General features: G+C 72.6%; 213 protein-coding genes and 5 pseudogenes (2 of these 218 running past the window's edge). 96 read left to right on the top strand and 122 right to left on the bottom strand.

The annotated features are described in order from the left end of the window. The 14 genes from BT341_RS28140 to BT341_RS28205 form a co-directional block, all read right to left on the bottom strand. Positions 1-317, bottom strand: partial view of a beta-galactosidase gene (locus BT341_RS28140; protein ID WP_072479141.1) — the 5' end (the start) only. Its footprint begins 2,575 nt before the window's first position; only the first 317 of its 2,892 coding nucleotides appear in the window; it begins with the start codon at positions 315-317; its stop codon lies beyond the left edge, outside the window. A gap of 64 nt (positions 318-381) precedes the next feature. Then, a complete protein-coding gene (locus BT341_RS28145) occupies positions 382-1,368 on the bottom strand; it encodes an arabinan endo-1,5-alpha-L-arabinosidase (RefSeq protein WP_072479142.1) in 987 nt (328 codons plus the stop codon). A gap of 149 nt (positions 1,369-1,517) precedes the next feature. Next, on the bottom strand, positions 1,518-2,534 hold the full coding sequence (locus tag BT341_RS28150) for a pectinesterase family protein (RefSeq protein WP_072479143.1): 1,017 nt from the start codon (positions 2,532-2,534) through the stop codon (positions 1,518-1,520). A 58-nt stretch (positions 2,535-2,592) separates the two neighbouring features. After that, entirely contained in the window at positions 2,593-3,363 is a 771-nt protein-coding gene (locus BT341_RS28155; RefSeq protein WP_072479144.1) for a pectate lyase, read from the bottom strand. 160 nt (positions 3,364-3,523) lie between these two features. Further along, complete coding sequence (locus BT341_RS28160) at positions 3,524-4,807, bottom strand: pectate lyase family protein (protein WP_072479145.1); 1,284 nt, start codon at positions 4,805-4,807, stop codon at positions 3,524-3,526. 11 nt (positions 4,808-4,818) lie between these two features. Continuing rightward, a complete protein-coding gene (locus BT341_RS28165; RefSeq protein ID WP_072479146.1) occupies positions 4,819-5,739 on the bottom strand; it encodes a DUF6807 domain-containing protein in 921 nt (306 codons plus the stop codon). Further along, positions 5,736-6,962, bottom strand: coding sequence for a Gfo/Idh/MocA family protein (locus BT341_RS28170; RefSeq protein ID WP_072479147.1), 1,227 nt, complete (start codon positions 6,960-6,962; stop codon positions 5,736-5,738). Before BT341_RS28170 ends, BT341_RS28165 begins: the two co-directional genes overlap by 4 nt. A gap of 11 nt (positions 6,963-6,973) precedes the next feature. Next, the gene (locus tag BT341_RS28175; protein ID WP_072479148.1) at positions 6,974-8,098 is read right to left on the bottom strand and encodes a Gfo/Idh/MocA family protein; all 1,125 of its coding nucleotides are present in this window, start codon (positions 8,096-8,098) and stop codon (positions 6,974-6,976) included. Next, positions 8,095-8,652: a YesL family protein gene (locus BT341_RS28180; RefSeq protein ID WP_143168944.1), complete on the bottom strand. Its 558-nt coding sequence runs from the start codon at positions 8,650-8,652 to the stop codon at positions 8,095-8,097. The genes BT341_RS28175 and BT341_RS28180 overlap by 4 nt, the downstream gene beginning before the upstream one ends. 5 nt (positions 8,653-8,657) lie before the next feature. Then, positions 8,658-9,503: a carbohydrate ABC transporter permease gene (locus tag BT341_RS28185; RefSeq protein ID WP_072479150.1), complete on the bottom strand. Its 846-nt coding sequence runs from the start codon at positions 9,501-9,503 to the stop codon at positions 8,658-8,660. Then, positions 9,500-10,474: a carbohydrate ABC transporter permease gene (locus BT341_RS28190; protein WP_072479151.1), complete on the bottom strand. Its 975-nt coding sequence runs from the start codon at positions 10,472-10,474 to the stop codon at positions 9,500-9,502. Before BT341_RS28190 ends, BT341_RS28185 begins: the two co-directional genes overlap by 4 nt. A gap of 3 nt (positions 10,475-10,477) precedes the next feature. Beyond that, positions 10,478-11,761 (bottom strand): ABC transporter substrate-binding protein, encoded by a 1,284-nt coding sequence (locus BT341_RS28195; RefSeq protein ID WP_072479152.1) that lies wholly within the window; start codon positions 11,759-11,761, stop codon positions 10,478-10,480. A 208-nt stretch (positions 11,762-11,969) separates the two neighbouring features. Then, positions 11,970-13,160 carry a Gfo/Idh/MocA family protein gene (locus tag BT341_RS28200; RefSeq protein ID WP_072479153.1) on the bottom strand — a complete coding sequence of 397 codons (1,191 nt, stop codon included), beginning with the start codon at positions 13,158-13,160 and terminating at the stop codon, positions 11,970-11,972. 202 nt (positions 13,161-13,362) lie between these two features. Next, positions 13,363-14,340: a pectate lyase family protein gene (locus tag BT341_RS28205; RefSeq protein WP_072479154.1), complete on the bottom strand. Its 978-nt coding sequence runs from the start codon at positions 14,338-14,340 to the stop codon at positions 13,363-13,365. Positions 14,341-14,565: 225 nt separating this feature from the next. Between BT341_RS28205 and BT341_RS28210 the strand changes: the two genes are divergently transcribed. Together BT341_RS28210 and BT341_RS28215 are read left to right on the top strand one after the other, a co-directional pair. Beyond that, on the top strand, positions 14,566-15,552 hold the full coding sequence (locus tag BT341_RS28210) for a LacI family DNA-binding transcriptional regulator (protein ID WP_072479155.1): 987 nt from the start codon (positions 14,566-14,568) through the stop codon (positions 15,550-15,552). 40 nt (positions 15,553-15,592) lie between these two features. Beyond that, positions 15,593-16,798 carry a GNAT family N-acetyltransferase gene (locus BT341_RS28215; RefSeq protein WP_072479156.1) on the top strand — a complete coding sequence of 402 codons (1,206 nt, stop codon included), beginning with the start codon at positions 15,593-15,595 and terminating at the stop codon, positions 16,796-16,798. 6 nt (positions 16,799-16,804) lie between these two features. Here the strand turns inward: BT341_RS28215 and BT341_RS28220 are convergent, their stop codons facing one another. Continuing rightward, positions 16,805-18,043: an FAD-binding protein gene (locus tag BT341_RS28220; protein ID WP_072479157.1), complete on the bottom strand. Its 1,239-nt coding sequence runs from the start codon at positions 18,041-18,043 to the stop codon at positions 16,805-16,807. A gap of 402 nt (positions 18,044-18,445) precedes the next feature. Between BT341_RS28220 and BT341_RS28225 the strand changes: the two genes are divergently transcribed. Continuing rightward, a complete protein-coding gene (locus BT341_RS28225) occupies positions 18,446-19,015 on the top strand; it encodes a TetR/AcrR family transcriptional regulator (protein WP_072479158.1) in 570 nt (189 codons plus the stop codon). Positions 19,016-19,084: 69 nt separating this feature from the next. Then, positions 19,085-20,092, top strand: coding sequence for a medium chain dehydrogenase/reductase family protein (locus BT341_RS28230; RefSeq protein ID WP_072479159.1), 1,008 nt, complete (start codon positions 19,085-19,087; stop codon positions 20,090-20,092). Positions 20,093-20,332: 240 nt separating this feature from the next. Here the strand turns inward: BT341_RS28230 and argG are convergent, their stop codons facing one another. Next, entirely contained in the window at positions 20,333-21,781 is a 1,449-nt protein-coding gene (gene argG / locus BT341_RS28235; protein WP_072479160.1) for an argininosuccinate synthase, read from the bottom strand. Positions 21,782-21,878: 97 nt separating this feature from the next. Between argG and BT341_RS28240 the strand changes: the two genes are divergently transcribed. Next, positions 21,879-22,742: an aminoglycoside phosphotransferase family protein gene (locus BT341_RS28240; RefSeq protein ID WP_177328908.1), complete on the top strand. Its 864-nt coding sequence runs from the start codon at positions 21,879-21,881 to the stop codon at positions 22,740-22,742. A gap of 10 nt (positions 22,743-22,752) precedes the next feature. Here BT341_RS28240 and BT341_RS28245 read toward each other — a convergent pair whose 3' ends face one another. The 3 genes from BT341_RS28245 to BT341_RS28255 are packed head-to-tail and all read right to left on the bottom strand — an operon-like array spanning position 22,753 to position 26,812. Then, positions 22,753-24,441, bottom strand: coding sequence for a glycerol-3-phosphate dehydrogenase/oxidase (locus BT341_RS28245; protein ID WP_072479162.1), 1,689 nt, complete (start codon positions 24,439-24,441; stop codon positions 22,753-22,755). A 17-nt stretch (positions 24,442-24,458) separates the two neighbouring features. After that, a complete protein-coding gene (gene glpK, locus BT341_RS28250) occupies positions 24,459-25,976 on the bottom strand; it encodes a glycerol kinase GlpK (protein ID WP_072479163.1) in 1,518 nt (505 codons plus the stop codon). 14 nt (positions 25,977-25,990) lie between these two features. Further along, a complete protein-coding gene (locus BT341_RS28255) occupies positions 25,991-26,812 on the bottom strand; it encodes an MIP/aquaporin family protein (RefSeq protein WP_072479164.1) in 822 nt (273 codons plus the stop codon). A gap of 153 nt (positions 26,813-26,965) precedes the next feature. Between BT341_RS28255 and BT341_RS28260 the strand changes: the two genes are divergently transcribed. Together BT341_RS28260 and glpK (BT341_RS28265) are read left to right on the top strand one after the other, a co-directional pair. Then, on the top strand, positions 26,966-27,718 hold the full coding sequence (locus BT341_RS28260; RefSeq protein ID WP_072479165.1) for an IclR family transcriptional regulator: 753 nt from the start codon (positions 26,966-26,968) through the stop codon (positions 27,716-27,718). A gap of 10 nt (positions 27,719-27,728) precedes the next feature. Next, a complete protein-coding gene (gene glpK, locus BT341_RS28265; RefSeq protein ID WP_072479166.1) occupies positions 27,729-29,678 on the top strand; it encodes a glycerol kinase GlpK in 1,950 nt (649 codons plus the stop codon). Between the two features lie 50 nt (positions 29,679-29,728). Here glpK (BT341_RS28265) and BT341_RS28270 read toward each other — a convergent pair whose 3' ends face one another. Beyond that, positions 29,729-30,538, bottom strand: coding sequence for a substrate-binding domain-containing protein (locus BT341_RS28270; protein ID WP_072479167.1), 810 nt, complete (start codon positions 30,536-30,538; stop codon positions 29,729-29,731). Positions 30,539-30,776: 238 nt separating this feature from the next. On the opposite strand from BT341_RS28270, the gene BT341_RS28275 reads away from it, so the two are divergent. Both BT341_RS28275 and BT341_RS44500 read left to right on the top strand, forming a co-directional pair. Continuing rightward, entirely contained in the window at positions 30,777-32,222 is a 1,446-nt protein-coding gene (locus BT341_RS28275; RefSeq protein ID WP_072479168.1) for a DUF1996 domain-containing protein, read from the top strand. A 411-nt stretch (positions 32,223-32,633) separates the two neighbouring features. Continuing rightward, complete coding sequence (locus tag BT341_RS44500) at positions 32,634-34,304, top strand: hypothetical protein (RefSeq protein ID WP_143168661.1); 1,671 nt, start codon at positions 32,634-32,636, stop codon at positions 34,302-34,304. Positions 34,305-34,334: 30 nt separating this feature from the next. Here BT341_RS44500 and BT341_RS28285 read toward each other — a convergent pair whose 3' ends face one another. The 16 genes from BT341_RS28285 to BT341_RS28360 form a co-directional block, all read right to left on the bottom strand. Then, positions 34,335-35,027 carry a glycoside hydrolase family 12 protein gene (locus BT341_RS28285; RefSeq protein ID WP_072479170.1) on the bottom strand — a complete coding sequence of 231 codons (693 nt, stop codon included), beginning with the start codon at positions 35,025-35,027 and terminating at the stop codon, positions 34,335-34,337. Between the two features lie 132 nt (positions 35,028-35,159). Continuing rightward, positions 35,160-36,380: a multiple monosaccharide ABC transporter permease gene (gene mmsB, locus BT341_RS28290; RefSeq protein WP_072479171.1), complete on the bottom strand. Its 1,221-nt coding sequence runs from the start codon at positions 36,378-36,380 to the stop codon at positions 35,160-35,162. Further along, positions 36,377-37,897 carry a multiple monosaccharide ABC transporter ATP-binding protein gene (mmsA, locus tag BT341_RS28295; protein ID WP_072479172.1) on the bottom strand — a complete coding sequence of 507 codons (1,521 nt, stop codon included), beginning with the start codon at positions 37,895-37,897 and terminating at the stop codon, positions 36,377-36,379. Before mmsA ends, mmsB begins: the two co-directional genes overlap by 4 nt. Continuing rightward, positions 37,894-38,997: a multiple monosaccharide ABC transporter substrate-binding protein gene (gene chvE / locus BT341_RS28300; RefSeq protein ID WP_072479173.1), complete on the bottom strand. Its 1,104-nt coding sequence runs from the start codon at positions 38,995-38,997 to the stop codon at positions 37,894-37,896. The genes mmsA and chvE overlap by 4 nt, the downstream gene beginning before the upstream one ends. A 31-nt stretch (positions 38,998-39,028) precedes the next feature. Continuing rightward, entirely contained in the window at positions 39,029-40,528 is a 1,500-nt protein-coding gene (gene araA / locus BT341_RS28305) for an L-arabinose isomerase (RefSeq protein WP_072479174.1), read from the bottom strand. 16 nt (positions 40,529-40,544) lie between these two features. Continuing rightward, the gene (locus BT341_RS28310) at positions 40,545-41,222 is read right to left on the bottom strand and encodes an L-ribulose-5-phosphate 4-epimerase (RefSeq protein WP_072479175.1); all 678 of its coding nucleotides are present in this window, start codon (positions 41,220-41,222) and stop codon (positions 40,545-40,547) included. Then, positions 41,222-42,850, bottom strand: coding sequence for a ribulokinase (gene araB / locus BT341_RS28315; protein WP_072479176.1), 1,629 nt, complete (start codon positions 42,848-42,850; stop codon positions 41,222-41,224). Before araB ends, BT341_RS28310 begins: the two co-directional genes overlap by 1 nt. Before the next feature lie 70 nt (positions 42,851-42,920). After that, on the bottom strand, positions 42,921-46,736 hold the full coding sequence (locus tag BT341_RS28320) for a LamG-like jellyroll fold domain-containing protein (RefSeq protein WP_143168662.1): 3,816 nt from the start codon (positions 46,734-46,736) through the stop codon (positions 42,921-42,923). A 29-nt stretch (positions 46,737-46,765) separates the two neighbouring features. Further along, positions 46,766-47,749 carry a galactofuranose ABC transporter, permease protein YjfF gene (gene yjfF, locus BT341_RS28325; RefSeq protein ID WP_072479177.1) on the bottom strand — a complete coding sequence of 328 codons (984 nt, stop codon included), beginning with the start codon at positions 47,747-47,749 and terminating at the stop codon, positions 46,766-46,768. After that, the gene (locus BT341_RS28330) at positions 47,746-48,777 is read right to left on the bottom strand and encodes an ABC transporter permease (protein WP_425426494.1); all 1,032 of its coding nucleotides are present in this window, start codon (positions 48,775-48,777) and stop codon (positions 47,746-47,748) included. The genes yjfF and BT341_RS28330 overlap by 4 nt, the downstream gene beginning before the upstream one ends. A gap of 5 nt (positions 48,778-48,782) precedes the next feature. Next, positions 48,783-50,285 (bottom strand): sugar ABC transporter ATP-binding protein, encoded by a 1,503-nt coding sequence (locus tag BT341_RS28335; RefSeq protein ID WP_072479179.1) that lies wholly within the window; start codon positions 50,283-50,285, stop codon positions 48,783-48,785. Between the two features lie 102 nt (positions 50,286-50,387). Beyond that, on the bottom strand, positions 50,388-51,407 hold the full coding sequence (locus BT341_RS28340; protein ID WP_425426402.1) for an ABC transporter substrate-binding protein: 1,020 nt from the start codon (positions 51,405-51,407) through the stop codon (positions 50,388-50,390). Positions 51,408-51,445: 38 nt separating this feature from the next. Continuing rightward, positions 51,446-52,489, bottom strand: coding sequence for a LacI family DNA-binding transcriptional regulator (locus BT341_RS28345; protein WP_072482225.1), 1,044 nt, complete (start codon positions 52,487-52,489; stop codon positions 51,446-51,448). 267 nt (positions 52,490-52,756) lie between these two features. Next, the gene (locus BT341_RS28350) at positions 52,757-53,713 is read right to left on the bottom strand and encodes an endonuclease/exonuclease/phosphatase family protein (protein WP_072479181.1); all 957 of its coding nucleotides are present in this window, start codon (positions 53,711-53,713) and stop codon (positions 52,757-52,759) included. Next, complete coding sequence (locus BT341_RS28355) at positions 53,710-54,633, bottom strand: D-alanyl-D-alanine carboxypeptidase family protein (protein WP_072479182.1); 924 nt, start codon at positions 54,631-54,633, stop codon at positions 53,710-53,712. The genes BT341_RS28350 and BT341_RS28355 overlap by 4 nt, the downstream gene beginning before the upstream one ends. A 197-nt stretch (positions 54,634-54,830) precedes the next feature. Then, positions 54,831-55,079 carry a hypothetical protein gene (locus BT341_RS28360; RefSeq protein ID WP_072479183.1) on the bottom strand — a complete coding sequence of 83 codons (249 nt, stop codon included), beginning with the start codon at positions 55,077-55,079 and terminating at the stop codon, positions 54,831-54,833. Between the two features lie 215 nt (positions 55,080-55,294). On the opposite strand from BT341_RS28360, the gene BT341_RS28365 reads away from it, so the two are divergent. Then, a complete protein-coding gene (locus BT341_RS28365; protein ID WP_072479184.1) occupies positions 55,295-56,362 on the top strand; it encodes a right-handed parallel beta-helix repeat-containing protein in 1,068 nt (355 codons plus the stop codon). 13 nt (positions 56,363-56,375) lie between these two features. Here BT341_RS28365 and BT341_RS28370 read toward each other — a convergent pair whose 3' ends face one another. Beyond that, on the bottom strand, positions 56,376-57,170 hold the full coding sequence (locus BT341_RS28370) for an SDR family NAD(P)-dependent oxidoreductase (protein WP_072479185.1): 795 nt from the start codon (positions 57,168-57,170) through the stop codon (positions 56,376-56,378). A 219-nt stretch (positions 57,171-57,389) separates the two neighbouring features. On the opposite strand from BT341_RS28370, the gene BT341_RS28375 reads away from it, so the two are divergent. Together BT341_RS28375 and BT341_RS28380 are read left to right on the top strand one after the other, a co-directional pair. Then, positions 57,390-58,007: a LysE/ArgO family amino acid transporter gene (locus tag BT341_RS28375; RefSeq protein WP_072479186.1), complete on the top strand. Its 618-nt coding sequence runs from the start codon at positions 57,390-57,392 to the stop codon at positions 58,005-58,007. Between the two features lie 109 nt (positions 58,008-58,116). Further along, entirely contained in the window at positions 58,117-58,821 is a 705-nt protein-coding gene (locus tag BT341_RS28380; RefSeq protein ID WP_072479187.1) for a DUF6008 family protein, read from the top strand. Here the strand turns inward: BT341_RS28380 and BT341_RS28385 are convergent. The 4 genes from BT341_RS28385 to BT341_RS28400 all read right to left on the bottom strand — a co-directional run bounded on the left by BT341_RS28385 (position 58,802) and on the right by BT341_RS28400 (position 65,117). Then, positions 58,802-62,884 (bottom strand): beta-galactosidase, encoded by a 4,083-nt coding sequence (locus tag BT341_RS28385; protein WP_072479188.1) that lies wholly within the window; start codon positions 62,882-62,884, stop codon positions 58,802-58,804. The genes BT341_RS28380 and BT341_RS28385 overlap by 20 nt on opposite strands. A 157-nt stretch (positions 62,885-63,041) precedes the next feature. Continuing rightward, a complete protein-coding gene (locus BT341_RS28390; RefSeq protein ID WP_072479189.1) occupies positions 63,042-64,085 on the bottom strand; it encodes a LacI family DNA-binding transcriptional regulator in 1,044 nt (347 codons plus the stop codon). Between the two features lie 105 nt (positions 64,086-64,190). After that, positions 64,191-64,403, bottom strand: coding sequence for a hypothetical protein (locus tag BT341_RS28395; protein ID WP_143168664.1), 213 nt, complete (start codon positions 64,401-64,403; stop codon positions 64,191-64,193). A gap of 57 nt (positions 64,404-64,460) precedes the next feature. After that, positions 64,461-65,117: a helix-turn-helix transcriptional regulator gene (locus BT341_RS28400; protein WP_072479191.1), complete on the bottom strand. Its 657-nt coding sequence runs from the start codon at positions 65,115-65,117 to the stop codon at positions 64,461-64,463. A gap of 86 nt (positions 65,118-65,203) precedes the next feature. On the opposite strand from BT341_RS28400, the gene folE reads away from it, so the two are divergent. Together folE and BT341_RS28410 are read left to right on the top strand one after the other, a co-directional pair. Beyond that, entirely contained in the window at positions 65,204-65,824 is a 621-nt protein-coding gene (gene folE, locus BT341_RS28405) for a GTP cyclohydrolase I FolE (protein WP_072479192.1), read from the top strand. Beyond that, a complete protein-coding gene (locus BT341_RS28410) occupies positions 65,824-67,029 on the top strand; it encodes an NAD(P)/FAD-dependent oxidoreductase (protein WP_177328909.1) in 1,206 nt (401 codons plus the stop codon). The genes folE and BT341_RS28410 overlap by 1 nt, the downstream gene beginning before the upstream one ends. 71 nt (positions 67,030-67,100) lie before the next feature. On the opposite strand, the gene BT341_RS28415 is transcribed toward BT341_RS28410, so the two are convergent. From BT341_RS28415 to BT341_RS46005, 3 genes and pseudogenes are all read right to left on the bottom strand, one after another. After that, on the bottom strand, positions 67,101-67,556 hold the full coding sequence (locus BT341_RS28415) for a hypothetical protein (protein WP_245805130.1): 456 nt from the start codon (positions 67,554-67,556) through the stop codon (positions 67,101-67,103). A 90-nt stretch (positions 67,557-67,646) separates the two neighbouring features. Next, positions 67,647-68,304: pseudogene (locus BT341_RS28420) on the bottom strand (response regulator). Beyond that, positions 68,301-68,564: a hypothetical protein gene (locus BT341_RS46005; RefSeq protein ID WP_245805131.1), complete on the bottom strand. Its 264-nt coding sequence runs from the start codon at positions 68,562-68,564 to the stop codon at positions 68,301-68,303. Before BT341_RS46005 ends, BT341_RS28420 begins: the two are co-directional and overlap by 4 nt. A gap of 62 nt (positions 68,565-68,626) precedes the next feature. Here BT341_RS46005 and BT341_RS28430 point away from each other — a divergent pair. The 7 genes and pseudogenes from BT341_RS28430 to BT341_RS28455 form a co-directional block, all read left to right on the top strand. After that, positions 68,627-69,199: pseudogene (locus tag BT341_RS28430) on the top strand (DUF1996 domain-containing protein); the annotation flags it as partial. Between the two features lie 25 nt (positions 69,200-69,224). Then, complete coding sequence (locus BT341_RS28435) at positions 69,225-69,575, top strand: MmcQ/YjbR family DNA-binding protein (protein WP_072479194.1); 351 nt, start codon at positions 69,225-69,227, stop codon at positions 69,573-69,575. 314 nt (positions 69,576-69,889) lie between these two features. Next, entirely contained in the window at positions 69,890-70,024 is a 135-nt protein-coding gene (locus BT341_RS47405) for a hypothetical protein (RefSeq protein WP_268747407.1), read from the top strand. A gap of 69 nt (positions 70,025-70,093) precedes the next feature. Next, positions 70,094-72,253, top strand: a complete 2,160-nt coding sequence (locus BT341_RS28440) for a YcaO-like family protein (protein WP_072479195.1) — start codon at positions 70,094-70,096, stop codon at positions 72,251-72,253. Positions 72,254-72,262: 9 nt separating this feature from the next. Continuing rightward, the gene (locus BT341_RS28445; RefSeq protein WP_072479196.1) at positions 72,263-73,477 is read left to right on the top strand and encodes an MFS transporter; all 1,215 of its coding nucleotides are present in this window, start codon (positions 72,263-72,265) and stop codon (positions 73,475-73,477) included. Continuing rightward, complete coding sequence (locus BT341_RS28450; protein ID WP_072479197.1) at positions 73,470-73,955, top strand: GNAT family N-acetyltransferase; 486 nt, start codon at positions 73,470-73,472, stop codon at positions 73,953-73,955. The genes BT341_RS28445 and BT341_RS28450 overlap by 8 nt, the downstream gene beginning before the upstream one ends. A gap of 113 nt (positions 73,956-74,068) precedes the next feature. Further along, positions 74,069-74,833 carry an SH3 domain-containing protein gene (locus BT341_RS28455; RefSeq protein WP_072479198.1) on the top strand — a complete coding sequence of 255 codons (765 nt, stop codon included), beginning with the start codon at positions 74,069-74,071 and terminating at the stop codon, positions 74,831-74,833. A gap of 43 nt (positions 74,834-74,876) precedes the next feature. Here BT341_RS28455 and BT341_RS28460 read toward each other — a convergent pair whose 3' ends face one another. The 6 genes from BT341_RS28460 to BT341_RS28485 all read right to left on the bottom strand — a co-directional run bounded on the left by BT341_RS28460 (position 74,877) and on the right by BT341_RS28485 (position 82,370). After that, positions 74,877-76,319, bottom strand: a complete 1,443-nt coding sequence (locus BT341_RS28460; protein ID WP_072479199.1) for a glycoside hydrolase family 3 protein — start codon at positions 76,317-76,319, stop codon at positions 74,877-74,879. A 3-nt stretch (positions 76,320-76,322) separates the two neighbouring features. Next, on the bottom strand, positions 76,323-77,153 hold the full coding sequence (locus tag BT341_RS28465) for a carbohydrate ABC transporter permease (protein ID WP_072479200.1): 831 nt from the start codon (positions 77,151-77,153) through the stop codon (positions 76,323-76,325). Continuing rightward, entirely contained in the window at positions 77,150-78,136 is a 987-nt protein-coding gene (locus BT341_RS28470) for a carbohydrate ABC transporter permease (protein ID WP_072479201.1), read from the bottom strand. The genes BT341_RS28465 and BT341_RS28470 overlap by 4 nt, the downstream gene beginning before the upstream one ends. Beyond that, complete coding sequence (locus tag BT341_RS28475; RefSeq protein ID WP_072479202.1) at positions 78,133-79,431, bottom strand: sugar ABC transporter substrate-binding protein; 1,299 nt, start codon at positions 79,429-79,431, stop codon at positions 78,133-78,135. Before BT341_RS28475 ends, BT341_RS28470 begins: the two co-directional genes overlap by 4 nt. Before the next feature lie 301 nt (positions 79,432-79,732). Further along, entirely contained in the window at positions 79,733-81,532 is a 1,800-nt protein-coding gene (locus BT341_RS28480; protein WP_072479203.1) for a sugar phosphate isomerase/epimerase and 4-hydroxyphenylpyruvate domain-containing protein, read from the bottom strand. Then, the gene (locus tag BT341_RS28485) at positions 81,522-82,370 is read right to left on the bottom strand and encodes a shikimate dehydrogenase (RefSeq protein ID WP_072479204.1); all 849 of its coding nucleotides are present in this window, start codon (positions 82,368-82,370) and stop codon (positions 81,522-81,524) included. Before BT341_RS28485 ends, BT341_RS28480 begins: the two co-directional genes overlap by 11 nt. A 113-nt stretch (positions 82,371-82,483) precedes the next feature. Here BT341_RS28485 and BT341_RS28490 point away from each other — a divergent pair, with 113 nt between their 5' ends. Continuing rightward, entirely contained in the window at positions 82,484-83,125 is a 642-nt protein-coding gene (locus tag BT341_RS28490; RefSeq protein ID WP_072479205.1) for a TetR/AcrR family transcriptional regulator, read from the top strand. A 116-nt stretch (positions 83,126-83,241) separates the two neighbouring features. Next, entirely contained in the window at positions 83,242-84,561 is a 1,320-nt protein-coding gene (locus tag BT341_RS28495) for an MFS transporter (protein WP_072479206.1), read from the top strand. Between the two features lie 57 nt (positions 84,562-84,618). Here the strand turns inward: BT341_RS28495 and BT341_RS28500 are convergent, their stop codons facing one another. From BT341_RS28500 to BT341_RS46755, 6 genes and pseudogenes are all read right to left on the bottom strand, one after another. Beyond that, positions 84,619-86,721, bottom strand: coding sequence for a (Fe-S)-binding protein (locus tag BT341_RS28500; protein WP_072479207.1), 2,103 nt, complete (start codon positions 86,719-86,721; stop codon positions 84,619-84,621). A 31-nt stretch (positions 86,722-86,752) separates the two neighbouring features. Then, a complete protein-coding gene (locus tag BT341_RS28505) occupies positions 86,753-87,205 on the bottom strand; it encodes a hypothetical protein (RefSeq protein ID WP_072479208.1) in 453 nt (150 codons plus the stop codon). A gap of 202 nt (positions 87,206-87,407) precedes the next feature. After that, positions 87,408-89,510, bottom strand: coding sequence for a GGDEF domain-containing protein (locus BT341_RS28510; RefSeq protein ID WP_072479209.1), 2,103 nt, complete (start codon positions 89,508-89,510; stop codon positions 87,408-87,410). A gap of 90 nt (positions 89,511-89,600) precedes the next feature. Further along, positions 89,601-90,698 (bottom strand): alpha/beta hydrolase, encoded by a 1,098-nt coding sequence (locus BT341_RS28515; RefSeq protein WP_072479210.1) that lies wholly within the window; start codon positions 90,696-90,698, stop codon positions 89,601-89,603. A gap of 72 nt (positions 90,699-90,770) precedes the next feature. Beyond that, positions 90,771-92,091, bottom strand: a pseudogene (locus BT341_RS28520) (cytochrome P450). An 80-nt stretch (positions 92,092-92,171) separates the two neighbouring features. Beyond that, on the bottom strand, positions 92,172-92,354 hold the full coding sequence (locus BT341_RS46755) for a hypothetical protein (protein ID WP_245805403.1): 183 nt from the start codon (positions 92,352-92,354) through the stop codon (positions 92,172-92,174). Between BT341_RS46755 and BT341_RS28525 the strand changes: the two are divergent. After that, positions 92,278-93,031: pseudogene (locus tag BT341_RS28525) on the top strand (SAM-dependent methyltransferase). The gene BT341_RS46755 and the pseudogene BT341_RS28525 overlap by 77 nt on opposite strands. On the opposite strand, the gene BT341_RS28530 reads toward BT341_RS28525, so the two are convergent. Beyond that, positions 93,032-95,920, bottom strand: a complete 2,889-nt coding sequence (locus BT341_RS28530) for a glycoside hydrolase family 3 protein (RefSeq protein ID WP_245805132.1) — start codon at positions 95,918-95,920, stop codon at positions 93,032-93,034. A 386-nt stretch (positions 95,921-96,306) separates the two neighbouring features. On the opposite strand from BT341_RS28530, the gene BT341_RS28535 reads away from it, so the two are divergent. The 5 genes from BT341_RS28535 to BT341_RS28555 are packed head-to-tail and all read left to right on the top strand — an operon-like array spanning position 96,307 to position 102,356. Then, positions 96,307-97,314, top strand: a complete 1,008-nt coding sequence (locus tag BT341_RS28535; RefSeq protein ID WP_072479212.1) for a LacI family DNA-binding transcriptional regulator — start codon at positions 96,307-96,309, stop codon at positions 97,312-97,314. Between the two features lie 34 nt (positions 97,315-97,348). Next, the gene (locus tag BT341_RS28540) at positions 97,349-98,590 is read left to right on the top strand and encodes a sugar ABC transporter substrate-binding protein (RefSeq protein ID WP_072479213.1); all 1,242 of its coding nucleotides are present in this window, start codon (positions 97,349-97,351) and stop codon (positions 98,588-98,590) included. After that, positions 98,587-99,528, top strand: coding sequence for a carbohydrate ABC transporter permease (locus BT341_RS28545; RefSeq protein WP_072479214.1), 942 nt, complete (start codon positions 98,587-98,589; stop codon positions 99,526-99,528). The genes BT341_RS28540 and BT341_RS28545 overlap by 4 nt, the downstream gene beginning before the upstream one ends. Then, entirely contained in the window at positions 99,525-100,340 is an 816-nt protein-coding gene (locus BT341_RS28550) for a carbohydrate ABC transporter permease (RefSeq protein WP_072479215.1), read from the top strand. Before BT341_RS28545 ends, BT341_RS28550 begins: the two co-directional genes overlap by 4 nt. A gap of 9 nt (positions 100,341-100,349) precedes the next feature. Next, positions 100,350-102,356: a glycoside hydrolase family 31 protein gene (locus BT341_RS28555; protein ID WP_072479216.1), complete on the top strand. Its 2,007-nt coding sequence runs from the start codon at positions 100,350-100,352 to the stop codon at positions 102,354-102,356. 104 nt (positions 102,357-102,460) lie between these two features. On the opposite strand, the gene BT341_RS28560 is transcribed toward BT341_RS28555, so the two are convergent. Next, positions 102,461-103,018, bottom strand: a complete 558-nt coding sequence (locus BT341_RS28560; protein WP_072479217.1) for a YceI family protein — start codon at positions 103,016-103,018, stop codon at positions 102,461-102,463. A gap of 107 nt (positions 103,019-103,125) precedes the next feature. On the opposite strand from BT341_RS28560, the gene BT341_RS28565 reads away from it, so the two are divergent. From BT341_RS28565 to BT341_RS28580, 4 genes are all read left to right on the top strand, one after another. Continuing rightward, a complete protein-coding gene (locus BT341_RS28565) occupies positions 103,126-103,602 on the top strand; it encodes a MarR family winged helix-turn-helix transcriptional regulator (protein ID WP_072479218.1) in 477 nt (158 codons plus the stop codon). A gap of 7 nt (positions 103,603-103,609) precedes the next feature. After that, the gene (locus BT341_RS28570) at positions 103,610-104,593 is read left to right on the top strand and encodes a glutathione S-transferase family protein (RefSeq protein ID WP_072479219.1); all 984 of its coding nucleotides are present in this window, start codon (positions 103,610-103,612) and stop codon (positions 104,591-104,593) included. A 22-nt stretch (positions 104,594-104,615) separates the two neighbouring features. After that, on the top strand, positions 104,616-105,383 hold the full coding sequence (locus BT341_RS28575) for an SDR family NAD(P)-dependent oxidoreductase (RefSeq protein ID WP_072479220.1): 768 nt from the start codon (positions 104,616-104,618) through the stop codon (positions 105,381-105,383). A 75-nt stretch (positions 105,384-105,458) separates the two neighbouring features. Further along, positions 105,459-106,589, top strand: a complete 1,131-nt coding sequence (locus BT341_RS28580; RefSeq protein ID WP_072479221.1) for an epoxide hydrolase family protein — start codon at positions 105,459-105,461, stop codon at positions 106,587-106,589. 24 nt (positions 106,590-106,613) lie between these two features. On the opposite strand, the gene BT341_RS28585 is transcribed toward BT341_RS28580, so the two are convergent. Beyond that, positions 106,614-107,144 (bottom strand): LmrA/YxaF family transcription factor, encoded by a 531-nt coding sequence (locus BT341_RS28585; protein WP_425426403.1) that lies wholly within the window; start codon positions 107,142-107,144, stop codon positions 106,614-106,616. Continuing rightward, positions 107,077-107,718 carry a GNAT family N-acetyltransferase gene (locus BT341_RS46760; protein WP_245805133.1) on the bottom strand — a complete coding sequence of 214 codons (642 nt, stop codon included), beginning with the start codon at positions 107,716-107,718 and terminating at the stop codon, positions 107,077-107,079. The genes BT341_RS28585 and BT341_RS46760 overlap by 68 nt, the downstream gene beginning before the upstream one ends. A 255-nt stretch (positions 107,719-107,973) precedes the next feature. Here BT341_RS46760 and rox point away from each other — a divergent pair, with 255 nt between their 5' ends. From rox to BT341_RS28600, 3 genes are all read left to right on the top strand, one after another. Continuing rightward, a complete protein-coding gene (gene rox, locus BT341_RS28590; protein WP_072479223.1) occupies positions 107,974-109,401 on the top strand; it encodes a rifampin monooxygenase in 1,428 nt (475 codons plus the stop codon). Positions 109,402-109,441: 40 nt separating this feature from the next. Then, on the top strand, positions 109,442-111,616 hold the full coding sequence (helR, locus tag BT341_RS28595; protein ID WP_245805134.1) for an RNA polymerase recycling motor ATPase HelR: 2,175 nt from the start codon (positions 109,442-109,444) through the stop codon (positions 111,614-111,616). 71 nt (positions 111,617-111,687) lie between these two features. Then, complete coding sequence (locus tag BT341_RS28600; RefSeq protein ID WP_072479224.1) at positions 111,688-112,287, top strand: hypothetical protein; 600 nt, start codon at positions 111,688-111,690, stop codon at positions 112,285-112,287. A gap of 3 nt (positions 112,288-112,290) precedes the next feature. Here BT341_RS28600 and BT341_RS28605 read toward each other — a convergent pair whose 3' ends face one another. After that, positions 112,291-112,479 (bottom strand): hypothetical protein, encoded by a 189-nt coding sequence (locus BT341_RS28605; RefSeq protein ID WP_072482228.1) that lies wholly within the window; start codon positions 112,477-112,479, stop codon positions 112,291-112,293. A 91-nt stretch (positions 112,480-112,570) separates the two neighbouring features. Continuing rightward, complete coding sequence (locus BT341_RS28610; protein ID WP_072479225.1) at positions 112,571-112,963, bottom strand: ectoine synthase; 393 nt, start codon at positions 112,961-112,963, stop codon at positions 112,571-112,573. 71 nt (positions 112,964-113,034) lie between these two features. Between BT341_RS28610 and BT341_RS28615 the strand changes: the two genes are divergently transcribed. Next, positions 113,035-113,997 carry a helix-turn-helix domain-containing protein gene (locus BT341_RS28615; protein WP_072479226.1) on the top strand — a complete coding sequence of 321 codons (963 nt, stop codon included), beginning with the start codon at positions 113,035-113,037 and terminating at the stop codon, positions 113,995-113,997. 25 nt (positions 113,998-114,022) lie between these two features. Then, the gene (locus BT341_RS28620; protein ID WP_072479227.1) at positions 114,023-114,436 is read left to right on the top strand and encodes a DUF5655 domain-containing protein; all 414 of its coding nucleotides are present in this window, start codon (positions 114,023-114,025) and stop codon (positions 114,434-114,436) included. A 10-nt stretch (positions 114,437-114,446) separates the two neighbouring features. Here the strand turns inward: BT341_RS28620 and BT341_RS28625 are convergent, their stop codons facing one another. Further along, the gene (locus BT341_RS28625; RefSeq protein WP_084743014.1) at positions 114,447-115,703 is read right to left on the bottom strand and encodes a YncE family protein; all 1,257 of its coding nucleotides are present in this window, start codon (positions 115,701-115,703) and stop codon (positions 114,447-114,449) included. A gap of 183 nt (positions 115,704-115,886) precedes the next feature. Here BT341_RS28625 and BT341_RS28630 point away from each other — a divergent pair, with 183 nt between their 5' ends. Then, complete coding sequence (locus tag BT341_RS28630) at positions 115,887-117,014, top strand: PucR family transcriptional regulator (protein ID WP_245805135.1); 1,128 nt, start codon at positions 115,887-115,889, stop codon at positions 117,012-117,014. A 112-nt stretch (positions 117,015-117,126) separates the two neighbouring features. Here BT341_RS28630 and BT341_RS28635 read toward each other — a convergent pair whose 3' ends face one another. Continuing rightward, positions 117,127-118,257, bottom strand: a complete 1,131-nt coding sequence (locus BT341_RS28635) for an epoxide hydrolase family protein (RefSeq protein WP_072479229.1) — start codon at positions 118,255-118,257, stop codon at positions 117,127-117,129. 62 nt (positions 118,258-118,319) lie between these two features. On the opposite strand from BT341_RS28635, the gene BT341_RS28640 reads away from it, so the two are divergent. Both BT341_RS28640 and BT341_RS28645 read left to right on the top strand, forming a co-directional pair. Next, on the top strand, positions 118,320-119,288 hold the full coding sequence (locus BT341_RS28640; protein WP_072479230.1) for a helix-turn-helix transcriptional regulator: 969 nt from the start codon (positions 118,320-118,322) through the stop codon (positions 119,286-119,288). Positions 119,289-119,476: 188 nt separating this feature from the next. Further along, a complete protein-coding gene (locus BT341_RS28645; protein WP_084743015.1) occupies positions 119,477-120,391 on the top strand; it encodes an alpha/beta hydrolase in 915 nt (304 codons plus the stop codon). 41 nt (positions 120,392-120,432) lie between these two features. On the opposite strand, the gene BT341_RS28650 is transcribed toward BT341_RS28645, so the two are convergent. Further along, the gene (locus BT341_RS28650; RefSeq protein WP_072479231.1) at positions 120,433-121,620 is read right to left on the bottom strand and encodes an amidohydrolase; all 1,188 of its coding nucleotides are present in this window, start codon (positions 121,618-121,620) and stop codon (positions 120,433-120,435) included. A gap of 79 nt (positions 121,621-121,699) precedes the next feature. Here BT341_RS28650 and BT341_RS28655 point away from each other — a divergent pair, with 79 nt between their 5' ends. Beyond that, positions 121,700-123,160 carry an aminotransferase class I/II-fold pyridoxal phosphate-dependent enzyme gene (locus BT341_RS28655; RefSeq protein WP_072479232.1) on the top strand — a complete coding sequence of 487 codons (1,461 nt, stop codon included), beginning with the start codon at positions 121,700-121,702 and terminating at the stop codon, positions 123,158-123,160. Between the two features lie 60 nt (positions 123,161-123,220). Here BT341_RS28655 and BT341_RS28660 read toward each other — a convergent pair whose 3' ends face one another. Beyond that, the gene (locus tag BT341_RS28660; protein ID WP_072479233.1) at positions 123,221-123,700 is read right to left on the bottom strand and encodes a hemerythrin domain-containing protein; all 480 of its coding nucleotides are present in this window, start codon (positions 123,698-123,700) and stop codon (positions 123,221-123,223) included. Positions 123,701-123,708: 8 nt separating this feature from the next. Beyond that, complete coding sequence (locus BT341_RS28665) at positions 123,709-124,074, bottom strand: hypothetical protein (RefSeq protein WP_072479234.1); 366 nt, start codon at positions 124,072-124,074, stop codon at positions 123,709-123,711. A 120-nt stretch (positions 124,075-124,194) separates the two neighbouring features. Between BT341_RS28665 and BT341_RS28670 the strand changes: the two genes are divergently transcribed. Beyond that, positions 124,195-125,283 (top strand): carboxylate-amine ligase, encoded by a 1,089-nt coding sequence (locus tag BT341_RS28670; RefSeq protein WP_072479235.1) that lies wholly within the window; start codon positions 124,195-124,197, stop codon positions 125,281-125,283. Here BT341_RS28670 and BT341_RS28675 read toward each other — a convergent pair. Next, positions 125,280-125,684 carry an STAS domain-containing protein gene (locus BT341_RS28675; protein WP_072479236.1) on the bottom strand — a complete coding sequence of 135 codons (405 nt, stop codon included), beginning with the start codon at positions 125,682-125,684 and terminating at the stop codon, positions 125,280-125,282. The two genes, BT341_RS28670 and BT341_RS28675, sit on opposite strands and share 4 nt — an antisense overlap. Positions 125,685-125,796: 112 nt before the next feature. Here BT341_RS28675 and BT341_RS28680 point away from each other — a divergent pair, with 112 nt between their 5' ends. Together BT341_RS28680 and BT341_RS28685 are read left to right on the top strand one after the other, a co-directional pair. Further along, positions 125,797-126,930, top strand: a complete 1,134-nt coding sequence (locus BT341_RS28680; RefSeq protein ID WP_072479237.1) for a carboxylate-amine ligase — start codon at positions 125,797-125,799, stop codon at positions 126,928-126,930. 9 nt (positions 126,931-126,939) lie between these two features. Then, positions 126,940-127,941 (top strand): iron-containing redox enzyme family protein, encoded by a 1,002-nt coding sequence (locus BT341_RS28685; RefSeq protein WP_072479238.1) that lies wholly within the window; start codon positions 126,940-126,942, stop codon positions 127,939-127,941. 36 nt (positions 127,942-127,977) lie between these two features. On the opposite strand, the gene BT341_RS28690 is transcribed toward BT341_RS28685, so the two are convergent. Together BT341_RS28690 and BT341_RS28695 are read right to left on the bottom strand one after the other, a co-directional pair. Next, complete coding sequence (locus BT341_RS28690) at positions 127,978-128,184, bottom strand: CDGSH iron-sulfur domain-containing protein (protein ID WP_072479239.1); 207 nt, start codon at positions 128,182-128,184, stop codon at positions 127,978-127,980. Beyond that, positions 128,171-128,890, bottom strand: coding sequence for a HemK2/MTQ2 family protein methyltransferase (locus BT341_RS28695; RefSeq protein WP_072479240.1), 720 nt, complete (start codon positions 128,888-128,890; stop codon positions 128,171-128,173). Before BT341_RS28695 ends, BT341_RS28690 begins: the two co-directional genes overlap by 14 nt. A gap of 166 nt (positions 128,891-129,056) precedes the next feature. On the opposite strand from BT341_RS28695, the gene BT341_RS45525 reads away from it, so the two are divergent. Beyond that, a complete protein-coding gene (locus BT341_RS45525) occupies positions 129,057-129,221 on the top strand; it encodes a hypothetical protein (RefSeq protein ID WP_177328910.1) in 165 nt (54 codons plus the stop codon). A gap of 88 nt (positions 129,222-129,309) precedes the next feature. On the opposite strand, the gene BT341_RS28700 is transcribed toward BT341_RS45525, so the two are convergent. Continuing rightward, entirely contained in the window at positions 129,310-130,584 is a 1,275-nt protein-coding gene (locus BT341_RS28700) for an ATP-grasp domain-containing protein (protein WP_072479241.1), read from the bottom strand. Between the two features lie 84 nt (positions 130,585-130,668). On the opposite strand from BT341_RS28700, the gene BT341_RS28705 reads away from it, so the two are divergent. Next, positions 130,669-132,171 (top strand): FAD-dependent oxidoreductase, encoded by a 1,503-nt coding sequence (locus BT341_RS28705; RefSeq protein ID WP_072479242.1) that lies wholly within the window; start codon positions 130,669-130,671, stop codon positions 132,169-132,171. A gap of 532 nt (positions 132,172-132,703) precedes the next feature. Here BT341_RS28705 and BT341_RS28710 read toward each other — a convergent pair. Together BT341_RS28710 and BT341_RS28715 are read right to left on the bottom strand one after the other, a co-directional pair. Next, positions 132,704-133,228: a DUF1360 domain-containing protein gene (locus BT341_RS28710; protein ID WP_072479243.1), complete on the bottom strand. Its 525-nt coding sequence runs from the start codon at positions 133,226-133,228 to the stop codon at positions 132,704-132,706. Continuing rightward, the gene (locus tag BT341_RS28715) at positions 133,225-134,019 is read right to left on the bottom strand and encodes an SDR family NAD(P)-dependent oxidoreductase (protein ID WP_072479244.1); all 795 of its coding nucleotides are present in this window, start codon (positions 134,017-134,019) and stop codon (positions 133,225-133,227) included. Before BT341_RS28715 ends, BT341_RS28710 begins: the two co-directional genes overlap by 4 nt. Positions 134,020-134,115: 96 nt before the next feature. Between BT341_RS28715 and BT341_RS28720 the strand changes: the two genes are divergently transcribed. Both BT341_RS28720 and BT341_RS28725 read left to right on the top strand, forming a co-directional pair. Further along, positions 134,116-135,129, top strand: a complete 1,014-nt coding sequence (locus tag BT341_RS28720) for a DNA topoisomerase IB (protein WP_072479245.1) — start codon at positions 134,116-134,118, stop codon at positions 135,127-135,129. Positions 135,130-135,263: 134 nt separating this feature from the next. Beyond that, positions 135,264-135,605 (top strand): hypothetical protein, encoded by a 342-nt coding sequence (locus tag BT341_RS28725; protein WP_245805136.1) that lies wholly within the window; start codon positions 135,264-135,266, stop codon positions 135,603-135,605. 143 nt (positions 135,606-135,748) lie between these two features. Here BT341_RS28725 and BT341_RS28730 read toward each other — a convergent pair whose 3' ends face one another. Both BT341_RS28730 and BT341_RS28735 read right to left on the bottom strand, forming a co-directional pair. Next, a complete protein-coding gene (locus tag BT341_RS28730; protein WP_072479247.1) occupies positions 135,749-136,129 on the bottom strand; it encodes a VOC family protein in 381 nt (126 codons plus the stop codon). Positions 136,130-136,131: 2 nt separating this feature from the next. Continuing rightward, positions 136,132-137,115: a YihY/virulence factor BrkB family protein gene (locus BT341_RS28735; protein ID WP_245805137.1), complete on the bottom strand. Its 984-nt coding sequence runs from the start codon at positions 137,113-137,115 to the stop codon at positions 136,132-136,134. Between the two features lie 87 nt (positions 137,116-137,202). Between BT341_RS28735 and BT341_RS28740 the strand changes: the two genes are divergently transcribed. After that, positions 137,203-137,670 (top strand): SRPBCC family protein, encoded by a 468-nt coding sequence (locus BT341_RS28740; RefSeq protein WP_072479249.1) that lies wholly within the window; start codon positions 137,203-137,205, stop codon positions 137,668-137,670. A 15-nt stretch (positions 137,671-137,685) separates the two neighbouring features. Here the strand turns inward: BT341_RS28740 and BT341_RS28745 are convergent, their stop codons facing one another. The 6 genes from BT341_RS28745 to BT341_RS28770 form a co-directional block, all read right to left on the bottom strand. Then, entirely contained in the window at positions 137,686-139,278 is a 1,593-nt protein-coding gene (locus BT341_RS28745) for a phytoene desaturase family protein (RefSeq protein ID WP_072479250.1), read from the bottom strand. A 15-nt stretch (positions 139,279-139,293) separates the two neighbouring features. Further along, the gene (locus BT341_RS28750; RefSeq protein WP_072479251.1) at positions 139,294-140,364 is read right to left on the bottom strand and encodes an NAD-dependent epimerase/dehydratase family protein; all 1,071 of its coding nucleotides are present in this window, start codon (positions 140,362-140,364) and stop codon (positions 139,294-139,296) included. Between the two features lie 34 nt (positions 140,365-140,398). Beyond that, a complete protein-coding gene (locus tag BT341_RS28755; RefSeq protein ID WP_072479252.1) occupies positions 140,399-142,423 on the bottom strand; it encodes a CocE/NonD family hydrolase in 2,025 nt (674 codons plus the stop codon). A 21-nt stretch (positions 142,424-142,444) separates the two neighbouring features. Beyond that, positions 142,445-143,635, bottom strand: a complete 1,191-nt coding sequence (locus BT341_RS28760; protein ID WP_072479253.1) for a zinc-dependent alcohol dehydrogenase — start codon at positions 143,633-143,635, stop codon at positions 142,445-142,447. Positions 143,636-143,708: 73 nt separating this feature from the next. Beyond that, the gene (locus BT341_RS28765; RefSeq protein ID WP_072479254.1) at positions 143,709-144,704 is read right to left on the bottom strand and encodes an inorganic phosphate transporter; all 996 of its coding nucleotides are present in this window, start codon (positions 144,702-144,704) and stop codon (positions 143,709-143,711) included. Continuing rightward, positions 144,704-145,318 (bottom strand): DUF47 domain-containing protein, encoded by a 615-nt coding sequence (locus tag BT341_RS28770; RefSeq protein WP_072479255.1) that lies wholly within the window; start codon positions 145,316-145,318, stop codon positions 144,704-144,706. Before BT341_RS28770 ends, BT341_RS28765 begins: the two co-directional genes overlap by 1 nt. 94 nt (positions 145,319-145,412) lie before the next feature. Between BT341_RS28770 and BT341_RS28775 the strand changes: the two genes are divergently transcribed. Both BT341_RS28775 and BT341_RS28780 read left to right on the top strand, forming a co-directional pair. Then, a complete protein-coding gene (locus tag BT341_RS28775; protein WP_072479256.1) occupies positions 145,413-146,354 on the top strand; it encodes a glycosyltransferase in 942 nt (313 codons plus the stop codon). A gap of 21 nt (positions 146,355-146,375) precedes the next feature. Continuing rightward, entirely contained in the window at positions 146,376-147,584 is a 1,209-nt protein-coding gene (locus BT341_RS28780) for a glycosyltransferase family 4 protein (protein ID WP_072479257.1), read from the top strand. 63 nt (positions 147,585-147,647) lie between these two features. Here the strand turns inward: BT341_RS28780 and BT341_RS28785 are convergent, their stop codons facing one another. From BT341_RS28785 to BT341_RS28795, 3 genes are read right to left on the bottom strand one after another with little or no spacing between them, the layout of a single operon-like run. Beyond that, entirely contained in the window at positions 147,648-148,538 is an 891-nt protein-coding gene (locus BT341_RS28785; RefSeq protein WP_072479258.1) for a glycosyltransferase family 2 protein, read from the bottom strand. Next, on the bottom strand, positions 148,517-149,383 hold the full coding sequence (locus BT341_RS28790; RefSeq protein WP_072479259.1) for a glycosyltransferase family 2 protein: 867 nt from the start codon (positions 149,381-149,383) through the stop codon (positions 148,517-148,519). The genes BT341_RS28785 and BT341_RS28790 overlap by 22 nt, the downstream gene beginning before the upstream one ends. Further along, positions 149,380-150,237 (bottom strand): polysaccharide pyruvyl transferase family protein, encoded by an 858-nt coding sequence (locus BT341_RS28795; protein WP_072479260.1) that lies wholly within the window; start codon positions 150,235-150,237, stop codon positions 149,380-149,382. The genes BT341_RS28790 and BT341_RS28795 overlap by 4 nt, the downstream gene beginning before the upstream one ends. A 73-nt stretch (positions 150,238-150,310) precedes the next feature. Here BT341_RS28795 and BT341_RS28800 point away from each other — a divergent pair, with 73 nt between their 5' ends. From BT341_RS28800 to BT341_RS28840, 9 genes are all read left to right on the top strand, one after another. Beyond that, on the top strand, positions 150,311-151,276 hold the full coding sequence (locus tag BT341_RS28800; RefSeq protein WP_177328911.1) for a UDP-glucuronic acid decarboxylase family protein: 966 nt from the start codon (positions 150,311-150,313) through the stop codon (positions 151,274-151,276). A gap of 112 nt (positions 151,277-151,388) precedes the next feature. Then, the gene (locus tag BT341_RS28805; protein ID WP_072479262.1) at positions 151,389-153,062 is read left to right on the top strand and encodes a carbamoyltransferase family protein; all 1,674 of its coding nucleotides are present in this window, start codon (positions 151,389-151,391) and stop codon (positions 153,060-153,062) included. Beyond that, the gene (locus BT341_RS28810; RefSeq protein ID WP_084743018.1) at positions 153,062-153,622 is read left to right on the top strand and encodes a D-sedoheptulose-7-phosphate isomerase; all 561 of its coding nucleotides are present in this window, start codon (positions 153,062-153,064) and stop codon (positions 153,620-153,622) included. Before BT341_RS28805 ends, BT341_RS28810 begins: the two co-directional genes overlap by 1 nt. Further along, positions 153,619-154,986, top strand: a complete 1,368-nt coding sequence (locus BT341_RS28815) for a PfkB family carbohydrate kinase (RefSeq protein WP_072479264.1) — start codon at positions 153,619-153,621, stop codon at positions 154,984-154,986. The genes BT341_RS28810 and BT341_RS28815 overlap by 4 nt, the downstream gene beginning before the upstream one ends. A 27-nt stretch (positions 154,987-155,013) precedes the next feature. After that, positions 155,014-155,700, top strand: a complete 687-nt coding sequence (locus tag BT341_RS28820) for an SDR family oxidoreductase (RefSeq protein ID WP_072479265.1) — start codon at positions 155,014-155,016, stop codon at positions 155,698-155,700. Beyond that, the gene (locus BT341_RS28825; RefSeq protein ID WP_072479266.1) at positions 155,691-156,641 is read left to right on the top strand and encodes a glycosyltransferase family 9 protein; all 951 of its coding nucleotides are present in this window, start codon (positions 155,691-155,693) and stop codon (positions 156,639-156,641) included. The genes BT341_RS28820 and BT341_RS28825 overlap by 10 nt, the downstream gene beginning before the upstream one ends. Then, positions 156,634-157,944 carry a UDP-glucose dehydrogenase family protein gene (locus tag BT341_RS28830; RefSeq protein WP_072479267.1) on the top strand — a complete coding sequence of 437 codons (1,311 nt, stop codon included), beginning with the start codon at positions 156,634-156,636 and terminating at the stop codon, positions 157,942-157,944. The genes BT341_RS28825 and BT341_RS28830 overlap by 8 nt, the downstream gene beginning before the upstream one ends. After that, positions 157,941-158,546 carry a flavodoxin family protein gene (locus BT341_RS28835; protein ID WP_072479268.1) on the top strand — a complete coding sequence of 202 codons (606 nt, stop codon included), beginning with the start codon at positions 157,941-157,943 and terminating at the stop codon, positions 158,544-158,546. The genes BT341_RS28830 and BT341_RS28835 overlap by 4 nt, the downstream gene beginning before the upstream one ends. A gap of 91 nt (positions 158,547-158,637) precedes the next feature. Continuing rightward, positions 158,638-158,817 carry a hypothetical protein gene (locus BT341_RS28840; protein ID WP_072479269.1) on the top strand — a complete coding sequence of 60 codons (180 nt, stop codon included), beginning with the start codon at positions 158,638-158,640 and terminating at the stop codon, positions 158,815-158,817. A 41-nt stretch (positions 158,818-158,858) separates the two neighbouring features. On the opposite strand, the gene BT341_RS28845 is transcribed toward BT341_RS28840, so the two are convergent. Continuing rightward, the gene (locus BT341_RS28845; protein ID WP_072482231.1) at positions 158,859-160,007 is read right to left on the bottom strand and encodes an FUSC family protein; all 1,149 of its coding nucleotides are present in this window, start codon (positions 160,005-160,007) and stop codon (positions 158,859-158,861) included. Between the two features lie 536 nt (positions 160,008-160,543). Then, positions 160,544-161,893 (bottom strand): aldehyde dehydrogenase family protein, encoded by a 1,350-nt coding sequence (locus tag BT341_RS28850; protein ID WP_072479270.1) that lies wholly within the window; start codon positions 161,891-161,893, stop codon positions 160,544-160,546. 89 nt (positions 161,894-161,982) lie between these two features. Here BT341_RS28850 and BT341_RS28855 point away from each other — a divergent pair, with 89 nt between their 5' ends. Both BT341_RS28855 and BT341_RS28860 read left to right on the top strand, forming a co-directional pair. Continuing rightward, positions 161,983-163,464, top strand: coding sequence for an HAD-IIIA family hydrolase (locus BT341_RS28855; RefSeq protein ID WP_072479271.1), 1,482 nt, complete (start codon positions 161,983-161,985; stop codon positions 163,462-163,464). Then, on the top strand, positions 163,461-164,501 hold the full coding sequence (locus BT341_RS28860; protein WP_072479272.1) for a glycosyltransferase family 9 protein: 1,041 nt from the start codon (positions 163,461-163,463) through the stop codon (positions 164,499-164,501). Before BT341_RS28855 ends, BT341_RS28860 begins: the two co-directional genes overlap by 4 nt. A 55-nt stretch (positions 164,502-164,556) precedes the next feature. Here BT341_RS28860 and BT341_RS28865 read toward each other — a convergent pair whose 3' ends face one another. Then, entirely contained in the window at positions 164,557-164,745 is a 189-nt protein-coding gene (locus BT341_RS28865) for a DUF2795 domain-containing protein (RefSeq protein ID WP_072479273.1), read from the bottom strand. A gap of 58 nt (positions 164,746-164,803) precedes the next feature. Next, positions 164,804-165,823: a Ppx/GppA family phosphatase gene (locus BT341_RS28870; RefSeq protein ID WP_072479274.1), complete on the bottom strand. Its 1,020-nt coding sequence runs from the start codon at positions 165,821-165,823 to the stop codon at positions 164,804-164,806. 78 nt (positions 165,824-165,901) lie between these two features. On the opposite strand from BT341_RS28870, the gene BT341_RS28875 reads away from it, so the two are divergent. The 5 genes from BT341_RS28875 (at position 165,902) to BT341_RS28890 (ending at position 168,319) form a co-directional block, all read left to right on the top strand. Then, positions 165,902-166,726: an SDR family oxidoreductase gene (locus BT341_RS28875; protein ID WP_072479275.1), complete on the top strand. Its 825-nt coding sequence runs from the start codon at positions 165,902-165,904 to the stop codon at positions 166,724-166,726. Between the two features lie 157 nt (positions 166,727-166,883). Then, entirely contained in the window at positions 166,884-167,375 is a 492-nt protein-coding gene (locus tag BT341_RS28880) for a DUF4383 domain-containing protein (RefSeq protein WP_072479276.1), read from the top strand. Beyond that, positions 167,365-167,532 carry a hypothetical protein gene (locus BT341_RS45530; protein ID WP_177328912.1) on the top strand — a complete coding sequence of 56 codons (168 nt, stop codon included), beginning with the start codon at positions 167,365-167,367 and terminating at the stop codon, positions 167,530-167,532. Before BT341_RS28880 ends, BT341_RS45530 begins: the two co-directional genes overlap by 11 nt. Further along, complete coding sequence (locus BT341_RS28885; RefSeq protein WP_072479277.1) at positions 167,529-167,960, top strand: hypothetical protein; 432 nt, start codon at positions 167,529-167,531, stop codon at positions 167,958-167,960. Before BT341_RS45530 ends, BT341_RS28885 begins: the two co-directional genes overlap by 4 nt. Next, positions 167,957-168,319 (top strand): VOC family protein, encoded by a 363-nt coding sequence (locus tag BT341_RS28890; protein ID WP_072479278.1) that lies wholly within the window; start codon positions 167,957-167,959, stop codon positions 168,317-168,319. Before BT341_RS28885 ends, BT341_RS28890 begins: the two co-directional genes overlap by 4 nt. A gap of 19 nt (positions 168,320-168,338) precedes the next feature. Here the strand turns inward: BT341_RS28890 and BT341_RS28895 are convergent, their stop codons facing one another. The 4 genes from BT341_RS28895 to BT341_RS28910 all read right to left on the bottom strand — a co-directional run bounded on the left by BT341_RS28895 (position 168,339) and on the right by BT341_RS28910 (position 171,212). Continuing rightward, positions 168,339-168,773 (bottom strand): DUF6292 family protein, encoded by a 435-nt coding sequence (locus tag BT341_RS28895; protein ID WP_072479279.1) that lies wholly within the window; start codon positions 168,771-168,773, stop codon positions 168,339-168,341. Positions 168,774-168,887: 114 nt separating this feature from the next. After that, the gene (locus tag BT341_RS28900) at positions 168,888-169,526 is read right to left on the bottom strand and encodes a phosphoribosyltransferase (RefSeq protein ID WP_072479280.1); all 639 of its coding nucleotides are present in this window, start codon (positions 169,524-169,526) and stop codon (positions 168,888-168,890) included. A 6-nt stretch (positions 169,527-169,532) separates the two neighbouring features. After that, a complete protein-coding gene (locus BT341_RS28905) occupies positions 169,533-170,837 on the bottom strand; it encodes an erythromycin esterase family protein (protein WP_084743019.1) in 1,305 nt (434 codons plus the stop codon). 36 nt (positions 170,838-170,873) lie between these two features. Further along, a complete protein-coding gene (locus BT341_RS28910) occupies positions 170,874-171,212 on the bottom strand; it encodes a hypothetical protein (protein ID WP_072479281.1) in 339 nt (112 codons plus the stop codon). 112 nt (positions 171,213-171,324) lie between these two features. Between BT341_RS28910 and BT341_RS28915 the strand changes: the two genes are divergently transcribed. After that, a complete protein-coding gene (locus BT341_RS28915; RefSeq protein WP_072479282.1) occupies positions 171,325-172,767 on the top strand; it encodes a glycoside hydrolase family 76 protein in 1,443 nt (480 codons plus the stop codon). 404 nt (positions 172,768-173,171) lie between these two features. Here BT341_RS28915 and htpG read toward each other — a convergent pair whose 3' ends face one another. Then, positions 173,172-175,061 (bottom strand): molecular chaperone HtpG, encoded by a 1,890-nt coding sequence (gene htpG, locus BT341_RS28920; RefSeq protein ID WP_072479283.1) that lies wholly within the window; start codon positions 175,059-175,061, stop codon positions 173,172-173,174. A 325-nt stretch (positions 175,062-175,386) separates the two neighbouring features. On the opposite strand from htpG, the gene BT341_RS28925 reads away from it, so the two are divergent. Both BT341_RS28925 and BT341_RS28930 read left to right on the top strand, forming a co-directional pair. Next, complete coding sequence (locus tag BT341_RS28925; RefSeq protein ID WP_072479284.1) at positions 175,387-175,848, top strand: HNH endonuclease; 462 nt, start codon at positions 175,387-175,389, stop codon at positions 175,846-175,848. Between the two features lie 85 nt (positions 175,849-175,933). Beyond that, positions 175,934-177,280 (top strand): protein kinase domain-containing protein, encoded by a 1,347-nt coding sequence (locus tag BT341_RS28930; RefSeq protein WP_072482233.1) that lies wholly within the window; start codon positions 175,934-175,936, stop codon positions 177,278-177,280. On the opposite strand, the gene BT341_RS28935 is transcribed toward BT341_RS28930, so the two are convergent. Then, positions 177,277-178,152 (bottom strand): LysR family transcriptional regulator, encoded by an 876-nt coding sequence (locus BT341_RS28935; RefSeq protein WP_072479285.1) that lies wholly within the window; start codon positions 178,150-178,152, stop codon positions 177,277-177,279. The two genes, BT341_RS28930 and BT341_RS28935, sit on opposite strands and share 4 nt — an antisense overlap. 71 nt (positions 178,153-178,223) lie before the next feature. Here BT341_RS28935 and BT341_RS28940 point away from each other — a divergent pair, with 71 nt between their 5' ends. Further along, positions 178,224-179,147: a DMT family transporter gene (locus BT341_RS28940; protein ID WP_218177780.1), complete on the top strand. Its 924-nt coding sequence runs from the start codon at positions 178,224-178,226 to the stop codon at positions 179,145-179,147. Here BT341_RS28940 and BT341_RS28945 read toward each other — a convergent pair. The 7 genes from BT341_RS28945 to BT341_RS28975 are packed head-to-tail and all read right to left on the bottom strand — an operon-like array spanning position 179,053 to position 188,568. Then, positions 179,053-180,909: a sialidase family protein gene (locus BT341_RS28945; protein ID WP_072479287.1), complete on the bottom strand. Its 1,857-nt coding sequence runs from the start codon at positions 180,907-180,909 to the stop codon at positions 179,053-179,055. The genes BT341_RS28940 and BT341_RS28945 overlap by 95 nt on opposite strands. Positions 180,910-180,911: 2 nt before the next feature. Then, positions 180,912-182,189 carry a beta-galactosidase gene (locus BT341_RS28950; RefSeq protein ID WP_245805138.1) on the bottom strand — a complete coding sequence of 426 codons (1,278 nt, stop codon included), beginning with the start codon at positions 182,187-182,189 and terminating at the stop codon, positions 180,912-180,914. A 36-nt stretch (positions 182,190-182,225) separates the two neighbouring features. Continuing rightward, on the bottom strand, positions 182,226-183,146 hold the full coding sequence (locus BT341_RS28955) for a dihydrodipicolinate synthase family protein (RefSeq protein WP_072479288.1): 921 nt from the start codon (positions 183,144-183,146) through the stop codon (positions 182,226-182,228). Then, on the bottom strand, positions 183,146-184,099 hold the full coding sequence (locus tag BT341_RS28960; protein ID WP_072479289.1) for an oligopeptide/dipeptide ABC transporter ATP-binding protein: 954 nt from the start codon (positions 184,097-184,099) through the stop codon (positions 183,146-183,148). The genes BT341_RS28955 and BT341_RS28960 overlap by 1 nt, the downstream gene beginning before the upstream one ends. Beyond that, complete coding sequence (locus tag BT341_RS28965) at positions 184,096-186,000, bottom strand: dipeptide/oligopeptide/nickel ABC transporter permease/ATP-binding protein (RefSeq protein WP_072479290.1); 1,905 nt, start codon at positions 185,998-186,000, stop codon at positions 184,096-184,098. Before BT341_RS28965 ends, BT341_RS28960 begins: the two co-directional genes overlap by 4 nt. Further along, positions 185,997-186,956: an ABC transporter permease gene (locus tag BT341_RS28970; protein WP_084743021.1), complete on the bottom strand. Its 960-nt coding sequence runs from the start codon at positions 186,954-186,956 to the stop codon at positions 185,997-185,999. Before BT341_RS28970 ends, BT341_RS28965 begins: the two co-directional genes overlap by 4 nt. Before the next feature lie 13 nt (positions 186,957-186,969). Further along, a complete protein-coding gene (locus BT341_RS28975; RefSeq protein ID WP_072479291.1) occupies positions 186,970-188,568 on the bottom strand; it encodes an ABC transporter substrate-binding protein in 1,599 nt (532 codons plus the stop codon). 186 nt (positions 188,569-188,754) lie between these two features. On the opposite strand from BT341_RS28975, the gene BT341_RS28980 reads away from it, so the two are divergent. Then, positions 188,755-189,480, top strand: a complete 726-nt coding sequence (locus BT341_RS28980; RefSeq protein ID WP_072479292.1) for a FadR/GntR family transcriptional regulator — start codon at positions 188,755-188,757, stop codon at positions 189,478-189,480. Positions 189,481-189,496: 16 nt separating this feature from the next. Here BT341_RS28980 and BT341_RS28985 read toward each other — a convergent pair whose 3' ends face one another. From BT341_RS28985 to BT341_RS29005, 5 genes are all read right to left on the bottom strand, one after another. After that, complete coding sequence (locus BT341_RS28985; protein WP_072479293.1) at positions 189,497-190,135, bottom strand: LuxR C-terminal-related transcriptional regulator; 639 nt, start codon at positions 190,133-190,135, stop codon at positions 189,497-189,499. Positions 190,136-190,137: 2 nt separating this feature from the next. Further along, on the bottom strand, positions 190,138-190,527 hold the full coding sequence (locus BT341_RS28990) for a hypothetical protein (RefSeq protein WP_072479294.1): 390 nt from the start codon (positions 190,525-190,527) through the stop codon (positions 190,138-190,140). A 30-nt stretch (positions 190,528-190,557) separates the two neighbouring features. Further along, a complete protein-coding gene (locus BT341_RS28995; RefSeq protein ID WP_143168666.1) occupies positions 190,558-191,766 on the bottom strand; it encodes a cytochrome P450 in 1,209 nt (402 codons plus the stop codon). Positions 191,767-191,932: 166 nt separating this feature from the next. Then, a complete protein-coding gene (locus BT341_RS29000) occupies positions 191,933-193,324 on the bottom strand; it encodes an aspartate aminotransferase family protein (protein ID WP_072479295.1) in 1,392 nt (463 codons plus the stop codon). 111 nt (positions 193,325-193,435) lie between these two features. Beyond that, entirely contained in the window at positions 193,436-193,936 is a 501-nt protein-coding gene (locus BT341_RS29005) for an Lrp/AsnC family transcriptional regulator (protein WP_072479296.1), read from the bottom strand. A gap of 173 nt (positions 193,937-194,109) precedes the next feature. Here BT341_RS29005 and BT341_RS29010 point away from each other — a divergent pair, with 173 nt between their 5' ends. The 6 genes from BT341_RS29010 (at position 194,110) to BT341_RS29035 (ending at position 198,841) form a co-directional block, all read left to right on the top strand. Next, positions 194,110-195,483, top strand: a complete 1,374-nt coding sequence (locus BT341_RS29010; RefSeq protein ID WP_072479297.1) for an APC family permease — start codon at positions 194,110-194,112, stop codon at positions 195,481-195,483. A 111-nt stretch (positions 195,484-195,594) separates the two neighbouring features. After that, positions 195,595-196,071 (top strand): hypothetical protein, encoded by a 477-nt coding sequence (locus BT341_RS29015; RefSeq protein ID WP_072479298.1) that lies wholly within the window; start codon positions 195,595-195,597, stop codon positions 196,069-196,071. Next, a complete protein-coding gene (locus tag BT341_RS29020) occupies positions 196,064-197,221 on the top strand; it encodes a PPE domain-containing protein (RefSeq protein ID WP_072479299.1) in 1,158 nt (385 codons plus the stop codon). Before BT341_RS29015 ends, BT341_RS29020 begins: the two co-directional genes overlap by 8 nt. Continuing rightward, on the top strand, positions 197,218-197,505 hold the full coding sequence (locus tag BT341_RS29025) for a hypothetical protein (protein ID WP_072479300.1): 288 nt from the start codon (positions 197,218-197,220) through the stop codon (positions 197,503-197,505). Before BT341_RS29020 ends, BT341_RS29025 begins: the two co-directional genes overlap by 4 nt. A gap of 50 nt (positions 197,506-197,555) precedes the next feature. Further along, on the top strand, positions 197,556-198,248 hold the full coding sequence (locus tag BT341_RS29030) for a hypothetical protein (RefSeq protein WP_072479301.1): 693 nt from the start codon (positions 197,556-197,558) through the stop codon (positions 198,246-198,248). A 29-nt stretch (positions 198,249-198,277) separates the two neighbouring features. After that, entirely contained in the window at positions 198,278-198,841 is a 564-nt protein-coding gene (locus BT341_RS29035; protein ID WP_245805139.1) for a hypothetical protein, read from the top strand. Here BT341_RS29035 and BT341_RS29040 read toward each other — a convergent pair. After that, positions 198,753-199,535 (bottom strand): helix-turn-helix transcriptional regulator, encoded by a 783-nt coding sequence (locus tag BT341_RS29040; RefSeq protein WP_072479303.1) that lies wholly within the window; start codon positions 199,533-199,535, stop codon positions 198,753-198,755. The two genes, BT341_RS29035 and BT341_RS29040, sit on opposite strands and share 89 nt — an antisense overlap. Before the next feature lie 48 nt (positions 199,536-199,583). Between BT341_RS29040 and BT341_RS29045 the strand changes: the two genes are divergently transcribed. Further along, entirely contained in the window at positions 199,584-200,354 is a 771-nt protein-coding gene (locus BT341_RS29045; RefSeq protein ID WP_072479304.1) for an ESX secretion-associated protein EspG, read from the top strand. A gap of 44 nt (positions 200,355-200,398) precedes the next feature. Here BT341_RS29045 and BT341_RS29050 read toward each other — a convergent pair whose 3' ends face one another. From BT341_RS29050 to BT341_RS29065, 4 genes are read right to left on the bottom strand one after another with little or no spacing between them, the layout of a single operon-like run. Further along, positions 200,399-200,803: a hypothetical protein gene (locus BT341_RS29050; protein WP_072479305.1), complete on the bottom strand. Its 405-nt coding sequence runs from the start codon at positions 200,801-200,803 to the stop codon at positions 200,399-200,401. Next, positions 200,800-201,066: a hypothetical protein gene (locus BT341_RS29055; RefSeq protein WP_072479306.1), complete on the bottom strand. Its 267-nt coding sequence runs from the start codon at positions 201,064-201,066 to the stop codon at positions 200,800-200,802. Before BT341_RS29055 ends, BT341_RS29050 begins: the two co-directional genes overlap by 4 nt. Continuing rightward, complete coding sequence (locus tag BT341_RS29060; protein WP_072479307.1) at positions 201,063-202,073, bottom strand: CHAP domain-containing protein; 1,011 nt, start codon at positions 202,071-202,073, stop codon at positions 201,063-201,065. The genes BT341_RS29055 and BT341_RS29060 overlap by 4 nt, the downstream gene beginning before the upstream one ends. Before the next feature lies 1 nt (position 202,074). Beyond that, complete coding sequence (locus BT341_RS29065) at positions 202,075-202,794, bottom strand: transglycosylase SLT domain-containing protein (RefSeq protein WP_072479308.1); 720 nt, start codon at positions 202,792-202,794, stop codon at positions 202,075-202,077. Between the two features lie 132 nt (positions 202,795-202,926). Between BT341_RS29065 and BT341_RS29070 the strand changes: the two genes are divergently transcribed. The 8 genes from BT341_RS29070 (at position 202,927) to BT341_RS29105 (ending at position 208,829) form a co-directional block, all read left to right on the top strand. Next, positions 202,927-203,406, top strand: coding sequence for a L,D-transpeptidase (locus BT341_RS29070; RefSeq protein ID WP_072479309.1), 480 nt, complete (start codon positions 202,927-202,929; stop codon positions 203,404-203,406). A gap of 12 nt (positions 203,407-203,418) precedes the next feature. Continuing rightward, positions 203,419-204,186 (top strand): putative protein N(5)-glutamine methyltransferase, encoded by a 768-nt coding sequence (locus BT341_RS29075; RefSeq protein WP_072479310.1) that lies wholly within the window; start codon positions 203,419-203,421, stop codon positions 204,184-204,186. A gap of 124 nt (positions 204,187-204,310) precedes the next feature. After that, positions 204,311-205,615, top strand: coding sequence for a transporter (locus BT341_RS29080; protein WP_143168668.1), 1,305 nt, complete (start codon positions 204,311-204,313; stop codon positions 205,613-205,615). A 44-nt stretch (positions 205,616-205,659) separates the two neighbouring features. Beyond that, a complete protein-coding gene (locus BT341_RS29085) occupies positions 205,660-206,136 on the top strand; it encodes an RNA polymerase sigma factor (RefSeq protein ID WP_072479311.1) in 477 nt (158 codons plus the stop codon). Beyond that, the gene (locus tag BT341_RS29090) at positions 206,133-206,726 is read left to right on the top strand and encodes a methylated-DNA--[protein]-cysteine S-methyltransferase (protein ID WP_072479312.1); all 594 of its coding nucleotides are present in this window, start codon (positions 206,133-206,135) and stop codon (positions 206,724-206,726) included. The genes BT341_RS29085 and BT341_RS29090 overlap by 4 nt, the downstream gene beginning before the upstream one ends. A 527-nt stretch (positions 206,727-207,253) precedes the next feature. Then, a complete protein-coding gene (locus BT341_RS29095; protein ID WP_072479313.1) occupies positions 207,254-207,967 on the top strand; it encodes a 2OG-Fe(II) oxygenase in 714 nt (237 codons plus the stop codon). Next, a complete protein-coding gene (locus BT341_RS29100; RefSeq protein WP_072479314.1) occupies positions 207,964-208,341 on the top strand; it encodes a type 1 periplasmic-binding domain-containing protein in 378 nt (125 codons plus the stop codon). The genes BT341_RS29095 and BT341_RS29100 overlap by 4 nt, the downstream gene beginning before the upstream one ends. Further along, positions 208,341-208,829: a methylated-DNA--[protein]-cysteine S-methyltransferase gene (locus BT341_RS29105; protein WP_072479315.1), complete on the top strand. Its 489-nt coding sequence runs from the start codon at positions 208,341-208,343 to the stop codon at positions 208,827-208,829. The genes BT341_RS29100 and BT341_RS29105 overlap by 1 nt, the downstream gene beginning before the upstream one ends. On the opposite strand, the gene BT341_RS29110 is transcribed toward BT341_RS29105, so the two are convergent. Then, positions 208,830-209,432 carry a LysE/ArgO family amino acid transporter gene (locus tag BT341_RS29110; protein WP_072482236.1) on the bottom strand — a complete coding sequence of 201 codons (603 nt, stop codon included), beginning with the start codon at positions 209,430-209,432 and terminating at the stop codon, positions 208,830-208,832. 70 nt (positions 209,433-209,502) lie between these two features. Here BT341_RS29110 and BT341_RS29115 point away from each other — a divergent pair. Continuing rightward, a pseudogene (locus tag BT341_RS29115) lies at positions 209,503-210,386 on the top strand (LysR family transcriptional regulator ArgP). A gap of 196 nt (positions 210,387-210,582) precedes the next feature. Here the strand turns inward: BT341_RS29115 and BT341_RS29120 are convergent. Continuing rightward, entirely contained in the window at positions 210,583-211,227 is a 645-nt protein-coding gene (locus tag BT341_RS29120) for a TetR/AcrR family transcriptional regulator (RefSeq protein ID WP_072479316.1), read from the bottom strand. A gap of 63 nt (positions 211,228-211,290) precedes the next feature. Here BT341_RS29120 and BT341_RS29125 point away from each other — a divergent pair, with 63 nt between their 5' ends. Continuing rightward, positions 211,291-212,808, top strand: a complete 1,518-nt coding sequence (locus BT341_RS29125; RefSeq protein ID WP_143168669.1) for an FAD-dependent monooxygenase — start codon at positions 211,291-211,293, stop codon at positions 212,806-212,808. Between the two features lie 38 nt (positions 212,809-212,846). Here BT341_RS29125 and BT341_RS29130 read toward each other — a convergent pair whose 3' ends face one another. The 5 genes from BT341_RS29130 to BT341_RS29150 all read right to left on the bottom strand — a co-directional run bounded on the left by BT341_RS29130 (position 212,847) and on the right by BT341_RS29150 (position 217,525). Continuing rightward, complete coding sequence (locus tag BT341_RS29130; RefSeq protein WP_072479317.1) at positions 212,847-213,119, bottom strand: hypothetical protein; 273 nt, start codon at positions 213,117-213,119, stop codon at positions 212,847-212,849. 151 nt (positions 213,120-213,270) lie between these two features. Further along, positions 213,271-214,296: a 4-hydroxy-2-oxovalerate aldolase gene (dmpG, locus tag BT341_RS29135; protein ID WP_072479318.1), complete on the bottom strand. Its 1,026-nt coding sequence runs from the start codon at positions 214,294-214,296 to the stop codon at positions 213,271-213,273. Beyond that, positions 214,293-215,192 carry an acetaldehyde dehydrogenase (acetylating) gene (locus BT341_RS29140; RefSeq protein WP_143168670.1) on the bottom strand — a complete coding sequence of 300 codons (900 nt, stop codon included), beginning with the start codon at positions 215,190-215,192 and terminating at the stop codon, positions 214,293-214,295. Before BT341_RS29140 ends, dmpG begins: the two co-directional genes overlap by 4 nt. 110 nt (positions 215,193-215,302) lie before the next feature. After that, a complete protein-coding gene (locus tag BT341_RS29145) occupies positions 215,303-216,796 on the bottom strand; it encodes a rhamnogalacturonidase (RefSeq protein ID WP_084743023.1) in 1,494 nt (497 codons plus the stop codon). A 156-nt stretch (positions 216,797-216,952) separates the two neighbouring features. Then, complete coding sequence (locus tag BT341_RS29150) at positions 216,953-217,525, bottom strand: helix-turn-helix domain-containing protein (RefSeq protein ID WP_072479320.1); 573 nt, start codon at positions 217,523-217,525, stop codon at positions 216,953-216,955. An 18-nt stretch (positions 217,526-217,543) separates the two neighbouring features. On the opposite strand from BT341_RS29150, the gene BT341_RS46010 reads away from it, so the two are divergent. Further along, complete coding sequence (locus BT341_RS46010) at positions 217,544-218,032, top strand: GNAT family N-acetyltransferase (RefSeq protein WP_072479321.1); 489 nt, start codon at positions 217,544-217,546, stop codon at positions 218,030-218,032. Between the two features lie 5 nt (positions 218,033-218,037). Continuing rightward, on the top strand, positions 218,038-219,078 hold the full coding sequence (locus tag BT341_RS29160; RefSeq protein WP_245805141.1) for a sigma-70 family RNA polymerase sigma factor: 1,041 nt from the start codon (positions 218,038-218,040) through the stop codon (positions 219,076-219,078). On the opposite strand, the gene BT341_RS29165 is transcribed toward BT341_RS29160, so the two are convergent. Then, positions 219,023-219,607: a helix-turn-helix domain-containing protein gene (locus BT341_RS29165; protein ID WP_072479322.1), complete on the bottom strand. Its 585-nt coding sequence runs from the start codon at positions 219,605-219,607 to the stop codon at positions 219,023-219,025. The two genes, BT341_RS29160 and BT341_RS29165, sit on opposite strands and share 56 nt — an antisense overlap. 77 nt (positions 219,608-219,684) lie before the next feature. Between BT341_RS29165 and BT341_RS29170 the strand changes: the two genes are divergently transcribed. The 3 genes from BT341_RS29170 (at position 219,685) to BT341_RS29180 (ending at position 222,076) form a co-directional block, all read left to right on the top strand. Next, on the top strand, positions 219,685-220,623 hold the full coding sequence (locus tag BT341_RS29170; protein WP_072479323.1) for an NAD(P)/FAD-dependent oxidoreductase: 939 nt from the start codon (positions 219,685-219,687) through the stop codon (positions 220,621-220,623). A gap of 380 nt (positions 220,624-221,003) precedes the next feature. Next, complete coding sequence (locus BT341_RS29175) at positions 221,004-221,459, top strand: group II truncated hemoglobin (RefSeq protein WP_072479324.1); 456 nt, start codon at positions 221,004-221,006, stop codon at positions 221,457-221,459. Between the two features lie 50 nt (positions 221,460-221,509). Beyond that, positions 221,510-222,076 carry a TIGR03086 family metal-binding protein gene (locus tag BT341_RS29180; protein WP_072479325.1) on the top strand — a complete coding sequence of 189 codons (567 nt, stop codon included), beginning with the start codon at positions 221,510-221,512 and terminating at the stop codon, positions 222,074-222,076. Here the strand turns inward: BT341_RS29180 and BT341_RS29185 are convergent. From BT341_RS29185 to BT341_RS29195, 3 genes are read right to left on the bottom strand one after another with little or no spacing between them, the layout of a single operon-like run. Beyond that, positions 222,048-222,953: an NAD-dependent protein deacetylase gene (locus BT341_RS29185; RefSeq protein ID WP_072479326.1), complete on the bottom strand. Its 906-nt coding sequence runs from the start codon at positions 222,951-222,953 to the stop codon at positions 222,048-222,050. The two genes, BT341_RS29180 and BT341_RS29185, sit on opposite strands and share 29 nt — an antisense overlap. Next, positions 222,953-223,855: a bifunctional helix-turn-helix transcriptional regulator/GNAT family N-acetyltransferase gene (locus BT341_RS29190; RefSeq protein WP_072479327.1), complete on the bottom strand. Its 903-nt coding sequence runs from the start codon at positions 223,853-223,855 to the stop codon at positions 222,953-222,955. The genes BT341_RS29185 and BT341_RS29190 overlap by 1 nt, the downstream gene beginning before the upstream one ends. 24 nt (positions 223,856-223,879) lie before the next feature. After that, positions 223,880-224,794, bottom strand: a complete 915-nt coding sequence (locus BT341_RS29195; RefSeq protein WP_072479328.1) for a DUF3800 domain-containing protein — start codon at positions 224,792-224,794, stop codon at positions 223,880-223,882. A gap of 97 nt (positions 224,795-224,891) precedes the next feature. On the opposite strand from BT341_RS29195, the gene BT341_RS29200 reads away from it, so the two are divergent. Then, a protein-coding gene (locus tag BT341_RS29200; protein WP_072479329.1) for an alpha/beta hydrolase crosses the window boundary here: on the top strand, positions 224,892-225,778 show its 5' portion. The gene runs 136 nt beyond the window's last position; 887 of the gene's 1,023 nt are visible here — the first part of the coding sequence; it begins with the start codon at positions 224,892-224,894; its stop codon lies beyond the right edge, outside the window.

Below are 225,778 nucleotides of genomic sequence, written 5' to 3' on the forward strand. Positions count from 1 at the left end.
TCCATGTCGCGGACGCCGGTGAAGTCGTACACCCCGGGCGCCGGCGAATGGTAGTTCCAGTCGAAGTAGACCGACACCGCCGTGTAGCCGGTGGCCTTCATCTTCTGCAGCACGTCCCGCCACAGGTCCGGGCTGGGCAGCCGGAACGGGTGGAATTCACCGGACCAGACGACCTGGCGCCGCCCGTCGAGCATCAGCGAGTACTTGTCGAACGTCACCCGGTGCTGCACCGCGGCCGGCCCGGCGGCCGACGCGGGCGCCGCGCACAGCCCGGCGGCGACGAGCAAAGCGAGGAAGAAAGCCGAGAACCGGTGCATGGAAAGCCTTTCAGGCGCGGCTGCGGACGACGGTGCGGAGGCTCCGGCGTGGTGGCCTCCCGGGTCAGTGGACGTAGGGCCAGCCGGCGCTGTCGTAGCCGACGAGGTTGATGCCGAGCTTGCCGGTCCGCGGCGTCGCGTCCGAGTAGTAGTAGTGGTAGACCAGCACGTCGGCGTCCGTGTCGTGCAGGACCGCGACGTGGCCGGGCCCGTGGACGTCGCCGTGGCTGGCCAGGATCTGCGTGCCGCCGCCCGCCGTCATCGGCACGCCGTCGCGGTCGGCGTACGGCCCGGTGATCGACGTCGAGCGGCCCACCATCACCCGGTAGGTGCTCTTCGTGCCCTGGCAGCACAGGTCCCACGAAACGAACAGGTAGTAGTAGCCGCCGTGCTGGACGATGTAGGGCGCTTCCTCGGCCGTCGTGGTGCCGGTTCGCTGGGCGATGCCGCGCAGGGCGGTGTCGGTGGTGCTGCGCAGGCCCGTGGCGGGGTCGAGCCGGATCAGCTTGATGCCGGTCCACCACGAGCCGAAGCTCAGCCACCACCGGCCCGCGGAGTCGACGAGCAGGTTCGGGTCGATCGCGTTGTAGTCGTCGCTCGTCCCGGTCTGCACGACGATGCCCTGGTTGGTCCAGCTGCCCGGCAGTCCGGTGGGGCTGGTGGCCAGGAAGGTCGCCGAGTGGCGGGAGCCGAACGTCGAAGCGGCGTAGTAGAGGTAGTACCTGCCGTTGTGGAACGAGATGTCCGGGGCCCACAGGTACCCGGGGTTCGCCGGGTCGGTGAACGGCGCGGTCCACGGCGCGCCGTCCGGGAACACCGAGCCGATCTTCGTGAAGTGGATCCGGTCGGTGGAGCGGCGGACCTGCAGGTACTGGTCGGTGGAGTAGAGCAGGTAGCTGCCGTCGGCCGCGCGGATCATCGACGGGTCGTGGACCGCCGTGACGTCGCCGGTCACGTAACCGGGGTTCGGGTAGTCCGCGGCCTGGGCGGCGGGGGCGCCCAGCAGGGCGGCGGCCGCGGCGATGACGGCCGGAAGGCGGCGCAGTCTCATGGCGGGTCCTCGGGTCGACGGTGATCCTGGACTGTTAGCGCTAACACTCAAGAGCGGCGGTACCGGTGGGCTGGTGGGCGGGTCCGTGCGATGGTCGTCGCGCGCCCGGCTCACGTCAAGAGCCGGCGGTCGGTTTCTTGCCGGCGGCATCAGTGCACGGGGTTCCAGCCGTCGCCGCCCGCCAGGTAACGCCGGGCGGTGAACGTCGCGGCCTGGGCCGCGGTCAGCTGCGGCCGGTCGGCGCCGGTGCCGGCCCCGGGACCGCTGTTGCGGTACTCGGCGAACCGGGCGTCCCGCCACGAGAACCCGGACATGTCGGTCCACGGCGTCGCCGTGATCGCGGCGGGCAGCACGGTCTCGCGGACCACCACCTGCGCGATCGCGTCGGCGTCACCACCGGGGTGCCAGGGCCGGCCGAGGTAGAAGCTCGCGTTCGCCGCCGCGCTGACCACCCGGCTGCCGACGATCAGGAAGCCGTACGGGTTGCTCCGGCGGGTGCTCGCCGCGGTGAGGTAGCCGTCGGGGTTCGAGCCGCGGTCGAGCGCGGTGATCGTCGCCCGGTCGAACACCGCGCTCGCGCGGCCGAAGAGGAAGTCGACGTCCCCGCTGATCGCGCAGTTCCGGTAGTACTGGCGGCCGGCCGTGCCGACCGCCGCGGTGTCGGCGTAAAGCGTGTCCTGGTGGCCGAGGAACGTGACGTTGTCGAAGACCATCCGGTCGCCGGTGGTCTTGACCGCGACCGCCTGGGTGGCGGTGATCTCCGGATGCGCGGCGCGGTCGAAGGAGTTGCGGAAGGTCAGCGCGGTCGCGGTGAAGCCGTTCGCGGCGATCGTCGCGGTCGCGCTGCCCGACGTGCCGTACGTCGAGCCGTCGGGCTTCTTCGTGCCACTGGCGTTGTCGTAGTCGACGACGACGTCGGCCGCCTTGCCGGTCGTGCCGCGCAGGGTGATCCCGGTCTTGCCCGCGGGCACGGTGATCACCTCGTGGTAGGTGCCGGGCTTGACCGAGACGGTGCCGCCCGCGGACACGGCGTCGATCCCGGCCTGCACGGTGGCGTAGGCGCCGGAGCCATCCTTCGCGACCACGACGTCGGCCGCCGCGGCGCCGGCCGGCGGGCACAGGAGCGCCCCGGTGAGCACGGGGGCGAGGAGCAGGGACTTGACCATGGCACTCCCTGGGCAGCGCCGGGGGCACCGGACGGCGGGCGGTGCCCCCGGCGAGCCGTCACTGGTAGGTGATGTCCGCGTTGGTGTAGAGGCAGTTCGTCGCGTCGGGCCCGCTGCCGATCTTCGTCGGCTCGCCGCTGGTGACGCCCTGGTACTTCAAGCAGGGCACGATCTTGCGGCTCGAATCGCCGACGATGGTGATCCGGGTCAGCTTCGCCGTGTCGCCGTAGTTGGTGTTGATCCCGACCAGTGCCTTGCCGGGCGCGGTGGCGGTGACGTTGTCGACGACGACGTTGCGCTTGTACTGCGTCTTGCAGTTGCCGCACGAGCGGTACAGCTTGCCGAAATCGCCGACCTGGAAATTGCGGATGTACATGGTGCCGGGACCGTTGTGCTGGAACACCTTGTCCGACGCCTTGCGCGCACCGCCGCCGTCGATGGTCATCGTCTGCGCGGCGGAAGTGCCCTTGAAGGTCGCCGCGTCCTCGCCGACGTCCTCCCACCAGACGTTGAGCAGCGTGCAGGTGCCCAGGCAGTGCACGCCGTCGGCCGCCGGGCTGCCGAGGACGGCGTTCTCCAAGGTGGTGCCGTCGGACAGCTCGAAGATCGGGCCCTGGTCTTCGCTCTGCCCGCCGGTGCCGAGGGCGCCGGTGCCGTAGAACCGCTTGAGGCCCCCGTCGTAGGTGCCGCCGGTGACCTTGATCGTCTGGCTCACCGGCACGCTCGTGCTCGGGTTCGGCCACGAGGCGGCCGACGCGGTCGCGCCGGTGCCGGCCGCGGCCGAGACCACGAGCGCGGCGACGGCCGCCACCCGGATCACCCGGGACATCGCAGACATGTCCATCACTCCTTGGTCTTCCCTCTCGGGAAACGGTCCACACGAGTGCTGAAAGCGCTTTCTCAGTTTCCCTTCGGCCGGTTCCCGGTGTCAATGTCACTCACCGCAGGAAGTGCGCCGTCGCCCGGATGGCCGCCGAACCCGTCGATTTTCAGAAAACCGGGCCGGCGCCGCACAGCACCCGCGCCGGCACGGCCCACGCCGGGTCGAGCCCGCTCACCAGCGCCGGTGTCCACCCCACGTCCGGCCCCAGGTCGGGGTCGTTCGCCGCGTTGTACTCGGCGAGCAGGTCGACCGGCCGCGGACGGCCCGCGTCGACCGACACCAGTGTCCCGGTCGCGTGCAGGACGGTGCCCTTCCAGTACTTCACCAGCTTGCCCGGCGGCACCGAAGCCGGAATCCGGAAGAAGTTGTTCTCCGCGTAGATCCGTGATTCGACACCGACGCCGAGGGAATAGGTGTATTCGGCCGGGTCGTTCACCGCGTACAGGTTGTCGTAGACGTGCACCTGCCCGTACCGCACGCGCGGCGCCCGCTGCCCGACGTCGGAGAACAGGTTGTGGTGCACGGTGACCCGCAGCTTCCCGACGTCGTGGGTGGGCTTGTCGGTGTTGCCGATCAGCATCGTCTTGTCGTGGTCGTGCAGGCGGTTGTAGGACACCGTGACCAGGTCCGAGCCGTTGACGATGTCCAGCAGGCCGTCGTGGACCTCGAACTTGCGCCCGAAGTACGTGGGCTGGGTGTCGTTGCCGCCGTCGCTGAACTCGTCGTGGTCCACCCAGACGTGCGTGGCTCCGGCGAGGTCGGCGTTGTCGTATTCGGAGTTCCAGTTGCCGTCGGCGCCGTCCAGCGGATCCCACTGCGGGAAGCAGTCGTGCGCGTCGGCGAAGCGCAGGTTCCGCAGGATCACGTTGTCGCCGGTGACCCGCAGGGTCAGGCCGTGCAGCGTGGCGCCGCCGAGCCCGTAGACCGTCGTGTTCGAGCCGACGTCGAGCACCACCTGCGCGGCCTGGTTGGCCTGGGACCGCGCCCGCGCTTCCTCCAGCGGCCCGGACACCGGGTTCCGGCCCCAGGTCGCCGGGTCGTACGCCGCCAGGTACGCGGGCAGGCTGTAGCCGGGATCGGTGAAGTCCGCGCAGCTCATCGGCCGGTCGCGAGCGTCCACATTGCCCTCGATGGTGCCGCGGACGTAGACGATCTTCGGCGCGCCCGGGTGGCCCGCCAGCGCGGCGGCGAGCTCCGAGCGCTTGGTCACGACGTGGACGTCACCGGGGGCGGCGGCCGCTCCCCCGGTCGTCCCGGTGGTCGCCGCGGCCCAGCCGTCGCGCGGGCCGAGCACGCCCCGGCCGGGATCGTGGCCGTGGGCTTGCGCGGGCGCGGCGGTGAGCGTGAGTCCGAGCAGGGCGAGACACCCCGCGAAGGCCTTCCAGCGCATGTCGGCTCCTTCTACTCGGCCGCCCGGGCGGCGAACTCGGCCAGCCGGGCGGGATCGGGATCGCCGTCGAGGACGACGACGTGGTGGGTCAGCGTGAGCTCTTCGCCCGGCTCGAGCCGCCACGGCCGGTGGTAGGTCGCGGCGAAGCTGACCACCGGGAACGGCTCGGCGCGGACGTACCAGGCCGTGGGGAAGCCCGGGTTTCCCGGGTGGTCGGCGAACAGCAGGGTCGAGGTCCGCAGGCTTTCGTCGTGCCGCCCGGTGTAGGCCAGCCACGGCGCGCGGTGGCCCATCGCGTCCGCGGCCGTCCGGCCGTCCGGCGTGCGGACCGTGCCGCCGACGAACGAGCGCGGACCGCGCCAGAACAGGCCGCCGTACCCGGCGGTGTCCCGCCCTTCGGTCACCGGGCTCCCCCAGCGCAGGTCACGGCCGCTCGTGTTGCGCAGCCGGCTCGACCAGGTGAGGGTCCAGCGGCCGGCGGCGACGTCGCCGAAGCGCAGGGTGCGGTGCTCGGTCAGCCATCGCAGGCCCGCCGCCGTGCGCCAGGCCAGCTCGTGCCGCAGCTCGCAGTGCCCGGCCGCGCAGACGATGCTCTCCCAGCGCACGTGGCCGACGGTGCCGTTGTTGTCCAGCGGGGTGTAGCCGCGGCCGCGCACGTAGGTCCGGCCGCCCCAGAAGTTCTCCCCCGACAGGTGGGCCATGGTGAACTGCAGGCCGTTGTGCCAGGTGTGGTCGTGCGGCCGGACCGCGGTCACCGTCTCCCCCGCGGTGGTGCGCAGCGGGTGCAGGTACGGCTTCGGCGAGTCCGCCGCCGGGGTCGCCGGGCTCACCACGTACTCGGCCAGGACGAGCTCGCCGAGCCGCACGCGCACCCGGCCGTCGTCGGCCTCGGCCAGCTCCAGCGTCCCGTCCCCCACCGCCGCCCGGCTCACGCCCGTTCCCCGATTTCGCCGAGCAGCTCCGCCACCTCGACCGGACGGCCGGTGGCCAGCGACCGGTTCGCGGCCAGCCCGGTGAGCAGGGCCTGCAGGCCGGCGTCGTGGTCGGCGGCGCAGCCCAGCTCGTCGGGCTCGGCGGCACCGAGCAGCTCGGCGAGCATCCGCTCGTCCCCGCCGCCGTGCCCCTCGCCCAGCCGCTCGTCGAGCACCACTTCCGGCGGGGACCAGTGCCGCTGCACGGTCAGCCGCGCGCGGCCGGGCTCGGGCGACGGGAGCGCGCCGGCGGGGTGCTCGTTCTCCCGGACGTCCAGCTCGAGCCGGCCTTCGCGACCCGAGAACGCGACGCGGTAACCCTCCCGCGGCGAGTAGGCGTGCAGGTGGTAGTTCAGCACCACCCCGCCGCGGTGCCGGACCAGCACCGACAGGTCGTCTTCAATGGTGACGCCCGGCCCGAACACGTCCTGGTCCCGCCGGTAGCCGTCCTCGTGCTCGGCGTCCCGGTACAGCGCCCGCAGCGGGGGCGAGGCTGCCAGGTCCACCTCGAACCGGCCGGCGGTACCGGTCCGGTCGCTCGCGTCGCCGTAGAAGAACAGCCTGCCGAAGGCGAACACGGTCTCGGGCCGGGTGCCGAGCCACCAGTTCACCAGGTCGAAGTGGTGGCCGGACTTGTGCACGAGCAGACCGCCGGAGTTCGCCTTGTCCCGGTGCCAGCGGCGGAAGTAGTCGGCGCCGTGCGCGGTGTCGAGCAACCAGCCGAACTCGACCGAGCCGACCTCGCCGATCACCCCCTCGGCCAGCAGTTCGCGTACCCGGCGGTGCACCGGGTTGTACCGGTAGTTGAACGCGACCCGCACCGGGCGTCCCGTCTCGCGGCGGGCCGCCAGGATGCGGCGCGCGCCGTCGACGTCGGTCGTCATCGGTTTCTCGGTGACGACGTCGCAGCCCGCGTGCAGCGCGGCGACGACGTAGTCCGCGTGCGTGTGGTCGGGCGTGCAGACCACGACGACGTCGATGCGTTCCTTCGCCAGCATGGCGGTGAAGTCCGCGGGCCGGTAACCCGGCACCGACGCGCCCAGCCACTGGTTGTGGACCCGCATGCGGGTTTCGTTGTGGTCGCAGAAAGCCGCGAGCCCGGCCCGGGGCGAGCCGGCCAGTGCCCGGGCGAACAGCCGGGCCCGGGAGCCCAGCCCGACGATCGCGTAGCGGCGTAGCGCCATGGCGTCTCCTTTCAGCCGCAGGCGCGGAACCCGGCGCCGGTCCAGGGCAGGGCCAGCTCGGAGAACAGCGCGAGCCGTTCGGCGGCGGTGTCGATCGTGCGGTCGATACCCGGCACCACGAACCGGCGCTCGGGCCCGGTCCCGGCGGTCCGGACCCAGTCCGGCGGCAGCGGCCGGGGCTCGGGCGCGTCGCGCACGGCCTCCACCAGCGCGGTGAACGCGCGGGTCTCGCCCAGCGGGGCCAGCAGCGGTACCGCGTCGCGGACGTGCTCGACGAGGTTTTCCAGCAGGTCGCGCGGTGGCCCGACCGGCACCGGCTCGCCGCCCGCGACGACGAGGTCGGTCTTGTAGTGCCAGCGGATCCGTCCGTCCGTGCCGTGGATCAGGACGTACGGCTCGTGGTCGGCCTCGGCGTCGAGCGTCGCGGCGACGACGACGTCCGGTGCCCCGGCGAACCGCAGGCGCGCGCACGCCGTGTCGTCGGACTCGATGTCGCGGGCGCGGTACAGCTCGACGGTGATGTGCTCGGGCTGGACGCCGGCGGTGCCGTTGACCAGCAGCGCCGTCGCGACGGCGTGGGCGAACGGGTTGGTCAGGGCGCCGTCCACGACCGGCAGCCCGCCGACGCGGCGGCGGCCGGCCCACTCGGCGCGCTGGAAGTACCGGTCCCGCCGGATCCACGCGCCCGCCGCGGCGATCCCGGTGACCGTCCCGATCTCGCCGCGGGCGAGCGCCGCACGGACCACGGGCACCGCGGCCGACCCGAAGCTCTGGAACCCGACCTGGCAGGCCCGGTCCCGCGCCAGGCGCTCCAGCTCGGCGAACGCCGCCAGGTCCAGCACCGGCGGCTTCTCCACGAGCAGGTGGCAGCCCGCGGCGAGGGCGAGCCGGGCCAGCGGCAGGTGGGTGTGCGGCGGGGTCGCCACGACGGCGATGTCGGCCCCGGCCAGGACGTCGCCCGCGTCGCGGGTGACGACCGCGCCGTCGGGCAGCAGCGCCCGGGCTTCCGCCGGCGGCTCCCGGACGTCGCACGCGCCCGCGAGCACGATCTCGCCCCGGTCGTGCAGGGCACGGGCGCGGCGCAGGTGGGTCAGCGCGTGCCCGGCCGTGCCGAAGACGACCACCGACGGCCTCATGCGCGGCCGCCGGTCGCGACCGCGGCCAGGGCCAGCGGCCCGGCCACGACGAGGGCCAGGATCGGCAGCATCCAGACGAGCACCACCGCGAGGCCGGCCGCTCCGGCCAGCAGCAGCGCGTGCCCCGGCGACGCCGCGGTTTCGCGCGCGGCCACGGCGATCGCCCGGCGCCATGACGGCTCCCCGGCGGCGAAGACCGCGCACGTCCGCACAGCGACGACGGCGGCCGCCGCCGCGAGCAGCCACAGCGCGGTCCGCAGCACCCCCGCCCCCGCCATCGAGCCGGCCACCTCCAGGTCGACCGCGAACAGCACGGCCACCGCGAGACAGCCGAGCGCGAACGGCACCCCGCCGCGGGCGGCCTGCCGGAAGTCGGCCCAGAACGTCGTCCACAGTGGACGCGCGAGGCCGTGTCGCGCGCGGTCGAGGACCCGGCAGCCCGCGGCGAACGCCGGGGCCGCGGTCACCACCGGCGCCGACGCGAGCGCCACGAGCAGGCCCGCCAGCAGGCAGTCCGAGAAGTCGGTGAGCCCGGTTCGCCACCGGTTCCGCATGGTCGTCACCCCTTCAGGCCACTGGTGCTCACGCCTTCGACCAGCAGGCGCTGGAAGGCGAGGAAGAACAGCACGATCGGGACGAGCGCGAGCGCCGACATGGCGAACATCGCGCCGAAGTCCGATTCGCTGCTGGTGTCGACGAACAGCCGCAGGCCGAGCGGCACGGTGAACTTCTCCGTGTCGTTCAGGTACACCATCTGCGTGAAGAAGTCGTTCCACGTCCAGATGAACGTGAAGATCGACGTCGTGACCAGCGCCGGTTTCGACAGCGGCAGCACGACGTGCCAGAACGTCCGGTAGACCGAGCAGCCGTCGATCGTCGCCGCCTCGTCGAGCTCGCGCGGGATCCCGCGCATGAACTGGACGATGAGGAACACGAAGAACGCCTCGGTGGCCAGCAGCTTCGGCAGGATCAGCGGGACGAACGTGTTGACGAGCCCGGCCTGCTGGAAGATGACGTACTGCGGGATGAGCGTGACGTGGTAGGGCAGCATCAGGGTCGTGATCATGAACGCGAACAGCGCCCCGCGGAAGCGGAACTTCAGCCGCGCGAAGGCGAACGCGGCCAGCGAGCACGACAGCACGTTGGCGATCACCGACAGCCCGGCGACGAGCACCGAGTTGAGGAAGAACCGCCCGAACCCGACGCCCGCGGCGCCTTCCCAGCCTTTCGTGTACCCGTCGGAGACGAACCGCGTCGGCAGCAGCGAAAGCCGCGAGAGGATCTCGTCCGGCGGCTTCACCGACGCGAACGCCAGCCACACCAGGGGATACAGCACGACGGCGACGCCGGCCAGGCACAGCACGTGCCAGCCGAGCGACCGGGCCGTGCGCGGCACGACGGTCATGACCGCTCCTCGGCGTCGTCGTAGAACACCCACAGCTTCGCGGTCTTGAACACGATCGCCGTGACGATCGCGATCACCGCCAGCAGCACCCACGCCATCGCGGACGCGTAGCCCATGCGGAAGTCCTGGAAGCCGACCTCGAACAGGTAGAGCGTGTAGAACAGGTCCGCGTCGGCGGGCCCGCCGCGGCCGCCGCCGATGACGAACGCCGGCGTGAACGCCTGGAACGCGTGGATGGCCTCCATCACCAGGTTGAAGAAGATCACCGGGGACAGCATCGGCAGCGTGATGTGCCGGAACCGGCGCAGCGCGCCGGCGCCGTCGATCGCGGCCGCTTCGTGCAGCTCCGCCGGGATCTGCTTGAGCCCGGCCAGGAAGATCACCATCGGCGCGCCGAACTGCCACACGCCGAGCAGCACGATCGAGGCGAGGCTGAACTGCGGGTCGTCGACCCAGCTCGGGGTGTGCCAGCCCAAGAAGGCCAGCACCTCGTTGACCGGGCCGCCGCCGGTGAACAGCGCCCGCCACACCAGCGCCGCCGCGACACTCGCGCCGAGCAGCGAAGGCGCGTAGAACGCCGCGCGGTAGAAGCCGTTCGCGCCACGCCGGGTGTTGAGCAGCATGGCCACCAGCAGCGAGACGGTGAGCTTCACCGGCACCGAGACCAGGACGTAGATCGAGGTCACCTGCACCGACTGCAGGTACCGGTCGTCGTCGGTGAACAGGTGCGTGAAGTTGCCGAATCCGACCCACTTCGGCGTCGTGAACAAGTCGTAGTCGGTGAAGGACAGGTACAGCGACACGACCATCGGGCCGACGGTCAGCGCCACCGCGCCCAGCAGCCACGGCGTGAGGAAGGCGAAGGCCGCCGGCTGTCCGTTCCGGCGGCGGCGGGCCGGCCGGTCCCGCCGCCGGACGCGGGTGGCCGCCTGCGGGGCGAGCGGCGGGTCCGGGGTGCGCACGGTCGTCATCGGCTAGGCCAGCCCCTTCTCGGCTTCCGCCATGAACCGGGTGACCGCGTCGTCGATGCCGAGCCGGCCGAACGCGACCTCCTCGTAGGTGCGCTGCAGCAGCTTCTGGATCGCACCCGCCCCCTTGGGCGGCACCGGCGGCGCGGCCCCGAGCTTCGGTTCGAGCGCGGCCTCGTAGTCGTAGAGCGTCTTGTCGGCGCCTGTCGCGGCCTTCGCCAGTTCGGCGCGGACCTTGAGGTTCGGCGCCAGCCCGCGGTCGGTCCCGGCGATCCGGCCCGCTTCGGGGTCGTTGACGAGGAAGTCGACGAGCTTCGCGGCGGCCTCCTGCTGCCGGCTGCGCGCGGACACCGCGAGGAACATCGACGGCCGCCGGTACTGCCCGGTGGTCCCGCTCGCGTCCGTCGGGTACGGCGCCACGTCCAGCGGCTTGCCGTTCGCCTTCCGGTAGGCGGGCAGCAGGTTGTCGTAGGCGAACTCGGAACCGGTCAGCTTCTTCCCGAGCGGCGACTGCTCGGGCGAGGTGTTGTAGGACGCGGTGACGTCGGCCGGTGACGCGCCCTCGCTGTCGCGGAACCGGCTCGCCAGCTGCCAGTACCGGCGCAGGTCGCCGGCGGTGAAGCCGAGCTTGCCGTCCGGGGTGTAGAACTGCTTGCCCTGCTGGCGCAGCCAGATTTCCAGCGTCGTGTCGAGGATGCCGAAGTCGGTCGTGCCGCGCGGACCGCCGGCGGCGCTCACCTTCCGCGTCGCGTCGGCGAACTGGTCCCAGGTCAGGCCCTTCGCCGGGTCCGCGCCGGCGGCCTGGAACGCGGCGGGGTCGTAGAGCATCGCGGGCGTGTTCTGTGCCCACGGCACCGCGTACCGCTTGCCCCGGTACACGCCGGTGGCCGCCAGCTCCGGGTTGACGTCGGCCAGCGAGATCGCCTTGCCCGCGCCCTGGTTCAGGTCGGCCAGCACGTTCCGCCCGCCGTACTCGGCGAGGTAGCGCGTGTCGACGTTGAGCACGTCCGGCGGGTTGCCGCCCGCCGTCTGCGTCGCCAGCTTCTCCCAGTAGGCCGCATACGCCGAGAACGACGTCTGGACCTTGATCTCCGGGTTCTTGCGCTGGAACAGCGCGACCGCCTTCTTCGTCAGGGTGGCGCGGCCATCACTGCCCCACCAGGCGAACGTGATGGTCACGTCCCCACCGCTGCCGCCGGATCCCGAGCCGCACGCGGCCACCCCGGTCAGCAGCAGCGGGACCACCGCGGCCAGCGCGACGAGAGTCCGTCTCTCCGTTGTCCGACGCATCGAGCTCTCCGTTCTCAGCCGGTCAGCACTTTTCTGAAACGCTGTCAGCGCGCTCACGGTAGGCAGTGCGGCTCGTCCGTGTCAACGATCGAAACGACGCTGCAACCCTTGTGCAGCAACGGTTTCCATGGTTTCCGGGCGCGTTGAGAAAGCGCTTACCGAACCGGTGCCGGATGGCGGGTCCGTCAGCGCGATGCACCGGAACGGGCTATCCGGTGCGTTCCGGCGCCGGGCCGCCGGGCCGCCCGGCACTCGCCCACGGGACGCCGATTTCCGAAAACAGCGCCAGCCGGTCCGCGGCGACGGCGACCTCTTCGCCGATCCCCCGCACCACCGGATGCCGGCTCGCGCCTTCGCCCGCCGTGCGGATCCAGCCCGCCGGGATCCGCGACGGCGAGGGCGCGTCCCGCACGGCCTCGACCACCGAGGCGAACGCGCGGGTGGCCGACAGCGGGGCGAGCAGTGGCACGTCCGCCGGATCCCGGTGGTGGGCCACCAGGTTGCGCAGCAGGTCGACCGGGGCACCGAGGTGGACCCGCTCGTCGTCCAGTTCGAGCCGGTGGCTCTTGTACCAGAACTTCGCCCGCCCCTTCGACCCGTGCACGACGACGTAGGGCTCGTGGTCCTGCTCGGCGCACAGTGACGCGGCGACGACGATCTCCGGCCCGCGGTGGAACCGGATGCGCAGGCACGCCGTGTCGTCGGCTTCGATGTCCCGGGTGCCGTACAGCTCCAGGGCGATCTCCGCCGGGTCGCGCGCGGCGACCCCGCCCACCAGCAGTGCGGTGGCCACCGCGTGGGAGAACGGGTTGGTCAGCGCGCCGTCGACGACGGCTTCGCCGTCCAGCCACCGGCGGCCCGCCCACGGGTTGCGCCGGTAGTAGGCGTCGGTGCGGATCCACGCGCCGGCCGCGCCGACCCCGGCCACCTCGCCGAGCCGCCCCGCCGCGATCGCCGCCCGCAGCACCGGCAACGCCGGCGAGCCGAAGCTCTGGAACCCGGTCTGGCACGCCGATCCGTGCTCGGCAGCCAGCCGGGACAGCGTGGTGAACCCGGCGAGGTCGAGCACCGGCGGGGTCTCCAGCAGCAGGTCACTGCCCGCCCGCAGCACCGCGCCGCCGACGCCGACGTGCGCGTGCGGCGGGGTGGCGACCACGGTGATGTCGGGGCGGCAGCGGCGGAGCAGGTCGTCCACGCCGACGTGCGCCGTGCCGCCCTCGGGCAGCAGCGCGACCGCGGCGGCCGAGGGCACCCGGATGTCGGCCATGCCGGCGAACCGCACGAGGCCTTCGTCGTGCAGGATGCGGGCGCGGTGCAGGTAGCTGAAGGCGTAGCCGGACGTGCCGACCACGGCCAGCTTCGGCCGGTCCGCGACGGCGCGGCGCCTGCTCCCCGACATGGGTCTCCGATCGGCGCGACCGGGCTGCGGCCGTGCGGGAACTGACGAATGGGCAGTTCGGGAGAAACTTCCGGTGGTCACGGTAGGGCGTTCGCGACAAGTGTGTCAATATCCGGGACACGCGGTCGAATTCGTCGAAGGCCGGATACTCCGAACGGCGGTGGCCGGTTCGAGTAAGCGCTTACTCGAACCGGTTCCTCACTCAGATCCGGCCGGCGCCCGCGCCCGCGGTCACGGTGGCCTTGACCGTGGAAGTCGGTTCCAGGGTGAAGGAATACGGCGCCGTGGTCATACTCCCGGTCCGCGTGATCTTGTTCGTGCAGCCGCCGAAGGAGTTGCCCGACTCGTTCAGGTAGCCGTCGACATCGCTGTCACCGGTCGTTTCGAGGCACACCTTCGTGCTTTCGAAGACGTTGTTCTGCGCGAGGAACTGCGCGCCCATGCGCGAATGCACGGCGGAATCGGCCACGCCGTGGAAATAGTTGTCGTAGGCGTGGCCGGTGCCGAACCGCAGGCTCGGCAGCCGCGAGTTCACGTTCTCGAACCAGTTGTGGCTGTAGGTGACGTGCAGCTTGCCGGTGTCCTCGGCGGCGTTGCTGTCGCTGTGCCCGACGAGGGAGACCTTGTAGTGGTCGTGGAACTTGTTCCACGACACGGTGATCGCGTCGGCGCCGTGGGTGATGTCGAGCAGCCCGTCGTAGTAGTCCTTGCCGTGGTCGAGGTCGGAGGACAGGTCGTTGTGGTCGATCCACACGTGGTTCGCGCCGCGCAGGATCTGGATCGCGTCGGTGCCGACGGCCTTCGCGATCACGAGGTTGCGGATGATCACGTTCGACGACTTGTCCACCGACAGCCCGCCGCCGGTGAACCCGGAGCCGGAGCCGACGCCGAGGATCGTCTTGTTCGACCCGATCTTCACCAGCGTCTTGGCCGGGAGGGCGAGCTTCCCGCTCACCTTGACCGTCCGCGCGGTGGCGTCCGCGACGGCACTGGTGAACGCCGACGCCGTCGACACGGTGACGGTCGCGCCGCCGGCACCGCCGGTCGTGCCGGCGCCGAAGCCGGCGGGGGAACTTTCGTAGGCCGCGTTGGCGATTCCCGCGGGGACGGCGACGGCCGTCGCCGCGGCGAGCGCGGCCGTGGCGAGCACGCGCAGGGAGAACTCGGCTTTCCTGGTCATCAGGCACCTCGGAGGGGGGATGGACCCGTGGCCCGGAGCGGGTCACGGCGGAGACTCCGTTGTACGATTTGCAGCAAAACCCGGTCAACGATTTGCAGCGTTTTCAGCCCAAGCCCAGCCGAATGGCCGTGCGGCGGCGCGATCCCCGCCCGCGCAAGGCACTTCGTTGTTGACAACGCTGCCGCGCGTTTCCATGATGTGCAGCGACCCTGCCGAGGAGTTGCCGTGAGCGTGACCATTCACGACGTCGCCCGCCGGGCCAACGTGTCGATCTCGACCGTGTCGCGCGCGTTCACGTCACCGGACCTGGTCCGGCACCAGACCCGCACGCGGGTGCTGGCCGCGGCGAGCGAGCTCGGCTACCACGCCGCGGGCGCGCCGCAGCCGGAGCCCGCCGCGCGCACCGGCCATATCGGCATCGTCGTCTCGGACCTCGGCAACCCGTTCTTCACCGGCGTGCTCGACGGCGTGCAGGCCCGCGCGCGGCAGGACGACGTCGCCGTGCTGTTCGCCAGCAGCGACCAGGACCCGGCGACCGAGCAGAACCTCGTGCGCCGGATGGCCCGGCAGGTCGACGGCGTGGTGCTGGGCAGCCCGAGCATGACCGACGACCAGCTGCGCGCGCTCGCCGGGCAGACGACCCTGGTGCTGCTCAACCGCGAGGTGCCCGGGATCCCGTCGATCGTGATGGACGCGGCGGACGGCATGCGGCAGGCGATCGCGCACCTGGCCGCGCTGGGCCACCGCCGCTGCGCCTACCTCGGCGGCCCGCGGGCGTCGTGGGCGAACCGGACCCGGCGCCAGGGCCTGGCCGAGGCGGCCGAGCGGCACGGGACGGAGATCGTCGAGTTCGGCCCGTTCCCGCCGGTGTTCGAAGGCGGGCTGCAGGGCGCGGACCTCGCGCTGGCGGCGGACGTGACGGCCATCGTGGCCTACAACGACCTGGTCGCCTTCGGCGCGCTGGCGCGGCTGAACGCCCGCGGTGTGCCGGTGCCGGACGAGATCAGTCTCGTGGGTTTCGACGACCTCGTCTTCGCGGCGATCTCGGCGCCCCCGCTGACGACGATCGCGATGCCGACGGAAGCGGCGGGCCGGGCGGCGGTCACGGTCCTGCTCGACCTCCTCGACGGCACCGCGGACGAGCACACGACCCAGGTCCTCGACACGTACCTGATCGTCCGAGCGACCACCGCGCCGCCGGGCGGCCGGTAATTCGCTTGCCCCGGCCGGGGCCCGGCGGTGGACTGGCCCGGTGGAGATCCGGGACACGACCGACGAGGACTTCGGCGTCTTCGTCGACACGCTGTATGCCGCGTTCGGGCGCTTCCCGGAAACACCGGCCGAGGGTGGCGGGATCTGCGCGGCCTACGAGATGGATCGCGCCCTGCTCGCCGTGGCGCCGGACGGGCGGCCGATCGGCACAGCGGCCGCGTACTCGTTCGAGCTGACCCTGCCCGGGGCGATCATCGTCCCGGCGGCCGGGGTCACCGCCGTCGGCGTCCTGCCCACGCACCGCCGCCGGGGCGTGCTGAGCGCGATGATGCGGCGCATGCTCGCGCGGCTGGACGCCCGCGGCGAATTCCTCTCCGTGCTGCTGGCCTCCGAAGCGGTGATCTACCGCAGGTTCGGCTACGGGCCGGCGACCACGACGCAGCGGCTGACGATCCCGCGGCACCGGGCGGCCTTCGCCGTGCCCCGGGCGGGCGGCGCCGCGGCGGACGGCTCGATCGAGCTGCTGCGCCGGGCCGAGTGCGGCGACCTGCCGGCGGAGATCTACGACCGGTACCGCCGGGCCCAGCCCGGCGCGCTGTCCCGGCCACACCACTGGTGGTCACGCGGCGCGGGTCAGCCGCCGGTCTCGTTCGCGCCGCGCTACCTCGCCGTCCACCGGGACGCGAGCGGCGTCGCGGACGGCTACGCGAGTTACCTGCTGGACTCCGGCACGCTGACCGTCGACGAGGTCGTCGCGACCGACGACACCGTCTTCACGGCACTGGCCCGGTTCGCGCTCGGCCACGACCTGGCCACCGAGGTCGTCTTCAAGCACTGGCCACCCGACCACCCGCTGCGGTGGCAGCTGGCGGACGTGCGCGCGGCCCAGGTGCAGCCCGACCCGGACTGGCTGTGGGTCCGGCTGCTGGACGTCCCGCGCGCGCTGACCGCGCGCGGCTGGTTCGCCGACGGCGAGCTGGTCCTCGACGTCGACGACCCGTTCCGCGGCGAGCGCGGCCGGTACCTGCTGACCGTCCGCGAGGGCAAGGCCGAGTGCGTCCCGGCCGACCGGGCGCCGGACCTGACCCTGGACGTGTCCGACCTGGGGTCGCTGTACCTCGGCGGCGTCGCGCCGAGCACGCTGGTGCGGGCCGGGCACGTCCGGGCCCACGGCCCGGACGCGGCGTCCCGCGCCGACGCCCTCTTCCGCGTCGACCGGGCTCCGCACTGCCTGCACTGGTTCTGAGCCGCGTCAGCCGCCGAAGACGTGGCGCTCCAGGAAGGGGTTCCGGAACTTGCCCCGCGGGTCGAGCCGTCCGGCCAGCGCGCGGAAGTCGGCCAGCCGCGGGTAGTCCCCGCGAACGCCGTGGAACAGCTTGCCCCAGTGCGGTCGCGCGCCGAACGGGGCCAGGCGCTCCTCGAGCAGCGGCAGCACCGCCTCGACCTCGGCCTGGCGCGGCTGCCAGGTGAAGTGCAGGGCGACCCGGTCGCCGCCGTGGCAGGGGCTCAGCCACAGCTCGTCGCCCGCGATCGCGCGGATCTCCGAGACCAGCAGCACCGGCGCGACGACGTCGCCGATCTCCCGGACCGCCGCGATCGCCGCCGCCGCGTCCCGGTACGGCACGAAGTACTCCGACTGCAGCTCGTCCCCGACGCTCGGGGTGAACGCGAGCGCGAAGTGCGGCAGCCGCTCGTGCCACGGCCCGGGCACGCCCCGCTGCGGCGTGCAGTTGTCCGCGGCGATGCCGGCGGCGTGCGCGGGATGGCGCGGCCCGTCGGCGGGGCGCGCACCGAACAGCGCGGTCCGCTCGGTGAACGCGCCGACGCGGCTTTTGACCCAGACCTGGTCGATCGCGTCGTTCACCCAGTTCGTGAACATGCTGACGCTGTAGCCGGCGTCCTCGATCGCGTCGAAGTGCTCGAACGCGGCTTCCCACGGCAGGTCGTCGAAGACGTCCTGCCGGACGTCGAAGGCGGGGACGACGTCGAGCGTCAGCCGCGTGACGACACCCGCCGCGCCGAGCCCGACGACGAGCCCCGGGAACTCGGCGTGCGCGCGGGTGAAGGTCCGCAGCTCACCGTTCGCGTCGACCAGCTCGATCGCCGAGACGGCGGCGGCGAGCCCCGGCTGCCGCCGCCCGGAGCCGTGGGTGCCGGTCGCGACGCTGCCGGCGACGGTGATGTGCGGCAGCGACGCCAGGTTCGGCAGCGCGAAACCCGCGGCGTGCAGCTGCTCCGCGAAGTCGCCGTAGCGCGCGGAGCCGCCGACCGTCACGGTGCCGTCGCCGATTTCGACCGGCACGTCGAGCGCCTGCAGGTCGAGCAGCACACCGCCCGGCGAGTCGGCGATGTCGTTGAAGCAGTGGCGGCTGCCGAGGGCCTTGACCCGCGACGCACCCGCGACGGCTTCGCGGACCTCGTCGACCGACCGCGGGGTCACCACCGCGTCCGCGGCGTACGCGTGGTTCCCGGCCCAGTTCGACTCGCCCACCAGAACTTCCTTCCCGCGTCACGGATCCCCCGATCCGACCCTACGTCAGCGAGCGGTGGTGATCAGCCGGCGGGTGACGGCCGTGGCCGGACTGGGCGAGCCTGATCCCGGCCCCGGCCGAAGACCCTCGCCGTCACGTCGCCGGCGGTGCTGTTCCGGGTGGTCGTCCGCCGGCCGCTCCTGGAGCGGGCCCGCGAGCAGGCGGAGATGGGGCTCGCCGGATCGATGGAGGGCCACGCGGCGATGCACATGTCCCTCCAGGGGCCGGGGACGTTCCGGCGCGGTCGCGCTGGTGACGCGGTTCGCGCGCACGGGCGGCCTCGGGATGCTGCGGATGATGGCGGCTCCCCTGGCCGACAGGCGAGTTGCGCGCCGAACCAGAGTGAGTGTACAGTCACTCACATGACGAAGCGCGGTGCCACCCTCTCCACCTCCGACGCCCGGCGGGACGTCGTCGTCGACGCTGCCATCACGGAGTTCGCACGCGCCGGCTACCACAGCACGCCGATCAGCGCGGTGGCCGCGCGGGCCGACATCTCCCCCGCCTACGTCTTCAAGTTGTTCCCCAGCAAGGTTTCCCTCTTCGTCGCCGCGCTCGACCGGTGCTACGAACTGGTCGCGCACGCGCTTTCGAACGGCGCCGCCCGCGCCGGCGACGCCGGCCCCGAGACGATCCTGGACGAAATGGGCGGCGCCTACGCCGAGCTCATCGCCGACCGGAACCTGCTGATGCTGCAGGTGCACGCCCAGTCCGCCGCCGACACGCCCGAGATCGCCGACGCCGTGCGCCGCGGCCTCGCGAAGGTCACCGACCTCGCCCGGTCGCGGTCCGGGGCCGCCGACGAGCACGTCCAGCGGTTCGTCGCCTACGGCCAGCTCTGCCACCTCGTCGCGACCCTCGACCTCGACGAGCACGCCGGCGACTGGGCCGCCGTGCTCTCCGCCGGCATCCGGCACCCCGGCAAGAACTGAACCCGGCCCATCGGGCTTTTCCACGCCCAGACAGTGATTGACCAATCACTCACAACGGAAGGAAGCACCATGACCGCCACCGAGATCGTCCTCCCCGGCCTGGTCGAGCCCGACGGCCTGCGCGTCGAGCACCGCGAGCTGCCGCGGCCGGGCGACGGCGAGGCGCTCGTGCGCGTCGAGGCCAGCGGGGTGTCGTTCGCCGAGCAGCAGATGCGGCGCGGGAAGTACTACGACCAGCCGCCGTTCCCGTTCGTGCCCGGCTACGACGTCGTCGGCACGGTGGTCGAAGCCGCCGATCCCGCGCTCGCCGGGCGCCGGGTCTCCGCCCTGACGAAGACCGGCGGCTGGCGCAGCCACGTCGTGCTGCCGGTCGCCGACCTGGTCCCGGTGCCCGACGGGCTGGACCCGGCCGAAGCCGAGACCTTCGTGGTCAACGGGATCACCGCGTGGCAGATGCTGCACCGGATCGCCCGGGTGCGGCCCGGGGCGACGATCCTCGTCCACGGCGCGAGCGGCGGCGTCGGCTCGACGCTCGTGCAGCTGGCCCGCGCGGCCGGGATCGAGGTCATCGGCACGGCGTCGGCCCGCAACGCCGAGGTCGTCACCTCGCTCGGCGCCACACACGTCGACTACCGCGGCGACGTGCCGTCGCGGGTCCGCGCGCTGGCGCCGGGCGGCGTCGACGCCGTGTTCGACCACGTCGGCGGGCCCGGGATCGTCGAGTCGTTCCGGCTGCTCGCGCCCGGCGGCACGCTGGTCGCCTACGGCAGCGCGTCCACCAAGGACGAGCCCGGCAACTCGCGGCTGCCGGTGCTGAAGCTGTTCGCGCGGCTGCTGTGGTGGAACGCGCTGCCGAACCGCCGCCGGGCCCACTTCTACAACGTCTGGGGCGGCAAGCGGAACCTCCCCCGGTTCCGCGCCCGGCTGGCCGAAGACCTCGGCGCGGTGTTCGACCTCGCCGTCACCGGCACGGTGAAGGCCCAGGTCGCCGCGCGGATTCCGCTGACCGAAGCCGCGCGGGCCCTGGCGCTGGCCGAATCCGGCACCGTCGCCGGCAAGGTCGTGCTCGTCCCCTGAATTTCCGGCCGTTCGGGTGAGTGACCAGTCACGCACTCACGGCCGCACTCCGCGGGCCGCTCGCGCCCGGCACCCGGTTCCGCTGACGGGTCGCGGGGATGACGATCGATTCGACCGTCTCCGCGGTGCGGGCCCCGCACCGGATTCTCTGGGGCCCGGCCCGCGGCATCACCCGGATAACCGCCGCCGAAGCGTGCCGAGCGGAAGAGGGCCCGGTCGTGGCCGGGCCCTCTTCCGGCGTCAGTCGGTGCCGGACTCCATCGCGGCCTGGTCGAGCAGGACGTCGTTGCCCGCCTTGCCGCGCGAGGCGATCACCTCGGCGCCGCCTTCGGGCATCGCGCCGATCAGCCCGGTCGAGGCCGCCTGGGCGGCGCCGATCAGCTTCGGGTGCGAGTTGCCGCCGACCATGCCGAGGCTCGCGTACTGCTCCAGCTTCGCCCGCGAGTCCGCGATGTCGAGGTTGCGCATGGTCAGCTGGCCGATCCGGTCGACCGGGCCGAACGCCGAGTCCTCGGTCCGCTCCATCGACAGCTTGTCCGGGTGGTAGCTGAACGCCGGGCCCGAGGTGTCGAGGATCGAGTAGTCCTCGCCGCGGCGCAGCCGCAGGGTCACCTCGCCGGTGATCGCGGTGCCCACCCAGCGCTGCAGCGACTCGCGCAGCATCATGGCCTGCGGGTCCAGCCAGCGGCCTTCGTACATCAGGCGGCCGAGCCGGCGGCCCTCGTTGTGGTAGCTGGCGAGGGTGTCCTCGTTGTGGATCGCGTTGACCAGCCGCTCGTAGGCCGCGTGCAGCAGCGCCATGCCCGGCGCCTCGTAGATGCCCCGGCTCTTCGCCTCGATGATCCGGTTCTCGATCTGGTCGGACATGCCGAGGCCGTGCCGGCCGCCGATCGCGTTGGCCTCCAGGACCAGGTCGACGGCGGTGGCGAACTCCTTGCCGTTGATCGTCACCGGACGGCCCTGCTCGAACCCGATCGTGACGTCCTCGGGCGCGATCTCGACCTCGGGGTCCCAGAACCGCACGCCCATGATCGGCTTGACGATCTCGATGCCGGTGTCCAGGTGCTCCAGGGACTTCGCCTCGTGCGTGGCGCCCCAGATGTTGGCGTCGGTCGAGTACGCCTTCTCGGTGCTGTCGCGGTAGGGCAGGTCGTGCGCCAGCAGCCACTCCGACATCTCCTTGCGGCCACCGAGCTCGGTGACGAACGCGGCGTCGAGCCACGGCTTGTAGATCCGCAGGGAGGGGTTGGCCAGCAGGCCGTAGCGGTAGAAGCGCTCGATGTCGTTGCCCTTGAAGGTCGAGCCGTCGCCCCAGATCTGGACGTCGTCCTCGAGCATGGCGCGCACCAGCAGCGTGCCGGTGACCGCGCGGCCGAGCGGGGTCGTGTTGAAGTAGCTGCGACCGCCGGAGCGGATGTGGAACGCTCCGCAGGTCAGCGCCGCCAGACCCTCTTCGACCAGTGCTTCCTTGCAGTCGACCAGCCGGGCGATCTCGGCGCCGTAGGCGTGGGCCCGCCCGGGCACCGACGCGATGTCGGGCTCGTCGTACTGGCCGATGTCGGCGGTGTAGGTGCAGGGCACCGCGCCCTTGTCGCGCATCCACGCGACCGCTACGGAAGTGTCGAGGCCACCGGAGAAGGCGATACCGACACGCTCGCCGACGGGCAGGGAAGTGAGCACCTTGGACATGCGAATGATTATGCACGGCTATGCATCACCGTGCAATCCGGGGTGCGCCGAGTCACGGAAACTCCGTTGACCCGGGTGGTTCGGTGGGAGCATGCGGATGCACGCGGATCAGCACGCGGTCGACACCGGCCCGGTCCGGCGGCTCGTCGACGGGCAGTTCCCCCGCTGGGCCGGGTTGCCGCTGACTCCCCTGGCCTCCGGCGGCACGGTCAACGCCGTGTACCGCCTCGGCGACGACTTGACCGTCCGGCTTCCGCTCACCGAGGGCGGCTCCGGCGACATCGCGAAGGAACGCCGGATCCTCGGCACCCTCGGCGGGCTGCCGGTGGCGGTCCCGGCCGTCGTCGCGGTGGGCGAACCGGCCGAGGGCTATCCGTGGCCGTGGGCGGTGCACGGCTGGCTCGACGGCGCACCGGCACGCGAAGGCCACGCAGCGCGCGGCCTGGCGGAGTTCGTCCTCGCGCACCGGGCGAACCGGGCCGACGGTCCCCCGGCCTTCCGCGGGCAGCCGCTGTCCACCGTGGACACGGCCACGCGCCGGGCGATCGAAGACCTGAGCCGCACCGACGAGCCCTTCGACCCGGCCGCGGCGCTCGCCGCCTGGAGCGAAGCGCTCGACGCTCCGGAGTGGGCCGGACCGCCGTGCTGGGTGCACGGCGACCTGATGCCGGGCAACCTCCTGCTGCGCGACGGCCACCTGACCGGAGTCCTCGACTGGGCCACCGCGGGCCTCGGCGACCCGGCGGCCGACCTGATCCCGGCGTGGAACCTGCTCACCGCGGACACCCGGCAAGGCTTCCGCGACGCCGTCGGCGCCGACGACGCGACCTGGGCGCGCGGCCGCGGCCGGGCCTTGTCGATGGCCGTGATCCAGCTGCCGTACTACCGGCACACCAACCCGGTGATCTCGGCCAACGCCCGGTACGTGCTCACGGAGCTGGGCTGCGTCCCGGCTCCGTGAGCACGCCGGATCAGCTCGGCAGGAGCGCCGGGGCCGCGAGGCGGGTGGCGTTCGCCGCCGCGTCGTCCGGGGCTTCCTGCGCCGAGCGCTCCGCCTCGACGCGCGCGAGGTAGTTCGCGACCTCGCGCTCGCGCTTGTGCTCGTCCCAGCCGAGCAGCGGCGCGATCAGCCCGGCGACCACCGGGGCCGCCGCGACGCCGCGGTCGCGTTCCTCGATCGAGATCCGCGTCCGGCGGGTCAGGACGTCCTCCAGGTGCAGCGCACCCTCGTGGGAAACCGCGTAGACGGCCTCCACGCGGAGGTAGTCCGAGGTGTCCGTGATCGGCTGGGCCAGCCCGGGCTCCGCCTCGATCAGGTCGACGAGGTTCCAGATCCGCGTGCCGTACCGCTGCAGCAGGTGCTCGACGCGCGGCAGCGGCAGGCCCGTCCGCGAGGCGAGCGAGAAGCGGTCCTCCCACAGCTCGTGGTAGCCCTCGGCGCCCACGATCGGGAGCCGGTCGGTCCACGACGGCGGGGCCGGGCGGCCGACCTCCTCGACGGCGGCGTCGACCGCGTCCGCGGCCATCACCCGGTACGTCGTGTACTTGCCGCCGGCCACGATGACCAGGCCCGGTACCGGGCGCGCCACCGCGTGCTCCCGCGACAGCTTCGTCGTCGCGGTCGCCTTCGCCGCGAGCAGCGGCCGCAGTCCCGCGTAGACACCCTCGATGTCGTCGTGCGTCACGGGTGTGCGCAGGACGGCGTTGAGGTGGTCGAGCACGTAGTCGACGTCCGCGCGGCTGGCCGCCGGGTGCTCGCGGTCGAGGTCCCACTCGGTGTCGGTGGTGCCGACGATCCAGTGCCGTCCCCACGGGATCACGAACAGCACGCTCTTCTCGGTACGCAGGATCAACCCGGTGTCGAGGTCGATCTTCTCCCGCGGCACCACGAGGTGGATGCCCTTGGACGCGCGGACGGTGAACGGCGCGGGAATCCCGGCCGCCTCGGCCATGTCGTCGCTCCACACGCCGGTCGCGGCCACGACCGTCTTCGCCCGGATCTCGAACTCGACGCCGCTCTCGCGGTCGACGACCTTCGCGCCGACGACTCGCTCGCCCGCACGCAGCAGCGAGGTCACGCGAGTCCGAGTGAGCACCGAAGCACCCTGCTCGGCGGCCGTCCGCGCGATCGTCATCGTGTGGCGGGCGTCGTCGACCTGCGCGTCGTAGTACTGGATCGCGCCGATCAGCGCGTCGTCGGCCAGGCCGGGCGCCACCTTGAACGCACCCCGCTTGGACAGGTGCCGGTGCCGCGGCAGCGCGCGGGCGCCGCCGAGCGTGTCGTACAGCGTGACGCCCGCGCCGATGTAGCCGCGTTCCCACACCCGGTGCTGCAGCGGGACCAGGAACTTCACCGGCCGCACCAGGTGCGGGGCCAGCTTCTGCAGCAGCAGCCCGCGCTCCTTCAGCGCTTCGCGGACCAGCTTGAAGTCCAGCTGCTCCAGGTAGCGCAGGCCGCCGTGGATCAGCTTCGACGACCGGCTGGACGTGCCGGCGGCGAAGTCGCGGGCCTCGACCAGCGCGGTCGACAGGCCCCGCGATGCCGCGTCGAGCGCGACGCCGGCGCCGGTCACTCCCCCGCCGACGACGAGCACGTCGATCTCTTCGTCCACCAGCTTCCGCAGCGTCTCGGCCCGGTACTGCGGGGAAAGCGGGGTCACGGTGTTCCTCCTCCTGTTCACTGCACGTCGACCCAGTCGAGCGTGCGGCCGACGGCCTTCTGCCAGCCCGCGTAGCCCTCGGCGCGCTGCTCGTCGCTCCACGACGGCGTCCAGCGCTTGTCTTCGTTCCAGTTCTGCTCCAGCTCGTCGGTCGAGGACCAGAACCCGACGGCCAGGCCGGCCGCGTAGGCGGCACCGAGCGCGGTGGTCTCGGCGACGACCGGCTTCGACACCGGCACGCCGAGGATGTCCGCCTGCAGCTGCATGCACAGCTCGTTGGCGGTCACGCCGCCGTCCACCCGCAGCACGTCCAGCGTCACGCCGGAGTCGTTCTGCATCGCCTCGACGACGTCGCGGGTCTGGTAGCAGATCGCTTCCAGGGTGGCCCGGGCCAGGTGGGCGTTGGTCGTCGCGCGGGTGAGGCCGACGATCGCGCCGCGGGCGTCCGAGCGCCAGTACGGCGCGAACAGACCGGAGAACGCCGGGACGAAGTAGACGCCGCCGTTGTCCTCGACCTGGCGGGCCAGGCTCTCGCTCTGGGACGCGCCGCTGATGATGCCCAGCTGGTCGCGCAGCCACTGCACGGCCGAGCCGGTGACGGCGATCGAGCCTTCCAGCGCGTAGACCGGCTTGTCGTCGCCGAACTGGTAGCACAGCGTCGTGAGCAGGCCGTGCTTCGAGCGGACCAGCTCCTGGCCGGTGTTCAGCAGCAGGAAGTTGCCGGTGCCGTAGGTGTTCTTGGCCTCGCCGGGCCGGAAGCACACCTGCCCGACGGTGGCGGCCTGCTGGTCGCCGAGGACACCCGTGAGGGCGACCTCGCCGCCGAGCGGGCCGTCCGCGCGGGTGGTGCCGAAGCGGCCGGGGTTCGACGACGGCCGGATCGCCGGGAGCATCTGCCGCGGTACGCCGAAGAACGACAGCAGCTCGTCGTCCCAGTCGAGGGTCTCCAGGTCCATCAGCATCGTGCGGGACGCGTTGGTCGGGTCGGTGACGTGCACGCCGCCGTCCGGTCCGCCGGTGAGGTTCCAGATGAGCCACGAGTCGGTGGTGCCGAAGAGGGCGTCGCCCTTCTCGGCGTCCTCGCGCACGCCCGGGACGTTCTCGAGGATCCACTGCAGCTTGCCGCCGGAGAAGTACGTCGCGGGCGGCAGGCCGGCCTTGCGGCGGATCACGTCGCCCTTGCCCTCGCGCTCCAGCGCCGAGGCGATGCGGTCGGTGCGGGTGTCCTGCCAGACGATCGCGTTGCCGTAGGGGCGGCCGGTGCGGCGGTTCCAGACGACGGTGGTCTCGCGCTGGTTGGTGATGCCCAGCGCGGCGAGGTCACCGGCGGTGAGGTTGGCCTTGTTGAGCGCGGTCGCGATGACCGAGCGGGTGCGTTCCCAGATCTCGGTGGCGTCGTGCTCGACCCAGCCCGGCTTGGGCAGGATCTGCTCGTGCTCGAGCTGGTGGCGGGCGATCTCGTTGCCGCCGTGGTCGAAGATCATGAAGCGGGTGCTGGTCGTGCCCTGGTCCACGGCACCGACGAAGTCCGGCATGGTCGTGCTCCTACTCAGTTGGCGGGCTCGAGGTCCTTGGCGGGCATGGCGTCCAGCGGGTGCCCGGCGGGCAGGAAGCGCTCGATCAGGTACTTGTAGATCGCGCCGCCGACGAGGGCGCCGATGATCGGGCCCACGATCGGGATCCACCAGTAGGGGAAGCCGTACTGGTCGGTGAACGCCGTGTCGTAACCGGTCAGCCAGGAAGCCAGACGCGGGCCGAAGTCGCGGGCCGGGTTGATCGCGTAGCCGGCGTCCGTGCCCCAGGCCATGCCGATCGCGACGACGAGGAAGCCGACGACGACCGGGGCCAGGTTCGCCCCCGGCGAGGTGTTGCGCAGGTCGGTGATGGCGAACAGGACGATCAGCAGGATCGCGGTGCCGATGATCTGGTCGCGGAAGGCACCCCAGTCACCCACCGGCAGCGTGCCGTTACCCGGAAGAGTGGAGAACACGCCCTGGGTCTTGATCGTCAAGCCGGGGTCCTTGGCGTTGAGCACCTCGGTGTAGTTCCAGCGCACCAGCAGCGCGGCGAGGAACGCGCCGGCGGTCTGCGCGAGGGCGTAGGGGGCGACCTTGCGCCACTCGAAGCCCTTGAACACCGCGAGCGCGACGGTCACGGCCGGGTTGAGGTGCGCGCCGCTGATCCGCGAAGCGACGTAGACACCGAGCGTGACGCCGAGCCCCCAGGCCCAGGCGATGCTGTCGTGGTCCCCGATGCCCGCGGCGACGACCTGCGCCACCACCCCGCACCCGAACAGGATGAGGATCATCGTCCCCACGAACTCGGCGGCCATCTCGCCGACGAGCCCGTGGGCCTTGAGGTTTCGCACCATTGCTTCCTCCACAAAGGACCGTTCATTCCCCCTGATGGAGGAAAGCTAGGTTCGGGGTGCGGAGGGGTCAACGGACGCCGGTCGGCATTGTCGAACGACCGGAGTGGATGTTCGACATTGTCGAATCGTGGCCGGTCGGGTTAGGGTCGCGCCGTGCCCGGTCCGATCCAGTCCATCGAGCGCGCCGCCGCGATCCTGCGGTTGCTGGCGCGCGGCTCGGGACGCCTCGGGGTCGGCGAGATCGCCGAATCACTGGAGCTGGCGAAAGGCACCGCGCACGGGATCCTGCGCACGCTGCAGGGCGTCGGGTTCGTCGAGCAGGACCGCGACACCGGCAAGTACCAGCTCGGCGCGGCGCTGCTGCACCTGGGCACGAGCTACCTGGACGTCAACGAGCTGCGGTCGCGGGCGATCAACTGGGCCGACGCGCTGGCGGCGCGCAGCGGCGAGGCCGTCCGGATCGGCGCGCCGCTGGAGGGCCGGGTGCTGGTCGTGCACCACGTGTTCCGGCCCGACGACAGCCTGCAGACCCTCGACGTAGGGACGCTGCTGCCGCTGCACGCGACGGCGCTGGGCAAGGTCCTGCTGGCCTACGACACGACGCTGAAGGCCAGCCCGGAGCCGTACACGCGCCGCACGCTGGTCACGCAGAGCGCGATCAAGCGCGCCTGCGCGAAGGTGCGTGAAGCGGGCTGGGCGGTGGAGAACGGCGAAATGATCTCGGGCGAGGCCGGGATCGCCGCGCCGATCCGCGGGCACGGCGGCATCGTGGTGGGCGCCATCGGCGTGTCGGGCGCGGTCGACCGGATCTGCGACCCGGACGGCGGCCCGAACCCGAGGCTGCTGGGCCACGTCCGCGACGCGGCGCGCGCGGTGTCGCGGGACCTGGGCGCGTCGCGATGGTGAAGGGAAGACCATGGTCCAGCGGTACGTGATGTCCATCGACCAGGGCACCACCTCCACCCGGTGCATCCTGTTCGACGCGCGCGGCCGGCTGGTGTCGGTGGCCCAGCGCGAGCACCAGCAGCACTTCCCGCGGCCCGGCTGGGTGGAGCACGACGCCGTCGAGATCTGGCGGAACCTCTCCCGGATCGTCCCGCAGGCACTGGCCGACGCCGGCGCGACCGCCGAGCAGGTCGTCGGGCTGGGCATCGCCAACCAGCGCGAGACGACCGTGCTGTGGGACCGGCGGACCGGCAACCCGGTCGGGCGGGCGATCGTCTGGCAGGACACCCGCACCGACGCGATGCTCGAACAGCTCGCCCGCGAACCCGGCGCCGACCGCGTGCGGCAGCTGTGCGGCCTGCCGCTGGCGACGTACTTCTCCGCGCCGCGCGTCCGGTGGCTGCTCGAACGCACCCCGGGCCTGCGCGAGCGGGCCGAGCGCGGCGACGTGCTGTTCGGCACGATCGAGAGCTGGCTGATCTGGAACCTCACCGGCGGCGCGGAGGGCGGCGTGCACGTCACCGACGTCACCAACGCCTCGCGCACCATGCTGATGAACCTGCGCACGCTGAACTGGGACGACGAGCTGCTGGAGTTCTTCGACGTCCCGCGGGCGATGCTGCCGGAGATCCGCTCGTCGACCGAGGTGTACGGGACGACGTCCCGGGTGGTCCCCGGCATCCGGATCGCGGCGGCGCTGGGCGACCAGCAGGCGGCGCTGTTCGGCCAGACCTGCTTCGCGCCCGGCGAGGCGAAGTGCACGTACGGCACCGGCAGCTTCCTGCTGCTCAACACCGGGCCGACGCCGGTGCTGTCCACGCACGGCATGCTCACCACGGTCGGGTTCAAGATCGGCGACGAGCCGGCGGTGTACGCGCTGGAGGGGTCGATCGCCGTCACCGGGTCGCTGGTGCAGTGGTTCCGCGACGGCCTGGAGCTGATCGGCAGCGCGCCGGAGATCGAGACCCTGGCCCGCACGGTCGAGGACAACGGCGGCTGCTACATCGTCCCGGCGTTCTCGGGGCTGTTCGCGCCGCACTGGCACAGCGAGGCCCGTGGCGTGATCGCCGGGCTGACGTCGTACATCACGAAGGGCCACCTGGCGCGGGCGGTGCTGGAGGCGACCGGCTGGCAGACGCGTGAGGTCGTCGACGCGATGAACGCCGACTCCGGATTGGCGCTGTCGTCGCTGAAGGTGGACGGCGGGATGACGGCCGACAACCTGCTGATGCAGTTCATCGCCGACGTCCTCGACGTGCCGGTGGTGCGTCCGATGGTGGCGGAGACGGTCTCGCTCGGCGCGGCGTACGCGGCGGGGCTGTCGGTCGGGTACTGGCCGGACCTGGAGGGGCTGCGGCGCAACTGGCACCGGGCCGGGCAGTGGCTGCCGGCGATGGACCCGGCGCGCCGGACGAGCGAGTACGCGCACTGGCGGCAGGCGGTGGAGCTGACGTTCGGCTGGATGCGCCCGGGTCCGGCCGCGGCCGCGCCCGGGTCGGACCTGGTGGAGGTGCTGCTGGCCGACCACCGCCGGTTCGAGCAGCTGCTGCGCGACCTGCGCAACACCGAGGCCGACCGCTCGGCGCCGGCGGCGGAGCTGGCGGCCCTGCTGGTCGCCCACGCGACGGCGACGGAACGGATCGTCCGCCCGGCGGCGCCCGGGGTCCCGTTCGCGGACGACCTCCTGGCGGTCCTGGAGGACGAGGACTTCGAAAAGGCGTTGCTGCGGTTGGAGAACGTGGTGGACGCGCACGTCCGCGGCGAGGAGCGCGGGCTGCTGAACGAGCTGCGCACCACCATGTCCACATCGGACCGGACGGGCCTGGGCCGCGCGTTCGTGGCGGAGCGCATCCGCCAGCTGTCCCTGAACTGCGGTGCGGCGGCCCACATCCGCGACCTCGCCGACCGGCTGCGGCTTTAGCGGGCCGCGAGCAGAAGCGTGGCGGGTCATCGGCCCGGCGCTCGGCGCCGCTAGCGGGTGCGCAGGCAGCGGCTGCTCTCCCGCACCACCAGCTCCACCTCCACGGGCTCGCGCGGCAGCGGCACCCCGTCGATCCGTGCGGCGAGCGCCGCCAGTGTCTGCCGGCCCGCTGCCACGAAGTCCTGGCGGACCGTCGTCAGCGGGGGTGCGAAGTACGCCGCCTCCGGGACGTCGTCGAAACCCACCACGTGGGCGTCGCGGGGGACTCGCATTCCCGCCTCCGTGAACGCCGCCAGCAGGCCGAGCGCCATGTGGTCGTTGGCCGTGAACACCGCGCCCACCCCGGGCTCCACCGCCAGTGACTGTCCCGCCCGGTAGCCCGACCGGGCCGACCAGTCGCCGCGGACCACCGGGGGTACCTCCGCGCCGTGGCGCTCCAGCGTCTCGCGCCAGCCGCGCTCGCGGGCGCGGGCGATCGGGCCCTCTTCGGGGCCGCCGACGTGCCAGACCGTCGGGTGCCCCAGCTCCAGGAGGTGCTCGGTGGCCCGCCGCGCGCCTTCGTACTGGTCGGCCGACGCCGCCGGCACCAGCGGGACGCCCGTGACCGCCGGCAGGTCGGCCGCCAGGTCCGGGTCCAGCACGACGATGCCCGCCACGCCCTGCAGCCGCAGCCCGGCCACCGCCGCCGGCACCGCGGAACGGCCCCGGCCCGGCACGCCGAACACGTTCAGCACGTACCCGTGCTCCCGCGCCGCCGCGTGCAGACCCTGCAGGTCGGGCCCCGAGGCGCTCCCGGTGACGATCACGCCCAGCGTGCCCCGGCCCCGTGCGCGGCAGGGACCTGCGTCGTCCACGGCCATGCGCCGATGTTAACGATCACAGCATCGGACGTGCACTTCCTTCACCTTCCATAAATAACGAAACGGTAACGCGCCGAGCGGGGTTTGAACCCGTTCCGATCCACGGCCGTTTCTGCCAATGCCGGAACCAGTGGCACCGGACCGATCCCCGACTGCCGGTGCCGCCTCCCGGGTTCCGCGCGTTCCTCCCGGGTACGCAGCTTCTTCGGCGTGCCCGGAAAACCGAACGAGGTGACCATTGGCCCGGAAACCAGCCCGATCCCCCGCCACGGGCAGACATCGCATCACCCGCCGCACCAAGATCGCCACCGGCGGCCTGGCGCTTGCCATCGCGGTCGGCGGCAGCGTCGTCGCGACCACGGCCGGGCGCACCGGCGAGGCCAGCGCCGACGAGGCCGACCCGTCGTTCTTCATCGACATCGCGAAGGTGCCCGCCGGTGTTAACGTGAACAAGGCGCTGCAGCAGAAAGGCGCCGGCGGCACCTTCACGGTCGACTGCGGCCGCAACGAAAACCAGCACTTCAACCCGGACAACTTCATCGCCCAGCCCGGCGTCAAAAACGGCGCCCAGCACCTGCACGACTACGTCGGCAACCTGTCGGCGAACGCCGACTCGAACAACAAAAGCCTCGCCAAAGCCGGCACCACCTGCAAAAACGGCGACAAGTCCGCCTACTTCTGGCCGGTCGTCCGCATCGACACCGGCGGCGAAGAGAAGAACCCACCCGCCACGCAGCCCGACCGCGCCGGCAGCGCGAAGGACAAGACGAGCACGCAGGTCGACTGCCCGGACGTCGCCAGCAAGCTGCCCGACGTCCCCGACCAGGCCATGGACGAGGTGAACCGCAACCTCGACCTGCTCGACAAGCAGATCGACGAGGCCGACAAGCGGATCGCGAACGGCGACCTGAAGACACCGCAGGACATCCAGAACGCCGTCGTCGGCCCGCTCGAGGACAAGCGGACCGCGACCATCGACCGGATCGCCATCGCCATCGGCCGCCGGGCCGCGAAACCGGCCGCGCTCGGCGGGCTCGCCGCCTGCGTGCTCAAGCAAAACGGCAACGGCGGCCTCGACAACGGTGGCCAGAACAGCGGCGGCCAGGCGGCCGAACTGCCCGGGGTCAACGACAAGAACGAGGTCGCCGGCAACGACGGCGAGATCCAGCGCGTCCGCTCGGCGACGATCACGTTCACCAGCGGCGGCGCGAGCAAGGTCGTCGCGATGCCCCAGTTCCTGCGCATCCTCTACGGCGACGCCAAGCAGAGCACCAACGGCCCGGCCAACGCCCGGCCGAGCTGGACGTGCACCGGCTTCGAAGATCGGCTGACCGACCACTACCCGATCTGCCCGCCGGGCAGCCGCGTCGAACGCATCCACGCCTTCCCGAACTGCTGGGACGGCAAGAACATCGACAGCGCCAACCACCGCACGCACATCGTGTTCGCCGACCGGCAGGGCCGGTGCCCGCGGGGCTTCGAGAACGTGCCGCAGCTGGTCATCAAGCTGGTCTACGACATCCCGCACGACATCCAGGTCAAGGGCCAGTACAAAGTGGACGCGTTCCCGCAGGAGAAGCACAACCCGCGTTCGGACCACGACGACTTCGCCAACGTCATGGGCCAGCGGCTGATGAACCAGGTCGTCAACTGCATCAACACCGGCAAGCGCTGCAACCAGTGAGACCGCGGGCCGCGCCGGGACACCCCGGCGCGGCCCTGGCGGGGACGCCACCGAGACGTGCGAGGCGGCGCTCGACGGTTCGCCGGAGCGCTTCCCCGGCGAGCCGGTGGTGCTCACCACCACACGCCGGATACGCCTCGCGGCGAAATCGGGGTTTCACCGAGCCGGCGCGGTTCGACGCGCAAGGCGCGGAGCACTGGTTCGGCGCGGCTCACGAAGCCGTCACCGAACAGCCGTCCGGCGTGAAGCCAACCGGCCGCGGGCTTGGAGACGGCGAAGGTGTGGCCCTTCGGGCAGTCGGCGGAGTGATCGTTTCCGCCTGTATCGTCAATGTATTTCCGGTGTACCGGCAGTGTTAGCGTGCCCGCGAGTGCGACTCTACGAGGTTGTTCGACAGAAGCGGGGAGCGCGGTGATCAAGAAACCGGACTTGGCGAGAGCAGTTCTCTGTTCGGTCTCCGGCGGGGTGCTGACCGCGGTGGTCAGCGTGCTCGGGGCCACGGACGCCCATGCCGAACCGAAGGACACCGCCGGCCGGCCCTCGCCACCTCCGGTGAAACAGCGTGGTCACGACAACACCAGCTCCGCGAATGCCGCCGAGCACGCCCAGGAAACCGCCGGGAAGAAGCGGCAGGCTTCGGCTGCGGGGTCGGAGAGGGCCGCGGAACGACGCCGGGAGACCGCGGAAAGGAAGGCGGCAGAAGCCACCAAGGAGGGGGCGAAGAAGCCCAGCGGATCCGCCAACGCGGCGGAACGCCGCCGGGAAAGCACCGATCGGCGGGAAAAGCAGAATCGGTGGAAGGCCAGCCAGGCGGCTCGTGGCGAACAGCGGGAGCGGCGCGCTCGGCAGGACCGGCGGGAAAACGCGTCCAAGGAGGACAAGCAGCAGGCCGGGCCGGCGCGAATGCCGAAGGAGCAGGCCGGCCGGCAGGTCCGGCGACCGAGCCGGTCCACGGCCTCGGCGGAGCACGAGCTCAAGGGTGCCGGTCGCAAGAACTCTCCGGGAAACGGCAAGCTGCACCTACGGCTCGCCTCCGGCTCTTCACGTGATCCCGATGGCGACTACGAGCTCTGTGCGCTGGGCGATGAGAGCTGCGACAAGGTGGAGTCGTCGGATGGTCCGGGCTCCCACGACATGTCGAAACTGGCGGAAAAGCCGCTGAAGATAGTGCGCAACGGCGCGGTCGGCGGACTTCCGCTTTCCGGCGGCGGCGCGGGCGCCTCCGCCCGGCCGCCCGCGCGGGGTAATCCGCCGGCGCCGCCGAAGACCGAGCCGCGGAAACCCGCGACTCGCACCGAAGCGCCGTCGGCCGGCCCGTCCGGGCCCAAGGGCCAGGCGGGTACCGGTCCGGCCACGGGCAGCACGGCGCCGGGCCGGCGTCAGCAGACGGCTCCGGCACAACCACGTCGAGGCAAGGGGGCCGCCGTTCGGCCCACCCCCGCGACGGAGACCCCCACCTTGCCACGAGGCAGCGGGCCTCGGCGTTCGGCGGGTACGGAGCGGCCGGACGGCGCAGCTCCGCCCCGCCCGGCCACCCACCGAGCGGAGGGCAGCGGAGGCCGGAAGTCCGCCGACGAGACCGAGGACAAAACCGGCCGCAAGCCGACCGCACGGACGAGAAACCAGAACGCCGGGAAGTCCGGCGATCGCGGTGGCGGACGGGACTCGGCGACGATCCTGGAGGCCAGGAGAAAGGCCTATGAAAAGCAGGAGAAAGAGTTCCTGGCGGCCGGCAAGGACGTCTTCGGGAACACGATCCCGGCCGGCTTCGACGCCCGGGAGCTGGCTCGTGCCCTCAGGCAGGACTCTCGTCGTTCGCCGTTCACCTCCGACGGCAGGTTGACCGGGACCGCCGTAAGGGAGGCGTTCCCCGTCAGCGACGGCAGCGCGATCGGCAACCCCCACCTGAGGGAGTTCTTCGCACGCTCGGGCGGGATCTCCCAGTGGGCCAAGTACTCGACCCGGACCCACAACAGTCCCTACGGCGACTTCCAGGTCCACTTCTACCGCAACCGGATCACCGGCCAGGTCTACTACGATCACGACTACAAGGTGGTCATGAACCGGAGGATCCAGGATTAGCCGCACAGCTCGGTCAGCCGCCGTTCCGGGTCAGGAGTTCGTGACGGAGTAGCTGTTCGACGTGAAGTTCAGCCCGCCGGCCGACGAGGTGATCTCGAAGCCGAACTGGACTTCGCCGAGGGTCACGTCGCCGAACCAGCCGCGTGCCTTGATCCAGTTCAGCACCGCCAGGACGTCCACCGTGCCCGCGTTCGTGCCGGACGTGCGGACGAACGAGAACACCGCGTTCGACCCGTTCGATCCCTTGTAGACGTCCCAGGTGTGGCCGCCGACCGTCGCCGTCGTCTGCTTGGTGCCCAGCGGGCCGACCGCGCCCTGCCTGTTCATCCACAGCATCGTTTCGTAGGCGTTGTTGTCCGCCCAGATGTCGTACGCGGTCTCGTACGCGCCACTGCCGGGCCGGTTGACGTTGAAGCTGCTCGACACGTACCCGAGCGCGCTGAGCCGCTTGCCGACGTTCTTCGCCGAATGCGGGTACGACTTCACGCCGCCGGTGTTGGGCTGATCCGACCAGACACCCCAGTTGGAATACGAATTCGCCCAGATCGTCTGCGGGCCGGCACCACTGCCCCAGACGTCGTTGCGGATGGTGTAGCCGCCATTGGACCAGGTCGCCCATTTGTCCGACGACGACCACGTCGCCGCCGAAGCCACACCGGCCGAAGTGGCCACCGAAGCGGCCGCGATCAGGGAAACCACAAGGGAACGCACGACTTTGTGCATAGGTGAGATCCTCCGCTGGTAAGGGATTCACCAGCACTATGACCGTTCCGTCGGCGCGGGGTCAAGCAATTCGAGAAGTTCGAAAAAAGGGGCTTTCCCCACGGTGGGGAAAGCCCCTTTCCGGGCCGGGACTCAGGAAGCCGCGCGGCGTTTCGTCCAGATGTCGTAGGCCACCGCGGCCAGCAGCACGACGCCCTTCACGAGCATCACCCGCTCGCTCGGCGCGCCGATCAGCGACATGCCGTTGTTGATCACCGCCATGATCAGGCCACCGGTGATCGCGCCGACCACCTTGCCGACCCCGCCCTGGACCGCCGCACCGCCGATGAACGCCGCCGCGATCGCGTCCAGCTCGAAGTTGACGCCCGCCGTCGGGCCCGCCTGGTTGAGCCGGCCGGCGAAGATGATGCCCGCCAGGGCAGCCAGGACGCCCATGTTGACGAAGATCCAGAACGTCACCTGCTTGACCTTGACGCCCGAAAGCGTCGCGGCCTGCAGGTTGCCGCCCACGGCGTAGATGTGCCTGCCGAACACCGACTTCCCGGCCACGAGCGAGTAGCCGAGCACCAGCGCCGCCAGCAGGATGAGCACCCACGGCAGGTTCTTGAACCGCGCGAGCTGCACGACCAGCGCGAGCACCAGCACCGCGATCCCGGCGAGCTTCAGCACGAAGACGCCGAACGGGTCGACGTCCTGGCCGTAGCCCAGCCTGCCCATGCGCTTGCGCCACTGGGTGAACACGATCCCGGCCACCGCGGCGACGCCGGCGAGCAGCGAAACCAGGTCGGCGCCGCCGAGCGGGCCGAGGCCGATGTTGCCGAGGTAGCCGTCGGTGAAGCCGTTGGACAGCGTGCGGATCGCGTCCGGGAACGGGCCGATGCCCTGGTTGCCCAGCACCGACAGGGTGAGCGCCCGGAACGCCAGCATGCCGGCCAGCGTCACGATGAACGCCGGGATGCCGAAGTAGGCGACCCAGTAGCCCTGCCACGCGCCGATCGCCGCGCCCACGACGAGGGTGATCAGCACCGCCCAGAACCACGGCATGTGCGAGTTCACCATCAGCACCGCCGACACCGCGCCGGTCATCGCGACCACCGACCCGGCGGACAGGTCGATGTGCCCGGAGATGATCACCAGGATCATCCCGATCGCGAGGATCAGCACGTAGCTGTTCTGCACGATGATGTTGGAGATGTTCTGCGGTTCCAGCAGCGCGCCACCGGTGAGCACCTCGAACAGCACCACGATCAGCGCGAACGCGACGTAGATGCCGCTCTGGCGCGGGTTGATCGAGATCCGCCGCTTGGAGCGCTCAACCGGGGGCACGGCGGGCCGCGCTTCGGTCGTGGTCATTCCCGTTCCTTCGTCATGTACTGCATCAGCAGTTCCTGGGTGGCTTCTTCGCGCTTGGCCTCACCGGTGATCCGCCCCGCCGACAGCGCGTAGATCCGGTCGCACAGCCCGAGCAGCTCCGGCAGCTCGGAGGAGATGACCAGGACGGCCTTCCCCTGTGCCGCGAGCGAGTTGATGATCGTGTAGATCTCGAACTTCGCGCCCACGTCGATGCCGCGGGTCGGCTCGTCGAGGATCAGCACGTCCGGGTCGGTGAAGATCCACTTGGCCAGCACGACCTTCTGCTGGTTGCCACCGGAGAGCTTCCCGGTCACGCTCTGCACACTCGGCGCCTTGATCCGCAGGTCACGGCGGTAGCGGTTGGCCGTGTCGTGCTCGGCGTGCTCGTTGACCCAGCCGCGCCTGGCCAGCTTGCCCAGCCCGGCCGCGGACACGTTGCGCTGGATGTCCTCGATCAGGTTGAGCCCGTAGCGCTTGCGGTCCTCGGTGGCGTAGGCGATGCCGTGCCGGACGGCGTCCTGCACCGTCCGGACCTCGATCTCCTTGCCGTGCTTGAGGATCCGGCCGGAGATGTCCTTGCCCCACGACCGGCCGAACACGCTCATCGCCAGCTCGGTGCGGCCCGCGCCCATCAGCCCGGCCAGCCCGACGATCTCCCCGCGCCGCAGCGAAAGCGACGCGCGGTCGACGACGACCCGCCCGGCCTGGGTCGGGCTGTGCACCGTCCAGTCCTCGATCCGCAGCACCTCTTCGCCGATGTCCGGCTCCCGGGGCGGGAACCGGTGCTCGAGGTCGCGGCCGACCATGCCGGTGATGATCCGCTCTTCCGTCAGCCCCGCGGCGTCGAGCGTTTCGATCGTCCTGCCGTCACGCAGGATCGTGACGGTGTCGGCGATCGCCGTCACCTCGCCGAGCTTGTGCGAGATGATCACGCACGTGACGCCCTCGTCCCGCAGCCCGCGCAGCAGGTCGAGCAGGTGGGCCGAGTCGTCGTCGTTGAGCGCCGCGGTCGGCTCGTCGAGGATGAGCAGCCGGACGTCCTTCGACAGCGCCTTGGCGATCTCGACGAGCTGCTGCTTGCCGACACCGAGTTCCTGCACCGCCCGGGTGGGGTTTTCGGCGAGACCGACGCGCTTGAGCAGCGCGCCGGCCTCGTGGTTGGTGCGGTTCCAGTCGATCCAGCCGCGCTTGGCGCGTTCGTTGCCGAGGAAGATGTTCTCCGCGATCGACAACTGGCCGCACAGCGCGAGCTCCTGGTGGATGATCACGATCCCGCGCCGTTCGCTGTCGCGCACCGACCCGAACTCGCACCGCTGCCCGTCGAAGGTGATCTCGCCGTCGTAGCTCCCGTGCGGGTAGACGCCCGAGAGCACCTTCATCAGGGTGGACTTCCCGGCGCCGTTCTCCCCGCAGATCGCGTGGATTTCCCCGCGGCGCACGGAAAGGGTGACGTCCGACAGCGCCTTGACCCCGGGGAAGGTCTTGGTGATCCCGCGCATGCCGAGCAGTTCGGTCATTTCAGCTGACCTGCCGTGTAGTAGCCGGAGTCGACGAGTTCCTTCTGGTAGTTCGTCTTGTCCACGGTGACCGGCTGCAGCAGGTAGGACGGGACGACCTTCTTGCCGTTGTCGTAGTCCTTGGTGTTGTTGACCTCGGGCTTGCCGCCCTTGAGCACCGCGTCGGCCATCTTGACGGTGGTGTCGGCGAGCTTGCGGGTGTCCTTGAAGACCGTCGAGTACTGCTCACCGGCGATGATGGACTTGACCGAGGCGACCTCGGCGTCCTGCCCGGTGACGATCGGGTACGGCTGGCCGGCGGTGCCGTAGCCGTTGCTCTTCAGCGCCGACAGGATGCCGATCGACAGGCCGTCGTACGGCGAGAGCACGCCCTGGACCTTCGCGCCGCCGGTGTAGGTCTTGGTGAGCAGGTCCTCCATGCGCCGCTGCGCGGTGGCCGGGTCCCAGCGCAGGATGGCCGCGCGGGCGAAGTCGGTCTGACCGCTCTTGACCACCAGCTTGCCGCTGTCCATCAGCGGCTTGAGGACCGACATTGCGCCGTTGAAGAAGAAGGTCGCGTTGTTGTCGTCCGGGGAACCGGCGAACAGCTCGACGTTGAACGGTCCCGGCCCGTCGCCGAGGCCCTTGACCAGCGAGTTCGCCTGCTCGACGCCGACCTTGAAGTTGTCGAAGGTGGCGTAGTAGTCGACGTTCGGCGAGTTGCGGATCAGCCGGTCGTAGGCGATGACCGGGATCTTCTTGTCCGCGGCTTCCTGCAGCTGGGTGGTGATGGCGGTGCCGTCGATCGAGGCGATGACCAGGAGCTTGGCGCCCTTGGTGATCTGGTTCTCGATCTGGTTGACCTGGGTGGGGATGTCGTTCTCGGCGTACTGCAGGTCGACCTGGTAGCCGAGCTTCTCCAGGGCGGCCTTGATGTTGTCGCCGTCGTGGATCCAGCGTTCCGACGACTTCGTCGGCATGGTGACACCCACCAGGCCGCCCGCCGCGCTCGCGCTCGACGCCGCCGCCTGGTCCGCCGTCTTCTGGCTCGAGCCGCACGCCGACAGCGTCAGCACGAGACCCGCGGCGGCGATCCCCGCGATTCCTCTGATGAACTTCATCGTTCTTCTTCCTTTCTCAGAAGCGCTGTGTTCAGAAGCCCTGGGCGAGCCGGTAGTACGCCTGGTTCCAGCGGATGCGGTCGGCGAAGCCGTGCGGGGTCGTGTCGGCGTCGATCACCAGCAGCTCGACACCGAGCAGGTTCGCGAAGTCGCGAAGCGTCTCCGTGCTCACGGCCTGGGTGAGCACTGTGTGGTGCGGGCCGCCCGCGGTGATCCAGGACTCCGCGGACGTCGGCAGCGACGGCGCCGGCTGCCACACCGCACGCGCGACCGGCAGGTTCGGCAGCGGCTCGTCCGGCGTGACGACCTCGATCTCGTTGGCCACCAGCCGGAACCGGTCGCCGAGGTCGACCAGGCCGAGGACGACGCCGGGCCCGGGCGCGGCGTCGAACACGAGCCGGACCGGGTCCTCGCGGTTGCCGATGCCCAGCGCGTGGATCTCGCAGGACGGCTTCGCCGCCGCGATGCTCGGGCAGACCTCCAGCATGTGCGCGCCCAGGATCTTCGGCGTGCCGGGTCCGAAGTGGTAGGTGTAGTCCTCCATGAAGGACGTGCCGCGGTCGCGGCCCACGCTCATCGCCTTGACCGCGGCCAGCAGCGCCGAGGTCTTCCAGTCACCCTCGCCGCCGAAGCCGTAACCGTCGGCCATCAGCCGCTGCACCGCGAGGCCGGGCAGCTGGCGGAGGCCGCCGAGGTCCTCGAAGTTCGTGGTGAAGGCGCCGAAGCCGCCGTCGGTGAGGAACTTCCGCAGGCCCGCTTCGATGCGGGCCGCGTACCGCAGGGACTCGTGCCGCGCTCCCCCGGCCGCCAGTTCCGGGACTACGTCGTAGTCCTCCGCGTACTGGGCGACGAGCGAGTCCACCTCGGAAATCTCTTCGACTTGGTCGACCAGGTCGTTGACGCCGTAGGTGTTGACCGAGACACCGAACCGCAGTTCGGCCTCGACCTTGTCGCCTTCGGTGACCGCGACGTCGCGCATGTTGTCGCCGAACCGGGCCAGCCGCAGGTTGCGCAGGTGGTCGGCGCCGATCGCCGCGCGCGCCCACGCGTCGATGCGCGCGACGACGGCCGGGTCGGACACGTGCCCGGCGACGGTCTTGCGCGGCACGCCAAGGCGGGTCTGCACGAACCCGAACTCGCGGTCGCCGTGCGCGGCCTGGTTGAGGTTCATGAAGTCCATGTCGATGGTGGACCACGGCAGGGCTTCGTTGAGCTGGGTGTGCAGGTGCAGCAGCGGCTTGCGCAGCGCGTCCAGCCCGGTGATCCACATCTTCGCCGGCGAGAACGTGTGCATCCAGGCGATCACGCCGACACACGCGGCGTCGGCGTTGGCCTCCTGCAGCACGCGGCGGATCGAGGTGGCTTCGGTCAGCACCGGCTTGCCGACGATCTCGGCCGGGAGCCCGCCCGAGGCGGCCAGGAGCTGCTGGATCCGCAGGGACTGGCCGGCGACCTGCTCGAGGGTCTCCTCGCCGTAGAGGGCCTGGCTGCCGGTGAGGAACCAGAGCTGGGGTTTCGACGCGCGGGTCATCGTTCTCCTTGGAAACTCAGTGCTGGCCGTAGACGTTCTGGTACCGGGCGTGGAGCCGGTCGACGTCCTCGGGTGGGAGGGGTTCGGGCGTGCCGAGCTCGAAGGCCTTGTGCACGGTGCGGGCCACGTCCTCGACCATCACCGCGGCCTTGACCGCGTCGCGCGCGGTGCGCCCGACGGTGAACGGGCCGTGGTTGCGCATCAGCACCGCCGGCGAGCGGCTCGAGCGCAGCGTCTCGACGATGCCGCGGCCGATGGAGTCGTCGCCGATGAGGGCGAACGGCCCGACCGGGATCTCGCCGCCGAACTCGTCGGCGATCATCGTGAGCACGCACGGGATCGGCTCGCCGCGGGCGGCCCACGCCGTGGCGTAGGTCGAGTGGGTGTGCACGACGCCGCCGATCTCCGGCATGTGCCGGTAGACGTAGGCGTGCGCGGCGGTGTCGGACGACGGCGCGAGGTCGCCGTGCACGAGCTCGCCGTGCAGGTCGGTGACGACCATCGTGTCGGCGGACAGGTCGTCGTAGGACACGCCCGAGGGCTTGATGACCATGAGGTCACGGCCGGGGACGCGCGCGGAGACGTTGCCCGCGGTCCAGATGACCAGCGCGTTGCGGGTCAGCTCGCCGTGCAGGTTCGCCACGGTCTCGCGCAGCTCGGCGATCGTGTCCTGCACTTCACCGGTGAGGGACATCAGGACCGTCCTTTCGCGACAGCTCGGCGGCGGGCGGCCAGGCGGTGCATGACATCGTTGCCGCCGCGGCCGAAGTAGTCGTGCAGCGTCGTGTACTCGGCGTACAGCTCGTCGTAGGCGGCGACGTGCGCGGGCTCGGGCCGGTACACCGCCCGCTCGACCGAGCCCATGACCGCGGCGGCCGCGCGGACGTCCGGGTAGGCCCCGGCGGCGACGGCCGCGTGGATGGCCGAGCCGAGCGCGGGTCCCTGCCCGGAGCCGATGACCGACAGCGGGAGGTTGGTGACGTCGGCGTAGATCTGCATGAGCAGCGCGTTCTTCACCAGGCCGCCCGCGATGATCAGCTCGGTGACCGGGACGCCGGCGGCGGTGAACGTCTCGATGATCTTCCGCGTGCCGAACGCCGTGGCTTCCAGCAGCGCGCGGTAGACGTCCTCGGGGCGGGTGGCGAGGGTCTGGCCGACGATGACGCCGGACAGCTCGTGGTCGACGAGGACCGACCGGTTGCCGCTGTGCCAGTCGAGCGCGACCAGGCCGTGTTCGCCGATCTCCTGCCGCGCGGCCAGCCGGGTGAGCTGCTCGTGCCCGTCGTGGGCGAAGTGCTCGGTGAACCACCCGAAGATGTCGCCGACGCCGCTCTGGCCCGCTTCGTAGCCCCAGAGCCCGGGAACGATCCCGCCGTCGACCACGCCGCACATGCCGGGGACTTCGCGCAGTTCGGCGCCGTTCATCACGTGGCAGGTCGAGGTGCCCATGATCGCCACCATCTGCCCGGGCTCGACGGCCTGGGCGGCGGGCGCGGTGACGTGCGCGTCGACGTTGCCGACGGCGACCGCGATGCCCTCGGGCAGCCCGGTCCAGGCGGCGGCCTCGGCGGTGAGCGAGCCGGCGCGGGACCCGAGCCGGCCCAGCGGGTGTTCGAGCTTGTCGGCCACGAAGGTCTCGAAGCCCGGCGCCAGCTCACGGAGGAAGTCCCGGCTCGGGTACTGCCCGTCCTGCAGGATGCCCTTGTAACCGGCGGTGCAGGCGTTGCGGACGTAGTTCCCGGTCAGCTGCCAGACGATCCAGTCCGCCGCCTCGACCCAGTGGCGCATCGCCGCGTAGACCTCCGGTGCCTCTTCGAGCACCTGGAGGGCCTTGGCGAACTCCCACTCGGACGAGATCAGCCCGCCGTAGCGCGGCAGCCACTTTTCGCCGCGGGCGCGGGCCAGCTCGTTGATCCGGTCGGCCTGGGGCTGTGCCGAGTGGTGCTTCCACAGCTTCACGTACGCGTGCGGGTTGCCTGCGAACTCCGGCAGCTCGCACAGCGGCGTGCCGTCGGCGGTCGTCGGGACCATGGTGCACGCGGTGAAGTCGGTGGCGACGCCGATGACGTCGCCCGGGTCGGCCCCGGCGTCCCGCAGCGCCGCCGGTACGGCGTTGCGGAGCACCCCGACGTAGTCCGACGGCACCTGCAGCGCCCAGTCCGGCGGCAGCGCGCGGCCGGTGGCGGGCAGCGTCTCGTCGAGCACCGCGTGCGGGTACTCGAAAACGGCGGAACCGAGTTCCGCACCGTCACGGACCCGCACGACCACCGCGCGGCCCGACAGCGTGCCGAAGTCGACGCCGACGGTGAGTGGTTCTCCCACGGTGTCCTCCCTCCTGGTTGGTGACCGGGACGCGGCGCGGGCGGCGGTGGACGCGCCGCGCCCCGGGGTTCTAGCGGCCGGTGATGACCAGCGTCGTCACGGAGTTGGCGGGCAGCGTCAGCTTCGACGTCGCAGCCAGCCCGGTGATCTCCCTGGTCTGCGGCACGATGGCGGTCGGCGCGGCGAGGCTGTTGCGCGCCGCCGGGTCGCCGGTGAGCGTGGTGAGCGTGCCGGTGCCGTCCACCGCGGTGACGCCGGTGAGCGCCAGCCGCGCCGTCTGCACCTGCCCGGTCGGGTTGACGAGCTTGACCGTGAACGTCTTCCTGCCGTTCTTGGTGGTCACGTTGACCACCTGCCGCAGCGGGCTGCCCTGGTTGAGGCGGCTGCTCACGATCTGCTTGCCGAGCGTGCTGGAGAACATCTGCTGCACCCAGTACGACGGCGAGCCGTAGCTGCTCCCGGCGTCGAGGCCGATCAGGTTGACCGGCCAGTTGGCCTGGTTCTCGTGCACCAGCACCGGCGCGTACATCGAGCCGATGACGACGTCGCTGTTGCGTTCCAGCCCGGTGAGGAACGCGGCCTCGCCGATGGCGGCGGCCAGGGTGCCGGTGGGCCGGCCGTCCTGGGCGCCGTACTCGCCGACGAGGATCTCCGGGCCGGAGCGGTCCGCGGTGTCGTAGCGGGTCGAGTTGTCCGTGAACCACTGCGGGGACTGGTAGTAGTGGTCGTCCGCGGCGTCCGGGCGCACCCCGGTCGAGGTGCTCGACGCCGCGCCGCCCTGCAGGCCGCCGGTCGTGGCGACGACCGTCAGCTGCGGGTACTTCGCCTTGATGGCGTTGTACATGTCGGTGTAGCGCCAGGCGTAGCTGCCCGAGCCGTCGAACCAGTCCTCGTTGCCGACCTCGACGTAGTGCAGGTCGAACGGCGCCGGGTGCCCGTCGGCGACCCGCTTGGCGCCCCACGTCGTGGTGGCGTCGCCGATGGCGTACTCGATCTCGTCGAGGGCTTCCTGCACGTACTGCGGGTAGTCGGCCTGGCTGACGTGCTGGCCGTTGAGCGTGTAGCCGGCGAACAGCGCGAGCAGCGGCTGGGCGCCGATGTCCTCGGCGAGCTTCAGGTAGTCGAGGATGCCGAAGCCGTCGGTGGACCAGTAACCCCACGCGGTGTTCTGGTGGCCGGGCCGCTGTTCCAGCGGGCCGATGGTGTTCTTCCAGGCGAACCGCGTGTCGAGGGTGTTGCCCTCGAGGTAGTTGCCGCCGGGGACCCGGAACAGGCCGAGCTTGAGCGCCGCGAGCTTCTGCCCGAGGTCGGCGCGGACACCGTTGGGCCGGTTCTTGAACGTCGGCGGGAACAGCGAGACCTGCTGGAACCAGGCGTCACCGCTCAGCGCCGCCTTGCCCCGGTTGACCAGGGACACGACGATCCGGTTGTCGGTGGAGGCCGGGATCGTCGACGGCGTGGTGAAGCTGAACGTCTGCTGCGTCCACGCGGGCCCGGCCGGCTGGACGTCCTTGCTCGCCAGGACCGTGCCGTCCGGCTTCTCCAGGCTCACCCGGACTCCGCCGGTCCACGTTCCGCGGGCGAAGAAGCTGCCGGTGTACTTGGTGGACGGCTTCGCGGCGACGCCGTAGTAGCCGACGTTGGCGGCCGCGACCCGGCCACCGGCCGGCACCGCGTCGGCGTGCAGCTTCAGCGACCGGTCGAGCGCGGTGTTCAGCGGGGCCGCGGTGTCGATCGCGTAGGTGCCGGTGGCGCCCGGCGAGGTCAGCAGCGACCAGTACGGCACCGGGGTGTCGCCCGCGCCGCTGCCCGGCTGGTAGCCCTCCTTGAAGGTGCGGTTGCGGACCAGTTCGGCGTACAGGCCGCCTTCGACGGAGTGGCTGATGTCCTCGAGGATCGAGCCGTAGGTGGTCGGCCGGGTGCTGGCGCGCACGACGTTCGCGTCGACGGCGAGCTGGTTCGCCCCCGCCATGGTGCCGACCTGGGCCGCCGTGAGCGGGAAGCGGCGCAGCTCGACCTCGTCGACCGCGCCGGTGAACCCGGATCCGACGGTGAACGCGGCCGTGCTGGTCCCGGAGGCCGGGCAGGCGGAAACGTCCAGGGTCGTCCCGGTCGGCGTGCCGCAGGTGCTGGTGACCGCGGCGGCGTCGCCGTCGGCGTAGACCGTCAGCCGCTGCGACGCGCGGTCGAGGACGAGAGCGGCGTGGTGCCAGTTCCCGTCGGCGAGCCCGCCGCCGGTGGTGGTCACCTGGATCGTGCCGACCCGGGCGGTGAGCTTGCCGCCGGTCACGCCGAGGGCGTAGCCGTCCCCGTGGCCGGCCAGCGTGCCGTCCGAGGTCGTCCGGAACCAGGCGGCCAGCGAGAGCGAGCCGGTGCCGGTGTCGAACGCGGGGGCCGCACCCATGTCCACAGTGGACTTGCCGTCGAGCTGGACGGCCTTGCCGGACGCGCCCGCGGTCCAGGTGGCGCCGCGCAGCGTGCCGTCGGCCGCGTTGGCCGAAGCGTCGTGCGCCACGGTGCCGGTGCCCTCGTCGAAGTGCCACGACCCGCCGGCGGCCAGCGCGGCGACGGCGGAGGCGGTCAGCGGCGTCGGGTACGCCCGGACGTCGTCGACACCGCCGGCGAACCAGTCGGCCGGGTTCCCGGCCCACTTGCCGCGCCCGATCTCCAGGTGCCCGGTGGCGGTCCACGGCGTGGTGAACGGGACGCTCTGCTGCAGGGTTCCGTTGACGTAGAGCGAAAGCGTGCCCGCCGCGCGGTCGTAGACGCCGACGAGGTGCTGCCACTGGCCGGCCTGCGCCGGCAGGGCCGACACGGCCGAGGACGACGGCGTGTCGCCGTCGCCCGCGCGCCGGGTGAAGGCGAACCGCCCGTCGGCGGCGCGCTGGAGGTAGAAGCCGCTGATCGCCGAGCCGTCGACGCTCACCGCGGTGCGGAAGCCGGTGGCTTCCGTGGGCTTGACCCACGCCGACACCGAGAAGCTCTGCGCGGTGTCGACGACCGGGGCGGGGACGTCGGCGGCGGCGTCGGTGCCGTTCAGGGCGACGCCGTGCGGGCCGACGACACCGTCGCCCCAGGTCGCGCCGCCGGTCAGGGTGGCGGTGCGGGCGTCGGGGGAGTCGTCGGCCGCGGTCGTGCCGCTGCCTTCGTCGAAGGTCCAGTGCCCGGCGATGGCCAGGCGCGCGGCCTCGGCCGCGGTCAGGGCCCCGGAGTAGGCCCGGACGTCGTCGATCGAGCCGTCCACGAAGTCCACCGGGTTGCCGCCGTACTTGCCGCGTCCGATCACCAGGTCCCCGGTGCCGGCCCAGGCGGCAGGCGCGGCGACGGTGGCCTGGCGGGTGCCGTCGACGTACAGCGACAGGGTCGACGCGGTGGCGTCGTAGACGCCGGTGAGCTGGTACCACTGGCCCGCGACCGGGTCGAAGCTCGCCGACGCGACGACGCCGTCGGCGGGGGCGTCGCCGGCGAGGCGGGTGAAGGCGAACCGCCGTGAGTCGTCGCGGAACTGCAGGAAGAAGTTGCTGACCTGGCTGCCGTCGACGCTGACGAACGTCTGGAAGCCCGACGTCCGGTCGAGCTTGACCCAGCTGCTGACCGAGAAGCTCTTGGTGGTGTCCAGCACCGGCGCACCGGCGTCGGCGAAGCCCTTCGAGCCGTCGGTGGTCAGTGCGCCGCCGCGGATGCCCGGGCCCCAGCCCGCGCCCGCGTTCAGCGTCGCGGGGTGGCTGCCCGCGGTGTCGGCGGCGGTCGTCCCGCTGCCTTCGTCGAACGTCCAGTGCCCGGCCAGTCCCGGCTCGGGATCGGCCGCGGCGGCGGTCACGGGCAGGGCGGAGAACAGGGTCAGGGCCGCGAGCACGGCCAGGGGACGCCGGAATCTGGGGGGCATGGCTCTCCTTCGAGCTTCGGCGCGCACGCTCAGCGGGTCCGCCGGGTGACGAGGCGTTGGAGGACGATGAAGACGAACAGGAGGGCCCCGGTGATGATCGAGGTCCACCACGAGTTGAGGGTGCCGTCGAAGGTGATCAGCGTCTGGATGATGCCCAGCACCATGATCCCGAGCACGGTGCCCAGCACGTAGCCGGAGCCGCCGGTGAGGATGGTGCCGCCGATGACCACCGCGGCGATCGCGGTCAGCTCCAGGCCGACCCCGTTGAGCGGGTCGCCGGAGGACTTGTACAGCACCAGCAGCAGCCCGCCGAGCGCCGAGCAGACCCCGCTGATCGTGTAGACCGCGATCTTCGTGCGGCCGGTCTTGAGGCCCATCAGCATCGCGGACTGCGCGTTGCCGCCGATCGAGTAGACCGTCCGCCCGAACCGCGTGAAGTACAGGACGTACGCCGCGGCCGCGACCACCACCAGCGCCACCACCACGCTGATCGAGATGTGCAGCTCGGCGCCGAGCGGGATCTGCGTCTGGGCGAGGGTGGCGATCGTCGGGTTGTCGATCGAATACGCCTCGGTGGTGATCGTGTAGCAGAGGCCGCGGGCGAAGAACATCCCGATCAGCGTCGCGATGAACGGCTGGATCTCGAAGAAGTGGATGAGCGCGCCCATCCCGGCGCCGAGCAGCGCGCCGATCACCAGCACCACGGCGATCGCCGCGTACGCCGGCCAGCCGTGCTTCTGCAGCAGGTCACCGGAGACCACTGTGGACAGTGCGACGACAGACCCGACGGACAGGTCGATGCCGCCGGTGAGGATCACGAACGTCATGCCGACCGCGACCACGAGCAGGAAGGCGTTGTTGATGAACAGGTCGAGCACGACCTGCCCGGATCCGAACGCCTCGTAGCTCGACGCACCGAAGACGTAGGCGCCGACGAGCAGCACCATCGTCGCGAGGATCGGCAGGTGCCGCTGCTGCGGCCGGTAGCCTTTGATGCGGGCGAGGGTGGTCATACCCCGACCTCCACCTTCTCCGGCGACGGCGCCGGGGTGACCGGATGGGTGCCGCGGCGCCGCCGGAACCGGCGCCGGAACGCGGGCGACTGCATGAGGCACACCACCAGCACGACGACGGCCTTGAACAGCATGATCGCCTTGGGCGGGATGCCGAGCGCGTAGACGGTGGTGGTCAGCGTCTGGATGAGCAGCGCGCCGAGCACCGAGCCGCCGAGGGAGAACCGGCCGCCGGTCAGCTGGGTGCCGCCGATGACGACCGCGAGGATCGCGTCGAGCTCGATGAACAGCCCGGCGTTGTTGGCGTCGGCGCTGTGCACGTTCGCGCTGATCATCAGCCCGGCGATGCCCGCGCACAGCGCGCAGAAGACGTAGACGAGCCAGGTCAGCCGGGCCGAGCGCAGCCCGGCGAGCCTGCTGGCCTCCGGGTTGCCGCCGACGGCCTCGACGAGCAGGCCCAGCGCGGACCGGCGGACCAGCAGCGACGCGAGGACGAACACGGCCAGCGCGATGAGGATCGCGCCCGGCAGGGTGAAGGCGAAGCCGCTGCCGATCCACTCGTACGGGCCGGAGTTGATGGTGATGATCTGGCCGCCGCTGATCAGCTGCGCGATCCCGCGGCCGGCGACCATGAGGATGAGCGTGGCGATGATCGGCTGGATGCCGAGCGCGGCGACGAGCCAGCCGTTCCACACGCCGAGCACCAGCGACAGCCCGAGCGCCAGCCCGACCGCGGTGAGCGTGGCGCCGAGGCCGTCGGGGTGGCCGGCGATCCACAGGCAGGCCAGCGAGCCGCTGATCGCCACGACCGCGCCGACCGACAGGTCGATGCCGCGGGTGGCGATGACGAGCGTCATGCCGATCGCGATGAGGATCAGCGGGGCGCCGTTCTTGAGGATGTCGACGAGGTTCCCGTAGAGGTGCCCGTCGCGCAGCTCGATCTTGAAGAACGAAGGACTCGCGATGAGATCGCCCAGCAGCAGCACCAGCAGGGCCACCACGGGCCAGAAGAGCCGGTGTTTCGTCAAGCCTTTCACGCCTGCACCCCCTCGGCCATCGTGGCCATGACGTCGTCGGCGGTGAGCCCCTGGTTGTCCCGTTCCGCCACGACCTTCCGGTCGCGGAGCACGACGACGCGGTGGCTCAGCCGCAGGACCTCTTCCAGCTCGGCGGAGATGAACAGCACGGCCATGCCTTCGCCCGAGAGCTGCGTGACCAGGCGCTGGATCTCCGTCTTGGCGCCGATGTCGATGCCGCGGGTCGGCTCGTCGAGGATCAGCAGCCGCGGCTCGGTGATGAGCCAGCGGGCCAGCAGCACCTTCTGCTGGTTGCCGCCGGAAAGGTTGCCCACCAGCGCCTCGGGGTCGGCGGGCCGGATGTCGAGCGCCTTGATGTACTTCTCGGCGATCTCGTCCTGGCGGCGGCGCGACAGCGGACGCGCCCAGCCGCGGGACGCCTGGAGCGCCAGCACGATGTTCTCGCGCACGGTCAGCTCTTCGACCAGTCCCTCGGACTTGCGGTTCTCCGACAGGAACGCGATCCGGTGGTCGAGCCCGGCGCGCGGGGTGCGCAGGGCGGTGGCCTGCCCGTCGATCCGGACCGACCCGCTGTCGGCGTGGTCGGCGCCGAAGAGCAGCCGGGCGAGCTCGGTGCGCCCGGAGCCGAGCAGCCCGGCCAGGCCGACGACCTCGCCGGCGTGGATGGCGAGGTCGAACGGCTCGACACCGCCCTTGCGGCCGAGGTTCTCGGCGGCCAGCAGCACCGGCGCGCCGGCGACCTCGGCCCGGCTGGGCCCGGAGTCCTCCAGGTCCTCCAGGACCTGCAGCTCCTTGCCGATCATCCGGGTGACCAGCTCGACCGGGGTGATGTCGGCGGTGCGGTACTCGCCGATCAGTTTCCCGTTGCGCAGCACGGTCATCCGGTCGGCGACGGCGAAGACCTGGTCGATGAAGTGGGAGACGAACAGGATCGCCATGCCCTCGTCGCGCAGGGACCGCACGACTTTCAGCAGCTGCTCGACTTCGCCGGTGTCCAAACTGGAGGTCGGTTCGTCCAGCACCAGCACGCGCGCGTCGACGTCGAGCGCGCGGGCGATCGCGACCAGCTGCTGCACGGCGATCGAGCAGCTGCCGAGCTCGGCCGAGACGTCGACGTGGACGTCGAGCCGGGCGAGGAGCTCCTCGGCCCGCCGCCGCATCGGCCCCCACTGGATGCGGCCGAAGCGGCGGGGTTCGCGGCCGAGGCAGACGTTCTCCGCCACGGACAGGTTCGGGCAGAGGTTGACTTCCTGGTAGACCGTGCTGATGCCGGCCTGCTGGGCCGAGCCGGGCCCGCTGAAGGCGACCGGCTCGCCGTTCAGCTCGATCGTGCCCGCGTCCACCCCGTAGACGCCGGTCAGCACCTTGATGAGGGTGGATTTCCCGGCGCCGTTCTCGCCCATCAGGGCGTGCACCTCGCCGGGGAACATCCGGAACGCGACGTCGTCCAGGGCGAGGACGCCGGGGAACTGCTTGCGGATACCGCTCATCCGCACCATGGGCTGCGGTTCAGGCATTGCGTGCTCCGGGGTGGGCGCGGGGGTCGTGAGCGGGAAACAGTGTTCTGACCCGGTTTCCCACGCACGACCCACGGGCGATGGTCAGTACTGGCGCTGCGGCAGGGCGGCCTTGGCCGACGCCTGGTCGAACTCGGTTTCCTTGGTCTCGATGCGGGCGGGCACCTGCTCGCCCGCGGCGACCTTCTTGACCAGGTCCATCAGCTGCGGGCCGAGCAGCGGGTTGCACTCGACGACGTGGTTGATCTTGCCGTCGGCCAGTGCCTGCAGCGCGTCGTGGACGCCGTCGACCGAGACGATCTTGATGTCCTTGCCCGGGACCTTGCCCGCGGCTTCGATGGCCTCGATGGCGCCGAGGGCCATGTCGTCGTTGTGCGCGTACAGGACGTCGATCTTGGGCTGGGACTTCAGGAAGGCCTCCATGACCTCCTTGCCCTTGGCGCGGGTGAACTCACCGGTCTGCGACGCGACGATCTTGTACTTCGGGTCCGCCGCGATGACGTCCGCGAAGCCCTTCTTGCGGTCGTTGGCCGGGGCCGAGCCGGTGGTGCCCTGCAGCTCGACGATGTTGACCTGGCCGGTGGCGCTCGCGAACTCCTTGGTCAGCCACTCCCCCGCCTTCTTGCCTTCGGCGACGAAGTCCGAGCCGAGGAAGGTCTTGTACAGCGACTTGTCCGGCGAGTCGATCGCCCGGTCGGTGAGGATGACCGGGATGTTGGCGTTCTTCGCCTCCTTGAGCACGGTGTCCCAGCCGGACTCGACCACCGGCGAGAAGGCGATCACCTTGACCTTCTGCTGGATGTAGGAGCGGATCGCGGAGATCTGGTTCTCCTGCTTCTGCTGCGCGTCGGAGAACTTCAGCTCGATCCCCGCGGCCTTGGCCGAGTCCTGGATCGACTTGGTGTTCGCCGTCCGCCACCCGCTTTCGGCGCCCACCTGGGCGAAGCCGAGCGTGATCGCCCCGCCGGAGCCGCCGGAGGAACCCCCGCTCCCACAGGCGGTGAGCAGCACCAGTCCGGCCGCCGCGGCCGCCGCGGCGGCCCATCGCTTCTTCAGCACGTTCACTCCTCGATCGACGGTGATCAAATTTGTTAGCGTTAACATTCGGAGCTGGTCTTCCGGGTTCGCGCGCGTGCGTCCCGCTAACGCGGGCCGGTGCTCTCCCGCACGATCAGCTCGGGCACGACCAGGGCGCGCGCGTGCCGGTCGCCCCCGTCCATGCGCCCGGCCAGCAGGCCGAACGTGCGCCTGCCGACTTCGATGAAGTCCTGGCGCACCGTGGTCAGCGGCGGCGTGAAGTACGCCGCCTCGGGTACGTCGTCGAAGCCCGCGACGCGCACGTCCCGCGGCACCGAGATGCCGGCTTCGGCGAACGCGCGCAGCAGGCCGAGCGCCATCTGGTCGTTGCCGGCGAAGACGGCGTCCAGGTCCTGCTGCTTGGCGAAGGATCGCCCCGCCTCGTAGCCGGAGCGCGAGCTCCAGTCGCCGCGGATCACCGGCGGCACGTTCGCGCCGTGGCGTTCCAGGGTTTCCCGCCAGCCCGCCTCCCGGTCGCGGGCTTCCAGCCAGTCCTCGGGCCCGGCGACGTGCCAGACGGTCCGGTGCCCCAGCGCCAGGAGGTGCTCGGTGGCGCGGCGGGCGCCGTCGCGCTGGTCGACGGAGATGACCGGGACCGGCGCGGTCTCCCCGCCGCCGACCGCCACGACCGGGAAGTCCGCGGGTGCGGCCTCCAGTGCGCGGCCCGCGCTGACGTGCGGGGCGATGACGATGATGCCTTCGACGGCCTGGCGGCGCAGGTTCTCCACCGCGTCGGCGATCGAAGACCGGCCCGGACGGCTGACGCTGGAGATCGTGATCGCGTACCCGGCTTCGCGGGCGGCGTTCTCGATGCCGTACAGCGTGCTGGCGGGACCGTACAGATTGGACTCGAGCGCGACGACGCCGAGCGTGCCGGTCCGCCCGGTGACCAGCGCGCGGGCCGCAGAGTTGGGGCGGTAGCCCAGTTCCTCGATGGCGGCGAGCACCCGGGCGCGGGTCTCGGGACGCACCGGGCCGGTCCCGTTGATCACCCGGGAGACGGTCATGTGGGACACGCCGGCCACGCCGGCGACGTCGGTCAGGCTGGGCTGCCGCGTACCGGCCGCGGTCACCCTGACGGGGCCGCCGGAGCGGGGTCGTTCGGCCACCGGCATCCCCTTTCGCACACCTCGTCGTGGTCCACGTCACCTGTTCCGGTGACGGCGAGGAGTCAGTGTTAGCGATAACACCCCCGCGGTCAAGTCCGGCTCGCGTAACGGTCTAGTCACGTGAGCCGGACGGCCCGCGACGGCCGCCAGCACGGCCCGACCTGCGGGAAAGGCCGTGAGTTATTCACCGGCTGCCGCAGGCGGCGGTGTTCAAGGGGCATGTTCGCCGGTTCCGAAGCAGCGTTACCACACGTCGGCGGCGGCCCGTCACAGGGCCAGCGACGCCGCCACCGGCAGGTGGTCACTCGCCGTCGCCGGCAACGTCCACGCCGCCACGGGCCGCACCCCCGCGACGAAGATCTGGTCGATCCGCGCCAGCGGCAGCGCGGCGGGCCAGCTGAACCCGAACCCGTCCCCGGCCGCTTCCTGCACGGACCGCATCCGCGCGGTGATCGGGCCCAGCGCGCGGTCGTCGGCCGTGCCGTTGAAGTCGCCCACGAGCACCGTCCGCGGCGACGGCGTGGCGGCCAGCTCACCGGCGAGCAGGCCGATCGCCTCGTCGCGGCCGTCGGCCGTGAAGCCCCCGTCGAGCCGGACGCGCACCGAAGGCAGGTGCGCCACGAACAGCGCCACCGGGCCCTTCGGAGTGTCCACTGTGGTCCGCAGCGCGCGGGTCCACGGCATGATCTCCAGCGGTTCGGTGCCGTGGAGCGGGAACGTGCTCCACACCCCGACCGTGCCGCGTACCACGTGGTGCGGATACCCCGCCGCCAAGGCGTCTTCGTACTTCGGCACCTCGGGCTTCTTCAGCTCCTCCAGGGCGATCACCTGCGCGCCGGTGGCGGCCAGTGCGCGCGCGGTGCCCGCCGGGTCCGGGTTCTCGTCGTTGACGTTGTGCGAAACGACCGTGAAGTCGCCGCCGTCCGCGGTCCGGTCGAACAGCCTGCCACCGAAGAACCCGCCCCACACCAGTGCCGGCAGCAGCAGCGAAACGAGGGCGAGCGCCGAGCGCCGGATCAGGGCCGCCACGAACAACGGGACCAGGAGCAGCCCGGTCCACGGCAGGAACGTTTCCAGCAGGCTGCCCGCGTTGCCCACGGCGTTGGGCACCAGGGAGTGCGCGAGCAGGAGCACCGCCGTCAGCGCGGAAAACACCGCGACGACCCGGCCGCGGCGCCAGGATCCGCGGTCCGGCACGGATTTCGGGGCGAGCGTCACGGTCATCGCGTCGCCGCCGGCAGTTCACGCTGGATCCCGGCGATGAGCTTCTCGCTGTTCTCCAGCGCCGCCCGCAAACCGGCGCCCGGGCTGCCGCCGGGATTCTGGTGCAGGACGACACCGAGGATCAGCGCGCCGCCGCGGGCCTGCGCGGCCCACATCAGGGCGCCGCCGGCCGCGGTCGACGAACCGGTCTTCAGCCCGATCACGCCGTGGCGGCCGAGGAGGGTGTTCGTGTTGACGACCGTGCCCGGCACGCCGTCGACGCGCAGCGACGGGGTGGCCACGATCGCGCGGATCACGTCGTTCTTCATCACTTCGCGCGCCAGCCGGAGCTGGTCGGTGGCGGTGCTGGTGGTCGAGTCCTCGACGCCGCTCGCGCCGGTGTAGGTGGTGCTGGTCATGCCGAGCGCCGCGGCCTCGCGGTTCATCTTCGCGACGAACGCCTCCTGGCTGCCGGCGTCCCAGCGCGCGAGCAGGCGGGCGACGTTGTTGCCGGACGGGACGAGCATCAGCGCCAGCAGGTCCCGTTCGCTGATCCGCTGCCCGGCGCGCAGCGGCACGGTCGACTCGTCCGGGGCCGCCGCCTCGGTTTCGGCCTGCTCGTCGACGACGATCCGCGGGCCTGCTTCGCCGCCGGCGAGCGGGTGGTCCTTGAGCACCACGTAGGCGGTCATCACCTTCGTGACGCTGGCGATCGGCACCGGCTCCTGCTCCCCGCGGCTGCCGAGCGAGCCGAGCCCGAGCACCTCGGCGCTGGCCTGGCCTTCGGCGGGCCACGGCAGCGGCAGGTCGACGGACGGCCGGGCGGGGCTCGCGGTCCCGTCGACCGACGGCGGGAAGACGACCCAGCAGGCCACGGCGAGGGCCACCGCGACGACGGCGGCCACCCCGCCCGCGACGGGTGGGATGCGGGTACGGACCATGCTCTCCTCCGGGTGCCGGGTGCGCTGCGGCTGCGCACACCGGACACTGTGTCCGGGGAAGATCGCCGGTCCGTCGGCGTTGTTCGACAGGTCTGCACCGGAAATGTCGCGATTTCGTCCCGGCGCGGCGGGCTACGCGACCGGAGGATGTGCGCCGGGTACCCGATGGTCCGGACCACCGGGTACTTCCGGGCGCCTCACGCCGAGCGCTGGATGCAGTCGAGGGCGAGGCCCAGCGGCGTGGCGAGGTACTGGCAGATGTGCGACGCGTGGGCCGCGTCGGTCTGGGTGCACGCGATCGGCACCCCGAGCAGGTCGACCGCGCAGTAGGCGTAGAACTGCGTCGAGCTGCCCGGAACCGGGTCGGCCGAGGCCGGGACAGCCGTGGCGACGGCGGCGACGGTCGCGAGCGCGGCCGCGGCGGCGGCGATGCGGATCTTCCTCATGGTGTCCTCCTCTCGGTTTCCCCTGGTGACAGGGGTTGACGATGATCAAGATTCCCCGTCGCGCACCCGTTCAGCTCCCGGTCACCGGAAAGTGTGGCGTTCACATACGTGGCCACCGTTCAGCGCATTGACGCAGGTCAGGGCGGTGGCCTATAACAAGGAGGTCCGGGTGTACGCCGCAACACCTCCGCTGTCGCCTTTTCCGGAGGCCATCGGTGTCCCCACGCAATCCGCTCCGGCGCGCGCTCTTCCGCGTCGCCGTCACCGTTTCCGCCGCTGCCGCGAGCTTCGGCTTCACCGTCGCCACCGGCGACGTCGTCACCGTCTCGACGGCCGCCCAGCTGCAGAGCGCGCTCGCCAACGCGGTGCCCGGCCGGACGATCCAGCTCGCCGCCGGGACCTACCGCGGCTCGTTCGGCACGACGAAGGCCGGCACCGCCGACCGGCCGATCACGCTGTCCGGGCCCGCGGACGCCGTCCTGGTCAACGACGGGCCGTCCGGCGACGCCCCCGACTGCCCGGTGCCCACCGCAGGCTGGGATCCGGGCTACGGCCTGTGGCTCTTCGGCGCGCCGTACTGGCACTTGACCGGTTTCACCGTGCGGGACTCGAAGAAGGGCATCGTCGTGGACGCTTCGCCGCACACGGTCATCGACGGCGTGACCGTCGACCACGTCGACGAAGAGGCGATCCACTTCCGCCGTTCGTCGGCCGACAGCGTGCTCGAGAACTCGTCGATCAGCTACACCGGGCTGGTCCAGCCGGGCTACGGCGAAGGCGTCTACCTCGGCTCGGCGAACTCCAACTGGGGCTGCCACGGCAACTCCGGCGGCGCCGACCGCGGCGACCGGATCCAGGTGCTGCACAACCACATCGGGCCGTTCGTCGCGGCCGAGGCGATCGACGTCAAGGAAGGCACCTTCGCCGGCGTGATCCGCGGCAACACCTTCGACGGCCGCGGCATCTCCGGTGAGAACTCGGCCGACTCCTGGATCGACGTCAAGGGCATCGGCTACACGATCGAAGACAACACCGGCACGTTCGCCGCGCCGGGCACGTTCGCCAACGGCTACGAGAACCACAACCCGAGCACGACCCCGTCGTTCGGCAACGGCTGCGGCAATGTCTGGCGCGGCAACAAGTCCGACCTCGGCGGCGTCGGCGCCTACGCGATCAAGATCAGCTCGGTGTCGAAGTGCGCGGCGAACCCCAACGTGGTGTACGCGTCCAACACGGTGACGAACGCCAGGTCGGGCCTGACCAACATCCCGGTGACGCCGTGAGGCGGCCCGGGCGTCAGGGCACGATGGAGTCGACGTACCCGCCGTCGACCCGCACCGCCGCGCCCGTGGTCGCCGAGGCGAACGGGGAACTCAGGTACACCACCAGGTGCGCGATCTCCTCGGGCTCGATCAGCCGCTGCAGCAGCGACTGCGGCCGGTGCTTCCGCATGAACTCGCGCTGCGCCTCCGCCCACGGCAGGTCCCGGTCCACCAGCTCGTAGACGAAATCCTCGACGCCACCGGTGTGCGTCGGCCCGGCGATGACGGCGTTCACCGTCACGCCGGTGCCGGCCGCGTGCTTGGCGAACCCGCGCGAGACCCCGAGCAGCGCCGTCTTCGACACTCCGTAGTGGATCATCTCGGCCGGGATCACGACCGCCGAGTCGCTGGCGATGTACTGGATCCGGCCCCAGCCGCGGTCGGCCATGCCGGGCAGGTAGGCGCGGGTCAGCCGCACCGCGGCGAGGACGTTGACTTCGAAGTAGCGCCGCCATTCGGCGTCGGTGATGGCAAGCGGCTCGCGGGCGCCGAAGATGCCGAGGTTGTTGACGAGGATGTCGGCGTCGGGCACCTCTTCGACGACCTGGGCGGCGCCGGCCTCGTCGGAGACGTCGCCGGGCGCGGGCAGGAAGTCGGCGTCCGGCAGATCCTGCGCGAGCCTCGCGATGGCGGTGCGGACGCCGGTGTCGCTGCGGCCGTTGATCGCGACCCGCGCGCCGGCGGCCGCGAGCCCGGCCGCGATGGCCGCGCCGATCCCCTGCGTGGACCCGGTGACCAGGGCCGTCTTGCCGCTCAGGTCGACCCGCATGGTGAAAGCCCTTTCTCGCGCCGGCGGCTGCCTCCGGCCGATTCAAGCACAGCCGTCCGGCGCGCACCGGCTGGAAATCCGGTTGCCGCCGCGACCCGGCCGGCGACACCATCGGCGCATGATCGCACCCCGCACCCCGCTCCTGCCGACCGTCGCCGCGACCACCGCGCCGGTCCGGCAGCAGCCAGGGCGTCCGCGGGGCTCGGGCGCCACGGCACCGTGACCGGCGCGCTGCTCGCCGGCCTGGTGGCCGGCTACGGCATCGCCATCCCGGTCGGCGCCGTCGGGGCCTACCTCGTCGCGCTCACCGCCCGCACGTCGCTGCGGACCGGCTTGGCGGCGGCGTTGGGTGTCGCCACGGCCGACGGCGTGTATGCGCTGGTCGCGGTGCTCGGCGGTGCGGCGGCCGCGGGCGTGGTGGCCCCCGTCGCCGTCCCGTTGCGCCTGGTCTCGGCGGGGATCCTCGTGCTGCTGGCCGTCCGCGGCGCGGTGTCGGCGTTGCGTTCCCACCGCGACGCCACGGCCCGGCCGGTGACCCCGCTCCCGCCCGGACGCGCCTATGCCGGCTTGCTCGGCGTGACGCTGGTGAACCCGGCGACGGTCGTCTACTTCGCCGCCCTGGTCGTCGGCGGCCGCGCGGGCGCGGCGGTGTCGGTGCCCGAGCAGGCCGCGTTCGTGCTCGCCGCGTTCACCGCGTCGGCGAGCTGGCAAGCGCTCCTGGCCGGCGGCGGCGCCCTCCTCGGCCGCGTCCTCACCGGACCGCGCGGCCGCCTGGTGACGACGCTGCTGTCGAGCGCGGTGATCACCGCCATCGCCGTCCGGCTCGTCCTGTCCTGAACGGAACCCATTGTGCTGTAACGGTTTGTCCGGTTCCGGGCGCACGCGAGGAGACGTCCCGGCGGCCGGTTCCGGCCTAACCTGAGCCCGACGCGGACGGGAGGCGGCCATGACCATGCCGATGGCGACGACGTCGGGCTGGGACGTCGCGGGAGCGGTGCTGCTGGTGCTGTGGGCCCTCGCGATGTGGGCGGCGGTCGCCGTCCTGGCGTACGCGGCCCGCGGGCCGGTGCGGCCGTGGGTGTACCGCGGCTCGGCCGCGGTGATCGGCCTCGGCGTGCTCGGCCAGCTCGGGCACGTCCAGGAGCACATCGCCCAGGCCGGGTACTGGCTCGGTCACCCGAACTCCCCGGCCTGGATGACGCCGTGGGGCACCGGCCTGGCGAACGGCCTGCAGCTGGCCCTGCCCGGCCGTCCGACGTTCGGGATGGAGCTGCTGCACCTCACCGGCAACTTCATCTTCCTCGCCGGGCTGGCCGGGGTCATGGTGATCACCCGCCACGCCGTGCGGACGCGGGCCCGGCGCTGGGCGCGGATGGGCGTCTGGATGCAGGGCCTGCACGGGCTCGAGCACCTGGTCCTGACGCTGTCGGTGGCGTTCGGGTCGCGTGCGGTCGGGCTGTCGACGTTCTTCGGCCTGGTCGGCCCGGGCCCGGGCCTGACGACCTACCGCGTGTGGTGGCACTTCGTCGCGAACGTCGTCGGCTCGGTCGTCTTCGGCCTGGCGCTGTACCACCTGTGGCGGGAGCGCCGGGAGGTCCGGGCGACGTTCGTCGTCCGGACCGTCCCGGAGATCACCCGGCGGGCGGCGTAGCGCAGGTCAGCGTCGGCAGCGCCCAGTCCGCGTGGTCGTTGCCGTTGCCGTCGCCGCCGTCGGAGACCAGCAGGTCCAGCACCTGGGCGCCGGTGACGTCGACGTCGATCGGCACGGCCGCCTGGCCGCCCCGGACCACGGGAGTCGTCACCTTGGTCGTGCCGTCCGCCGAGACGCTGAAGCTGACACTGCCGCCGGTGCCGGTCTCGCCGTCGACGCCGACCGAAGCCGTGAGGCGCGTGCAGGCGGCCGCCAGGTAGAGCTGGACGTCGCTCGCCGCGTGGACGCCGAGGCCCTTCGCGTACGGCACCCCGCCGATCGTCATCGGCTTTCCGTCGCCGGCGGCCGCTTCGCCGTTACTCGTGTCGCGCTCGACCGGGCCCCAGCCGTTCGTCGCCGTGAGGAACGGCAGGGAGCTGACCGCGACCTGGCCGGCGGGCGGCGCCGGCGGCACCGCTCCGACGATCCGCTCGTCCGCGACCGAACCGGGGTGCCCGGCCTGCCGGTAGGCCACCGAAACCTTCAGCGCCGCGGTGTCCACTGTGGACGCGGCGGTGACCGGCCAGGTGAACGTCACCGACGAGCCGCTGTCGATCCGGGCCACCGAAGGCGGCGACGCCGCCCCGGCCGTCCACCCGGCCGGCACGGTCAGCGACGGCTTGACGTCGAACGCCGGCGGCGCGTCCGCGGGAACCCGCACGGTCGCCGAAGCGGTGAACCGCTGCCCGCCCGTCACCGTGTCCGGCGCGGTCAGGGAGACGCTCGCGGCCGGTGCCGCCGGCATGGCGTACCGCACCGGGTCGTAGCCGGGCGAGACGTTCTGCCGGACGGTCAGCGGCGAGCGGTAGCTGCCGTAGTTGGTCCAGGCGATCTTGCCGAGGCCGCCGGTGCTGCCGTCGAGGTTCCACACCGCGACGGCGATCGTGTTGTGGCCGTTCGGGTTCAGGATGCCGTTCGGGATCGGGAAGCTGTGCTGCGGACCGAGGTAGTTGACGTACTGGCCGAGCTGCCAGCCGTTGACGAAGATCAGCGCCCGGTACTGCCGGCCGGGGTCGTCGGTGATCGTCAGGCCCAGCGAGGTGTCCTGGCCGTGGGGCAGATCCAGATCCGCCGACGTCCGGTACCACGAAACACCCGGGGCCGGGTCCTTCGCCGGCAGCGAGACCGGCGTCCAGCGCCCGTCCGGGAAGCCGGGCAGCGACCAGCCGGCGCGCTCGCCGTACAGGCCGCCGGTGTTGAGCGGGCCGCGGACGGGGTCGAGGCCGGTCTCGCCGCCGCGCACGCCCTGCAGCCGCCAGGTCACCGACGTCAGCGGGGTGCCGGTGAGCCGGGCCGAGGTGAGGCCGCGGGCGGCCTTGTTGCCGTTGCCGGCGCCGTAATCCTCCTCGTGGCCCATGTTCACGGTCAGCACCGAGATCTCGTTCTCGCCCTGGCGCAGGGCCCCGGCCGGGAAGCCGAACGTGTGCTGCGGATCCTTCGAGCTGCCGAGGAAAACGCCGTTGAGCCACGCCGAGAACGCGCCGGCGGGGCCGCCGCTCTGGCTCGACAGCGTGATACCGGTCTGCTTGCCGTCGCCGGTGAACCGGCCGCGGTACCACGTGTTGCCGGTGTGGAACCCGTAGTCGTCGGCGAAGAGCACCGGTTTCGTGCCGAGCGCCGTCGAGCTGTTGGTGGTGTCCTTGTCGGCCACCGGCCACGCCGAGTCGTCGAAGCCTGGCCGGCTCTCCGGAGACTCCTGCTGGTGCTTCCACCCGGTCAGCGCGGGCAGGGTGACCGGCTGGGCCGCCGGTGCCGTGCCGGTGCGGCTGCCGCTCGGCGTCGGCTGCGTCGCGACGCGGAAACCGTTCCAGGACACCGTCTTTTCGGCGGCGAAGACCTCGAAGGCGCCGTCTGTGCCGGTGTCGCCGGTCAGGGCGAGGGTGCCGTACTGGTCGGCCGCGGTCCGCACGAGGTGGGTGCCGCGGACCAGCACCGGGCCCGCCGCGGTGTCCTGGCGCCAGAACGTCGCCGCGGTCGCCTTGTCCGCGAGCAGCAGGAGCAGCGGCCGCGCGCCGGGCACGGTGACCAGCACGCGGGTCAGGCCGTCGTGGGTGTAGTTCAGGCGCAGGTCACCGCGGGCGGCGTCCCAGGTGGACGTCGCGGTGCCGCCGAGCACCTGCACCGACGGCTGCTTCGCGAACCGCAGGACGGTCTCACCCGGCCCGCCCTGGTCGCCGTAGAGGACCGCGACGTCGCGGCCGCCGATGGCCGCGCTGGTCATGATCTCCGATGTCGAGTACTGCATCCGGGTCTGCCCGAGGTCGTAGCCGGCGACGACGATCTTCGACTGGCGGCCGTTCAGCGTGATCCCGGTGCCGGGCTGCTGCGGCACGACCGGGTAGAAGTCGGTGCTGCCGGAGAGCAGGTCGACGGCGTCCACGACGACGAACGTCCCGGTCGCCTGCGGGTTCTTCTGGCCCGTCACGACGATCTTCAGCGTGTGCGCGCCGGCGGGCAGGCCGCGTACCTCGTAGCCGGTGACCTGGTTCTGCTTGCTCGACGCGTAGAGGTCGACGGTGCTGACCTTCGCGTCGTCGAGGTAGACGTCGGCGATGCCGTGGTTGCCGTCCTTCGACGTGACCCACCGGATTCCGGTGCCGGTGAAGGGAATGCTGACGCTGTCGCCGGTCGCCTCGGAGAACGATTCGGTGTGCTGGTAGTCGCCGCCGGTGTAGTTCACCTCGGGCCCGACGTGGCTCCAGGTGCCGGTGTAGCCGACCTCGGCGGCCCGGTCGTCGTAGGTGTAGCCGGCGTGCGCGGCCAGGTCGAGCGCGAGGCTCGTGGTGTTCGTGGCGGTGGACGTCGAGTCGGTGTGGCGCAGGGTGTGGAACTGGGTGCGCGTGTCGGGGTTGATCCGGGCGGTGTCGGTGAGCGCGGGGTCGGTCAGCGGCGCCGCGGCCAGGCCGTCGGTCTTGGTCAGCGGCGCGACGGACTGGGTGAAGTAGCCGATCAGCTTGTCTTCGGCGTACTTCGGGTCGAACTGGCGGCCCTCGGTGATCGCGGCGCCGTAGTCGTAGGAGGTGTAGTTCTGCGGGATCGCGCTCCAGCCCCACGACGTGCCGCCGTGCAGCATGTAGAAGTTCTGGCCGGTGGCGCCGACCGCGATGTTCTGCTTGTAGAAGACGTTCGCGAACTGGTCGTTGATCAGCTGCGCGCACTTCCCGTAGCCGGGGCCGCCCCACGGGTCGAAGGCACCGCCCTGGAACTCGGCGGTGATCAGCGGCTTGCCGGGGACGTGGTCGTAGCTGATGTCGGGCACGCCGTTCCACTTGGCCGGGTTCGAGCAGTCGAAGCCCTGCGGGTAGGAGTCGGCGGCGTCGACGTCGAGGGCGGCCTCACCGGCGTTGAAGGTGCCGTTGTTGTTGCCCACCAGGGGAACGGTGATGCCGTCGGCACGGGCCTTGTCCTCGAGGTGCTTCATGTAGGCGCGGCCGTCGGCGTTGCCGTTGTAGTACTCGTTCTCGACCTGGTAGGCCAGGACGCTGCCGGTGCCGTCGGTGAGCTGGTGGCGGGCGATGATCCGGTCGATCTGCGTCTGCCACTCGTCGGAGTACTTCAGGTAGACCGGGTCGGCGCTGCGGGTGTGGCCGGGCGTGGTGGACAGCCAGGTCGGGAAGCCACCGCCGTCGACCTCGGCGTTGATGTACGGCCCGGGCCGCGCGATGACGTAGAGCCCGGCCTGCTGGGCCATGTCGAGGAGCTTGTCGAGATCCCGGATGCCGCTGAAGTCGTAGACGCCTTGGCGCGGCGAGTGGTAGCCCCAGTCGAAGTAGAGCGAGGTCGCGTTGAAGCCGGCCGCCTTCATCTTCTGGAAGATGTCGAGCCACAGGTCCTGGCTGGGCAGGCGGTAGGAGTGGAACTCGCCGGACCAGAGGTAGGTGCGCTGGCCGTCGACGAGGAAGGAGTAGCCGTCGTAGGTGACGGTGTGCCCCGGGGGCGCCGGCGGCGCGGCGGTGGCCGGCGGGACGGTCACCCCGACGAGGGCCAGCACGGCGACGAGCAGGGTCCGGACGACGGCACGCATGCGGGGACCTCCGGGACGGCGGGGACCAGAACCGAACACGATCCTTTGCCGATCACACAGAAGCGGTCAAGATACAACACCGGGATGGATCAGTGCGGACGACGTGTTAGCGTTAACAAAGCGGTTTTCTGTCCGGCCACTGTCCACCTGGCACGGTTCAGCGGGGTCCGGTGCTCTCCCGCACGATCAGCTCCGCGGGCACCAGATGCCGGGTCCGGGCGTCGCCGCCGGCCATGCGGTCCTCCAGCAACCCGAACGTCCTGCGGCCGACCTCGATGAAGTCCTGGCGGACCGTCGTCAGCGGCGGGTTGAAGTACGCCGCCTCCGGGACGTCGTCGAAGCCGGCCACGTGGACGTCCTCCGGGACCCGGATCCCCGCCTCGGTGAACGCGCGCAGCAGGCCCAGTGCCATCTGGTCGTTGGCCGAGAACACCGCCTTGAGCCCGCGCTTCCCGGCCAGCGCCCGGCCGGCCTCGTAACCCGAGCGCGGGCTCCAGTCGCCGCGCACCACCGCCGGGACGCGAAGGCCGCGCCGCTCCAGGGTCTCGCGCCAGCCGCGTTCGCGGTCGCGGGCCTCCAGCCAGTCCTCCGGTCCCGCGACGTGCCAGACCGTGCGGTGGCCGAGGGCGAGCAGGTGCTCGGTGACGCGCCGGGCGCCGTCGTACTGGTCGACCGAGATCACCGGCACCGGCGCCGACTCGCCGCCGCCGACCGCCACCACCGGGATGTCGCCCGGGACCGCGGCCAGCGCCCGGCCGGCCGTGACGTGCGGGGCGATCACGACGATCCCTTCGACCGCCTGGCGCCGCAGGCTCTCCACCGCGTCGCCGATCGACGTCCGTCCCGGGCGGGTGACGCTGCAGATCGCGACGCCGTACCCGGCCTCGCGCGCCGCGTTCTCGATGCCGTACAGGGTGCTCGCGGGCCCGTAGAGGTTCGACTCCAGGGCGACCACGCCGAGCGTGCCCGACCGGCCGGTGACCAGCGTCCGCGCGGCCGTGTTGGGCCGGTAGCCGAGCTTGTGCACCGCGGCGAGGACCCGCTCGCGGGTTTCCGGGCGCACCGGCCCGCTCTCGTTGACCACGCGCGAGACGGTCATGTGCGACACCCCGGCCATGCCGGCGACGTCGGCCAGGCTCGGCTGCCGCGGCCCCGGCGCCGACGTCCTGGCCTGCTCCCCCGGCTTCGCCCGGTCCACCACCCTGGCCCCCTCCGTTCCGCGCCGTGACACCACCTCCGAGACCGTACCGCCGAACCGGACGGCAGCGGCGGACCCGGGCCGGGCCGAGTCGCGTGCAGAGCGCGTTCAGGACCTCCGGGACGCGCCGGGCGACGTCCACCGGGTCTCCGGCGGCGCCGATGTCGCCGTCGTGGCGACGCTCGTCGTCACCGGCGGCGTGGCCGTGACCGCCGGGCGGGACGGGACGGCGGGCGGCCGGACCGCCGCCGCCACGGCGAGTGTCGTCACCACGGCCGCGGCGCACGCCCCGGCCAGCAGCATCGCGTTTCGTCGGCGCATACCCGGCTGTTGCCCGCGAACCCGCCCGGTGTTCGCGCGAAGCCGGTCGCGCCGGGGTCAGGCCGGCGTCAGGCGCACGCAGCAGGACCCGGGCCGCGGGTCCAGGCGGGCACGCAGCCGGCAGTCACCCGCGCCGTCGAGCATGCCCGCGACCAGGCCGAGGTTCATCTCGCACACCAGCCGCGTGTGGGTCCGCGCCAGCCGCTGGAACGGGCAGTTCCCCAGCACCACCGCGTCTCCCTCGGCCCGCGGCTCGAACCCGTGCTCTTCGAGCGTGCCGACGACGTCGTTCGTGCCCGCGGCCAGCTGCGCCCCGTGTTCGCGGGCCCGGCGGCCGAGGATTTCCCGCGGTGCGCCGCCCGTCTCGTCGGCCTCCTCGATCGCGGACGCCAGCAGCTGCCCCGCCAGCTCGTACTGCCGTTCCGGCAGCGAGACGCTCACCTGCCGGTCCGACCGGCGGTAGAGCTTGGCCGGGCGGCCCGCGCCCGGGCCCGTGCGGCCGCTGCGGCGCTCGTACTCCGCCACGAGCAGCCGCTCCTCGACCAGGCGGTCGAGGTGGAACGCGACCGTCGCGCGCGGCACGCCGAGCGCCGAGGCGACGTCGTCGCGGCTGACCGGTTCCGGGTGGCGGACGACGAACTCGTACAGCCGCCGGCGCGTCGGCTCGTCCAGCGCCGCGACCGCGGCCAGCGCGCCCGCCTGGGACTTGTGCATCTCAGCACTCTAAAACAAACAACCGTTGACGAAAACCCCGGCGGCTTCTAACGTCGGCTCGACTTGGTTTTAGAAGGAGGACTGTCGTGACCGTCGATCCCGTCAGCGAACCGGTGCCGCTGCGGCACCTGGGTGTCGTCCACGACCGCGACACCATGGACCTGCCCGCGGCGGAACGCGCGGTCGCCGACCTGCTGCGCGCGCTCGGGAAGGACCCGTCGTCGGAGCACCTCGGCGACACCCCGCGGCGGGTGGCCAACGCCTACGCGGAGATGCTGCGGCCACGGGACTTCCAGCTGACGACGTTCCCGAACGACGAGGGCTACGACGAGCTCGTGCTGGCGAAGAGCATCCCGGTGCAGTCGCTGTGCGAGCACCACCTGCTGCCGTTCCGCGGCGTCGCGCACGTGGGCTACCTGCCCGGCGAGCGGATCCTCGGGCTGTCGAAGCTCGCCCGCGTGGTCGAGCTGTTCGCGCGCGACCTGCAGGTGCAGGAGCGGCTGACCAAGCAGGTCGCGGACTGGCTGCAGGAGCACCTGGCGCCGAAGGGCGTCGGGGTCGTCATCGAAGCCGAGCACCTGTGCATGTCGCTGCGCGGGGTGCGGGCCAACGGCGCGCTCACCGTGACGTCGTCCCTGCACGGCCTGCTGCGCGAGGAACCCAAGACCCGCCAGGAGTTCTTCGCCCTCACGGGGGTGAGCGCCTGATGGACACCCACGTCGTCGCCGGCGGCGGGCTCACCGCCGCGAAGGCGGCGGAAACCCTGCGCGCGGAAGGGTTCGCCGGCCGGATCGTCATCGTCGGCGCGGAGCCCGACCTGCCGTACGAGCGGCCGCCGCTGTCGAAGGGCTACCTGCTCGGCCAGGACGACCGCGCGTCGGTGTTCGTCCACGACGAGAAGTGGTACGCCGACCAGGGCATCGAGGTGCTGACCGGCCGCCGGGTCACGGCGCTGGACCGCGCCGCGCACGAGGTCGAGCTGGACGGCGGCGAGCGGCTCGGCTACACGAAGCTGCTGCTGGCGACCGGCGCGTCGCCGCGGCGGCTGCGGGTGCCCGGCAACGACCTCGACGGCGTCCACTACCTGCGCCGCCTCAGCCACGCCGACCGGCTGCGCGAGGCACTGCGAGCGGGCGGCCGGGTCGTCGTGGCCGGCGCGGGCTGGATCGGCCTGGAAACCGCGGCGGCGGCCCGGACCTACGGCTGCGAGGTGACGATCGTCGAGCCGGCGCCGTCGCCCCTGCACGCGACGCTCGGCCCGGAGCTGGGCGGGTTCTTCGCCGGGCTGCACCGCCGGCACGGCGTCGAGCTGCGGCTCGGCACCGGCGTGACGGGCTTCGCGGGCGACACCACCGTCACGGCGGTGCGGACGGACACGGGCGAGATCCCGGCCGACGTCGTGATCGTCGGGATCGGCGCGCGGCCCGAGACGCAGCTGGCCGAAGAAGCGGGACTGGCCGTCGACGACGGCGTGTGCGTCGACGCGGCCCTGCGCACCGAAGACCCCGACATCTTCGCGGCGGGCGACGTCGCGAGTGTCTGGAACCCGGCCTACGGCCGCCGCATCCGCGTGGAGCACTGGGCGGCGGCAACCAACGGGGGCCCGGCGGCGGCGCGGTCGATGCTGGGCCGCGAGCCGGCCTACGACGACCTGCCGTACTTCTTCTCCGACCAGTACGACGCCGGCATGGAGTTCACCGGCTGGTTCCCGCCGGGCGGCTACGACCGCGTGGTCACCCGCGGCGGCGACGAGGCGTTCCACGCGTTCTGGCTGGCCGGTGACCGGGTGGTGGCCGGCCTGCACGTCAACCAGTGGGACGAAGGCCTCGACGCGGTCCGCGAGCTGATCCGCAGCGGCCGTCCGGTGGACGCGGCGGCACTGGCCGACCCCGCCCGCCCGCTCCCGAGCTAGCCGCGCCGGCTCCCGGTCGTGAGTGGGAAACAGGGTCAGAACCCCGTTTCCCACTCGCGACCCTGCGGGCGCTAGTCCTCGCGACGGTGCCGTCCGCCGCGGGGGCCGGCGATCGACCGGACCCGCGAGGCCAGATCGCCCCGGCGGGCCCGGCGCGCGTACTCCAGCAGCGCTTCCGCCCGTTCCTGCGGCAGCCACCCCTCTTCGGCGCCCACCTCCAGGCACAGCAGGTGCGCCACCAGCTCCCGGGAATCTTCGTCGTGCTCGGCGGCCCGCTCCGCGAACCGGCGGGCCGCCTCGGCCTCGCCGTCGCACCACGCCGCCATCGCCAGGAGCGTCGCCGTCGCCGTCAGGATGTCGCCGCGGTGGACGCCTCCCTCCGCCGCCAGGTGCTCCGCCAGCTGGAAGCTGCGCGTGCCCACTCCGCCCGCACCCTCCCGGCGCACCGCTTCCGCGAGTGCCCGGATCTGGCGCGTGACATAGTCCCCGCTCGACAACCCCGACATGCCGTCCCCTCTGCCGCGCACGCAGGCACCGTGCGTCACCCGACAGGTGTACTCCATCGGCGGGCAGATACGTCGGACGCCCCACCGGTTCCGCCCGGCCGGACGCGCGGATCAGCCCGGACGGCCACCGCCGGCGCGTCGCTGCGACACGTACACCGCCGCCGACGTGCGCCGCTCGACGCCCAGCTTGTGCAGCACCGACGAGACGTAGTTCTTCACCGTCTTCTCCGCCAGGAACAGCCGGTCGGCGATCTGCCGGTTGGCCAGGCCCTCCGCGACCAGGTCCAGCACCCGCCGCTCCCGCGGGCTGAGCTGCTCGTACCGCGGGCCGGGCGCGGTCACGTCCGCGCCGCGCAGCTTGTTCACCACCGACGCGGTCCGCGTGGCGTCCAGCAGGCGAGCCGCCCGCGGCGACCGTGCGGACGGCCTCGACCAGCGACCGGCGGGAAACCTGCTTGAGCATGTACCCGGCCGCGCCCGCCATGATCGCGCCGAACAGCGCGTCGTCGTCCGAATAGGACGTCAGCATCAGGCAGGCGGGCGGCGGCTGCACCGTCGAGCGGATCTCGCGGCACCTCCACCCCCTGGCCGTCGGGCGGCCGGACATCGAGGATGGCCACGTCCGGGCGGGCCTGCGGGATCCGGACCAGCGCCTCGGCCGCCGTCGCCGCCTCACCGGCCACCTCGATGCCCACTTCGGACTCGAAGACGGTCTTCAGGCCGGTGCGGACCAGCTCGTGGTCGTCGAGAGGAACACCGAGAGCGTCATCGCCCGCTCCCCTGCCCGCCGGTCCGCGCCGGCAGCTCCGCCGTCCAGTCCAGCCGGCAGCCGCCGCCGGCCGCCACCAGCACGCAGCCGCCGCCCCGGCGTGCCGCGCGGGCCGCCAGGTTGGCGAGCCCGCTGACCCGTCCGGGTCCCCCCGGCGGCGGCCCGCTCCCATCGTCGCGCACCACCAGGTTCAGCCGCCTGCCGAGCCCGTCCACGGTCACCTCCACCGAACACGAGCGCGCGCCGGCGTGGCGCGCCACGTTCGTCAGCGCCTCCCGCAGCGATCAGGTCGGAGCGGACGGCGTCCGGCACCGCCGCGTCCAGCGCCCCCGGCCAGAACCGGAACAACGAGCTGCCGGGCAACGACGGCAGGATCCTGCGCCCGCAGAAGGTCCAGATCACCTTCCGCGGCAGCCCGGTGGGCAGGGTGGTGGCGATGCCGCGGTTCCTGCGCGTGCTCTACGGCGACGCGAAGGTCTCGACCAACGGCCCGGCCAACGCCCGGGCGAGCTGGACGTGCACCGGCTTCGAGAACCGCGTCACGGACAAGTACCCGATCTGCCCGGACGGCAGCAAGGTCAAGCGGATCCACACGTTCCCGAGCTGCTGGGACGGGAAGAACACCGACAGCGCCAACCACCGCACGCACATCGTGTTCCCGGACCGGTCCGGCCGGTGCGCCCCGGGGTTCAAGGCCGTGCCGCAGCTGCGGATTTCGCTGACCTACGACATCCCGCACGACGTCCAGGTCGAGAAGCAGTACAAAGTGGACGCTTTCCCGCAGGAGAAGCACAACCCGCTGTCCGACCACGACGACTTCGCGAACGTGATGTCGCAGCGCATCATGAACGGCCTGGTCAACTGCGTCAACCGCGCCCGGACCTGCCGGGCCTGACGCGCTTTGCGGTTTACTGGACGACATGGTCACCGGTGACGACGTCCGCGCGTTCGCGCTCACCCTCCCCCGCGCGTACGAAGCGGTCGTGCGGGACCGGGCGAAGTTCCGGGTCGGGCGCATCGTGTTCGTGGCGCTGTCGCGGGACGAGACCGTGATGGGCTTCGGCTACCCCCGCGACCAGCGGGACGCGCTGGTCGCGGGCGAACCGGAGAAGTTCCTGATGCCGGAGCCGGCGGACCTGCGCTACCAATGGGTACGCTGCCGTCTCGCGGCGATCGGCATCGAGGAGATGCGCGAGCTGGTCCTCGACGCGTGGCGGATGTGCGTACCGAAGAAGGTCTGGACGGCTTACGCGCAGACGCACCCGCTCTGATCGAGGGACTCCTCGGTCACCGGGGGAAGGCCGGCACCGCCATCGCCACGAACGGGGCGCCGGTCGGGGGTGAGCCGCCGAGGAAGAACCGCGCGCGTGCCGTCGAAGGGCCGCGACGGCACCGGCAGCGGCCACGAGTCGGCGGTCCGGCAGGATTCTCGTCCACGTCACGCCGTCCCGTGCGAAACGCACGGGCGGCAGGTGCGCAGCGCATTCGAGAAGACGTCGCGATACCCGCCCCAAGCCCACACTTCTTCATGTCACCCGTCCCGGCCGGGATCCCGGAAGCACTCCACAACCCCGCAGGAGGAACCATGATCTCGACGTTCGAACGCCCGTCCGCCGTCGTCGTCCACAATCGCGCCGTGGTCCACAACCGCGCCGTCGTGCACAACCGGGCCGTCGTCCACAACCGCGCCGTCGTGCACAACCGCGCCTCCGCCAAGTAACCACGGCCCGGGTCGGCCGCGGCTCCGCACGGGGCCGCGGCGCACCCGCCTTCGCACAAGGGGTCCGCGATGCCCGACGACGTCCGCCCGCAGCTGACCGGGGTCGAGGTCCACGACCTGGAACCCGGTTTGTGCCTGCTCTTCACGCCGAACGGCGGCCAGTACTCGATCGCCGCGCCCGTGGCGGAGTTCCGTGCGTGGCTGGACCGCATCGACGGCACCCGCACCCGCGCCGAGCTGCTCGGCGGCATGAATCCGGACTACGCCGAGGTGCTCGACGTGCTCGAAGCCCACGGCTGCCTCCGCCCACCACGCGACGACGACGCTGCTCGCCGGCTCGCTGCCACGACCGTGCTGCTCACGGGCGCGGCGGAGCTGACCGGTCCCCTCGCGGACATCCTCGCCCTGTCCGGTTACGCCCGCGTCGAGCCGCTCGCCGGCGCCGTCCCGGACGACTCCGTCGTCGTCGCGGCTTTCGCCCACCCGGCCTATCCGGAGCTCACCGCGCTGGACGCGTTCTGCGCAGAGCACGGCGTGCGCTTCTTCCCGTTCCGCTGCGAACGCGGGGAAGCGATCGCGGGCCCGGCGGTCAGGCCCGGCGCCGGACCCGACTTCGCCGACGTCCTGGCTCGCCGCCGTTCGGCCGCCCTCGACCCACGCGTGATCGACGCCTTCGCCTCCGCCGGTGCGCCGCGCGAGCCGCGGTTCCGGCCCGGGGACACCCGGTGGCTGCTGACCACGTTCGCCGCCCAGCTCGAACGCTGGATCGCCGGCGAGCCCACCGACGCCACGACCGGCGAACTGGAACTCGATCCCGCCCGGCTCGTCGTGCGGCACCGGCCCGTGCTGCCGGTGCCCGACCGCCCCCGGCCGGTCGTGGCGCACGGCCCGCGGCCGGACCTGCTCGTCGACGACCGGACCGGGATCGTGACCGCCGTCCACGATCTGCCCGCCGCCCCGGGCATGCCCGCCCGGCTCAAGGTGTGTGCGGTCGACGTCGCGGACATGCGGCGCGTGACCGGCTGGCCCAACGACCGCCAGGCGTTCGGCACGTCGTGGCACGACTTCGAGCTCGCCAGTGCCTCCGCGGTCGGGGAGGCCGTGGAACGCTACTGCGGCAGCTGGCTGCCGCCGGACCGCGAAATCCGCCACGACAGCTTCGCGCGCCTGAGCCGCGACGGCGTGCCGGCGCTCGACCCGCGCCGCCTGAACCTCTACTCGCCGCGGCAGTACCGCTCGGCGGGCTTCCCGTTCACGCCACTGACCACCGACAGCGAATGTGCCTGGGTCGAAGGCTTTTCGCACACGACCGGCGAGGCGGTCTGGGTCCCCGCGTGCCTCGTCTCGCAGGCGCCCGAACCCACGGGCGCCCGCTTCACCGACCCGCTGATCGCCGGGCTCGCCGCGGGCACCAGCGAGGAGCACGCCGTCACCTCGGGCCTCGAAGAGGTGCTGGAACGCGACGCGACCATGATCTGGTGGGCCAACACGCCCCGGCTGCGCCGGCTGCCGGTGCCGGCCGAGATCCGTGCGCTGGTCGCCGACACGACCGAAACCTACGACGTCACGCTCATCCCGCTGGACAACGAGTTCGGTGTGCCGGTCGTCGCGGCGGCCGTCCTCGACCGGGTCCGGCGCTGGCTCTCGATCGGGTTCGCGGCCCGGCCCGACGCGTTCGAAGCCGCCAAGAAGGCGCTCGCCGAAGGGTTCACGCTGCAGCACACGTGCCAGGCCCTCGACGACGAGCACGAGGTGACCGCGATGCGGGAGGACCTGCCGCATCTGGGCAACCTCAAGCCGTACCGGGCCGACCGCCGCTACCTCGACTCCTACCGCGCGGACTTCGCCGACGTCGTGGACCTGGTGTGCCAGCAGCAGCTCCACCTCGACCCGCGCGCGGGCGCCCGGGTGGCGCCGTGGGTGCACGACCTGCCGGTGCGGGGCTGGGACGGCCTGCCCTCGCTCGGCGAACGGCGGCTGAAGGCCTACCAGGACCGGGTCGAGGCCCGCGGTTTCGAGGTGATCAGCGTCGACGTCACCACCCGCGACGTCGCGGCCGCCGGGTTCCACGCGGCGCACACGCTCGTGCCGGGACTGGTCGCCAACTTCCCGGCCGGACTCCCGTACTGGGGCAACGGCCGGGTCCGCCGCGCCGCGGTCGACCTCGGCTGGCGCAGCGAGCCCCTGCCCGAGGAGCGGCTGAACGTCTTCCCGCTCCCCCACGCGTGAGGAACGCCGATGGCCGTCACCGAACTGCTCGGGCTGCCCAGCACCCGTGGCCGCCTGCCGCTGCTCGCCGCGCAGGGCGTCGACGCACTGGGCACGGGGTTGTTCCTGCCGTTCGCCCTGGTCTACTTCCACGCGGCCAAGGGCGTCCCGCTGGCCACGGTCGGCGCGGCGCTGTCGCTGGCGGCGTTGCTCGCGCTGCCTGCCGGGGTGTCCGCCGGCCCGCTCGTGGACCGCTTCGGTCCCCGGCGGGTCGTGGTCGCGGCCAACCTGCTGCGGGTCGTGACCTTCACCGGATACGTCTTCAGCGGGTCGCTCTGGCAGCTCGTCGCGCTGGCGGCGGCGACGTTCTGGGGCGAAGGTCTCTTCTGGCCCGCGTCGGGTGCCCTGGTGGCGCAGGTGGCCGACGACGGCCAGCGCGTCCGCTGGTACGCGATGGAGCGCACGCTGCGCAACCTCGGCCTCGGCGTGGGCGGGCTGGCGGGCGGTGTCCTCGTCGCCGGCGGCGGCACGGGCGGGTACACGGCGATCGTCCTGCTGAACGCGGCGACCTTCCTGCTGGCGGCGGCGCTGGTCGCGACGTGGCGAGCGGGTGCGTCCGCTGGCCCGCAGGCGGTGGCCCGGACCGCGCCCCGCGGAGGTTACCGGGCCGTGTTCGCCGACCGGACGTTCCGGCTGGTGCTCGTGACCGTGCTCGTCTTCGCGTTGTGCGATCTGGCGTTCACGGTCCTGCTGAGTGCGTACGTGCTCGACGTGCTGCGGTTGCCGGCATGGCAGCCCGGCGTGCTGTTCGCGCTCAACACGGTGCTCGTAGTGCTCGGGCAGACCGTCGTGGCGAGCCGGGTCGAGCGCTTCGGAAAGCCGCGGACGCTGCGGGCCGCGGCGGGCGTCTGGGCCGTGTCGTTCCTGGTGTTCGCGGCCGCGCCGGCGGGCACGCCGATCCCGGCGTTCGCCGTGCTGACCGCGGCCACCGTCGTGTTCACCGCGGCCGAGCTGCTGCAGGCCCCGGCGGGCAGCGCGTTGATCGTCGCGCTCGCCCCGCCGCACCTGCGGGGCCGCTACCTCGGGCTGGAGGAACTGGTGTGGGGCGCGGCCCGGGTGCTGGCGCCGGTGACGTTCACCGCACTGCTCACCGGCGGCCCGCGGTTGCCGTGGTTCGTGCTGACCGGGTGCGCGCTGGTGGCCGTCGTGGTGCTTGCGGGTGTCCGGGAGCGCGCGGATGCCTGACCCGGCACTGGTTCGGCTGTATCTCGACGTCTATCGCGAACCGCCGTACCGGGAAACCGAAGCCGACGCGGCCCGGTTCCGCGAAACCCTGGCGCGGCACGCGCTTCTGCCGGGATTCGCGTTGACGACCGTCCATGCTGGGCCGGAACTGGCCGGGTTCGCCTACGGCGTCGGCCGGGAGCCGGGGTGGTGGCATCCTCGGGCCACGGCCGCCGCGCCCGCGTGGCTGCGGGGAAGCCCGGTGTTCTACGTCTACGAGCTGGCGGTCCGCCGGGCCGCCCGTGGCCGCGGGCACGGGCGTGACCTGCTCGACCGGCTGCTCCACGAGCGGACCGAGCCGTTCGCTGTCCTGGCCGCGTCGACGGCCGCGCCGGCGCACGCGATGTACCGCCGGTGGGGCTGGGAGCCGGTCGGTGCTCTCACACCGGGCACGTCGGAACTGCTGGCCCGGCCGCTGCCCGGGCCACATCTCGGTTGAGGCGGGGCTTCGTCCTTTTTGCCGTATCTCCAGGCGGTGCTCCCCGGTTTGTACGGGCCTTGTATCGGCGGCCGCCATGCTGGCCGCACACCGGGACACTGGAGGACGGACACATGAGAATTCGGATCGGCAGGCGGACGGCCGCCGTGGTGGGTACCGCCGCGGCGATCGTGCTGGCCGGCGCGACGCCGGCCCTCGCGGCCACGGGCACGGTGCACACCGACTCCGGTGCGCCGCTGACCGTGCGCTCGGCCCCGAGCACGGGCGCCACTTCGACCGGCACGATCGCCGACGGCACCGCCGTCACGATCGACTGCCAGACGACGGGCGAGACGGTCACCGGCAAGTACGGCACGAGCAACATCTGGGACCACGTCCCGGGCGGCTACATCACCGACACCTACGTCTACACCGGCTCCGACGGCCGGATCGCGCCGGACTGCACGAACACCCCGCCCGCCACGGCGTGCTCGACTTCCGGGCTGGGCGACCCGAACACGTGTGCCCAGGCGGTCACCAAGGCCAAGTCGCGGGTGCACACGAACTACGACTCCTCCTACGACGGCTGGTGCGACCGGATCAACGCCCAGAACTACGGCTTCAGCGCGAGCGGCTCGACCACGGCGTACGTACACTGGACGCAGATCCCCGCCGCCTACAAGCACGCGGGCAGCACGGACGTCCCGGCGGGCGGGCTGGCGTTCTTCTCCAACGGCGGCGCGGGCCACACGATGATCTCGATCGGCGGCGGCTACTTCCTGTCGAACGACATCCACGGCGCGGGCACCTACACCCAGACCACGATCTCGGAGATCAAGACCAAGTGGGGCCAGACCTACCTCGGCTGGGCGCAGCCGTGGTTCAAGGTCAACCACTGACCTGAAGAGCCCCTGCCCGATCCCGGGCAGGGGCTCTTCCGCGTCAGGCCAGGTACTCGGCCGCCGCGCGGAGGCTGACGTAGGAGCCGCTGAACGTGTCGATCCGCGGGCCGCCGTCGTCGGCCGGGCCGGGCGTCCCGGTCTCCACGCGGATGTAGTCCACAGTGGACAATGCGGCGAGCAGGGCCCGCACGCGCGGGTGCCGGTGGGCGTCCCGCGTGACCACGACGACGCTGCGGAACTCTTGCGCCGCTTCCAGAACCGCGTCGGCGTCGTCGGGGGTCACGGTCATCGCGCGGGTACCCGGGACGAGCTCGGCCAGGTGCGTGCCGAGGCCCCACGGCATCGGCCCGGCCGCGATGGTCGGCTCGGTCTGCACGTCGACCACCAGCGGCGGCCCGTCGAGCCGCGGTTCGCCGCGGACACGCAGGGCCTTGCGGGCCGCCTCCAGGCCGAGCCGCCGGTCGACCGGCCCGGCCTCCGCCGGGGCCGGGTCGGCGCCCAGGGCCGCCGTCCGCGAGGCCGCCTCCTCGAGCCGGCCGAGCGGCAGGTCCCCCGCCGACACCGCGGCCACGATCGCCGCCACGCACGCGTCGAGGTGCTCGGCCTCGAACGCCGCGCCGCCGAGGCACAGCGCGTCCGCGCCCGCGGCCAGCGCCCGCACGGCCGAGCGGCCGAGGCCGTCGTGCCGCCCATACGCCCCGGACACCGCACCCATCTCCAGCGCGTCGGTGATCACCGCGCCGGTGAAGCCCAGCTCGCCGCGCAGGACGTCGGTGAGCGCCGTCCGGTTGAGCGTGGCCGGCTCCTCGCCCCACGCCTCGACGACGAGGTGACCCGACATCACCGAGCGCACCCCGGCCCGGATCGCCGCGGCGAACGGGACGAGCTCGATCTCCCGCAGCTCGGCCACCGTCCGGGGCAGCACCGGCAGGGCGACGTGCGAGTCCTCGGTCGCGGCGCCGTGCCCCGGGAAGTGCTTGGCACAGGCCGCGACGCCGTACTTCTGCAGCCCGGTGACGTAGGCCGCGACGTGCGGTGACGCCTTCGCCGGGTCGGACCCGAAGGCCCGGACGCCGATGATCGGGTCCTCGGCCGCCAGGGTCAGGTCCGCGCACGGGGCCAGGTTCACGGTGACCCCGCAGGCGGCCAGCCGTTCACCGAGCGCGGCGGCGACGGCGGTGGTCAGCTCCGGGTCGCCGGCCGCGCCGAGGGCCAGCGGCCCCGGCACGAACGACCCGGTGTTCACGTCGAGGCGGGTGACGTCGCCGCCCTCCTCGTCGATCCCGACGACCACTCCGTCGCGCCCGCCGCGCAGCTGCGCGGTGAGCGCGGCGACCTGCTCGTCGTCGACGACGTTGCGGCCGAACAGGATCACCCCGCCGAGCCCGCCGTCGATCCGGCGGCGCAGCCAGTCCGGCGCGGTGGTCCCGGCGAACCCGGGCAGGAGGACGGCTTCGGCGAGCTTCCCGAGGTCCGAAGGCACCGGCTACCCCTTCACGGCGCCGGCGGTCGCGCCGGACACCAGCTTGCGTTGCACGAGCAGGAAGAAGATCAGCGCCGGGACCGCGTAGATGACCGACGCGGCCATGACGCCGCCCCAGTCGGTGGCGAACGCCGTGCGGAACGACGCGAGCCACACCGGCAGGGTCTCCTTCGGCTTGTCCTGGATGAACACCAGCGCGAACAGGTACTCGTTCCACGCCGTGATGAAGCTGAACACCGACGTGGTGACCAGTCCCGGCCCGAGCAGCGGCAGCGTCACCCGGCGGAACGCGCCGGTCTGGCTGCAGCCGTCGATCATCGCGGCCTCTTCCAGCTCGTACGGGATCCCGTTGACGAAGCCGTAGAGCATCCAGACCGTGAACGGCAGCGTGGTCGCGAAGTAGATCAGCAGCAGCGACGGCAGCGTGTTGAGCAGCCCGGCGTCCCGCATCAGCAGGAACAGCGGGATGAACAGCGCCGACACCGGGGCCAGCTGCGCCACCATGACCAGCACCAGGAAGCCCTTGCGGCCGGTGAAGCGCAGCCGCGACAGCGGGATCGCCGCGAGCGTTCCGGCGACCAGCGCGCACAGCACCGACCCGACGGTGACGATCAGGCTGTTCATCAGGTAGACCGGGAAGTTGTCCTTGCCCAGCGCGGTGGCGAAGTTGCCGAACGAGAACGACGTCGGGATCAGGTCGTACTTCGGCGACAGGATCTCCCCCGGCGTCCGCAGCGACGTGACGAACATCCAGTACGTCGGGAAGAGGATCAGCAGCGCCACGAGCACGCCGACGACCGACAGCACGATCCGCTGCGGCAGCGACTTCCTCACTTGAGACCACCTTCCGGGGTCCGGACCAGCAGCTGGATGTACCGGCCGGTGATGAGCGCGAGCACGATCAGCATCAGCGTGGCGATCGCGCCCGCCGCGCCGAAGTGGTTGCCCGCGATGCCCTTGAGGTACAGCACGACGGCCAGGGTGGTGCTCTCGCCGTCCGGGCCGCCTTCGCGGATCGCCCAGATCTGGGCGAAGGCGTTGAAGTCCCACAACACCGACAGGAAGGTCACCATCGTCGTGATCGGCCGGATGGCGGGCCAGGTCACCGCGCGGAACGTCTGCCACGGCCCGGCGCCGTCGATGCCGGCCGCCTCGTACTGCTCCCGCGGCACGCCGACGATCCCGGCGTAGAGCGAGAACGTCACGAACGGCACCGCCTGCCACACGATGAGCAGCCCGATCACCGTCAGCGTGCTGGCGCCGCTGGAGAACCACGAGAACCCGATGAAACCGTGGAAGCCCAGCCGGTCGAGGGTCTTGTTGAGGATGCCGTACCGCTCGTCGAAGATCCACTGGAACACCGTGGTCGTCGCGATCACCGGGGTCGCCCACGCCAGCACCAGCGTGACCTGGACGAAGATCCGCACGACCGGGCCGAGGTGGCGCATGAGCACCGCCAGCAGGAGGCCGCCGAGGATGGTGGCGGCCACGATGGCGGCGGTGAAGACCAGGGTCCGGACGGTGACCGTCCAGAACTCCGGGTCGGCGAGGGTGTTCGTGTAGTTGCCGAGCCCGACCCAGACGGTCTTGCCGGAGACCAGCTCGCCGATGTCGAGCTTGCGGAGGCTGATCCCCAGCACCTGGACCAGCGGCCAGGCGAGCAGGACGAGGATGGCGGCCAGCGCGGGGAGCAGCAGCAGGTACGGGAGGACCCGGTCGCCGAACCGGCCCTTCCGGCGCTGGCGGGCTCCCGGCACCCGCGCCGATGCCGGCGGGGTCGCCCCCGCCGGCATCGTGATGTTCGCGGTCGCCGTCATCCGCCGATGAGCTTGTCGAGCGCTGCGTTGGCGTCGGCGGTCGCCTGGTCGAGCGTCTTCTTGCCGGTCAGGTACGCGGTGAGCATGTCCTTGATCGGGTTCTGGCCCGACTCGACATCACCCCACTTCGGGCTGGCCGGGACGGCCTTGCCGTTGGCCGAGGCCTTGGCCATCACGCTGCCCAGCGGGTCCTTGGCCAGGCCGCTGGTGTCGGTCGACGTGCCGGGCACGACGCCGGCAGCGGCGAGCTGGCCCTGGTACTTCGCGCTGGAGAGCAGCTTGATGTACTCCTTCGCCGCGGCCACGTTCTTGCTGTTGGCCGGGATCGCCAGGTTGGAGCCGCCGAGGAAGACCGGGGCGCTCTGGCCCGCGTTCTTGCTCGGGATGGCGAACGCGGCCGTCTTGCCGGTCAGGCTCGCGTCGGTCTTGGCCGCGGTCGCCAGCTCCCACGGCAGGCCGATCATCATGGCCACCTTGCCGGCGCCGTAGACGGTCGCCTGCTGCGGCTTGGCCTCGTCGGCGTCCTTCGGCGCCTTGGTGCCGGAGGCGTCGACCAGCTGCTTGTAGAACTCCAGGCCGGCCTTGGCCTCGGGCGTGTCGAGGGTCGACTTGAAGCCCTTGCCCGCGGGCTTGGCGATGTCACCGCCGTTGTCCCAGATGAACGACAGCAGCGCGTACCAGTTCTGACCGGGCATGTAGAGGGCCTGGAAGTCGGGGTCGGAGCCGAACTTCGCCTTCAGCTTGGTGATGGCGTCCAGCCACTCGGTGTTCGACGTCGGCGGCTGGGTGATGCCGGCCTGCTCGAACATGTCCTTGCGGTAGATGACCTCGCGGTTGGCCGCGTAGAACGGGACGCCGTAGGTCTTGCCGTCGTATTCGCCCGAGGCGGCGAGGCCCTTCAGCCACTGCGCGCCGTTGAAGCTGTCCTTGTCACCGGACAGGTCGGTCAGCACGCCCTGCGAGGCGAACGCCGGCGTCTGCGTGTTGCCCACCTCGATGACGTCCGGCGGGGTGCCGCCGGCGAGCGCGGTGGTCAGCTTCTGCTGGATGCCGTCCCACTGCTGGATCTCGTACTTGACCTTGACGCCGGGGTGCGCGGCCTCGAACTCCTTGTTGAGCGCGTCGGTCAGCGTGGTCGGCGCGGACCCGGTCATCAGCCAGACCGTGACGGTGCCGCTGAGCGGGGCGTTCCCGCTCGACGAGGCCGCGGTGTCCGAGCCGCTGGAGCCCGCGCAGCCTGCGGTCGCGAGCGTGAGTGCGGCGGCGCCCGCCGCCAGCTTGAGCCAGCGTTTCACTCGATGCCGTCCTTTCCCTGCCCGGCCACCGCGGCCGGGCGCCCCAAATGGTGTAGACCAATGTTGGGGTTAGAGTGGTACGTACCACAGGCGCTGTCAAGGCGGTTGCCGGAACGTTGTAAACGCATGCGGGCTGTAGCCGGGCGGTTACGCCGACCGGGCGGGGTGCGGCAGATGTCGTCCGAATAGGAAGGTGTCCCGGGCGTTTTTCACCGCTGGGGAACCGGAATTCCGCGCGCCCGCGAGCGTGCGGCGCGCCGAAAACCGCCCCGGGAAAGGCTTCCCGGGGCGGTGAGGGCGATCAGGCGGGCGTTTTCACCGGTGGGACCGCGTGTCGCCGGGCGCGGTGGGCGGCCATCCGCACCGGCGCGTTGGCCACGCCGAAGCCGCGGTACCCGCCGATCCGCTGCACCACCTCGAAGAACACCCGCGCCCCGGCCAGCGCGGTGTAGAAGTGCAGGAACTCGCCTTCGGCGTCCCGGTCGTAGAGCACCGAACGCTCCCGCAGCGCGGCCAGCCGCGACGGCGGCAGGTCCAGCCGGGCTTCGAGGTCGTCGTAGTAGTTGCCCGGGATGTCCAGCAGCGGGGCACCCGCCGCCCGCATCGCCGCGGCCGCGGCCAGTGCGTCCGTGCAGGCGAACGCCACGTGCTGCGGTTCGCGGACCGCCGGCGCCCATTCGCCGCGGCGCACCACGGCGGCCTCCAGCGTCAGCCGGACCTCCCCCGCCGCCACCGCGCGGCTGCGCAGCAGCCCGAACGGCGCCGCGAACTCCGTCACCGGCGACGGCGTCAGCCCGAACACCGAGCGGTAGAACAGCGCCGCCTCCTCGAAGTGGTCGAACGGCTGCGTGAGCGCCACGTGATCGATTCCGACGATCCCGGCGCCGCCGGCCGTTTCCCCGGTCGGGACGAAGTCGTCGCGCCAGTCGTCGCCGCAGAGGAACACCTGCGTGCCGTCCGGCGCCGCGACCGACGCCAGGTCCGCTTCGCGCGGGCCGCGCGCCCGCGGCAGGACCGGCGCGCACAGCGCTTCCGCCCGGCGCGCCGAGCGGGCCGGATCGGTACTGGCCAGCGCGACCGCGCCGACGGCACCGTGCGCCGCGCCGCCTTCGTTGACCACCACCCGGGCCTCGCCCTGCTCCCACAGCTCGACCGGCTTGGTGCGGTGCAGGCCGGTGCGCGCGAAGCCGAGCGAAGCCAGCACCCTGCCCGCACCCGGATCGGTCACCACCTCGGCGAACGCGTGCCCGGTCAGCGCCGGCGCGGCCGGCAGGTCCAGGACGCCGAGCGATTCCTTCAGTGCGAGCAGCGAGCGCATCGCGTCGCGAGCGGCCAGACGCGGGTCGGCCTGGCGGAAGACGTCGTTGAAGACCTCCAGCGACAGCGGCCCGCGGTAGCCCGCGGCGAGCACGTGGCCGGTGAACGCCGTCAGGTCGAACTCGCCCTGGCCGGGGAAGAGCCGGTGGTGGCGGCTCCACGGCAGGACGTCCATCGGCAGCTTCGGCGCGTCGGCCAGCTGCAGGAAGAAGATCTTGTCCCCGGGGATCGCGCGGATCGGCGCCGGGTCGTGGCCCTTCGACAGGATGTGGAAGCTGTCCAGGCACACGCCGAGCGCGGGATGCGCGGCCCGGCGGACGATGCGCCACGCGTGTTCGTAGCCGCTCACGTGCCGCCCCCAGGCGAGCGCTTCGTAGGCGACCCGCATCCCGCGCTGCTGCGCGAGATCGGCCATGGCGCGCAGCTGTTCGGCGGCCAGCTCGTCGTCGTCGATCGCGTCCGGCGAGACCGACGAGCAGACCAGCACGGTGTCCGTGCCCAGTTCGGCCATGACGTCGAACTTGTGCCGGGCCCGGCGCAGGTTGGCCGCGTGGACGTCCGGCGGCACCGCCTCGAAGTCGCGGAACGGCTGGTAGAGGTCGATCGACAGGCCGAGATCGGCACAGCGGCGGCGGATTTCCGCCGGGCTCGACGGCGAGACGACCAGGTCGTTCTCGAACAGCTCGACGCCGTCGAACCCGGCCGCGGCGGCCGCGGCGAGCTTGTCTTCGAGAGTGCCGGAAAGGCAGACGGTGGCGATCGCGGTACGCGGTTCAGGCGGCACGGGCGGCCTCCCCGCCGAGGGTGCCGAAGTGCCGCAGCATCCGCGCCGGATCCGGGTCGGCGCCGGTGAACAGCCGGAACGACTCGGCGGCCTGCAGCACGACCATGCCGCCGCCGTCCAGCACCCGGCAGCCACGGGCGCGGGCGGCGGCCAGCAGCGCGGTCTCCAGCGGCCGGTAGACGATGTCGGCCACCCACAGCCGCGGGTGCAGCAGCTCCGCGGGCACCGGTGAACCGGGGTGGGCGGCCATCCCGGTCGGGGTGGCGTGGACCAGGCCGTCGGCGTGCGCGATGACGTCCAGGCCGCCGGTTTCCGCGCGGGCCGCGCCGAACCGCGTCCGCAGCGCTTCGACGAGCTTCGCGCTTCGCGTGCGGTCGACGTCGTGGACGGTCAGCCTGCCGGTGCCGAGCGACAGCAGCGCATGCGCGACGGCCGCGCCCGCTCCCCCGGCGCCGAGCAGGACGACTTCCTCCATCCGGACGTCCGGCAGGCCGCGGGTGAGGCTGCGGGCGAAGCCGGTGGCGTCGGTGTTGTGCCCGATCGCCCGGCCATCCCGGAAGACGACGGTGTTGACCGCGCCGAGCGCGGCGGCTTCGGGCGCCAGCTCGTCGAGGTGCGGCAGCACGGCCTGCTTGGCCGGGTGGGTGACGTTGAGCCCGTCGAAGCCGGCGAGCCGGGCGGCGGCCAGCACGTCCGCGACCGGGCGGCGCAGCACGTCGAGGTCCAGCAGGCGGTAGACGTAGCGCAGGCCGAGCTCGTCGGCCTCCCGCTCGTGCAGGGCCGGGCTGGCCGACGGCCCGATGCCCGAGCCGACGAGTCCGATCAGGTAGCTGGTCACGCCGCGTCCTCCGGATTAATGTACGAACTAGTACGTTCACGTTAGCGCGGCTGCCGCCCCGGCGGAAGGGCTGGGCTAGAGTGAGGCGGTCGACCAGCAGCGGAGGGAGCCCGGTGGCCGCACCATCGCCGGAGGCCGAGCGCCTGCGCGACAAGGAACGCACCCGCGCCGACATCCTCGCCGTGGCCACGCGGGAATTCGCGGACAAGGGCTACACCGGCGCCCGCGTCGACGAGATCGCCGCCCGCACGAGCACCACCAAGCGGATGATCTACTACTACTTCGGCGGCAAGGAACAGCTGTACATCGCCGTGCTGGAGCAGGCGTACTCCGCGATCCGCGCCCTGGAGCGGCAGCTCGACGTCGAGCACCTCGAGCCGGAGGACGCGCTGCGGCGGCTGGCCGCGCTGACGTTCGACCACCACGAAGCGAACCCCGACTTCATCCGGCTCGTGAGCATCGAGAACATCCACCGCGCGGAGCACCTGCAGCAGTCGGCGATCCTGGCCGGGCTGGCCGACCCGGCACTGGGCGGGCTCGCCCGCATCCTGGAGCGCGGACACGCGGCCGGCCGGTTCCGCGCCGGCGTCGACCCGCTCGACATCCACATGGTGATCAGCTCGTTCTGCGTCTTCCGGCTGGCGAACCGCCACACGTTCCAGGCGATCTTCGGCCGCGACCTGCTGGACCCGGACCGGCGCGAGCACTACCGCACGATGCTCGGCGACCTGGTGATCGACTACCTGACGGCCTGAAATCCGCCTCTTGACACCCGGGCTCCGGTCTCGCAGTCTCTATTAACTAACTAGACCGTACATTGCTTCCCCGCCGACTCTGAGCAACGAAGCACGGACGTCAGGAGCTCATCCCCGTGACCGGATCGATGCCCCGCAAGGCGGCGCTGGCCGCCTGGATCGGCAGCGCGCTCGAGTACTACGACTTCTTCATCTACGGCACCGCCGCCGCGCTGGTGTTCAACAAGGTCTTCTTCCCCGCCTCCTCCCCCGCCACCGGCACCCTCCTGGCGCTGGCCACCTTCGGGGTCGGCTACCTCGCCCGGCCGGTCGGCGCGTTCGTCCTCGGGCACGTCGGCGACCGCTTCGGCCGCAAGCGGGTCCTCGTCTTCACCCTCCTGCTGATGGGCGTCGCGACCTTCTGCGTCGGCTGCCTGCCGACGTACGCCGGCGTCGGCGTCCTCGCGCCCGTCCTGCTCGTCGTCCTGCGGCTGCTGCAAGGGCTTTCCGCCGCCGGCGAGCAGGCCGGCGCCAACTCCATGTCGCTCGAACACGCCCCGGAACGGCGGCGCGCGTACTTCACCAGCTTCACCCTCAGCGGCACGCAGGCCGGGCAGATCCTGGCCACCGCGATCTTCCTCCCGGTCGCCGCCCTGCCGGCCGGCGAGCTGCTGACCTGGGGCTGGCGGGTGCCGTTCTGGTGCAGCGCGCTGGTCGTGGTGGTCGGGTTCGTCATCCGCCGCCGGCTCGACGAAACACCCGTGTTCGAACGCACCGAGGTCGCCAAGCTGCCGGTCGCCGTCCTCTTCCGCGACCACTGGGCGGACGTCCTGCGTGTCGTCGTCGCGGCGACGATCGCCTCCGTCAGCACCATCTTCACCGTCTACGCGCTCAGCTACGCGGTCAACACGATCGGCCTCGCGCGCACCCCGATGCTGTGGGTCGGCGTGCTCGCGAACATCGTCGCGCTGGCGGCGATCCCGCTGCTGGCGGGCCTGGCCGACCGGGTCGGGCGCAAGCCGGTGTTCATCGCCGGCTGCCTCGCCTGCGGCGTGCTGATCTTCCCGTACCTGTGGTCGATCTCGATCGGCTCGTACGCGCTGCTGTTCGTGCTCGGGATCGTGCTGTTCGGCGTGGCGTACTCCGGCGTCAACGGCGTCTGGCCGGCGCTGTACGGCGAGATGTTCAGTGCCCGCGTCCGGCTTTCGGGCATGGCCATCGGGACGCAGATCGGGTTCGCGGTGGCCGGTTTCGCGCCGAGCGTGGTGGCCGCGATCGGCTCGGCCAAGCAGGACTGGCTCGGCGTCGCGATCTTCACCGCGACGGTGTGCGTGGTGGCCGCGGCCGCGGCGGCGACGGCTCGCGAGACCTACCGGGTGCCGACCGCGCGCCTCGGGAGCAAGGCACCCGAGGCGTCGTCACCGTCCACTGTGGTCGCGTCCGCTGTGGACGGTTAGCGCCGCGGTCCCGGCGCGGGTGCCGAGCCGGAAGCCGGTGCCGGCCTCCTGCCCGGTTCACGGTTTCGGCGCGGCCGCCGGGGCCTTCACCCGCTCCAGCAGCAGCTGGGCGACGTCGCGGACGTCGACGTTCTCCGCCTGCTGCTCACTCTGGCGCTGGACCAGGCCGTCGGTGAGCATCACGCGGCAGAACGGGCAGCCGGTCACGATCGTCTCCGCGTCGGTCGCGATCGCCTCGTCCACGCGCTCCAGGTTGATGCGCTTGCCGATCTGCTCCTCCATCCACATCCGCGCGCCGCCGGCGCCGCAGCAGAGCGCGCGGTCGGCGTGGCGGGGCATCTCGGTCAGCTGCGCCCCGGTCGCGCCGACCAGCTCGCGCGGCGGTGTGTAGACCTTGTTGTGGCGGCCCAGGTAGCAGGGGTCGTGGTAGGTGACGCGCGGGCCGCCCTCCTCGACGGGCTTGACCGGCGTCAGCTGCCCGCCCCGGACCAGGCGGTTGAGCAGCTGCGTGTGGTGCACGACCTCGTAGTGCCCGTCCAGCTGCGGGTACTCGCGGCCGAGGGTGTTGAGGCAGTGCGGGCACGTCGTGACGATCTTGCGCAGCCGCGGCTCGCGGCCTTCGAACACGGCGTTGAGCGTCTCGGCGGTCTGCTGCGCCATCATCTGGAAGAGGAACTCGTTGCCCGCGCGGCGCGCCGGGTCGCCGGTGCAGGACTCCTCGGTGCCGAGCACGACGTACTTCACTCCGGCGATGTGCAGCAGCTCGGCCGTGGCACGCACGGTCTTGCGGGCGTTGTCGTCGAACGCGCCGGCGCAGCCGACCCAGTAGACGTATTCGACGTCTTCGGCCAGCTCGCCGTCGAACACCGGGACGTCGAAGCCGATGTCCTTCGTCCAGGCCAGCCGCTCGGAGTTGTTCTGGCCCCACGGGTTGCCCTTGGTCTCCAGGTTCTTGAACAGCCCGCCCAGCTCGGTCGGGAACGCCGACTCGATCATCACCTGGTAGCGGCGCATGTCGACGATGTGGTCGACGTGCTCGATGTCCACCGGGCACTGCTCGACGCACGCCCCGCAGGTGGTGCAGGACCACAGGACGTCGGGATCGATGACACCGCCGTCGGCCTCCGGGCCGACGAGCGGGCGGCCGTCGTCGTGCTCCTCGCCGGCGATGATGTAGGGCGCCTCCTCGAACATGTTGTCGCGGAGGTTCATGATGACGAGCTTCGGCGAGAGCGGCTTGCCGGTGTTCCACGCCGGGCACTGCGACTGGCAGCGGCCGCATTCGGTGCACGTGGCGAAGTCCAGCATGCCCTTCCACGTGAAGTCGTGGATCTTGCCGCGGCCGAACGTGTCGTCCTCGCCCGGGTCCTCGAAGTCGATCGGCTTGCCGCCGGACTCCATCGGCAGCAGCGGGCCGAGCGCGTCCGGCAGCCGCTTCGCCGTGACGTTGACCGGCGCCAGGAAGATGTGCAGGTGCTTGGAGTACAGCACGATCGACAGGAACACCAGCATGACGCCGATGTGCAGCAGCAGGCCGACGGTCTCGAGCACCTCGGTGGCGGAGTGCCCCAGCGGCTCGAGGAGGTTCCCGACGCCGAGCGAGACGTACGCGCCCGAGTGGTACGGGAAGTTGCCCGACGCCGCCGACGAGCCGCGGAAGAGGAACATCGTCCAGACGACGTTGAAGATCATCGCCAGGATCAGCCACGCGCCGCCGGTGTGCGAGCCGTAGAACCGCGACGCGCGCTGCTTGCGCTCGGGCGCCTGCCGGATCCGGATCACCGTGAACACGCCCAGCGAGACGGCCACGGCCACGGCGATGAAGTCCTGCAGGAAGCCGAGCACCGCCCAGTGGCCGATCCACGGGATGGCGAACTTCTCGTCGAACAGGGCGCCGTACGCCTCGAGGTACACCGAGGCGAGGATGACGAAGCCCCAGAACGTGAAGAAGTGCGCGAGGCCGGGCACCGACCACTTGAGCAGCTTGCGCTGGCCGAACACTTCGCGCAGGTGCGCGGACACGCGGCGGCCGAGCTCGCCCGACCGCTTGGTGTCCGGCTGGCCCGCCTTGATCAGCCGGTACAGGAAGGCCACGCGCCGTCCGGCGACGGCGAGGCCGACGACGGTCATGAGCAGGCCGAGGATGAGACGAACGAGCACGAGTCCTCCGCGTCGTGATGGAAGGACCGGCTCAGTGCGAGCCGGTGTAGTACCGGCACGCCTTGCACGCGTACCGCATCTTCGCGACCCGCCAGTGTTTCCGGTACAGATCGGGGTCGGGCGAGCGCCGGACGCCGAGGCGCTGGTAGCGCCCGGGCCGCCGGCCGGTTTCGTACTGCTCGGTCGCGCGGCCGAGGTGGGCGCGCCGCAGCACGCACCCCCGCGTCCGGCAGCGGCCGAGCGCGCTGCGGCAGAACCGGTGCAGCAGCACCAGGTCGGGGGCGGCGGTCCCGTCCCCGGCGATCACTTCCTCGACCACGCCGTAGCCGGGGTGGCCGGCCGGCCCGGCCAGCCGCACGGGCAGCCCGCAGTACTGGCAGGTGAGCGTGCAGGACAGGCAGCCCGCGATGTGCCGCAGCCGCAGTGCGCGCCGGTCTTCCTGGCGCCGGTCGCCGGAACGGGGTCCTCGGACGGGCGACGCCATGGGGCCTCCTCCGGCGACTGTGATCGGCACCACTGTCTACTGGAGGGTAATGAGGAGGTCACGGGGTGCGACAGGACCGAACGGCGCAGTTCCGTTGCGCTGTTCGGCGTAAAAATCGCGGCAAGGATCACCTTACTGTCCGCAGAACGGGCAGCCGGGCGCCCGAAAGCGGACATCCGGTGCAGCAGCAGAACCGGCCGCCTCAGCAGGAAGGCAGGTCACCCGGCAGGTCGCTGAACAACGGCCCCGACAACCGGTCCGCACCCCGGTCGCGCCACCATTCCGCATCGTCGCGGCGCGCCACTCCGGTCACGCCGACCTCCGCACCCGCCAGGTGGACCGCGTCGATCAGCGCCGGCAGGGAGGCCGTCAGCAACGGGTGCTCGCGGCGGGCCACCAGCTCCGGCGCCAGGCGCACCGCGCGGGCCGGCAGCTCGGTCAGGCACGTCACGTCGGCCAGGCCGTGGATCTCCGCCGGCACGCCGATTTCCGCCAGCACCTTGAGGTTGTCCGCCGCGTCGCCGGCGGGTGCCAGCAGTGCCGCCGCCGGGAAGCCCGGCCGCACGCGGTCCGGTTCCCAGCCCGTGGCCCGCAGCACCTCGCGGATCTCGCCGACCAGCTCGGGGTCGGCGGCCTGCTGCGGGGTGAGCTCGACGGTCAGCGGCACGGCGGCGCCCGCCGCGGCCAGCCGCTCGGCCGCCGTGCGCAGGAGCCAGGTGCCCAGCGGCAGCGCCAGCCCCGTCTCCGCCGCCAGCCGCACGCAGGTTTCGTGCGTGAGCACACCTTCGGACGGGTGCCGCCAGCGCAGCCGGGCCTCGGCACCGCGCAGGGAACCGTCGGCCGCGGACACCAGCGGCCGGAAGCCGGCCTCGATTTCGCCGTTCTCCCACGCTCCCGCCATCGCCGCCGCGAGGGCGAAGTCGTGGCGGTCGCGGCGGTCCAGCTCCCGGTCGAACAGGCCCCACTGGTTGCCGGCCCGCTGGACGCGCCGCAGCGTCAGGTCCGACGCGCGCAGCAGCTCCGCCGGCGTGATGTCGCGCGGCGGCCGGTGGACGACGCCGATGCTCGCCGACACCGCCACTCCGCGCTGCCCGTCGACGTACTCGGGTTCCGCGAGCTCGTGGGTGATGCGGCGGACGAGCGTCACCACGTCCGGCGTGTCCGCGGTGTTCTGCACGACCACGCCGAACTCGTCGCCGCCGAGACGCGCCACGAGCGCGTTCTCCCCGTCGAAGACCGCCTTCAGCTTCGCCGCGACCGCGCGCAGCACGCGGTCGCCCAGGTCCTGGCCGAGCCCGCCGGTGATCTGCGAGAACCCGTCCACGTCGAGGTGGAACAGCGTGCTGCCGCGGGCCGGGTCGGCGTCGCGCAGCAGGTTCTCCAGGCGGGTGCTGAAGAACTGCCGGTTCGGCAGGCCGGTCAGCACGTCGTGCAGGGCCTGGTGGGACAGCCGCCGCTGCAGCAGCGACACCTCGGTGTCGTCGTCGACGATCGTGATCAGCTGCCGGGGCGTGCCGACGGCGTCGCGGATCACCGACGCGGCGAACGTCGCCCACATCGGCTCGCCGTCCTTGCCGACCAGGCGGCGGCCGACGCGCAGCCGGTGCAGCTTGCCGGCCACCAGGTCGCGGTAGGCGTCCCGCAGCTGGTCCGCCTCGTCCGGGTGAACCAGGTCGAACAGCGTCAGCGTGGCGATCTCGGCGGGCGTGCGGTTGAGCGTCTTGGCGAGCGCCGCGTTGGCCCGCAGCACCCGGCCGTCCAGCTCGGTGAGCGCGACGCCGCTGGCCGAGCCGGCGAACACCTCCTCGAACTGGGCCCGGGTGATGATCTGCTTCTGCCGCGTCTCCTGCTCGACTTTCAGCAGCGCGCGGCTCAGGCCCTCCTGCCGCTTCTGGATGTCTTCGCGCAGCGCCTCGCCGTAGCCGGAGCTGAACGCCCCGAGCACCAGCACGACCCGCTCGGCGAGCCCGTCGACGCGGCGCAGCTCCGGTTCGCGCAGCAGCGCCTTGCCGAGGATTTCCAGGCTGCGGCGCAGGCTGTCCGTGCCGACGCAGCGCAGCTCGACGAGCCGTCCGCCCGCGGCGGCGGCCTCGTCCAGGTCCGGCGGGTCGCTCGCGACCGCCTCGAACAGCGCACCGGCGAGCACCGCCAGCTCGCGTTCGATCTCTTCGGGCGTGTGCGGCAGATAAGCCGTGGTGCTGATCAGGTAACCCCATTTGCGCGCGAGCGTGCCGAGCCGTCTCGCCGCACGTTCGGCGGACGGCTTTCTCGGCGGGACATCGCCGTGGGGACGGGGAGCAGTCACGTCAGCCTGTCCTGGGTTCCACGCACACACTCCGGCTCGGGCAACCGATATATCTTGGCGCGAAATGGTGTCCGGCGCACGAAACAGTATTCATCCAATCGAGTGATAACCCTGCGGAGTCACGCCCACGCGCTCGCGCAGCCACGACCGGGTGGCGTCACGGTATTCCGCCGCGTTTTCGTGCAACGCCACGGAATGACCGGCACCCGGCAGGACGTACATCGACAGATTCGACGGGTCGGCGTAATACGGTGCCTCCTGGGCCCGGAGCACACCGGCGTCCGAACAGTCACGCAGCGCGAGCAGCCCGCAGAAAAGCACGTCCTTTTCGCCCACCACCTGGAAAACCGGTGCGGTGATTCCCTTCGTCGCCGGCAGCACGATCCCGAACACCGCGACCGTGCCCATCCCCGGCACCGAAACCTGGTCCTTGGCCGCCTCGCCGGCGGCGATCACCGCCGGATCGGAATCGCCCGCGGCGTAGAACAACCCGGCTCGCGCACCCGGTTTCGTCGTGAAGTACAGCGGGTCACTGCCCAGCCGGCCGAGCTGCCCGTCGAGCAGCGCAGGCTGCAGGCCGAGCGCCGCGCCGACGGCCAGCACCGGCAGGTGCGTGATGCCGGTCAGCACCACGCCGTCGACGTCGTGGTAGGACGACGCCTCCACGGCGACGACGCCGGACCCGACCGAGTGACCCACGATCACGACCTTCGCGAACCGCACCCCGCCGACGTGCCCGGCGCGCAGGTGGCCGACCACCTCGTGCATCGCCTCGGCCGCCGCCCGGACTGACAGAAGCAGGCTCAGCGGGCGGCTGCTGCGCCCGGCGCCGAGCTGGTCGGCGGCGAAGGTCGCGTAGCCGTGTGCGGCCATGTCGCGCTGGTAGGAATAACGCTCCGGCCGGTACGGCAGGTCCCAGTACGCGCTGTTGTACGTCCCGCCGTGCACGAGCAACTGGACGGTGTCCGGCACATCGGTGCCCGACCCGGACGTGGCAGGCAGGCACGGCCGGCCGTGCACGGTCGCGGGCGCGCCCGGCACCGGCGGCGGCAGCCCGGGACCGGTGACCGGCAGGTCCGTGTCGGTGCAGGAGATCGCGGCGGCCTCGGCGGGCATCGCCGCGGTCAGCAAGGCGAGCAGCACGCCACCGGCGAACAACGCCGCCGTCACCTTGACCGGCACTCTCACGCCGCACTCCCTCTGGACTCGGACAGGTGAAAGGACCCCGGAACACTACACCTCGTAGCCGGACGGGCACCGTCAGGTCCGGCGCGGCACCACCGTCATCGGCAGCCGGTTCGGCTGCATCGTGGCCTTGAGCTGCGCGCGGACCTGCTTACCGGGCACGGGAACCAGCCGCCACCGCACGCCGATCGTCGCGGCGACGATGCCGATCTCCGTCGGCGCGAACACGTGCCCGGGACACAGGCGCGCACCGGCGCCGAACGGGATGTAGGCGCCTTTCGGCAGTTCCGCAGTCTCCTCCGGCGTCCAGCGGTCCGGGTCGAACCGGTCCGGATCGGGGAACCAGCGCGGGTCCCGGTGCAGGGTGTGCTGGCTGACCGCCACCTCGCTGCCCGCCGGGATCCGCACGCCGCCCAGTTCGACGTCTTCGCGGGCGCGGCGCATGAGGATCAGCGGCGGGGTGCGGCGGACGATCTCGTTGACGATCCGGTGCGTGTACACCAGGTCCGGCAGGTCGTCGAAGCGCGCGGGCCTGCCGCCGAGGACCTCGTCGACCTCCGCGTGGAAGCGGCGTTCGACGTCCGGGTGCCGCCCCAGTTCGTGGAAGAACCAGGCCAGCGCGACAGCGGTGGTCTCGGCGCCGGTGGTGAGGATCGTGATGACCTCGTCGTGCACCTGCCGGTCGGTCATGCCTTCGCCGGTGTCCTCGTCGCGCGCCAGCAGCAGCATGGACAGCAGGTCGCCGTGGTCGGCTCCCCGCTCCCGCGCGGCGACGACGGTCTCGCCGATCACCTCGCGCAGCCGCGCGGCGGCGGCGTCGAACTTCCGGTTCGGCGGAATCGGCAGTCTCTCCACGAATTTCGGAGAGAACGCCCGGATCAGCACGTATTTCAGCATGATCGGGATCGAGCGGCGGATCTCGGCGAGCACTTCGCCGCCGAGCGCGGTGAAGAACAGCGTCTGCCCGGCGATGGTGAGCACGAGGTCCTGCATCCGCCGGTCGAACTGGACGACTTCGCCGGGCTGCCACGAGCTCACCAGCTCGCCGGCCAGCTTCGTGATGGTGGTGTCGGCGTAGCCGGCGATCCGCGCGGCCGAACGCGGGCAGCACCAGGCGCCGCCGGCGGCGGTTCAGCTCGCCGTTCGAGGTGGCCAGGCCGTCGCCGAAGAGCGGGCGCATCTTGTCGAAGACCAGGCTCTTGTCGAACTTGTGGGCGTCGGTGGCCAGCACCCGCCAGGCCAGCTCCGGCGTGGTGACCACGTGCACCGGCAGCGACCCGAGCCGGAGTTCGACGACATCTCCGTACGCCGGAAGAGAAGTGAGGAGCTTCAGCGGGTCGCGCAGCAGCGAGCCGGTGTGCCCGAGCACGGGCAAGCGGCCGGGAACGTGCGGCATGGCCTCGCCTCCTCGTGACCGGACACCCTAACGGGGGCGCCGGGCCACCGGACGGGAGTCCGCACGAACGGCGGAGACCGCTACACTCCGCCACGCCGAGCGAGCGCGAGCGCGGGAGGTCCGGTGACCGGGGAGCCGAGCTGGGTACCGCCGGAGATCGACACCACGGTGCTGAACCCGGCGCGGGTGTACGACTTCTGGCTCGACGGCGACCACAACTTCGCCGCCGACCGCGCGCTCGGGGAGCAGATCCTCGAGATCATGCCGGGTGTGCGCGACGCGGCCCGGCTCAACCGGGCGTTCCTGCGCCGCGCGGCGAAGTTCATGGTCGACGCCGGCGTCCGGCAGTTCCTCGACGTCGGCTCCGGCATCCCGACCGTGGGCAACCTGCACGAGATCGTCCAGCAGGCCGACCCCGGCGTGCCGGGTGGTCTACGTCGACCGGGAGCCGGTGGCCGTGGCGCACAGCGAGCTGCTGCTGCGGGGCAACGACCGCTGCGCGGTGCTGCGGGCGGACCTGCGCGACGTCAACGACGTCTTCGAGGGCGCGGGCAAGCTGCTGGACCTCACCGAGCCGATCGGCGTGTTCATGTTGCTGCTGCTGCACTTCGTGCCGGACTCGTGGGACCCGGTGGACATCCTCGCCCGGTACCGCGACCGGCTGGCGCCGGGCAGCTTCCTCGCCGTCACGCACGTCGCGGCCGATTCCGGGTCGGAGCGGCTGGACGAAGCCGTCGAAGCGTACAAGAGCAACCAGGACACGCAGAACCGGCCGGTCCCCCGCACCCGTGACGAGGTGCTCCGCTTCTTCGACGGCTTCGAGCTGGTCGAGCCCGGCCTGGTCGGCTGCGCGATGTGGCGCCCCGAGGGCGCCGGCGACATGTCCGACGACCCGGCGATCAACACGCTGCCCCACGCCGGCGTCGGCCGCAAACCCTGATCACCGCAGGGAGAACGTCGCCAGGTTCACCGGCCCGTCGAACGTCAGGTAGACGTCGTGGCGGCCGGCCGCCTTCGCCAGGTCCGCCGTCACCGTCGTGTAGGCGTACCGGTCGCCGGTCGCCGGGACCGCGGCGGTGCCCAGGACGCGACCGGCCGGCGAGTCCAGGTGGACCGTGACGTGCGCGGGCTCCACTGTGGACACCGACGCGGTGAACCGCGTGGGCCCGTACAGCGCGACGTTCCGGAACGCCAGCCAGCTCCCGGCCACCGCCGCGACCGAAGTTCCCGACGTCTTCGCCGTGTCGGTCAGCGTCGTCCCGGAGTAGTCGTCGAAGTTCTGCGCCTGGGTCGGCCGGCTCAAGTCGCGCGGCGTGCTCCGCTCCCCCGGCACGTAGACCGGCTGCGGCGCGGAGAGTTCGGCAGCGTTGCGGCCCACCGAGAATTCGTGGAGCCCGGCCGCCACCACGGACCGCTCCTGCGCGACGTCCCACGTCGCCAGGTCGGCCACCGGCACCGACAACCGGACCGCCCGTGTCTCGTGCGGTGCCAGCGTCACGCGCGCGAAGTCCCGCAGCCGCTGGACCCCGGACTCCTTCGAGTAGAGCTGGACGACGTCGGTCCCGGTGCGGCCGCCGGTGTTCGTGACGTCGACGCTGACCTCGACCGCCGATCCGACGCGCGCGGCGCGCGGCGCGCCGTACCGGAAGCTCGTGTAGCTGAGCCCGTACCCGAAGGGGTAGAGCGGCTTTCCGCGGTAGTACTGGTAGGTCATCCCGGTCTTCGCGATGTCGTAGTCCAGGATGGACGGCAGGCCCGCGTCGGCGGCGTACCAGGTCTGGGTGAGCCGGCCGGCCGGGTCGACGTCGCCGAACAGCACGTCGGCCACGGCGTGCCCGGTCTCCTGACCCGCGTGGCTGGTCCACACGATCCCCGGCACGGACAGCGTGTCCCAGCCGGTCGTCGGGTAGCTGTTCTCCACCACCACGACGGTGTGCGGGTTCGCCTTCTGCACGGCCTCGATCAGCGCGCGCTGCGCGGGCGCCAGCTCGGTGCTCGTCCGGTCGTTCGCCTCCCGGCCGTTGATGAACGGCATGCTGCCGACCACGACGACGGCGGTGTCGGCGTCCTTGGCCGCGGCGACCGCGCTGCCGACGCCGCTGGTCAACACCTCGCGGCCGAACTTCGTCGCGTGCGCGGCGTCCGGGGCGGAAATCGTCAGCGTCCCGTCGGCGCCGACGACGGCGAACCGGTTGGGGCCGAACCACGGCTCGGCGACCTCGTTGCCCGCGTACTCGAGGACGTAGCTGCCGTCGGGCTGCGCGTCGAGCTTCAGCTGCTGCTGCACGAACCACCCGGAAGGCTGGTCGGCGTCGTTGACCAGCGCGCCGCCGGAGTAGCCGAGGAACTTGCCGTTCGCGGCCGCGCGCAGCGTGTTCTTGCCCGCGCCCCAGTCGTAGACGTCGAACGACTCCGCGGTGCCTGCCGTGGTGGGGCCCGCCGTCACCTTGCCGGCGGTGCCCGGTGCGGTCAGGTACCGGCCGGTGGCGAGGTCCTTGAGCGCGATCCGGTCGACGCCTTCGGACGACGTGACCGTGCCCGAAGCGCCCAGGCGTCCGGCGATGCCCTGCTTCGGCGTGACGCGGTACGGCATCGCGCCGCTGTACCAGTCCTCGTAGAGCGTGTCCGACAACGGGCCGACGACCGCGACCTTCTTGTTCCGGGCCGCGTCGAGCGGGAGCGCGTTCGCGTTGTTGCGCAGCAGCACGACCTGTTCGTCGGCGGCCTTGCGCGCCAGGGCCTGGTGTCCGGGCGAATTGATGACGGCCGGGGTGATGTCGGCGTACGGGTTGCGGCCGGGCGGGTCGAACTCGCCGAGCCGGAACCGCAGCGACAGCAGGTGCCGGTCGGCCTTCTCAACGTCGGCCATGGTCAGCAGGCCCTTGCCCAGTGCCTCTTTGACCGCGGCGACGGTGATCGAGCCGTTCGTGTCGTTGTCGGTGAAGCTGTCGAGGCCGGCCTTGATGGCCGCCGCGTCGGCTTCGGCCTTGGTGGTGTAGTACTTCTCGGAGTTGACCAGGTTGGAGGGCGCGCCGGCGTCGCTCACCACGGCGATGTCCTGCGGCGCCCACTTCCGCAGCAGGCCGCCGAGGTCCGGGCTCACCGTGTTCGGCCGCCCGTTGACCAGGTTGTACGACGGCATGACGGCGTTGGCCGCCCCGTTCTGCAGCGGGATCTTGAACGCCTGCTCGTCGTAGTCGTGCAGGATCTTCGGCGGCACCGAGGAGTTGCTCGTGTCGCGGTCGACCTCGTTGTTGTAGGCGAGGTAGTGCTTCAGCGTCGGGGCGGCCTGCAAGTAGCGCGGGTCGTCGCCCTGGATGCCGCGGCCGTACGCGGTCGCGAGCTCGCCGGTGAGGTGCGGGTCCTCGGAGTAGCCCTCTTCGTTGCGGCCCCAGCGCGGGTCGCGCAGCAGGTTCACCACCGGTGCCCACAGGTTGAGGCCCCACAGTGTCGGGTTGCGCGCGTTGAACCCGCGCGCCTCCTGGCCGACGGCCGCGCCGACCTGCTTGACCAGCGCCGGGTCCCACGTCGACGCCAGGCCGATGGCCTGCGGGAACACCGTGCCGTCGGCTTTGACGACGGCACCGTTGGCGTCGTAGTCCGTCGACCAGGCGACGCCGTGCAGCGCTTCGGTGCCGGTCTTGAACACGCCGATGCCCAGCCGCGGGATGGCCGGCTCGTACTGGTGCAGCAGCGAGATCTTCTCGTCCGCGGTGAGCCGCGAGAGCAGGTCGTCGATCCGCGTCGCCAGCGGCAGGGACGGATCGCGGAACGGCATCGGGGCGGCCGCGAGCGCCGACGCCGGGGCCAGCAGCAGGGTCGCGGTCACCACCGGGACGAGAGCACGGCGGAGCGGGGACTGGCGCACGGACGGCCTCCCGGGATCGTCGAATCGTTTCGACAGTGCGGCGCGGAACATTCGCGGGCGAAGGTGGGGATGGTGACGACTATTACAGCCGCGTGAGGGCGCGGTCAAGACTTCTTGGGAGCGCGCCCAGCCACCCCGGCGACCCTGCGAAACTGCGGGCTGAGCTGCTCGAAGATCCGTCATCAGCGGTGTTCGACACTTTCGACGCCGGCCCGGATCGTCGAATACGAATCGAATATCCGCGCGCGGCGAATTCCGCTTGTGTTTCCGGCGAACGTCACTTACCTTCGTGCCATCGTCGATGCGCTTCGACGACCGATCCCCTCCCCGTCCCCAGGAGGCCGCCCGTGGTCACGATCAACGACGTCGCCAACGCGGCGGGCGTGGCCCCCAGCACGGTGTCGTACGTGATCAGCGGCAAGCGCTCGATCTCGCCGAAGACGCGGCGGCTGGTCGAGGAGAGCATCCGCAAGCTCGGCTACCACCCGCACGCCGGGGCCAGGGCGCTGGCCAGCAGCAAGACCAACGTGCTGGCGCTCGTCGTGCCACTGCGCACGGACCTCAACGTCGCCGTGGTGATGCAGTTCGTCGCCGCGGCGGTCACCGCGGCCCGCGCGCACGACCACGACCTGCTCCTGCTCACCAAGGACGAAGGCCCCGCCGCGCTGCAGCGGGTGGCGTCGTCGGCGATCGCCGACGCCCTGATGGTGATGGACGTCGAAGCCGCCGACCCGCGGGTGCCGATGCTCATCGCGCTCGACCTGCCGGTGGTGCTCATCGGCGTGCCCGACCACCCGGCCGGGCTGAGCTGCGTCGACCTGGACTTCACCGCGGCCGGCTCGGCGTGCGTCGCGCACCTGGCTGACCTCGGCCACCGCTCGATCGGGCTGATCGGCCCGTCGCCCGCGGTCTACCGGCGCGGCACGAGCTACGCGACGCGGTTCCTGCGCGGGTTCGACGAAGCCGCGAAAAGCCGTGACGTGCGGGCGCAGTCCCGGGCGTGCGCCCATTCCTACGAAGCGGTGAGCGCCTGCCTCGACGACCTGCTCGCCGCCGACCCGAACCTGACCGGCCTGGTCGTGCACAACGAGGCCGTCCTGCCCGGGCTGCTGTCGGACCTGCGCCACCGCGGCCTGCGGGTGCCCGAGGACATCTCCGTCGTCGCGGTGTGCCCGGACGCCATGGCCGAGCAGCACGCGGTCGCGCTGACCACGGTCGCCATCCCGGCCGAGGAGGTCGGCGCGCAGGCCGTCGAGATGACCATGCGCCGGCTCGCCGGCCACACCACCCCGGAGGTCCGGCTGCTCGGGCCCCGCCTCACCCGGCGCGACAGCACCGCCGCGCCGCGCGCCTGACCCGGTTCTGCTCCACCGCCGAAGGAGAATCGCCATGTCCGTAGCCCGTCGCGCCCTCGTCCTGACCGCGGGTGCCGCGAGCGCCGCCCTGCTGGCCGCGTGCAGCCCGAGCCCGGCACCGTCCGCTTCGGACGGTGCCGGCGCCCCGGCCGCCACGTCCGTCACGGAGCTCGACTACTACGCCGACGAGCAGGGTTCCGCGGCGTGGCAGAAGATCCTCGACGCGTGCGCCGCGCAGACCGGGATCAAGATCCAGCGGCAGACCGTGCCGACCGCGCAGATGCTGCCCAAGGTGCTGCAGGGGGCCAGCTCGAAGACGCTGCCGAACCTGCTCTTCACCGACAACCCGACGTTGCAGCAGGTCGCCGCCACCGGCGCGCTGACCCCGCTGTCGGACTACGGCATCACCACCGACGGCTACTACCCGAGCATCGTCAAGGCCGGGACCTACCAGGACAAGCTCTACGGCGTGGCCCCCGGCGTCAACGGCCTCGCGCTCATCTACAACAAGGACCTCCTGGCGGCGGCGGGCGTCGAGCCACCGAAGACGTGGGACGAGCTGAAGGCCGCCGCGGCGAAGCTGACCAAGGACGGCAAGTACGGCCTGGCCTTCTCCGCGATCCCGTCCGAAGAGGGTACCTGGCAGTTCCTGCCGTTCTTCTGGAGCAACGGCGCCGAACTGTCCCAGCTGGACTCCCCGAAGGCCACCCAGGCCCTGCAGTACGTCACCGACCTGGTGAACTCCGGGTCGGCGTCGAAGTCCGTGGTGACCTGGAACCAGAACGACGTCGCCGACCAGTTCGTCGCGGGCAACGCCGCGATGATGGTCAACGGCTCGTGGAACCTGGCCCGGCTCGACGAGCAGAAGTCCCTGCACTACGGCGTGGTGCCGATCCCGGTGCCGCAGGCGGGCGGCAAGCCGGTGGTCGCGCTCGGCGGCGAGGTCGGCACGGTGCCGGTCACGAGCGGGCCCGCCCAGCAGGCCGCCGGCAAGGTGCTGTCCTGCATCCTCTCCGAGCCCACGATGCTGCAGTGGAGCAAGGCGCACGCCTACGTCCCGTCGAAGACGGCCGCGGCCGCGAAGTTCGGCGCGGAGCAGCCGGCGATGCAGGCGTTCGTCGACGAGGTCGGCACCGCCCGCTCCCGTACCGCCGAGCTCGGCGAGAAGTACCCGAAGGTGTCGCAGGCACTGGCCGACGCGCTGCAGGCGGCCCTGACCGGCAAGCAGCCGGCCGACCAGGCGCTGAAGGCCGCGCAGCAGGCGAGCGGGTCGTGACGCTGGTCGCCCCGGCCGGGGTCGCCGCGCCGGCCCGCAGCGGCCGGAAGTCCCGGCGGGACAACCGGTTCGCCGCGTGGGCGTTCCTGCTGCCGGCCCTGGCCTACATCGTCGTGTTCTTCGGCTATCCCCTGGTCGCGAACCTGGTGATGAGCACGCAGAACTACACGGTCAAGTCGTTCTACACCGGCGAAGCACCCTTTGTCGGCTTCGCGAACTACTCCGCCGTCCTGCACAACCCGCTGTTCGGCACGGCGGCGCTCAACACGGTGCTGTTCACGGCCGGCTCGCTGGTCTTCCAGTTCGCCATCGGCCTCGCGCTGGCGGTGTTCTTCAACGGCCGGTTCCTGGGCAGCGCGCTGCTGCGGTCCCTGCTCCTGCTGCCGTGGCTGCTCCCGCTCGTGGTGAGCGGCGCGGTCTGGCGGTGGATGTTCGACCAGGACCACGGCGTGCTGAACGCGGCCCTGCGGTTCGCCGGGATCGACGCGGTGCCGTGGCTGAGCAGCACGAGCTGGGCGCTGCCGGCGGTGATCCTCACCAACATCTGGGTCGGCATCCCGTTCAACCTGGTCATCCTGCACGGCGGGCTGCGCGCCATCCCCGCGTCGCTCTACGAAGCCGCGGCGCTGGACGGCGCGAACGCGTGGCAGCGGTTCCGCCACGTCACCTGGCCGCTGCTGCGGCCGGTCACCGGGATCGTGCTCATGCTCGGGCTGGTGTACACGATCAAGGTGTTCGACGTGATCATGGTCGTCACCGGCGGCGGCCCGGCCAACGCGACGCAGACGCTGACGACGTGGTCCTACCGGCTGTCCTTCCAGGACTTCGCGTTCGGCCAGGGCGCCGCGGTCGGCAACGTCCTGATCGTGGTGGCGACGGTGTTCGGGCTGCTGTACCTGCGCTCGGCGAAGGCGACACTGGCGGAGGCGGCGGCATGAAGACGTCGTCCTGGCCCCGCACCGTGTCCGGCGTGCTGATCGTCGCGGTGCTGCTGTTCCCGCTGTACTGGATGGTCAACGCCTCGCTGCAGCCGAGCGGCGCGCTGCTGGCCCCCGACCCGGCGTTCTTCCCGGCCGGCGGCACCCTCGACGGCTACCGCAAGGCGGTCTCCTCGCAGGGCCCGCACCTGCTCTCCAGCGTCGTCGTCGCGCTCGGCACCGTGCTCGTCTCGCTGCTCGTGGCCGCGCCCGCGTCCTACGCGCTGGCCCAGCTGAAGGTCCGCGGCGGTCCGGTGCTGGTGTTCGTGCTGCTCATCGTGCAGATGATCCCGGGCATCGTGATGGCCAACGCGCTGTACACGGTGTTCAGCAACCTCGGGCTGATCGACAACTACCTCGGGCTGGTGCTCGCGGACTCGACCGCGACCATTCCGTTCGCCGTGCTCCTGCTGCGCGCCTTCATGATCTCGGTGCCGAAGGAGCTCACCGAAGCGTCGCGAGTGGACGGTGCCGGGTACTGGCGCACGTTCGTCTCGATCATCCTCCCGGTCAGCCGCAACGCGCTGGTCACCGCCGGGCTGTTCGCCTTCCTGTTCGCCTGGGCGGACTTCCTGTTCGCCGTCACCCTCACCACCGGGCAGTCGTTCGAGCCCATCACGGTGGGCATCTACCGGTTCGTCGGCAACCAGTCCGCCGACTGGAACGGGATCATGGCCACCGCCGTCCTCGCCGCGATCCCCGCCGCCGTCCTGCTCGTCGTCGCCCAGCGCTACGTCGTCGCCGGGCTGACCAGCGGCGCCGTCAAAGACTAAGGAGACCGCTTGATCGCCACGACCGAAGACGGCCGCTCGCTGGAAGTGACCGTGCGGCACGAGGTGCTGCGCGTGGAGCCGTGGGGCACCGACAGCCTGCGGGTGCGGGCCGGACGGCACCGCATCCTCGACGACGTGCCGGGTGCGCTGCTGCCCGCGAAGCCGTCCGCCGCGACCGCGGAGGCCACCGAGCGGTCCGGGCGGGTGGTCAACGGCGCGCTCACCGCGATCGTCGAGATCGCCGACACCGACACCGGGATCGACGCGCAGCTGCGGTTCGTCCGCACGGACACCGGCGAGGAGCTGCTGGCCGAGCAGCGCGCGCACTTCTGGTGGCCGGGCGCGCGGCTGTTCATGCCGTCGCGCAACGACTACGGCCGGTTCGAGCAGCGGTTCACCGCGTACGAGGGCGAGAAGATCTACGGCCTCGGCCAGCACACGCACGGCCGGCTCGACCAGAAGGGCCTGGTGCTCGACCTGGTGCAGCGCAACGCCGAGGTGTCGGTGCCGTTCCTGCTCTCCAGCCGCGGCTACGGCTTCCTGTGGAACACCCCGGCGGTCGGCCGGGTCGAGCTGGCGGAGAACGGCACCCGCTGGGTCGCCGACGACGCCCGCCAGCTCGACTACTGGGTGACCACCGGCGACGGGCCGCGCGAGATCCTCGGCCACTACGCCGACGCGACCGGGCACCCACCGATGCTGCCGGAGTGGGCGGCCGGGTTCTGGCAGTCCAAGCTGCGCTACCGCACCCAGGACGAACTGCTGTCGGTGGCGCGCGAATACCACGCGCGCGGGCTGCCGCTGTCGGTGATCGTGGCGGACTTCTTCCACTGGACCCACCTCGGCGACTGGAAGTTCGACCCGGCCGAGTGGCCCGACCCGGCGGGGCTGGTGCGCGCGCTCGCGGAACTCGGCGTCAAGCTGATGGTGTCGGTGTGGCCGTCGGTGAGCCCGCTGTCGGAGAACTACCGCGAGCTGCACGAGCGGGGCCTGCTGGTCGCCGCGGAGAACGGCGTCCCGGCGCACGCGCCGTGGAAGGACAAGGGTTTCGGCGTCGAAATGCCGGTGGCGTTCTACGATCCGACCAACCCGGCGGCACGGGAGTTCGTCTGGGCGAAGGTCAAGCGGAACTACTACGACCTGGGCGTGCGCGCGTGGTGGCTGGACGGCGACGAGCCGGAGATCCAGCCCGGGCACCCGCACAACCTGGGCTTCCACGCGGGTCCGGGCGCGGAGGTGTTCAACCTCTACCCGCAGGCGAACGCGCAGACCTTCCACGACGGCATCCGCGCCGAAGGCGACGACGAGGTGGTGCTGCTGAGCCGGTCGGCGTGGGCGGGCAGCCAGCGGTTCGGCGCGGCGCTGTGGTCGGGTGACGTCCCGGCGACGTGGGAGTCGCTGCGGGCGCAGGTCCGGGCGGGGCTCAACGTGGCGGTGGCCGGCATCCCGTGGTGGACCACCGACATCGGCGGCTTCCACGGCGGTGACCCGGCGTCGCCGGAGTACCGCGAGCTGATGGTGCGCTGGTTCCAGTACGGGGTGTTCTGCCCGCTGTTCCGGCTGCACGGCTTCCGCGACCCGAGGACGGACTTCGGGCCGTCGATGACCGGCGGCCCCAACGAGGTCTGGTCGTTCGGCGACGCGGCGTACGAGTCGATCACCGAGTCGCTGCGGCTGCGGGACCGGCTGCGGCCCTACCTGATGACCCAGATGCGGGTGGCGCACGAGCAGGGCGTCCCCCCGATGCGGCCGCTGTTCGTCGACTTCCCGCGCGACGCGGCGGCGTGGGAGGTCGCCGACCAGTTCCTGCTGGGCCCGGACTTGCTGGTGGCACCGGTCCTGTCACCGGGAGCGACGTCCCGCCGCGTGTACCTGCCGGAGGGCGCGGCGTGGGCGGACGCGGTGACGGGCGCCCGCCACGACGGCGGCGGCTGGGTCGAGGCGGACGCACCGGCGGAGCGCATCCCGGTGTTCCTGCGGGACGGCGCCCGGCTCCCGATCACCGGTCGTGAGTGAGAAACAGTGTTCCGAGCCGGTTCCCGCTCCCGACCGCTGCCGGCGGAACGGCCTGCCCGCGGGTGAGCGGGAACCGGGGGCAGCCCGGTTCCCGCTCCCGGAAGTCAGGCGTTCTTGATCGCCGAGATCTCGAACTCCAGGGTGACCTTGTCGCTCACCAGCACGCCGCCGGTCTCGAGAGCGGCGTTCCAGGTGACGCCGAAGTCCTTGCGGTTGATCGTGGTCGAGCCCTCGAAGCCGATCCGGTCGTTGCCGAACGGGTCCTTCGCCGAGCCTTCGAACTCGAACGGGATGGTGACCGGGCGGGTGACACCCTTGATCGTCAGGTCGCCCGTCACGTCGAAGCTCGTGTCCCCGGTCTGCTTGATCCCGGTCGAGGTGAACGTGATCTGCGGGTACTCGTCCATCGACAGGAAGTCGTTGCCCTTGAGGTGGGCGTCGCGGTCGGCGTTGCGCGTGTCGATGCTGTGCGCCTGGATCGTGACCTGGACCGACGACTTCTCCGGGTTGTCCCCGTCGATCGTCGCGGTGCCGGCGAACTCGTTGAAGCTGCCGCGGACCTTGGTCACCATCGCGTGCCGGGCGACGAACCCGATCCGCGAGTGGGCGGCGTCCAGGGTGTACTCACCGGTCAGCTGGGGGTAAGTGGTCGCGCTGGTCATCGTTTCGCTTCATCTCCTCGTACTGGCGCCCCCAGGTGATTGAGGGTTCAACGACACTGTACCCGATTTGGCTGGTTGCGCAAGCAAGCTTTCGGTAGACTGCCGGTATGGGTGATCTGGCTCCGCTCGACGCGGGGGAAGCCGCGTTCTGGCGGTCGCTGATCCGGGTGACGACGATGCTGCCACGGGCGCTGGAAGACCAGTTCCTGCCGGAGACGGGCCTGACCGTCTCGGACTACGGCGTGCTCGTCGCGCTGTCCGAAGCACCCGGCCACCTGCTGCGCATCTCGGCGCTGGCGGCGACGACCGCGTTGTCGCTCAGCCGGATCAGCCGGGTGGTCGACGACCTCACCCGCCGCGGGCTGGTCGAGAAGCGCCGCTGCGCCGAAGACGGGCGCGCCTCCAACGCCGTGCTGACCGCGGCCGGATTGGCCAAACTGGAAGCGGCCTACCCGGGCCACCTGGCCCGCGTGCGGGCGTCGGTGTTCGACCGCCTGAGCGCCGAGGACGTCCGCGCGGCCGGGCCGGTGCTGGCCCGGCTGGCCGCGGCACTGGACACCACTGCCCCGACCGACGACTGCTGAGGACGCGATGAGCGACAAGGGCGAGTACCAGCGGGACCTGAACTACCTCCCGGACCGCATCACCGCCGACGGCCGGGACGGCTGGCCGGTCGAGCCCGGCCGCTACCGGCTGGTCGTCGCCCGCGCCTGCCCGTGGGCCAACCGCGCGGTGATCGTGCGGCGGCTGCTCGGCCTCGAGCCGGTGCTGTCGATGGGCATCGCCGGGCCGGTGCACGACGAGCGCAGCTGGAGCTTCGACCTCGACCCGGGCGGCCGCGACCCGGTGCTCGGCATCGAACGGCTGCAGGAAGCGTTCTTCAAGCGCGACCCGGACTACCCGCGCGGCATCACGGTGCCGGCGTTCGTCGACATCCCGAGCGGCAAGGTCGTCACCAACGACTTCGCGCAGATGACGCTCGACATGTCCACCGAGTGGACCGCCTACCACCGCGAAGGCGCGCCGGAGCTGTACCCGGAGAAGCTGCGTGACGAGATCGACGACGTCGCGCAGCAGGTGTTCACCGACGTCAACAACGCGGTCTACCAGGCCGGGTTCGCCCAGTCCCAGGACGCCTACGAACGCGCCTACCGGAAGCTGTTCGCCCGGCTGGACTGGCTGTCGGAGCGGCTGGCGAACCGGCGGTACCTGGTCGGCGACACGATCACCGAAGCGGACATCCGGCTGTTCACCACGCTGGTGCGCTTCGACGCCGTCTACCACGGTCACTTCAAGTGCAACCGGCAGAAGCTCACCGAGCTGCCGGTGCTGTGGGCCTACACCCGCGACCTGTTCCAGACCCCCGGGTTCGGCGACACGATCGACTTCGCGCAGATCAAGGAGCACTACTACGTGGTGCACGAGAACGTGAACCCGACCGGGATCGTGCCGCTCGGCCCGGACGTCTCCGGCTGGCTGACCCCGCACCACCGCGAGGAGCTGGGCGGCCGCCCGTTCGGCGACGGCACCCCGCCGGGACCGCCGCCGGCGGCCGAGCGGGTGCCCGCGCTCTGAGTTCTTGGCTACGGTGATCGCCATGGAACGCCTGCGCGATCGCCGCATCCTGGTCACCGGCGCCGGTTCCGGCATCGGCCGGGCCACCACGCTGCGCCTGCTGGACGAAGGGGCGAAGGTCGTCGCCACCGACGTCACGGGCCTCGACGGCCTGCCGGAGGTCCCCGGCCTGACGACGGCCGCCCTGGACGTGGCCGACGAGACCTCGGCCGCCGCGGGAACCGCCTTCGCGGTCGAGGCGCTGGGCGGGCTGGACGTGCTGGTCAACGCGGCCGGGATCCTCCTGGCGTCGCACACGCACGAGACGTCGCTGGAGCTGTGGAACCGCGTGCTGGCGGTGAACCTGACGGGCACGTTCCTGGTGACGCGCGCGGCCCTGCCGGCCCTGCTCGAGAGCGGCCGGGGCGTGGTGGTGAACTTCAGCTCGACGTCCGCGTCGTTCGCCCACCCGTACATGGCGGCGTACTGCGCGAGCAAGGGCGGCATCCAGGCGTTCACGCACTCGCTGGCGCTGGAGTACAGCAAGCAGGGGCTGCGCGCGGTGAGCGTCGCGCCGGGGAGCGTGAAGAGCGGCATCACGGACTCGGCGCTGAGCTGGCTGCCGCAGGACATCGACGTCTCGCTGTTCGGCCGCCTGCTGCCGATCCTGCCGACGGACCTGACGACGGAGGCGGGCAACCCGGTGGCCCCACCGGAGGCGGTGGCGGGCGTGGTGGCGATGCTGGCCTCGGACGACGGCGCGTTCATCACGGGCACGGAAATCCGCGTCGACGGCGGCACGCACACCTGACCCCGATGCGGCGGTGCCGCGACCCGGCCGAGGCTGAGGACCGGGCCTGTCCGCGATTCGCGAGAGGCTCGGCCCATGGACCCCTTCCGCATCGACGTCCCGCAGGCCGGCCTCGACGAGCTGCGCCACCGGCTCGCCCGCACCCGGTGGCCGGGTGAACTGCCCGACGCCGGCTGGGCGTACGGCGTCAGCCAGCCCTACCTCGCCGAGCTCGCCGAATACTGGCGCACCGGGTACGACTGGCGGGCGCACGAGGCACGGCTCAACGCGTTCCCGCAGTCCACGACCGTGATCGACGGCCAGCGCGTGCACTTCCTGCACGTCCGCTCGCCCGAGCCGGGCGCGACGCCGCTGCTGCTCACCCACGGCTGGCCGAGCACGGTAGCCGACTTCCTCGGCATCCTCGGGCCGCTCACCGACCCGCGCGCCCACGGCGGCGACCCGGCGGACGCGTTCCACGTCGTCGCGCCGTCGGTGCCCGGCTTCGCGTTCTCCGGGCCGACCACCGAGCGGGGCTGGAACACGCGCCGGATCGCCCGGGCGTGGGCCGAGCTGATGCGCCGGCTGGGCTACGAGCGCTACGGCGCCCAGGGCGGCGACTTCGGCAGCATCGTCTCCCCCGAGCTGGGCCGCACCGCGCCGGAGGCGGTGCTGGGCGTGCACGTCAACGCCGTGGCCAACGCCGGCGTCCCGACCGCGCCGGGCGACCTCGCCCGGCTGTCCGAAGCGGACCGCGAGCGGGCGCGGGAGAACCAGGCGTGGTGGTACGCCCACTCCGGCTACGCGACGCAGATGGCCACCCGGCCGCAGACACTCGCCTACGCGCTCAACGACTCCCCGGCCGGACAGCTGGCGTGGAACCTGGAGTGGTTCGTCGGCTGGGATCCCACGGCGACGGACCAGACGCCGGTGGACCGCGACGCGATACTGACGAACGTGACGATCTTCTGGCTGACGGGCACGGCCGGCTCGGCGGCGCGGCTGTACCTGGAGGCGGCCCACGACGGCTGGGGCGAGCGCCCGGAGCCGTCGGGCGTGCCGACCGCGGTGGCGAATTTCCGCGGCGACCACGCGATCCGCGGCCTGGCCGCACTGTCGAACCGGATCACCCGCTGGTCGGAGTACGACACCGGCGGGCACTTCGCGTCGCTGCAGGCGCCGGACGTGCTGGTCCGCGACATCCGGGAGTTCTTCCGGGAGCTGTAGGCGCCCGTGGACAGCCGGGAGGGGCTACTCCCCCGCCCCGGCGCGGCGGCGCCGCTTCACCGCGGCGCCGTCCAGCAGGGGACGCAGCTCCGCCACGACCGTGTCGAGCGGGGCCACGCTCCGATGCGCGCGGGCCAGCACGATCGCCCCTTCCAGCGTGCTCAGCATCAGCACCGCCAGTGACGTACTGCGGCTCGCCGGCACGCCCAGCTCCTCCAGCGTCGCCGCGACCGGGCGTTGCCAGCCGTCGAACGCTTTCGCCACCGCTTCGCGCAGGCCGTCGCTCGTGGCCGCCGTGTCCGCCACCGTCGCCACCAGCGGGCAGCCCGCGTCGAACCCCTGGGCCGTGAACTCGTCGCGCCATTGGGCGGCCATCGCCTCGAACAGCCGGCCCGGGGCCGGGTCGGTGAGCTTCGCGGCCAGGCGCGCGACGCGGCGGGCGGCGTAGTCGCCTGCCCACGCCACCGCTTCGCCGATCAGCTGGTCCTTACCGCCCGGGAAGTAGTGCTGGAGCGACCCCCGGGGCGCCTCGGCGTGCGCCACCACGTCCCGCATCCCGGTCGCTCCCACGCCGTGGATCCGCACCAGCTGCGCGGCGCTGAGCACCATCCGCTCGCGCGGGGTCCGGGTCATCGGCCGCCTCCTTCATGACGTCCGTCATGATAGCCCAGTCCGGGACCACCAGCGCGAAGTCCCGCTCGCCGCGTTCGTACCCCGGCACCGGGCGGAATCCCTGGCCCAGCAGCAGCGCCTCGGCGCCGGCGTTGCCCGCGCGCACCGTGGCCCGCACCGTCCAGCCGCGGAACCGCCCGGAGGCCCACAGCCACCGGGTCAGCGCGCTGCCGATCCCCTGCCGCTGCCACGGGTCGGCGACGAGGACGGCGATCTCCGCTTCGCCCGGGGTTTCCGCGACGAAGTTGAGCAGCCCCGCGGGCACACCGCCGCGAACCGCGAGCAGCGCGGGCGTCCCGGCGAGCAGGAACCGCTCGTAGCGCCGGAAGACCTCGCCCGGTTCGGCCGGGCCGCCCATCAGGAAGCGCAGCCGGAGGCTCTCCGGCGAGCAGGCCGCGACCAGCGCGGCGACGCACTCCCGGTCGGCCGGGCCCCCGCCCAGCTCCCGGATTTTCATGACAACTGTCATAGTCCCATGAGAGCACAGTGCGACGCGAAGCACACTATGACGGCCGTCATAAACCGGCGGCGCGAAGCACCTGGTGAAGGCTGGAACAGGGAAGAGGCGAAGGAGACCGGAGGGAGGAAGACCACTCCCCTCCATGTCTAACGTATAGCGCACCCCCGGGCTTGCGGCAAGACCCCCGTCGTGCCGCACAATTCTCAGCCGTTGCCACTACCTGCGCAAACGCGGGTGATTCAAGGGGGTCTTTTGTTCGACGTGATCATCGCCGGTGGCGGGCCGACCGGCGTGATGCTGGCGGCCGAGCTCCGGCTGCACGGCGTCGAGGTGCTCGTGCTGGAACGGGACGCGGAGCCGACGAAGGTCGTCCGCGCGCTCGGCCTGCACGCGCGCAGCATCGAGGTGATGGACCAGCGCGGACTGCTGGAGCGGTTCCTCGAGCTGGGCACGAAGTACCCGGTCGGGGGATTCTTCGCCGGCATTCCGAAGCCGCCGCCGGAGCGGCTCGACACCGCGCACGCCTACACGCTCGGCCTTCACCAGCCCGTCATCGACCGCCTGCTGACCGAGCACGCGCTCGAGCTCGGCGCCGAGATCCGGCGCGGCCGGGAGGTGACCGGGCTGAGCCAGGACGACGACGGCGTCACGGTCGAACTGGCCGACGGCACCCGGGAACGCGCGCGCTTCCTCGTCGGCTGCGACGGTGGCCGCAGCACCGTGCGCAAGCTGCTCGGCGTCGGCTTCCCCGGCGAGCCCAGCCGCGTCGAGACGCTGCTGGGCGAAGTCGAGGTGACGGCATCGCGGGAGACGATCGACGCCGCGAACCTGGAAGTCCGCAAGACCCACAAGCGGTTCGGGTTCATGCCGCTGGAGGGCGGCACCTACCGGGTCGGCGTGCCCGCCGAGGGGGTCGCCGAGGACCGGCGGAGCGCGCCGACGCTGGAGGAGGTCAAGCAGCAGCTGCGGAAGGTCGCCGGGACCGACTTCGGCGTGCACTCGCCGCGCTGGCTGTCGCGGTTCGGCGACGCGACCCGGCAGGCCGAGCGCTACCGCGTGGGCCGGGTGCTGCTGGCCGGCGACGCGGCGCACATCCACCCGCCGGTCGGCGGCCAGGGGCTCAACCTCGGCGTCCAGGACGCGTTCAACCTGGGCTGGAAGCTCGCCGCCGAGATCGCCGGCTGGGCACCGGCGGGCCTGCTGGACAGCTACGAGGCCGAACGGCACCCGGTGGCCGCCGACGTGCTGGACAACACCCGCGCCCAGATGGAGCTGCTGGCGCCGGAGCCGGGACCGCAGGCGGTCCGGCGGCTGGTCGCCGAGCTGATGGACTTCCCGGAGGTCAGCAGGCACCTCACGGAGAAGATCATCGCGATCGGCATCCGCTACGACTTCGGCGAGGGGCCCGCGCTGCTGGGCCGCCGGTTGCGGGACGTCGAGCTGAAGCAGGGGCGGCTCTACGGGCTGATGCACCGCGGCCGGGGGCTGCTGCTCGACCAGACGGGACGGCTGGCGGTGGCGGGCTGGGCGGACCGCGTCGACCACGTCGTGGACGTCAGCGAAGAGCTGGAATTCCCCGCCGTGCTGCTGCGGCCCGACGGGCACGTGGTGTGGGCCGGCGAGGACGAGGCCGAGCTGCCCGCGGTGCTGCGGAAGTGGTTCGGCGCGCCCGCCGCGTGAACAGCGCCTGAAAGCCGTTGCCGGACGACGAAGAGGGAATGTGTCTCAGGAGTACGAAGAAGAACTGCGGTCCGAACGCGACTACGTCGCCGGGCTGTACGCGCGCCTCGACGCCGAGCGCGCGCGGGTGAAGGCGGAGTACGAGGCGGCGTTGGGCGGCAACGGCGTGGGCGCCATGGAACGCGACGTCGGGGTCCGCGCGCTCGGCCGCCAGGTGAAGCGGCTGGACGTCGTGGACAACGGGCTGTGCTTCGGCCGGCTGGACGCCGTCTCGGGCGAACGGTCCTACATCGGCCGGATCGGCCTGTTCGACGAGGACGACGAGTACCGGCCGGTGCTGCTCGACTGGCGGGCACCGGCGGCGCGCCCGTTCTACACCGCGACCGGCGCGCACCCGGAGGGCCTGCGCCGACGGCGGCAGTTCCACACGCGCGGACGGCGGCTCCTCGGCTTCACCGACGAGGACCTCGGCCGTCCCGGCGGGGACGCGCAAGGGGACGCCGCGCTGCTGGCGGCCGTCAACGCGCCGCGCGGCGAAGGGATGCGCGACATCGTCGCGACCATCCAGGCCGAGCAGGACGAGATCATCCGGCTCGACCACCCGGGCGTGCTCGTCATCGAAGGCGGTCCGGGCACCGGGAAGACCGTCGTGGCGCTGCACCGCGTCGCGTACCTGCTCTACACCCAGCGGGAGCGGATGGAACGCCACGGCGCGCTGGTGGTCGGCCCCAACCCGGCGTTCCTGCACCACATCGGGCGCGTGCTGCCGTCGCTGGGCGAGACCGACGTCGTCTTCACCACCACCGGCGACCTCGTGCCCGGCCTGCACGTCACCGCCGAGGACGGGCCGGAAGCCGCGCGGCTCAAGGGATCGCTGACGATCCTCGACGTGCTGAAGGCGGCGGTCGCCGACCGGCAGCGGCTGCCCGCCGAGCCGGTGCCGATCGTGCTGAAGGACGTCACCGTGCGGATCGACGCCGAGACCGCGGAGTGGGCCCGGCAGGAGGCGCGCGACAGCGGACTGCCGCACAACGAAGCCCGGGCGGTGTTCACCGACATCGTCACGTACGTGCTCACCGAGCGGGCGATCGGGCGGATCGGCAAGGGCTGGCTGAGCCGCGACGACAAGGACGAGTGGGAAAGCATGCGGAAGGGCCTGCTGCAGGACCTCGCCGCCGACGAGAAGTTCACCGCGACGCTCGACGAGCTCTGGCCGGTCCTGACGCCGGAAGAACTGCTGTCGTCGCTGTACCCGTCTCGCGACCGGCTGCGGGCGGCCGGGGCGTCGCCGGAGCTGTGGCGAGCCGACGGCGAGGCCTGGACGGTCTCGGACGTGCCCCTGCTCGACGAGCTGGCCGACCTGCTGGGCCGCGACAGGACGGCGGAGCACGCCGCCGAGCGGGCGGCGGCCGCGGAACGGAAGGCTCAGGCCGAGTACGCCGCCGGGGTCTTCGAGACGATGAAGCTGGACCGGGAGGAGATGGACGAGGACGTCATGCTCTCGGCGGAAAACCTGCTCTACGCCGAGGATCTGGCCGAGCGGTTCGTCGAGCACGACACGCGCACGCTCGTCGAGCGCGCCGCCGCCGACCGGGACTGGACCTACCGGCACGTCGTCGTCGACGAGGCACAGGAACTGTCCGAAATGGACTGGCGGGTGCTGATGCGGCGCTGTGCCGGCCGGTCGTTCACGGTGGTGGGCGACCTCGCCCAGCGCCGGTCGGCGGCCGGGGCCCGGTCGTGGGGCGAAATGCTCGCGCCGTACGTGGCCGATCGCTGGGTCTACCGGTCGCTGACGGTCAACTACCGCACGCCGGCGGAGATCATGGCCGTCGCCGCGGCGGTGCTCGCGGAGTTCGCGCCCGAGGTCAAGGCACCGGAATCGGTCCGCGCGACCGGGGTCCGGCCGTGGTCGCGGCAGGTCACCGCGGACGAGCGGGCCACGGCGATCGAGGAGTTCGTGCGGGAGGAGGCGCGGCGCCCGGGCACCAGTGTGGTGATCGGGCCGCCGGGGGTGCCGGGCACGGTGCCGGCGTCCCGCACGAAGGGCCTGGAGTTCGACGCGGTCCTCGTGGTCGAGCCCGCGGCGATCCTCGACGCCGGCGCGGCCGACCTCTACGTGGCCCTCACCCGGGCGACCCAGCGGCTCGGCGTGCTGCACCAAGAGCCGCTGCCGCGGGCGTTGCGCGGGCTCGCGGAGGTCGTCCGGCACTAGGACGGTTCGGCGGCGGGGAGCGCGGGTACGTTGCGGATCGCCCGCGCTCCCCCACCGCGAAAGGCGTCCCCATGCAGTTCTACGCCGAACGGCCGATCCGCCGCACCGCGCAGCTCGTCAGCGATCTGCTGGCCCTGCTGCTCGTGGTCTTCGCCGTGTGGCTCGCGACGTCGGTCCACGACGAAGTGATGAAGCTGCGCGCCCCCGGCGACGGTCTCGTCAGCGCCGGCACCGGCCTGCGCGGCACGTTCGATTCGGCGGCGAACTCGGCGGGCGGGATCCCGCTGATCGGCGACGCGCTGGCGAAGGCGCTGCACGGCGGCTCGGACGTCGGCACGAAGCTCACCGACGCGGGACGCTGGCAGATCGAGGCGGTGGAGAACCTGGCGTGGTGGATGGCGGCGATCATCATCGCGCTGCCGGTGCTGGCGCTGGTGGTGACGTGGCTGCCGCTGCGCTGGCACTTCACCCGCCGCGCGACGGCGGCCGCGCGGCTGCGGGCACTCGGCGACGAAGGCATGGACCTGCTGGCCCTGCGGGCCCTGGCGACCCAGCCGTTGCGGCGCCTGGCGTCGGTGAGCGAAGTCGCGACGGGCTGGCGGCAACGCGACCGCGACGTCATCGAGAAGCTGGCCGGCCACGAACTCGCCCGCCACGGCCTGCTGGCCTGAACCTCAGCGCGGCCCCTGCCGCCGCCCGACCGAGCGGCCGATGAAGTAGCCCAGCACCAAGCCGACCACCAGGCCGATCGCGATGAAGAAGATCACCGTCGCCGCGGCGATCTTGCCCACCGTGCCGAGGAAGCCCTTCGCCTCGAACTCGCTCACCGTCGCCAGCGCCTGGACCATCGCGTAGTGCGTCATGATCCCCAGGGTGGCACCGGACGGCGCCGGGCGCACGCTGTCGGCGCGCGTCCAGCCCGGCGGCTTCGTCCGCACGGCAGCCGCGCGGTGCTCAGCGGTCGGGTTCGCTCGGTAGCGGGAAGGCGCCGTTTTCGTCGTGCACCTCGCCGCCGGTGAGCGGCGGGGTGAACACGCAGACCGCGCGGAACTGCGTGTGGGCCCGGAGGGTGTGCCGCTCGTGCGCGGCGAGGTACAGCACGCCGGGCTCGAGGCGGTGCACCTCGCCCGTCTCGTGGTCGGCCACCTCACCCCGGCCTTCGAGGACGTAGACGGCTTCGACGTGGTTGGCGTACCACAGCTCCAGCTCGGCTCCCGCGGGCAACACCGTGTCGTTCATCGAGAAGCCGGCCCGATCCTCGGCCAGCAGCAGGCGGCGGCTGGTCCACCCCGGCCCGCGCACTTCGCGTCCGGTGCCGAGGACCTCGCCCAGTGAATGGATGATCATGGCAGTGATCCTCACCGCCGGGGACGCTCGCCGACAGAGGCAGGAACGCCCCGTACCGCTAAGATCGCGCCATGCGTGCCCACACCGTCTCGGTGCTGGCCTTCGACGGGATGGCGCCGTTCGAGCTCGGCTCGGTGGTCGAGGTCTTCGGGCAGCCCCGGCCCGAGCTCGGCGTCCCCTGGTACGACCTGCGGGTCTGCTCGTGGCAGCGCGAGCCGATGCGGGCGCTCGGGGGCTTCACGATGACCGCCGAAAACGGCTTGGACGTCTTCGCCGCGGCCGACACCGTGGTGGTCGTCGCGGTGCCGGACGTCCGGGGCGAGGTGCCGCCCGGTGTCGTCGCCGCGCTACGGGACGCGCACGGGCGCGGCGCCCGGATCGTGTCGATCTGCTCGGGCGTGTTCGCGCTCGCCGCGGCCGGGCTGCTGGACGGCCGCGAGGCGACCACCCACTGGCAGTACGCGGAGCTGCTGCAGCGGCGCTACCCGCGGGTCCGCGTGAACCACGACGTGCTGTACGTCGACGGCGGCGACGTGCTCACCGGCGCGGGCAACGCCGCCGGGCTGGACCTGTGCCTCCACCTGGTGCGCAAGGACCACGGCGCCCGCGTGGCCAACGCGGTGGCCCGGCACCTGGTCGTCCCGCCGCACCGGGAAGCCGGCCAGGCCCAGGTCGTGGCCGAAGCGGTGGGCGGGCAGGCGGACGGCGAAGACGCGGTCGCCCGCGCGATGACCTGGGCGCTGGACCACCTCGCGGAGCCGCTCGCCGTGGCCGACCTGGCGCGCGTGGCCTGCCTGGCGCCCCGCACGTTCATCCGGCACTTCCACCGGCGGACCGGGACCAGCCCGCTGCGCTGGGTCGTCGCCCAGCGGATCCGGGCCAGCCTGCCGCTGCTGGAGCACAGCTCGATGTCGATCGAGCAGATCGGCGCGGTGGTCGGCATGGACCGCCCGGTGACGTTCCGGCACCACTTCACGCGCACCATGAAGACCTCGCCCTCGGCCTACCGGCGCGCCTTCCGCACCCCCGCCTGACGGTCCTCGTGCGATCCTGGACGGCATGGCGACCCGCTGGACGTGCCCGCGCTGCGACCGCGAGTTCGCGCGTGCCGGCCAGAGCCACACGTGCGTGCCGGGCGGCACGGTCGACGACACGTTCGCCGGGAAGCCGCCGTGGCAGCGCGAGGTCTACGACGCCGTCATCGGGCACCTGCGCACCCTCGGCGACGTCCACGAGGACGCCGTCAAGGTCGGGGTGTTCCTGAAACGGGACCGGAAGCTGGCGGAGCTGCGGCCGCGGTCCCGCGACGTACTGGTGTACCTGTGGCTGCCACACCCGGTCGAGACGGCCCGCATCGCCCCCGCCGGCTGGACGAGCGGTCCGCGGGTGGGGCACAGGCTGAGCCTGCGCTCGGTGTCCGATGTGGACGAAGAAGTCCGCGAGTGGCTGACGATCGCCTTCGACCACTCCTGAAAGCGGCCGGTCAGGTGGCCGGGCCCGTCCAGCCCGCCGGCACGTGCCCGAGGCGGACCCGCTGCGGGTGGTCGCCCACCGGCACCGAGACGAGCTTCCGGCCCGTCGCGAAGTCGATCGCGGTGACCTGGTCCGCGCCCGCCTCCGAGACGATGCAGGCGCTGCCGTCGCCGCTCACCGTGGCCCAGTACGGCTTCACCGCCGGCACCAGCGTGCCCTCCTGCAGGGTCGCGCGGTCGACCACCGTGGCGTAGTCGTCCATCGTCCCGGCGACGCAGAGCTTGGTGCCCGCCGGGTTCATCGACAGGCCGTGGTGGCGGGAGTCGTTGACGAAAGTCTTGCGGTCGTCGCTCGTGGCCGGGTTCTTCGGGAGCTCCTTCAGCCGCGTGATCCTGTCGCCCGCCACGTCGTACTCCAGGAACCCGTTGAAGAACGACACCTGGAAGTACAGCTTCGACTCGTCCGGGCTGAAGGCGACCGGCCGCACCGCGTTCGAGAGGTCCCGCCGCCCGAACGCGTCGAGCCGCTGGCGCATGTCGATCACCTTGACCTGACGGAACGTCGTGGCGTCGACGATCGTGATGTGCCGGTCCCCCTTGGTGAAGTCCCACGCCGGGTCGTCGAGGTCGGTGTTGACCTCGCCGATCGACATGTTCCACAGGTACCGGCCGCCGTCGGTGAACACGTTCTCGTGCGGCTTGTCCCCGGCCGCGAACGAGCCGACCTGCCGGCCGGTATCGATGTCGAGCACGTGCACGGTGTTGGACGTCGAGGCGGACACGGCGACGCGGCGGCCGTCCGGCGACACGGCCATGTGGTCGGCGCGGAAGCCCGACACCGGGAAGCGCCAGTTGATCCGGCCGGTGGCGAGGCTGATCGACACGACGTCGGCGAAGCTCGGCCGCGACGCGACCACCGCGGACCCGTCCGGTGTCGTGTACATGTCGTCGACGAACTGGTCGTGCCCCTCGCCGGGCCCGTTGCGGATGCCGAGGAAGAAGGCCAGCTTGACCGGGTTCAGGTAGATCTCGCGGAGCCGGTCGTCCTTGTCGGGGATGATGTTCACGCGCGCGACGTGCGCGAAGCTGCCGCGGGATTCGATGACGTCGGCCGTCCCGTCCCAGTTGTTGCCGACGAACATCACTTCCCGCAGGGCCGCGGGGGCGCCGGTCGCCGGCACCGCCGCGCCTGCCGCCAGCAGGGCGACGGCGGAGGCCAGGTACGCGGCGCGCGAGAGGTACGACCTGGTTCTCGGGGAAGTGCGCACGGGAAACACCTTTCGACGCTGAAGAGGTGCGGCGGCGGGAAACACCCGGTGGTGTTCGCGACGGTGAGGGGTTACTGTCCGGTATGCCACGATAACCGGCCACCGGAGCCACTCCGGTAGGGGCGGGCGGCCAACGCGCGGGCGGCCGGTTGTGGCGGTGCCACAACGGATCGGGAGGTGCCGGTGACGCCGCTGCTCCGGCGGATCCTCGACGAGCTGGCTGCCGACGATGCCGTGCTCGACGAGCTGGTCAAGGTGGCGCGCAGCCAGTCACCGGAGGTCGCCCGGCTGCCGGAGGCGGAGAACCGGCGGCACGTGCAGGTGCTGCTGTCCGCCGCGCTGCGGGCGACGGCGAGCCCCGACGGTCCCGCGCGGGAGGACTACACCACCGCCGAGGCGCTGGGCGCCGACCGCGCCGCGCAGGGTGTCCCGCTCACCGATCTGCTGCGCGGAGTCCAGGCGGGCCGCACGCACGCGGCGCGCGTCGCGGTCGAACGCGCGCGGGCCGCGGGAGTGCCCGACGACGTCATCCTGGAGACGGTCCTCGACGCCGACCGCTACACCGGCGCGCTGGAACACCACATCGTCAAGGGCTACCACGCGGCCGAGCTGCAGCTGTCGCGCACGGTGCGGGACGCGCGCACCCAACTGCTGCGCACCCTGCTGCTGGCCGGGGACCCGCCCGCACCCGAGGAGCTGCGGCAAGCGGGGTTGCGTCCCGGCGGCCGTTACCACTGCGTGGTGTCCGACGTCAGCGACCCGGCGCAGGCGCGCACGCTCGAGCAGGCACTGCTCGAGTTCGGCGGGGTGTACGGGCTGGTGGAAGGACGGCTCACCGGCTTGGCGGCCCGGCCGCCCGCCGGAGTGACGCTGACCGGCGACGCCCGGCTGGTGGTCGCGCCCGCGACGGCGTTGCCGGCGCTGCGCGAAGTGCACGGCCTCTGCACGGCGGCGGCGCGGATCGCCGGCCCCGGCTGCCACGACCTCACGGTGCTGGCGGGCGAAATCGCGTTGACGGCGCAGCCACTGCTGGGCGACCTGCTGACCGCGTCCCTGCTGCCCGCGCTCGACACGGCGAACCCGTTCCACCGCGAACTGGCGGCGACGGCACTGGCCTACCTCGACCACGGCCGCCGCCTGCGCCCCACGGCCGAAGCACTGCACCTGCACCCGAACACGGTCCGCTACCGGCTGGACCGGCTCGCCGAGCTGACCCCGCTGCCGCTGGCGGAAAACAGCGACAGCCGGGTCCTCGACACGGTCCGTTCCTGGTGGGCGCTGCAGCACTGGCTGAGCCGGCCGGTCACGTGAGGCGCCGCACCACCGCGGCAGTCGGCACTTCTCCGCTCCTCGCCTCCGCACCGGTCCGGCCGCGGCGAAGGTCGAGGGCGGCTCTCCGAACCCGCCGGGACCACTCCCGCGGTCAGCGGCGCAAGCCCCGGAAGAACGCGCGGATGTCGGCCACCAGCAGCTCCGGTACCTCCATCGCCGCGAAGTGGCCGCCCTCGGCGAACTCCGACCAGTGCGCGATCTTCTCCGCCGGGTCCATGATCCGGCGCACGAGCGGCGACGCGTTGAACACCGCCCAGCCCGTGGGCACCTCCGACGGCGTCAGCCAGCCGTGCCCGGAGTGGGCCGCCTCGTAGAGGAACCGGGCCGCTGTCGCGCCGCTGCGGGTGAACCAGTACAGGCTGACCGTCGTCAGCAGCCGGTCGCGTTCGATGCCGCCGGCCGGATTCGTCCACGCGCGGAACTTTTCGGCGATCCACGCCAGCTGGCCGACCGGCGAGTCGGTGAGCGCCGCCGCGATGGTCTCCGGCTTGTGCGACTGGAGGTCGAGGTAACCCCGCCCCGCCCGCCACGCCTCGCGCGCGGCGTCCAATTCGGACTGTTCGGCCGCCGTGAGGCCGTCCGGCAGCGGCAGCTGCTCACCGGCCAGCGCGATCGTGCCGCGGTCGCTGTTCACGTGCGTGCCGACCACGCGGTCCGGGTACACCGCGGCCAGCCGGCCGGCCACGCCGGAGCCGATGTCGCCGCCCTGGGCGGCGAAGCGGTCGTAGCCGAGCCGGGTCATCAGCTCGGCGAACGCGTCCGTCGTCCGGGCCGGCTCCCAGCCGGGGCCGCTCAGCGGCGTCGAAAACCCGAACCCGGGCAACGACGGGACGACGAGGTGGAACGCGTCCGGCCCCGGCTCGGTCAGCGGGCCGAGCACGTCCAGGAACTCGGCGAACGTGCTCGGATAGCCGTGCAGGAGCAGCAGCGGCAACGCGTCGGCGCGCGGCGAGCGGACGTGCAGGAAGTGGATCGGCTGGCCGTCGATCACGGTCGTGAACTGCGGGAACGCGTTCAGCGCCGCCTCCTGCGCCCGCCAGTCGTAGCCGTCCCGCCAGTACTCGGCCAGCTCGCGCACGGCGCTTGCCGGGATGCCCCGGGACCAGTCCGGTTCGTCACCGGGGACGGGGTCGGCGAAGCGTGCCTCGGTGAGGCGCCGCCGCAGGCCGGCCAGCTCCGCCTGCGGGATGTCGATGCGGAAGGGTCGGATTTCGGTCGTCATGGCCGGCACGTTATGACCGATTGCGGAACGTTTGTTTCCGCGATTCGTGGAATGCTCGAGAAATGTTGCCGACGTCCGCCCGCCTGCTGCGGCTGCTGTCCCTGCTCGAGACCCGCCGCGACTGGACCGGCGCCGACCTGGCCGGGCGCCTCGGCGTCACGACGCGGACCGTCCGCAACGACGTCGGCAGGCTGCGGAAGCTGGGCTACCCGGTCGAGGCCTCCCCCGGCGTCCAGGGCGGCTACCGGCTCGGCGCGGGCGCGCAGCTGCCGCCGCTGCTGCTCGACGACGACGAAGCGGTGGCCGTCGCGGTCGGGTTGCGGACCGCCACGGGCGTCGCCGGGATCGGCGAGACGTCGGTGCGCGCGCTCGCGAAGCTCGAGCAGGTGCTGCCGTCCCGGCTGCGGCACCGGGTGCGGGCACTGCAGGCCGCGACCGTCGCGGTGCCGGGCACCGGCCCGGCCGTCGACGCGGACGTCCTGACGGCGATCGCGGCGGCGATCCGGGCCGGCGAGCGGCTGCGCTTCGGCTACACCGGCCACGACGGCACGGCGAGCCACCGCGACGTCGAGCCCCACCGGCTGGTCAGCTGCAGCCGGCGCTGGTACCTCGTCGCCTGGGACACCGCACGGGACGGCTGGCGCACGTTCCGCGCCGACCGCATGGCGCCGAAAGTGCCGAACGGGCCGCGGTTCACCCCGCGCGAGCCGCCCGAGGGTGACGTCGCGCAGTTCGTCCAGCGCAGCGTGGGCGCGGCGACCTGGCGTTTCCACGCGAAAGTGCGCCTGCACGCTCCGGTGGGCCACGTCCGTGCCCGCCTGCCACCGGCGGTCGAGGTGACCCCCGACGGGCCGGGCCGCTGCGTCGCCGAGGTCGGCTCCGACCACGCGCCGATGCTCGCGCTCTACCTGGGCCTGCTCGAAGTGGACTTCGAGGTCCTCGACGCCCCGGACCTCGCCGAGGCACTGGCGGCGATCGGCGCGCGGTTCCTGCGCGCCGCTACCGGACGGAGTTCGCCAGCTCCTCGATGATGAGCGGCTGCTGCTGCACCGGCCTCCATGCCGGACTGGAGAAGCATGTCGCGCAGCTCGTTGGGCCGCCCACCGAGTCCTGGTCGCCGGGGAGCCGCTCGAGGGTGACGCTTCGCACTACACCTCCGTCGCCGAGTTAAGCACCGTCCGCGTCCGGGTACCCGGGACGCGGACGGAAGGAGCGTGGCGTGGTCAGCGTGCAGGCGAAACTGAAGATCGCGATGCTGCGGGCGTCGGGCCAGAAACGGTTCTACGACGACGCTTCCGCACTGCACCACCGGCTGCCCCGGCACCAGAAGCCGTCGATGGGCCGGCCGCCGCGCCGGATCCGGCGGCACTGCTCGGTGGAACGGCACGAGGTGAACGGCTTCCCGTGCTTCACGTTCCGGCCGCGCGGTGGCGCATCGAGCGACCTGCACGTCCTGCACCTGCACGGCGGCGGGTACGTCGAGCAGGTCGAAAAGCACCACTGGAAGTACGCGGCGGACCTCGTCGCGCGGCTGGGCTGCGCGGTGACGCTGCCGGTGTACCCGCTGGTCCCCCACCACGACCACACGGCGACCATCCCGATGGTGCAGGCGGCCTACGACGGCATCGAGGCGGCACGCGTGGTGGTGAGCGGCGACTCCGCGGGCGGCGCGCTGGCGCTGGCGATCGCGCAGAACCTGCGGGCCGCCGGCCGGCCGCAGCCCGAACGGCTGGTCCTGTACTCGCCGTGGCTGGACGTGCTGCTCGAAGACCCGGTGTCGGAGCTGCTCGACGAGACCGACCCGATGCTCGGCATCGCCGGGCTGCGGGAGGCGGGCCGGATGTACGCCGAGGGCACGGACCCGCGCGACCCGCTGGTCAGCCCGATCCACGCCGACCTGAGCGGGCTGGCCCCGATCACGCTGTTCATCGGCACGCGCGACCTCCTGCTGCCGGACTGCCGCCGCTTCCGCGACCGCGCCCGGGAGGCGGGGATCGAGGTGGACTACCGCGAGTACCCCGGGATGTTCCACAACTGGCTGATGCAGTCGATCCCGGAGGGGGCCGAGGCGATGAACCACGTCGAGCGGCTGCTGCGCCGCCGCCCCGCGGAGGTCGGGTCCGCGTCCGGCTGAGGCGCCGCCGACCCCGGGGGTCGAACCGCGACCGCGCAGCCTCAGCGCCCGTTCCGCGCCAGGTCGCGGAAGCAGTCCCACGCCCGGCTGACCAGTGCCGGATGGGTGCGCAGGTCGATTGCGGTGCGGGCCAGTGCCGCCGCCGAGGCCAGCATTGCCGCGCGGCCTCGGGGGCTCGCCGCCGCCTCCGCGAACTCCGGGGTGTGGTCGGAGTACTCCTCCGCCGTGATGGCCACGAACGGGTGGATCGCCGGCACCCGGATGCTCACGTCGCCGATGTCCGACGAGCCCAGGAACACCCCCGGCGCCGGCGGGCTCGCGTGGATGCCGCACGCCGCCAGGTGCTCGGCGAACCGCTCGGACAGCACCGGGTTGTCGCGGAAGTGCGCGTACCCACGCCCGACGCGCTCGACGTCGACCTTCGCCCCCGTCGCCAGTGCCGCGCCCTGCGCGCACGTCGTCACGTCCTCCACCAGGCGGTCCAGCGCTCCGGTCGTCAGCGCGCGCAACCCGAAGCGGCCTTCCGCGCGGTCCGGGACGATGTTCGTCGCCTCTCCGCCGTGGGTGATGATGCCCTGGACGTGGGACCCCGCCGGCAGCCGCTGGCGCAGGACGGAGATCGCGCCGAACGCCTGGATCAGCGCGGCGAGCGCGTCGACGCCGGCCTCCGGGTCGCCGGTCGGGTGGGCCGCGCGGCCGTGGAAGGTCACCTTGACCTCCACCTGCGCGGTCAGTGGCGCCCACGACCACGAATGCACGCCCGGGTGGACCATCAGGGCCGCGTCGACGTCGTCGAAGACGCCGGCCTCGGCCAGCGCCACCTTGCCGCCGCCGCGCTCCTCCGCCGGGCTGCCCACCGCCAGCAGCGATCCCGGGCTGTCGCCGAGCACCTCCTTGGCGGCCAGCGCGGCCCCGAGCCCGGCCGCGGCGATCAGGTTGTGCCCGCACGCGTGCCCCAGGCCCGGCAGGGCGTCGTACTCGAGGAGCAGCGCGACACAGGGCCGTCCGGTACCCGTCCCGGCGACGAACGCGGTGGGCAGCCCCGCGATCCCCGTCTCGACCTCGAAGCCGTCCGCGGCCAGCTCGCGGGTCAGCCGCCGCGCGGCCCGGTGTTCCGCAAAGGACAGTTCCGGATCGGCGTGCAGGGCGGTGGCGACCGCCCACAGCCGGTCGTCCAGGCGCCCGACGCACTCGTCGGCCTGCTCGTGCAGCTCCTCGTGCCACTCCATGCCCACCGGAATACCCCAGCCACGCACCGTCACACCAGCGGGGTGTTTCGGCGGCCCGCGCTCCGGCTACCCCCGCGCAATGGACCACAGCAAGGCACCGGTGCTCGACGCGCTGCGCGAGTACCACCGCATCGGGTACGTCCCGTTCAACGCGCCCGGCCACAAGCAGGGCCGGGGTATCGACCCGCGGGTGCTGGACGTCGTCGGCGCCGACGTGTTCCGCTCCGACGTCATCGCGCTCAACGGCCTCGACGACCGGCTGATGCGCCAGGGCGTGCTCGCCGAAGCGCAGGAGCTGATGGCCGACGCGGTCGGTGCCGAGCACACGTTCTTCTCCACCTGCGGCAGCTCGCTTTCGGTGAAGAGCGCCATGCTCGCCGTCGCCGGGCCGCACGAGAAGCTGCTCGTCCCGCGGCACGTCCACAAGTCGGTGATCTCCGGCCTGATCGTCAGCGGGGTCCGGCCGGTGTGGGTGCGCCCGCACTGGGACGGCGAGCAGCACCTCAGCCACCCGCCGGGCGTGCGCGAGTTCGCCGAGGCCTACGAGCGCGACCCCGACGTCAAGGGCGCCCTGATGGTGACCCCGACCGACTACGGCACGTGCGGCGACCTGCGCGCGGTCGCCGACTGGTGCCACGAGCGGGGGATTCCGCTGATCGTCGACGAGGCGTGGGGCGCGCACCTGCCGTTCCACGACGGACTGCCGCCGTGGGGCATGGACGCGGGCGCCGACGTGTGCGTCACGAGCGTGCACAAGATGGGCGCCGCGGTCGAGCAGAGCTCGGTGTTCCACCTGCAGGGCGACCGCGTCGACCCGAACGTGCTGAAGTCGCGCGAAGACCTGCTCGGCACGACCAGCCCGAGCTCCCTGGTGTACGCGGCGCTCGACGGCTGGCGGCGGCAGATGGCCGAGCAGGGCAAGGAGCTGCTGGACGGCGCGCTGACACTGGTGGAGTCGGTCCGCGGCCGGCTGGCCGGCCTCGGCCTGACCGTGCTGCACGACGAGTTCCTGGGCCCGGATCTCGCGGACTCGGTCGACCCGATGAAGGTCGTGCTCGACCTGGCACCGCTGGGCATCAGCGGGTACCAGGCCGCCGACTGGCTGCGTGCGCAGCAGCACGTCACCGTCGGGCTGTCCGACCACCGCCGGATCGTGGCCCAGCTGAACCACTCCGACGACGACGAGACGGCGGACGTCCTCGTTTCCGCGCTCGAGGCGCTGGTGCGGGCCGCGCCGTCGTTCGCCACGCCGCCGAAGGTGGACCTCCCGTCGCCGCGGGAGATGGAACTGGAAACGGCGATGCTGCCCCGCGACGCCTTCTTCGGCCCGGCGGAGCAGGTTTCCCTGGACCAGGCGGTCGGCCGGATCGCGGCGGAGATGATCACGCCGTACCCGCCCGGCGCGCCCGGCATCCTGCCGGGCGAGGTGATCACCCGGCCGGTTCTCGACTACGTGCGCAGCGGGCTCGAGGCGGGCATGGAGCTGCCCGATCCCGCGGACCCGGAGCTGAAGTCGGTCCGGGTCGTCGCCGAGCGGTGACTCGCCAAAAAGGCGGCACTTCCCACGGGGAAGTGCCGCCTTCAGCGTGCCCGGGCGGGATCAGGCCTTGGCGCTCTTCAGCTCGAGCGGGTTCTTCGGCGCCTTCGGACGCGCGTCGATCATCCGCTGCCCCAGCTCCTGCAGCTGCTTGCGGCCCATCGCCGAGCGGACCTCGGGAAACCACTCGTCCTCTTCCTCTTCGACGTGGTGGCGGACGTTCTCGGTCAGCACCGTGACCTTCGCGTCGAACGTCTCGTCCTCCGGGTCCATGTCCAGCAGCTCGGACAGCATCCACACCACGACGTGGTGCTCCTCGACGCTCTCCAGGACGTGGTCCTTCGTCTCCGGCACGGCTTCCCGCGCGGCCGGGTAGAAGATCTCTTCCTCGATGTAGGCGTGGACCGTCAGCTCCTCGATGATCGAGTCGGCGATCCGGCGCTTCTCCCCGTAGGCGTCCTCCCCCGCCTTTTCGAACTGCTTGAACAGCTTCTCCACGGTCTTGTGGTCGTTCTTCAGCAACACGATCGCGTCGGTCGACATCGGTGTCCTCACGGTGCGGCCAGGTCCCGCAGGGCGACCTGGGAGTTCTCCAGTTCCTTCGTCATCAGCAGGGCCACGGTCCTGGCGTGCGCCAGTGCCCGGCCGACCTCCCCGACCGAGTCCCACGTCGCCGCGACCTCGCCGCCGCCGTGGGCGGTCACCCGGCCCGACAGCAGGCCCTCCTCCAGCCGGCTCTGCAGTGCCGGCAGCAGGTGGGTGAGGTCGTCGGCGAGCAGCCGCAGGGCTCCGAGCACGCGGTACATCTCGGCCGGGGAGTCGAGCTCGCCGTCACCGACACAGCGGGACAGCCGGCGCACGGTGGCACCGGCATCGGCGGCCAGCAGCGACGGGGACGGAGCTGCGCTCGGGTTCATGCTCGCCGGAATACCCGCCCGCACGCGGCGAAAACCCGGTTTGCGGACCTGCCGGTCCGGGCGGTTTGCGGACCTGCCGGTCCGGGTATCTCTCGGGCTCCCCGACTTCCAGGAGACCAGGTGAACCCGGACGTACTGACCTTCGGCATCGAAGAGGAGTTCTTCGTCGTCGACCGGCGTGGCCATCTGTCGCAAGCCGGCGATGACGTCGTCGACGCCGCCGAAGCCGCCGTCGACGTCCAGGGCGAGCTGCAGCACGAGCTGAACCTTTCGCAGGCCGAGGCCGCCACCGACGTCTGCCGCACCCACGCGGAGGCACTGCGTCAGCTGACCGGGCTGCGCGAGGACCTGGCGAAGGCGGCGCACGCCCGCGGCTACCGGCTGCTGCCCGCCGGGTCGCCCCCGCTGTCCGAAGCGGATCCGCCGCGCATCACGCCGAACCCGCGCTACCAGCGCATGGCCCGGCATTTCGGCGCCACGGCGCGGAATTCGCTCACCTGCGGCTGCCACGTGCACGTCGCGATCCCCGACAAGGAGACCGGCATCCAGGTCCTCGGCCGGGTCCGGCCGTGGCTGCCGGCGCTGCTGACCGTCACGGCGAACTCGGCGATCGCGGACGGCTACGACACCGGGTACGCCAGCTGGCGCTACCACCAGTGGAGCCGGTGGCCTTCGGCCGGGCCACCGCCGCGGTTCGCCTCGCTCGACGAGTACGAGAGCATCGTGGACGGCTGGCTGCGCTCCGGCGCGATCCTCGACCGGGGGATGATCTACTGGGACGTCCGGCTGTCGGAGAAGCAGCCGACGCTCGAGTTCCGCATCTCCGACGTCGCCGCGACACCGGCCGAGGCGGTGCTGATGGCCGTGCTGGCCCGCGGGCTCGTCGCGACCGCGCTGGCCGACGACGCCCCGCCGCCGGAGCTGTCGAACGAGGTGCTGCGCGGCCGGCTGTGGCGGGCGTCGCGCGAAGGGGTCACCGGCTGCTGCCCGCACCCGCGGACCGGCGATCTGCAGCCGGCCAAGGCGGTCCTGGACGACCTGATCGCGCTGACGGCACCGGCACTGGAAGCGGCGGGCGACCTCGACTTCGCGCGCGAAGCGACGGCCCGGCTGGCCGCCGAAGGCGGTGGCGCCGACCGGCAGCGGCGCGCGTTCGCGGAGAAGAACCGCGCGGAGGACGTCGTCGACCTGCTGACGGGGACGGCTTAGGACGTCGGGAGCGGGTTCTCGCCGAGCCGGTCGAGCACTTCGAGCGCCCGCGTCACCGCCCGCGACTCGCCCGCGTCGAACACCAGGTGGACGCCGGACCGCTCGGCCAGCAGGTGCGCGCGCCGCAGGGCCTGCAGGCCCGCCGTGCCGAGGAAGGTCACGTCGCCCAGGTCCACCCGCAGCGCCCGGGGCCGGGCCCGGACGTGTTCGCACAGCGCGGCCTCCAGCTCGGCGGCCGTGGCCAGGTCGACGTCCCCGGCGACTTCGACGACGATCGCGTCGGGGCTCTTCCACCGGACCTGGCTGCGGAGCGGCTCGTCGGCGGGCGCGCGCGGGGCCGGCAGGCGGTGGACCGGGCAGGGAGCCACCCGGACCTCGGCCGGCCGTCGGTAGGTCGTCATACGAGCTGGAGTACCCGCGCCGCGTTCACGGCGAAACAAGGCCGGGCTCCGGGGGCATTTCCGCCACCGGAACGGGTATCCGGCGCCAGCGTCCGCGCGGAAGGAGCCTCCCATGCCCGACGGCCCGCCCACGATGGGTGTCGAAGAGGAGTTCCTCCTCGTGAACCCGCGCACCGGCCACGCGTCGCCGTGCGCGGAGCCGGTGCTGGCGCGCTACCGCCACCACGGTCCGCTGCCCGAAGGAGTCCGCGTGCACCGCGAACTGCGGCTCACGCAGATCGAGGCCGCCAGTGGCGTCTGCACGACCGCCGCGGAGCTCCGCCGTCACCTGACGGCGGCCCGCCGGGTGCTGGCCGGGGCCGCGGCGGCCGAGGACTGCGCCCTGCTGGCCACGGGCACGCCGGTGGGGCCCGGACCGGCGGCGGCGCCGCCCGCGGCCACCGGCCGCTACGCCGACATCGACGCCGCGTACGGCGCGGTGGTCGCCGACTACGAGGCCTGCGGGTGCCACGTCCACGTCGGCGTGCCCGATCCCGACACGGCGGTCGCCGTCGTCAACCACCTGGGCCGCTGGCTGCCGACGCTGCTCGCTCTCTCGGCCAACGCGCCGTTCGACCACGGCCGCGACACCGGCTACCACAGCTGGCGGATGGTCCTGCAGTCGCGTTTCCCGGGCTCCGGCGTAGCGCCCCACCTGCGTGACCACGCCGAGTACCGGCGGGTGGTGGACACGCTCGTCGACTGCGGCGCGCTCGTCGACCCGGACCAGACGTTCTGGCTCGCGCGCCCGTCCGGCCGGTTCCCGACGGTCGAGCTGCGCGTCGCCGACACCGCGCTGACGGTCGACCACGCCGTCCTGCAGGCCCTGCTGAGCCGCGCGCTGGTGCGGCAGGCCCTCGACGACGTCGCCCGCGGCCGGGAAGCCACGCCGCTGAACCCGCAGGTGGCCGCGGCGGCGGTGTGGGGCGCGGCGCGGCACGGGCTGACCGGCCTGCTCGTCGACGCCCGCGACGAGACGCGCCGCCCGGCGTGGACGCTGGTCGAAGCGCTGCTGGAGCACGTGCGGACGGCTCTGGAGGACAGCGGGGACCTGGCCGAGGTCCAGGTGCTCGTGGCCACCCTGCGTGCCGACGGCACCGGCTCGGCGCAGCAGCGCGCGGTGGCCGGGCGCGGCACGGCGGAGGCGGTGCGCTGGCTCACCGCGCGGACCGTGCCCGCCGGGCATGGAACGCGGCTCACCGGGTAGTCCCCGGCCATGACGACCTTCACCCCCGCCGCGACCACCCTGCCCGCCGCGCGGGGCCCGCTGTCGGAGTCGGTGCTCCGGACCCTGCTCCGTGAGCAGCCGCGCGCGGACCTGGATTTCGACGGGCCGGCGGACGCCGACCCGCTCGGCGACGACCTCCAGCTCGCCCTGCACCTGTGCTACGAGCTGCACTACCAGGGCCTGCCGGGCGTGTCGGCCGACTGGGAGTGGGACCCGGAGCTGCTGCGCTTGCGCGGCGCGCTGGAAGCGCGGTTCCTGGCCGCGCTGCGCGAAAACGTGCCGGGCGGCGAAGACGTCGGTGCCGAGCTCGACACGCTGCTCGTGGAACCGGTCGACGTCGAAGGCGTGTCGCACTTCCTGCGCGACCACGGCGACTGGGAGCAGGTGCGGGAGTACTTCGCGCACCGCTCGATCTACCACCACAAGGAGGCCGACCCGCACGCGTGGGTGATCCCGCGGCTGCGCGGCCGCGCCAAGGCGGCGCTGGTGGCCGTGGAGTTCGACGAGTTCGGCGGCGGCCGCGCCGAGCGCGTCCACGCCCGCCTGTACGCCGACCTCCTGGCGGCGGCCGGCCTGCCCGACGGCTACCTGGAGCTGATCGACCACGTACCGGGCTCGATGCTGGCCGTGGTCAACATGATGTCGCTGTTCGGCCTGCACCGGTCGCTGCGCGGCGCGCTGTGCGGTCACTTCGCCGCGGCCGAGATCACGACCGCGCCGTCCGCGCAGCGGATGGACCAGGCGTTGCGGCGGCTCGGCGCGCCCGAGGCGTGCCGGTTCTTCTACACCGAGCACATCGAAGCGGACGCGGTCCACGAACAGGTGATGCGCCACGACGTCCTCGGCGACCTGCTGGCGCAGCAGCCCGAGCTGGCCGCCGACATCGTGTTCGGGATCCAGGCGACGGAGTTCCTCGAGGGCCGGTTCGGCGCCGGGCTGCTGGAGAGCTGGCGGGCCGGGAAGTCGTCCCTGCGGCAGCCGCTGGCCTGACACGGGGGTGGCGGCCTCCGCGGAGGCCGCCACCGGTCAGTTTTCCCGGGTGCGCACGCGTTTCCGGTGGCTGGTGTCGCAGAACGGGAACCGCTTGCTCCGCCGGCAGGCGCACACCGCGACGACGAACCGATCGGACTTCACGACTTCACCTTCGGGTGTGCACAGCTCGACCGGTCCTTCCACGAGGACCGGGCCGCCCGGGACCACCGTCACCCGGCGTGGCCGTTCAGCGGTCGGCACGCAGCACCACCAGCTCCTCCATCCGCTGCCCCGGCTCGATCAGGCCGGCGGCCTCCAGGTACGCCGTCCGTCCGGAAAGGACCGGGCCGAACGGGATCCGGGCCCGCCGGACGACCTCGGCGCGCAGCCCGCGCGCGGTCAGCGTCGTGAGTGACCGGTCCACGTCGGACAGTCCGGATTGGACGAGCAGCAGGGTCCCGCCGGGCCGTAGCAGGGTGTCGGCCTGCGCGCACAGCGGGTCCAGGACCGCGCGGCCGTCGGGGCCCGCGTCCCACCCGCGCGTCGAGCGGACCGCGGGCTCCGGAGATGGCACGTACGGCGGGTTGGCGACGACGACGTCGAAAGGACCCTCGCCGAGCGCGGTTGCCAGGTCGCCGCGGCGAGGGCGGACGCGCAGGCGCTGGGTGAGGGCGTTGAGCCGCACCGACGCCAGCGCCCGGCGGGAAAGATCCAGCGCCAGCACGGTTTCCGCGCCGCGGCGGGCCAGCGTGATCGCCTGCGCGCCGGTGCCGGTGCACAGGTCGAGGGCCCGCGCGCCCGGCGGGACGACCAGGTCTTCGATGGCGGCGGCGAGCAACGCGGTGTCCTCTTGGGGCCGGTAGACGCCCGGCAGCCGCAGCAGCCGCGGGGTGGGCGGCACAGGCCGGTGAACGACGGGCCGGGCGGCCAAGGGGCCCGGGCGGACGGGTTCCGCCGACGTGGTCATCTCGGTCTCCTTCACCTCGCCGCGGCCCGGCGCACTCGCCGGCGGACAACCGCGTCGTCTCCCCGGCTACCCGGCGAAGATCGGCGCAAACGGATCGGGCGCCGGTGGTTGAGCGGATGAGCGCCGGGTATCCGGCCCTCGACAGGACTCCGACGGAGGGATCGAAATGACGTCCCAGGACCGCACCCAGCACCCGACGGACCCGGCGGAGGGCGCCCGCGGCGACGACCCGCACGGCGACACCCCGCAGGCCCAGCGCGAGACGCTCCGCGGTGAGCAGGGCACCTCGAGCGGCGACCCCCACGACGACACGGACCCGCAGCAGGGCTGACCCCCGCCGCCCGGTCCCCCGCGGCTCGCCGTCCGGGTCGGGTTCGGACTGTCCGAACCCGACCCGGCGCCGGCGAGCCGCGGTGCGTTCACGCTTCGGCGAACTCGAACGGCAGCGCGTCCACGCACGCCTGGTACTTCTGCACCATCTCGTGCTCGGTGTGCGCGGCGACGAACAGGTGCGCCAGCTCGAAGCTGTAGCTGTCCTGCTCGGGCAGGTCGGACAGCCGCTGCCCCACCTCGGGCACGATCTCGATCTGGGTGCCGTCGATGCGGTCCTGCACGGCCGCGATCTCTTCCGGTGTCGGCACGCGCGTCACGACGCCGTCTTCGAACCGGCGCAGGTACCACTTCGCGGCGATCTGGTACTTCCCCTTGTGGGGACGGCGTCCCGGGTCCTGCCCCAGGCCGAGGCGGACCATGATCTCGTGGTTGGCGACGCCGTCGACGAACTCGAACAGCTCGGCGTGCGACTGCGAGTGCCGGGGGTTGATCTCCAGCAGGCACACCTGGCCCGACTCCGGGTCGCAGAAGAACTCGATGCTGAAGGTGCCGTTGTCGAAGCCGATCTGCTTCATCACCCGCGTGGCCACGTCCCGCATCCGCTGGACCGGCTCCTCCCCCAGCTGGGACGGGTACTGGTGGCGCAGGAACGACGAGCTGTCCGGGTAGTTGATCGAGTCGAGGGCGCCGTAGACGACGACCTCGCCCTGGTACACGTACCCTTCGACAGCGGCCTGGACGCCGTGCAGGGCTTCCTCGGCCAGGCAGGCCGCGCCGCCGACCTTCGCGATCTCCGGCGGCAGCCGGACCTGCTCGAGCACGTACCCGAACGGCTCCCCCACCCGGCCGACGCCGTCGCGGATCTCGGCGACGGCCTCGGCGAACTCCGCCTCGTTCTCGGCCTTGAAGGCCAGCTCCGAGGAGAACGACTTGACCGGCTTGAGCCACATCGGGAACCCGACGCCCGCCGGCGGCGCCGGCTTTTCGGCGTCGAGGTCGACGATGCCGAAGTTCGGCAGCTCGTCGATCACCTTTCTCTGTTCCAGCCTGCTCCAGTACTTGTGCTCGCACTTCAGCACCGCCTCCAGCGAAACGCTGGGGAGGCCGTAGCGGGCGCACAGGATGGGGACGAGCGACGCCGCCGGGAAGTCCCAGTAGCTGACGATCGCGCCGACTTCGCCGTCGAACGCGTCCAGCTCGTGCTGCGCGGTCTTCAGGAGCGCTTCGAAGTCGATTTCGCCGTGCTGGAGGTCTTCCGGGGTCAGCAGGCCGTGGAACCGGTAGGTGCCGGCCCACGGCAGGCGGTCCAGTACGCGCTGGTTCTCCTCGTCCAGGCCGATCACGAAGATGTCGGTACTCATGCCGACGGGCTACCCGCCCCGCGGACCCGCCGAAACGGGGCCGGATGGCCGGTTTGATCCGCTCGTCAGCGGGCATCCGCCGGTATGACCGCTCTGCCCGAACCGCTGTCCCTGTGGGTCGAGACCGCCCCCGCGCCGGACCGCACCGGTGTCCCGGTGCCGCCGGAAGCCGACGTGGTCGTGCTCGGCGCGGGCATCGCGGGCCTCACGACCGCGCTGCTCCTCGCGCGCGGCGGCCGCTCGGTGGTCGTGCTGGAGGCCGAGCGGGTCGCCGCCGGGGTGTCCGGGCACACCACCGCGAAGGTCAGCGCCCAGCACGGCGCGAAGTACGCGGACCTGACGTCCCGGCACGGCGCCGGCGCGGCCAAGACGTACGCCGAGTCACAGGCCGCCGCCGTCGAGTGGATCGCCGCCACGGCCGCCGAACTGGGCATCGATTGCGGCTTCACCCGCGCGGACAGCTACGTCTACACCACGCGCGAGAACACCGTCGACTCGCTGAAGCGCGAAGCGGACGCGGCCGCGGCGGCCGGTCTGCCCGCGTCGTTCGCCGAAGAGATCGCGCTCGACGTGCCCGCCCTCGGCGCGGTCCGGACCACCGGGCAGGCGCACTTCCACCCCCGCCGATGGCTGCTCGGCCTCGCCGCGGAGATCGAGCGCGCGGGCGGCACCGTCGTCGAAAACGCGCGCGCGACCGCGCTGAACGGGCAGACCGTCCGCACGTCGCGCGGCGACGTCCTGGCCGGCGAAGTCGTCGTCGCGACGCACTATCCCGTGCTCGACCGCGGCCTGTACTTCGCCCGGCTGGACCCGGTCCGCGACCTCGTCGTGGCGGGCCCGGCCGCGGGCAACACGCCGCCCGCGGGCATGTTCCTCGACGCCGACACGCACCACTCCGTCCGCGGGTACACCGAGCACGGCACGCCGATGGTGATCGCCGGCGGCGAGCACTACCGCGTCGGGGCGCACGTCAACGTCGAGCGCCGGTACCGGCGGCTGGCCGGCTGGGCGGACGCGCACGCGGGCCTGCACCGCGTGACCCACCGCTGGTCCGCCCACGACATGTCCACTGTGGACATGCTGCCGTACGTCGGGCGGTACCTGCCGGGGACGAACCACCTCTGGGTGGCCACCGGCTTCGGCCAGTGGGGCATGACGGGCGGCACCGCGGCGGGGCACGTGCTCGCCGCGCGGATCCTCGGCGAGCCGCACCCGGCCGCGGACCTGTTCGACCCCAACCGCTTCGACGCCCGCTCGGTGCTCGGCGTCGCCCAGGACAACCTCACCGTCGCGAAGTACCTCGTCGGCGACCACGTGGCCGCGCTGTGGCGGTCCGAGAAGCTCGACGACCTCAAGCCGGGCGACGCCGAGGTGGTCCGGGTCGGCGGGGAGCTCGTCGCCGCCCACCGCGACGAAGCCGGGCAGCTGCACACGGTCGGCGCGCACTGCACCCACCTCGGCTGCCTGGTCTCGTTCAACGACGCGGAAAAGACGTGGGACTGCCCCTGCCACGGGTCGCGGTTCGGCGTCGACGGCGAAGTCGTGCAGGGCCCGGCGGTCCGCCCGCTGCGCCGCGGGCCCGCATGAGCCGCCTGCGCGTGCCGACCGTGACGTGCCGGCACCGCGGTACGCCGGCTGGCCGGTCGGCGAGACGCACGAGATCGGCCAGCGGCCCGTGGGCCGCGCGATCCGGACGGCCTGATGCGGTCGCCGCCGCGAGACGCAGGCGCTGCGCGCAGCCCGGTTCGTGGAAAAGCTGCTCCCCCGGCCCGAAGAACACGTGGTGCTGCTCGGCGGACTGGACGCGCCGCCGGGCCCGGCAAGCAGTCCCTGGACGCCACGAGCGTCTGCTACGCCGACGCGTGGGCGAGCGGCTGTCCCGACCGAGCCGGGGCACACGTTCACCCCGGCCAACGCGCTGGTCCGCGCCGGGGACACGCCGCTGGAGACCGGTCGCCGGATCGGCTGCGTGCCGGTGCGGTCCGGCCCGTGGGGGCCGCCGGCCGTGGCGGGGTGCCACCGCCCCGGTGGACGGCGTCCAGGCCAGCGACCACGACGGCGTGTTCGCGGAGCCGGCCCGGCCGCCGCACCCGCCCGGCGACCTGGCCGGGCTCACCGGCTAACCCGACGCCAGCTTCTTGCCCGCGTCGTAGAGCAGGTGCAGCGCGTCCGCCACGCCGACCGCCGTCAGGACCGTCGCCGCCAGCCGGGTCGGGCGGGGCGCGATGACCAGGCCGGCCGCCAGACCCGTGCCGACCCAGACGTTCAGGCAGAACGGACACGACAGCAGCTCGCCCAGCGCGTGCTCGACGTGGCCTTCGCCGGGGACGGACTCGTTCAGCTCGTCGTCGCCCGCCGGTTCTTCGTACCGGGTGAAGGGCGCGCGCAACGGGCTGGTCACGGCGTCCTTGGCCAGCAGCCGGCTGGCCTTGAACGTCGCCGTGCCCAGCAGCACGGTGTCGCCGAGGCCGAACCGGCTCGGCAGGCGTTTCCCGAGGAGCCTGCCGAGCGCCGTCAGGCCGCCGACGAGCGTGCCGTAGGTCGCCATCACGCCCACGTAGCCGGCCAACGGCCGGTCGGCGTCTCCGGCATACCCGCGCTGGACCTGCTTCGCCTTCGCCGCGACTTCCTTGACCACGCTCATGCGTCCGCCGATCCGGGCTTCGTCATCTTGCCCTGCTGTTTCGCCTTCGCCTCGTCCGGCAGCACCCGCGAGGCGGCCGTCTGGATCTTGTTCTTCGCCATGCCCGGCACGACCTTGTCCTTGCCCGCCATCAGCGCTGCGTACCCGGCTTCGGCGATCTCGGCCGCGGAGTCCTTGGCGCCGGCCGCGAGCTTCGTGTCTTCCATGTCGGCGCGCTCGAAGAACTCCGTGTCGGTCGGACCGGGCAGCATCGCCGTCACGGTCACGCCCTTGTCCTTCACCTCGCCCCGCAGGCCCTCGGAAAACGAGGTCAGGAACGCCTTCGAAGCGGCGTAGACCGCCTGGTACGGCCCCGGCGACGTACCGGCGATCGAGGAGGTGAACAGCACCCGTCCGTGCCCGCGGCCGACCATGCCGGGCAGGATCCGCTTGGTCAGGTGCACGGCCGAGCGCACGTTGAGGTCGACGACGGTCAGCTGGTCCTCCAGGCGCGTGTCGCCGGCGAACTCGCCGTTGACGCCGACGCCGGCGTTGACGGCCAGCGCCTCGACCGGGCGGCCGGCCAGCCGCCGGGCCAGCTCCTCGACCCCGTCGGGGGCGGCGAGGTCGGTCCGGACGGCCTCGACCTCGGCCCCGCACGCGCGGACCTCGTCGGCGGCCGCGGCGAGCTCGGCGTCCTCGGCGGCGAGCACGAGGTCGAAGTCGTGCCGGGCGAACTGCTTCGCCAGCTCGAGCCCGATGCCGCTGGACGCGCCGGTGACGACGGCCAGCGGCCTGGTGGCGGTGGTCATGCGAACCGCTCCCTTCCGGTGGGTTACCCACCGCGTACCCGGCCCGGCGGCGGGCAATCATGGTTTCCCGGTACGCCGGGCGGGTATTTCGCGGCGATGGGACGCACCCGACTCCGGCGCAGTGACCTGAGCGGCCCCGGCATCCGGCGGATCCGCCGCGGCCGCGGGTTCTCCTACGCCATGCCCGACGGCTCGCCGGTCACCGACCTGGAGCTGCTCGACCGGATCAAGGGGCTGGTCATCCCGCCCGCGTGGCGGAACGTGTGGATCTGCCCGTACCCCAACGGGCACATCCAGGCCGTCGGGACCGACGACGCGGGGCGGCGCCAGTACCTCTACCACGAGCAGTGGCGGCGGGACCGCGACGAGGAGAAGCACGACCGCGTGCTGGCGATGGCGCGCCGGCTGCCCGCGTGGCGCGCCTCGGTGGAGGAGGATCTCGCCGGTTCCGGGCTGACGCGGAAACGGGTGCTGGCGGCCGCGCTGCGGATGCTGGACCGGGGCATCTTCCGCACCGGCGGCGAGGAGTACGCAGAGGAGAACGGCACCCACGGCGTCGCGACGCTGCTGCGGGAACACGCGGCGGTCCGCGGCGACGAGTGCCGGTTCTGCTACGTCGCCAAAGGCGGTCTCGACCGGGAGGTCGCGATCCGGGACGCGGCGCTGGCTTCGGTCGTCAAGTCCCTGCTGCGCAGCCGCTCGGGCAGCGACCGGCTGCTGGTGTACCGCGAGGGCGGCAGCTGGCACGAGGTGCACGCGGCCGACATCAACGAGCGGTTCAAGGAGCTGGCCGGCGAGGACTGCACGGCGAAGGACATGCGCACCTGGAACGCCACGGTCCTGGCCGCGGCCGCGTTCGCCGCGGCGGACCCGCCGACGTCGGAGACCGCCCGCAAGCGCGCGGAAGCGAAGGTGATGAAGGAGGTGTCCCAGGCGCTCGGCAACACCCCGGCGGTGTGCCGGTCGTCCTATGTGGACCCCCGGCTGGTCGAGGCCTACCGCAACGAGCGCACGATCGCCCTGGCGCTGAAGCGGGCGGGACGCCTCGAAGGCGACGACGCGCGGGCGGTGCTGGAGAAGGCGTGCGCCCGGCTGCTCAGCCGCGCGTGATTGAAGGTCACCCGGCCGGGGAAGTCTCCAGACGGCACCCGGTCCGCTCGCGGCGAGGAGGCACGGTGAGTGAGCGTCGATCCACCCGGACGTGTACTGGCCCGCGGACCCGGTCGTCCGGGACCCTGGGTGCGATGACTCCCGAAGCCTCTTCCGTGCGCTGGCGCGCGTCGATCGGCCTCGCCGTGGGCGGCGGCGGCCCGGTGTCGAGCATCGTCGAGTCCGAGCACGGCAGCGAAGGCTCCGCCCGCGAGTGGATCGAACGGAAACTGCCCCGCACCCGCTTCCCGGCCTGGATCCCGGCGTCCCGGCGCGCCGACGGCGTCGAGCTGTTCGGCCGGGTCGCCCGCGGACGGGTCGTCACCGGGCGGCTCGTGCCCACGTGGGAGTCGGAAGGCACGCCCGTCTGGCATGCCGACCGGGCCGGTGACCGGGTGCAGTGGCGTCGCTGTGCCGCGGAGAGCGACGAGGGTTGAGGGCCTGGGCGGGGCGGGGGAAAGTGTGATCGACTGGCGGCTTCGCCGCCTTGACCGCGCGTTGTCAGGCCGCGCCTCTACCCTTGCGCGGGTCACACGCGGATGATCCGCCGGTCGCGTGGAGGCGATCCCTGCGCGCGTTGTCAGGCCGCGCCCACGTCCTTGCGCAGCAGGCAGAACTCGTTGCCCTCCGGGTCCTGCAGCACTTCCCACGACTCCGTGCCGTCCTGGCCGACGTCCGCGCGGCGGGCGCCCAGCGCCAGCAGGCGGGCCAGCTCCGTCTCCTGGTCCGTGCCCGCCGGGCTCACGTCGATGTGCAGGGGCAGCTTGCCGCGGCGCGGGTTGTCCGTCTGGGCCAGGATCAGCGTCGGCGGGCCATCGCCGAACCGGACGCCCGGCGGGCCCAGCTCCAGGCCGTCCGGCTCGTGGCCGATCACCTCGTAGCCGAGCACCGCGCACCAGAACTCCGCCAGGCGGTCCGGGTCGCGGCAGTCCAGCACCAGCTCGGTGATCCGGCAGGCCATCCTCAGCTCCGTTCGGTTTCCCTCGCCACTCGCGCGGCCTCGTCCTCGTCCATCGCCTTCGTGTCCCGCGGCGGCAGGAACGGCTCCTCCTGATCCCCCTCGTGCCCCGCCTCCAGCGTGCGGCCGCGGGCGACCTCGGCGTCCAGCTCCGCGCCGAGCAGCACGGCGAGGTTCGAGATCCACAACCATACAAGGAAGACGATCACCCCGGCCAGCGAGCCGTAGGTCTTGTTGTACGAACCGAAGTTCGCCACGTACAACGCGAACCCCGCCGACGCCAGCACCCACAGCACCACGGCCAGCAGCCCGCCCGGCGTCAGCCACTTGAACCCCGGCTGCCGCACGTTCGGCCCGAGCCAGTACAGCAACGCGAACGCCAGGCTGACCAGCAGCGCGATCACCGGCCACTTGGCGATCTCCCACACCAGCACCCCGGTCGAGCCGAGCCCGATCGCGTCCCCGATCCGGCGGGCGATCGTGCCCGTCGCCACCACCCCCAGCGCGCACGCGGCCAGCAGCACGACGATGCCGACCGTCAGCGCGATCCGCAGCGGGATCGTCTTCCAGATCGGGCGTCCTTCGGGCATGCCGTAGATGGCGTTCGACGCGCGCATGAACGCGCCGACGTACCCCGACGCCGTCCACAGCGCGCCCAGCAGGCCGATGATCGCCAGCGGCCCGGCCAGTCCCCGTGAGCCGGCGAGCTCCCCGATCGCGCCGACGAGGATGTCCTTGCCCTGGCCGGGAACGATCTGCCGGACGTTGTCGATCACGGTCTGGATCGTGTCCGGGCCGAGCAGGCCGAGGATCGCGGTGAGCACGATGATGCCCGGGAACAGCGAGAGCACGCCGTAGTAGGTGAGCGCCGCGGCCCAGTCGGTCAGGTTGTCGCGGTTGAACTGCTTGAAGGTGCGCTTCAGCACCGCACCCCAGGTGCGCTTGGTCAGCTCACCCGGTCCTTCGGGTGTGTTTTCCCGTCCGGCCACCGTCGTCACCTCCGCGTCGTCGGCGCGGGCATACCCCGTCCGCGACTGGGTATGCCTCCATTGCCCGCCGAGACGCAGGAGGAAGCCGTGCCCGAGGTAAGCCGTGTGATCGACGTACCGCCCGAGGCCGTGTTCGACGTCCTCGCCGACGGCTGGCTCTATTCGGGCTGGGTGGTCGGCAGCTCGCACATCCGCGACGTCGAAGGCGACTGGCCGGCGGTGGGATCGCGGATCCACCACAGCGTGGGCCCGTGGCCACTGCACATCCAGGACGAGACCGTGGTGACGGCGATGGAGCCGGGCCTGTCGCTGTCCCTGGAAGCCCACGGCTGGCCACTGGGCGCGGCGGCGGTCGGCCTGACGCTCGTCCCGCACGGCGAGGGGAAGACGCTGGTCAGGATGACCGAGCACATCGTCCGCGGGCCGGGCAAGCTGCTGCCCGAGCCGCTGCAGGCGCTGCTGGTGAAACCCCGCAACACGGAGTCCCTGGCCCGCCTGGCGGACCTGGCGACGGGCAAGCACGCCCGCACCGAGGACGGCCGCCCCCGCCCGTAAGCGCGGCCGGCGGGGTCAGCCGTAGACCGCGCGGTGGGCCGCCCGGATCACCGCCGCGTACCCGGGCCCCAGCTTCCCCGCCCTGGCCAGTGCCGCGCGGGCCGCGTTCGCTCCCGGGCCGCCGTGGACCGCTCCGCCCGGGTGGGCCGACGAACCCGCCAGGTACAGGCGGTCCACCGGGGTGTCCGACCGGCCCGTTCCCGGCACCGGGCGGAAGAACAGCTGCTGGTGGATCGCCGTCGTGCCGCCGTTGATCGCGCCGCCCACCAGGCCCGGGTCGTGGTCCGCCAGCTCCTCCGGGCCCTGGATGTAGCGGGCTTTGATCAGGCCCGTGAACCCGGGCGCGTTCGCCTCCACGGTCTCCTCGATCCGCTTCGCCCGCCGCTCCAGTGCCGCGCGGTTCGGGATCGAGCCGCGCGGCACGTGCGTGTACGCCCACGCCGACTCCGTGCCCGACGGCGAACGGCTCGGGTCGGCCGTCGTCATCTGGCCGAACAGCAGGAACGGCTTGCGCGGCGTGCGGCCGCGGACCAGGTCGCCGCCGAACGCCGACAGCCCGTCCAGGTCCGTGCCGAGGTGGATCGTCCCGGCGCCCCGCGCGGCCTCCGCCGTCCACGGCACCGGTCCCGACAACGCCCAGTCCACCTTCACCGTCGCGCTGTCCCACTGGAACCGGCCGAGGTCCTCGAGCAGGCGTGACGGCAGCCACTGCGCGTCCACCAGCTCGCCGTACAGCACCGGCGCCGGCACGTCGGCCAGCACGGCCTTGCGGGCCCGGACCGGATCGCCGGCACCGTCACGGACACCCAGCGCCCGTCCGCCGCCGACCAGCACCTCCCGCACCGGGCGTCCACAATGGACCACGCCGCCGCGGGACTCCAGACGGCGGACCAGCGCCGCCACCAGTTCGCCCGCGCCGCCCGCCGGCACCGGGAATCCTTCGTCCTGGCCGATCATCGCCAGCAGCCAGCCGAACACCGCGCTGCCGGCGTTGTCGACCGAAAGGTCGCTGTGCGCGGCGTTCCCGGCCAGCAGCAGCTTGGCGCCGTCGCCGGTGAACAGCTCGTCGCCGAAACGGCGCGCCGGCAGCGTCAGCATCCGGGCCAGGCGCAGCGCGTCGGCCGTTCCGGTGCGGCGCAGCAGCTTCAGCGCCGGGCGCACCGGCGGGAACGGCGTGAACAGCGCGTCCAGCAACGGCTCCCGGATCTCCCGCCACTGCCGGAACAACTCCCGCCACGCGTCCCCGTCGCCGGGCGCGAACTCGTCGACCGAGGCCGCCGTGCGGTCGACGTCCCGCGACAGCACCGCGCACCGGTCGTCGGGCAGCACGTGCGCGAGCACGTCGGGCGCGTGCCGCCAGCGCAGGCCGTGCTCGTCCAGCCGCAGGCCGCGGATCACCGGGGACACCGCGCTCATCGGGTAGAAGGCGCTGAACAGGTCGTTGTGGAAGCCCGGCTCGGTGACCTCGGCGGTCCGCACCGCGCCGCCCGGCACCGGCGTCGCCTCCAGCACGCACACCGACCAGCCGGCGTCGGCCAGCACGTTCGCCGCCACGAGCCCGTTGTGGCCCGCGCCGATCACGATCGCGTCGAAGGCTTCCGTGCTCACTGGCCCTCCTGCTGCTCAGACTTGCGACTGGTGGCTCGGCCCGACCCGGGCGAGCGAGCGGAGCCGGGCCAGCACGCCGGGCTCGCGCGGCGGGGCCAGGGGCGGGCTCGCCGCCCCGGCGCCCGAGCGCAGCCCGTCGACCAGCTCGCCGATCGCGGACGCGGCGTCGTACCGAGGTTGCCAGCCCAGGACCGTCTCCGCCACCGTCGTGTCGGCCAGCGCCGCGCGGTCGGCCAGCTCCAGCCAGCCGGGGTGCGCCGGCAACGCCCCGCTCAGCCAGGCCGCGCGGACCGCCGCCAGCGCGAGCGCCTTCGGCACCGGCAGCAGGGTGCCGCCGAGGATCGCGGCCAGCGCGTCGGCGTCGAGGACCTCGGGCGCGGCCAGGTTGACCGGGCCGGTGTACCCGCGGTCGAGGATGAGCCGGATCGCCTCGGCGACGTCGGAGGTGTGCACCGCCTGGGCGCGCAGCCCCCGCCACAGCGGCACGGGCAGCCGCCCTCCGGCGAGCCGGGCGGGTACCGCCGGGTCGAGCAGCCAGCGGGCGAACTCCCCGGCCGCCCGGCGCTGCAGGATCGCGCACGGCCGGATCCGGGCGAGGCCGACCTCCGGGTGCCGCGCCTCGAACCGGTCGAGCAGGGACTCCAGCGCGGCCTTGCCCCGGCTGTAGGCGCTGAGCGGGATCCCGGTGCACGGGTGGTATTCGCGCACCTTCTCCCAGCGCGGCGCGGGGCCGTAGGCGGCCACCGACGAGGCGGCGACCAGATGCGGGACCCCGGCCGCGGCCGCGGCGGCGAGCACGTGCCGGGTGCCGTGGTCGTTGGTGCGCCACATCGGCGGGTCCCGGCGCTCCGGGGAGATGGCCCAGGCCAGGTGCACGACCGCGTCCGCGCCGTCGAACAGCCCGGTCAGCTCCCGGTCGGCCCCGCGCACGCCGACGTCGAGGGCACGCCAGCCGGCGAGCCGGTAGGGCTCGGCGGTGGTGTCCGGCAGCCGGCGCGCCAGGCCGACGACGTCGTGCGCGGGGCCCAGGGCGGACAGCAGCGCCGTCCCGACGTTGCCGGTGGCCCCGGTGATCACGATCCGCACACCGGATGCTTACCCGGTGGCGCCGCGGCGAAACTCAGACCAGGTCGCGCGGGATCCGCCGATGCCAGTTGCGCGACACGATCCGCCGCGCGCCGTCGTAGCCGTCGAGCTGCGCGTCGATCACGAACTCCGTGTCGGTGCACGACACCCGGGTGCGGGTCTCGCTGCGCGCCTGCCATTCGCCGCGGGCGAAGGTCACGACCCACTCCGTTTCCGCGACCGGTGAGCAGAAGTCCTCGGCGACCCAGCTGTAGCGCTCGCGGACATCGCGGGTCACCTCCAGGTCGATGTCCTCGAAGCGCACCGTCCCGGCGTTCTTCACGATGTCCAGCGCCGCGCGGTAGTCGACGAGGTCACGCGAGACGGTCCAGCGCTGCTCGCCCGGGGTCAGCGCGGTCACCGGGATCGGCGGCGCGCCTTCGGGTTCGCCGAACGGCCGGGCCGGCAGCTCGTCCGGCTCGGCGACCGGGCGCACCGGCAGCTCCAGCGCGCTGTGTCCGGTGTGGACACTCAACAGCACCGGCTTCGGCGGCGGCCACGCCAGCGGCCAGTACGACGTGGACAGCGACAGCCGGATCCGGTGCCCGGCCGGGAAGGCCTGCGCCACGGCGTTCAGCTCGATCTCCACCGCGCAGCGCTCGCCTGGCTCCATCGGCGCCGGCTCGTCGTGGCCGTCGCGGTGGGTCAGGTTGAGCAGCCCGTAGGTGACGCGGGTGGCGCGCCCGTCCGGCGCGACGTCGGAGATCCGCGCCGCGATCATCGCGACCGGCTGGTCGGCCGAGACCTCCAGCCGCACCTTCGGCGAGCCGAGGATCTCGCAGCGTTCGGTGAGCACGTCCGTCTCGAACACCAGCGACCCGCCGTCCTCTTCACGCTGGTCGTACGGCAGGTCCGGCGGTGCGCTGTAGGACGCCCACTTGCCGGAGAACTGCCCGACCGACAACGGCGACGACACCGTCAGCGCCTCGTCGGCCACGGTCTCCCCCGGCCGCGCGAGGCGGTGCCGGGCCAGCGGCAGCTGCTGCGGCTTCACGTGCGGGGACGGCCAGGTCGCTTCCCCGACCCACCGCCCGGGCCGGTCTTCGTAGGACGTCGAAGGCGGGACGCTCTCCTGCATCCACGTGCGCAGCATCGGCCCGTCCATGGCCTCGTTCTCCTCGCCGCGCAGCCAGTGGTCCCACCACTTCACGACTTCCTGCAGGTAGCCGATCGCCGGCCCCGGCTCCCCGAGGTGCGGGTACTTGTGCGACCACGGGCCGATCAGCCCGCGCCGCGGCACGTCGAGGTGCGCCAGCAGCCGGATGACGGCGTTGGAGTAGCCGTCGGCCCAGCCGCTCGAGGCCAGCACCGGCACCTGGACGTCGCTGTAGTTCTCCGACACCGAGGCGTGCCGCCAGTAGCCGTCGCGCCGCTGGTGGCCGAGCCAGTTGTCGATCCAGAGGCTGCAGTTCTCCAGCCGCTCCAGCCACATCTCGCGCCACCGCTCGCCGACGACCGCCGGGTCCGGCGGCAGCGTCGCGTAGGCGAACATCGTGCCGGACTCGGCGACGTTGTCCGACAGCAGGCAGCCGCCCATGTAGTGCATGTCGTCGGCGAACCGGTCGTCGGTGAACGACGAGATCACGATCGCGCGCAGGCTCGGCGGTTTCCGCGCCGCGACCTGCAGCGCCGCGAACGCGCCCCAGGAGATGCCCATCATCCCGGTGTCGCCGGTGCACCACGGCTGCGCGGCTATCCACTCCAGGACGTCCTCGGCGTCGAGCTGCTCGCGCTCGAGGTACTCGTCGGCCAGGACGCCCTCGGACTCGCCGGTGCCGCGGATGTCCACGCGCACGCAGGCGTAGCCGTGCCCGGCGAGGTAGGGGTGGTGGATCGAGTCGCGCGGGGCGGTGAGGTCGCGCTTGCGGTAGGGGATGTACTCGAGGATCGCCGGCACCGGCTCGGTGTCCGACGAGACCGGCCGCCAGATGCGGGCGGACAGCACGGTCCCGTCGGACACCGGGATCCGGACGTGGTCTTCCTCGGTGATTTCGTACGGCAGCGAGGTGACGGCTCGCAAGAGCGGGTTCCTCCCGGAGTGCTAGGCGGTCGGCTGCAGCAGGATCTTCTGGGCGCCGTCGAGCTTCTTCTGGAAGATCTCGTACGCGCGCGGCGCGTCGTCCAGCGGCAGCTTGTGCGTCGCGAAGCCCTCGACGCCGAGCGGATCGCCGTCGCCGGTGAGCACCGGCATGATGTCGTCGAGCCAGTGCCGGACGTTGGCCTGGCCCATCCGCAGCTGGATCTGCTTGTCGAACAGCTCCATCATCGGCATCGGGTCGACCATGCCGCCGTAGACGCCGGACAGCGAGATCGTGCCGCCGCGGCGGACGGCGTCGATGGCCGCGTACAGCACGCTCAGCCGGTCGATGCCGGCCTTCTCGGTGATCTTCTCACCCAGCGGCTGCGGCAGCAGGCCGACCAGCGTGTGCGCCAGCTTCCCGACCGGCGCGCCGTGGGCTTCCATGCCGACGGCGTCGATCACGGAGTCGGCGCCGCGGCCGTTCGTCAGCTGGCGGATGCTGTCGCCGATGTCCTTGTGGTCGCGCGTGTCGAGCGTGGTCGCGCCGTGCTCGCGGGCCCGGGCGAGCCGCTCGGGCACGAGGTCGACGCCGATCACCTGGCCGGCCCCGCGGTGCCGGGCGATCCGGGCGCACATCTGCCCGATCGGGCCGAGCCCGAAGACGACCACCGAGCCGTCACGCGGGACGTTCGCGTACTCGACGGCCTGCCAGGCGGTCGGCACGACGTCGGAAAGGTAGACGAACCGCTCGTCCGGCGGGCCGTCCGGGACCTTGATCGGGCCGTACTGCGCCTGCGGGACGCGCAGGTACTCGGCCTGGCCGCCGGGAACCTGGCCGTAGAGCTTGGTGTAGCCGAGCAGCGCGGCGCCCTTGCCCTGCTCCTTGACCTGAGTGGTCTCGCACTGCGACTGCAGGCCGCGCTCGCACATCCAGCAGTGGCCGCAGGAGATGTTGAACGGGACGACGACGCGGTCGCCGGGCTTGAGGTTCGCGACCCCGGGCCCGACCTCCTCGACGACGCCCATCGGCTCGTGGCCGAGGATGTCGCCCTCGGTCATGAAGGCACCGAGGACCTCGTAAAGGTGCAGGTCGGAGCCGCAGATCCCGGTGGAGGTGACGCGGATGACCGCGTCGGTCGACTCCTCGATCTTCGGGTCCGGCACCTCCTCGACGCGCACGTCGCGCTTGCCGTGCCAGGTCACTGCCCTCATGGCTCTCCCTTTCGGCGTACGGGTGTCTCCGCCCCGGCTTCCCCCGGCCGGCGACGGGCAAACCCCGTGCCGGTCAGGTGAGCAGGTCCGCCACGAGGTACACGGCCGCGGCCACCGCCGCCGCGGCCGGGAACGTCAGCACCCAGCCCAGGACGATGTCCCGCGCGATCCCCCACCGCACCGCCGACAGCCGCCGGGTGGCGCCGACGCCCATGATCGCCGCCGTGATCACGTGCGTCGTCGAGATCGGGGCCTTCACCGCGAACGCCGTCACGTACAGCACCGACGACGCCACCGACTCCGCCACGAACCCGTGCGGCGGGTCCAGCGGGAACACGCGCCTGCCGAGCGTCCGCATGATCCGCAGGCCACCCGAATAGGTGCCCAGCGACAAGGCCGCCGCGCACAGCAGCGTCACCCACAACGGGACCGCGAACGTCGCCTGCTCCCCCGCCGCCACCAGCGCCAGGACGATCACGCCCATGCCCTTCTGGGCGTCCTGCAGCCCGTGGCCGAGCGCGAGCGCCGAGGCCGACAGGATCTGGAAGCGGCGGAACACCCGGCCGCTGCGGTGCGGGTTCGCCCGCCGCAGCAGCCACAGCGCGCCGACCATCGCGGCGTAACCGAGACCCAGCCCGAGCAGCGGCGACGCGACCATCGGGATCAGCACCTTCTCGGCGATGCCCGCCCAGTGCACGGTGCTCGCCGCCGCCAGCGCCGCGCCGACCATCCCGCCGATCAGCGAGTGCGAGGACGACGACGGGAGCCCGAAGTACCAGGTGATGAGGTTCCAGGTGATCGCCCCGGCCAGTGCCGCGAACACGACGGTGAGCGCGTCCGGACCCGGCGGGACGTCGATGATGCCCTTCGCCACCGTCGCGGCGATACCGGTGGACAGCAGCGCGCCCGCGAGGTTCATCACCGCCGCCAGCAGCAGCGCCGCGCGCAGGGTCAGCGCCCGCGTCGACACCGCGCTGGCGATCGCGTTCGCCGCGTCGTGGAAGCCGTTGGTGTAGTCGAAGAACAGCGTCAGGACGATCACCACGACCAGTGCGGCCGTGCCCGTCACTACGACTCCTTCACCGCGATGGTCTGCACCACGTCGGCCAGGTGCTCGAAGGCGTCGGCGGCCAGCTCGAACTGCTCGACGACCTCCTTCGTCTTGAGCACCTCGAGGGCGTCCCCGCCCGGCTCGAACAGGTGGGCCAGGATGCGGCGGTAGATCCGGTCGGCCTCGTTCTCCAGCTCGTTGATCTCGATCCAGAACGGCTCGAGCTCCCCGACCTTGGCCAGGCCGGGCATCGACTCCGCGGTGAGCTCGGAGGCGCGGCACAGCACCCGCACCAGCACGTCGGTGCCCGGCGGGAACGCGTCGAGGCGGTACAGCACCGCCAGGTCGGCCGCGGTGTCCATGAAGTCGAGCACGTCGTCGATCTTCGCGGCCAGCGCCTGGATGTCCTCGCGGTCGAACGGCGTCACGAACGAGCTGTTCAGCTCCACCATGATCGTGTGCAGCAGCTCGTCGCCGTGGTGCTCGACCTCGTGCAGGCGCTTGGCGAGCGGCTCCCGCTCGCCGGGTTCGGCGGCCACGAGCTCGCGCAGCAAGGCCGTCGCCGTCACCAGGTTTCTCGCCGCGTCGGTGAGCAGCTCGAAGAACCGGGTGCCCCGTGGGGTGAACCGCATGGATGGCCGTCCCTTCCTCGGCACGCGGCCGTCACCGCCGAGTACCCGGCGCGGCCGCACGTTTAACGCGCGATCTCCGGGAAACCAGGAAAGCATGACGCAACCCGGATCCCGGCGCCTGAGAGTACTGCTCTGGCACGTGCACGGCTCGTGGACCGACGCTTTCGTCCGCGGCCGCCACCACTACCTCCTGCCGGTTTCACCCGACGGTGCGCCGTGGGGGCTCGGCAAGGCCGGGCGGGACTGGCCGTCGGCGACCGAGGTCCCGCTCGACCGGCTCGCCGAGGCCGAACCCGACGTCGTCGTGCTGCAGCGCCCGGAGGAGCTGGACCTCGTGGCCCGCCTGCGGGTGCCGGCCGTCTACGTGGAACACAACGCGCCCCGGCCGTACGCCGCTTCGAGCGAGCATCCCCTGGCCGGGCGGTCGGACATCACCGTCGCGCACGTGACCCACTTCAACGAGACGATGTGGGACTGCGGGCGCGCGCCGACGACCGTCGTGCCGCACGGCATCCCGGACCCGGGCGCCCGCTACACCGGTGAGCTGGCCGCCGGCGTGTCGATGATCAACGAGCCGGTGCGCCGCCGCCGCGTCACCGGGGCCGACCTGCTCGGGACGCTCGCCGAGGCCGCCCCGGTCGACGTGTTCGGCATGGGTACCGAAGAGCTCGGCGAGCCACTGCGCGGGCGCGGCGACGTCCCGGCGCCCGCCCTGCACGACGAGATCGCCCGCCGCCGCGTCTACCTGCACACCGCCCGCTGGACGTCGCTGGGACTGTCCCTTTTGGAGGCGATGCACCTGGCGATGCCGGTGGTCGTCTTCGCCGCCACGGAGGCGGTGGAAGCGGTGCCGCCCGACGCGGGCGCGCTCTCCACCGACGTCTCCGTGCTGGCCCGGCGGTTCCGCGAGCTCGTGCACGAGCCCGACTTCGCCGCCTTGGCCGGCAAGAACGCCCGGGAGCACGCCCTGAAGCACTACGGGCTGGACGCCTTCCTGACCGCTTGGGACCACCTCCTCGCCGAGACGGCCCGCTGAACCGAAGGGAACGCCTCACCGATGAAGATCGCGATGGTGTCCGAGCACGCCAACCCGCTGGCCGCACTGGGCGAAGCCGACGCCGGCGGGCAGAACGTGCACGTCGCCGAGCTGTCGGCCGCGCTCGCGCGCGCCGGCCACGACGTCACTGTCTACACGCGCCGGGAGAGCCTCGACGAGCCGCCGGAGGTGCGGACGCCCCAGGGGTACCGCGTCGTGCACGTGCCCGCCGGACCGCCGCGCAAGGAGCCGAAGGACAACCTCCTGCCCTACATGGGCGAGTTCGGCAGCTTCCTGCGCGACCGGTGGTCCGCCGAGCGGCCCGACGTGGCGCACGCGCACTTCTGGATGTCGGGCCTGGCCACGGAGCTGGCGGCGAGCGCGACCGGGACGCCGGTGGCCCAGACCTTTCACGCCCTCGGCGTGGTCAAGAAGCGCTACCAGGGCGCCAAAGACACCAGCCCGGCCGACCGGATCCGGCTGGAGCGCATCATCGGCAGGCAGGCCGGGCGCGTCATCGCGACCTGCTCGGACGAGGTCTTCGAGCTGTCCCGCCTCGGCGTGCCGCGGTCGCGGATCTCGATCGTCCCCTGCGGCGTCGACCTCGGCCGGTTCACCCCGGACGGCCCGGTCGCGCGCCGCCGCGAGAAGCACCGCCTGGTCACGGTCGGCCGGCTGGTGCCGCGCAAGGGCTTCGACATCGCGATCACCGCGCTGGCCCAGCTCCCGGAAACCGAGCTGGTCGTCGCCGGCGGTCCCGAGCGGGGCCGGCTGACCCAGGACCCGGAGGCGCGGCGGCTGCGTGAGCTCGCCGAGCGGCTCGGCGTCGGCGACCGCGTGCGCTGGCCGGGCCAGGTGTCCCGGGAGGACATGCCCGCGCTGCTGCGCTCGGCCGACGCGGTGGTCTGCACGCCGTGGTACGAGCCGTTCGGCATCGTCCCGCTGGAGGCGATGGCCTGCGGCGTCCCGGTGGTCGCGGCCGCGGTCGGCGGGCTGACCGACACGGTCGTCGACGGCGTCACCGGCCTGCTGGTCCGGCCGCACCAGCCGAAGGAGCTCGCCTCGCGGGTCCGGCGGCTGCTCGACGACCCGGCGCTCTGCCACGCGTACGGCACCGCGGGCCACGACCGGGCGGTCGCCCGCTACTCCTGGGACCGCGTGGCCGCCGACACGCTGCGCGCCTACCACAAGCTGGTCCCGGAAACCGCGATGACGGCCGAGGCCCGCTGACCCGCTGCCCGTGCCTGCCACATCGAGGGACACGACGTCCCGTCGATGTGGCAGGCACGGCGTTCAGCCCACGTAGCGGCGGGCCTTCGAGTTGCGCTGCGGCTCCTCCAGCAGGCGCAGGCCGTGCTCGACGTGCGGCGGGACCACCCGGCGGTCACGGAGCACCCACGGCAGGCCGCGGACGACGTCGAGGAGCGCGGCCGCCGTCGCGGCGTCCGGCGGGGCCGTGCGCAGGACCTCGCGGCCGCGGCGGAACACCGCCGGCCACGGGCGGCGCAGCAGGAGGGTCCACAGCGTGTTGCGGATGCCGAGGCGACGGCGGTGGCGCGGGTCCCGCAGCTTCGACGGCGCGTGGTGGATCACGACGTCCTCGGCCCAGCACATCCACCAGCCGCGCGCGGCGAGGTCCAGGGCGAACAGCTCCTCCTCGCCGCCCAGCCACATCCGCGTCGAGAAGCCGCCGACCTCGCGGAACGCGCTGACCCGCACCGCCGTCAGCCCGGCCATGATGCCGAGCAGCGCCGGGCCGGGGAGCCAGTCCGGGCCCGGCACCGGCGACTCGCGCAGCTCCGGCGTGATCGGGTCCTCGGCCAGGCCCGGCTCGACCAGGCAGCGGCCGGTCACCGAGCCGAGCCCCGGGTAGGCGTCGAGCAGGTCGGCGGCCCGGGTCAGGGCGCCCGGCTGCCACGTCGTGTCGTCGTCGCAAAACGCGACGTACGGTGTCGTCACGTCCTCGACCGCCACGTTCCGCGCCACCGCGCCGAGGTTCTCCGCCAGCCGGTACAGCCGGACGCCGGGGTACTCCCGCTCGACCATGTCGGCCGTGCCGTCGGCGGATCCGTTGTCCACGACGGAGATCGGCGCGTCCTCGTCGAGCGACGTCATGTGCGCCAAGGTTTCCCGCAGCTGCTCGCGCCGGTTGCAGGTGATGATCACGACCGAGATTCGCGCCATTCGGCGGTCCTTTCCAGAGTCCGGGCCTGGTGTTCGACGTGGTCGGGCAGGACCCGCCGGGAACTCAGCGCCCGCGGCAGCCGGGGGACCGCCCCGAGCACGGCGCCGGGCGCCTCGACCAGCGTGCGCGCCACCTCGCGGCGGCAGACGCGCGGCGGCCGGCGCAGCACGGCGATGAGCAGCCGGTTGCGCAGCTCGGCGCGGCGGCGCCACGACGACGGCGGCCGCGACCGCGACGGGTGGTGGTGGGCGCGCAGCCGCTCCACGTAGCAGACGTCCCAGCCGCGCGCGGCCAGGTCGTAGGCGAGCAGCTGCTCCTCCGCCCCGAAGTGCAGCAGCGGGCTGAAGCCGCCGACCTGGAGGTACGCCGTCCGCCGGACGATCGCCGAGCAGGCGAGGAAGCCGAGCACGAGCGGGCCGGGCGCGCCGTCGGGATGCCCCAGCGGGCTGCGCTCCATTTCCGGCGTCACGGGGTCGTCCCGGCATTCCGGCCCGACGAGGGTGCGCGCGGCGAGCAAGCCGGTGCGCGGGTGCTCGTCGAAGATGCGCTCCGCCTCGGTCAGCGCGCCGGGCGCCCACCACGAGTCGTCGTCGCTGAAGGCGATGTAGGGCGTGCCGGCGACGATCACGCCGAGCGTGCGGGCCGCGGCGCCGAGGTTCTGCGGCAGCCGGATCAGGCGCACGCCGGGCCACCGCGTGGTGACGGCGGCGGTGTCGTCTTCGGAAGCGTTGTCCAGCACCACAACCGGCGGTTTGGGGTCCAGCCCGGACAGCTGCTCCAGCGTGCGCGCCAGTTCGCGGGCACGGTTGCGGGTGGCGATGACGACGGTCGTGCGCGCGCTCACCGGGCCCCCACCAGCTCGTCGACCAGCGCGGCCAGGGACGCCGGGTGCGCGGGCGGGCGGACCGGCGCCGACAGGCACCACTTCAGGCGGGAATCGAGCAACGCGGTGTCCCCGGCGTCCTCGGCGGCCAGTACCGGCCAGTCCAGCGCCCCGGCCTGCGCGGTCACCTTGCCGCCGCCTGCCACCGGGTCGGCAGCCAGCACCGGCACCCCGGCCTTGAGCCCGAGCACCAGCCCGTGCAGCCGGGTCGTCACGATCGCGTCCATTCTGGACAGTGCGGCGACCAGCTGGTCGGGGGTCGCGCAATGGTCCCAGTCCGCGTGCGCCAGCCGGGTGTCCAGCGGCACCCGGGCGCAGTCGAGACCGGCCAGCCAGCCGGTCAGTGCCTTGTGGACGTCGCCGTGCCGGCCCGCGCTGCCGTACTCCGGCTGGTGCGGCGCCAGGACCACGCCGAGGACCGGCGTGGGCGACACCGGCGCCGCCAGCGAGAGGTCGCGTTCGGCGGTCGCGCCGTCGTCGCGCGGCAAGACCCGGTGGAACCCGGTGACCGCCGGGTCGTCCGGGTCCGGCACGGACACGCCGACCGCGATGCGGCGGCAGGCGGCGTACCGGTCGTGCAGCGAACGCACCTGCGGCCCGTGGAGCGGGCCGCAGACGAACACCACGTGCGTGTAGTCCTCGGGCGGCGCGTCGGGCAGGTGCAGGGTGCCGGGCCGGAAACCCGGGCTCCACGCGACTTCGTGGCCGATCCCGGCTTCGGTCAGCGCGGTTTCGGCCGCGCGCAGGCTGAGGACGTCACCCGCGGTCGCTTCGCCGTGCAGGAAACTGGCCCATCCGGTGAGCAGAACTCGCATGGTCGGTGCGCTTACCCGCTCGCCGGTGCCTTACACGGGTTTGCGCGCACCGGCGCCGGGTAGCCGATCCGGCATGACGAATCCGGGAGTGACCAGGCGGTTCGAGCGTGCGGTGGTGACCGGGGGTGCCGGCTTCGTCGGCGCGCACCTGTGCGAGCTGCTGCTCGAAGAGGACATCGAAGTGATCGCCGTGGACAACCTCGTGACGTCCTCGGCGGACACCCTCGACGAGCTGCGCCGCCACGAGCGCTTCCGGTTCGTGCGCCACGACGTCACGCAGCCGATGCCGCTGAGCTGCCGGGCCGACGTCGTGTTCCACCTGGCTTCGGCCGCGTCGCCGCGCGACTACCTGGCCCTGCCGCTGGAAACCCTGCGTGCCGGTTCGCTCGGCACCGAGCACGCCCTCGACCTGGCCCGCCGCGACGGCGCCCGGTTCGTGCTGGCCTCCACCAGCGAGGTCTACGGCGACCCGCTCGAGCACCCGCAGCGGGAAAGCTACTGGGGCAACGTGAACCCGATCGGGCCGCGCAGTGTGTACGACGAGGCCAAGCGCTACGCCGAGGCCCTCACCTCGGCCTACCGCCGCGAACACGGCGTCGACACCGCCATCGCGCGGATCTTCAACACCTACGGCCCCGGCATGCGTGCCCACGACGGCCGGATGATCCCCGCGTTCCTCGACCAGGCCCTCAAGGGCGAGCCGATCACCGTCACCGGCACCGGCGAGCAGACACGGTCCATCTGCTACGTCGAGGACACCGTCCGTGGCCTGCTCGCGCTGGCGCGCTCGGACCACCCCGGCCCGATGAACATCGGCAACCCGGACGAGCTGACCGTGCGCCGGATCGCCGAGCGGATCAAGGAGATCACCGGGTCCGATTCGCCGATCGAGCACGTCGACGCGGTCGTCGACGACCCGAAGCGCCGCTGCCCCGACATCTCCCTCGCCCGGGACGTCCTGGGGTGGGAACCGAAGATCGACTCCGGCGACGGGCTCCGTCGCACAGCGGCGTGGTTCCGCCGGGCGCCGTCGCGCTGAGTAGCGACGCCCAGGGGTTTTGCGCGCGATCGTTTATCGATGACTTCACCGGGTAGCGCTATAGGCGAGAGCGGACGGGAAGAGTCCGCACCGGAACGCCAGAGGCAGGTCGATGCGCATACTCGGGATCAACGCCGTTTTCCACGACCCGGCCGCCGCGCTGGTCGTGGACGGGGAGATCGTCGCCGCGGCCGAAGAAGAACGCTTCAGCCGCCGCAAACACGGCAAGCAGGCCGTTCCGTTCTCGACGTGGGAACAGCCCGCGCAGGCCGCGGCCTGGTGCCTCGAGAAGGCGGGACTGTCCGCGAAGGACCTCGACGCCGTCGGGTACTCCTACGACCCGGCGCTGGTCGAACCCGGCCTGGCCGGCCACGACCCGAGCGGCGAGGAACTGCGGACCGAGTTCGCCAAGCGGGCGCCGCTGTTCCTGAAGTCCGCGCTGCCCGGGCTGGACCCGGGAATCGTCAAGTTCGTCCGGCACCACGTCGCGCACGCCGCGTCGGCCGCGCTCGCCGCGCCGTTCGGCGACTGCGCGGTGCTCGTGGCCGACGGGCGCGGCGAGAGCACGTCCTATCTGGCCGGTGAGTACCGCGACGGCCGGTTCAAGGAACTGGCGGCGCAGCGGCTCCCCCACTCGCTGGGCCTGCTCTACGAAGACCTGACCGAGCACCTCGGCTTCGCCCGCTCCAGCGACGAGTACAAGGTCATGGCCCTGGCCTCCTACGGCAAGCCCGAGTACCTCGACGAACTGTGCGAGCACGTGCACGTCACCGGTGACGGCGGGTTCCACGCCCACGGCGTCGACCTGGCCGCGCTCGCCCCGCGCCGCGAAGCCGGCGAAGAACTGACCCGGCGGCACGCCGACCTCGCGGCGAGCGTCCAGCGGGTCCTCGAAGACATCCTGCTGGAGCTGGCCGACTGGCTGCACGAGCGCACCGGCCAGCGCGACCTGGCGATGGCGGGCGGGATCGCGCTCAACTGCGTCGCCAACAGCCGCCTGCACGCCGAGGGCCCCTTCGACCGGATCTGGGTGCAGCCCGCCGCGGGCGACGCGGGCACGGCGCTCGGCGCGGCCCTGCAGCTCGCGGCCGACGCCGGCGAGCGCGGCGCGCCGATGGGCGACGCCGGCCTGGGTCGCGAATGGACCGACGAAGAGCTGGAAGCCATTCTCCGCAAGGCGAAACTGCCCTACGAACGTCCGGACGACCTCGCCGAGACCGTGGCCGAAGCGCTGGCCGGCGACGAGGTCGTCGCGTGGTTCCAGGGCCGCGCCGAGTTCGGGCCGCGGGCGCTGGGGCACCGGTCGCTGCTGGCCCACCCGGGCCGCAAGGCCAACCTGGAACGGCTCAACGACGTCAAGGGCCGCGAGCAGTTCCGGCCGGTCGCACCGATGGTGCGGGCCGGACGGGCGGCCGAGATCTTCACCCGGGGGCCGCTGCCCAGCCCGTACATGCTCTTCGTCCACGACGTCGCCGAAGCCTGGCGGGACCGCATCCCGGCCGTCACGCACGTCGACGGCACGGCCCGGGTCCAGACCGTCGAAGACCGCGAAAACCCCGTGCTGGCGCGGATGCTGGCCGGGTTCGAGCGGCGCACCGGCCTGCCGGTCGTGATCAACACCAGCCTCAACACCGCGGGCCGCCCGATGGTCGACTCGCCCCGCGACGCGCTCGAATGCTTCGGCTCCGCGCCGATCGACCTGCTCGCGCTGGGGCCGTTCGTGCTCCGGCGGCCCCGTCCGACACGAACCGGCGCGGCGTCGCCGGAGGAGAAGGAGGTGCCGTGATGGAAGACCATCTCGCCGCTCTGGCCGAAGCCGCCCGGCGGACCCGCGAATCCGCGCCCAAGATAACCGCGTGGGGACGGCATCTCGCCGGCGTGTTCGAAGCCGGCGGCAAGCTGCTCGCCTGCGGCAACGGCGGCAGCGCGGCCGAGGCCCAGCACCTGACCGGCGAGCTCGTCGGCCGGTTCCGCCACGAACGCCGTCCGCTCCCGGCGATCGCGCTGCACGCGGACACCTCGGCGACCACGGCCATCGTGAACGACTACGGCGACCACGAGGTCTTCGCCCGCCAGGTGCACGCGCACGGGCGGCCGGGTGACGTCCTGGTCTGCCTGTCCACCAGCGGCGGCAGCCAGAACGTCGTCGCCGCCGCGAAGGCCGCGCACGAGCTCGGGGTCACGACGTGGGCGCTCACCGGGCCCGCGCCGAACCCGCTCGCCGCGCTGTGCGACGACGCCGTGACGGTGGAGGCGCCGACCGTCGCGACCGTGCAGGAGATGCACCTGGCGCTGGTGCACGGCCTGTGCGCGGCGCTGGACGACGCGCTCGGGGTGACCGCGTGAAGCCGCTGGTCGTCCTCGGCGACACGCTGCTCGACGTCGACGCCGAAGGCACCGCGGAGCGGTTGTGCCCGGAGGCGCCGGTGCCGGTGGTGGACCTGACCGCCCGGCGCCGCCGCCCGGGCGGGGCCGGGCTGGCCGCGCTGCTGGCGGCGCGGTCGGCCACCGAGGTCGTGCTGGTCACGCCGCTGGGCGACGACGAAGGCGGCCACGCGCTCACCGGGCTGCTCGAACCGGACGTCACCGTGCTGCCGCTGCCCCTGCGCGGCACGACGGTGTGCAAGACCCGCGTCCGCGCGAGCGGGCAGTCCCTGGTGCGCCTGGATTCCGGCGACGGCACGGCCACCGCCGAGCCGCTGCCGTCCCGCGTGCGCGCGGTCGTCGAAGACGCCGGCGCCATCCTCGTCGCCGACTACGGCCGGGGCCTGACGCGCAATCCGGACGTCCGGGCGCTGCTGCGGGAACTCGCCGAGCGCGTCCCGGTGGTCTGGGACCCGCACCCCCGCGGGGCCCAGCCGGTCCCGGGCACCTGCCTGGCCACCCCGAACCTCGCCGAGGCACGCGCGGTGCTCGCCGGGCACGACGAGCCGGCCGAGCTCGCGAAGCTGCTGCGCGGGCACTGGCACGCCGACGCGGTCGCCGTCACCGTGGGCGCGCGGGGTGCCGTCCTCGCCGACGGCCTCGGCGAAACCACCGTGCCGGTTCCGGCGGCGGCCCGGGCACCGGGGTACACCGCGCCGGACACCTGCGGCGCGGGCGACCGGTTCGCCGCGGCCGCCACCGCGGCCCTGCTCGGCGGCGCGGACGCCGGCGAGGCCGTCACGACGGCGGTCGAAGCGGCCGCCCGGTTCGTCGCGGCCGGTGGCGCGACCGCGCTGTCCACCGACGACGGCCCGGTCCCCGACCGGCAGCCGGCCACCGACGCCTTCGGCCTCGCCGACCGCGTCCGGGAGACCGGTGGCCGCCTGATCGCCACCGGCGGCTGCTTCGACCTGCTCCACCCGGGACACGTCAGCCTGCTCCGGCAGGCCCGCGCGCTCGGCGACGCCCTGGTCGTCTGCCTCAACTCCGACGCGTCGGTGCGCGCCCTCAAGGGCCCGGGCCGGCCGCTCGTGCGGGACCGCGACCGCGCGCGGCTGCTGACCGCGCTGTCCTTCGTGGACGCCGTCGCCGTGTTCGACGAACCGTCGCCCACCGCCGTGCTGGAGCGGCTGCGCCCGCACGTGTGGGTCAAGGGCGGCGACTACGCGCAGGCGGACCTGCCCGAACGCGAGGTCGTCGAACGGCACGGCGGCGAGGTCGTGCTCGTCCCGACCGTCCCCGGCTACTCGACGTCGCGGCTGGTCGCCGCGGCGGCCAGTGCCTGATCCCCTCCGACCCCGCGAAGGAGAGCGATGCGACCCCTCGGCAACGTCCTGATCACCGGTGGCGCGTCCGGCCTCGGCGCCGCCACCGTCGACGCCGTCCGCAAGGCGGGCGGCACCCCCTACGTCCTCGACCGCGTCCGGCCCGAGGACCCGGCCGAGTACGTCGAGGCCGACCTGACCGACACCGCGGCCACCGAGGCCGCGGTCCGCGAGCTGGCCGAGCGCGCGGGCGGCCTCGACGGCGTCTTCACCGCCGCGGGCACCGACGCCTGCGGCCCGCTCGGCGAAGTGTCCACCGAGGACTGGGAACGGGTCGTCAAGGTCAACCTGCTCGGCACGGCCGCGGTCGTCCGCGCCGCGCTCCCCTACCTGGAGCGCTCGCACGGCACGGTCGTCACGGTGGCCTCCACGCTGGGCATCAAGGCGGTCAGCGACGCGACCGCGTACTGCGCCTCGAAGTTCGGCGTCGTCGGCTTCACCCGCGCGCTGGCCGCGGAGCTGGCCGGCCGCGTCGGCGTCACGCTGCTCATCCCGGGCGGCATGTGGACGCACTTCTTCGACGGCCGCACCGACCAGTACAAGCCGCCGCCGGACGCCAAGCTGAACCAGCCGGAGAACGTCGCGGAGACCGTCGTCTTCGCGCTCCGGCAGCCGCCCGGCTCGGAAGTCCGCGAACTGGTCGTGTGCGCTTCCGAGGAGGGGTCGTGGCCGTGAGCGCCGCGGTCCTCGTGCTGCGCGCGCTCGGGCTCGGCGACCTGCTGACCGCGGTTCCGGCGCTGCGGGCGCTGCGCGCGGCCTACCCGGACGACCGGCTGGTGCTGGCCGCGCCGGAGGGCCTGCGCGACCTGGTCGAGCTGATCGACGCCGTCGACGAGCTGCTGCCGACGGCCGGGCTCGGCGACCTGTCGTGGCCGGGGCCGCCGCCGCGGCTCGCGGTGAACCTGCACGGCAGCGGCCCGGAAAGCATCCACGATCTGCTGGCCACCGACCCCGCCGAGCTGCTGACCCACCGCCACCCCGACTTCCCGGACGTGCCCGGCCTCGAGTGGCGCGACGACGTCCACGAGGTCGACCGCTGGTGCCGGCTCGTCGAATACGCCCACCTGGAGGCGGACCGCTCGGCGCTGCACCTGCCCGCGCCGCCCGGCCCGAGCCCGGCGCCGGACGCCGTCGTGGTGCACCCGGGTGCGGCCTTCCCGGCGCGGCGCTGGCCGCCCGAGCGGTTCGCCGCGGTGGTCGCCGCGCTGACGGCCGCCGGGCACCGCGTGGTGCTCACCGGCAGTGCCGCCGAACGCGACCTGGCGCTCGGCGTCGCCGACCGGGCCGGGCTCGGCGAAGACGCGGTGCTCGCCGGCCGCACGGACCTGGCGGAGCTGGCCGCGCTGGTGGCCGGGGCGGCGCTCGTCGTCTGCGGCGACACCGGCGTCGGGCACCTGGCGACCGCGTTCGGCACGCCGTCGGTGCTGTTGTTCGGCCCGACGCCGCCGCGGCTGTGGGGCCCGCCGCCGTCCGCGCGGCAGCACGTCGTGCTGTGGGCCGGCAACGTCGGCGACCCGCACGGCGAAGAACCCGACGGCGGGCTGCTGCTGCTCGGCGAAGAACGCGTCCTGGCGGCCACCCGCTCGGCGCTGGAAGCGAGGGTGCCGCATGGCTGAGCACATCGGCATCGTCGGCGCGGGCTACGTCGGCCTGACGAGCGCTGCCTGCTTCGCGCGGCTCGGCCACCGCGTGACCTGCGTCGACGCCGACGAGTCCAAAGTGGACCAGCTGCGCCGGGGCGAGGTGGCCATCGCCGAGCCCGGCCTGCCCGAGCTGGTCGCGCAGGGCCGGTCCGACGGAACCCTCACCTTCACCGACGCCCAGGCCGAGCTGTACGGCACGGACCTCGTGTTCCTCTGCCTCCCGACGCCGCCCGACCGCGACGGCGCACCCGACCTCGGCGTCCTCGAGCAGGTCGTCCCGCAGCTGGGCCGGCTGCTGCGGCCGGGCAGCGTGGTGGTGACGAAGTCGACGGTCCCGGTCGGCACCGCGGCCCGGCTGCCCGGCCTGCTGCGGCGCGACGACCTGCCGGTCGTCAGCAACCCCGAGTTCCTGCGGGAGGGCCACGCCGTCGACGACTTCCTGCACCCGGACCGGGTCGTGGTCGGCACCGACCCGCCGAACTCCGCGGCGGCCCAGCGGGTCGCGCGGCTGTACGAGCCGACCGGCGCGCCGGTCGTCGCGACCGACTCGGCCAGCGCCGAACTCGCGAAGTACGCCAGCAACGCGTTCCTCGCGGTGAAACTGTCCTATGTGAACGTTCTCGCCGAACTGTGCGAGCGGTTCGGCGCCGACGTCCGCGAGGTCGCCCGCACGATGGGCATGGACGCACGGATCGGCCCGGAGTTCCTCGCCCCCGGTCCCGGCTGGGGTGGTTCGTGCCTGCCGAAGGACACCTCGGCGCTGCTGCACGCGGCCGAGTCGGCGGGCGTCGAGTTCGGCATCCTGCGCGACGCGGTCCGGGTCAACGCCCGGCAGCGCGCCCGGGTGGTGCGGGCGGTGCGCCAGGCCGTCACCGGGTCGGCGGCGGGGTCGCTGGCCGGCACCCGGATCGGCCTGCTGGGCCTGGCGTTCAAGGCGGGCACGGGCGATCTGCGGGATTCGCCGGCGCTGGCGGTGGCGGCGGAGCTGGCTCGCGCCGGCGCGGAGCTCACCGCGCACGACCCGGCGGTCGGCACCGTCCCGGGTCTCGACGCCGTCCAGGTCGTGGACGACCCGTACCTGGTGGCCAAGGACGCCGCCGCGCTGGTCGTGCTCACCGAGTGGCCCGAGTTCCGTGACCTCGACTGGGCGCGCTTGGCGGCGTCGGCCGCGCAGGCGGTCGTCGTCGACACGCGGAACCTGCTCGATCCCGACACCTTGGCCGGAGCCGGCTTCACGCACATCGGCGTCGGCACGCACCCACGGAGGCAGTCATGACGCTGCGCGTCCTCGCGCTGGCCTGCACGCTCAAGCCGTCGCCGGCGAAGTCCAGCAGCGACCTCATCGCGCGGCAGCTGCTCGACCTGTTCGCGGAGCGGGGTGCCACGGGCGAGCTGGTGCGCGTGGTCGACCACGACGTCCGCCCGGGTGTCGAGGCCGACATGGGCGAGGGCGACGCGTGGCCGGCGATCCGGCGGAAGGTCGCGGACGCCGACATCCTGCTGGTCTCCACGCCGACCTGGGTCGGCCACATGTCCAGCGTCGCCCAGCGCGTCCTCGAACGGCTGGACGCGGAGCTGTCCGAAACCGACGACGAGGGCAGGCCGTCGATGTTCGGCAAGGTCGCGGTCGCCGCGGTGGTCGGCAACGAGGACGGGGCGCACAAGATCATCGCGGACCTGTTCCAGGCGCTGAACGACGTCGGCTTCACGATCCCCGCCCAGGGCGGCACGTACTGGAACGGCGAAGCCATGCAGGGCGGCGACTACCAGGACCTCGACGAGACGCCCGAGGCCGTGGCCTCGACGAACGCGACCCTGGTCCGCAACGCCGTCCACCTGGCGAACCTGCTGCGGGACCAGCGGTACCCGGCCTCGTGACTACTCCGTTCGAGTGATGCGGGTGCGCCGAAGGAGTGTGGCGCAGGCCACGGGGTAACCGCCGGCCACCAACGACCCATCAGGGGGCACCATGCCGAACCGAGTGCTGATCAGCCGCGACAGCAAGCCCATCCCGTGTGAGGAATGCGGCCTGCCCGCGTTGCACGTCGCCCGGCTCGTGGCCGGCGACGGCACGCTGCTCGGCCAGACGATGGTGTGCACGGCGTGCCGGCGGCACCGCTCCGAAGCCGAAGCCATCGCCGTGCCTTGAGCGCCGCCGCGTGAAGGCCACCCCGGACTGCGAGGTGGCCTTCACGCGCTTCCGCGGTTTTCCAGGTTCTCCAGCAGCAGCCGCGCGGGCAGGGTCATGGTGCCCAGGCCCAGCCGGGCCGGGACGCCGTCCTCCTCGGCGGTCACCAGCCGCTCCTCGAGCTGCTTGAGCAGCGTCCGGCAGTCGTCCAGCTCGACCGGCTCCCCCACCGCGGCCACCGCCTGGACGGCGCCGGCCAGGTGGTGCATGAGGTTCGCGAGCGACTCGCGCGCGTCGGGCCAGGGGTATTCGAACGGGTGCTCGCGGCGGCCCGCCGTCGTGCGCACGGCCGCGACCAGCTGGGACACCGCGGGCCACAGCGCGATGAGCGTACGCAGGGGCCGTTCGTGGTGGGCGCCGGAGGCGGGACCGCCGCGGCGGAGGTTGAGCCGCCGCCCTTCCCGGGTGAGGCCGACGGCTTCTTCGGCGGCCAGCACCTGGCTGCGCGCGTCCCGCGTCCGGGAGAGCAGGTCGTCGAGGTCGTCCGGCGGCTCGTCCCGGCGGACGAGGTCGGAGAGGGATTCGAGCAGGCCGGCGAGCGCGGTCGCGAGCCGGTCGGCGGCCGCGGCGAGACGTTCGCCGTAGAGCGGCGGGAAGATCAGGGTGTTGACGGCGACGCCGATGGCGGCGCCGAGCGCGGTTTCCAGCAGGCGGTCGCCGAGCAGGACGGGCTCCCGGGCGGTGCCGTAGGAGATGAGCAGCATGCCGGTGACGCCCACCCAGACCCCGGCGTCCCCGAAACGCCGCCAGCTGCCGGCGAGCAGGCCGACGAAGACGACAACGGCCAGCGCGACGGCCTGCCACGGAATCACCTGCGCGGCGACGGCGGCGAGGAGGACGCCGGTGGCCACCGAGCCGACCTGCTGAACCCAGCCCCGCAGGGACCGGTAGACGGTGGCTTCGACGAGGAAGACGGCGGCGTAGGGCGCGAGGAAAGGCTGGGGCAGCCGCAGGACGAGGGTGGCGAGCAGCCAGGCGGCGGTCGCGGCGAGGGTGGCCTTGGCGGTCTGGACGAGGACCCGCCGTTCCCGGCCGGGGACTCGCAGGGCGCGCGCGAACCAGCCGAGGGGGGTGCGGTCGTGACGTTCGGTGTCCGGGGTGGATTCGGTGGCCCGGAAGCGCCGCTTGAGGTCGGCACCGAGGCGGGCCAGGAGCCGGGCCCGGTGGCCCGGCTCGCGCTCCGGCACACCGCGGCCCGCTCCGACCCCGGCCGGATGATCTCGCCCGGCCTCCGACCGCGCACCGGTTCCGCTCACGTGCTCGGACCGGCCCGCACCTGACGCGCCGCGGTTCACCCCGCCCCAGGCCGCGTCATCCCGCTCGGCCTCCGGGCGCGCCTCGGCCGCGCCGTGCGGGCTCCCGCCCGCGCCCGGGTCGTCTCGCCCGGCCTCCACTTCGTCCGCGCGCTCGGACCGGCTCGCCCGCAGCGCACCGGGGTCCGCCCCGTCTTGCCGTCCGCGGACCGGCCCGGACCCGCGCGGCACCCCGTCACCACCCGCGCCACCACCCCGATCGGCCACCGAGCGCGCACGGGCCCCGCCGAGCCGCCTCGAGCCGCTCGCGCCGCGGTCGACCTCCTGCAGCGGGCGGTCGTCCTTGATGCGCCCGGCCCGGCTCGCATCCGGCGTACCTGATTCCGCCCCGCCCGCCGCACCGATCGGCGGGCGGGGCTTCTCCTGGCCTTCGCTCATCCGGGCGGGGCCACGTGCACGAGCTTCGTCTGGGTCATCTCGTCCAGCAGCTCGGGTCCGTATCCGTACCCGTTCCCGCTGCGGCCCCGCGGGTGCGCGGCCCCGCCCGGGGCGCCGCCGAACACGTTGTTCACCTTCACCGTTCCCGCCGGCAGCTCCCGCCACGCGCGCTGGGCGTTCTTCATCGATGCCGTCAGCACCGTCGCCGCCAGGCCGTAGTCGCCCTTCGCCGCTTCCGCCAGCGCCTCCTCGAAGCCCGGCACCACCTGCACCGGCGCCACCGGGCCGAACGTCTCCTCCGTCATCACCCGCAACCCGGGCGTGCAGTCCGTCAGCACCGTCGCCGGGTAGTGCGCGCCCGGGCCGTCCGGGACCGCTCCGCCCGTCAGCAGCCGCGCCCCGCGGTCCACTGCGTCCGTCACGTGCCCGTGTACGTGCTCGCGGTGGCGCCGGTCGACCAGTGGCGCCAGCGTCCGGGACTCCGCCTCCTTCACCAGTGCCGTCAGGAACGGCTCGGCGACCGCTTCGCACACGTAGATCCGTTCCACCGCGACGCAGATCTGCCCCGAATTGGCGAACGCACCCAGCGCCGCCTGGCCCGCGGCCCACTCCGGATCCACGTCCGCGTCGACGACCAGCGGGTCGTTGCCGCCGTTCTCCAGCAGCGTCTTGGCCCCCGTCGCGGCCGCGCTCGCGGCGATCGACCGGCCCGTCGCCGTGCTGCCCACGTGGGCGATGACGTCGACGTCGGCGCGCATCGCCAGGATGGCGCCGACCCCGCCGTCGCCGGGCAGGGTCTGCAGGACCCCGCCCGGGAACACGCCGCCCAGGACCTCGCCCAGCAGCTGCCCCGTGTGCGGCGCGCGTTCGCTCGGCTTGTGCACCACCGTGTTCCCGGTGACGAGTGCCGCCCCGAGCAGCCCGCAGGCGACCGCGACCGGGTCGTTCCACGGCGTCAGCGCGACGACCACGCCCCGCGGCTCGGGCACCATCAGATCCGTCGCGCCCGGGTCGCCGTGCAGGCTGCGGCCCCGGTGGACCGGGCCGAGCTCCGCGTACTGGTCCAGCGTTCCCGCGCCGGCCAGCACGCCTTCACGGGCTTCGTCGCGCGGGCGGCCGGTTTCGGCTTCGTTCGCCTTCGCCAGCTCGTCGGCGTGGGCCCGCAGCCGCGCGGCCGCCTCGTGCAGCAGTGCGCCGCGTTCGGCCGCCGGTGTCCGCGCCCAGCCTCGCCGGGTCCGGTTCGCCAGCGCCAGCGCGGCGTCGATCTCGTCTTCGCCGGCGGCCGGCACGCTGCCGACCACGCTGCCGTCGGCCGGGTTCCGGATTTCGATCGTCCCCGCGGTCATCCGCACCTCCTTCGTGTCCCTGGCCGGATACCCGCGGGCCGTCGATCGACACGCCGTTTGATCGCGGCCGCCGCGGGTAGCCCACTGCGGTGACTGCTTCGCTCGACTACACCGTGGTGATCCCCACGACGGGCCGGGAGACGCTTCGGCCACTGCTGGAAACCCTGCTCGCCGGCGAAGGTCCGCGACCGGCGGAGATCCTCGTCGTCGACGACCGGCCCGGCGCCGGGTCCGAACTGGACGTTCCCGCCGGCGTCCGGGTGCTCCGCTCCGGCGGGCGCGGCCCGGCCGCCGCCCGGAACCTCGGCTGGCGCACGGCGCGGAGCGAATGGATCGCGTTCGTCGACGACGACGTCGTGCTCGCCGCCGACTGGCCGCGGCAGCTCGCCGCCGATCTCGTGGCACTGCCGCCGGACGTCGCCGCGTCGCAGGGCCGGATCCGGGTGCCGTTGCCCACCGACCGGCGGCCGACCGACGACGAGCGCAGCACCGCCGGCCTCGAGCACGCCCGGTGGATCACCGCCGACATGGCTTACCGGCGCAGCGCTCTCGACGAGGCCGGCGGCTTCGACGAGCGGTTTCCCCGCGCCTTCCGCGAAGACTCCGACCTCGCGCTGCGCGTCGCCGAGGCCGGGCACCGGATCGAAGAGGGCGAGCGGCTGACCACTCACCCGGCGCGCCGGGCCGGGTTCTTCTACAGCCTGAAAGCTCAGCGGGGCAACGCGGACAACGCGTTGATGCGCGCCAAGCACGGCGTCCTGTGGCGGCAGCGCACCGGCGCCGGACCGGGCAGGCTGGGCCTGCACGCACTGTCCACAGTGGCCGGTCTGGCCGCGCTCGCGCTGCCGGTGCTGCGGCAGCGGCGGAAGGCCGCCCTCGCCGCCGCGGTCTGGGCGGGGCTGACCGCCGACTTCGCCACCCGCCGGATCCTGCCCGGGCCGCGGACCCCGGGCGAGGTGGCGCGGATGGTCGTCACCAGCGCGCTCATCCCGCCGGCGGCCTGCTACCACCGCCTCCGCGGCGAGTTCGCGGCCCGGCGCCCCAAGCCACCGGTCGCGGTGCTGTTCGACCGGGACGACACGCTGATCGTCGACGTCCCGTACCTCAACGACCCGGACGGCGTGCGCCCGGTCCCCGGCGCCGTGGAGCTCGTCCGCGACCTGCGGGAGCGTGGCATCCCGGTCGGGGTGGTGAGCAACCAGTCGGGTGTCGCTAAAGGACTGATCACCCCGGACCAGCTCGCCGCGGTGAACGCGCGCGTCAAGGAACTGTTCGGCCCGTTCGGCACCTGGCAGGTCTGCGTCCACGACGACGGTGACGGCTGCGACTGCCGCAAACCCCGGCCCGGCCTGGTCTTGCGCGCCGCCGACGAGCTGGGTGTCGACCCCGCGTCCTGCGTGGTCATCGGTGACACCGGCGCCGACGTCGACGCGGCGCTGGCCGCCGGGGCCCGCGCCGTGCTGGTGCCGACCGCGCGCACGCTCGAACCCGAGATCGCCCGGGCCCGCCGGCACGCCGCCGTCGCCCGGGACCTGTCCGAGGCACTGCGCCTGGCCGGGGTCGCCGGATGACCCGAGTGCTCGTCGCCCGGCAGGACAACCTCGGCGACGTCCTGCTCGCCGGGCCGTGCGTCCGCGCGGTCGCCGCCGGAGCCGCGCACGTGACGCTGCTGACCGGGCGGCACGGACGCGCCGCGGGCGAACTGCTGCCCGGCGTCGACGACGTGCTCACGTGGACGGCCCCGTGGATCGACCCCGAGCCGCCGCCGGTCACCGCCGAGGACACCGGCGAGTTCGTCGCGCTGGTCCGGCGGCGATCCTTCGACCGGGCCCTGATCCTCACCTCGTTCCACCAGTCACCCCTGCCGCTGGCGCTGCTGCTGCGGCAGGCAGGCGTGCCGTGGATCGGCGCCATCTCCGAGGACTACCCGGGCAGCCTGCTCGACCTGCGCCACCGCGTCGACGGCGATCCGCCCGAACCGGTCCGCATGCTGTCCCTCGCCGAAGCGGCCGGGTACGCCTTGCCGCCGGACGACCACGGCGCACTGGCGCTGCGGCGGCCCCTGCCGAACATGGCGCGGCTGACCGGCGGCGGGCCGTACGTCGTCGTGCACCCCGGTGCGTCGGTGCCCGCGCGGCAGCCGTCGCCCGAACGCAGCCGGCGGATCGTGCGGGCGCTCGTGGCGGACGGGCACCGGGTCCTCGTCACGGGAGCGCCGTCCGAACGGCACCTGTGCCAGGCGGTGGCCGGCACGTCGGCGGTGAACCTCGGCGGCCGGACGTCGCTGGCCGAGCTGGCGGCGGTGCTGTCCGGCGCGCAGGTCGTCGTCGCGCCCAACACGGGACCGGCGCACCTCGCCGCGGCGGCGGGCACCCCGGTGGTGTCGCTGTTCGCGCCGGTGGTGCCGGCGGCGCGGTGGGCACCGTACGGCGTGCCGATGGTGGTGCTCGGCGACCAGCACGCGCCGTGCCGGGACAGCCGCGCGCGGGTCTGCCCGGTGCCCGGCCACCCGTGCCTGGACGGGCTCGACCCGGCCGACGTCTGCCGCGCGGTGGCCGAGCTCGGCGCGGTCGTGCCGCCGAGCGGCGCGCTGTCTTCGCTGCTCTAGCCGGCCCGGGACCGGCGGACGGCCCGGGCGGCGGCACCCGCCCGGGCCGTGCCGGTCAGCCGCCGATCTCCTTGCTCACGCCGCTCGGCCCTTCGTAGGTCCGGTCGGGCAGGCCGCGCACGATTTCGAGGGTGTCCTTGTCGGCACCGTTCCGCTCGGCGGCGCGCACCAGGTCGTCGCGCTGCGCCGGGTAGTCGACGCCGGAGAGGTACTTCTGCAGCTCGATCGGGTTCGGCTTGCTCACGGGAATCTCCTTCCGTCGGGGAACGGCGCGGTTACCCCGTCGAGGCCCGGACACACGTTCAGGACGGCACCGGCTGCTCCCCGGTGGGGTGAAGCGGCCGGACCGTGGCGTCGGGGTGGCGCGTCAGCGGCTGCAACGGCAGCTCCGGCGTGTCGGCGACGCGTTCCAAGTGCCGCAACAGGATTCCCTCCCGCAGCGCCCACGGGCAGATCTCGGCGCCGGGGGTGTCGAGCACCGAGAGGGTGACCTCCGCCGCGACGGCACCGGCCACGATCTGGCGTGCGCGCGGCCGCGAAATGCCGCGCAGGCCGGCGCGTTCGGCCGCCGGCATGGCGGCCAGCCGCGGGATCCACTTCCGCAGCTGCTCGACCGTCAGCTCGCGCGGGGCGAACGGGCCCTTGCGCTGCGGCGGAGCGCCGGTCAGCCGGGCCAGCTGCTTGAACGTCTTCGACGTCGCGACCACCCGCCGCGCCGGTCCCTCCCAGCGCAGCCGGTCCACGACCTCCGACAGCGTGTCGCGCACGTGCCGGCGCACCGCCTTCAGCTGCTTGCGCGTCGGCGGGTCGGCCGTCAGGAATTCGCGGGTGAGCCGGCCCGCGCCGAGCGGGAGCGAAATCGCCAGCTCCGGCTCCTCGTCCCGGCCGAGCACCAGCTCCATCGACCCGCCACCGATGTCGACCAGCAGCAGCCGCCCGGCCGACCAGCCGTACCAGCGGCGTGCCGCGAAGTACGTCAGCCGGGCTTCTTCCTCGCCTGAGAGGAACTGCGGGCGGATCCCGGACTCCGCCTGGATGCGGTCGATGACCTCGTCGCGGTTCGCCGCGTCGCGCACGGCCGCGGTGACGAACGGGTAGAGCTGGTCGACCCCGAGCCGGACCGCCGCGCCGACCGCGCGGGTCACGGCGGCGGCCACGCGGTCGACCCCGGCCTCGCCCAGCGTCCCGTCGGGAAGCAGCTCCTCGGCCAGCAGCGTCGGCTCCTTGACCGCGTGGGCGGGCAGCGGGGGCGCGCCGGCGGACACGTCCACCACCTGCAGCTGAGCGGAGTTCGACCCGATGTCCAGCACGGCCAGTCTCATCCGATCGGGCTACCCCCTCGGGCCGTCGTTTAGTCACCGGGGCACGTGGTAGCCGACCGGGGACGAAAGGAGACGCCCGTGTCCCTGCCGGCGCCGCTTCCCGCCGAAGCCGCCTCGCCGCGGCGCGCCGTCGTGACCGGCGCGGACTCCGGCATCGGCCGCGCCGTGGCCGTCGCCCTCGCCGGCGGTGGCCTGGACGTGGGCATCACCTACCACTCCGACGCCGACGGCGCGGAGGAGACCGCGGCCGAAGTGCGGTCCCGGGGCGTCGACGCCCACGTCCGCCGGCTCGACCTGACCGAGCTGCCGGCGGCCGCCGACGTGATCGACGCGTTCGCCGGCGACCTCGGGGGGATCGACGTCCTCGTCAACTGCTCCGGCACCGGCAGCAGCCAGCGGGCGCTGGACCTGAGCTACGAGAAGTGGCGCGAAGTCCTCGACGTCGACCTCGACGGTGTCTTCCTGCTTTCGCAACGCGCGGCCCGGCACATGATCGACGCCGGCCGCGGCGGCCGGATCATCACCATCACCAGCGTCCACGAGCACATCCCGCGCGTCGGCGCGGCGCCCTACTGCGCCGCGAAAGCCGGCGCGGGCGCGCTCACCCAGGTGCTGGCCATGGAGCTGGCCGAGCACGCCATCACCGTGAACTCGGTGGCGCCCGGCGAAATCTCGACGCCGATGACCGGGCAGGCCGACGCCGACCCGCGCGAGCAGGAGCGGCCCGGCATCCCGCTCGGGCGCACCGGCCACGCGGCCGAGGTGGCGGCCGCCGTCGCGTTCCTCGCCACGCCCGCCGCCGGCTACATCACCGGCACCTCGCTCGTCGTCGACGGCGGCCTGCTCCTGATGGGCGCGCAGCACGGCACGGCCGTCACCGGCCACGGCTGGCGCTCGCCATGAGACCAGGGACCCGCGCCGTGGCTGCAGGGACCGGCGCGGGTCCCGGCCGCGGGCCGGACGGCGGATCCCCCAGCCCGCCGTCCGGCCCGTTCCACTCCCCCGTTTCCCGTCGCCCACCGCGGGTATCCGTGCCCGAAGGGAAAAGGAGGCTCTCCATATGACGTCCGCCGAGACCCGGGCCCGGACCGGCGCGAACTGGCTGCGGCCGGTCGTCGCCGTGCTCGGGCTGCTCTACCTCGCGCTCGGCATCGCGGGCTGGCTCACGCCGGAAACGGCCACGGCCGGCCACACGACGACCAGCCAGGTGCTCGGGCTGTTCAGCGCGAGCGTCGTGCTCAACCTCGTCCACACGGTGGTCGGGGTGCTCGGGCTGCTCGCCGCGACCCGGCGCGCCGGCGCGCTCATCTACTGCTGGGTCCTCTTCGTCGGCTTCCTCGGGATGACCGCCTACGGCGTGCTCGCCACGGCGTTCAGCACGCCCGAGGACCCGGTCAACCTCAACTGGGCCGACAACTGGCTGCACGGCCTCACCGCGATCGCCGGGCTGGTGCTCGGGATCGCCGCCGCCCGCGCCGGCCGCGCGGTTTCGGCCCGCGGGCACCGGGTAGCCGGGCAGGAGACCCGTGAAGGAGGTTCCCATGCATCGTGAAAGCGACCGGCATTCGCCGCGCGAGGACGACGCGCTGAAGGCCGAGCTGCGCGGGACCCTGCAGGGCAACGGCCCGTCCCGCGCCGAGGAGTGGCGGGACCCCGAAGGGCCCGCCGACGACGACCCCGACGTCCCGCCGATGGGCGGCGGCGCATGACGAGCGGCGAGACGACGGCGGTGGGTCATCCCACCGTCGTCGTGCACCACCGACTGCACGCGGAGTTCGCGGTGCAAGTCCCGTGGCTGCGCCGCGCGCTGGGTGCCCGCGCCGGGCTGGAACTGGACGCCGACGGCCTGCGCGTCCGGTTCGGGCCGTGGCGGGTCACCACGCCGCTGAGCAATGTGGCCGGCGCCTCGGTGACCGGCCCCTACCGCGCGGCGCGCGTCCTCGGCGTCCGGCTGTCGCTCGCCGACCACGGCCTGACGTTCGGCACGACCACCGAAGGCGGTGTCTGCCTGCGGTTCCGGGAGCCGGTGCGCGGCCTCGACCCGTGGGGCCTGGTCCGCCACCCGGGACTGACGGTCACGGTCTGCGAACCGGACCTGGTCGCCGAAGCCGTCAACCGGATCGTGGCGGCGGCGTGACGGCACTGCGCATCCTGGCCGTGACCGTGGACTGCCGCCGTCCGGAGTTGCTGGCCGAGTTCTGGCGGCAAGCGCTCGGCCACGGCAAGACCCGCGAGTGGACCGACTCCCACGGACTCACGTACTTGCAACTGGAGTTCGACGACGGGCCGGCGCTGCTGTTCCAGCCGGTTCCCGAGGAAAAGCCGGGCAAGAACCGCCTGCACCTCGATCTCGCCCCGGCCGATCGCGACCAGCGCGCAGAGGTGGAACGCCTGGTGATGCTGGGCGCGAGGGTCCTCGACGACCCGCCCGGCGACCCGTGGATCGTGCTCGCCGACCCGGAGGGCAACGAGTTCTGCGTGCTGCCACCTCGGTGACTTCCGTGCCCCGGGTGGCTCAGGCTTGGCCCTCGGGCAGGCAGACGTCGTCGCCGGCGTAGCCGGCCAGGCGCTCGTCGAAGCCGTCCGGGGCCCCGGGTCTCCGGAAGTCCGGCGGGTCGGGCTGCCCCGGATAGCTGTCGCCGTAGAGGTCGCGCACGAACGCCACCACTTCGGCCGGCGGCGGCAGGACGTCTCCGCCGAGGTAGGTGAGCACCACCATGTCCTCGCCGCCGGCCGATTCGACCGCGGCGGCCCAGCCGTCCCGCTCGTCCCACAGCAGCGCGGTTTCGTGGTCGGGGAACCGCGGCAGCCGCCGCTCCAGCGCGAGGTACGCGGTGGCGGGTGCGTCCACTTCGCAGAACCAGGCGGGCGCGGCCAGCTCGGCCGCGACGGCCAGCAGGTACTGCCGGAGCCCGCGCGCCGCCGCGCCGAGCCCGTCCCGTTCGATCATTTCGCGCCTGCCCATCCGATCGGGGTCCCCGGCCGGGTGATACCCCGCCACCCATCCGGTCAATCCCGGCGTTCCCCCAGGTGGAGCAGTACGTCACGGCCCGTCCGGGGCAGGTCACCGGGCGAGCAGGTCGAGGACGTCGTCGTCACTCGTCTGGCGGAAATCCGCGTACCACTGGCCGACCGCGCGAAAGCCCGGCGGTTCGGCGACGCAGACGACGTCGTCCGCCTCGTGCCGCAGGGCCGCCGCCGCGCCCGGGGCGCCGACCGGCGCCGCGAACACGACGGTCCGCGGGTTCCCGGCCCGCACGTCCCGCAGGGCCGCGGTCGCGGTGACCCCGGTCGCGAGCCCGTCGTCGACCAGGATGACGTCGCGGCCGGCGACGTCGACCGGCGGACGGCCGTCCCGGTACCGCTCGAACCGGCGCCGGGCCTCGGCCCGCTCGTGGCGTTCCGCCCGCGCCATCCGCTCCGCGGTGAGCTTCAGCCCGCGCAGGATGGCCTCGTCGTAGATCGCGGGGCCGTCCGGCGTCACCGCGCCGACGCCGAACTCCCGCCGCCCGGGCGCGCCGATCTTGCGGGCGACCGCGACGTCCAGCTCGGCACCGAGCCGGCGCGCCACCACTGCGGCCACCGGCACCCCGCCGCGGGCGAGGCCGAGCACGAGCGGGTCGGCCCAGGTGCGGCGCCCGAGCTCGGCGGCGAGCCGTCGGCCGCCGTCCTCGCGGTCGGCGAAGACGCGGAGCGCGGGCATCGCCGGTCACGCTCCGGCGGCCCGGGCCTGCGCGGGGACGAACGGGGCGTCCTCTTCCGGTTCCCAGTGGTGCAGGGGCGTGATCGCGGTGGTTTCGTCGCAGTGCACGAACGCGTCGTAGCGCGCCGCCGGAACGGTCGGGACGTACCCGCCGCCGCGGTGGACGACCCCGATCGCGCGGTGCCCGCGCCGTTCCCGGGCCCACTCGCCGGCCCGGCCGGCACCGAAGAGATGCAGGCTGTCCTCGCCGGGCAGGGCGGCGTGCAGCAGGCCTTCGAGGCTGTCCGGGCGGGCCGGGTCCACGGTCATCCGGCGCACCGGCCCGCCCCAGTGATCGGCGGCGATCACGGAACCGCGGTAGGTGCCGAACCCGACGGACACGACGTCGGCCGGATGCCGTTCCCGCGCCAGCCGGCCGAGGTTGACCAGGCCGGCCGCGGCCATGTCGGTCGCCCGCGCGTCGCCGACGTGCGTGTTGTGCGCCCACACCACGGCCTTGGACCGCGGGCCGTAGGCACGCAGCAGCCGGTCGAGGGTGTCGCTCATGTGGGTGTCGCGCACGTTCCAGGACCGCGCGCCGCCGCGGACCAGCTCGCGGTAGTAGGCCTCGGCACCCGCGACGACGGCGGCATTCTGCTCGGCCACGAATGCCGGATCGAGACCCGGCACACTGTCCACCCGGGCCATCGACCGGATCGCGGTCAGCAGGCGCACCACGTCCTCGCGGCAGTTCTCCGGGACGAGTTCGGCGGAAACGGCGTACTCGCGCGGGTTTTCGCCGTACGGCTCGAAGCAGCGGAACGCCCGCAGAGCCGCGTCGGCCTGCTCGGGCGCGTGCTCGCGGACGTAGTCGAGGACACCGCGCAGCGAGTCCCACAGGCTGTAGACGTCGAGGCCGTGGAAACCGCACGGGACGCCGGAGCCGGTGGCGTTGAACGAGCGCAGCCAGGCGGCGAACTCGGCGACCTCTTCGTTGGCCCACAGCCAGGTGGGCCACCGCCGGAAGCCCCACAGCACCTGGCCGGGGTCGTTCGGCGCGCCGGGCGCCCCGGCGACGCAGCAGTGCACCCGGTGGCACTCCGGCCAGTCGCCTTCGACGGCGACGAACGAGAAGTCCCGCTCGGCGAGCAGCCGTTTCGTCAGCTCGGCCCGCCAGCGGTAGAACTCGGCGGTGCCGTGGGTCGCCTCGCCGAGCAGGACGATCCGGGCGCGCCCGATCCGCCGGACGAGCGGGTCGAGGTCCTGCGGGCTCCGCAGCGTCGTCGCCGCGTCGCGGATGGCCGTCACTTCGTCGAGCACGGTTCCGGACATGCTGGGCACGTTCCCGTTCCGGCCGCCGGCGAAACGTCAGGGGCGCCAGCCGTCGCGCCAGTCCGGGTGGGCCTCGTAGACCGACGCGATCAGCTTGACCGAGACGTCGTCGTGGCTGTCGCGGATCTCGCGGCGCAGGAATTCGGCCTTCTCGGGAAACGGCACCGGGTGCCGGTCCTCCATCGCCTCGACCGGGCCGCCGGCGAGGATGAGCCCGTCGCCGTCGTCGGCGTACATGATCCGCAGCCTGCCCCGCCGCTCGGCTTCGTCGAGCAGCGGCAGCTCGCCGGCACGGAACCGTTCTTCGTCCTCGGCGAGCCGGGCGAGGACGAACTCGTCCAGCTCGGCGACGGAGGTGTCGTCGGGATTCGTCATGGCCGGGGATTACCGCGGGCGATCCTGTCCGAAACCTGTCCGGTAAAGGACTGGACCAATGTGGTGAATTCTCCACAATGGGAGCATCGCCCTTCAGCGCGGAAGGCAGCCGATGCACGTTCTCGCTCCCCTGCTGGCCGTCGTCATGGCGGCCACGCCGACGCCGTCCCCCTCCCCCGCCGCCGTGACGCCATCGGCGGCGATCTGCGACAAGTACTGTGACGCAAGGGATCCAGCCCTCTCCCCCGGCGACCGCGAAGGCGCTTCGGCGAGCGTGAGCGGCCGCCGGATCACCCTGCACCTCGACGACGCCGACGACATGGGCTGGGCGGCGATCACGGGCGGCGCGGCCGGCGACCACGTCTGGCTGGACCGCTCGTTCGACGCCGGGCGGACGTGGGCGTCGGGCAGCAAGCTCGGCGACACGGCGACGCCACCGGGCGGGACCGGCTGGCGCACGCTGATGTACAACGTGGACGACTGGGCGAACAAGGGCGTCGGCCTGTTGCGGGCGTGCGGGCAGCCGTCGGGTTCGGGATCGATCGCGTGCACGGGCTGGGCCCGCACGACGTGGAACGCCGGCGACCGCCGCACCGCGGCGGCCACGGCGTTGATGGAGCGTTACAACCTCGGCACGGGCCTGTTCGACACGACCGGCTGGTGGAACTCGGCGAACGCGCTGACCGCGATCATCGACAACGTCCGCGTCAGCGGCATGGGCAGCTACCGCTACGCGATCGACACGACGTACACGAAGAACCTGGCGGCCCAAGGCGGCCAGTTCCGCAACGACTACCTGGACGACACGGGCTGGTGGGGCCTGGCATGGGTGGACGCGTACGACCTGACGGGCGACAGCCGTTACCTGAGCACGGCGCGCGCCGACGCCGACCACATGTACGCGTACTGGGACGGCGTCTGCGGCGGCGGAGTCTGGTGGAACACGTCCCGGACGACGAAGAACGCGATCCCGAACTCGCTGTACATCGAGCTGAACGCGGCGTTGCACAACCGCATCCCGGGCGACACGGCATACCTGGCACGGGCCCGCGCGGGCTGGGCGTGGTTCTCGGCGAGCGGCGTGATCAACGGGTCGAACCTGGTCAACGACGGGTTGAACATGACGACGTGCGCGAACAACGGCGAGCCGGTGTGGACGTACAACCAGGGAGTGCCACTGGCGGCATTGACGGAGCTGTACCGGGCAACGGGCGACGCGGGGTTGCTGACGAAGGCCCGCGGGATGGCGGACGCATCGACGACGAACGGGACGTTGAATCCCGGAGGGGTGTTGCGGGATCCGGGCGAGACAGCGGGTGGCGGCGGCGCGGACGGGCCCACGTTCAAGGGGGTTTACGTGCGTGACCTGGCGGTGCTGAACGCCGCGTTGCCGGACCGTCCGTATACGGGGTATTTGCAGCGCCAGGCGAACACGGCGTATGTGAGCGACCGCAACAGCGCGGAGGCGTACGGGCTGATGTGGGCGGGGCCGTTCGACCAGGCGGATGCGGCTCGGCAGCAGAGCGCGGTGGATTTGATGAACGCGGCCCCGTGAGGGCGGGCCGGCGAAGCCGGGTCGGCCCGGCTTCGCCGGCTCGTGCGGGTCGAGGCCGGCTCGAGCTCGGCGCGGCTTGACTCGGTTCGACCAAGCCCGGCTCGGCCTCGGCGCGGGTTCAGCCCCGCCCGGGCGCGGGATCGACCTGGGCGGGACTCGGCTCGGCCGGGCACAGCCCGGGCCCAGCCTCGGGCGCGGGATCGGGCCGGGCCGGGGCTTGGCTCGGCCGGGCACAGCCCGGGCCCAGCCTCGGGCGCGGGATCGGGTCCGGGCCGGGCCGGGGCTCGGCCAGGCTCGGCCCGCCCGGGCGCGAGGGCTTGGGTCCGGCTCGGCATCGCCGAAACCCACCCTTCCGCGTCCTCTCCGCTCACCCCGGCCCGGCCCCGGCCGCACCCAACGTCACCTCACAGCGTCTTCTCCAACCGCCCGGCGAGCAGCTTGATGAACCGCGACGGGTCGGCCAGCTCACCACCCTCAGCAAGAAGCGCCATGCCGTACAGCAGCTCCGCCGTCTCCGCCAGCCCCTCGTCGTCCGGCCGGGAAGCGTGCGCCTCGCGCAGGCCCTTCACCAGCGCGTGGTCCGGGTTCAGCTCCAGGATGCGCTTGATCGGCGGCAGCTCCTGGCCCATCGCGCGGTACATCTTCTCCAGCGTCGGCGTCAGGTCGTGCGTGTCCCCGACGATGCACGCCGGCGAGGTCGTCAGGCGGGAGGACAGCCTGACCTCCTTGACGTCTTCGTCCAGCGCCTTCGCCATCCACGTCAGCAGGCTCTCGAAGTCCTTCTTCTGCTGCTCGCGCGCGACCTCGGTGGCCTTCTTGTCCTCCTCCGACTCCAGGTCGACCTGGCCCTTGGCGATCGACTGGAACTGCTTGCCGTCGAAGGCCGGGACCGCGTCGACCCACATCTCGTCGATCGGGTCGGTCAGCACCAGCACCTCGTAGCCCTTGGCGCGGAACGCCTCCATGTGCGGCGAGTTCTCGATCGCCGAACGCGACTCGCCGGTCATGTAGTAGATGTGCTCCTGACCCTCCTTCATCCGCGAGACGTAGTCGCGCAGCGAAGTCGGCTTCTCCGCGTCGTGCGTCGAGGCGAACGACGCGATCTCGAGGATCGCCTCGCGGTTCTCGAAGTCGTCGAGCAGGCCCTCCTTGACCGCGCGGCCGAACTCGCGCCAGAACGTCGCGTACTTCTCGGCGTCCGCCGTCATCATCGTCTTGACCGTCGAGAGGACCTTCTTCACCAGGCGGCGGCGGATCAGCTGGATCTGCCGGTCCTGCTGCAGGATCTCCCGCGACACGTTGAGCGAGAGGTCCTGCGCGTCGACGACGCCCTTGACGAACCGCAGGTACTCCGGCACCAGCGACTCGCAGTCGTCCATGATGAAGACCCGCTTGACGTACAGCTGGACCCCGCGCTTGCGCTCCCGCAGGAACAGGTCCATCGGCGCGCGCGAGGGCAGGAACAGCAGCGCCTGGTACTCGAACGTGCCCTCGGCCTGCAGGCGGATCGTTTCGAGCGGGTCCTGCCAGTCGTGGCTGATGTGCTTGTAGAACTCGTGGTACTCGTCCTCGGAGACCTCGCTCGACGAACGCGCCCACAGCGCCTTCATCGAGTTGACCGTCTCGGCCTCGTCGCCCTCGCCCTGCATCCGGATCGGCCAGGTGATGAAGTCGGAGTACCGCTTGACGATCTCGCGGATCTTCGCCGCCGACGTGTAGTCGTAGAGGTGGTCATCGGTGTCCTCGGGCTTGAGGTGCAGGGTCACCGCGGTGCCCTGCGGCGCGTCCTCGACCGGCTGGATCGTGTACGTGCCCTCGCCGGTGGACTCCCAGCGGACGCCTTCGCTCGTGCCGGCCTTGCGCGTCACGAGGGTGACCTTGTCCGCGACCATGAAGCTCGCGTAGAACCCGACGCCGAACTGGCCGATGAGGTCCTGCGACGCCGCCGCGTCCTTCGCCTCCTTGAGCTTGGTCAGGAAGTCGGCGGTGCCGGACTTGGCGATCGTGCCGATCAGGGCGACCACCTCGTCCCGCGTCATGCCGATGCCGTTGTCCCGCACCGTCAGGGTCCGCTCGGCCGGATCCGTCTCGATGGTGATGTGCAGGTCGGACGTGTCGGCGCCGAGGTCCTTGTCGCGGTACGACTCCAGCCGCAGCTTGTCGAGGGCGTCGGAGGCGTTGGACACGAGCTCGCGCAGGAAGGTGTCCTTGTTCGAGTAGATCGAATGGATCATCAGCTGGAGGAGCTGACGGGCTTCCGACTGGAACTCCAGCGTCTCGATCGGGGTGGTCACTTCCGTTCCTTTCCAGAGGTCAGGGGCGAGATGAGGTGATCCTACCCAGGGGCCCGGCAGGTCCGGGCGGGCTCTTCGCGAAAGCCGTGCCCGCGGGCCCGCGCGGAGTGTGACGTCAGCTGTACCCCGCGTGACCGCCACCCGGCACGTCGTCTCGGGCGCTCCCGGCATGGTCCACACGGGACGGTTGTTTCGCGAGGACGCATCTCCTGCGCCGAAACACGATTGACGCAGCTCACGCGGCTCGGCGACGATGATCCGCGCCCGGCGGAAGGCCGCCCCCGGGCCGCTTTCCGTGTCCGGCCAACGAAAAATGAGGTGCGTCGTGAAGGTTCTGGTGCTCAACGCCGGCTACGAGCCGCTGCATACGGTTTCGGTGCCGCACGCCATTCGCATGCTCGTGCGGCACGTCGCCGAGATCCACGAGGCCGAAGACGGTCTCGCGTACGGGCTGTTCCCGCGCCCGAAGATCGTCCGGTTGCTCAGGTACGTCGTGATGAAGTGGCGATATACGCAGCCGCCCCGCTGGTCCCGGCGCGGCGTGCTGACCCGCGACGGCCACCGCTGCGCGTACTGCGGCGGGCGCGCCACGACGATCGACCACGTGGTCCCGCTCAGCCGCGGCGGTGCGCGGACGTCCTGGCTCAACACGGTCGCCGCGTGCGGTGGCACGTCCCGCAGCTGCAACGCGCGCAAGGCCGACAAACTGCCGGCCGAGGCCGGGATGAAGCTGCGGTTCACGCCGTTCGTCCCGACGTGGGACCAGCTGCACCGGCTCGCCGCGTGAGGAACGGCGGTGCGCGGCGCGGTCGTTAAGCTCGAACCGATCGTCGCCCGCATCCGTGTGTTCCGGGGAAGACCGGGAGGTCGTCGTGACCGACGCAGGACAGCTGATCGCCGGGCGCTACCGGCTGGCCGAGCGGGCCGGTCAGGGCGCCATGGGCGTCGTCTGGCGGGCGCGTGACGAGCGGCTCGACCGCGTCGTCGCCGTCAAGCAGCTGAGCTACGACCCGGCCATCGGGCAGGCCGCCGGTGACCAGGCGGCCCTGCGCGCGCTGCGCGAGGCCCGGCTGGCCGCGCGGCTGCGCCATCCGCACGCCGTCACGGTGCACGACGTCGTCGAGGAGGCCGGCCGGCCGTACCTGGTGATGGAGTACCTGCCGTCGCGGAGCCTGGCCGGCATCCTGCTCGACCGCGAGGCCCTGCCCGAAGGCGACGTCGCGCGTCTCGGCCTGCAGATCGCCTCGGCGCTGGCCGCCGCGCACGCCGAGGGCATCGTGCACCGGGACGTCACGCCCGCCAACGTCCTCGTCGCCGAGTCGGGCGCCGCCAAGATCGCCGACTTCGGGATCTCCCGCGCCACCGGGGAAGGCACGGTGACCGGCGGCGGGTTCATCGCGGGCACGCCGGCCTACCTGGCCCCCGAAGTCGCCGGCGGCGGCGAAGCCGGTTTCCCGGCCGACGTCTACGCCCTCGGCGCGACCCTCTACCGCGCGCTGGAGGGCCGTCCGCCGTTCGGCGACGACGAGAACCCGATCGCGCTGCTGCTGCGGATCGCCCGGGAGGACCCGATCCCGCCGCGGCACACCGGCCCGCTCGCCGAGGTGCTGGGACGGCTCCTGCGGCGCGATCCCGCCCAGCGCCCGTCGATGGCGGAGGTCCAGGAGCTGTTCGAAGCGGTCGCCGACGGACGCGCGCTGCCGCCGCCCCGGCCCCGCCCGCGCACCGGGACCCGGCTGCTGCGCGTCCACCGCCCCCGCCGCCGGGTCGTGCTGGCCGGCGCGGGCGGAGCGGTCCTGCTCGCCTTGGGCGTGGTGATCGGGACGGCGCTCGTCCCGGACGCCACCCCGGTTCCGCCGTCCGCCACCCCGCGGTCCGTCCCGGCCGTCGTCCCGGCGACCCCGGCCGACCTGGGCTGCGCCGCCCGCTACGACGTGACGAACTCCTGGCCGGGCGGCTACCAGGTGCAGGTGACGGTCCGCAACGACCGCTCGGCCGGCCTGTCGGGGTGGAGCGTTCGCTGGACCCTCCCGGCGGGCCACCACATCACGGGCCTGTGGAACGGCACCTTCACGGTCGACGGCTCGACGGTGACCGTCGACAACGCCGGCTGGAACGCGAAGCTCGACGCGGGCGGCTCCACGACGTTCGGTTTCGTCGCGCTGACCGGCACCGGCGACGCCGCGGGGCGGCCGGAGCTGACTTGCCGGACGGTCTAGGACGCCCACTCGCGAGCCGACCGCTCCAGGCGGTCGAGCACGAGCCGGACATCGGGCCGCCGCGTCAACCCCGAGCGCGTCACGGCGAACACCTTGCGGGTCACCCGTTCCTCGAGCCGGTGCAGGCCGGCTCCGTGCGCGCCGGCCGGGACCGCCATCGACGGCACCAGCGCCACCCCCGCGCCCGCCGCCGCCAGCGCCACCAGCACGGCGAAATCCGCGGATTCCGCGACCACCGACGGCACGAACCCCGCCGCCCCGCAGGCACGTCGGATCATTTCGTGGCAGGACAGATCCGACGCGGGCACCAGCCACGGATCGTCGGCGAAGTCGGCCAGCCGCACGGGCTCCTCGACCGGCCGGGCCGTCGCGAGCAGGACGGGCTCCTCGACCAGCATCCGCTCCTCGCACCGCGGCGGGATGTCACGCGGCAGCAGCGAATAGCTGTGCACCACCGCGATGTCGACGTCCCGGCGGCGCAGCGACGCCAGCGCCGCGTCCGGCTCCTGCTCGACCAGCCGCAGCGACACGGGCCCGTCCCACACCCGCGGCAGGAGCTGCCGGGCGGCCGAGGCGAAGGCGGCCACGCGGACCGTGCCCGTCCCGTTCTCGGCCACCGCCGCCAGCGCGGACTCCGCGGCGGCCAGGTCGTCGAGGACGACCTCCGCGTGCGAGACCAGCAGCCGTCCCGCGGCCGTGAACTCCAGGGTGCGGCCGTGCTTTTCCAGCAGCGGAACGCCCGCCTCGCGTTCCAGCGCCGCGAGATGCTGCGAGACGGCCGGACCGGTGAGGTGCAGGGCCGCCGCCGTGGCGGCCACGGTCCGGTGCTGGGCGAGGGCGTGCAGGACGCGCAGCCGGCGCAGGTCCAACATGAAGTCAAGCTTCCTGAATGTGAAAGAAACCGTAACTGGTACTTATGAAGCTTAACGCCGACGATGGAGCCGTGAAACTCCTGGCCCTCGCCGTCACCGTCGTTCTCTGGGCGGCCGCGTTCCCCGCCATCAAGGTCGGTCTCGACGGCTACGGCGTCGCCGGGCTCTCGTTCGCCCGGCTCGCCGTGGCGTCGGCCGTGCTGCTGCTCGCCGCGCCGATCCTCAAGGTGCGGCTGCCCCGCGCGCGCGACCTCCCGCACATCGCGGCCTGCGGGCTCGCCGGGATGAGCGCGTACCAGCTCCTGCTCAACTGGGGCGAAGTGCACGTCCCGGCGGGCACCGCGAGCCTGCTCGTCTCGGTCGCGCCGGTGTTCAGCGTCCTGCTCGCCGCCGCGTTCCTCGGCGAGCGGCTGACCGCGGCCAAGATCCTCGGCAGCGTGGTGGCGCTCGGCGGCAGCACGCTCATCGCGGCCGGCAACGGCCTGGCGTACGCGGACTCGGCGTGGGTGGTCCTGGCCGCCGCCGCGGTCCAAGGCGTCTACCACTGCTGCACCAAGCCCCTGCTCGGCCGCTACACCGGCCTCGAAGTCGCCTGTTACGCGATGTGGGCCGGGACGCTGTTCCTCCTGCCGCTCGCCCCGCAGGCCCTGCACGGCTTCGCGGCCGCGCCCGGCGAGGCGACGACGGCGGTGATCTTCCTCGGGGTGCTGCCGTCGGCCGCCGGGTTCGTGGCGTGGGGCTACGCGGTCGCCCGGCACTCGATCGCCGTCGCGACCGGGGCGCTGTACCTCGTGCCCGCAGTCGCCTTGGCCGTGTCGTTCGGGTGGCTGGGCGAGGTCCCGACGTGGGTGGACGCCGCCGGCGGTGCGCTCAGCATCGCCGGCGTCGTCCTCATCTCCCTCAGCCGTGGATCCGGTCGAACGGCAGCCGCAGCACCTGCCCCGCCGGAACCGGCGCGTTCGCCAGCCGGATCGCGTCGAGCTCCGGCGCCGTGAGCGCCCGGCGGTAGAAGCGGACCTCGTCGAACGAGCCGGTCCAGCGGAACTGGTTGTCCAGCCGCTGCCCGAGCTGCAGCTGGAAGGACACGGTCTGGCTGACCGACCCGGCGGCCGCGGGTCCGGCGGCGACCTGGGCGCCGTCCACCCGCAGCAGCAGCCGCCCGCCGGTCCGTTCCAGGGCGACGTGGTGCCAGGCCTGGTCGTCGTAGGCCTGGGTGGTCGTGATCGACGCGCTCCCGGCCGCCGTCGTCATCATCGCGATCAGCCGGTGGTTCGCCGGTTCGCCCCGCAGCCACAGCTGAGGCGCGGTGCTGCCCATGCCGCCCAGCCAGAACAGCACCTGGTTGCCCTTCGTGGCGCCGTAGCGGAACCACCCCGTCCACGTCAGGTCGCCGTCGCCCGGCGGCTGCGCCGGGTCGTACGGCACGCGGACGTAGTCGTCGACGCCGTCCAGCGACAGACCGCCGCCGAAACGCCCGTCCGTCACCGAAGCGCCGCCGAGGACCCGGGCGTCCGCGTGGTGCGACACGTCCGGTGTGGACGGTCCCGCGGAATCGCGCCAGCCGAGGTACTCCTCGTCGAACCGCGCGAAACGGATCTCGTCACGGGCGTCGACGGCACCGCCCTCGTACAGCAGCCCGATCTCCGTGGACCGCGCGTGCGGGTCGCTGATCTGGACGAGGTCGGAATACCCGGACCAGTCCGTGGTGACCCGCGTGCCCTGCTCGGCGTTCTCCCAGGTCCGGCCGCCGTCGTAGGACGAGCGGATCATCATCCAGCGGCGCCGGTCGGTGTCCGACGGCGAGGAGAACAGGATGCGGTCGCCGCGCCCCGCCCGGTCGAGGCGCAGCGCCGCTCCCTGCACCATCGGCGTCACCAGGTCGGGGATGGTGGTGAAGGACCTGGAAAACGTCTCGCCGCCGTCGCGGCTGATGGCGAAGTCGCGGTTGCCGATGTCGGTGCCGCCCTGCTCGCGGCCGCCGGCGTAGATCGAGCCGTCGGCCAGCTCGGCGACGGTCACTTCGGACGGCTTCTGCGTGTACGTCCCGCCGACCGGGTGCGGGTAGCTGTCCACCGCGCCGACGCGCCAGCTGCGCCCGCCGTCGTCGCTGTAGACGAGCCCGGCGTGGTTCTCGATCGAGTGCGTGCCGTCGCTGGTTTCGGCGTTGACGCCGAACACGAGCCGTCCGGCGTGCCGCCCGCGGGTCAGCTGGATCCCGTGCACCGGGCCGGACGCGTACCAGGAGTCCCAGTCCGGCAGCTTGGCCTGCGCGCTGATGTCGACCGGCGTGGACCAGGTCAGGCCGTCGTCGTCGCTGTACTGCGAGTGCGGCGTCCGCGGGCACGGGACGGCGCAGCCCTTGTCGTCGTCGCGGCCCTTGTTGTACGTCGTGATCAGCACGATCCGGCCGGTGCGCCGGTCCACGATCGGCACGGGGTTGCCGTGCGTGTCCCCGCCGCCGCGGTTGACCACCTGCAGCGGCGACCACGTCCGGCCGCCGTCGGTGGAGCGCTTGAGCACCAGGTCGATGTCGCCGGTGTCGCCGCAGTTGTCGATGCGGCCCTCGGCGAAGGCCAGGAGCGTGCCGTGAGTGGACTTGACGATCGCCGGAATGCGGAAGCAGTGGTACCCGGGATCCTGTGACGCCTTGAACAGCACCTGCTGGTCGAACCGCGGCGCGGCCTGCGCCGGGCTCACGGCGAGCAGCGAGCCCGCCGTCAGGGCCACCAAGGCGGCCCATCTCCCCAGTGTTCTCATTCTCATCCTTTCAGGACGGCGACACCGCGCGGGGCGAGCCGGACCGCGCCGACCGGCCGCGAAGGGTCGGTCAGCAGGTCCGGTGCGGCGGACGGCAGGTCGACGGTGACCGGCTCGGTGCCGTGGTTGAGCAGGATCAGGTAAGCGCTTTCCGCGCCGTGGCGGACGACGGCCTGCACCCCGGGCGGAGCCGCGAGCACCGGCGTCACCCCGGCTTCGGCGGTGACGCGGCCGAGCAGCGCCGCCAGGCCGGGCCGGGTGCCGAGGTACCAGGCCACCCCGTCGCCGAAGGCGTGCCGGGTGATCGCGGGCCGCCCCGCCGGCTCCCCCGAAACGAAGGACGCGACGGCTTCGGCGCCTTCGGGCTCGATCCAGTCGGCCCAGATCGTCCCGGCGTCCGGTGTGCCGTCGGCGAACTCGAGCTCGACGGGTTCGTCGAGCGGCCAGAACTCGTCGACCCGCAGGCCGAGGACGTCGCGCAGCGGCGCCGGATGCCCGCCGAGGTAGGCGCGGTCGCAGCCGTCGACGATGCCGGTGAAGTACGAGACGACCAGGTGGCCACCGGCCCGGACGTACGCCCGCAGGTTGTCCGCCGTGGCCTGCTCCATGAGGTACAGGTTCGGGACGACGACGAGCCGGTAGCGCGTGAGGTCCCGCGACGGGTGCACGACATCGCAGGTGATGTTGGCGTCGAACAGCGGGGCGTAGTGCGCGAGGTGCGTTTCCAGCTGGTCCAGCCGCGCCGGGTGCGAGTCGAGTTCCAGCCCGCACCAGCTGGGCCAGTCGTGCAGCAGCGCGACGTCGGCCCGCACCCGGGTCCCGGCCAGCTCCGGCACCCGGGCCAGCTCCCGGCCGAGCGCCGCCGTCTCGCGGAACGTCCGCGTGTCGCGGCCGCCGTGCGGGACCATCGCCGAGTGGAACTTCTCGGCCCCGCCGGCGGTCTGGCGCCACTGGAAGAACAGCACGGCGTCGGCACCCTGGGCGATGGCCTGCCAGCTGCCGAGCCGCATCGCACCCGGTGGCTTCGGGCTGTTGCGGGGCCGCCAGTTCACCGCGCTCGGCGCCTGTTCCAGCAGCAGCCACGGCCGGTCCTTGGCGGACCGGACGAGGTCGTAGGCGAACGCGGCCTCGACGTGGGCGCGCGGGTCGCCGGGATCGGGGTAGGAGTCGAGGCTGACGACGTCCTCGTGCGGCGTCCACGTGTGCCAGTCGAGCGCTTTCTGCACCAGGCCGACGAAGTTGGTCGTGATCGGGACGTCCGGGGTGACCCGCCGGAGCACCTCCCGTTCGGTCAGGAAGCTCGCCGTAGCGGATCATCAGAGCAGACCGGCTTCGGCGAGCTTTTCTTTGATCCGCAGCAGTTCCTCGTCATCCAGCGGCAGCTGCGGCGGCGCCATCACGGCGTTGTCGATGAACCCGCGCATCTTCATCGCGGCCTTGAACGCGCCGAGCCCGGCCGAGCCGCGGCCCATCCGGCTCGGCGGCGCGACGGCCGTGATCGAGAACAGTTTCAGCAGCCGTTCCTGCTCGCGGCGGGCCGCGGCCAGGTTGCCGGACTTGAAGTGGTCGTGGATGAGCACGTACCCGACCGGGTCGACGTTGCCGAGGCCGGGGACCGCGCCGTCGGCCCCCATCGCCAGGGCCGCGTCCACCACCAGCTCGGATCCGGTGAACACGGCGAAGGAGTCGAGGCCGCGGTCACGCTTGCCGAGCAGCACCGCGCGGAACGCCGCTTCGTCGCCACTGGAGTCCTTGAGCGCGGCGATGACGCCGTCGGCGGCGAGGTCGAGCACCAGCCCGCCGTCGAGCTTCGTGTGGACGGCGACCGGGATGTCGTAGGCGACGATCGGCAGCGACGTGCGCTCGCGCAGCAGCCGGAAGTGCCGGTCGATCTCGGCGACGTGCGTGCGCGTGTAGTAGGGCGCGGTGACGACGACGGCGTCGGCACCGGCGGCTTCGGCCACCCGGATGTGCTCGGCGACCCGCAGCGTCGTCATGTCGATGCAGCCGGCGAGCACCGGGACGCGGCCGGCGACCTGGTCGACCGTCGTTTCGATGACGACGCGGCGCTGCGCGTCGGGCAGGAAGGCGACCTCGCTGGAGGAGCCGAGGACGAACACGCCGTGGACACCGGCGTCGAGCTGGACCTCGACGTGGCGGCGCAGCGATTCGGTGTCCACGCTGAAGTCGTCGTGGAACGGCGTGCACAGCGGCGGGACGATGCCGGCGAACTTCATCAGGCGGTCACTCCGGTCGGGATCTCGGGATGGATGCAGCGGTAGGTGTGGCCGCCGTCGGCCACCGACAGCGGCGGCAGCTCGGCCGCGCACTCGCCGGTGGCCTTCGGGCAGCGGGTGCGGAACGGGCACCCGCTGGGCGGGTTGGTCGCCGACGGCACCGGGCCGGTGAGCACGATCGGCTCCACCGGGTGCAGCAGGCTGGGCGTCGCCGAGAAGAGGGCGCGCGTGTACGGGTGCCGGGCGGCTTCCGGGAGTTCGGGAGCCGGTGCCTCTTCGACGATCCGGCCCAGGTACATCGTGACGATCCGGTCGCTCATCTTCTTGACGGTCTGGATGTCGTGCGAGACGAACACCATCGCCAGCTCCAGCTGCTCGCGCAGGTCGAGCAGCAGGTTGAGGATCTGGGCGCGGACCGAGACGTCGAGGGCGGAGGTGGGTTCGTCGGCGACCAGCAGCGCGGGCCGCAGGGCCAGGGCCCTGGCGATGGCGACGCGCTGGCGCTGGCCGCCGGACAGCTGGCCGGGCACGGCGTCGGCGACGCTCGGCGGCAGGCCGACCAGGCTCATCAGCTCGCGGACGCGGTCGTCGCGCTCGGCCGGCGTGCCGACGCGGTGGACGTCCAGCGGGTCGCGGATGATCCTGGCGACCGCCAGCCGCCGGTTCAGCGCCGTGGCCGGGTCCTGGAACACCATGCCGACCTCGCGCCCCGACCCGGACTCCAGTGGTTTCCCGCGGAAGCGGACGCTGCCCGCGGTCGGCCGCTGCAGCCCGACGATCACCTTGGCCAGCGTCGACTTGCCGCAGCCGGACTCGCCGACGACGCCGATCGTCTCGCCCGGGTGCACGACCAGGTGCGCGTCGGTCAGCGCGTAGACGTTCCGGTGGCCGAACAGGCCGCGGCCGCGGATCTTGTGGACGACGTGGACGCCGTCGACCTCCAGCAGGTTCACGCCGTCGCCTCCTTCTCGCGCGTGATGCCGGCCGCCGGGAAGTGGCAGGCGACCAGGTGCTCGACCGGCTCGCCGAAGCGGACCGGGGTCTCGTCGTGGCACTTGGCCCGTGCCGCCGGGCAGCGGCCGGCGAACCGGCAGCCCGCCGGGAACTCGGCCGGGGCCGGGACGACGCCCTTGATCTGCGTCAGCCGGGCGTCGTTCTCCTCCAGCGACAGCACGGCGCTGAGCAGCCCCCGCGTGTAGTGGTGCCGCGGCGAGCCGACGACCTCGGCCGTGGCGCCCAGCTCGGCGACCTGGCCGCCGTACATCACGACGACGCGGTCGGCGATCTCGGACACCAGCGCGAGGTCGTGCGAGACGAGGATGAGCGCGAAACCCAGTTCTTCCTGGAGCCGCAGCAGCAGCGCCATGATCTGGGCCTGCACGGTGACGTCGAGCGCGGTGGTCGGCTCGTCGGCGACGATCAGCTTCGGGCTGCGCGAGAGCGCCATCGCGATCAACACGCGCTGGCGCTGGCCGCCGGACAGCTCGTGCGGGTAGGCCCGCAGCGTCCGTTCCGGGTCGAGGTTGACCAGCTCCAGCAGCTCGGCCGGGGTGCGGGTGCCGCCGCGGCGGGTGAACTGCTTGAGCTGGGCGCGGATCGTCATCGCCGGGTTGAGGCTGCTGAGCGCGTCCTGGTAGATCATCGCGATGTCGTGGCCGAGGTGCCGGCGGCGTTCGCCCGGGCGCAGGTTCAGCAGATCCCGCCGCGCGAAGCGGACCTGGCCGGACACCTTCGCGGCCGGCGGCTGCAGGCCGAGGATCGACAGCGCGGTGAGCGTCTTGCCGCACCCGGACTCGCCGATCAGGCCGAGCACCTCGCCGGCGCGCACGCTGAAGGACACGCCGTCGACGACGTCGGCACCGCCGTGGCGGCCCGGGAAGGAGATCCGGAGCCGGTCGACCTCCAGGACCGTCTCGCGGTGGTCCACCGACCGGGCGGTGCGGGCGAGCCGCTCCCCCGCCTCCCGCAGGCCCGCGATGGGCAGGACGGGTGCGGTGTCGGCGTCGTCGCGTGCCTCGACCGCCTTCGCCACCTCGGCGGCCTTCACCGCGCGGGTCGACGGCGCGGCCCACGCGTCCGAGATGCGCTCGGACAGGATGTTCAGCGCCAGCACGGTGACCAGGATCAGCAGGCCGGGGAACAGCGTCGCCCACCAGCCGCCGGTCAGGACCAGGTCCTTGCCGTCGGCGAGCACCGAACCCCACGACGGGTCCGGCGGCTGGATGCCGGCGCCGACGAACGACAGCGACGCCTCGAAGACGATCGCGTCGGCGACGGTGACCGTGCAGAACACGAGCACCGGCGCGGCGCAGTTGACCGCGACGTGCCGGGTCAGCACGAAGAACCGGCGGGCCCCGATGACGCGCTCGGCGGCGACGTAGTCCTCGCCGTACTGGGCCAGGACGTTCGCCCGCACGACCCGGGCCACCGGTGGCATGTTGAGGAACCCGATGGCCAGGATCAGCACCTGGATGCCGTGGCCGAACACCGCGACCAGCACCGCCGCGAGCGCGATGCCCGGGAACGCCATGATGACGTCGAGGACGCGCATGATCACGGCGTCCACCCGGCGGTGCGACGTCGCGGCGAACGCCCCGATCACCGCTCCCGACACGAGCGCGAGCGCCACCGCCCCCAGGCCGATGGCGAGCGACCAGCGCGTGCCGGCGACGAGCCGGGAGAAGATGTCGCGGCCCGAGGTGTCCGTGCCGAACCAGTGGGCGCTGCTCGGGCCGCCGGTGTCGGTGCTGAGCGCGTCCGGGCTGTGCGTGGCCACGAGCGTGCCGAGCACGGCGACCAGGACCAGGACGCCGAGGATCGCGAGTGCGGGCCAGGCCCCGCGCAGGCGCTTCACGCGTGGCTCCGCAGGCGCGGGTTGGCGATCAGGTACAGCACGTCGACGACGAGGTTGACCAGGACGAACCCGATCGCGATCGTGATGACGAACCCCTGCACCTTGGCGGTGTCGCCGTCGGTGACGGCCTGGATCATGTTCTGCCCCATCCCCGGCAGCGCGAACATCGTCTCGATGACGACGGCGCCGCCCAGCAGGTAGCCGACCCGCAGGCCGAGCACGGTCAGCGGCGTGACGAGCGCGTTGCGCAGCACGTTGCGCCCGACCACGACCACCGGCGGCAGGCCGCCGCCGCGCGCGGTGCGGACGTAGTCCTTGTCCAGCTCTTCGACCATCGACGTCCGGATCACCCGGGTCAGCTGGGCGGCCACCGGCAGCGCCAGGGAGACCGCCGGCAGCGCCAGCGAGTTCAGCCAGCCGCCGACGGAGTCGGCCGGGCTGACGTAGCCGCTGGTCGGGAACAGGCCCTGGCCGACGGCCAGCCACTGCACCAGCAGCAGCGCCACCCAGAACGCGGGCGCGGCGACCCCGGCGAGGGTGACCACGCGGATCAGCTTGTCGGGCCAGCGATCGCGGAACAGCGCCGACGTCACGCCGAGCACCAGCGCCGCCACGAGCGCGATGACCAGCCCGAGCAGGGTCAGCTGCACGGTCAGCGGCAGCGCGGTCGCGATGGTCTGCCCGACCGGCTGCTTGGTGATCACGCTGGTGCCGAAGTCGCCCTGCAGCAGGTGCCAGACGAAGTGGACGTACTGCAGCGGCAGCGGGTCCAGCAGCCCGTTCTCCTCCCGGAACCGCTGGAGCTGCTCGGCGGTGGCGTTCGCGCCGTCGAACGCGGCCAGCGCCGGGTCGGTCGGGGCGAAGCGCATCACGACGAACACGAACAGGATCACGCCGAGCAGCAGCGGGATCAGGGCGAGGATGCGGCTGAGCAGCATCCGCACGACGACGGCCACGGGTGTTCTCCTCCTAGACCGGCTTGGCCTGGTTCAGGTAGATGCCGGGGTAGCCCTGGGCACGCACCCCGGTGATCGCCTTCGGGTCCCACGCCGTGCCGAGCTGGGTGAACACGACCGGGTAGATCACGGCCTGCTCCGAAATCCGGTCCAGCAGCTGCTTGTTCAGCGCCGTGCGCTTGGCTTCGTCGGGCTCGGCCGCGGCCTGGTCCTGCAGCTGCTGCAGCGCCTGGGCGTCCGGGCCGGTCCAGCGGGCGTACTTGCTCGTCAGGATCGACTTGGCGTCGTAGTAGTAGCGGATGAGCAGGTCTGGGTCGTTGCCGAACTGCATCGGGTTGTTGGTCGTCGCGACGACCTGGAAGTCCGTGCCGGCGTCCAGCTTGGAGAACAGCGCCTTGGTGTCCTGGGAGTCCAAAGTGGTCTGGACGCCGATCGCGTCCCAGCCTTCCTTGATCACCTTGACGCAGTCGGCGACCAGCGAGGTGTTCGTGGTGGACAGCGTGACCTTGAGGCCGCTCACGCCGGCCTGCTGCAGCAGCTGCTTCGCCTTCTCGGGGTGGTAGACGAAGTCCTGCGCGGCGGGCTGCGACGACGGGAGCTTCGGGTTGATGAACGACGTCCCGGGCGAGCCCGCGCCCTTGAGGCCGATGTCGATCATCTTCTGCTTGTCGATGGCGTAGTGCAGGGCCTGCCGGACGAGCTTGTTGTCGAAGGGCGCGTGCGCGGTGTTGAAGAGCAGGAAGAGGTTGTTGCCGCCGTCGGCGAACTCGACGGTGCGGCCGGCCTTGCGCAGCTGCTCGGCGTTGGCGGCCGGGATGTTCTCGGCGATCTGCGCGTCCGGCTTGGCGCCGGAGATGGCGGCGACGCGCGGCGCGGCGTCCACGATGGACTTCCACAGCATCCGGTCGTAGGCGGCCGGGCGCGGGCCGTTGTAGTCGGCGAACTTCTCGAAGCTGGTGTGGCTCAGCGGCGCCTGCTCGACGACCTTGTACGGGCCGGAGCCGACGACCTTGCCGCTCTTGGCGTCGTCCCACTTGCCGTCGTAGACGTGCTTGGGCACGATCTTGCAGCACTGGATGCGCTGCAGCGCGTACGGGAAGGGGAACTTCAGGACGAACTCGACCGAGCGGTCGCCGGTCTTGCGGACCTCGGCCAGCCAGTGCGAGAAGAAGCTGTGGATCAGCACGTTCTCCTTCTCGTCGAGGGCCCTGGCGTAGGTGAAGACGACGTCGTCGGCGGTCACCGGCTGCCCGTCGTGCCACTTGGCGCCGTCTCTCAGGTCGAACTTCAGGCTGGTGCCGCTCGTGTCCGCGGGCAGCGCCTTGGCCAGGCCCGGGAACGGCGCGCGGGTGATCGGGTCACCCTCCACGAGGGACTCGTAGCAGTGCAGCATCGCGGCCATGGAGAACGCGGACGCGGTCTGCAGCGGGTCCCACGTCTGGTTGTTGCCGTAGCCGATCACGGCGGTCAGCGAGCCCGCCGAGCTGCCGGTCTTGTTGGTGGACGCCGGTCCGCCGCACGCGGCGAGCACGGCGGGGAACGCCAGGGCCGCGCCGGCGAAGGTGCTGTAGCGCAGCAACTGGCGGCGGCTGAGCGACGGGCTCTGGGACATCGCTGTCTCCCGGGGGCCTGAAACGGTAGGACGTGGGACGTCCTATGACCGGCGTGAGCCTAGGATGGCTTCGCGAGCCGGTCAAGAGCCGGTCTCGCGCCCGTCCGGGCGGCGAAGCCGGGCATGTCACAGCTCTGGACGTATGACGTAGGATGTCCTCTCATGCCGCACCCGGGGAGGACAGCCGTGGCCCGTCCGCAGCGCAGCGAAGAGATCACCAAGCGCATCATCGACCTGATCGTCGAGCGGGAGCTCCCGCCGGGCGCGCCCATGCCCACCGAGCTGAGCCTGATGGAGGACATCGGCGTCAGCCGCAACTCCATCCGCGAGGCCATCAAGGCCCTGCAGGCCCTCGGCATCGTCGAGATCCGCCACGGCTACGGCACGTTCGTCGGCTCGGCCGGGTCGGAGTCGCTGCAGACCTGGCTGCTGTTCCGCACCCGCGCCCGCGGCGCCACCGACGTCGGGCGGCTGCGCGACCTGCTGGAGGTGCGGGAGATGCTCGAAACCGAGCTGACCCGCCGCGTCGCCGCGGACCACCGGCCCGAGCTGGTGGAAGAGCTGCAGGCGTGCGTGGTGCGGATGCGCCGCAAGGGCCCGGACGCCGCGGACGCCGACCGCGAATTCCACGACCTCATCTGCGCCGAGGCCGGGTTCGACCTCGCCCGCGAGCTCACGGGCCTGTTCTGGGACGTCTACCGGATCGCCGAAAGCGAGCTGGGCGGCCCGGCCTCCTCCCCCACGGCCACGGCGAAGCGGCACCAGGCGATCGTCGACGCGCTGGTGCTGCGCGACGCCGATGCGGCGGCCGAAGCCGTGCACCGGCACTTCGACGAGGTCCGCAAGCGCGCCAAAGCGGGTCCGTACGGCGGTTTCGGCGTCGCCCGGCCGATTCCCGCCGCGCGGTCCTGACGCTGCGTCGCGGGGTTCAGCCCGGGTGGCAGAGCCCGCGCTCGTACGCCAGCAATCCCGCCTCCGTCCGGTGTGCGCAGCCCAGTTTCCGCACCACCTGCGCGACCAGGCTCCGCGCCACCGGCTCTGTCACCTCCAGCCGGGTCGCGATTTCCGCGTTCGTCGCCGCCTGGCCCACCCACGCCAGCACTTGCCGCTCGCGGCCGGTCAGGCTGTCCACTCTCGCCAGGCGCTCGTCCCGCGGGCCCGACAGCCGGGTCGCCGCCGAGACCAGGCGGCGGGCCGCGTCCGGGGACAGCACCCGGTGGCCGTCCGCCGCCAAGCGGACCAGCCTGATCAGCTCCTTCCGGCGGGCCGAACGCAGCAGGAATCCCGATGCGCCGTCGCGCAGCGCCCGCAGGATCGCCGCGTCCGAGTCGAACGTGACCAGGGCCAGTACCGCCGGGCGGCGCGCCACCGGGCCGAGCGGGCCCAGCCGCAGGTCCAGCAGCACCACGTCCGGCAGCCGGCGGCGGACCGTCACGCCCGCCGCCGTCGCGTCCGGGACCGCGCCCACCAGCTCGATGCCGTCCGCTTCGGCCAGCAGCCCGCCGAGGCGGGCCCGCACCGCCGGGTCGCGTTCGGCCACCACCACGCGGACCGGCGGGGCGACCACCCTCAGCCCTGGGGCCGCAAGCGGATCAACGGCAGGTCCGTGCGGGACGCGCCCACCAGGTCACGCCCGCCGGGGCCGGTCAGCCGCAGCTCGCGGAACCGCACCGCCGACAGCTGCGCCGCCTCGATCGGGTACACGTCGCCGTAGCGCCTGATCTTGTCGACCAGCTCCTTGCCCAGCAGCTCCACCAGCCCGGCGTGCCGGGTCGCGCCGCCGCCCAGCGGGACGTCCAGCTGCTTGCGGACCTCGGGAAACCGCTGGTCCAGCTCGACGGCCAGCTGGTGGATCGTGACGTAGGGCTGCCCGAAGTCGGCCGCGTCCGGTCCCGGCGGGATGTCCTGCAGCACCTTGACGAGCTTGTCGTCCATCCCCAGCTTGTCCCACAGGGTCACGGTGTCCTCCCGTCGCGGCCGCGCCCACGTCTACCAGAGGACGGGCACGCGGTCCACTCCCCCGGTGACACGGTTCGTCCGGATCGCCAGTTCATCGACCGGCACGGCCAGCCGCAGCCCGGGGAACCGGCGGAACAGCGAGCCGAACACGACGCGCAGCTCGGTGCGGGCGAGGCTCGCGCCGATGCAGAACCAGCCGCCGTAGGCGAACGCCACGTGCGCGTTGGGCTTGCGGCCCGGGTCGAACTCCGCCGCGTCCGGGAACACCGACGGGTCCCGGTTCGCCGCCCCGAGCGCCAGGACGACCGCGTCGCCGCGGGCGATCGTCACGCCGCCGAGCTCGACGTCGTCGTGGGCGTACCGCAGGACGCCCAGGCCGCCCGGCGCGGCCAGCCGCAGGATCTCTTCGACGACGCCGTGGACCTGCCCCTCGGGGTCGGCGGCCAGCGCGTCGCGCCGGGCGAGGTCGGTGAGCAGGTAGAGCACGCCGAGGTCGATCCGGTTGGACGTCGTCTCGTGGCCGGCGAACAGCAGGCCGGCGGCGAGGCGGGCGAGGTCGTCGTCGCCGAAGGCCGGCTCCTCGGCCTGGGCGCGGACGAGGTCCGAGACGACGTCCTGGCCGGGCTCGCGCCGCTTGTCCGCCGCGAGGCGGGCCATGTAGGCGGCGAACTCGTCGAGCGCGGCGTCGGCGCCGTCGCCGATGTCCATCCGGCCCATCCGCTCCGACAGCACGCGGAACGTGTCGCGGTCCGCGGACGGGACGCCGAGCAGTTCGCAGATCACCAGCACCGGCAGCGGGAACGACAGGTGTTCGTGCAGGTCGACCGGCCCGCCCGCGCGTCGCGCGCGCTCCATGGCGGCGTAGCAGCCCTCGGCCAGCTCCTGGACGTGCCCGGCGAGCCGCCGGATCCGGTTGGCGGAGAACGCGGGCACGAGCATCTTCCGCATCCGGGCGTGCGTGTGGTGCTCGGTCTCGTGGTCGCCCTGCGGACGGCTGAGGATGGCGGCGTCCGACAGCGCCGACGCCTGCTCGGGCGCCGGGTGCGAGCGGCCGAACCGCGGGTCGGTGAACACGGCGCGGACCTGCTCGAACCCGGTGACCAGCCAGGCCGGGTCCCCGGTGGGGGTGGTCACCGGCACGACCGGCCCCTGCCGGCGCAGCACCTCGAACAGCGGGGCGATCTCCAGGACGTTCGGCCGCTCGAACGGCAGGCGCGGAGTGTCCGTGGTCGCGGTCATCGGGTTCTCCTCCCGGATGCGCGGCCGGTCCGGCGCGACGCGGGCGGCCCGGTCACCGGCCGCTCCCCCGGTCCCCCGGATTCCACGGTACTCAGAAACCCGCGCGCGGGCGGGCAGCGCGCGATTCCCGCCCTTCCGGGCCGATCGGCCACAGGAGACGCGAGCCCTACAGCAGCTGCCAGGCGCGCGTGAGCGTGTCCCGCAGAATCTGCTCCATCTCGTCGAACTGCGCCTGATCGCAGACCAGCGGCGGCGACAGCTGCACGACCGGCTCGGCCCGGTCGTCGGCCCGGCAGTACAGCCCCGCGTCGAACAGCGCCTCCGACAGGAACCCCCGCAGCACCCGCTCGGACTCCGCGGCGCTGAAGGTCTCCTTGGTCGCCTTGTCCTTCACCAGCTCGATGCCGTAGAAGAACCCGGCCCCGCGGACGTCGCCGACGATCGGCAGGTCGAGCAGCTTGTCCAAAGTGGACCGGAACGCCGTCTCACGGGAAAGCACGTGCCCGTAGAGGTCCTCGCGCGCGATCAGGTCGAGGTTCGCCAGCGCCACCGCGCACGACACCGGGTGCCCGCCGTAGGTCGAGCCGTGCATGAACGTCGTCGCGCCGCGCGTGAACGGCTCCATCAGCCGCTCGCTGGCGAGCACCGCGCCCAGCGGCGCGTACCCCGACGTCAGCCCCTTGGCCGTGGTGATGATGTCGGGCTGGTAGCCGTACCGCTTGGCCGCGAAGTCGTGGCCGACCCGGCCGAAGGCGCAGATCACCTCGTCGGAGACCAGCAGCACGTCGTGCTTGTCGCAGATTTCCCGCACGCGCGCGAAGTAGCCGGGCGGCGGCACGAAACAGCCGCCGGTGTTCTGGACCGGCTCCAGGAACACCGCCGCGACGGTGTCCGCGCCCTCGAACTCGATCGCCTGCTCGATCTGGTCGGCGGCCCAGCGCCCGTAGGCCGCGTAGTCGTCGGCGTGCTCGGTCGCGCGGTAGAAGTTCGTGTTCGGGACGCGCAGCGTGCTCGGCACCAGCGGCTCGAAGTCGGCCTTCGCCCCGGGGATGCCGGTGATCGACAGCGCACCCTGCGAGGTGCCGTGGTAGGCCAGTGCGCGGCTGATCACCTTGTGCTTGCCCGGCTTCCCGGCGAGCTTGAAGTACTGCTTGGCGAGCTTCCACGCCGTTTCGACCGATTCGCCGCCGCTCACGGTGAAGAAAACGCGGTTCAGGTCGCCCGGCGACGCCTCGGCCAGCCGCGAAGCCAGCTCGATCGCCGCCGGGTGCGCGTGCCCCCACAGCGGGAAGTACGCCAGCTGCTTCGTCTGGCGCGCGGCGGCCTCGGCGAGTTCCTCGCGGCCGTGCCCGACCTGGACCGCGAACAGACCGGCGAGCCCGTCGAGATAGCGCTTCCCGCGGGCGTCCCAGATGTACGGGCCGTCGCCGCGCACGATCACCGGGACGTCGGTCTCGTCGTAGGCGGAGTGGCGGGTGAAGTGCATCCAGAGGTTGCTGTGGGCGGCACGGGCGAGCCCGGCAGCGTCGGCGGAGGCGAGGTCGGCGGTAGTGGTCATGCCTCGGTTATCGCACGCGTCGAAGCGTCGGCGCAAGCGATTCAGTCGTCCAGTCGAACTTGGACGACTAATCCATGGTCAAGTTCACCGCTTCACCTTCGAATTTAGTCGTCACGCTCCGCGAGTGCCCCATTGGTAGGTCTGCTTCCGCAGCTTGAGGTAGACCATGACCTCGGCGTGCCGGACGCCGGGCAGCGCCCGGATCCGCGTCGAGATCAGCTGCAGGAGCGCCTCGTCGTCCGCGCAGACCGCTTCGCAGAGCAGGTCGTAGCGCCCGGCGCACAGGATCACGTACGCGATTTCGTCCATTTCGGCCAGTGCGTCGCCGACCGGCTCGAGCGGGCCGTCGACGGTGATCGCGATCATCGCCTGCCGGAACAGCCCGACCTGCAAGGGATCCGAGACGGCGACGATCTGGATGACGCCGGAGTCCGACAGCCGCTGCACCCGCTGCCGCACCGCCGCCTCCGACAGCCCGACCGCCTTGCCGATCGTCGCGTAGGCGCGCCGGCCGTCCTCCTGCAGCTGCGCGATGATCTGCCGCGAGATGTCGTCGAGCACCGGCGGCACGGGCCGGCTCGGGGTGTCCTGGCTGCTCACGCCCCGGATCATCCCCGACGCGGGCAAGGCAGGGCAAACCCGGCGCGTCCGTCACGGTCGGTAACTCGATCCGAAGGAGATCTCGCCCATCGGCAACGAAATCCGTCGTGTTTGTGGCGTTGACAACACCGATTCACCTGCTGTTCCATCCGTCGCACCTTGCCCCCGGCCGGAGGGAACGCCCCATGTCCCACACTCCCGCCCCGCCCCTGACCGGTGCCGCCGCCGCGCCCGCCGGGCCGCGCACCCTGACCCGGTCCATCGGCGTCGGCGGCGGCACGCTGCTCACGCTCAGCTGCGTGACCCCCGCGTCGTCGCTGTTCGTCCTCGTGCCCCCGCTGTTCGCCGACCTCGGCACCGGCACCGCGCTCGCCATCGCCCTCGCGGTCCTGCTCTGCGTCGGGATCGCCTTCTGCTACTCGGAACTCGGCACGCTGGTGCCGAGCGCCGGCGGCGAGTACGCGATGGTGACGACCGTCGCGAACCGGTTCGCCGGCTGGCTGACGTTCATGCTGTCGTTCGTCGTCATCCTGGTGGTGCCGCCGATCATCGCGATCGGGGTCGCCGGCTACCTCTCCGCCGTCGCCGACGTGGACCCGTCGGTCGCGGGCGCGCTCGTCATGCTCGCCTCGACCGTGATGGGCCTGCTGAACCTGCGGTCCAACGCCTGGATCACCGGGATCTTCCTGGTCATCGAGCTCGTCGCGATCTTCGTCGTGTCGCTGCTCGGGTTCACCCACACCACGCAGAGCCCGGCCGTGCTGCTCGAGCCGCACCTCGGGACGAGCGCGATCGGCCTGATCGCGGTGGTCAGCGGGCTCGCCGTCGCGTTGTTCGTCGTGCAGGGCTTCAGCACCGCCGTCTACCTGGCCGAGGAGATGCGCGAGCCGCGCAGGACGGTCGCGCGCACCGTCTTCTGGACGCTCGCGATCAGCGCGCTGGTCATCCTCGTGCCGGTCGTCGCGATCACGCTCGCCGTGCCGGACGCCGGCGCGCTCGCCGGCGTGGACCTCACCGCGCTGGTCACCGGCTGGAGCACGTCGGCGGTCGGCGTCGCGATCAGCCTGTGCATCGCGGCGGCGATCGTCAACGCCGTGATCGTGATGGTCATCCAGAACTCGCGCGTGCTCTACGCCTCCGCCCGCGACCAGGCGTGGCCGACGCCGGTGAACCGCGCGATGAGCGTGGTCGGCTCCCGGTTCGGCTCGCCGTGGGTGGCCACGCTCGTGACCGGCCTGTCCGAAGCCGTCCTCTGCTTCGTGCCGGTGGACACGCTCAGCGGCGTCACCGGGGTCGCCGTCGTCGCGCTCTACCTCGCCGTCGCGGCCGCCACGCTCGGTGCGCGCCGGGCGGCGCACCGCAAGCCGCACGTGTGGCGGATGCCGGCCTGGCCGGTGGTGCCGCTGCTCGCCGTCGCCGCGCTGGCCTACGTGCTGGTCGAGCAGAGCGCGCTCGACCTCGGCATCACCGCCGGGGTGCTGCTGGTGTCGGCGCTGTACTGGTGGGGCTACCTGCGCCGGCGTCCCGGGCGCTGGGTCGTGACGGTGCCGGAGGACTAGCTATCCGCCCGTGCAGTGTTCGTGTCCGGCCGTGCACCCGGGCGGGGACCTCTTCTCATCGCGGCGCCCATTGGCCAGGATGGACGCCTGGGTGGCGAGGGAAGGACCTCCATGGCGACAGTGCGCGACGAAGCCGACGCACGCCGGCAGCTGCACGCGGAGCAGCGGCGCGAGAAGGCCGAACGGCGGGAACCGAGGGAGCGGGCGTCCGGTGTGGCGAAGCCACAGGGTGCCGGGGCGGCCGCGCTCATCGCCGACGGCTCGGACGTCCTCGCGCTGGACTACGCCGAGATCGACGACGCCAAGAAGGCCCTGGACGCGCACTACGAGGAGCTCGCGGGACACCTGCGGACCGCGCGCGACCTGAACGTCCCGCTGGCCGACGGCAAGGGACCGGTCTCGCACTGGATGCGCCGCTCGTTCGGGCTGCGCGGCGGCGCCGAGGCCGGCGGCGTGCAGGCGGCCCTGGAGTCGTACCTGGCCGAACTGGCGTCGCTGCGGCAGGCGCTCGACGTCGTCGCGGCGACGCACCGGCGTAACGACGAAGAGGCCGCCGAGGCGCTGCGGGTGGGTGAGCCGGATGCCTGAGTTCTACTCGACGCGTCACGCGCCGACCGCGCGGCAGCGGGCGAAGGCCAAGCGGGTCCGCCGCGAGCAGGCCGCGAACGAGCGGGAAGCCGCGTTCGGCCGGATCCACTGGAACAGCTACGAGCACCGCGAGCTGTGGGACATGGTGCAGTCGGCCGAACCGGCGAAGCTCGGCGAGCAGGCGCACCGGTGGGCGGAGGTGGCCCGGGGCGTCGACACCGCGACCGGGAACGTGCACGCCGTGGTGCAGAAGCTGCTGCTGTCGTGGCGCGGGCCGTCGGCGGCGCAGGCCGCGGAGTCGGTGCAGCGCCTGACCCGCTGGGCGAGCACGGCGGGCGGCAACGCCCGTGACGTCGGCGACGGCCTCGACGCCTACACCGCCGCGATCACCGAAGCCCAGCGGAAGATGCCGGAGCCGGTGCACTACTGGGCCGAGCGGTGGTTCCGGGCGGGATACGCGGTGAAGCGGCTCGACGGGCCGGAAGGCACGTACCTGCTGGACGAGCTGCTCGACGACAAGCTGCCGACGAAGAAGCAGGCGGACCAGGCCAAGGCCGAGGCCGTCCGCGTGATGGAGCAGTACGAGAGCGCGAGCCACGACGTCCGGCACCGTCTCCCGCCGGAGTTCGGCACGGCACCGGCGGTGAGCGCGGGTTCGGATCCCGTGCGCACCCGGGTTCCGGTGGCCCCGCCGGGCCACGATCCGTCGGTGCCTTCGGTTCCCTCGGCGCCGTCGTCCGGCCGCGAGCCGGGCGACTCGACGGCGGTCGCTTCCGCGGTGCCGCCGGCGTTCACCGGGGCCGGGATGCCGGGTGGCGGGGTCGACGGAGTGATCGGCGGTGCCGGGCCGGGCGGCGCTTCGTCGTCCGGCTACGGGCCCGGGGTCGCGGGCATCCCCGGCGTCGGTGTGCCGGGCGCGGACGCGCTCGGGGAAGGCGGCCGGGCCGGCACGGGACGTTTCGGGACGGGCACCGCGGGATTCGGCCCGGGCTCGACGGGCGGCCGTGGAGCGGGGCCGGGCTTCGGCATGTACCCGCCGGGCCAGGGCACGCGACGCGAGGAGGACGCGGAGCACCGCGACAAGTACGCGGCGGGCTACGACCTGCTCGACGACCTGCCACCGGCGTACCCCCCGGTGTTCGGCGAATGAGCGGCTTCCACGCGGACCCGGCAGCGCTCGATGCCCTGGCGCTGCGGCTGGAGGACACCGCGGACGAGTACAGCGCGGCGGCGGCCGAAGCCGAAGCGGCGGCTTCCGGGGACGTCGGGCCGGTTGTGGACGCGCTGGCGGCGTTGGCGGCGGAGTGGTCCGGCCGCATCCGAGCGGTGGAACGAGATGTCACGACGGCGGCGGCCGGCGTCCGGACGGCCGCGAACGCCTACCGCGAAACGGACATCGCGGCAGCGGACGAACTGGGCCGGGCCGATGACTGATCCTGCGCACCGGCCGGCTCGCCCGGCCACTTCACCACTGGGCCGCGCCGATGACTGAATACCCCGGTCTGGGCTGCAACCCCGTCCCCGGCCGCCCGGATGCCGTCGCCGAAGCGGCCCGCCGGTGCACCGCCGCCGCGGCTCGGCTCGAAGAAACCCCGGCCCCCGGCGCGATTCCGGAGTGGGCCGGCCCGTCCGCGCAGGCGCTGGCCGACCGCGCCCGGCGGGCCGCGGCCGGGCTCGCCGATGTCCCTGGGGCCCTGCGCGCGGCCGCCGCCGTTCTCGACGACTGGGCCGGCACCCTCGCCGCCCATCATCGGCGGGCCGGCGAACTCGACAGCCGGGCCGCCGCCGCCCGGCGGGCCGTTCGCGACGCCGAGGACGACCTCGAACGGGCCGAAACCGAAGCCCAGTTCTCCCCCGGCACGCACCAGCAGCTGACCGCCGCCCGCGCCCGGCTCGCCCGGCAGCGCGACAACCTCGACCGCGTCGTCGCCGAAGCCCGCGAGCTGGAACGCGCCCACGCCACCGAAGCCGCCCGCGTCAGCGACCGGCTGCGGGCCCTCGGCGAGGGCGCTCCCCTCCCCAGTTCACCGGTTTGCCCCGGCCTGGCCACCCATCTGGAGACGTTCTCGGCCGCCGCGCGCGAGCTGGGTGTCACCGTCGCGCGGACGCCCGTCGCGCCGGTGACGCCGCCGCCGGGCGCCGTGGGCGCGTTCGCCGCGGCACTGGGTGGCCGGTGAAACTGCCCGCCGTTCCGGGGATCACCCCGGTGAGCCTGGACTCGGTCGAGCGCACGACGGCCGAGCTGCACGCGCTGATGGCGCGCCTGCGCGGGCCCGACGCCGCCCGCGACCTCGGCCTGGAGACGGCCGCCGTCCAGTGCGCGGAGATCGCCCACGAGCAGCGCGCCGGCCTGCTGGCGCTGGTCGAGCACCGCGACGCCGATCCCGCGTTGCTGATCGCCGGGATCGTCCCGGTCGACGGACCCGTCGGCGACGCCGCCGGCCTCGGGTACTTCGTCGCCGACCGGACGCCGGGCATCCGCGAGGTGAGCAACGCGCGGACCGGCCGCGGCTACCCGGTCGTGATCGTCGAGCGGATCGGCCTCTCCGGCGCGCAGCTGCAGGCGGTGGTGCTCGACCCGGACCGGCCGCGCGCGGCCGTGTTCACCCTGCACTCCCCGGGCGGCCGGGGCTGGCTGGAGGTCGCGGGCCTGGCCGGGACGCTCGTCGCCGGCGTCGACCTCACCCCCGCAGCGCCCGCTCCCGGTACTCGCGCGGGGTCCGCCCGGTCGCGTGGCGGAACGTCCGCGAGAAGTGCGGGGCGCTGGTGAACCCGCAGTCCCGCGCGATCTCCGCGATGCCGCGGCCCGCCTTCGCCGGGTCCGCCAGCAGCGCCTTCGCCCGCTCGATGCGGAGCCCTTTGAGCCGTTCCGAGACGCCTTGGCCGTCGTCGAACAGCTGGTACAGCCGCCGGCGCGAGATGTACAGCGCTTCGGCGATCTTGTCCGCGCTCAGCGACTGCTCGCCGAGGTGCGCGCGCATGTACTCCAGCGCTTCGCGCCGCCGGGCCGCGAGCGCGTCGACCCGATCCAGCTCGACCCGCAGCGCGCTGCGCAGCACCAGCTCGGCCAGGCCCAGCAGGTGGTGCGCCAAGCCGTGCGGGTCCAGCCGCGCGCCGGCCGCCAGGACGTGCGCGACCGCGCTCGCGAACAGGCTCCGCAGCGCCGCGTCGACCTCGACCGGCCGGAACATCAACGGCCGCAGCTCCGCGAAGGAGATCGACAGCTTCGCCGCCGACACGGTCAGCATCACGACGCCGGACGGCTGCAGGTGCAGGGTCGCGTCGGCGAACGTCAGCTTCGCGCCGGGCTCGGCGACCGTCCGCGGGACCGGGCAGCGCAGCAGCAGCTGGACGCGGTCGGGTTCGCCGGCGTTGCCGAGGATCGCCGCGCGCGCCGCGGCCGCGCCCGAAGCGCGGACGACGAGGTACCCGCTCGCGGGGACGTCAGGATGCGGCTCGGCCATCGGCACCATCGTGCCCGACGGCGGCCGGCCGGCACGGGAAGGGGGAGCATGGCGCGGCGCACCGCGACGGCGGCGGGAGTGATCCTGTCGCATCTGGAATTCGATCTCCTGTGGGAGGACCTGGGACCGGGCGGGCCGCCGCCGTACCCGTTCGACGTGCCGGCGCACGGCGCGACCCACGCCGAGCGAGACGACCTCGGCGTGCGCGTGTTCGCCGGCCTGGCCGAAGCGGGTCTCGCCGACGGCGACGACGTCGACCCGGGCCTGGCGGACCTGTTCGTGCTGCTGGGTTCGCCGTCGTCGAGCGTCGACGCGCTGGTGCTGGGCGAGGCACCGTGGCGGCTGCTGGCGGCGGTCCGGGACGCGGCGGGCGTCCTGGCGGTGCTGGACGAGCGCGAGCTGGTGCTGGAGCCGCTGCGGCCCGCGGACCTGGTCGCGGCGGTGACCCGCATGCTGGGCGACGTCCCGCCGGGCCCGGGCGACCAGCTCCGCCTCCCGCGCGCGGCGTACTCGGCGGCGATGGCCGGATACGCCCGCGGCGGTTACGACGCGTTCGAGCGGGCGTTGTCGGCGGCGGGGATCACGGGACGAGCGGTCCGCCCGCTGGCGACGCTGGTGACGGCGGAGCGCCACGCCGCGGGCCAGCTGGCGGCGACGGGCCGGGCGGGCCGCGCGCCGGTTCTGGCCTGGTTCGACACGGCGGCGGGCCGCTACGCGGTGACGCAGGAGGACGGCGGCGAGCCGTGGGTGATGGTGACCCCGGCTGACAGCGCCTGGCTGGCGGATCGGCTGGCAAGGATGATCGGCAGCGTCCACTGACCGGCGGCAGGCAGCGGATCCGGACCAGGCCGGTGCTCCACGGCTCAGGTCGCCCAGGTCGCCGGAAGGAACGAATCATCCGGATCCCGCGGCCGGGTCTTCGGCCCCGCGGTCGCCGGCTCGCTCGCGCGCCGCGCGCCGATCTTCGGCCCGTCCACCGCGGGATCCTCCGGCAACAGCTCCCCCAGCACTTCCCGCCCCCGCCGCAACGCATCCGCCGCCGCTTCGGTCGCCAGCCGCCGGATCAGCGCCGCCAGCTCGCGCGGTGGCCGGTTCAGCGCCCACCGGTCGAACCGCAGGTCCACGAGCGCCCCGTGCAGGTCCACCACCACCGCCACGCCGTCGTCCGCCGCGGCCGCGCGGATCGCCGCCAGCCGGGCCCCATATCCCGGGTCAGGCGCCGAGAACGCGTCGTCGGCCAGCTCCGCGGCCGTCTTCTCGGCGCTCACTGGGCTCGCCAGCTGTCCGGTGTGGTCTCTTCCGCGGCTTCCCCCGCCGCCGGCAGCCCGAGCGCGTCCACCTCACCGTCCAGGGAGTGCCACAACGACGCCGTCGCGCGCGCCGAAGCGGCGGCGGACAGCACCAGGATCCGGCGTGCGAGTTCGGCGGGCTCCAGCCGCAGCGCCGACGGCTCGAGGGTCAGCTCCCGCAGTGCCCCGCCGGGCGCCACCTCGACGGCGACCGTCCGGTCGGCGGCTTTTCCGGTGATCACGGGTGGACCCCTCCGTAGAACGTCGACGCCGAGAGCGGGTGCGTGTTCCGGCGGACGGCGTCCCCGGAGTTGCCCTCGATCATCGTGACCTGGTTCCCTTCGACCTTCTCGACGATGCCGATGTGCGTGCTCGTCGACGTGTTCTGCGGGCCGATGCCGAAGATCAGCACGTCACCCGGCCGCGCTTCGTGCAGCGAGTGCTTGCCGTAGGCGTGGCCGTTGCGCTCGCCCCAGTGGAAGACGTCGCCGCTGAACGGCAGGATCGGGATCCGCACGCCGGCCTTGCGCCACATCGCCGTCGCGAACGACGAGCACCACGCCGCCGTCGGCCCGTACGGGTTCCGGTTGCTGCCCGGCGGGTTCTCGCGCGTGCCGAGTTCCTTGCGCGCCGCCTGCACGATCTCCTGGCCACGGCCCGAAACCTTGCTGGGGTGCGGATGCGCGTGCCCGGGCTTGTCCGCGACGCCGTCGTGGGTCAGGTCCTTGCGCAAGGTCCGCAGTTTCGCGGCCGCTGCCTTGAGTTCGGCGTCGACGTGCCGCAGCGTCGCCGCCGACTGCCGCGTGTACCGCGGCGCGAGGTCGGCTGCGTGCCCGACAGCCCGCATGAGCGCGGCCTGCGTCCCGGCGGCGACCCCCGCGTCGAGAACCTGCTTCGCCTCGGCGGTGTACTCGTCGACCAGCCGCTGCACGGCGGTGTGCTCGCTGTCCACTGTGGACGCCACGTGCGCGACGACTCGCTCGGCCGCGGCGCCGGCCGCGCCCGTGACCCGGAGTTCCTTCGTCAGCTTCGCGCTGGTGTGGCGGAAGCCGTCCGCGCCGTGGCCGTGCCAGTGCTCCAGGACGGTCGCGCTTTCCCGGTGGTAGGCGTCGTGCTGGGCGTCGAGCGCGGCGGCCACCTGGTGCAAGGCGTATTCGGCGCGGACGGCGTCCTCGGCTTTCCCGGCGAGCTTGGCGCGGTGCGCGACGAGATCCTCTGCGAAAGATCGCGCGAGCGCGGCGGTGTCCATGTCAGTCCTTCCCGTGCAGGGCGGCGGCCGTGGCCGTCTCGTGGTCGCGGTAGGTCCTGGCGGCCGTCCGCGCGGCCGAAGCCAGCCCGTCGGCGTGCGCGCCGACGCCCTTGACCTGCCGCTGCAGGGCCAGCCCGAACGCTTCGAGCGCGCCGGCGAACCCGGATTCCCTGCCGATCCGGCCGAAGCTGCCGGCGGCGATCTCGCGCACGTCCCGCAGCTGCTCGGTCGCGTCGCCCAGCGTGTCGGCGACGTGCCGGGTCCGCTGGACGTACGTGTGCAGCACGGCGTCGTCCACCCGCAGCGGGTGACCGGCCCCGCTCGCGCCGCCGCCGGTGTGCCCGTGGTGCTTCGTGACGTCCTGCGCGGCCCTGCGCGCCGCGGCCAGATGGTGCTTGTACGCGCCGTTGGTGTAGGTCGACCACGGCGTGAAGTCGTGGCCGTCGCTCGAGATGCGGTTCGCGACGCGGGCGTTGGTGGCCGGGTCGAACAGCTCGTCGTCGGACTTGAGGTGGTACTCCCGTCGCCGCTCGGGCCCGAGCGGGCCGAGCATGTTGATCTGCCACAGCCCGTAGGAGTCGTCCGGCGGCGTGGCGTTGTGCGCGGTCGTCCGGCCGCCGGACTCGGCCAGCGCCACCGCGACCGCGGTGGTCAGGCCCTGGCCGCGGAACCCGGCCGCGTAGGCGTGCCGGGCGATCTGCTCGGCGCTCAGCTTCGTCATGGTTCGACCTTGACCGCCCGGGTACCCGCCGCGGTAGCCGCGGTGCACGCTGGGACAACCCGGGTGCACGCCCGGTTCGGCCCGCTCACCCGTACTGACCACCGGGAGACCCTGCGACGAGGAGAGCGACGGATGCGCGGAACCGGGGTGGTGACCCTCCTGGGGCTGACGCTGGTCACGGCGGCGTGCGCGGCGACGCCGAACCCGATCGCCGAACCCGAGCCCCGGACCGCCACCCCGGCCACCACGACGATCCCGCCGCCGGTACCTCCGTGCGCCGTCACGACCGGGGCGTGCGTGAGCCTGCCGCAGCACCTGGCCTGGCTGCTGCGGGACGGCCGCGTCGTGCGCGGGCCGGTGCCCGCCGGGTTCGGGCCGCCGGACCGGACGACCCCGGCCGGGTCGTTCCACGTCGTCTGGAAGGACCGCGACCACCGCAGCAGCGACTACGGCACGGACATGCCCAACTCGGTGTTCTTCGCCGCCGGCGGCATCGCCTTCCACGCCGGGCCGCTGGACGCGCCGTCGCACGGCTGCGTCCACCTCACCGACGCCGATTCCTCGGCCTTCTTCGACGGCCTGAACGTCGGCGACGCGGTGGAGGTCCGGTAGGCTCGCTCCCTGTTGGACACTTCCACTGTCGTCGCCCGGCTGCGCGCCGCGGGCTGCGTGTTCGCCGAGGACGAGGCGGACCTCCTGATCGACGCCGCCGCGAGTCCCGCGGAGCTCGACGCGCTGGTGGCCCGCCGGGTCGCCGGGCTGCCGCTGGAGCACCTGCTCGGCTGGGCGGAGTTCCACGGCCTGCGGATCGCCGTGCGGCCCGGGGTGTTCGTGCCGCGCCACCGCACCGAATTCCTCGTCGACGTCGCCGTTTCGCTCGCCCCGCCGGACCCCGTGGTGCTGGACCTGTGCTGCGGCTCGGGAGCGCTCGGTGCCGCGTTCACCGCGGCGAGACGGCCGCGTGAGCTGCACGCGGCCGATGTCGAGCCCGCCGCCGTCGAGTGCGCCCGCGTGAACCTCCCGGACGCCCGCGTCCACCTCGGCGATCTCTACGACGCGCTGCCTTCGTCGCTTCGCGGCCGCGTCGACGTGCTGCTGGCGAACGTGCCGTACGTCCCGACGGAGGCCGTCGCGACCATGCCGCCGGAGGCCCGGCTGCACGAACCACGCGTCGCGCTCGACGGTGGCGCGGACGGCCTGGATCTCGCCCGCCGGGTCGCCGCGGGCGCGCCGCACTGGCTCGCGCCGAGTGGGAGCGTCCTCGTGGAAACGAGTGAACGCCAGGCTCCGGCAATGCGCGGAATCTTCACGGCGGCCGGGCTGGCGGCGCGGGTGCACCATTCCGGCGAGCTGGACGCGATCGTCGTCTCCGGGACCGCGCCGGCGTCGTGATTTGCCCGATGGGGCAACGCTTTTCGTTCACTCCTTCGTCGGAGTGACCGCCCGGATCGAGCTGCGCTAGCGTGGCAGCCCTTGTCCGTGAATCGATTTCCCGGACCGGCAGAAATGGGGAGCAATGCCGAATCGAAGACGGGTGACCTGTGTCCTCGCCACCCTCGCCGCCCTGTGCGCGATCCTCCCGGGCACCGCGCACGCCGCACCGGGCCGCTCGGTCGGCCTCTTCCGCGAGGTGCCCGCGGGCGTGCCGCTGACGAAGTCCCTCGACCTGCGGAAACTGCCCGCGGCCGCCCCGCGGGAGCAGCAGGTCCGGCTGTCCGCCGTCGACCAGAACGTCCCGGCACCGGTGACGTTCGACGAGTGCCACAAGGACATCAAGAACGGTTACTGGACGAAGAACCGCTTCGCCAGCTGCACCATCACCGACATGGCGTACCAGCGTTACGCCTGCCCGGAGGCGGGCTGCGCGGTCATCGGCACGGCGTGGGCGCGGGTCATCTCGACCAGCAACCTGCTGCCCGGGCAGCGCAAGCTCGAGGTCGCGACGCGGATGGTCGGCTGGTCGCTGTCGGGGGTGGTCACCGACGCGATGCAGTTCGGCATCGCGATGAGCTGCGGCCCCCGCTACACCACCGGCACGGCGCACTGCGACACGCCGTCGGCGCAGATCGTCAAGAGCGTCGCCGACTGGCGCGCGCAGTCCGACGAGGCGCACGTCTTCACGATGGAGGGCACCGACGTGCCGTCGCCGGCGGACTCGCCCGCGGTGCAGGCCGAACAGCGCACCTGGTACGTCGGCGAGCGGCACTTGGTCGCCGAGGACACCGGGGACCGCACGACGTTGGTCACCGGAGCGCACAGCGCGTACCTGCGGTGTGACGTCGCCCGGCTGCTGTACCCGGGGTACGCGGCGGGCAGCGACTGCGCGTTCGCCTTCCAGCCGCTGTACGTGCTGGACAACTCGGCGACGTCCGGCTTCACGGCGTCGGCCGCGCTGGTCCGCGCCGCGCTGGTGAACTTCGCGGGCACGTACCCGGGCACGGCGCAGGGGCACTTCGCGCCGGGCAACCCCGGCTACCAGGGCACGAGCGGGGGCCGGACGTACCCGGTCACCCGGCTGTTCCACGACACCGGGCTGCAGGCGGTCCACCGCGCGACCGCGGAGCTGGCCTGCGCGCAGCACTGGGGCCCGGACTACGCTGCCCGGCCGGACGGGCAGGTCAACACCTGCGCGGTGTACCCGTTCGACACGACCTACGACGGCGCGACGCTGCCCGCTCCGGGCGTCGATCGCGGCCCTTCGTACGCCGTCCAGCCGGTGCTCGACCGCGACTACCAGGCCTTGCTGGCGAGCGTCGGGCAGTTCGTCGTGAACAACCATATCCTCGACGGGGACGGGTACTGGGTTTACCCGTACGCGTGACAAACTCGATCTCACGTTGCGGCGTCCCCGGACGTCTACAGGGTGTGATCGTGAAACCGTTCGAGCAGATCGTGGCCGAGCACGGGCCGATGGTCCTCCGGGTGTGCCGGGCCGTGCTCGGCCCCGCCGACGCCGAAGACGCCTGGTCGGAGACGTTCCTGGCGGCCCTCAAGGCGTACCCCGGGCTGCCGGCCGACGCGAACGTCCAGGCGTGGCTCGTCACGATCGCGCACCGCAAGGCCATCGACCTCACCCGCGCCCAGGCGCGGCGTCCGGTGCCGGTCGGCGACATCCCGGACCGGCCGGGCCACGACGGCCCACCGGACGGCGCGCTGTGGGACGCGCTGGCGCGGCTGCCGGACAAGCAGCGCCTGGCCGTGGCCTACCACTACGTGGCCGGGCTGCCCTACCGCGAGATCGCGGAGATCACCGGAGGCACGACGGACGCCGCCCGCCGCGCGGCGGCCGACGGCATCAAGGCCCTGCGGGCCACCTATCCCTTGGAAGGAGCGCACTCATGATCGACGTCATCGCGTCGCTTCCCGTGGAATACGAGGTGCTCCCGCACCGCCTGCACGAGCGGCTGACCGCCGCGGCGGAGCACGAGGGCCTGCTGGACGTCGCGTACCGCACGGTCGACACCCCGGTCGGTTCACTGCTGCTGGCGGCGACGGAACAGGGTCTGGTGAAGGTGGCATTCGCCCGCCAGGACCACGAAGCGGTACTGGCCGAGCTGGCGGCGACGATCAGCCCCCGGATCCTGCGGGCTCCGGCCCGCCTGGAGGCGGTCGTCCACCAGCTGGAGGAGTACTTCACGGGCCGCCGCCGCGAGTTCGACGTCCCGTTGGACTTCCGCCTGGCCCGCGGCTTCCGGCTGTCGGTGCTGGAGCACTTGCCCCGGATCGCGTACGGCAGGACGGAGAGCTACGCCGAGGTGGCAGCGGCGGCGGGCAGCCCGAAGGCGGTCCGGGCGGTCGGGACGGCGTGCGCACGGAACCCGCTGCCGGTGGTGGTGCCGTGTCATCGGGTCGTCCGGTCCGATGGGTCCTACGGCCAGTACGCGGGAGGCGAAGAAGCGAAGCGGACGCTGCTGACGCTGGAGGCTGCTTGAGTCTGGGGAATAGGGACGGTTCCGGGGAGGCCGGGGCCGGGAGGGAATCCGGCGGCTGTCCCGGAGGGCAGCTCCAACCAGCGGCCACCGGGACACCCGGCACTCTCCGAAAGGCCGGGCCACCCCGGAACCGAACCTACCTGCGCCCCTCGCCGCAGCCCGAACCCGCGGCCACCGGGACGGCCCGGCAGTCCCGGAGCGCCAGCCGACCGGAGCCAGGCAACCCCGGCGGCCGACGACAGCGGCCGCAGCCCGCAACCTCACCGGCCGTCCCCCAAGCTCCTACCGCAACCCGTTCCTGGCCTCCCACCTCGCAGAATCCGGCCGCACCGGAAACCGCGGATGGCCCGCAACCTCACCGGCCGCCGCAAGCCGCCGCGGCAACCCTCCCTTGCCCCGAAACCGTGCGGAGGAGGCAGAACCCTCAGCGCACGACCTCACCGCCCGCCCCGTCGCCCCGCGCGCGAACCACCGGAATCCCCCACGACCGCATCTCACGTTCCACCCCGCCCGAGCGTCTACCGAGTATGGACACCTTCGAAAAGCGCGTCGCCGCCGCGGACTGGGCGGCTGTGGCCCGCGAGGTCGATGACTATGGCTGCGCCCTCCTCCCACGGCTGCTCACTCCCGCCGAATGCGCTCGGCTCGTCGCCCTCTGGGATCAGCCGTCGCTCTTTCGGGCGTCCGTGAACCTGCGTCGTCATCGCTTCGGGGACCATGGCGACTACCAGTACTTCGCTTCGCCCTTCCCCGAACCGGTCGAACGACTGCGGCAGACGCTCTACCCGCGGCTGCTGCCCATCGCCCAGGACTGGTACGCCCGCCTCGGCCGGGCGGCCGAGTGGCCGTCCACTTTGGATGAATGGCTCGCCGTCTGCCACGCTGCCGGTCAGCGGCGGCCCACGCCGATCCTGCTGCGCTACGAGACCGGCGGCTGGAACGCCCTGCACCGCGACCTCTACGGCGACAAGGTCTTCCCCCTGCAGGTCGTCATCAACCTCAACGAACCCGGCGCCGACCACACCGGCGGCGAATTCCTGCTGGTCGAGCAGCGCCCCCGTGCGCAGTCCCGCGGCACCGCGACGCTCATCCCCCAAGGCCACGGCCTCGTCTTCACCACCCGCGACCGGCCCGTCCGCTCCGCCCGCGGCTGGTCGGCGGCCCCGGTCCGCCACGGCGTCTCGGCCGTGCGCTCAGGCCGGCGGCACACCCTGGGTCTGGTCTTCCACGACGCGGCATGACCACCGAAGAACTGGCCGCGATCCTGCGCCTCATCGGCCCGGCCCGGCACGCGGTCATCGGCACCGCGACAGACCCGGCGTCCCTGGCCGACGGCGAGCGCATCGCCGAGGCGTGGGACGGCCTCGTCCTCGCGAGGGTCACCTGGCCCGAGACCGCCGCGTCGTGGCTGCGGCAGGCCCGGCGGTTCACGGCACCCGACCCGGACGTCTGGGTGGTCAGCGCCACCCCGGCGGGCTGGGCCGGCATGGCACGGCGCCTGCAGATGTCGACGTCCTGGAGTCCCCATAGGACAGTCGTGACCTCCGCGCTGGCCGGATCCCCCCTGCCCGGCTTGCGCGGCGCGCGAGCGGACGGCACGACCTGGGAGAACTGATGAAACACACCGTGACCGATTCCCCGATCGGCCCGCTGACCCTCGTCGGCACCGCCGACGTCGTGACCGGCGTTTACTTCCCCGGCCACTGGACACGTCCGGACCGGGCGGCGTTCGGCACGCGGGACGATTCGGCCTTCCCCGAGGCCGTTCTGCAGCTGAAGGAGTACTTCGCCGGGCAGCGCAGAGACTTCGCCGTGCCGACACGCGCCGAGGGCCCGGACTTCGACCGCGCCGTCTGGGCCGAGATCGCGAAGATCCCGTACGGCTCGACCGCCACATACGGCGATCTCGCCCGGGCGATCGGCGGCCTTCCGCACGAGGTCGGCGCGGCAGTAGGAAGAAACCCGCTGAGCATCCTCGTGGCATGTCACCGGGTCGTCGGCAAAGACGGAAAACTCACCGGGTACGCGGGCGGGCTGCAGCGCAAGCAGTTCCTCCTCGAACTCGAGCGGCCCCCCGCTGCCGACCACGGCCGGCTCTGGTGATCACACGTGACTCAGCAGCATCGTCGCGCCGAGGGCGGTCATCGTCACGGCGATGAGGACGTCGAGCACGCGCCAAGCCGCCGGCCGCGCGAAGACACCGGCAAGACGCCGTGCGCCGAAGCCGAGAGCGCTGAACCAGACCGCGCTGGCGATCCCGGCACCGAGGCCGAACAGCCAGCGCCCGTCGCCGTGGGCGACCGCCACCGAGCCCAGCAGCAAAACTGTGTCGAGGTAGACGTGCGGGTTCAGCCACGTGAAGGCGATGCAGGCCAGCACGGCCTTGCGCAACGGCGTCCGTTCCTCCCCGACAGTCATGACCGACGGCCGGAACGCCCGCCGCGCGGCGAGCACGCCGTAGCCGAGCAGGAACAGCCCGCCGCCGACGGCGATCACCCCGATCGCCGTCGGCCACTGCTGCAGCACCGCCCCGATCCCGCTCACCCCCAGCCCGATCAACACGAGATCCGACACCGCGCAGATGACCACCAGCGGTGCCACGGCGCCCCCGCGCAGCCCCTGCTGCAGCAGGAAGGCGTTCTGGGAGCCGATGGCGACGATGAGGGACAGGCCGGTCCCGAACCCGGCGACGAGCAACGCGAGCACGCCGTTCACGGTAGGCCCGTGCGGCTGGATTACTCCAGCTCAAGATTCTTACGTAACATTAGCGCTCGTGATGTCCGATCTCCCGCTCGAGCAGGTCAAGACCCTGCTGGCCGTCGTCGACGAGCAAAGCTTCGACGCGGCGGCGGCGGTGCTGCACGTGACGCCGTCGGCCGTCAGCCAGCGGGTGAAGGCCCTGGAGCAACGCACCGGGCGGGTGCTCCTGCTCCGCACCAAGCCGGTCCGGCTGACCGCGTCCGGCCAGGTCCTGGTCCGCTTCGCGCGCTCGCTGGCGCAGCTGGAACAGGACGCGCTGTCCGAACTGGGACTCGGCGCCTCGGCCACCCCGACCGTCTCGATCGCGGTGAACGCGGACTCACTCGCCACCTGGTTCCTCCCGGCGCTGTCCCGCGTCCCGGAGTCGCTGGGACTCTGCTTCGACCTGCAACGCGAGGACCAGGACCACACAGCGAGCCTGCTGCGCGAAGGCCTGGTGATGGCGGCGGTGACGGCCGCACCCCACCCCGTCCAGGGCTGCACGTCGGCCCGCCTGGGCCGGATGCGCTACCGCGCGATGGCCTCCCCCGCGTTCATCGCCCGCCGGCTCGCCTCCGGGCCGCTTCCGTCCGCGCTCGCGGCGGCGCCGGTGATCGCGTTCGACCGCAAGGACGATCTCCAGGACCGGTTCCTGCGCAGCCTCACGCGCCGCCGAACCTTCCCTCACTTACGTCACCACATCCCGGCGTCGGAGTCCTTCGTGGACGCGGTGGCCGCGGGACTCGGCTGGGCATGGTGCCGGAGATCCAGGCGGCCCCCCGCGGCGACACCCTGGTGGACCTGGCCCCGGACCGGCCATTGGACGTGCCCCTGCACTGGCAGCAATGGAAACTGGACTCCCCGGCCCTGGCGGCAGTGGCAGCGGCGGTCGCCGAAGGCGCGAACGAAGCCCTCCGCTAGACACGACCGCCCCAAGCCACAGTTAGTTTGATGGCGCTCCGGCCCCGCGGCCGCCCCCAAGCCCACGAGCGCCGCCTCGATGCTCACTGGTCTCCCCCGGGTCCGGTCGGTCCGTTCCGATCTCCCGGTCCCCGGAGCGGTCTTCAGCGGACGCCGGCAACACCGCCCGATCGGCCCAGCCCGGGTCCCCCGGCGGCTACTCCGGCGCGGACGGCGAGCGGCCGGGAAACTCGCCCACCCCGCGCTCCACCAGGTCAAACGCCTGATCGATCACCGCCGGCTGCTCGCGCCGGACCACCTCCGCGTCCTCCCCCGCCACGATGCGGCTCATCGCGTGCGAGAACACCGTCGTGATCGCCGTGGTCAGCAGCCCGGCCACCATCCGGGAGCGGAACGCCTCGCCCGTCTCCGCGACGAGCACCTCCGTGAACGCCTCCGCGATCTCGCGCTCCTGCTCGTACCATCGCGCCATCAGCGCCGGGCTCGACGTCAGGACCCACCAGAACCCGGGACCGCCGGCGATGGCGCCCGACAGCGGATGCCCGGACGCCAGCAGCGCGTGCTGGTGCTCCCGCAGGGCGGCCACCGGTGACACGCCGGCGGGCCGGGACCGGACCACGGCGGTCAGCTCCGCCAGCCGCTCCGCGTGGCGGTCCAGGAACAGGTCCTCCTTGCGGGGGAAGTAGTTGAAGACCGTCATCTTCGACACGCCCGCGGCCTCGGCGATCTCGGCCACCGTCACCTCCTCGAAGCCGCGCTCGATGAACAGGCCGGTGGCCACGTTCGAGATCAGCAGGCGCGTCGCCTGCTTCTTGCGCTCGCGCAGTCCGGGATCCGCCATGCCCGGAGTATAGACCGGGCACAAAGTTTGACTCGGTAAAACTTTCGCGGCATGATCGGCCCCATGAACACGGATGTGGTGATCTCCGGGGGCGGGCCGGTCGGGCTGATGCTGGCCTGCGAGCTCCGGCTCAGAAACGTGAACGTGCTGGTCGTCGAGCGGCTCGCTGAGCCGGACCGGACGATCAAGGCCGGGTCGGTCAGCCTGACCACGGCCGAGGCCTTCTACCGCCGCGGCCTGCTGCCCGCGGTCGACGCCGTCGTCCAGCAGAACGCCGAACAGATCAAGGCGTTCCTGAAGTCCCGCGGCGGAGGCGGCCCGAAGGCCGCGATGCCGGTGGGGCACTTCGCCGGCATCATGGTCGCCTCGACCGGCGTCCACTTCGACGACCCCGACTTCCGCGACGTCGGGCCCGCGTCCCGGCTCGTCGTCATCCAGCAGCAGGCCGTCGAGGCGATCCTCGGCGAACGCGCCGCCGAACTGGGAGCCGAAATCCGGCGCGGGGTGGAACTGACCGGGTTCGACGCCGACGACGGCGGCGTCACCGTCCGGCTCGGCGACGGCGGCACCGTCCACGCCGGCTGGCTGGTCGGCTGCGACGGCGGCCGCAGCTTCGTCCGCAAGAACGCCGGCTTCGCCTTCCCCGGCACCGATCCCGCCATCACCGGGCGGCAGGCACTCGCCGAGCTCACCGGCGTGGAAGCGCTGCCCGGCGGGTGGCAGCACGGCAACGGCGGGCTCTACGTCTACGGGCCGACGCCCGGGCGGATGCTCACCGTCGAGTTCGACGGGCCGCCCGAGGACCGTACCGCCCCGATCACCGCGCAGGAGCTGGAAGAGAGCTTCCGGCGGGTGTCCGGCGCGGACATCCGGGTCACGAAGGTCCACAGCGCGACCCGGTTCACCGACAACGCGCGGCAGGCGGCCACCTACCGCCAGGGCCGCGTGCTGCTGGCCGGGGACGCGGCGCACGTCCACTCCCCGTTCGGCGGGCAGGGGCTCAACCTCGGCATCGGCGACGCGGTCAACCTCGGCTGGAAGCTGGCCGCGACCATCCAGGGCTGGGCGCCGGACGGGCTCCTCGACACCTACACGACCGAACGCCACCCGATCGGCGAGTGGGTCCTCGAATGGACCCGGGCCCAGGTCGCGCTGATGCGCAGCGACGTGCGGACGAAGGCGCTGCGCCGGGTCGTCGCCGAGCTGCTGCACACCGACGACGGCGCGACCCACCTGGCCAAGAAGCTCTCCGGCGTCCTGCACCGCTACCCGATCGACGGCGAGCACGACCTCACCGGCCGCGGCGCGCCCGACTTCGCCTTCGCCGACGGCACCCGCCTCGGCGACCACCTGCACGACGGCGGCGCGCTCCTGCTCGACCTCGCCGAAAGCGCCGAACTGCGCGAAACGGCGAGCGGCTGGGCGGGCCGCGTCGGCACGCTGACCGTCAAGTGCGTCAGCGAGCCGGGGCTGACCGGCGTGCTGATCCGGCCGGACGGCTACATCGCGTGGGCGAGCGAAGACGGCTCGGTGGCCGGCCTCGACGCGGCGCTGCGCCGCTGGTTCGGCGAACCAGCCTGACGCGCGGGGCGCGCCGGAGCCCGGCGCGCCCCGGAACCTCAGTACGCCACCGCGAACGCGTGGCTCATCGCGTCGTTGTGGGTCGACGTCGAGCCGGCCGCGTCCGGCAGGCCGCTCGCGGCCATCTGCACCGCGCCCGTCGACCCGCTCACCCAGTCGGTCTTCGCGTAGAAGTTGAACTTCAGCACGCAGCCGTTGCCGGTCGCCGCCGTGAACAGGGTGTTGAGCACCTCGTTGTCGATCGACGTCGTGTTCGACGCGTTGTTCGCCCGCAGTGTCGAGTACACGTACGCGGTTTGGCCGGCCGTCATGGACAGCTGGACCGAGCCGAGCGCCGCGACGTACTGAAATCCCCTCGATCGTGCGGTCCGGAACGAGCCCGATTCTGGCCGCCGCCGACGGTGCGCGGACCCGGTCAGTTCCGGACATTGGCCGCCTGCGGACTTCGAGGGGACGCCACGGCTACCCTTCCGCGGCCAGCTGCACCGCTACGTCGATGATCATGTCCTCCTGGCCGCCGACCAGGGCGAGTTCGCCGCAGCGCCGGAGGATCGCCTGCGCCGGGACGCCGTAGCGCTGCGCCGCGCGTTCCGCGTGCAGCAGGAAGCTCGAATACACCCCGGCCCAGCCCTGGACGATGGCGTTGCGGTCCATCTTCGGCCACCGGTTCAGGTACGGGCGGACGACCTCCTCGGCCGCGTCGAGCAGGCCGCCGACGTCGAGGCCGGTGGCGATGTCCATCCGGTCGAACACCGCCGCGAGGACCTCCGTCGGCGAGTTGCCGGCGCCCGCGCCGAGGGCGCAGAGCGACCCGTCGATGTAGCGGACGCCGGCTTCGTACGCCAGGACGGAGTTCGCGACGCCGAGCGAGAGGTTCTGGTGGCCGTGGTAGCCGACCCACGCCGCGTCGCCGACCTCGGCGACCAGCGCCTCGAACCGCGCCCGGGCTTCGTGCATCAGCAGCGCGCCGGCCGAGTCCGTCACGTACGGCGCCTGGCAGCCCGCGTCGACCATGATCCGGGCCTGTTTCGCCAGGTCTTCCGGCGGGGTCCGGTGCGCCATCATGAGGAACCCGGCCGTCTCCATGCCCAGCTCGCGGGCCAGCCCGAAGTGCTGCGGCGAGACGTCGGCCTCGGTGCAGTGGGTCGCCACGCGCACCATCTCCGCGCCCGCGTCGAAGGCGCGCCGCAGGTCCTCCGCGGTGCCGATGCCCGGTACGAGCAGGACGGCGATCTTCGCCTGCGTCGCCTCTTCGCGCGCCGCGGCGATCAGCTTCAGTTCGTCGACGGCGGAAAAGCCGTAGGTGAACGACGAGCCGCCGAGGCCGTCGCCGTGGGTGACCTCGATGACCTCGGCACCGGCGCGGTCCAGCGCGCGGACGGTGTCGCGCACCTGCTGTTCGGTGAAGCGGTGCGCCATCGCGTGGCTGCCGTCGCGCAGCGTCGTGTCGACGATCCGGACGTCGTGGCGCAGCTGCGGCCGCGTCATGCGGGCACCTCCTGCTTCGCGCGGGCCATGAGCTCACCGACGCGCGCTGCGGCGGCGGTCATGATGTCGAGGTTGCCGGCGTATTCGGGCAGGTAGTCGCCGTTGCCGCGGACCTCGAGGAAGATTCCGACCCGGGCGTGGCCGTCCCAGTCCGCGCGGGCGTCGTCGAACTGCGGTTCGGCGCGCAGCGTGTAACCGGGGACGTACTGGCGGACGGCGTCGGCCATTTCGTGGATCGACGCGGTGACGGCGTCACGGTCGGCGTCGGGCCCGATCGCGCAGAAGACGGTGTCCCGCATGATCATCGGCGGCTCGACCGGGTTGAGGATGATGATCGCCTTGCCCCGTCCTGCCCCGCCGATCTCGGCCACGGCCTGCGACGTCGTGCGGGTGAACTCGTCGATGTTGGCCCGCGTCCCGGGCCCGGCACCGCGCGAGGCGACCGACGCGACGATCTCGGCGTAGGGCACCGGCGTCACCCGCGAGACGGCGTGCACCATGGGAATGGTCGCCTGGCCACCGCAGGTGATCATCGAGACGTTCGGGGCATCGAGGTGCGCACCGAGGTTCACGGGCGGGCACACCATGGGCCCGAGATGCGCGGGCGTCAGGTCGACGGCCTGGACACCGGCCTCGGCATAGCGCGGAGCGTGAGCGGCGTGGGCCTTCGCGGAGGTGGCCTCGAACACGAGGTCCGGCAGGGGGTCCTGGCGAAGCAGCCAGCCGACCCCCTCGGCGGACGCCGCGATCCCCTGCGCGCGGGCCCGCTCGAGCCCTTCGGACTCGACCACCCCGACGACGTAACCGACTTCGAGCACATCACTGCGTCGCAGCTTCGCCAGCAAATCGGTACCGATGTTGCCGGGGCCGACGATCGCTGCCATCACGGGAGCCATGCGCCGACCGTCGCACCCGGGCACGGGAGGAGAACAGCGCGGCGTTCCAGCCAGCGGAACGCCGGGGCGCGGTCCCGGAACCGGCGACTTGCGCATCCGGGACCGCCTCCTCACAGCTCCTGGTGGTCCGCGTGCTCCACCCGCGCCTCGGCCACCGGGCGGCTGTCGCTCACCCGGAAGTCGTCCACGCCGTCCAGCACGAACGTCGGTGTCCCCGCCACCTTGTCCGCCCGGCAGTGATGCACGTCGGCATCCGCCACGTCGCGCAGGACGAACGCCGGGCGCGTGTCCGGCCTTCCGAAATGGACGTCCACATCGGACAAACTCACTCCGCGCGCGTGCCGGATGAAGAACCCGGAAGCCGGCAACGTGCCGAACATCGACGGCTCGGGGTACGCCGTCTCCAGTTCCGGCGGGTTCTGCACCGCATCGCCCGGCGTGAGGCCGCCTGCCAGGTGGTGGCGGATGTTGCTCAGCTTCACGTCCTCGATCGGGTGGCCCGGGATGCCCGCGAGACACGACGGGTAACGCGGGTCCGCGTCGAAGGTCGTCACGTCGCTGATGCTCACCCGGCGCAGGAAACCGACCGGCAGGTCCGACGGCCCGCGCATCCGGGCGCCCAGGCGCAGGAACAGCGGCATCTGGACGCTGCGCATCGTCAGGTTGCCGATCGTCACGTCCTCCAGCCATCCGCCGTCCACCGTTTCCAGTGCCAGGCCGCGGCAGTGCTCGAACACGATGTTCGAGATCGCGATGTTGCGGAACCCGCCGTCGGACTCGGTGCCGAACTTCACCCGGCCCGTGCGCCCGTACGACGACGCCGTCTTGAACGTGCCGTCGACCAGCGTGCCCAGGTCGTAGCCGCTGACGAAACAGTTGTCGATCGTGACGTTTTCCGTGTCGCGCACCTGGTTCAGCGCGTACGTGCTCTTCAGCACGATCGCGTCGTCGTTGGGCGAGTTCACCGTCGTGTTGGCGATCCGGACGTTCTTGCAGCAGTCGATGTTGATGCCGTCACGGTTGGTGTCGATCACCAGCCCGTCGATGCGGAAGTTGTCCACGCCGGTCGGCAGGATGCCGAAGTGGCCGCCGTTGACGATGGTGATGTCGCGGATCGCGACGTTGCGGCACAGCTTCAGCGCGATCGCCTTGTTGCCGTTGAGCGGCGCGGACTCCGCGCTGCCGCCGGCCACCAGGCCCTTGCCGTCGATCCGGCCCGGTCCCTCGATGGTGACGTTCTCCAGGTTCTCGCCCCAGATCAGGCTGTTGTGCCAGTGGCTGTGCCCGAAGTCCTGGTACGGGTTGCCCGCGCCCGGCTCGGCGGGGTCGTAGCCCTGCCCGCCGGCCGGGGCGGCGGCGAGGATCGTCGCGTTCGCTCCCAGGTACAGCGCGATGTTGCTCTTGAGGTGGATCGAATAGCTCGCGTACGTCCCGGCCGGGAAGTACACGGTCCCGCCGCGCGCCGCGGCCGCGTCGATCGCGCGGTTGATCGCGGCCGTGTCGATGGTGCGCCCGTCGCCCTTCGCGCCGAACTTCGTGACGTCGAAGAAGCGTCCCTGCGCGCCCGAAAATTCGTCGGCCTCGGCCGGTGAAGATCCGATCAATGGCAGCGCGGCACCGGCGGCACCCCAAGCGACGACACGGCGGCGGCTCAACGCTCGTCCCACTCCAGCTCCCTCATCTCGCCATGGCGGAAGCCCATGAGCTTCCGACGGCGGATCGGGAATTCCCTCTCAGCTAAGAGCAAAAGATCGGATGAGTCAAGCGCGTGCCCCTCGCGGACGCATCACCAGCGCGGCGACGTGGTACCCGCACGGCTCGTCACCCCGGTTCGCGTAGGAATGCGTTACGTCGGCGGGAAAGTAGAGCGAATCACCCGCCTCCAGGACGTACTCCGCCGCGCCGACGCCGAGGTGCAGCGTGCCCGACTCGACCGCGACGAACTCGTGCGACCCCGGGGCGTACGCCGGGAACGTCCCCGCGTCGCAGCGCGGCGGCAGGGTCGTGCGGATCCACTCGAAGTTGACGCCCGGGACGACCGGTGTCAGCACCGTGCGGTGCCAGCCGCCCGGCTCGGCGACGTGGTCCTGTTCGGCCGCGCGCCGGACGATCACCCGGTCCGTCTCCAGGTCGGCCAGCAGCCGCGACAGCGACAGCCCGAGGCCGTCGGCGATCCGGGACAGCACGACGACCGTCGGTGTCTTCTCGCCGCGCTCGATGGCCGACAGCATGCTGACGCTGACCCCGGCCGCCTTCGCCAGCGCGGTCAGCGCCAGGCCACGGCCGGCGCGGAGGTCGTACAGGCGGCGGCCGAGATCCGCGGGATCGATCATTCCTCTATAATACCGATCATGTCCACTATAGAGGAAGCGACGGAGGCGCACGCCGACGGCGTCGCGGCCGTCTTCGCGCCATACGTCACCGGCTCGGTCGTCACCTTCGAGACCGTCCCGCCGACAGCGGAGCAATGGCGGGCGAAGATCCGCGAAAGCCGGCTGCCCTTCCTCGTCCTGACCGAGGCGGACGCGGTGCTCGGCTACGCGCTGGCCACGCCGTGGCGGCCGAAACCGGCGTACCGGCACACGGTGGAGACGACGATCTACCTCGCGCCCGAAGCCACCGGCCGCGGCCACGGACGGCGCCTGCTGGACGAGCTGCTGAAGCGCTGTGCCGACCAGGGCGCCCGGCAGGCGATCGCGGTCGTCGTCGACTCCGGCAGCCCGGCGTCGCGGAACCTGCACCGGGCTGCCGGGTTCATCGACGCGGGCGTGCTGCGCGGCGTCGGATTCAAGCAGGACCGCTGGCTCGACACCCTGCTGCTGCAGCGCGCACTAGGCTGACCGCCGTGGAGACGACGGAGGCGGACCTGCTCGCCGCGGCGCGGCGCGCGGACCGGGGCGCCTTCGACCGGCTCGTGCGGCCCTACCAGAGCGAGCTGCGCGCCCACTGCTACCGGATGCTCGGCGCCCTGCACGACGCGGAAGACGCGCTGCAGGAGGCGCTGCTCGGAGCGTGGCGCGGGCTGGCCGGGTTCGAGGGACGCGGCTCGGTGCGCGCGTGGCTGTACCGGATCGCCACGAACGCGTGTCTCCGGCTGATCAAGCAGCGCCCGAAACGCCTCATGCCGCGCGACTACCACCCGGCGGCCGAACCCGGCGAACCGCTCGCAGGCCCGGTCGAAGGCGAGGCGTTCGTCGAGCCCTACCCCGAGGACGGCTGGGACCCGCAGCGCCGGTTCGAGCTGCGCGAGAGCGTCGAGCTGGCGTTCGTCGCCGCGCTGCAGCACCTGCCGGGGACGCAGCGGGCAGTGCTGATCCTGCGTGAGGTGCTGGCTTTCTCCGCCGCCGAGGTCGCCGACGCGCTCGGCACGTCCGTCGCGTCGGTCAACAGCGCGCTGCAGCGGGCCCGCAAGACCCTGGACCAGCACGCGCCGTCACAGAGCCAGCAGGCGACGCTGCGCAGTCTCGGCGAAGACGCGGAACGCGCCCTGGTGGCGGAGTTCGTCGCGGCGTGGGAACGCGCGGACGTCCCGGCGCTGCTGAAGCTGCTCACCGCGGACGCCCGCTTCACGATGCCGCCGCTGCCCGCGTGGTTCGACGGCCGCGACGACGTCGCGCGTTTCCTGTCGGGCAACGTGTTCGCGACGCCGTGGCGGCTGGTGCCGGTCCGCGCCGCCGGGCAGCTCGCGTTCGCCTGCTACCAGCGTCACCCGGACGGCGTGTTCCGCATCGGCTGCGTGAACGTGCTGACCCTGCGCGGCGACCGGATCGCCGAGATCACCGGCTTCCTGGACCCGGCGATGTACGCGGGCTTCGGCTTGCCGCCGGAACTCAGCGCGACTTCGCCCGCAGGTGCAGCCGCTCCCCCTGCTTCCCGAACAGGCTGAGGATCTCCGCCGGCCCGCCGACCGCGCCGAACCAGTGCGGCAGCCGCGTGTCGAACTCCGCCGCCTCGCCCGGGCCGAGCGTCATGTCCCGGTCGGCCAGGATCAGGCGCAGCCGGCCCGACAGGACGTACAGCCACTCGTAGCCTTCATGGACCTGTGGTTCCGGTTCGCCGGGGTCGGGTTCCAGGATCATCTTGAACGCCTGCGGCGCGCCGGGCTGGCGGGTCAGCGGGAGCACGGTCATGGTCGTGCCGTTGTGCCGCGGGATGCGGCGCGCGGTCAGCCGCACCCGGGGGTCGCCGACCTCCGGCGCGCCGACCAGCTCGTCGAGTGGCACCTGGTGGGCCTGGGCGATCGGCAGCAGCAGCTCCAGGCTCGGCTTGCGCTGGCCGGACTCGAGCCGCGACAGCGTGCTCTTCGAGATGCCCGTCGCCGCCGAAAGGTCGGCGAGCGTGACCCGCCGCTGCGTGCGGACCCGCTTGAGCCGGGGGCCGACTTCGGCCAGTGCCTGGGTGATCGCGTCCGTCATGCGACCAGGAAACCCGGTTGTCCCGGAAACGGCAACATTTGTTGTCGGTTTCGCGAAACCGGGTTCAAGGTGGCGCCATGACCGAAAACAGCTATGACGTCCTGGTGGTGGGTGGTGGCGCGGCGGGGCTGAGCGCCGCGCTGATGCTGGGCCGCGCGCGGCGGCGCGTCGTGGTCGTCGACGGCGGCTCGCCGCGCAACGCCCCGGCGTCGCACATGCACGGTTTCCTGTCCCGCGACGGCCTGCCGCCGTCCGAACTGCTCGAGATCGGCCGGGCGGAGCTGGCCGGCTACGGCGTCGAGGTGGTCGAAGACCGGGTGACGCGGCTCGAACCGGGCTTCACCGCCCGGCTGGGCCGCGGCCGGGAGCTGACGGCCCGGCGCGTCCTGGTCGCGACCGGCGTCCACGACGACCTGCCGGACATCCCGGGGCTGCGCGAGAGCTGGGGCACCGACGCGGTGACGTGCCCGTACTGCCACGGTTACGAGGTGCGCGACCGCCCGCTGGGCGTCCTCGGCACGGAGCCGGGAAGCGTCGAGCACGCGCTGCTGGTGCGCCAGTGGTCGCGGGACGTCGTGTACTTCGCGCACACGGCACCACCGTCCGAAGAGGACCGTGAACGGCTCGACGCGCGCGGAATCCGGGTGGCCGACGGGACGGTGACGGCGCTGCGGCGCGAGGACGGCCACCTGACCGGCATCGAGGCGGGCGGCCGGATCGTGCCGCGGGTGGCGTTGTTCCTCCGCACCCGGACGGTGCCGCACGACGAGCTGCTGCGCGGGCTCGGCTACGTGGCGGGAGAAGTCGACGCGACGGGCAAGACGAGCGTCCCGGGCGTGTGGGCGGCGGGGAACGTGATCGACGCGAGGGCAACGGTGATCATCGCGGCAGCCCAAGGCGCGGCGGCGGCCGGCGCGCTCAACCACGATCTGGTGACCGAGGACGTGCGCCGGGCGGTGGAGAGCTTTGGTGGCTTCACCCCGGCGGCGGAACGCGCGGTGGCCGGAGCCCGGTGAGTGAGTGGCGCCAGGCCGGCGGCTGCACCGCGGATTGCCGACCCCGCGGCGCCCGCGCGGGCCTCGCCCGCGCGCCGGACCGGCGGGCGCGCGCACCGGACCCGACTGCCCGCTTGTCGCCGGCCCAGCGGCCACACGCGGCACCAGCACCCGCCAGACCGGCGGGCGCGCGGGCCGGACCCGACCGCCCGCTTGGCGCCGGCCCGGCGGCCACACCCCCGAAAGGCCAAACCCGCGGCACCAGCGCCCGCCTGATCCGCGCGCCGGACCGGCGGGCCCGCGGGCCGACCGCCCACCAGGCGCGGGGCCAGCCACCGCGCCCACAGCCGCGGCCCGCTTCTCTCCTGGCGTCCGGCCCCCGCGCGTGCCAGGCTCGGTGGATGCGTCCGACGCTCTACGAATTCGCCGGCGGCGATGCCGCCTTTCTGGCGCTCGCCGCCGCGCATCATGAGCGTTGCCTGGCCGATCCCGAGCTGAACCATCCCTTCTCGCATCCCGGGCAGCATCCGCAGCACGTCGAACGGCTGGCGCAGTACTGGGCCGAAGTCATGGGCGGGCCGCCGCGGTACTCGGAAACCTGCGGCGACCACTCCGCCATGCTGCGGATGCACGCCGGCAACGGTGACATGAGCGACCTCGGCCGCCGGTTCGTCGAGTGCTTCGTGCGGGCCGCCGACGATGCCTGCCTGCCCGCCGATCCCGCGTTCCGTGCCGCGCTGCGGTCCTACATGGAGTGGGCCGTCGCCGAGGTGCTCGCCTACCCCGGGCCGCCCGGTGACGTGCCCGCCGGGCCGGCCATGCCGCGGTGGTCGTGGCACGGCCTGCAGCCGATGTGACGTCCGATAACCGCGAGCGCGACCTCCCCCGCGCGGCCAGACTGGCCGGCATGCTCCTCGATCGCTACCGCCTGGCCAGCCGGGATTTCGCGCGGCACCTCGAAGCCGTGCCGCCGGACGGCTGGGACGCACCGACGCCGTGCACCGAGTGGAACGTCCGGCAGCTGGTCAACCACATGACCCGCGGCAACCTCAACTACGTCGGCCTCCTCCACGGCGCCACCCGGGAAGAGTTCCTGGCCCGACGCGAGGCCGACGCGCTCGGCGACGATCCCCGCACCGCGTTCGCCGAGTCGGTCCAGGCCTGCGCGGACGCCTTCGCCGAAGACGGCGCGCTCGACCGCGTCGTCGACTACCCGCTCGGCAAGCTGACCGGACGGCGCGCGCTGGCCGTCCGCACCGCCGACACCGTCGTGCACACCTGGGACCTGGCCCGCGCCCTGGGCGCCGACGACACCCTCGACCCCGCCCTGGTCGCGTGGCTCGACGACGACCACGAAACCATCTACGCGGGACTCGACCTGGGGCCGCAGTTCTTCGCCGCCCCGCCACCCGGCACGCCCGGCGAAACCCGCCAGGACCGCGTGCTCACGCGCTTCGGCCGCGATCCTCGCTGAGACCGCACCCCAGCCGGGTGGCCAGCTCGGTCAGCGCCCGGCCGAGCGGGAGGTCCACCCGCACCGCCGCGTAGCGGTCGCCGCGGGTTTCGCCGTGGTTGAGGATCGCCACCGGTTTGCCCGCGGCCGCCGCGTGCCGGACGAATCGGAGCCCCGACATCACGGTCAGGGACGAGCCCAGCACCAACAACGCGTCGGCGTCGTCGACCAGCCGGTAGCACTGCTCGACCCGCGGCCGCGGGACGTTTTCGCCGAAGAACACCACGTCGGGCTTGAGCACACCGCCGCACGCCGTGCACGGCACGGTCGTGAACCGGCGGACCACCTCGTCCGGCAGCTCGACGTCGCCGTCGGGGTTGATCCGGGTGGCCGCGCCCGCGAAACCCGGGTTCGCCGCGCGCAGCCGCCGGTCCAGCTCGGCGCGCGGGCTCGTGCGGCGGCAGCCGAGGCAGATCACGCGGTCGAGGCTGCCGTGCAGCTCGACCGCGTCCGCCGTGCCGGCCGCCTGGTGCAGGCCGTCGACGTTCTGGGTGATCACGCCGCCGACATAGCCGCCTTCGCGCAGAGCGGTGACCGCGCGGTGGCCGTCGTTCGGGGTGGCGCGGGCGATCGTGCGCCAGCCGAGGTGACTGCGCGCCCAGTAGCGCTGCCGCCCTTCCGGGCTGGTGACGAACTCGTCGTAGGTCATCGGCGTGTGCCGGCGCAGGCTGCCGGCTGCCCCGCGGTAGTCGGGGATCCCGGACTCGGTGGACAGCCCGGCACCGCTGAGCACGGCCACCCGCCCGCGCGCGACGACGCCGGTCAGCTCGTCGAGGCTCGAAGTCCGGGGCAGCGGCGCGTCGGGAGACGTCCACGTCAGGGTCGGGCGGGTCCGCACTACGCCAGGGTACGTGGGGCCGGCAGCTGCTTCTCGAACCAGTGATGGGCGTAGCGCTCTTCGTTGAACGGCGCGACCTCGCGGTACCCGGCCGCGCGGTACAGGCCGATCGCTTCGCCGAGCGCGCGGTTCGTCTCCAGCCGCAACGTCCGGACGCCCTTCGCCGCCGCGTACGCCTCCAGTTCGCCCAGCAGCCGCCGGCCCAGCCCGAGCCCGCGCGCCGGGGGCGCCACCCACATCCGCTTGATCTCGGCCGGTGCGTCGCCGTGGAACTTGAGGGCGCCGCAGCCGACCGGCTCGGCGTGCAGCGTGGCCACCAGCAAGACCCCGGCGGGCGGGGTCATCTCGTCGTCGGCCGCGGAGATGCTGAGCTGCGGGTCGAAGCCGTCGTCGAACCGGCGGCCCAGCTCGGCGAAGTACGCGCCCAGGCAGAAGCGGGCCGCCGGATGCCCGGGCGGGCACGGGGCGACGTCGACCGCCGACGCCGTCAGGAGCCGCTCGACCTCGGCCATCGCGGCGACGAGCCGGGTGCGCTGCCCGTCGGAGAGCCGGGCGAGGAGTGCGGCGGCCGCGTCGTCGGAGAGCCGGTCGAGCGTCGCCCGCTCGGCCGCCCCGGCCTCGGTGAGCCGCGCGGTGCGGACGCGGCCGTCGGCGCCGCTCGGCTCGACGCGCACCAAGCCGTCACGCTCCAGCCCGCGCAGCAGCCGGCTCAGGTACCCGGAGTCGAGGCCGAGCCGTTCCCGCAGCTCGCGGACGTCCCGCCCGCCGGCGCCGATCTCCCACAGCACGCGCGCCTGGCCCAGCGGCCTGCCGCGCGCGAGGAACGCGTCTTCGAGCGCGCCGATCCGCTGGGTGACGGTCCGGTTGAACCGCCGCACGCCGTCGACCAGGGCACGGTCCATTCCCTGACTATAGTCAGAGAAACCTCAGCCGGGATGGTTCCAGACCGATCCGGTGTCCACGAACGCCCTCAGCAGGCCGGTCAGCCGTGCGTCGCCGTGACCGTTCAGCTCGTCGGAGGCGATGCGGCGGGCCACCCCGGCCAGGAAGTCCGCGACCTGCACGCGGGCGTCCGACCGTGAATCGACGAACCGGACGCCGGCCAGCCGGTGGCCGAGGGTGGCCTTGAGCTGCAGCACCCGTTCGCCGGTCAGGGCGAGCTGCTCGTCGTGCACCAGGGCGACCGGGGTGCCGCCGGCGCTGAAGTGCCGGACGGTGTGGATCACCGCGGGCACCAGCGGATCGAGCACCGGCACCAGGCCGGGGTCGCTCGCCAGCCGGGTGCGGTAGGCGGCCACGCGCTCGCCGCCGTCGCACAGCCGTCCCATGATCTCGCCGGCCTCACCGGGAACGGCGGCGAGTTCCCGTGCCAGCGCGAAGAACTCCGGCGGGGACGTCGTCACGCCCCGCCGGGGCTTGAGCCGCAGCACGCTCGTGAACGCGGCCAGGAAGTAGGCCCAGCGATCGGCGCCGAAGGCGGCGGGGCCCGCGCGGTGCAGGGTGCGCGCCAGTTCTTCGGTGCCGTGGGCGGCCAGCAGCGTGACCGCGGCCCGGACGGCGAAGAACGTCTTGTCGGTCAGGTGCACGTGCCCGCGTCCGGCCAGCGGCCCGGCCGGATCGAGCAGCCATTCGAGCACCGGGCGGTGCTTGGCGCGCAGCAGGTGGTTGGCCTTGTACTCCTCGGCGGGCGAGCCGATGCGGGCGCGGATCTCCCGGACGCAGGCCTCAGCCTCGCCGAGGGTCAGCCGGACACCGGCGTGGGCGAAGACGTCGGTTTCGCCCCCGACGAGGTTCTCGCCCTCCGAGCCCGACTCGTCGCAGGCGATCTCGACCGGGCTCACCGTTCCGATGCTGCCAGACCGCCGGTCCCACGGCGACCGGTTACCCGGAAGGCCGTTCCTGGCCCGGCGCCGCGGCGGATCGTGGTTGACTGGCCGCATGCTGCCCTGGGACGGCGAACTCGCCGGCCGGCTCGACCGGCACACCGTCGGCTCCGCGCTGCTGCGGGACAACCCGCTCGGTGACCCGCACGAACGGCCGCTGTGGGTGTACGTCCCGCCGGGCTACGAAGACGGCGACGAGCGCTATCCCGCCGTGTACGTCATCCAGGGCTATACCGGCCACCTGAGCATGTGGGCCAACCGGACGCCGTTCCGGCAGCCGTTCGTGGAGACGGCCGACGCCGTTTTCGCCGGTGGCGCACCGGGCTGCGTGGTGGTGTACGTCGACGCGTGGACCGCCTACGGCGGCTCGCAGTTCGTCGACTCGCCGGGCACCGGCCGGTACCACTCCTACCTGTGCGACGAGATCGTGCCCTGGGTGGACGCCCGGTACCGGACGATCCCGGACCGCGAATCCCGCGCGATCGCGGGCAAGTCGTCGGGCGGCTTCGGCGCAATGATCACGCCGATGCTGCGTCCCGACCTGTTCGGCGCGCTGGCCACGCACGCCGGCGACGCGCTGTACGAGCTGTGCTACGTCCCCGACTTCGGCAAGGCGGTCCGCGCGCTGCGCGCCTACGACCGGGACATCCGGGCGTGGTGGGCGGATTTCCGGGCCCGGCCGGCGTTCAGCAAGCCGGACGACGCGACGCTGCTGCAGCTGCTCGGGGTCTCCGCGTGCTTCTCGGCCGACGACGACGGCACGCCGCAGCTGCCGTTCGACCCGGCGACGGGTGTGGTGCGGCCGCGGGTGTGGCAGCGCTGGCTCGGCTGGGACCCGGTCCGGATGGTGGCGGGCCGCGCCGAGGCGGTGCGGTCGTGGCGGGCGGTGTGGATCGACGCCGGCACGAGCGACGAGTACTTCCTCGACGTCGGCGCGGAGGC

The organism is Amycolatopsis australiensis, from assembly GCF_900119165.1.
Taxonomy (GTDB): Bacteria; Actinomycetota; Actinomycetes; order Mycobacteriales; family Pseudonocardiaceae; genus Amycolatopsis; species Amycolatopsis australiensis.

Bases quoted from the DNA above. Each gene is read 5' to 3' on its own strand.
- BT341_RS28700 (WP_072479241.1), bottom strand. From the start codon at position 130,584: ATGAGTACCGACATCTTCGTGATCGGCCTGGACGAGGAGAACCAGCGC.
- BT341_RS29020 (WP_072479299.1), top strand. From the start codon at position 196,064: ATGCCTGAGTTCTACTCGACGCGTCACGCGCCGACCGCGCGGCAGCGG.
- BT341_RS28730 (WP_072479247.1), bottom strand. From the start codon at position 136,129: ATGGCCTGCCGGATCACCGAGCTGGTGCTGGACTGCCGCGACCCGGAC.
- BT341_RS28885 (WP_072479277.1), top strand. From the start codon at position 167,529: ATGACGAGCGGCGAGACGACGGCGGTGGGTCATCCCACCGTCGTCGTG.
- BT341_RS28605 (WP_072482228.1), bottom strand. From the start codon at position 112,479: ATGACGCACTACGCGATGGTCCAGGCGCTGGCGACGGTGAGCGAGTTC.
- BT341_RS28155 (WP_072479144.1), bottom strand. From the start codon at position 3,363: ATGTCCCGGGTGATCCGGGTGGCGGCCGTCGCCGCGCTCGTGGTCTCG.
- BT341_RS28240 (WP_177328908.1), top strand. From the start codon at position 21,879: ATGCACGCGGATCAGCACGCGGTCGACACCGGCCCGGTCCGGCGGCTC.
- BT341_RS28560 (WP_072479217.1), bottom strand. From the start codon at position 103,018: ATGACCAGCGCGACCACTTACCCCCAGCTGACCGGTGAGTACACCCTG.
- BT341_RS28600 (WP_072479224.1), top strand. From the start codon at position 111,688: ATGCAGTTCTACGCCGAACGGCCGATCCGCCGCACCGCGCAGCTCGTC.
- BT341_RS28705 (WP_072479242.1), top strand. From the start codon at position 130,669: ATGACCGCTCTGCCCGAACCGCTGTCCCTGTGGGTCGAGACCGCCCCC.
- chvE (WP_072479173.1), bottom strand. From the start codon at position 38,997: ATGAAGTTCATCAGAGGAATCGCGGGGATCGCCGCCGCGGGTCTCGTG.
- yjfF (WP_072479177.1), bottom strand. From the start codon at position 47,749: ATGACCACCCTCGCCCGCATCAAAGGCTACCGGCCGCAGCAGCGGCAC.
- BT341_RS28785 (WP_072479258.1), bottom strand. From the start codon at position 148,538: ATGGCGCGAATCTCGGTCGTGATCATCACCTGCAACCGGCGCGAGCAG.
- BT341_RS29045 (WP_072479304.1), top strand. From the start codon at position 199,584: ATGGCGCGGCGCACCGCGACGGCGGCGGGAGTGATCCTGTCGCATCTG.
- BT341_RS28835 (WP_072479268.1), top strand. From the start codon at position 157,941: ATGACGCTGCGCGTCCTCGCGCTGGCCTGCACGCTCAAGCCGTCGCCG.
- BT341_RS28850 (WP_072479270.1), bottom strand. From the start codon at position 161,893: ATGACCGCGGGGACGATCGAAATCCGGAACCCGGCCGACGGCAGCGTG.
- BT341_RS28350 (WP_072479181.1), bottom strand. From the start codon at position 53,713: ATGACCGTGACGCTCGCCCCGAAATCCGTGCCGGACCGCGGATCCTGG.
- BT341_RS29175 (WP_072479324.1), top strand. From the start codon at position 221,004: ATGCGTCCGACGCTCTACGAATTCGCCGGCGGCGATGCCGCCTTTCTG.
- BT341_RS28860 (WP_072479272.1), top strand. From the start codon at position 163,461: ATGACCCGAGTGCTCGTCGCCCGGCAGGACAACCTCGGCGACGTCCTG.
- BT341_RS29080 (WP_143168668.1), top strand. From the start codon at position 204,311: ATGCCGAATCGAAGACGGGTGACCTGTGTCCTCGCCACCCTCGCCGCC.
- BT341_RS28975 (WP_072479291.1), bottom strand. From the start codon at position 188,568: ATGTCCCAGAGCCCGTCGCTCAGCCGCCGCCAGTTGCTGCGCTACAGC.
- BT341_RS46755 (WP_245805403.1), bottom strand. From the start codon at position 92,354: ATGATCTCGAGGATCTGCTCCCCGAGCGCGCGGTCGGCGGCGAAGTTG.
- BT341_RS28820 (WP_072479265.1), top strand. From the start codon at position 155,014: ATGCGACCCCTCGGCAACGTCCTGATCACCGGTGGCGCGTCCGGCCTC.
- BT341_RS29030 (WP_072479301.1), top strand. From the start codon at position 197,556: ATGACTGAATACCCCGGTCTGGGCTGCAACCCCGTCCCCGGCCGCCCG.
- BT341_RS28830 (WP_072479267.1), top strand. From the start codon at position 156,634: ATGGCTGAGCACATCGGCATCGTCGGCGCGGGCTACGTCGGCCTGACG.
- BT341_RS28675 (WP_072479236.1), bottom strand. From the start codon at position 125,684: ATGACGACCTACCGACGGCCGGCCGAGGTCCGGGTGGCTCCCTGCCCG.
- BT341_RS29070 (WP_072479309.1), top strand. From the start codon at position 202,927: ATGCGCGGAACCGGGGTGGTGACCCTCCTGGGGCTGACGCTGGTCACG.
- BT341_RS28455 (WP_072479198.1), top strand. From the start codon at position 74,069: ATGAGAATTCGGATCGGCAGGCGGACGGCCGCCGTGGTGGGTACCGCC.
- glpK (WP_072479166.1), top strand. From the start codon at position 27,729: ATGGTCCAGCGGTACGTGATGTCCATCGACCAGGGCACCACCTCCACC.
- BT341_RS28270 (WP_072479167.1), bottom strand. From the start codon at position 30,538: ATGGCCGTGGACGACGCAGGTCCCTGCCGCGCACGGGGCCGGGGCACG.
- BT341_RS28370 (WP_072479185.1), bottom strand. From the start codon at position 57,170: ATGCGGGTCGACCTGAGCGGCAAGACGGCCCTGGTCACCGGGTCCACG.
- BT341_RS29170 (WP_072479323.1), top strand. From the start codon at position 219,685: ATGACCGAAAACAGCTATGACGTCCTGGTGGTGGGTGGTGGCGCGGCG.
- BT341_RS28255 (WP_072479164.1), bottom strand. From the start codon at position 26,812: ATGGTGCGAAACCTCAAGGCCCACGGGCTCGTCGGCGAGATGGCCGCC.
- BT341_RS29180 (WP_072479325.1), top strand. From the start codon at position 221,510: ATGCTCCTCGATCGCTACCGCCTGGCCAGCCGGGATTTCGCGCGGCAC.
- BT341_RS46760 (WP_245805133.1), bottom strand. From the start codon at position 107,718: ATGAAAATCCGGGAGCTGGGCGGGGGCCCGGCCGACCGGGAGTGCGTC.
- BT341_RS28870 (WP_072479274.1), bottom strand. From the start codon at position 165,823: ATGAGACTGGCCGTGCTGGACATCGGGTCGAACTCCGCTCAGCTGCAG.
- BT341_RS28660 (WP_072479233.1), bottom strand. From the start codon at position 123,700: ATGTCGACCGACGCGATCGTGTTGCTGAAGAACGACCACAAGACCGTG.
- BT341_RS28445 (WP_072479196.1), top strand. From the start codon at position 72,263: ATGGCCGTCACCGAACTGCTCGGGCTGCCCAGCACCCGTGGCCGCCTG.
- BT341_RS28640 (WP_072479230.1), top strand. From the start codon at position 118,320: ATGTTGCCGACGTCCGCCCGCCTGCTGCGGCTGCTGTCCCTGCTCGAG.
- BT341_RS28550 (WP_072479215.1), top strand. From the start codon at position 99,525: ATGAAGACGTCGTCCTGGCCCCGCACCGTGTCCGGCGTGCTGATCGTC.
- BT341_RS29005 (WP_072479296.1), bottom strand. From the start codon at position 193,936: ATGATCCGGGGCGTGAGCAGCCAGGACACCCCGAGCCGGCCCGTGCCG.
- BT341_RS29125 (WP_143168669.1), top strand. From the start codon at position 211,291: ATGAACACGGATGTGGTGATCTCCGGGGGCGGGCCGGTCGGGCTGATG.
- BT341_RS28880 (WP_072479276.1), top strand. From the start codon at position 166,884: ATGACGTCCGCCGAGACCCGGGCCCGGACCGGCGCGAACTGGCTGCGG.
- BT341_RS28720 (WP_072479245.1), top strand. From the start codon at position 134,116: ATGGGACGCACCCGACTCCGGCGCAGTGACCTGAGCGGCCCCGGCATC.
- BT341_RS28170 (WP_072479147.1), bottom strand. From the start codon at position 6,962: ATGGCGCTACGCCGCTACGCGATCGTCGGGCTGGGCTCCCGGGCCCGG.
- BT341_RS28205 (WP_072479154.1), bottom strand. From the start codon at position 14,340: ATGACCAGGAAAGCCGAGTTCTCCCTGCGCGTGCTCGCCACGGCCGCG.
- BT341_RS28185 (WP_072479150.1), bottom strand. From the start codon at position 9,503: ATGACCGTCGTGCCGCGCACGGCCCGGTCGCTCGGCTGGCACGTGCTG.
- BT341_RS28665 (WP_072479234.1), bottom strand. From the start codon at position 124,074: ATGAACCCGAGCGCAGCTCCGTCCCCGTCGCTGCTGGCCGCCGATGCC.
- araA (WP_072479174.1), bottom strand. From the start codon at position 40,528: ATGACCCGCGCGTCGAAACCCCAGCTCTGGTTCCTCACCGGCAGCCAG.
- BT341_RS28775 (WP_072479256.1), top strand. From the start codon at position 145,413: ATGACGCAACCCGGATCCCGGCGCCTGAGAGTACTGCTCTGGCACGTG.
- BT341_RS28200 (WP_072479153.1), bottom strand. From the start codon at position 13,160: ATGTCGGGGAGCAGGCGCCGCGCCGTCGCGGACCGGCCGAAGCTGGCC.
- BT341_RS29015 (WP_072479298.1), top strand. From the start codon at position 195,595: ATGGCGACAGTGCGCGACGAAGCCGACGCACGCCGGCAGCTGCACGCG.
- BT341_RS28955 (WP_072479288.1), bottom strand. From the start codon at position 183,146: ATGAAGTTCGCCGGCATCGTCCCGCCGCTGTGCACGCCGTTCCACGAC.
- BT341_RS29025 (WP_072479300.1), top strand. From the start codon at position 197,218: ATGAGCGGCTTCCACGCGGACCCGGCAGCGCTCGATGCCCTGGCGCTG.
- BT341_RS28995 (WP_143168666.1), bottom strand. From the start codon at position 191,766: ATGACCGCGACCACGGACACTCCGCGCCTGCCGTTCGAGCGGCCGAAC.
- BT341_RS28335 (WP_072479179.1), bottom strand. From the start codon at position 50,285: ATGGTGCGGATGAGCGGTATCCGCAAGCAGTTCCCCGGCGTCCTCGCC.
- BT341_RS46010 (WP_072479321.1), top strand. From the start codon at position 217,544: ATGTCCACTATAGAGGAAGCGACGGAGGCGCACGCCGACGGCGTCGCG.
- BT341_RS28355 (WP_072479182.1), bottom strand. From the start codon at position 54,633: ATGGTCCGTACCCGCATCCCACCCGTCGCGGGCGGGGTGGCCGCCGTC.
- BT341_RS28575 (WP_072479220.1), top strand. From the start codon at position 104,616: ATGGAACGCCTGCGCGATCGCCGCATCCTGGTCACCGGCGCCGGTTCC.
- BT341_RS28565 (WP_072479218.1), top strand. From the start codon at position 103,126: ATGGGTGATCTGGCTCCGCTCGACGCGGGGGAAGCCGCGTTCTGGCGG.
- BT341_RS28385 (WP_072479188.1), bottom strand. From the start codon at position 62,884: ATGCGTGCCGTCGTCCGGACCCTGCTCGTCGCCGTGCTGGCCCTCGTC.
- BT341_RS29165 (WP_072479322.1), bottom strand. From the start codon at position 219,607: ATGACGGACGCGATCACCCAGGCACTGGCCGAAGTCGGCCCCCGGCTC.
- BT341_RS29130 (WP_072479317.1), bottom strand. From the start codon at position 213,119: ATGACGGCCGGCCAAACCGCGTACGTGTACTCGACACTGCGGGCGAAC.
- BT341_RS28175 (WP_072479148.1), bottom strand. From the start codon at position 8,098: ATGAGGCCGTCGGTGGTCGTCTTCGGCACGGCCGGGCACGCGCTGACC.
- BT341_RS28715 (WP_072479244.1), bottom strand. From the start codon at position 134,019: ATGACCACCGCCACCAGGCCGCTGGCCGTCGTCACCGGCGCGTCCAGC.
- BT341_RS29190 (WP_072479327.1), bottom strand. From the start codon at position 223,855: ATGGACCGTGCCCTGGTCGACGGCGTGCGGCGGTTCAACCGGACCGTC.
- BT341_RS28935 (WP_072479285.1), bottom strand. From the start codon at position 178,152: ATGTTGGACCTGCGCCGGCTGCGCGTCCTGCACGCCCTCGCCCAGCAC.
- BT341_RS28725 (WP_245805136.1), top strand. From the start codon at position 135,264: ATGACTCCCGAAGCCTCTTCCGTGCGCTGGCGCGCGTCGATCGGCCTC.
- BT341_RS28400 (WP_072479191.1), bottom strand. From the start codon at position 65,117: ATGCACAAGTCCCAGGCGGGCGCGCTGGCCGCGGTCGCGGCGCTGGAC.
- BT341_RS45525 (WP_177328910.1), top strand. From the start codon at position 129,057: ATGACGTCCCAGGACCGCACCCAGCACCCGACGGACCCGGCGGAGGGC.
- BT341_RS29100 (WP_072479314.1), top strand. From the start codon at position 207,964: ATGACCACCGAAGAACTGGCCGCGATCCTGCGCCTCATCGGCCCGGCC.
- BT341_RS28540 (WP_072479213.1), top strand. From the start codon at position 97,349: ATGTCCGTAGCCCGTCGCGCCCTCGTCCTGACCGCGGGTGCCGCGAGC.
- BT341_RS28680 (WP_072479237.1), top strand. From the start codon at position 125,797: ATGCCCGACGGCCCGCCCACGATGGGTGTCGAAGAGGAGTTCCTCCTC.
- BT341_RS28145 (WP_072479142.1), bottom strand. From the start codon at position 1,368: ATGAGACTGCGCCGCCTTCCGGCCGTCATCGCCGCGGCCGCCGCCCTG.
- BT341_RS28190 (WP_072479151.1), bottom strand. From the start codon at position 10,474: ATGACGACCGTGCGCACCCCGGACCCGCCGCTCGCCCCGCAGGCGGCC.
- BT341_RS28230 (WP_072479159.1), top strand. From the start codon at position 19,085: ATGACCGCCACCGAGATCGTCCTCCCCGGCCTGGTCGAGCCCGACGGC.
- BT341_RS28945 (WP_072479287.1), bottom strand. From the start codon at position 180,909: ATGAGAACACTGGGGAGATGGGCCGCCTTGGTGGCCCTGACGGCGGGC.
- BT341_RS28895 (WP_072479279.1), bottom strand. From the start codon at position 168,773: ATGATCGAACGGGACGGGCTCGGCGCGGCGGCGCGCGGGCTCCGGCAG.
- mmsA (WP_072479172.1), bottom strand. From the start codon at position 37,897: ATGACCGAACTGCTCGGCATGCGCGGGATCACCAAGACCTTCCCCGGG.
- BT341_RS28310 (WP_072479175.1), bottom strand. From the start codon at position 41,222: ATGTCCCTCACCGGTGAAGTGCAGGACACGATCGCCGAGCTGCGCGAG.
- BT341_RS29120 (WP_072479316.1), bottom strand. From the start codon at position 211,227: ATGGCGGATCCCGGACTGCGCGAGCGCAAGAAGCAGGCGACGCGCCTG.
- BT341_RS28685 (WP_072479238.1), top strand. From the start codon at position 126,940: ATGACGACCTTCACCCCCGCCGCGACCACCCTGCCCGCCGCGCGGGGC.
- BT341_RS28450 (WP_072479197.1), top strand. From the start codon at position 73,470: ATGCCTGACCCGGCACTGGTTCGGCTGTATCTCGACGTCTATCGCGAA.
- BT341_RS28225 (WP_072479158.1), top strand. From the start codon at position 18,446: ATGACGAAGCGCGGTGCCACCCTCTCCACCTCCGACGCCCGGCGGGAC.
- BT341_RS28900 (WP_072479280.1), bottom strand. From the start codon at position 169,526: ATGCCCGCGCTCCGCGTCTTCGCCGACCGCGAGGACGGCGGCCGACGG.
- BT341_RS28435 (WP_072479194.1), top strand. From the start codon at position 69,225: ATGGTCACCGGTGACGACGTCCGCGCGTTCGCGCTCACCCTCCCCCGC.
- BT341_RS28320 (WP_143168662.1), bottom strand. From the start codon at position 46,736: ATGCCCCCCAGATTCCGGCGTCCCCTGGCCGTGCTCGCGGCCCTGACC.
- BT341_RS28340 (WP_425426402.1), bottom strand. From the start codon at position 51,407: ATGTTAACGCTAACAAATTTGATCACCGTCGATCGAGGAGTGAACGTG.
- BT341_RS28395 (WP_143168664.1), bottom strand. From the start codon at position 64,403: ATGCGCCGACGAAACGCGATGCTGCTGGCCGGGGCGTGCGCCGCGGCC.
- BT341_RS28760 (WP_072479253.1), bottom strand. From the start codon at position 143,635: ATGAGGGCAGTGACCTGGCACGGCAAGCGCGACGTGCGCGTCGAGGAG.
- BT341_RS28910 (WP_072479281.1), bottom strand. From the start codon at position 171,212: ATGACGAATCCCGACGACACCTCCGTCGCCGAGCTGGACGAGTTCGTC.
- BT341_RS28570 (WP_072479219.1), top strand. From the start codon at position 103,610: ATGAGCGACAAGGGCGAGTACCAGCGGGACCTGAACTACCTCCCGGAC.
- BT341_RS28610 (WP_072479225.1), bottom strand. From the start codon at position 112,963: ATGATCATCCATTCACTGGGCGAGGTCCTCGGCACCGGACGCGAAGTG.
- BT341_RS28770 (WP_072479255.1), bottom strand. From the start codon at position 145,318: ATGCGGTTCACCCCACGGGGCACCCGGTTCTTCGAGCTGCTCACCGAC.
- BT341_RS29140 (WP_143168670.1), bottom strand. From the start codon at position 215,192: ATGGCTCCCGTGATGGCAGCGATCGTCGGCCCCGGCAACATCGGTACC.
- BT341_RS47405 (WP_268747407.1), top strand. From the start codon at position 69,890: ATGATCTCGACGTTCGAACGCCCGTCCGCCGTCGTCGTCCACAATCGC.
- glpK (WP_072479163.1), bottom strand. From the start codon at position 25,976: ATGCCGGACTTCGTCGGTGCCGTGGACCAGGGCACGACCAGCACCCGC.
- BT341_RS28410 (WP_177328909.1), top strand. From the start codon at position 65,824: ATGGACACCCACGTCGTCGCCGGCGGCGGGCTCACCGCCGCGAAGGCG.
- BT341_RS28710 (WP_072479243.1), bottom strand. From the start codon at position 133,228: ATGAGCGTGGTCAAGGAAGTCGCGGCGAAGGCGAAGCAGGTCCAGCGC.
- BT341_RS28805 (WP_072479262.1), top strand. From the start codon at position 151,389: ATGCGCATACTCGGGATCAACGCCGTTTTCCACGACCCGGCCGCCGCG.
- BT341_RS29060 (WP_072479307.1), bottom strand. From the start codon at position 202,073: ATGGACACCGCCGCGCTCGCGCGATCTTTCGCAGAGGATCTCGTCGCG.
- BT341_RS28905 (WP_084743019.1), bottom strand. From the start codon at position 170,837: ATGTCCGGAACCGTGCTCGACGAAGTGACGGCCATCCGCGACGCGGCG.
- BT341_RS29090 (WP_072479312.1), top strand. From the start codon at position 206,133: ATGATCGACGTCATCGCGTCGCTTCCCGTGGAATACGAGGTGCTCCCG.
- BT341_RS28615 (WP_072479226.1), top strand. From the start codon at position 113,035: ATGCGTGCCCACACCGTCTCGGTGCTGGCCTTCGACGGGATGGCGCCG.
- BT341_RS28650 (WP_072479231.1), bottom strand. From the start codon at position 121,620: ATGGAGTGGCACGAGGAGCTGCACGAGCAGGCCGACGAGTGCGTCGGG.
- BT341_RS28635 (WP_072479229.1), bottom strand. From the start codon at position 118,257: ATGACGACCGAAATCCGACCCTTCCGCATCGACATCCCGCAGGCGGAG.
- BT341_RS29010 (WP_072479297.1), top strand. From the start codon at position 194,110: ATGTCCCACACTCCCGCCCCGCCCCTGACCGGTGCCGCCGCCGCGCCC.
- BT341_RS28655 (WP_072479232.1), top strand. From the start codon at position 121,700: ATGGACCACAGCAAGGCACCGGTGCTCGACGCGCTGCGCGAGTACCAC.
- BT341_RS28380 (WP_072479187.1), top strand. From the start codon at position 58,117: ATGACCATGCCGATGGCGACGACGTCGGGCTGGGACGTCGCGGGAGCG.
- BT341_RS28150 (WP_072479143.1), bottom strand. From the start codon at position 2,534: ATGGTCAAGTCCCTGCTCCTCGCCCCCGTGCTCACCGGGGCGCTCCTG.
- BT341_RS28620 (WP_072479227.1), top strand. From the start codon at position 114,023: ATGGCGACCCGCTGGACGTGCCCGCGCTGCGACCGCGAGTTCGCGCGT.
- BT341_RS29150 (WP_072479320.1), bottom strand. From the start codon at position 217,525: ATGATCGATCCCGCGGATCTCGGCCGCCGCCTGTACGACCTCCGCGCC.
- BT341_RS28780 (WP_072479257.1), top strand. From the start codon at position 146,376: ATGAAGATCGCGATGGTGTCCGAGCACGCCAACCCGCTGGCCGCACTG.
- dmpG (WP_072479318.1), bottom strand. From the start codon at position 214,296: ATGACGCGGCCGCAGCTGCGCCACGACGTCCGGATCGTCGACACGACG.
- BT341_RS28810 (WP_084743018.1), top strand. From the start codon at position 153,062: ATGGAAGACCATCTCGCCGCTCTGGCCGAAGCCGCCCGGCGGACCCGC.
- BT341_RS28505 (WP_072479208.1), bottom strand. From the start codon at position 87,205: ATGGCGTCGCCCGTCCGAGGACCCCGTTCCGGCGACCGGCGCCAGGAA.
- argG (WP_072479160.1), bottom strand. From the start codon at position 21,781: ATGTCCAAGGTGCTCACTTCCCTGCCCGTCGGCGAGCGTGTCGGTATC.
- BT341_RS28585 (WP_425426403.1), bottom strand. From the start codon at position 107,144: ATGCGGGACGTGGTGGCGCACGCCGAGGCGCCCCGGGGGTCGCTCCAG.
- BT341_RS28470 (WP_072479201.1), bottom strand. From the start codon at position 78,136: ATGACGGCGACCGCGAACATCACGATGCCGGCGGGGGCGACCCCGCCG.
- BT341_RS29000 (WP_072479295.1), bottom strand. From the start codon at position 193,324: ATGACCACTACCGCCGACCTCGCCTCCGCCGACGCTGCCGGGCTCGCC.
- BT341_RS28195 (WP_072479152.1), bottom strand. From the start codon at position 11,761: ATGCGTCGGACAACGGAGAGACGGACTCTCGTCGCGCTGGCCGCGGTG.
- BT341_RS29040 (WP_072479303.1), bottom strand. From the start codon at position 199,535: ATGGCCGAGCCGCATCCTGACGTCCCCGCGAGCGGGTACCTCGTCGTC.
- BT341_RS28440 (WP_072479195.1), top strand. From the start codon at position 70,094: ATGCCCGACGACGTCCGCCCGCAGCTGACCGGGGTCGAGGTCCACGAC.
- BT341_RS29105 (WP_072479315.1), top strand. From the start codon at position 208,341: ATGAAACACACCGTGACCGATTCCCCGATCGGCCCGCTGACCCTCGTC.
- BT341_RS29095 (WP_072479313.1), top strand. From the start codon at position 207,254: ATGGACACCTTCGAAAAGCGCGTCGCCGCCGCGGACTGGGCGGCTGTG.
- BT341_RS28160 (WP_072479145.1), bottom strand. From the start codon at position 4,807: ATGCGCTGGAAGGCCTTCGCGGGGTGTCTCGCCCTGCTCGGACTCACG.
- BT341_RS28915 (WP_072479282.1), top strand. From the start codon at position 171,325: ATGCACGTTCTCGCTCCCCTGCTGGCCGTCGTCATGGCGGCCACGCCG.
- BT341_RS28360 (WP_072479183.1), bottom strand. From the start codon at position 55,079: ATGAGGAAGATCCGCATCGCCGCCGCCGCGGCCGCGCTCGCGACCGTC.
- BT341_RS28695 (WP_072479240.1), bottom strand. From the start codon at position 128,890: ATGACCACGTCGGCGGAACCCGTCCGCCCGGGCCCCTTGGCCGCCCGG.
- BT341_RS28840 (WP_072479269.1), top strand. From the start codon at position 158,638: ATGCCGAACCGAGTGCTGATCAGCCGCGACAGCAAGCCCATCCCGTGT.
- BT341_RS29065 (WP_072479308.1), bottom strand. From the start codon at position 202,794: ATGACGAAGCTGAGCGCCGAGCAGATCGCCCGGCACGCCTACGCGGCC.
- BT341_RS28795 (WP_072479260.1), bottom strand. From the start codon at position 150,237: ATGCGAGTTCTGCTCACCGGATGGGCCAGTTTCCTGCACGGCGAAGCG.
- BT341_RS45530 (WP_177328912.1), top strand. From the start codon at position 167,365: ATGCATCGTGAAAGCGACCGGCATTCGCCGCGCGAGGACGACGCGCTG.
- BT341_RS28285 (WP_072479170.1), bottom strand. From the start codon at position 35,027: ATGCACAAAGTCGTGCGTTCCCTTGTGGTTTCCCTGATCGCGGCCGCT.
- BT341_RS28800 (WP_177328911.1), top strand. From the start codon at position 150,311: ATGACGAATCCGGGAGTGACCAGGCGGTTCGAGCGTGCGGTGGTGACC.
- BT341_RS28580 (WP_072479221.1), top strand. From the start codon at position 105,459: ATGGACCCCTTCCGCATCGACGTCCCGCAGGCCGGCCTCGACGAGCTG.
- BT341_RS28180 (WP_143168944.1), bottom strand. From the start codon at position 8,652: ATGCGGAACCGGTGGCGAACCGGGCTCACCGACTTCTCGGACTGCCTG.
- mmsB (WP_072479171.1), bottom strand. From the start codon at position 36,380: ATGACCACGACCGAAGCGCGGCCCGCCGTGCCCCCGGTTGAGCGCTCC.